Here is a 230686-nt window from a genome sequence, read left to right on the forward strand (position 1 = left end):
TGCTGGGCCGGTTGACCGGCCTGCCGACCCGGGTGGTGGTCGGGTTCACCGCCCGGGGTGACGGGCCGGTTCGGGCCGCCGACGCGTACGCCTGGCCGGAGGTGCTCTTCGCCGGGGTGGGGTGGGTGCCGTTCGACCCCCGGCCCCGCCCGGACACCACGCCCCGGCCGGTGGAGGACGACTTCCGGCCGGCCCCGCCGAGCCCGCCGCCGTCGGAGGTGCCCGAGCCGACCGGGACCCCACCGGCCACCCCACCGGCGGCGGCCACGCCGGGCCGGAGCAGCGGGGAGCGCGGCGGGCCGACGCCGCTGCTGGTGGGGTTCGGCGCCGGTGGGTTGCTGCTGGCGGGGCTGGTCCTCGCCGGGCTGGTCGGGTGCCGCCGGGCGCAGACCCGCGCCCGGTTGGGCCGGGGCGACCCGGGGACCCGGGTGGGCGGCGCGTGGCGGCACACCACCGACGCGCTGCGACTGTCGGGACGGCCGGTCGGCGGGGACCTCTCCGCCACCGAGGTCGCCGACCGGGCCCGCCGCGCCCTCGCCGAGGACACCGGCCGGGCCAGCGGTTCCCGCCCCGCCGGGGATGCCGGCACCGGTGACCCCGGTGCGGACCCGGTGGGGTTGGCGGAACTGGCCGGGCTGCTCAACCAGGCGGCCTTCGCGCCGGGCACGCTGACCGACGCCCAGGCCGACCGGGCCCGGGACGTGGCCGTGGGCTACGCGGCGGCGCTGCGGGCGGCCCGGCCCCGCTGGCGGCGGCTGCTCTGGTCGGCACACCCCGGCCCCCTGCGCTGGCCCCGCTGACCGGTTCCCTGCCCCCGGAAACCGGGGCACGGTGAGGCCCGCCGGACCGGACGGTGGCGGGACGGGACCACCTCGACCGTGGGCCGGACCCTGGCGACGCGGAACCGGACCCCGGCGGCCCGGACCGGATCGTGGTGGGCCGGGCCGGCTACGCCGGTGGTGGGCCGGTGGCGCGTAGCCGGCGGACCAGCTTGCGCAGGCCGGCCTGCCAGCCGTCCGGGTCCTCGGCGCGGCGCACCGCGTACCCGGCGACCTCGGGGTGGGGCAGGATGAGGAAACGTTCCTCGGCGAGCCCGGCGACCGCCGCGTCGGCGACCTGGTCGGGGGTGAGCACCGGGCCGGAGGCGGCGATCACCCGGGCGGCCAGGTGGCCGGTGGCCAGCCCGTCGGCGAGCATCGGGGTGTCCACCCCCTGCGGGCACAACGCGCTGACCCGGATGCCCTGGTCCCGGTAGGTGACCGCCAGCCACTCGGCCAGCCCGACCGCCGCGTGCTTGGTGGCGGTGTACGGGGCGTCGCCGACGGCGGTCAGCACCCCGGCCGCCGAGCAGGTGTGCATCAGGTGGCCGCCGCCCCGGGCCAGCATGCCGGGCAGCACGGCGCGGGCGGCGTACACGTGGGCGAGCACGTTGACCCGCCAGGCGCGGTCCCAGTCGGCGTCGGGGGCCTCGATACCGACGCCGGTGGCCACGCCCGCGTTGGCGCAGAACAGGTCGATCCGGCCGTACCGTCGCTCGGTGTCGGCGACCAGGTCGCGGACCTGGCCCTCGTCGGCGGCGTCGACGGCGACCCCCCGGGCGACCGGGCCGACCGCCTCGGCCACCGTGGCGGTCGCGCGGGCGTCGAGATCGGCCAGGACGACGGCGGCGGCGCCCTCGGCGGCGAAGCGGCGGGCCAGCGCCGCGCCGATGCCCCCCGCTCCCCCGGTGATCACCACGACCCGGTCGGTCAGGTTCATCTCAGCCCCGTTCCGCCGGCCGCCCGGCGTCCACCGCCGACGGCGGGCCGAGCCGGCTGATCAGCTCGCCCAGGGCGACGGCCCCGCCGGCGGTCACCTCCGGGGTGGGCAGCAGGGCCAGCACCGGCACGTCCACCCCGGCGTCGGCGTAGCGGCGGACCTGGTCGCGGCAGTGCTCGGGCGAGCCGTGCAGGATCAGCGCGTCGACCACCTCGTCGGGCACGGCCGCGGCGGCGGCCCGCCGGTCACCGGCGGCCCAGGCCGCCCAGACCGGGCCGAGCACCGCCTCCCGCCCCAGCCAGCGGTGGAACTCGGCGTACGCGGGGACGGTGAGGTAGCTGGTGATCAGCCGCCGGCCGAGGGTACGGGCGTAGCCGGCGTCCTCGGTGGGGCAGACGAAGATCCGGGCGACCACCTCGAAGCCGGGGCCGCGCCCGGTCAGCTCGGCGAGGGCCTGCGCGACGTCGTCGGCGGCCAGCCAGTTGAGGATCACCCCGTCGGCCTCGGCGGCGGCCAGCCGCAGCATCCCCGGGCGCAGGGCGGCCAGCAGCAGCGGCGGTGGGCTGGCCGGCGGGCGTTCCAGGGTGAACCGGCGCACCCGGAACGTGTCGAACGCCCCGTCGACCGTCTCGCCCCGCAGCGCCGGCCTGAGGAACCGCAGCAGGTCACGGGTGCGCCGGAACGGCTCGGTGTACGGAATCCCGTTCCAGTCCCCCACCACCACCGGGGACGACGCGCCGATGCCGAGGGCGAACCGGCCCGGGGCGGCCTCGGCCAGCGCCGCCGCGCTCATCGCCAGCAGGCCCGGCCCCCGGGTGAAGGCGGGGGTGATCGCGGTGCCGAGCCGCAGTCCGGGTTGCCAGGCGGCGGCCAGCGCCAGCGGGGTGAACGCGTCGGTGCCGTTGACCTCCGACGACCACAGGTCGGTGAAACCGGCCTCCGCCAGGGCCGCGTAGCCGGCGGCGTGCTCGGCGAGCGGGACACCGGTCAGCGGCACGGTGAAGCCCCATCGGTTCGTCATCCGGTCGATCGTGCCCGCTCGCCCCGGCCGGAACAAGGCCGGAACCGGGGTGGATTCGGCGATGCCCGCCGCCGCAGCCGCCCGGGATGCTACGAACCCCTGGTGGGCCGGGCCGACGGCGACTGCCGACGATCATGACGGGTGGCGACGGGGCCGCCCCGCTGCGGCGTACCGGATCGGCCCAGCGGGCCACGTTCCTGGAACTCTTCTTCGACCTGGTGTACGTCTTCGCGCTCACCCGGATCTCGTTCCGCGCCTTCGAGGACCTGGCCCTGGAGCCCGGCGGCACCACCGGCTGGTCCCCGGTCACCGGGGGCGTCAAGACGCTGCTGCTGTTGCTCGCGCTCTGGGCGGTCTGGCAGGGCACCGCGTGGACGACCAGCCGGTACGACCCGCACCACGGCTGGCTCCAGTTCGTGGTGATCACCGCCCTGATCGGCAGCATGGTGATGGGGGTGGCGATCCCCCGCGCGTTCACCTCCACCGGCCTGGCGTTCGCGGTGGCGTACGTGCTGACGCAGGTGTCCCGGCCGGGTCTGCTGCTGCTGGCCCTCGGCAGCCACGAGTACCGGCGGCTCAAGCTGCGCATGCTCCTCACCTTCGCCGCGACCGGGGTGCTGTGGCTGACCGGGGCGTTCCTGTCGCCCACCCCCCGGGGTCTGCTCTGGGCGCTGGCGCTGGTCCTGGAGTACCTGGCCGCCCGGTTCGGGTGGCCCGTGCCGGGGCTGGGCCGGTCGAGGGCGAGCCGCTGGGACGTCGCCGGGGAACACCTGGCCGAGCGGTACCAGCAGTTCTTCCTGGTCGCGTTGGGCGAGACGATCCTGGTGGGCGGGCTGGCGTACAGCACGGGTCCGTTCGACCCGGCCCGGACCGGTGCGTTCGCGGTAGCGCTGGTGACCTCGGTGCTGCTGTGGCGGATCTACGTGCAGCGGGCCGGGCAGGTGCTCGCCGAGGCGGTGGTGCGGTCCCGGCACCCGTCGGACACCGGCCGCTCGGCGGCGGACACCCACCTGGCGATGGTGGTGGGGCTGGTCGGTACGGCGATCGGGTACGAGCTGACCATCGAGCATCCGCTCACCTCCCCGGAGGCGGCGTGGGTGGTGCTGGTGGTGGGCGGTCCGGTGCTCTTCCTGCTCGCCCGCGCCCGCTTCGAGTACGAGGTCTTCGGCCGGGTGTCGCCGTCGCGGTGGCTCGCGGCGGCGCTGCTGGTCGTGCTCTTCCCGCTGCTGCTGCACGTGGTGCCGCTGGTCTCCGCCACGGTGGCCGCGTTGGTGCTCGGCGGGGTCGCGGCGGCCGACGCCCGCCGGGCCCGGGGCCGCCCCCGGAACCCCCCGCCCCACCCCTGTAACCACCCACCCCACCCCGCCTCCACCCGCCCGCCGGGGGTGGGCCTGGCCCCGGTGATCAAGAGGTTCGCGTCACCTTGGTGATCAGAATTGACGTAAACCTCTTGATCACCGGGGCACAGCAGCGCGGGGCACAGCAGCGCGGGGTGGGCCAGCGCGGGGGGTGGGTCAGGTGGGGGTGGTGAGGGACAGGTGGGGCCAGGGTTGCGCCGTGATGATCCGCCGCTCGGCGGGAGTGAGCGGGGCCCGGCCGGTGGTCTTGCGGACCAGGGTGAGGAGGTCCCAGCCGAGCCCGTCCGGGACCGGTAGTCCCCCGGTGAACAGGCCGGCGATCACCCGCGCGGCGGCGGGGGTGAGCCACGGCTCGCGGTGCAGCGCCACCGCCAGGTCCAGCCCGTGCACGCCGACCTCCACCACGCGGGTCAGCAGGAACTCGTGCACCGCCATCGGGTCGCCGTGGCGGGTCCGGACGACCCGGTCGGCGGGGTGCGCACGCACCGCCGCGTCGGTCGCCCGCCAGGCGGCGGTGAAGGCCGCCGCGGTCGCCGCCGCCTCCGTGGACCCGGTCGGGGCGGCGGGACCGCGGGCCGCCCGCCGGGCGCTGGCGATCCGGTCGGCGTCGACGGACGGGGTGAACTTCGCCGGGCCGAAGTAGCCGGCGGCGTCCACCTCGGCGCGCGGCGGCGCGGGCGCGGCGAGCATGTCGACCAGGCGTCCGGCACCCGTGCGGACGTGGGCGACGAGGTCCCGGACCGCCCAGGGCGGGCACGGGGTGGGCCGGTCCAGGTCCGCGTCGGTCAGCGTGGACAGGACCACCGCCAGCCGGGCGCACTCGGCACGGAACGCCGTACCCACCGGCGTCGGGGCGGGTGCCGGCGGGTCGGCACGCCTGCCGCCGTCACCGGGGTACGCCGCGTCCATGGTCCCAGCCTCGCATCTGGTTTCGCCTGCGGTGTGGCCGGGTAGCCGCGGCGGGCCGAGGAGAGGGGGCGGTCGCCAGATGGCCGGGTTGATGTTGCGCAGCACCGCGTTCACCGATCACGACCTGCTGCCGGGGCGGTTCGCCCGCGACGGGGGCAACGTGTCGCCGCCGTTGCAGTGGTCCGACGTGCCACCGGCGGCCACCGAACTGCTCCTGCTGGTGGAGGACCCGGACGCCGGGCGCAGTCCGTTCCTGCACTGGCTGGTCACCGGCATCTCCCCCATCTCGGACGGGGTGGCCGAGGGTGCCCTGCCGCCGGGCGGCCGGGCGTGGCCCAACGGTTTCGGCGGCACCGGCTGGGGTGGGCCGCACCCGCCGCAGGGTGAGGAGGCGCACCGGTACTTCTTCCGGCTGTACGCGTTGGAACGTCCCCTGGACCTGGCGGACGCGCCGCAGGCGGCCGACGTGCACGCGGCCCTCGCCGGCCGGGAACTGGCCAGCGGCACCATGGTCGGGACGTACCGGCGCTAGCGTCCGGTCAGCCCTTCCAGCGGGGCACCAGGCGGTGCACGGAGAGCAGCACCAGGGCCGCCACCACCCCCATGGTGCCGGCGATCCCGGCGGCGCTGCCGGCGTACCCGATGAACAGGGTGCGGCGGGTCAGTTCGTCCACCGGCACCTGCTGCTGGTCGAGCAGGCCGGACAGGGCCAGTCCGCAGCCGAGGACGGCGAGCAGACCACCGATGCCGAGCACGCTGGCGGCCACCTTGTGGGCGTCGTCGGGGGCGACCTGTGCCTGCTCGTGCTGGAACACCAGCAGCAGCAGGCCGGCCAGCGCCGCCCAGACCCCGACGACCAGGAAGGCGGCGACCGCGTCGCTGGGCCGGTGCCAGCCGGCGGAGAGGGTGGCCACCCCGGCGACGGCGGCGTACGCGGTGCCGAGGAACGCCCCGAGGACGCGTACCTTGGCCGGCAGCACCAGGATCAGCGCCAGCGCCACCGAGGCGGCGATGGTGGTGTGTCCACTGGGCAGGCTGTTGCCGACCGCGTCGCGTTGCGGGTCGATGCCCAGCGCGGGCCGGTCGATGACGTACTTGAGCACCTGGGTGGTGACGTTCGCCCCGGCGATCAGCAGGGTGGCCGAGATGGCGAGCGCCTTGCGGCCCCGGATCAGGGCGATGAAGAAGATCACCACGGTGGCGGCGAGCAGGGAGACCACCGACATGGCGTTGAGGATCCGGTTGACCAGACCGTCGATGCGGTCCTGGCCGATCCGGTTGCCGGTCAACGCGACCGTGTCGAGCCACTGCCCGGTCCCGGTGTGCACGGCGAACCGCCACACCAGCAGAAAGGCCGCCGTCTGGGCCAATGCCAGCACGACCAACCAGACCGCGGTCCAACCCCTTGCCGTCGCACGCACCCGCACACCGTAGCGGCACGCGCGGCACGTCGCGCGTGGGCCCACCGGGGCGGTCCGGATACCTTGACACGGGACCACGGGAGGTGACGGTGACCGGTACACCACAACACGGACGACCGACCCGGCAGCCGCCGGCCGGGGACCCGCCGACACCGCACGGGCCGGGCCCGCAGCCACCGGCCGGGCAGCCGACAGACGCCGTGCCACCGGCCGGGAGCCCGGCCGACACGCAGCCGGCGGGACGGGGTCCGGCGGTAGGACGGGGTCCGGCGGGGCCGCCGGATCAGGTGGAGTCGTTGGCCGGCCTGCTCGGCGGGCGCGGTGGCGCGATCGACGCGACCCTGCCGCCGGTGGCGTTCACCGCCGGCTGGCTGGCGACCGGACGGTCGGTCGTCGGCGGGGTGGCGGTGGCGGTGCTGGCCGGCACGGCGGTGGCGCTGTGGCGGTGGCGGCGCGGGGACCGCCCCCGGGCGGTGCTGATCGGGCTGCTGGCCGTGTGCCTGGCCGCCGTGGTGGCGCTGCGCACCGGCCGGGCGGCCGATTTCTTCGCGGTGCAGGTCTTCTCGAACCTCGCCAGCGCGCTGGTCTGGGTGGTGAGCATCGTGGTACGCCGGCCGCTGCTCGGCGTGGTCGTCGGGGCGGCGCTGCGGCAGCGGGGACGGTGGCGGCGCGACCCGGCGCTGCTGCGGGCGTACGGGCGGGGCAGTTGGGTGTGGGCGGCCACCTATGTGCTGCGGGTGGCGGTGTTCCTGCCGCTGTGGCTGGGCGGGCAGGTGGTCGCGTTGACCGTGGCCCGGGTGGCGTTGACCTGGCCGCTGGTGGCAGCGGCGCTGACGGTGAGCTGGGTGGTGATCCGCCGGTCGCTGCCGGCCGGCCATCCGGGGCTGCGGCACCCGGTGGAATCCGGGTGAGCCGGGCCTGCCCGGTGCCGACGTGTGGCGCGGGGTGCCGGGGGCACAGACGTTAACGGAGAGGCCGCCACGGGGGGAGCGGCCTCTCCGATCAACACGGTACTCCGTCATAGGGCGTCGCGTTATCCCGCGCGCGCTCTTTTTTCGCCGCTTTCCCGCCGGGGCGGGAAAGCGGGATGGTGGGGTGGGCCGGCCGCTCCGCTGCGTCGGCCGGACGGTCGACCCACCCCCGGCCTGACCGTGGGAATCAGGCCGCCCGCCGACCGGGCTGTCCGCTCCCCCGGGCCCGGTCGGCCTCCGGGTGGGCGGCGCCGCGCCACCCACCCGGCAGGGTCAACTCACCCGTTCGGGAAGAGCATCCCGTAGTCCGCGTACGCCATGGCGATGTCGGACTGGGCCCAGAACCGGTGGTAGTTGAAGGTCGGCTCGGGGCCGCCCTTGAGGTACGCGTCGACCTTCGGCCAGTCCGGGTCGTTCTTGTAGAACGACCGGATGTCCAGGAAGCTCTTGCCGGCGGCGATGGTGTCACCGTTGGGCATCTTCCCGGTCCAGCCCGGCGGCACGTAGAGGCCCTGGCCGTCGGCGGCGTTGTAGACGTCGTCGAACCGCTTGTAGTCGCCGCGGGTCTCGGTCGTCGACACACCCTTGCTGTCGCTGGCCGCCGAGAGCGCGTCCAGCAGGCCCTTGCCGGTGGTCTTCGCCTGGGTGTTGCCGGACTTGGCCGCGTAGGCGATCAGGGTCCGGGCGAGGGAGCCGGTGACACCGACGTCCTGACCCTTCGAGCTGACCTCCACGTGCAGGCCGGTGTTGGCCGCCGGGCTGCTCGGGTTCCAGTTGGCGGGCTGGCCCGTCCACTTCAGCTCGGACGGGACCGACCAGTTGGTGCCCAGCGTGGTGTTGGCGATCGCCCACGGCACCCACTTGTCGAGCAGGGCCTTGGCCTTGGTGTTGCCGGTCTCCAGGTACAGCTCGGCGATGCGCTGCATCGACCAGACCTGCATGCCGAACCACTGGTTCGACGGCGGGTCGTTGTAGACCGGGTCGACGTCGTAGAACATGCCGTAGAAGGTGGCGGTGCCCGACGGCGGCTGGGCGTAGCTACCGTCCCAGCTGTTGGTGGCGCCGCCGGCGATGCCGCCCTCGGCCGACTGGAGCCAGGTGTAGAACTCCAGCTGCCGGTCGAGGCTCTTCTGCCAGTCCGCGACGGCGGTCGGGGACTTCGGCTTGAGTTCGCTGATGTTGGTCATCGCCCAGGCCGCGAACGGGTTCTGGTAGCCGAAGTGGCTGTGGCTGGAACCGATCCGCCACGACCAGCCCGCGCTGGCGTCGTACGCGCCGCCCCAGGCGTAGTACCAGGACAGCAGGTAGTGCGCCGAGTCCTTGCCGGTGCCGGCGGGGCAGGTGCTCGCCCCGACGCAGTTGCCGATCTTCTTGAAGTACTTGTCGTACATCGCGTACCGCAGGTAGTCGCCCATCTTGGCGGCCTTGGCCACGGTGGCGGCGACGTCGGCCTGCTTGCCCTGCGCCTTGGCCCAGGTCAGCGCCCAGTACGCGGCCTGCACGGCGCGGGCGTCGGCGTCCGGGGCGTTGGTGTACTTCCACTGCTTGGCGGGGGCGCCCGAGTCCTTGACGAACAGGTCGAGGTAGCCGTACTGACCGCCGTGCTTGAAGGTGTCGCAGGACGGCTGCGGGATGGTCTCCCACACCGACTCCTGCGTGCCGCGCTGGAAGGTGTTGATGTACGCCGGCTTGGTGGTGCCGTCACCGCAGCGACCGAAGCCGTAGGTGTTGTCGACGTCCATCAGCCAGTGCATGCCGTAGATGTCACCGGTGCCGTAGGTGGACTGCAGCTCCGAGCGCAGCGGGTCCTGGCCGACGGAGACGCTCGGGTTCAGCGCCGACGGGTACTGGCTGGGCAGGTTGTACTCGGCGGCGTACTGCGGGGTGCCGGCGACGCCCGCGGTGGGCTGGTCGGCGTGCGACGGGATGATGTACTTCTCCATCACCGTCCAGGCGTTGTTGAACGGCGACCAGTTCTGGGTCACCCGGCCGTAGTAGGCCTCCAGCCACAGCCAGTAGCTGAACGCCTCGGAGGTGGTCTCGTGGCCGTGGTCGGGCGCCTCGACGATCAGCGTCTCGATCGAGTGGTACGGCACGCCCTCGGGGCTGAAGTAGCCCGAGTTCTTGATCTTGCCGTACTGCTCCAGGAACTTCGCCACGTAGGCGTTGTCCCCGCCGGGGGTGTCGTTGTCGATCTCGGTGGCGGTGACCACCACCGAGGAGACTCCGGTGCCGGCCGCGGTGATGGTGGCGGTGCCACCGGCGGTGTCGGTGTCCTCCGCCGCGGCGACCGTGACGGTGACCCCGGTGTTCCAGTTGCTCGGGGTCAGCGTGACGCTGGTCGGCGAGACCGTGATGTCGCTGTCACCGGTGCGGGTGAGGGTGACCGGCACGTTGCCCGACGGCGCGGCGCTGAGCTTGAGGTTGAAGGTGGTGCTGCCACCCTCGTTGACACTCACCGAGGAGGGCGTGGCGACCAGCGCCGGGCCGGTGGCCGCGTTGACGGTGAACGACTTCTCCGACACGCCGATGCCGTTGGCGTTGTCGTACGCCTTCGCCTGGACCGTGTAGCTGCCGGCCGGCAGCGAGGTCAGCGTGTACGCGTACGGCGCGGAGGTGTCGGTGTTGACCAGCAGGCCGTTGCGGTAGAACTCGACCTTGCTGATCGTCCCGTCCGGGTCGCTGGCGGTGGCGGTCAGCGGCACGTCGGCCGGCGCGGTGAACGGGCCGGAGGGCACGCCGAGGGTGACCGTCGGCGGCTGGTTGGCCGGGGTGCCGTTGCACGGGGTGCCGTTGAGGGTGAACGACGTCGGCTTCGGGTTGCTGCCCGAGTAGGAGCCGTTGAAGCCGATGGTGGTGGAGCCCCCGGTCCCGATGTTGCCGTTGTAGGACTCGTTGGTCGCGGTGACCTCGCTGCCGCTCTGGCTCCACTTCGCCGACCAGCCCTGGGTGACCCGCTGGCTGCTGTTCGGGAAGGTCCACTTGAGCGACCAACTGCTGAGCGCGTCGCCCAGGTTCTTGATGGTGACGTTCGCGGTGAAGCCGCTGCCCCAGTCGTTGGTGGCGTAGACCACGTCGCAGGCCGGCGCGGCCTGGGCCGCGCTGGCCGGCAGGCCCACCCCGCCGATGGCGAGTGCGGTGGCGGCGAGCATCGCCGTGCGGCGACGTCTTGCCATGAGTCTCATGTGCGCGGTGTCTCCTCGGACCGGGCCGGGGCTGCGGGCCCCGGCGGAGGCACCTCCACGCGCTGTCACAGGGGTGCGCGGGGGGACGGAGGTGCCGGAATGGTGGTCGGTCCGGCCGGTGGGCCGGGGCAGGGACGGGGTACGGCCGCTGCGGCCGTCGTGCCGTTCCTTCGGGTGCCGTCCGGGAGACCCGGATGCCCTCGGCGACCCATCACTCGCGCGTGTCTGGCTCCGCTGCGTTGATTCGACAGTGTGCCATGGAAGCGCTCCCACAACAACTACCTCTGTCGAAACGCAGGTCGATGTTTCGATCTCGTTTAGGGGCTTTCACAAAGCCGTGACGGGCGTTACAGTCGCAGCATCGCCGATGGGAGCGCTTCCATCGACGGAGATGCAACAAGTGAAGGTCACAACCGTGGTCGCCCGACCACGGGGTTCAGCCCGAACGGCTGACGACGGGCCAGCCCGGACACCGTCGCCAGCCACACCCCACCATCACGGAGGGAGGTGGAACCAGAGCCACTCGCGTGGCCCGGCTCCCGCGCGACACGCACGGCCGGACGCCAATTCGAGCGTGCGTGTGTGCAACACAGGTGGGGACGGGGGTTGCCCTCCCCCGTCCCCACACTAAACCCCCGTACTCGACGGGAAAAGAGGCCGACGGGTCAGGCGTGCGCGCCGCCCGGCCGGCCTCGATCGCTATCTGCCCCTCGGCAGATCGGCCGACCGTCCCTGACGACGCCCGTCACACTCGCCATTCCCCATCCCGGCCGCCCACGCGCGGCCCTCTAGGCTGGCGGTCCGCCCCCGAGGCGGCCGGGCCGTCGCACGCCCGCGCTGGGAGCGCTCCCGGCCGTCGGGGTGGCCCGCACCCTGAGGAGAAACATCCATGTCGATACTCACCCGGCGACGCCTGCTGCGCCGCGCCGCGCTCTCCGCCACCGCCACCGCCGGCGCCGGGCTCTCCGCCGCCGCCACTGGCGCCGGACTGACCGCGGCCACCGGCGTCCTCGCCGCCGGCTGCGACGCGCCGAAGGGTGGCGATCCGACCGCCGACCCCGCCGCGGAGCGGGTGCGTTTCCCGCACGACTTCGGCTGGGGCGCCGCCACCTCGGCGTACCAGATCGAGGGCGCCGCCAAGGAGGACGGCCGGGGCGAATCGGTCTGGGACACCTTCAGCCACACCCCCGGCCGCACCCGCAACGGCGACACCGGGGACGTGGCCGCCGACCACTACCACCGCTGGGCCGACGACCTGGACCTGATGCGCGACCTCGGGCTGCGCAGCTACCGGTTCTCCATCTCCTGGCCCCGCATCCAGGCCGACGGCACCGGCAAGCCCAACCAGCGCGGGCTCGACTTCTACAAGCGGATCATCGGCGGCCTGCACGAACGCGGCATCGCCCCGATGGTCACCCTGTTCCACTGGGACCTGCCGCAGGCGTTGCAGGACGACGGCGGCTGGGAGAACCGGGACACCGCCCACCGGTTCGCCGACTACGCCGACGTGGTCTTCCGGGGCATCGGCGACCAGGTGCCGGTGTGGTTGACCGTCAACGAGCCGAAGACCGTGGTGCAGAACGGCTACCTCTGGGGCCACCACGCCCCCGGCCGGCAGGACGCCGACGCCGCCTACCTGGTCGCCCACCACCTCCAGCTCGCCCACGGCCTCGCCGTGCGCGCGCTGCGGGCCACCGGCCACGACACCCGGATCGGCCCGGCGCTGAACCTGCACCCGTGCTACCCGGCCGACGACAGCCCGGCCGCGGCCGCCGCCGCCAAGCTGCACGACGGGTACGAGAACCGGCTGTACCTGGACTCGATCCTCACCGGCGCCTACCCGGCCGACGTGCTGGCCGACCTCGGCCCGGACAGCCGGATGGCCAAGGGCATCCGCGACGGCGACCTGGCGACCATCGCCAGCCCGGTGGACCTGCTCGCGGTGCAGTACTACACCCCGCTCTACCTGACCGGCAACGGCAACACCGTCACCCGCTGGCCCACCAGCGAGGCGGACTGGCAGCAGATCTACCCGCAGGGCATGTACGACATCCTGACCCGGGTCACCCGCGACTACGGGCCGATCCCGATCACCGTCACCGAAAACGGCCTGCCCTGTCCGGACACCCTCGGCCCGGACGGCACCGTCGACGACGCCGGCCGGATCGCCTTCCTGCGCGACCATCTCACCGCCGCCCACCGGGCCATCGCCGACGGGGTGCCGCTGGAGAGCTACCACGTCTGGTCGCTGCTCGACAACTTCGAGTGGGCCGAAGGCTACGACCAGCGCTGGGGACTGGTCTACGTGGACTACCCGACCCAGCGGCGGATTCCGAAGCGCAGCGCCCACTGGTACCGCCAGGTCATCCGGGACAACGGCCTGTAGGCCGTCGACGGAGCCGGAACGCCACCGGCACGGCCGGACCGCGTGGGGGCGGTCCGGCCCGGCAGCCGAACGACGGCCGGGCAGCCGACCGGAGGCCCGTCAGCGGGGCAGCGCCTGCTGGAGTTCCGCGCGCAACGCCGGGGTCAGCATCTCGCCGGCCTGCTTGGCCAGCCGGGCCATCTCGTAGCCCACCACGCCGATGTCCGCGTCCGCGCCGGCCAGGGTGGCCAGGATCGAACCGTCCCGGATCTGCATCACCAGGAAGTAGCCCCGGCCCATCTCGACCACGGTCTGCTTGACGACGTCCCCGTCGAACATCTGGGCCGCGCCCGCGGTGATGCTCATCAGCCCCGAGGTCACGGCGGCCAGCTTGTCCGCGTGGTCGCGGGGCAACTGCGCCGAGATCGCCACCAGCAGACCGTCCGAGGAGACCACCACCGCGTGCGCCACCCCGGGCACCCGCTCGGCGAACGCGTTGACCAACCAGTTCAGGTCACGCGCCTCCTGGCTCAGTGTCATCACTGTCGTCCTCCTTCGCTGCGCGCACCCGGCGGCAAGATTAACTCGGTGGTCTCCTCGGCCTCGGCACGGCGCACGCCGCTGTAGAGCCGGGACAGCATCCCGCCCACCGCCTCCGGGTCCGGGTCCTCACGGACCCGGGCCGACGGCGGCCGGGCCGGCTCGGTCACCGAGGTCAGCTGGGCCATCGGCACCCGCACCGGCAACCCCCGGTCGTTGGTGCCACCGGTGACCGGGACCAGCGGCGGCGCCGGGGTGTTCCCACCCAGGGTGGCCGGCGACGACGGGGCGGGGCCCTGCCGGGACCACCAGCCGCCGTCGGCCGGCGGGGCCGGTGGCCGCACCTGCGCGGCGCGGGCCGGGAGCTGGTTGGGCGGCGACGAAACCGGGCGACGGCCGGCCACCGGCAGCTCCGCCGGACCTGCCGCGCCGGGCCCGGGCCACGCCGCCGGCCGCGAGGGCGGCCCGACCGGAGCGGCCGGCGGCCCCACGGGACGGGGCATCAGGCCGGCGGGGGCCACGGGGGCCAGCGCCCGCGACCCGGATGACCCGGTCGGCGGTGACCCGTCCAGCTCCGGCGCGGGGGCGAGCAGGGTCGCCGGCAGGGTCAGCCGGGCCACCAGCCCCTGCCCCTGCGCGGTCAGCCGCACGCCGACGCCGTGCCGGGCGGCCAGGTGGCTGACCACGAAGTGACCCATCCGCTCGACCGCCGCCACGTCGGCCACCGGCGGCTCCGCCAACACCGCGTTGGCCTGCGCCAACGCGGTCGGGCTCATGCCGAGGCCGGCATCGGCGATCTCCACCACCGCACCACCGCCCTCGGCCCGCGCGGTCACCCGGACCAGGGTGTCCGGCCGGGAGAAGGCGGTCGCGTTCTCCAGCAGCTCCGCCACCAGGTGCACCAGTTCCCCGACGGCGTGCCCCACCACGTACAGGTCGGCCACCGACTCGTGGCGGACCCGCTGGTACTGCTCGATCTCGGCGCTGGCCGCGAGCAGCACCGCACCCAACCGCACCGGCCGGTTCCACCGGCGGGTCGACTCGGTGCCGGCGAGCACCAGCAGGCTCTCGTCGTTACGGCGCATCCGGGCGGCCAGGTGGTCCAGCTTGAACAGGTTCTCCAACTGGTCCGGGTCGGCCTCCTCCCGTTCCAGGTCGTCCAGCAGCTCCAGTTGCCGCTCCACCAGCACCTGGCTGCGCCGGGCCAGGTTGACGAACATCGCGTTGACCGTACGGCGGGTCTCCGCCTGCTCCACCGCGACGCTTACCGCGCTGCGGTGCACCGCCACGAACGCCTCGGCCAGCTCGCCGATCTCGTCCAGCGAGCGGACCACGGCCGGCGGCACGTCGATCGCCGGCACCCCGCCGTCGACGGTCCGCAGCCGCTTCAGGGCGTGCGGCAGCTCCACCTGGGCGATCCGCAACGCCTGGTCGCGCAGCCGCTGCATCGAATTCGCGATCGACCGGCCGACGAGGACGGCCAGCAGCACCGCCAGGGCCAGCACCACCACGATGCCGCCCAGCACCAGCAGGGTGGTGCGCAACTGGTCGCCGCTGACCTGTTCGGCCCGGACCACCGCGTCGTCGAGCACCCGGTCCTCCAGCTGCCGCAGCAGCTCCTGCCGCTGCTCGCTGGCCGTCCACCACTGGTTGGCGGGCAGCACCGCGGGCAGGGCGGTGCCGCCGGTGCTGATGCTCTTCTCCTCCAGCCGGGTGGCGTCCACGAACGCCCCGGTCCGCGAGGTCCGGTCGTACGCCTGGATCTGGGCGGTCGTCGCGGCCACCCGGAACGCGCCCAGCGCGGCGAGCTGCTGCGCCCGCAGGTCGGTGAGGTTGACCTGGTCCTCCAGGCCGTACCGGCCGGCGCGGGCGGCGGCGTACAACTGGCCCCTGATCCGCGAGGACAACTCCTTGACCCGGGCCAGCTGCACGTAGCGCAGCACCGCGTCGGTCAACTCCGGACGGTCCGGCCCCGGGCTCGGCTCGGCGAGCAGGCCGAGCAGCGCCTCCACCGCCCGGTGGTAGTTGCCCAGGATGGTGTCGCTGCTCAGCACCGCCGGCGGCACCGCCGAGCGGATGTAGACCACCTGGTCGTACGCCTCCACCGCCTCGGCGTAGGCGACCTGCCAGGCGGCGTCGGAGTCGGCCAGCGGCCCGGCCGCCTCGCGCAACGCCCCGAAGGCCGTGTCGGTGGCGGCGTGCAGCGGCCGGAGCGCGACCAGCGCCGCGTCCCGGTCGGCGGCGCTGCCCGCCCGGCGCAGCGCGGCCAGCTCACCGGCCGTCCGGTCGCGTTCCTGCTGGAGCCGGTCCACCGCCGTGGTGATCTGCTGCCCGATGCCGACCTGCCGGGCGAAGTCGTTGAGCGCGGTGGTCCGCCCCACCAGCCCCGCGGTCTGCACCCCGGCCAGCACCAGGAACGCCACCGACGGGATGACCAGGACGGTGGCGAGTTTCGTGCGCATCCGCCAGTCCCGCAGCCGCAACGGCGAACGTCGCCGGTGCGGCACGACCCGTTCGTCGAACCGGTTCCGACCCGGCGACTCCGCGCTCGGTGTCGGGTCGGGACCTGCGTCCACGTCTCGCCTCCTCGGCTCCCGTCCCCACGACGGGGGGCCGGGTCCATCCAACCAGGCCAGACAGCGGTGTCAACGGGTCGACGGCGCATCCGGGCGGGCAGAGCCGCCTGCTGGAAGCGCCGAGGTCGGCGAGGGGTCCTCCTCCGTACGGCCGGTGCCGGCGAGCCGGTCCGCGTCGGGCACCCGGCCCAGCGCGACCAGCGCGGCCCCGGTCGCCCCGATCTCCCGCTCGGCGCGGTGCCGGACCGGACGCGGCGCGAGCACGGCGGCGAACGCCGTACGCCACCATGCGGAGGCGGTCACCGCTCCCCCGCCGAGCACCACCTCGACGGGTGCGTCGACACCGGACTCCAGCACGGCGAGGTCGTCGGCGACCATCCGGCACAGCCCGGTCATCAGCCCGGCGAGGATGTCCACCCCGGTGCTGGAGAAGCTGAGCCCGCGCAGCTCCCCCGAGCCGGCCGGGGCCAGACCGGGGGGCCGGTCCCCGCCGAGGCGGGGGTTGGCCGGGAGCACGCCGTCCGGTGCGATCCGGGCCAGCGCGGCGTCGAGGTCGGGCCCCTGCGGCAGCCGCAGTTCCCGGTCGGCCCAGGCGAACAGGTTCCCGCCGCTGGAGTAGGCCGCCCCGGTCACCACGTGCTCGTGGTCCACCCGGTAGCGCCACAACGAGGCCGGCAGGGGTGGCAGCGGCGTCCCGGCCGGAACCCGCTGGACCAGGCGTACCGCGGCCGAGGTGCCGACGGTGACCGCCGCCCGGCGGGGGTCGACGCAGCCCGAGCCGACGTTGGAGGCGGCCCCGTCGCCGACCGGGGCGGCCCAGCGCGCCCCGGCCAGCTGCGGCCACCGCCGGGCGTGCTCGGCGCTCAGCCGGCCCTGCCAGTCCATCGGGGCCAGCTCCGGCAGCTCACCCGGCCGGGCCCCGGCCACCGCGACGGCCTCGTCGTCCCAGGCCAGCCGGCTCAGGTCGAGCAGGCCGGTGCCGGAGGCCATGGACACCGACATGGGCGCGTCGTCGAGCAGCTGACCGAGGACGTACTCGACCAGGCCGGCGAAGCGGGTCACCCCGGCCGTGGAGTCCCGCAGCCAGGGCAGCCGCACCGACCAGTAGCAGCGGTGCCACCACGCCCCGGTACGCGCGTGGAAGTCCTCCGGGTCGGCCGGGCCGGAGGCCCCCGGCGGCGGCGTGGCCCGGGTGTCCAACCAGGTCAGCACCGGGCCGAGCGGGTCACCGGACCGGTCCAGGGGCAGCACCGAGTGCCACTGCGCGCAGACCGCGACCAGGCCGACGTCGCGCAGGTGACCGGCGGCGGCCAACTCGTCGAGGCACTCGGTGAGGCCGGCGAGGTAGCCGGCGGCGTCCAGGGTGCCGGTGCCGTCCCCGGCGACGGTCAGGTGCACCCGGCGGCGGGCCAACGCTCCCGGCAGCGGATCGGCGTCGGCGTCGAGCACCAGGCCGCGGACCGAGGAGGTGCCCAGGTCGAGAGCGAGAATGTTCATCGCGGGTCACGGTACCCGGCGGTACGGGTGGGAACGCCCTTCCCCGGCGCGGGCGTACCGCCTAGGGTGTCGGTATGCCCGCGCACCTGACCTGCTGGTGGCCCGCCGACCCGGCGGCCGTCCCCCGCGCGTAGCTATCCACGCGGCCGCCCGACGAGGCGGCCGACGGTCCTCCCCCGGCACCCGGGGCCGCCCGACGACGAGGCGACCCGACCCGGAGGAGAAACCCGATGAACCACCTCTACGACCTGCTCGCCGCCGTCGCCGACGGCGTGGACCCGGGCCCGTTCGCCCTGCTGCGCCGCGACGGCGTCGACCACGTGGACCTGTTCACCGGCCCGGTCGACGTCGCCGCCCGGCTGGCCGACCTGCCGCTGCCCGAGGGCGGCCCGGGGCCCCGCACGCTGGCGCTGGTGCCGTACCGGCAGATAGCCGAACGGGGCTTCGCCTGCGTCGACGACGGCGTCCCGCTGGAGTACCTGACCGTCACCGGGCACGCCACGCTGCCCCTGGCCGACCTGCTCGCCGCCCTGCCGGCCGGGCCGGTGGTCTGCGCCGACGCCGCCTTCGACGTCGACGACGACGAGTACGCGCGGGTCGTCGACCGGGTGCTGGCCGAGGAGATCGGTCGGGGTGCGGGGGCGAACTTCGTCATCCACCGCACCCTGCACGCCACGGTGCAGGGCGTCCCGTTGGGCGCCGCGCTGGCGGCGCTGGGCCGGCTGCTGCGCGACGAGCGGGGCGCGTACTGGACGTTCCTGGTGCACACCGGCACCCGGACGCTTGTCGGCGCGAGCCCGGAACGGCACGTCAGCGTCGACGACGGGCTGGTCATGATGAACCCGATCAGCGGCACCTTCCGGCACACCGGGGCCACCGCCGGGCGGGACGCGCTGCTGCGGTTCCTGCACGACCCGAAGGAGGTCGAGGAGCTGTACATGGTCCTCGACGAGGAGCTGAAGATGATGGCCGGCGTCGCCGAGCACGGCGGGCAGGTCGTCGGGCCGTACCTCAAGGAGATGGCGCACCTGGCGCACACCGAGTACCTGCTGGCCGGCCGGGGCACCCGCGACGTCCGGGAGGTGCTGCGGGAGACCATGTTCGCCCCGACGGTGACCGGCAGCCCGATGCAGAACGCCTGCCGGGTGATCGCCCGGCACGAACGTACCGGCCGGCGCTACTACTCGGGGGTGCTGGCGCTGCTGGGCCGCGACGCCGAGGGCCGGCAGACGTTGGACGCGCCCATCCTGATCCGGACCGCCGAGATCTCCCCCACCGGGCGGCTGCGGGTGCCCGTCGGGGCGACCCTGGTCCGGCACTCCACCGCCGCCGGTGAGGTCGCCGAGACGCACGCCAAGGCCGCCGGGGTGCTCGCCGCGCTGGGGCTGGGCCCGCAGGCGTCGACCGACGGGCCGTACCCGCCGGTGCGGTGGGCCGACGACCCGGAGGTACGGGCGGTGCTCGCCGCCCGCAACACCCCGCTGGCCCGGTTCTGGCTCGACCAGCGGGGCCCCGGCGCGTCGGTGCTGCCCGGGGCGGCCGGCCGGCGGGCGCTGGTGGTCGACGGGGAGGACACCTTCACCGGGATGCTCGCCCACCAGTTGCGTGCCCTGGGCCTGACGGTGGACGTGCGGCCCTGGCACGCCCCCGGCCCCGACGCCGGGTACGACCTGGTGGTGGTCGGCCCCGGGCCGGGCGATCCGGGCGCGGTCGACGATCCGAAGATGGCCGCCCTACGCGGGCTGCTGACCGGGCGGCTCGACGCCGGGCTGCCCACCCTGGCGGTGTGCCTGGGGCATCAGCTGCTCAGCGGGCTGCTGGGGTTGACGCTGCACCGCCGCGCCGCGCCCTACCAGGGTCTGCAACGGGAGGTGTCGCTGTTCGGGGTGCCGCGCCGGGTGGGTTTCTACTCGACGTTCACCGCGCGGGCGGGCACCGACCGGGTCGGGTCGCCGTACGGGCCGGTGGACCTGGCCCGGGACCCGGCCGACGGGTCGGTGCACGCGCTGCGCGGGGCGACCTTCGCCGGGGTGCAGTTCCACCCGGAGTCGGTGCTCAGCCGCGACGGCCTGGCGGTGCTGGCCGAGCTGCTGGGGCAGTTGCTGGCCCGGCCGGCGCTGACGGCGGGTGGCGGACCGGTGGGCGGGTAGCGGCGGGCCACCGGTGGGCCGGGCGGGACTCTCGGCCCGTCCGGCCACCGGTGGCCTCCGCCCGGCCCGCCCGGCGGCTCAGCCGGCGAGGCCGCGCTTGACGGCGGCGCCGATCCGTACGGCCCGCTTGGCGGTCAGCGCGGTGGCCGCGAGCGCCACGTGGTCCGGGGCGACCTCCCCGTTGTTGCTGGTGTGCGAGGCGCCGTACGGGTTGCCGGCGACGAACTGGCTCGGGTCGGTGTAGCCGGGGGTCACCACCACGCCACCCCAGTGGTAGAAGATCGTGAACAGCGACAGCAGGGTCGACTCCTGGCCGCCGTGCGAGGTGGCGGTGGAGGTGAAGCCGCTGTAGACCTTGTCGGCCAGCGCGCCGTTGGCCCACAGCGGGCCGGTGGTGTCGATGAACTGCTTGAGCTGGGCGGCGATCATGCCGTACCGGGTGGGGGAACCGAAGATGACCACGTCGGCCCAGGCCAGGTCGTCGATCTCGGCCTCCATCACGTCCTGGGTCTCCAGGCGGTGCGCCTGCCAGCCCGCGTTGGAGCGGATCGCCTCGTCGGGCGCCAACTCCCGTACCTTGCGCAGGCGCACCTCGGCCCCCGCCTCGCCGGCGGCCTCGACCGCCGCCTGCGCCATCTGGTAGGTGATCCCGGTCGCGCTGTAGTAGATGACCGCTACCTTGACCTGGCCGTCCATCGTCTGTGTCCTCCTCGGTTCGGGTCAGCTCCGGCGACTACCCGGTGCTTGCCGGGTCAAACGTCCGCCCGTGGCATGATCCGGACATGCAGCTACGCGCGGCGACCCCCGGTGACTGGCCGGCGATCTGGCCGTTCCTGCGGGAGATCGTGGCGGCCGGCGAGACGTACACCTGGCCGCGCGACGTGGGTGAGGACGACGCCCGCCGACGCTGGATGGTCGCCCCGCCCGGCCGCACGGTGGTCGCGGTGGACGACGACGCGTCGGTGCTGGGGACGGCGAAGCTGGTCGCCAACCAGGAGGGTCCGGGCGACCACGTGGCGAACGCGAGTTTCATGGTCGCGTCGGCGGCGTCGGGCCGGGGTGTCGGCCGGGCGCTCGGGGCGTACGTGCTGGAGCTGGCCCGGCGGGACGGCTACCGGGCGATGCAGTTCAACGCGGTGGTGGCCAGCAACACCCGGGCGGTGGCGCTGTGGCGGTCGCTGGGGTTCACGGTGGTGGGCCGGGTGCCCGAGGCTTTCCGCCATCCCGGTCTCGGCCCGGTCGACCTGCTGGTGATGCACCGCCGGCTCGACTGACCTGCGGCGGTGCGGGGCGGCGGGTCCCCGGCCGGCCGCCCCGCACCGGCGACCCCGGCGCGGCTCAAGATTTGCGCAAGTTCCAGCCGGGAACGCTCCCACGGGTGGGCCGGGAGGCGATCCTGATGGGCACGGATGCCGGGGGTAGAGGCCACCACCGGTGACCCGGGGGGACCTGCACGGGGGATCGCGCTCCGCCGGTTCGGCAACCGGCGTAGCGCGATCAGGGGTGTCCGCCCGGTGTCGGTACCTGCTCCTATGCTGACCGGCGTGGTGGAGCTGACCGGCGACGAGGCGTTGACGTTGCGGATGACCGCGCTGGCCCTGCGGGAGCATCCGGCCGGCCGCCCGTCGGGTGTCGCGGGCGTGGTGGAGTGGTTCGGGGCGATGCAGGCCCAGGACGCGGCGAGCGGCCTGTGGTCGTTGGGGTTGCGGCTGCCCGGCCACACCGAGGCCGACGTGCGGGCCGCCCTGGAACGCCGCGAGGCGCTGCGCACCTGGCCGATGCGCGGCACCGTGCACCTGGTGCCCGGCCGCGACGCCCGCTGGATGCTCGACCTCACCGGCGTACGGGCGCTGGCCGGCGCGCCGGCCCGGCGGGCCGTGCTCGGGCTGACCGAGGCCGAGGCCGACCGGGCCGCCGACGTGCTCGGCGCGGCGCTGGCCGGCGGCGGCCGGCTGACCCGCGCGCAGTGCCTGGACACCCTCGCCGCCGCCGGGGTCGACGTCTCCGGTCAACGCGGCTACCACCTGCTCTGGTATGCCAGCCAGCGGGGCGTCACCTGCATCGCCCCGCACGTGGGCACCGAGCAGACCTTCGCGCTGCTCGACGAGTGGGTCCCCGACCCGCACCGGCCCGAGCGGGACGAGGCGCTGGGCATCCTGGCCGGGCGGTACTTCCGCAGCCACGGGCCGACGACCCGGCGCGACTTCACCGGGTGGACGGGGCTGACCGCCGCCGACACGAAACGGGCCGTCGCGGTCGCCACCGACGCCGGGACGCTGACCACCGTCCGGGTCGACGGGGTGGAGTCGCACCTCGACCCGGCGCTGCTGGACGCGCCCCGGCTGCCGGTGGACGACGTGCACGTGCTGCCCGGCTTCGACGAGTACCTGCTCGGCTTCAAGGACCGCGCCCTGATGGTCGAGCCGGCGCACCTGAAGGCGGTGATCCCCGGCGGCAACGGCGTCTTCCAGTCGACGGTGGTGCGCGGCGGCCGGGTGGTGGGCACCTGGAAGCGCCGCCTCGCCCGGACCAGGGTAACCGTGACGGTGCAGCCGCTGGTCCCGCTGGACGCGTCGACCCGGCAGCGGGTCGACGCGGCGCTGGAGGGTTACGCCCGCTTCCTCGGCCTGCCGCTGCACCTCACCTGGTAGGTCCCGCCAACTCCGTCAGGCCACCGACGCTCCCGGCCCACCGACGCTCCCGGCCCGCCGGCTCTGCCGGCCCGCCGCGTCGCTGGTCCCCGGGTCCCGACCTCCGATCGGCCTGCCGCAGGACAGCGGCGCCCGCGTCCGGCTGCACGCGACCCCGGCACGGGTGACGCCAGGCCACACCCGGTCACCCTGCGCTACCAGCGATTCTTGTCACCGAGAGCGACCGTCGGTCATCCGCCACCACCCGGGCCAGCACCTCAGCGGAACGAGCAAATTGCCCTTGAGCTGCACTTTCGTCGCAACACCCCGCCGACCGCCACCAACCCCTCACGGAGACTTTGCTCTGCTGCCCCCGACGCGACAGCCACGACGAGTAGCTGTCGCGTCGACGGCAGCAGAGCAAAGCGTCCGGAGGTGATGTGGTGCGCCCAGGCATAACGTCACTGTCCGTGTCGATGGGCACGGGTGGGTGAGCGGGCAGACGGGCGGGCGACGAGACAGGAGGGTGGGCCGGGTCCGGCGACGGGCGGGAGGCCGGACACCTGAGGGGCACCGAGGCAGCGGGCGGCGCGGGGCGGCAGAGCAGCAGGGCGGCGCGGAGCAGCGGGCCACCTGGGCGGCGGAGCAGTAGGGCAGCAGAGCAGGGTCCGCGGACCGGTGGGCGCACGCCGCCGGGGGCCGGGTGGGCGTGCGGCCACCGATCCGGGGTGATGGGGGCGGGCTGTCAGTCGCCGAGCGCGCCGGCCGACCGGCCCTCGTGCAGCGTCAGGTTCCGGCCGGTCGACGGGTCGAACAGGTGGATCTTCTCCAGGTTGAACCAGACCCGCCGGTCCTCGCCCTCCTGCACCGGCGACTCGGCCGACAACCGGGTCACCAGGTTGCCCCCGCCGCCGCTGAAGTCGGCCCCGGCGTCGGCGGCCAGCTCCTCCAGCTCGGCGGCGCTGGCCCGCTGCCCCTCGACGGTGAAGTAGACGTACTTGTCGGAGCCCATCGACTCGACGATCTCGGCGGGGGCGGTGAACTCCATGCCCCGGGCCCGCGCCTCGTCGTCGATCAGCTCGGCGTCCTCGAAGTGCTCGGGGCGGATGCCCAGGATCAGCTCCCGGGGCGCGTCGGCCCCCTCCAGTTCACGGCGGATGCGCTCGCCGATCGGCACGTCACCCAGGGCGGTACGCAGCTTCCCGTCCTCGACGGCGGCGTGCAGGAAGTTCATCGACGGGGAGCCGATGAACCCGGCGACGAACAGGTTGCGGGGGTGGTCGTACAGCTCCTGGGGCGGGCCGACCTGCTGGATCGCGCCGCCCCGCATGATCACCACGCGGTCGCCGAGGGTCATCGCCTCGGTCTGGTCGTGGGTCACGTAGACGGTGGTGGTGCCGAGCTTCTTCTGCAACCGGGACACCACCGTGCGCATCTGCACCCGCAGCTTGGCGTCCAGGTTGGACAGCGGCTCGTCCATCAGGAAAGCCTTGGGCTGCCGGACGATGGCCCGGCCCATCGCCACCCGCTGCCGCTGCCCACCGGAGAGGTTCGCCGGCTTGCGGTCCAGCAGCGGGGTCAGCTCCAGCACCTTCGCCGCCTCGTCCACCTTGGCGGTGATGGTCTCCTTGTCGAGCTTGGCCAGCCGCAGCGGGAACGCCATGTTCTCCCGCACGGTCATGTTCGGGTAGAGCGCGTACGACTGGAACACCATCGCGATGTCCCGGTCCCGGGGGGCCTTGTCGTTGACCCGTTCCCCGCCGATGCGCAGTTCCCCGGAGCTGATGTCCTCCAGCCCGGCGATCATGTTGAGGGTGGTGGACTTCCCGCACCCGGACGGGCCGACCAGGATGACGAACTCGCCGTCGGCGATCTCCAGGTCGACGTCCTGCACCGCCACGGTGCCGTCGGGGAAACTCTTGCTCACCTTGTCCAGCACGATGTCAGCCATTGTTGTCACCTATCCCTTGACGGCGCCGGAGGTCAGACCGGAGACGATGCGGCGCTGGAAGAACAGCACGAACGCGATGATCGGAATGGTGATCACCACGGCGGCGGCGCAGATCGCCCCGGTGGGGTCCTCGAACTGCGACTCGCCGGTGAAGAACGACAGCGCCACCGGCACCGTCCGGGCCCGCTCGGTCGAGGTGAGCGTGATGGCGAACAGGAAGTCGTTCCAGCAGAAGATGAAGACCAGGATCGCCGTGGTGAACAGCCCCGGCGCGGCCAGCGGGGCGATGACCCGGCGGAACGCCTGCCCCTGGGTGGCGCCGTCCATCTTCGCCGCCTTCTCCAGGTCCCACGGGATCTGCTTGAAGAACGCCGACAGCGTGTAGATCGCCAGCGGCAGGGCGAAGGTGATGTACGGCAGGATCAGCCCCGGCCAGGTGTCGAAGAGGCCGAGCTGCCGTTCGATCTCGAACAGCGGCGACACCAGCGACACCTGCGGGAACATCGCGATCAGCAGGGACACCCCGACCAGCAGGCGCTTGCCGGGGAAGTCCAGCCGGCTGATCGCGTACGCGGCCATCGCGCCGAGCACCACCGCGATCAGCGTGGCGATCAGGGCGATGCCGATCGAGTTGACCAGGGCCCGGACGAACTGGTCGGTGTCGAAGATGGTCTTGTAGTTGTCGAGCGTCCACTCCCTCGGCCAGAACTTGCCGTCGGTGAGGGTGGCCGGAGTCTTGAACGACAGTGAGGCGATCCAGAGCACCGGGACCAGGGCGAACACGACGACGATGACGTCGATCAGGCCCCAGCGCAGCTTCGCCCGGGTGGTGGTGTCGGCCATGTCAGCGCCTCTCCCCGTCGTCGCTGCCCGGGGCAGCGGTGCCGAACAGCTTCACGAAGACGAACGCGATGATCGCCACCGTGATGAAGATCAGCACGGACATCGTGGAGCCGATGCCGAGGTTGAGCCCCCGGATCAGGTTGTTGTAGGCGAGCATCGACACCGACGAGGTCTCGTTGCCGCCGTTGGTGAGCACGAAGATGTTGTCGAAGACCCGGAACGCGTCCAGGGTGCGGAACAGCAGCGCGACGAGGATGGCCGGCTTCATCACCGGCAGCATCACCTTGGTGAACCGCTGCCAGGCCGTCGCCCCGTCGGTGGAGGCCGCCTTGAGCAGGTCCTCCGGCACCAGCGCCAGCCCGGCCATCAGCAGCAGGGCCATGAACGGGGTGGTCTTCCAGATCTCGGCCAGCATGATGATCGCCAGCGAGCTGGCCCGTTCGGTCAGCGGGGCGCTGCCGTCGAACAGGTTGGCCAGGTAGCCGGTGCCGGGCGTCCAGGCGTACCGCCAGGAGAACGCGGCGACGACCGTGACGATGCCGTAGGGGATGAGCGCGGCGGTCCGCACGATGCCCCGGCCGACCAGGGTGCGGTGCATGACCAGGGCCAGCCCCATGCCGAGCACCAGTTCCACCGCGACGGTGACCACCGTGATCAGCATGGTCACCCCGAACGCGGTCCACCAGAACTCGTTGGTGAGCACGGTGACGTAGTTCTCCAGCCCGATGAACTCGCGCTGGTCGGGGAAGCGCAGGTCGAAGCGCTGCAACGACAACCAGACCGAATAGATGATCGGGTACGCGGTGACCAGCACCATGACCAGCGCGGCCGGGGCGCAGAGCAGCCAGCCCAGCTTCCGTTCGGCCTTCTTGTTCTCGCTCAGCGGGGCGCGCCGGCTCACGGCAGGACCCCCTTGGACTGGAGCGCGTCGGAGATCGCCTCGCGCAGTTCCTTGGCGGTCTGCTCCGGCCGGATCGCCGACGGCGGCGACAGGATCGCCGACATGACCGTGGAGATGCTCTGGTACGCGGGGGTCAGCGGGCGGACCGCCGGCTCCTTCAGCTCCTCCAGGATGGTCTCCTTCATCGGGTACGCCTCGTCCATCTCCGGGTCGTCGTAGACCGCCTCGATGGTCGGGGGCACCCCGTCGTTGATCGCGGAGAACTTCTGGTTCCTGGCGTCCCGGAGGCACTTCGCCGCCTCGAACGACTCGGTGGGGTGCTTGGAGTAGGCGCTGACCGCCATGTTGACCCCGCCGATGGTGACCTTGCTGGGGGTGTTCGCGTCGATGCCGGGCACCCGGGCCCACTTGACCTTCTTGGCCAACTCCGGGTCGGCCTCCTGCAACGCCGGGTAGACGAAGGGCCAGTTGACCTGGAACGCGCCGTTGCCGGACTGGAAGTCCAGCCGGACCGGGTCCTCGGTGGAGTTGCTGAACGACGGCGACGTCACGCCCGACGTGGCGAACCGCTGGAGCTGGTCGAGGGCCTTGACCGTGCCGGAGTCCATCACGGCCTTCTTGCCGTCGTCGCTGAGGATCTTGCCGCCGGCGCTCTCGGCCAGGGTGTTGTAGAGCACTACCAGGCCCTCGTACTGCGCGCCCATGGTGAGCACCTGGTACGGCTTGCCCTGCCCCTTGAGGTCCTTGGCGGCGGTGATCATGTCGTCCCAGGTGGCCGGGGCCTGCGGGACGAGGTCACTGCGGTACCAGAGCAGCTGAACGTTGGTGTTCTTCGGGGCCCCGTAGAGCTTGTCCTCGTACCGGGCGGTGTCCAGCGGGCCGGCGAGGGTGCCCTGTTCGACCTCGGCCTTGTCCTGGCCGGTCCACTCGCGGATCCACTTGGCGCTGGCGAACTCCTGGGTCCAGGTGACGTCGAGGCCGAGCACGTCCATCCCGGTGTCCTCGGCGGCCAGCCGGCGGACGAGCTGCACGCGCTGGTCGTCGGCCTGCCGGGGCAGCACCCGGTAGGCGATCTTGTAGCGCCCCTCGGCGCGGGTGTTGCAGTCGTCGACCACCTTCTGCAGGTTCTGCTCGGGCGGGTAGTACAGGTTGATCGTGGGCGTACCACCGCCACCGTCGTCGGTGCCGCACGCGGCCAGTGGCGCGACCAGCGCCAGCGCGGCGGCGGCCGCCCCGGCCCGGAGCGCCGGCCGACGCCGGTGTCGGGCCGTTCCGGGGTCCGTCATCGCCCCTCCCCCTCTCTTCGGCGAAAACCGGGGAGGTCAACCCGTGCCCCGGTGCACGGCAATCCGTTACCGGGCCGGTGAAGTGCGGAAACGCGCCGCCCCGGGGTGTTGCGTGCGCCTACACTGCCCGACCTGCGAAGTCGTGAAACCTGTCGGTAACCGGAGTCGGGGCGGGTGGGGCCGGGCCCACCGCGCAGGCGTCACCGGCGTCCGGGTCGTGCCCGTGCGGGCGGTTTCAGCGCCGGGCCCCGGCCCAGGACAGGAAACGTTCGGTCATCCGGGCCGGCGGGTGCTCCGGGTGCAGTTGGGCGAGCTGGTTGGTCGCCTCGTGCATCAGGGTGCCGAGGTAGACCAGCAGCCCGGTGCGGTCCCTGCGGTACTCGGTGAGCAGGGCGAGCTCGGCCGGCTGGCAGGGTCACTCCCGGCCACAGTTGCGGCACCGCCACAGCGGGCGCATCGCGACGTGCGGGACCGGCGGCCGGGCGCCCACGAAGGATCATGAAGGCCGTCGACGGCCACCACGACACCGGCGGGCGCTTCCTGCGGATGCTGGACCGGTTGGGTCGGCTCGACGCCGAGCCCACCTGGCTGCGGGAGTGGATCGCGTTCGAGTCGCCGACAACCTGCCCGGCCGGGTGCTGGTGCGCGACACCAAGGACCGCGAGGGCGGCACCCTCCACTTCGACCGTAAGGCCTGGACCGCGTTCGTCGGCTACGCCAAGCGGCACTGACCCGGCCGGCCGACCGGGCTAGATCGACTCAGTTGGGGCGGTACAGCGGTATCGAGGTGCGACGGACACCGCAGCATCGGCCCCAAGAAGTCGATCAACCGCGCCGCCCCCGTCCCGGCGGGCATCGCGCGTCCCGACCGGCATCGCGCGTCCCGTCGGCTGTCCACGACTGTCCGGATGGCGGGCGCGGTGGGCTGTCCCCGGGCGTGCCGCGTGCACTAGCGTTGACGCACTCACTCCACCAAGCCAGCGCGTCGCCGTCGTAGTCGATACGCCTCCGGCCGACATCAGCCTGCCCGTTCGGTGGGTTCTCCCGCGAACTCCCACTGCGCGCCTACCGGTCCGGGCAGGATCGTCCTCAACGAGGAGGTGCCCCGTGGTGCAGGACACCCGCGCTCTCGCCCTGACGTTCGAGGTGAGCGGCCTGCCACCGGTGAAAACCGAGGCGCTGTCCATCTTCGCCGCCGGCCATCGGCAGGCGACGAGGGTACGCGCCCTACTCGAAGCGGCCTGCGCCGCGGCCCAGCAGACCGGCTGGACGCCGCTGGCCGGGCCGGTCGAGGTCGACCTGATCCTGCGGTGCCCACCCGGGCACCGCACCTCCGACGCCAGCACCCTGCTGGGCGGGGTGTGCGCGGTGCTCCAGGACAAGAAACGGGTGGCGAACATCGGGTTGGCCCACCTCGGGGTCCTGGTCGACGTCGCGCTCTACGCCGACGACCGGCAGATCCGCCGGTTGTCGTACCGGGAGGAACCGGCGGAGAACCTCTCGTACCAGGTCCGGGTGGCCGCCGCGCCAGCCGTGGTTTGACCGACGCCCGCGGTGGGGTACCGCGGACGCCGACGAAGGGAGCACCGATGTCGGAGCCACATGTCACGCTCGACCCGCGCGGGCTCGACCCGGTGCAGCAGAAGCTGCGCGGCCCGCTGGAGGATCAGCTGACCTCGGCCCTGCAGGCCGCCACCGACCGGGTCCGCGCCAGCTACGCGGGCGAACCGGTCGAGCAGGTCTGCCAACGGCTGCTCGACGAGACCCGTTCCGGGCTGCACCCGGACATCGCCGCCGGCTTCCGCCCCGACATGGACGAGTTCTGCCGGGTCGCGGTGGCGATCGTCCGCAACGAGATCTCCTGAACCCGGGCGGCGGGCGGGGTCGGCGTCCCGGCCGGGCCCGCCGCCACCGGGACGTCGACGCCGGGGTCCACCGACCGGCGGCCCGGCGACGAACCGACCGATGCCGAGGCCCGGTCGGTCAGTAGCGGCCGAGGTTGGCCGCCGGGCAGATCACGATGCGCGGGGCGTGCCGTGGGTCCAGCCAGCGCAGCACCGACACCAGGTCGGCGTGGGACAGGCTGACGCAGCCGGCGGTCGGACCGCCGGCTGCGGTGCTGAACTCGTGCAGGAAGATGCCGCTGCCGGCGCCGGGCACCGGCTTGGCCACGTGCGGCGGCATGTTGTAGGTGATCACCGCGAAATGGGTGTACGCCGGAACCTCCCGCCACAGCGCCTCGCTGTAACCGCCCGGGTTCGTGGTGCTGTGCTGGAACGTGTTGTAGGCCGGCGAGTCGGGGTTCTCGTTCCACCAGTCGTTCGTGACCACCCGGTGGTACGGGAAACGTACGCCCGGGTCGGCGGCGATGCCGTACATGGTGGGGCCGAACGCGTACACGCCGGTCGGGGTGGTCGCCACCCCCTCGGTGTGGTGGTCGCTGAAGCCCTTCGCGCCCACCCGGGCGGCGAGCGGGGCGGAGACCGGCACCCAGTGGCCGCCCGCCCGGTGGAACGTCTCCAGGGTGGCGTAGGTGGTCGGGTAACCGGAGCCGGTGACGATGACGACCTGCCGGGTCGCGGCGGGCAGGGTGGTCAACCGGGAGGCCCGGTTCGGTGGCGGGACCGGCCGTCCCCGGCCCGCCGCCGGGTCCGTGTCGCGCCCGTCCGTCCCGGATGAGGTCCGCATTCCGCCCATGATCGCACCGTCGGCGGTCCGGCGACGCCCCGCCGCCCCGGGGCCGGTGCTCCGCCCGGCGGGGCGCGTGGCACGGATGGTTGGGTCAGGGTCGGGTCCGCAACTCCCCGACCCTGACCGCCAGCCGTCCGGCCCGGCAGCGGTTCGCGCCGGTGCGGACGCGACGGGCGGGTCAGGCCGCTACCGTCGGGCCCGGCACACGGACCAGGCCCGCCGGCACTCAGCTCCCCGGTGCCCCGGTGCCGGACTTCGGCGCGTTCCCGACCACCCCGATCGGTCGTGAACGCCGGCCCAGGTTAGGCAGCCGCCGGGTGGCCGGGCAAGCAGGTCACCGGGGCCGCGCAGGTGATTCCCGCCGGGGCGCAATTGCGGCATCCCGACGTGACGCGGGCCGCCGGACGGACGCTGTTGGCTCTCAGAAGTGGGCGAGCAGATCGGGGAAGGCGGCCAGCCGCATCACCCCGGTGTCGGCCGGGTCGAGGTCGTCGTCCTCCAGCACCCAGGTGTTCTCGTTGGGGATGAACACCGCCCGCATCCCCGCCGCCCGCGCCGGCAGGATGTCCGACTTCGGGGAGTTGCCGATCATCCAGGCCTGGGCCGGGGCGAAGCCGTGCTCCCGGGCCAGCCAGCGGTAGGTGCCGGTGTCCTTCTCGGGCACGATGTGCGCCGCGCCGAAGTGGTGCAGCAGGCCGCAGGCGTCCAGCTTGCGCTGCTGCTCCTCCCGGTCCCCCTTGGTCAGCAGCAGCAGGTCGTAGCGGGTGGCCAGGGCGTCGAGGGTGTCGGCGACCCCGGGCATCAGCTCGACCTGGTGGTTGACCAGCGCGGTGGCCAGCCGGTCGATGTCCGCGCGTTCCCCGTCGGTGGCCGGGCGTTCCCGCAGCCGCTCCAGGCACTCGCCGAGGCTGCGCAGGAACACCTTGCTGCCGTAGCCGTGGGCCACCGCGTTGGCCCGCTCGATGTCGTCGAGCACGGTACGGATCTGGGCCCGGTCGAGGGTGGGGTGGTCGAGCCAGTCCAGGAAGTCGTCGATCACCCGCTCGAACAGGACGTTGTTCTCCCACAGCGTGTCGTCGGCGTCGAAGATCAACGTCGTCGCGCGCCCACCGGCGACCGTCCCGGCCCCGTCCGACGTCGCCCCGGTCACATCCGCACCCATCCCGGCCCCTCCCCGATCCGTCGGCCGCCCGGCCGGGCGGCCGACGGACACGCTAGCGGCCCGGCCCGCCCGGCACATCCGGGTTGTCCCGGCGCAGGGTCAGGATCAGGTCGGCCACCAGCGCCGTCCACCCGGTCTGGTGCCAGGCCCCGAGGCCCGCGCCGTTGTCGCCGTGGAAGTACTCGGGGAACGCGATCAGGTCCCGCCAGTCGGGATGGGTCTGGAAGAGCTGACACGCGCCGTAGATCGGCCGGCGGCCCCAGCCGTCCCGGGTGAACAGGGAGATCAACCGGGCGGACAGGTCGTCGGCGATCTCGTCGAGGGTGCACTTGCGCCCCGACCGGGTCGGGTACTCCACCTGGAGATCGTCGCCGAAGAACGCGGCGTAGTCGCGCAGCGCGCTGATCAGCAGGAAGTTCGTCGGCATCCAGATCGGGCCACGCCAGTTGGAGTTGCCGCCGAACAACCCGCTGGTCGACTCGGCCGGCTCGTAGCCGACGCAGAACTCCTGCCCGCCCAGGTCGACCGCGAACGGCTTGTCCAGGTGGGCCCGGCTCAGCGTGCGCAGGCCGTAGTCGGAGAGGAACTCGTCGGGGTCGAGCATCCGGGCCAGCAGCCGGACCACCTGCTCCGGGCCGACCATGGACAGCAGCCGCTGCTGGCGGCCGTCCGGGCCGAGCCGGCGGGCCCCGATCACGTCGGCGTACTCGGGGCGCTGGCTGAGGAACCAGCGCAGCCGGGCCCCCAGCTCGGGCAGGCGTTGCAGGGTCCGCGCGGACAGCCGGGTGGTGGCCGCCAACGGCAGCAGCCCCACCACCGAACGCACCTTCAACGGCACCTGACTGCCGTCGGCGAGGCGCAGCACGTCGTAGAAGAACGCGTCCTCGGCGTCCCACAGGCCCTGCGAGTAGCCGGCGGCGGCGATGTACGCGAAGTGCTCGAAGAACTTCGTCGCCGTGTCCACGTACGCCCGGTCGTGCTCGGCCAGCACGATCGCCATGTCCAGCAGGTTGAGGGCGTACATCGCCATCCAGCCGGTGCCGTCGGACTGCTCCAGCACCCCGGCCACCGGCAGCGCGGCCGAACGGTCGAACGGGCCGACGTTGTCCAGCCCGAGGAAACCGCCCTCGAACAGGTTGTTGCCGCCGGTGTCCTTGCGGTTGACCCACCAGGTGAAGTTGAGCAGCAGCTTGTGCATCACCCGGGCGAGGAACTCGTGGTCGCGCGCGCCGTCGATCTCGAACACCTTCAGCGCCGCCCAGGCGTGCACCGGCGGGTTCACGTCACCGAACGCCCACTCGTACGCCGGGATCTGGCCGTTGGGGTGCAGGTACCACTCGCGGAGCAGGAGCAGCACCTGCTCCTTGGCGAAGCCCGGGTCGACCCGGGCGATGGTGACGCAGTGGAAGGCCAGGTCCCAGGCGGCGTACCAGGGATATTCCCACGGGTCCGGCATGGAGATCACGTCGAAGCTGGTCATGTGCCACCAGGCGCTGTTGCGGCCGTGCCGGCGGCCGGCCGGCGGCGTCGACCCCGGATCGCCCTCCAGCCAGCGCTTGACGTCGAAGTGGTAGAACTGCTTGCCCCACATCAGCCCGGCGATCGCCTGCCGGGCGACCAGGGCCTCGTCGGCGCTGGCCGCCGCCGGGACCACCCCGGCGAAGAAGCGGTTCGCCTCGGCCCGCCGGGCCCACACCACGGCGTCGAAGCCGGCCCCCAGCTCCGCCGGGGGCGGCGCGGCGGCCCCGGGCGGCGGCGCGGTGCGGGTCAACCGCAGCCGGATCTGCCGCTGCCCGCCGGCCGGCACCTCCAGCACGTAGTGCAGGGCGCCCTTGGTCCCCTCCCGGTCCGGGTTGACGGTGGCCGCGCCGGCCACCACGTGGTCGTTGATCCCGTCCTTCGGGTACGGCGACCGGCCGGCCAGCCCCCACAGCCGCTCGGCGTTGGTGTCGTTGTCGCACAGCAGCGGGGTCGGCTCGCCGTCCCCCTCCAGCAGGAGCTGCCCCAGCACCCAGTGCTCGCCGACGAGCCGGGCGCCCTCGCCGGCCAGCCGGGGCACCCGGTCCGCGCCGGGCGGGCCCCAGGCCCAGGTGTTGCGGAACCACAGCGTCGGCAGCACGTGCAGGGTGGCCGCCTCGTCGGCCCGGTTCGCGACCGTGATCAGGATGCACAGGTCGGTCGGGGACGCCTTGGCGTAGTCGACGGTGACCGCCCAGTACCGGTCGTCGTCGAAGATGCCGGTGTCGACCAGCTCGTACTCGGTCTCGTCCCGGCCGCGCAGGGCGTTGACGGCGACCAGCTCGTCGTACGGGAAGGCGGCCTGCGGATAGTGGTAGCGCCAGCGCATCCACGAGTGGGTGGGGGTGCTGTCGAGGTACCACCAGTATTCCTTGGCGTCCTCGCCGTGGTTGCCGCCGTCGCCGCCGAGGCCGAACATCCGCTCCTTGAGGATCGGGTCCACCCCGTTCCACAGCGCCAGCGCGAAGCAGAACGTCTGCCGGTCGTCGCAGACGCCCGCCATGCCGTCCTCGTTCCACCGGTAGGCTCTGGACCGCGCGTGGTCGTGGGGGAAGTAGTCCCACGCCGTGCCGTGCTCGCTGTAGTCCTCCCGTACCGTCCCCCACGCCCGCTCGGACAGATAGGGACCCCATGCGCGCCAGTCCTGCTCCCCGGCGTCGGCCTGGGCGAGCCGGAGCCGTTCGGCGTCGGGGGACGGGGCGTCGGAGGGCGATCTGTCGGTGAACACCTGCACATTTTCGACGCCGCCGGGGTACTTGACCACAGCGGCCATTGTCGTCGTGGCGTGTTACACCTCGCCGCCACAGGAGGAAAGAAGTTGATCGAGTTCGGTTTCGGGCCGGGGGTCTGCGGTGAACTGGCCGACGGGGCGACCCGGGAATGGCTGGTCACCGACGGTCTCGGCGGGTACGCCATGGGCACGGTGAGCGGGCTGCGGACCCGCCGCTACCACGGTCTGCTGGTGGTCGCCGGGGAGACCCCGGCCGCCCGCCGGGTGGGTCTGGTCAGCCTCGACCCGGCGGTGGTCCTGCCGTCCGGGGCCCGGGTCCGGCTCGGCGCGCACGAGTGGAACTCCGGGGTGGTCGACCCGCGCGGCTTCGAGTACCTGGAACGGTTCGACCTGGTCGACGGGCTGCCCCGGTGGCGGTGGCGGATCGGCGACGTGGTGATCGAGCGGGAGCTGGCCATGACGTACGGCCGGTCCGCCGTGGCGGTGGTGCACCGGCTGGTGGCCGGCGGCCCGGTCCGGCTGGACCTGTCGGCCGCCTGCACCTGGCGCGACGCGCACGGCGAGCGGCGGGCCGACGGGCCGACGCCCCGGGTGGAGCCGGCCGACGGCGGTGCGGTGGTCGAGGGCGCGTTCCGCCTCGCCGGCCCGGACTGGACGCCCGAGGGGCAGTGGTGGCTGGGCGTGCACCACCGCGAGGAGGCCGCCCGGGGGCTGCACCCCGACGAGGATCTGTGGTGCGCCGGGCGGTTCTCCGGCGCGCTGGAGCAGCCCGGGGACACCGTGTCGGTGCTGGCCTGGGCCGGTGACCTGGCCGAGGAGCCGCCCCCGGCGACGCAGGTGGTGGCGGCGGCCCGGCAGCGGCACCGGGCGGTGGTGGCGGCGGCGAAGCCGGCCGACGCGGTGGACGCGACCCTGGCGCTGGCCGCCGACGCGTTCGTGGTGCGCACCCCCGCCGGGCCCGACGTGGTGGCCGGGTACCCCTGGTTCGGCGCCTGGTCGCGGGACACGATGACCTCGTACGAGGGGTTGTTCCTGTGCACCGGGCGGGCCGACGAGGGGCGGGAGCTGCTGCGGGCGTACGCGGCGACCCTGTCGGAGGGGATGCTGGCGAACACCGCCGACACCGGTCGGGTGGAGTACAACACGGTCGACGCGACGCTGTGGTTCCTGCACGCGGTCGGCCGGCACGTCACCGTCACCGGCGACACCGACCTGGGCGACGAGCTGCTGCCGGCGCTGCACGGGGTGGTGCGGGCGCACCTGGCCGGCACCCGGTACGGCATCGCCGTCGACCCGGCCGACGGGCTGATCACCCAGGGTGGCACCCCGGGCACGGCGCTGACCTGGATGGACGCGCGGGTGTACGGGGTGCCGGTGACCCCCCGGGTCGGCAAGCCGGTCGAGGTGAACGCGTTGTGGATCAACGGGTTGGCCGGGTTGGCGGAGCTGACCGAGCTGGCCGGGCAGGACCCGGACGAGCTGTGGCGGCTGCACGACCGGGCCCGGGAGGCGTTCGGCAAGCGGTTCCCCACCCCGGCGGGCTGGCTGCACGACGTGGTGGACGCGCCCGCCCCGGCGTACCCGCTGGGTGGGGCGGCGCACCACGACGACGACCTGCTGCGCCCCAACCAGCTGCTCGCCTGGTCGCTGCCGTACGCGCCGTTGGAGCCGGACCCGGTGGCGCTGCGTCGGGTGGCGGCCGGGCTGTTCACCCCGTTGGGGCCGCGCAGTCTCGCCCCCGACGCGCCGGAGTTCGCGCCCCGGCACCGGGGCGGGCCGGCCGAGCGGGACGGCGCGTACCACCAGGGGACGGTCTGGCCGTGGCTGGTCGGGCCGTTCGTCGAGGCGTACCGGAAGGCCGGGCTGCCCACCGACGACCTGCTGGTCGGTCTGGTCGGACATCTGGCGGAATTCGGTCTGGGGTCGGTGAGTGAGACGGCGGACGCCACCGCCCCGCACGCCGCCACCGGATGCCCGTTCCAGGCGTGGTCGGTGGCCGAGCTGCTCCGCGTCCGACGGGCCCGATAGGCACGCGTTACACACCGGCAACGGTGGCGTCTCCGCTGGTTATCCAGCACTCGGCAGGATTGGCCCCGACCCCGGGCCAGCGCAGGACACCCTCATGGTGTCCCACCGGCGCGCGCCCAGGACACCACCCGAAGGGGGCCGCATGTCACCAGACGCCGACGTGATCGACATCCACCCCGCCCGGCACCAGCGGGTGCTCATGCTGTCCTGGGAGTACCCGCCGGTGCTGGTCGGCGGCCTCGGCCGGCACGTGCACGCCCTGGCCACCGCCCTGGCCGCCGCCGGGCACGAGGTCACCGTGGTCACCCGGCACGCCGACGGGGCGCCGCTGGAGGAGTACGCCGACGGCGTACGCGTCCTGCGCGCCCCCGAGGACCCGGTGACCTTCCCGCTGGCCACCGGCTCCCTGCTGGCCTGGACGATGGCGTTCAACCACACCCTGACCCGGACCGCCCTGCGGGCCGCCGACACCGCCGGCTACGACGTCATCCACGCCCACGACTGGCTGGTCGGGCACACCGCCGTCACCCTGGCCGAACACCTCGACCTGCCGCTGGTCACCACCATCCACGCCACCGAGGCCGGCCGGCACCAGGGCTGGCTGCCCGGGGAACTCAACCGCACCATCCACGGCGTCGAACACTGGCTCAGCAACGCCTCGGCCCGGGTGATCGCCTGCTCCGGCTACATGCGTGCCCAGGTCAGCCAGCTGTTCGACGTACCCGCCGGGCGGGTCGACGTGGTGCCCAACGGGGTCGACGACCGGGCCTTCCGGGCCCGACCCCGGGCGGTCGCCTCGGCCCGCGCCCGGTTCGCCGGGGACGGCCCGCTGGTCGGCTACGCCGGTCGGCTGGTCTACGAGAAGGGCGTCCAGCACCTCGTCGACGCCGTACCCCACCTGCGCGACCGGCACCCGGGGCTGCGGGTGGTGATCGCCGGGGACGGCCCGTACAAAGACGAACTGGTCGACCAGGTACGCCGGCTGCACGTCGGCGACAGCGTCCGGTTCACCGGCTTCCTCGACGCCGGCCAACTCCCGGCGCTGCTCGCCGCCACCGACGCGACAGTCGTACCGAGCCTCTACGAACCGTTCGGCATGATCGCCCTGGAGGCGGCGGCGGCCGGCGCACCGCTGGCCGTGGCGAGCACCGGCGGGCTCGCCGAGATCGTCGAACCCGGGGTCACCGGGGTGACCTTCCCGCACAGCGACCCGGGCGCGCTGGCCGGCGCGGTCGACCGGCTCATCGGCGACGAGGTCTTCGCCCGCCGGGTGGCCCGGCGGGCCCGCACCATGGTCGGCGAGCGGTACGGCTGGGCGGCCATCGCCGCGCGCACCGCGGGCAGCTACGCCACCGCCCGCCGCGACCACGGCGGTTTCCAGGCCCGACGGGCGGCGGGCCTGCTGGCCGGCGGCCGGCAACGGATCACCATCCCCGAGGGCAACCTGCTGGCATGGGACGGCGCGGCCTGCTGACCGGATCGAGACCTGACAACCGATAGGTCCGCCCCGATCCATTGGCTACGGTGTACCTCGGCCGATGGTGAGGAGAACGGTGCAGCAGGTAGTGATCGCCGGCCGGTACCGCCTGTTGAACTTGGTGGGCCGGGGTGGCATGGGCCGGGTCTGGCTGGCCCGCGACGAGGTGTTGCACCGCGAGGTGGCGGTCAAGGAGGTGGTGCCCCCCGCCTGGCTGGCCGACGACGAACGCGACGAGGTGCGGCTGCGGACGCTGCGCGAGGCCCGCACCGCGGCCCGACTCAACCACCCCAACGTGGTCCGGGTCTACGACGTGGTGCAGGTCGAGGAACGACCGTGGATCGTGATGGAGTACGTCCTGTCCCGGTCGTTGCAGACGGTGCTGGACACCACCGGCCCGGTCGAGCCGCTCCGCGCCGCCGAGATCGGGCTGGCGCTGCTGTCCGCGTTGCGCGCCGCGCACTCCGCCGGGGTGCTGCACCGCGACGTGAAACCGCAGAACGTCCTGGTCGCCGACGACGGCCGGGTGATGCTCACCGACTTCGGGCTGGCCACCTTCGACGGCGGTGACGGGCTGATGACCCGCCCCGGGATGGTGCTCGGCTCCCCGCAGTTCGTCGCCCCCGAACGCGCCGCCGACGGGGTGTCCAGCGTGGAGGCCGACCTGTGGTCGCTCGGCGCCACCCTGCACGCCGCCGTCGAGGGCCGCTCCCCGTACGCCCGCAGCACCGCGATGGCCACCCTGGCCGCCCTGGCCACCTCCCCACCGGACCCGGCCCCGCACGCCGGGCCGCTGCGCCCCGTGCTCGACGGGCTGCTGGTACGCGACCCCCGGCACCGCATCCGCCACGACGAGGCCGCCCGTCGCCTGGAGGAGGTGACCCGGACGACACCCCGGCCCGAGCCGCCCACGGTGGTGCTGCCCGTCCCCCGCCCGATGGGCGTGGCCCGGCCGACCCCGCCACCGGCCACGGACGACCCGCCGGCAGCACCGCGTACCCGCGCGGACCTCGACGCCGAGCGGGACTGGGGACCACCCGGCCGGCGGGTCCCCGCCGACGCGACCGAGCGGCCCGTCTCCCCCACCCCTGCCGGTTCCCCCGGCCTCGAACCGGCCGGCCACCAGCCGGCGGGGGGCGCTTCCCCGACCGTCGGGCCCGGCGGCCCCGGCCGGGAGCCGGCCGAGGTGACCCCGGGCGGGCCCGGCCGCACCGTCGCCGGGTCGGGTGACCCGGGAGGCTACCCGCCGGGGCCGGGCGGCACCGACGGACGCGGCGGCACGGCGGCCGGCGACCCGACCGGTTACGGTCCGGGACCGGCCGGAGCACCGCCGACCGGCCCCGGACCGGGCGCGGTCACGCCGGGTGGACGCGGGCCGGGACGGTCCGGCGCGGGCGCGGGGTCACGGCGGGCGACCGGCACGGGCGGGCCGGCCGGAATGCTCGCCCGGCTGCCCGGGAGCGCCCGGGGCTGGATCCTGGCCGGGGTGACCCTCGCGGTGGGGGCGACGGCCGGCATCGGCACCACCGTCGCCATCAACGACGACGAGCACCGGGCCGCCCCACGGAACACCGACGTGCCGGCCAGCAGCACCCCCTCGACCCGCCCGTACGGCCCGCCGGCCGGTGGTCCGGGCCGGCCGGGCCCGCCACCCGGGGCACCGGACGTCACCCCGCCCCCGCTGCCGTGCCTGCGTCCCGACCCGGTCGGCACCGAGGTCACCGGGCGACCGGCGACCGTGGACGACGGCTTCCGGCCCCCGACCGGCTGGACCTGGTACGACGGCGTCGGCTACCGGATCGCCGTCCCGATCGGCTGGCTGCGCACCCAGGAGGGGCAGATAGCCTGCTTCCGCGACCCGGGCAGCCGGCGGACGCTGAGCGTGGAACCGCTGACCGGTGGCGGCGGCGGGGCGCTGGAACGGCTCCAGGCCGAGGAACGCACCCAGCTCGGCTTCGGCGCCCTGCCCGGGTACGACAAGATCAAGCTGGCGGCGTCCGACGGCGACGGCGCCCAGTGGGAGTGCCGCTGGGACACCCCGTTCGGCGGCCGGGAGCACGGGGTCCGGCTGATCCCCGGCCGGGACCTGTCCGGATACATGCTGAGCTGGTCGTCGGCCGACGAGGACTGGGACGACGCCACCGACGAGTTGGCGGTGGTCCGGGAGAGCTTCCGGGGCCGGTCGACGGAGCTGACCTCGCCCACCTGACCCGCCCCGGTCCGCCGCTCCCGTCGGCCCCCCTCGGGCCGGCCCGCCCGCGCTGCGCCCACCCGATCCGCCGCCGGGAAACACCTCGGCCACCGTGGATATCCTGGTAGCGGGGGCAGCGAGGGGGAAACGTCGTGCACGAGCAGCGCGTCGCCGGGCGGTACCGGCTGCTCGGTCTGGTCGGCACCGGCGGGATGGGCCGGGTCTGGTTGGCCCGCGACGAGATGCTGCACCGGGACGTCGCGGTCAAGGAGGTCGTCCCGCCGCACTGGCTCGCCGCGCACGAACGCGAGGAACTACGGCTGCGCACGTTGCGCGAGGCCCGCACCGCCGCCCGGCTGAACCACCCCAACGTGGTCCGGATCTACGACGTGGTGCACGACGGGGACAATCCCTGGATCGTGATGGAGTACGTCCCGTCCCGCTCGCTGCAACAACTGCTCGCCGCGGAGGGGCCGCTGGACCCGCACCGGGTCGCCCGGATCGGGTTGGCGGTGCTGGCCGCCCTACGCGCCGCCCACGCCGCCGGGGTGCTGCACCGCGACGTCAAACCACACAACGTCCTGGTCGCCGACGACGGGCGGGTGGTGCTCACCGACTTCGGACTGGCCACCTTCGACGGCGGTGACGGGGCGATGACCGGGCCGGGGATGGTGCTCGGCTCTCCGCAGTTCGTCGCCCCCGAACGCGCCCGCGACGGGGTCTCCAACCCGCGTACCGACCTGTGGTCGCTGGGGGCCACCCTCTACGCGGCGGTGGAGGGGCGGTCGCCGTACGCCCGGGGCAGCGCGATGGCGACGCTGAGCGCACTGGCCACCGAGCCGCCCGACCCGGCGCGTCGGGCCGGGGCGCTGCGCCCGGTGCTGGAGGGCCTGCTGCGCCGCGAACCGGAACGACGGCTCACCGCCGCCGAGACGCAGACCCGGCTGAGCGCGGCGCTCACGGCGACGCCCACCACGCCGCAGGCGTCCGCCCCGGCCGCGCCAGCCACCACGGTGGTGCCGGCCGGCGGGGACACCCCGCCGCTGCCGGTCGGTGGGCCGCGCCGGCGGCGGCAGCGGATCGCCCTGGTCGCGGTGGCCGTCGTGGGCACGCTGCTGGCCGGGGCCGGAGCGTCGGTCGCGCTGCGGGACGACACCGGCCCGTCGTCCGCACCGGGCGTCGGCGCCGGCACCGGGACGGCCCGGCCGGCGGCCTTCCCGTGCGCCGCGCCCGCGCCGGCCGACGCCACCCCGGTCCGGTCCGCGCCGCCGCCGCCGGGTGAGCGCTTCGGCCTGGTCGCGGGCTGGACCTGGTACGCCGACCCGGACGGCTTCCGGATCGCCGCGCCGGCCGGTTGGCTGCGTTACACCGACGGCCCGGTGACCTGCCTGCGTGAGCCCGGCGGCCCCCGGGTGCTCAGCATCACCCCCGGTGTCGCCCCGGCCGACCCGGTCGCCCACTGGCGGGCCGAGGAACGCCGGCTCACCGACGACGGTCGGCTCACCGGCTACCGGCGGGTGGACATCTCCGCGCTGGACATGTTCCGTGGCGGGGCGCTGTGGGAGTGCGAGTGGACCGGCCCGACCGGGGCCCGGCTGCACACCGCCCGACTGCTGGTCCGGGTCGCCCCGCGACGGGCCTACACCGTCTCATGGTTGACAGACCAGTTCGACTGGCAGGTCAACGCGACATACTTCCTGATGATCCGGCAGAGTTTCCGCCCTGCCGCCACCTGACACCCTCCCCTGTGGACCGAACGGGTTGTTGCCCTGTCGGCGGCGGTTCTGACACAGTGGCGTAGCGTTGTCGATCAAGAAAACGGGGAGGGGCGAGGCGACATGATGGGACCGTCCCACGCGCTGTCGGGCGCGGCGGTGTGGCTGACCGGGTCGTGGGCGCTGGACCAGTTCGCCGACTACCACCAGTCACCGCTGGCCCTGGCCGTCGGCACCGCCGTCTGCGCCGGTGGGGCGCTCTTTCCTGACCTCGACCTCTCCGGCAAGGTCACCCGCAACCAGGGCGGCGCGACGGTGGCCCGCACCTTCGGGGTCTTCTCGCTGTTCGTCGCCGAGGTGATGGAGAAGATCTCGCTCGGCGTCTACTACGCCACCAAGCTCAGCCGCGACCCGCGTCGCAACAACGGTCACCGCACCCTGACCCACACCATCCCGTTCACCGTGCTGGTCGGCTGGGGCACCACCGCGCTGTGCACCGCGTACGGCAAGTGGGCGGTGGTGAGCATCCTGTTCTTCATGATCGGGCTGGCGCTGCGCGGCCTGTTCGACGAGTGGGCCGAGCGGGCCGGCTGGGTGATCGTCACCCTCGTCTCGGCCGCCGCCGCCTGGTTCACCTTCGCCAACCTCCCCGGTGACCGTGGCTATCCGATGATCGGGCTGGCCGTCGGGGTGGGCTGTTTCGTGCACATCCTCGGCGACATGATCACCAAGGCCGGGGTCCCGATCCTCTGGCCGATCCCGATCAAGCGCCGGATGTGGACGATGATCGGGCTGCCGAACAGCATCGCGCTGCGTACCGGCAGCAAGGCCGAGGTGGTGGTGCTGCGGACCGCGCTGACGGTGCTCTCCGTACTCGCGGCCGTCGGCCTGGTCGCCCCCTCGGTGCTGCAACGGTTCAACATCGAGGTCTGACCGGTCGGCGTCCACCCCGGGCGGTGGGCGCGAAACACCGGGACCAGCCGAACGTGGGACGGCCCGGGAGCGCTCCGCACGCCTACGATGCGTAGCATGTCCGCCGGCCCCGGGACCCGCCCCCTCGCCGGGTCCGGTCGCGGACGGCTCCTCGCCGGCCTGCTGACGCTGCTGTCGTTGGCCCTCTTCGCGGGCGTGCTCTGGGACGCCGGGTACGCCCGGCTCTATCCGGCGGCACGCTTCCTGCACCGGCCGCTGCCCCTGCTCGGGCTCGCCACCCTGGCCGCGCTGACGCTGGTGGCCGCCGGCTGGCTGGCCGCCCGGCAACCGCCCGCCACGACGGCGCTTCGGTCGGGCGCGCTCGGCTGCGCGGTGCTGCTCGGCGTGGGCACCGGCGCGTGGGGCATGTACCGCACCGGATTCGCCTCGACCGTCGAGCGGGACTCCACACTGGCCGTCTCCCCCGACGGCCGGTACGCGGTGGTCCGGCTGGACACCCGCGACTGGAAGGATCTGCCGCACACCGAACTGCGGGTACGCACCCGGGCCGGGCTGCTCAGCCACGACGCCGACCGGGAACTGGTCACCTGCCGCTACGAGCGCCCCCGGGGGCGGATCGACGCCGAGTTCGTCGGCGAGCGGACGGTCCGGGTGTCGCTGGTCGACCGGCCGGCGGTCACCGTCGCGTTCGACGGGCGGCTGCGCCCCCGGCACTCCGTCGACATCTGCCGCCCGCCCGACGGCTGACCACGCTCAGACGCCGACCCGCTGGGGCGGCACGGTGAGGCCGTAGAGCGCCATCAGTTCCGGGGTGTCCACCCGGTTGCCGTCGGCCACCGAGTCGCAGGCGATGTCGACGATCTGGTCCTTGTGCGCCAGCAGGTACGGTCGGGCGCCGATGTCGGCGCTGGCCAGGGTCGCGATGCCGGCCCAGTGCCGACGGCCGAACAGCATCGGGTACCCGCGCAGCCCGTCGTAGGTGGCGCAGGCCAGCACGTCCGGGTACGGCAACGCCGCCACCCGGCGGACCGCCTCCGGGGTGAGACCGGGCATGTCGACAGGCACCACCACCACCGCCTCGACCCGTTCGTCGGCCAACGCGGCCAGGCCGGCCCGGATGGACGAGCCCACCCCGGCCCCCGATGCCCGGTTGACCACCACCGTGGCGGGACTCAGGTCGGCCGCCGCCCGCACCTCGTCGGCCGCCGACCCGAGCACCACCACCAGTTGCTCACAGCCGGCCGCGATCATCGTGTCGATCATGCAGCTGACCAGCAGCCGGTCCCCCTGGCGCAGCAACGCCTCGGGGCCGCCGAGCCGACGCCCCCCACCCGCCGCGATGATCATTCCTGCGATACGCACACCGGGTGCAACGAGCCCCCGGGGGATGAGTGTCGGCACGAAACGGATATTTCACGCGTATACCCTGAACCAGCCCGCCCTCCCCACCCGCCGCGTCCCTGGTTTGCCCCCGGTTCGCCCCGGTGATCAAGAGGTTCGCGTCACCGCGAGCGGGCGAATCTGACGCAAACCTCTTGATCACCGGGGGCGGGCGCCGCGACGGGGCCGGTGGGGTGGGGTGGGGAGGTGGGTGGGTGGGTGGGGTCAGGCTTGGGCGTAGGTGGTCACGGTGGAGAGGTCGAGGGGGAAGCGCACGGGGGTGGGGCCGAACAGCAGCGCCGAGGCGCGCTGCCCGGCGCGGCGGATCGCCTCGGCCACCGGGTCGGCCAGCTCGGCCGGGCAGTGCACGATCACCTCGTCGTGCTGGAAGAAGACCAGCTCCCCACCGACCCCGGCCAGCTCTCCCCGCAGCGAGGCGAGCAGCGTCGAGGCCCACTCGGCGGCGGTGGCCTGGATGACGAAGTTGCGGGTGAACCGGCCCCGGGAGCGGGCCGCCCGCGCCCGGGGCGAGCGCGGGTCCGCCCCGGCGTCCGGGTCCACCGGGGCGTCGTCACCGTCGCCGGAGCCGACCGTCCCCGGCGGGCAGGTGCGGCCCAGCCAGGACCGGACCAGGCCCCCCGCCTCCCCGGTACGCGCCGCCGCCTCCAGGTAGCCGAAGGCGGTCGGATAGCTGCGCTTGAGCACCGCCAGCGCCGGCAACGCCCCGCCCCCGGTCTGCCCGTACATCGCGCCGAGCAGGGCGAGCTTGGCGCGGGCCCGGTCACCGCCGAAGGAGTCCTGGGCCAGCGCCGCGTAGAGGTCACCGGCCGCCCCGGCGGTGGCCAGCCGGGCGTCACCGGAGACCGCGGCGAGCACCCGGGGCTCCAGCTGACCGGCGTCGGCCACCACCAGCCGCCAGCCCGGATCGGCCACCACCGCCCGCCGGATCACCTTGGGGATCTGCAACGCGCCACCGCCCCGGGTGGCCCACCGGCCGGAGACCACCCCGGCGGGGACGTACTCCGGGCGGAACCGGCCGTTCCGGACCCACGCGTCCCGCCAGGCCCAGCCGTGCGCCGTCCAGATCCGGTACAGCTCCTTGTATTCGAGCACCAGCGGGACGGCCGGATGGTCGACACCGCGCAACACCCAGGCCCGGGTGTTGGGCAACTCCACCCCGACCCGGGCGAAGGCGCGCAGCAGCTCCGCCGGGGAGTCGGCGTGCACCTGCCGGACGCCGAGCGCCTCGGCGATCCGGGCGGCCAGCTCGGCCAGCCGCCGGGGCGGCCCACCCACCGGGGACGCCTCGCCCAGCAGCTCGGCGAGGATCCCGTCGTGCACGTCGGCACGCCAGGGCAGCCCGACGGCGGCCATCTCCACCGCGATCAGCGCGCCGGCCGACTCGGCGGCCACCAGCAGCCGGAACCGGCCGGGATGGGCGGTGGCGGCGACCCGGGCGAGCTGGTCGGCGTACACCCGGGTCAGGGCGTCGATGCCGGGGGCCGGCGGGCCGGCGACGGCGTCGAAGAGCGCGGCCTGCCCGTGGCCGGGCGGCGCGGGCGGCCGGGGCGGCGGGTCGGGTGGGACGGCGGCCCCGGTGAGCCGGGCGTACGCGGCGGCCAGCGAGCGGGGCTCACCCCACCGGCCCGCGTGCCCCAGCAACAGCCCCTCGGTCAGCTCGATGTCGTGGCAGCGCTCGACCCGCACCCCGGCGCGCAGCAGGACCGGGTAGAGCGTCGCACCGGACGCCCACACCCAGCGGGGGCGTTCGGCCGCCTCGCGGGCGGCCACGGCGGCGGGCAGGTCGTCGACCGGCTCGACGGGCCCGGCCGGGTTACCGGCGGCGTCCAGCGGCCGGAGGGCACCCCCGCCCCGCTCCCCCGCCGCCACCGCCAGCACCGCCACGGCCCGATTCTGCCCCGCCCCTGTGACACACCCGGCCCGGATCACCCGTCGGGGCACCCCGGGTCACCGGCGGGGTGGCGGGGTGAGGGGACCCCGCCACGCCGCCCGGTCACTTGACCGCGCCGGAGGTCAGGCCGGACTGGATCTGCCGCTGGAAGATCGCGTACACGATGATCATCGGAAGGATGGCGATGGTCAGGGCGGCGAACAGGCCGGACCAGTCGGCCTCGTAGCCGGCGTTGACCGAGATGTCGGCGATGCCCTGGGTGAGCACCCACTTGTCCTTGGCGTTGGAGAGCAGCACCAGGGGCAACTGGTACTGCGCCCACTGCCCGATGATGTTGAAGATCGCCACGCTGATCAGGCCCGGCTTCGCCATCGGCAACATCACCTGGAAGAACAGCCGGGTGTGCGAGCAGCCGTCGATCATGCCGGCCTCGGCCACCGAGTTCGGCAGCGTCCGGAAGAACGCGGCCAGGAAGAAGATGGTGAACGGCAGCGAGTAGGCGATGTAGACCAGGATCACGCCGGTGTGGGTGTCCAGCAGGCCCAGGTTGCGGACCACGAAGAACAGCGGCACCAGCGCCAGGAAGACCGGGAAGGCCAGCCCGGAGACGAACAGGTAGTAGATCGCCCGGTTGCCCCGGAACTTGTACCGGGCCAGCACGTACGCGGCCATCGAACCGAACAGCATGGTGCCGAAGGTGCTGCACGACACCACGAAGACGCTGTTGAGGAAGTAGCGGCCGACGTGCGCCTTGGTCCAGGCCCGGCCGAAGTTCTCCCAGCGCAGCTCCGCCGGCAGCGTCCACGGGCTGCTGAAGATCTCGCCGGTGTTCTTGAACGCGGCCAGGAACGTCCAGAGGATCGGCACGATGACGATCACCGCCCAGACGGCGAGTGCCACCTGACCGAGCCCGCTGAACAGTCGTACCTCGTGGTGCGCGCCCCGGCCCCGGCGGGCGCGGGGGCGGGCCGGCCGGGCGGGGTGTCCGCCGCGGCCGGCGGCAGCGTCGTCTGTGCGGCCATCTCAGTACTCCACGCTTTCCCGCTTGGTCAACCGCAGCGTCAGCGCCGCGAACGTGAGGGTGAGGAAGAACAGCGCCACACCCATCGCCGAGGCGTAGCCGTACTTCGAGTAGACGAAGGCGTTGCGGTAGATCTCCACCGCCAGCACCGTCGTCGCGCCGTCCGGGCCGCCGCTGTCCACCGAGAGCACCGCGACGATGGCGAACGCGTCGAACGCGGCGATGCCGAGATAGACCCAGGCCACCTGGAGGGTGTCCCAGAGCAGCGGCAGGGTGACCCGGAAGAACAGCATCACCTTGCTCGCCCCGTCCATCTCGGCCGCCTCGTAGATCTCGCCCGGGATGGAGGCCATCCCGGCCGAGAAGAGCACCACGTAGAAGCCGACGGCCTGCCAGACCAGCACCGCGATGATCGACCACAGGGCCAGGTTCGGCCGGATCAGGAACAGCACCGGGTCCAGCCCGAGCTTCATCAGCACGCCGTTGATCAGGCCGGACTCGTTGGGCCGGTACACCATCTGGAACAGCACCGCGATGATGGCCACCGCCAGGACCTGGGGGAAGAAGAACACCACCCGGTAGAACTTCGACCCCCGGACCCCCTGCCGCTGGCCGCCCACGCTGCGCCCGCCCACGTTGAGCAGGAAGGCGAAGAACAACGCGATGGCGATCGTGATCAGCGGCAGGGCAAGCAGCAGTACGCCGTGGTGCTGGACCGCCTGCCAGAAGCGCCCGTCGTCGAGCAGCCGCCGGTAGTTGTCGAAGCCCACCCACTGCGGGGCGGACAGCCCCCGCCAGTTGGTCATCGAGATCTGGAACGCCTGCGCGTACGGTGCGATGACGAAGACCACGTACAGCGTGACCGGGGCGAACAGGAACCCGATCACGAACGGATACTTGCCGTGCCGCATGATCCCGCTTCTCCGATCGGTCAGCGCGTGAACTTGGCGACGGAGCTGTCCTTCTTGATGGCGTCGGCCCGCTTCTGGATCCGCTCCACGAAGGCGTCGGCCTTGATCCGGCCGAACATCAGCTCGTTGGTGGCGGTGCGCGCCTCGGTGTCCAGCTCCTTGTACCAGCCGTCGAAGTACAGGTTGAACACGTCCTTGCCGGCGGCGGCGAGGGCGGCCTGGGAGCTGGCCACCCCCGGCGGGAAGGCGAAGCCCGCGCTGCCGGCGGTGACCACGGTCGGGGCCTTGACCACCTCGGTGAAGCCCTTCGCCCCGGCCACCGAGAGCATCTGGCGCATGTACTCCAGACCACCGCGCGGGTTCTTGCTCTTGGCCGAGACGAAGTAGCCCTCACCGGCGGTGGCCCGCACGGCGGTGGCCGGCAGCTTGTCCGAGCCGGTGAGGCTCGGCACCGGCATGAGCTGGTACTCGAAGCCGGCCGGGGTGTCCTTCTTCTGCTCGCCCTCCAGCCAGTCGCCGCTGGGGTAGAAGGCCAGCTTGTACTGGTTCTGCCGGAGCTGCACGTCGGTGTGCTTGAGCCCCTCGAAGCTCTTGTCGACGTACTTGGCGCCGATCTCCTCCCACGCCTGCGCCGCCTGCTTCACGGCGTCCTGCTGCCAGGCACCGTCCTCCAGGTTGTCGATGTTCTTGAGCACGTCGGTGCCGCCGATCTTCGCGGCGTGGGTCAGGATCACGTTCCACTGGTAGTAGGCCGCGTTCGCCCCGGCGTAGCCGTACGGGGTGATGCCCTTGGACTTGATGCCGTCGAGCAGGGCGGTGAACTCCGACCAGGTCTTCGCCGGGGCCCAGCCGTTCTCCTTGAACAGCTTGCCCGAGTACCAGATGCCGAAGACGGTGGAGACGTAGTACAGCACGTACGGCTTGCCGTTGAACGAGCCCGCCTCGACCGTGCCGGGGACGACGGTGTCGCGGACCTTCTTGCTCGGGTCGTCGACCGACGGGGCGTCCCACAGCTCGGTGAGGTCCATCAGCTGCCCGTCGGCCACCAGCGACCCGAAGTCGATCAGCTTCTCGCCGGAGTTGTTCACGAACTCCGGCGGGTTACCCGAGGCGAACCGGGGCTGGAGGATGGTGGAGACCGCCTGGGTGGACTGGTGCTTGATCTCCGCCTTGGGGAACGCCTTCTTGTACAGCGGCTCGTGCACGTCGGTGGCGTACTTCTCGCCGTAGCCGCCGTTGAAGATGACCACCTCCAGCGGGGCGTCCTCGGCGACACCCAGCGGGTTGGCGGCGCTCTTGGTGCCCTCCTCGGCCTTGGTGGGGGTCTCGTCGGAGCCGCTGGTGGCGCAGGCGCCCAGCAGGCTGACCACCGGCGTGGCGAGCAGGCCCGCCGCGGCGGTGCGGCCCAGCAGGGTGCGCCGGCTCAGCGCGGCGGGGGTCTCGGGGGTATTCGACATCGTCGTCTCTCCTTGGGTGTCCGGGTCAGGCGGTCCGCCGGAGACGCCCGGCGTACCGCGACTCGAGGGCGAGGTTGTGCGCGTCCCCACCGGGGACGTTGGCGGAGAGGTAGATAGGGGGTACCTCTCCGGCCTGGTGGAACCGTCGGACGACCTCCGCGGTCACCAGTTGCGCCAGCAGCGCGGAGGTGACCGAGGAGACCGCACAGACCGCGCCGCCGCCCTCCAGCGGCAGCAGTGCGTCGCCGTACGGTGCGCCGTTGTCCAGCACGACGTCGGCGAGTTCGGCGAGTCGACGCCCGGACGGGTGGCGGGGTGCGACCCGTGCGGTGTGCGCGACCGAGGTGACCGCGATGAGCGGATGGCCGTGCCCGGTGACCAGCGTCGCCAGCTCGACCACCGAGCCGTTGATGCCGGACTGGGAGGCGATCAGGAAGACGTCGGCCGGCTGCGGCCGGGCCAGCGGGTAGAGCTGGTGGGCCACGGCCGGGTCGCGTTCCAGCTTGGGGTCGGTGAGCACGTCGCGTGGGGCGTCGCCGTGCAGCACCAGGTCGTGCAGGCCGATCCGGTTGGTGGGGACCAGGCCGCCGGCGCGGGCCACCAGTTCGGCGGCGAACGCCTCGGAGTGGCCGGCCCCGAACGCCTGGAGCACACCGCCGGCCCGCAGGCTGGCCGCGATCAGGTCGGCGGCCCGGCCGATCGCCTCGGCCTGGGTGTCGAGCAGCCGGTCGAGGACGGGCCGGACGGCCCGCACGTACCCCTGGGCACTGATCATGAGGTGGTCCCCTTCGCGGCCTTGTGCCCCTGCACGGCCTGGGCGGTACGCCGGAAGGCCGCGTGGGCGCGGTCGTGGGTGCGCTGCGCCACGGCGATGTAGAGCAGGTCGAGCACGACGAGTTGGGGGTGCCGGGCGGACAACGCGTCCGGCCGGAAGGTGGTGGCCTGGCTGGCGGTGAGCAGGACGATGTCGGCCAGTTCGGCGAGCGGGGAGCGCGGGAACCCGGTCAGCGCCACGGTGGTGGCCCCCCGGCTGCCCGCCTCGGCGAGCATCTCGATGGTCTCCCGGGTCTGCCCGGTGTGCGAGATGCCCAGCGCCACGTCGCCGGGGCCGAGCAGCGCGGCGCTGGCCAGCCCCTCGTGCACGTCGCTCCAGGCCCACGCGGCGACCCCGATGCGGTGCAGGCTGAACTGCATCTCCTCGCCGACCAGTGCGCTGCCGCTGGCCCCGAAGATGTTGACCCGGGCGGCGCCGGCGATGGCGACGGCGGCCCGTTCGACCTCGGCGAGGTCGAGCAGGGTGGCGGTGTCGTGCATGGCCCGGGTGTCGGCGGCCATGATCTGGTCGAGCACCCGTTCCAGCGGGTCGCCGGGCTGGATCTCCCGCCCGATGTCGACGGTCCAGCCGGCCGAGCGGGCCCGGCCGGTCTCGGAGGCGATGCCCAGGCGCAGGTCGGCGTAGCCGTCGAAGCCCATCGCCCGGCAGAACCGGGTGATGGTCGCCGGTGAGGTGCCGCTGCGCTCGGCCAGCTCGACGATAGTGGCGCGGGCCGCCGCCTCCGGGTCGGCGAGCACCTGCTCGGCGACCCGGCGCAGCGCTCCCGTCAACTCTCCCGCGCCGGCCCGGACCCTGGCCAGCACCCCGTCCGCGCCGCGCCGGTCGACGGGCTCGGCATCGACCACCGCGGTCGCCGCGGTGGTGTCCGTCTCGAGCTCGGCCATCGACACGCCTTTCGGAAAAGAGTGTTAACTGTTAGTGGTAAAAGTTCTTACTGAAGGCCCCTTCCTGTCAAGACCATGGGCGAAGTTTTCAAACTGTTACCTGGCGCACGGCCCGCCGCCGGCCCCCGGTCTTGCCCTGCGGCACCGCACCGACCAGCATGGACACCCCCACACCAGTGCACCCCGGGGAGGCCCGCGCGGATGTCCGGCACCATCGTGGTCGGCCTCGACGTCGGGGGTACGTCCACCCGGGCCACCGCCCTGACCCTCACCGGCGAACGCCTCGGCACCGGCCGGGCCGGCGGCGGCAACCCCACCAGCCACGGCGCGGAGCAGGCCGCCGCGGAACTGCTGACGGCGCTGCGCGGCGCGCTGCACGGCGTCGACCCGACCCGGGTCCGCGCCGGAGCGATCGGGCTGGCCGGGGCCGGCCGGTTGCGCGCCGACCCGGCCGGCCGGGCCGCCTTCGACCGGGCCTGGTCCGAGGCCGGCCTGCGCTGCCCGTACACGGTGCACAGCGACGCCCTCGTCGGGTACGCCTCCGGCACCGCCGCAGCCGACGGCACGATCCTGATCGCCGGGACCGGGGCGATCGCCGCCCAGGTGTGCCGGTGGCGACTGGACCGGGTCGCCGACGGGCACGGCTGGCTGCTCGGCGACGCCGGCTCCGGGTTCTGGCTGGGCCGGGAGGCGGTCCGGCGTCTGCTCGCCGACCTGGACGCGGCCCGGACGCCGGGGCCACTGGGCCGCCGGGTGCTCGCCACCCTGCTGGGGGACGATCAGGTCGCCGACCGGCCCCGGGAGACCGTGGACGCGGTGGTGCAGGCGGTCACCCGCCGGCCGGCGGTGGAGCTGGCCCGGCTCGCCCCGCTGGTGGTCGCCGCCGCCGCCGAGACCGAACCGGTCGCCGTCACGCTGATCGAGCGGGCCGCCGGGCTGCTGGCCGACAGCGTCGCGCGGATCCGACCGGCCGGCGCGGTGGACCCGGTGGTCCTCGGCGGCGGTCTGCTCACCGGTGGCACCCCACTGGCCGTCGCCGTCACCGCGGAACTGGCCCGGCGGTGGCCGGTCGCGCCCCTGCGTCCGGCCGGCGACGGTGCCTCCGCGGCGGCCTGGCTCGCCGCCCGCGACCTGCCGGGGATCACCGATCCAGCGGCTCTTCACCCGCTGTTCGTGCCGGACCCGCCCGTCGACGGGAGGGGTGTCGATCTCGACTCTTCCCAGGGTCGCTCGTGACCGAATTCCGTCGATGCCGCCGACCGGTTGGGTCTTTCGCCGGGACGCCTCCGGCCGCGGTTGGCGCGATGGCGAACATCGATGGATAGGGCGATTGCCACCCCCGCCCCGGAGTCGCGACGGATCGTGTGCTACGGTAAACATGTTGCAGTTTTGATTTCCGTAGACGTTTCCGGGCGCCTGATGGGTTATCTAAAATCCATCCGGGCGCTTTTCGTTTTTCGTGTCGTTTCGATGCGGGTTATCAACTCGGCGGCTAAGGGTCCGCGCAGTGCGGTCTCTCCACAGCCTGCAGAGGAGCAGACATGACTACAGGTACCGTGAAGTGGTTCAACGCCGACAAGGGCTTCGGCTTCATCAGCCCCGACGACGGCGGTGCCGACGTGTTCGCCCACTTCTCCGCGATCTCGGCGAGCGGCTTCCGCAGCCTCGACGAGAACCAGAAGGTGGAGTTCGACATCACCCAGGGCCAGAAGGGCCCGCAGGCGGAGAACATCCGCCCGCTCTGATCCACACTCCACGCACGGCGGCCCGACTGGTTCAGCGGGCCGCCGTTCGGCGTTTCCATCGCTCACCACGGCGACCGCGGCTGAGCGACCAGGGCCGCCCGGCCAGGCGTGAGCCGACGCAGACCCCTCCCGCTACGCGCCACGTTCCACAGCGCCGCCGCCCTGATGGTCGGGGCACGTACGACCCTGGTCCCGATGGAGCACAGCCCGACGCCCCGGCTCCTGATGACCGCAGCCGGGGGCCGAGGTGCGCAGCGTTCACCCTGAAAGGCTGATGACTTTGACGACGACCTACTCGGGTCCGGCGAGGCTGATCCTGTCCGGCGGCGCACGCATATCCGGCATGGCTTCCCTCAGCACCAACCAACGCGGTGGACTCAACGGCTGGGGTGGCACCTTCCGGCCGGACGAGATCACGACGGACCTTCGCAACGCCGTCGAGGGACTGCAGTTGGAACTGCCCTACGATCGCGTCGGAACGGTCGCCGTCACCGGCTTACGCAAACTACTCGCCACGCAGGTGTTGATGTCGCTGGCAGGCCGCGGACCCGCACCATTCTGACCGTACGTCCGCACGGCCCCGCTACCAGACACGGTCACCCGTGCCTGCTGGCTGTGCCGTGGCTGCTCAGGTCTGGGTGGGGAAGCCGAGGTTCACCCCGCCGTGGCGCGGGTCGGGCCAGCGGCTGGTGACCACCTTGCCCCGGGTGAAGAACCGCACCCCGTCCTCGCCGTGGGCATGCAGGTCACCGAAGAGGGACGCCTTCCACCCGCCGAACGAGTAGTACGCCATCGGCACCGGGATCGGCACGTTGATGCCCACCATGCCCACCTCCACCTCGTGCTGGAAGCGCCGGGCCGCGCCACCATCGTTGGTGAAGACCGCCGTGCCGTTGCCGTACGGGTTGGCGTTGACCAGCGCCACCGCCGCGTCGTACGAGTCGACCCGGACGACACCGAGCACCGGGCCGAAGATCTCGTCGGTGTAGATCGACATGTCCGGGGTGACCCGGTCGAACAACGTCGGACCCAGCCAGAACCCGTTCGGGTCCCCGTCCGGCGTGACGTCCCGGCCGTCGACCACCGGCACCGCCCCGGCGGCCACCCCGGCCGCCACGTACCCGCGTACCCGGGCCGCGTGCGCGGCGGTCACCAGCGGACCCATGTCGCAGCCGCGCCGCCCGTCGCCGGTGCGCAGCCCGGCCATCCGCGCGGCGATCCGCGCCACCAGGGCGTCGGCGACCGGCTCCACCGCGACCAGCGCGGAGATCGCCATGCACCGCTCGCCCGCCGAGCCGAACCCGGCGTTGACCGCCGCGTCGGCGGCCAGGTCCAGATCGGCGTCCGGAAGCACCACCAGGTGGTTCTTCGCGCCGCCGAGGGCCTGCACCCGCTTGCCGGTGAGCGTCGCGCGCCGGTGCACGTGCCGGGCGACCGGGGTGGAACCGACGAACGACACCGCCCGCACGCCGGGGTGGTCCAGCAACGCGTCGACCGCCTCGGCGTCGCCGTTGACCACGTTGAGCACCCCGGCCGGCAGGCCCGCCTCGACGAACCACTCGGCCAGCAGCAGCGCCGCGCCCGGGTCCTTCTCGCTCGGCTTGAGCACCACCGCGTTGCCGCAGGCCACCGCCACCGGCACGAACCACAGCGGCACCATCACCGGGAAGTTGAACGGCGAGATCACCGCCACCACCCCCAGCGGCTGCCGCAGGCTGTACGAGTCGACCCCGGTGGAGACGTTCTCACTGAACCGCCCGCGCAGCGCCGAGGCGACGCCGCAGGCGTACTCGATCACCTCAAGGCCGCGTTGCACCTCGCCGGCGGCGTCGGCGAGCACCTTGCCGTGCTCGGCGGTGATCACCTCGGCGAGCCGGTCCCGGCGGGCGTGGACCAGCTCACGGAACGCGAACAGCACCGCCGTGCGCCGGGCCAGCGAGGCGTCCCGCCAGCTCCGGGCGGCCCGCTCGGCCGCCTCGACCGCCACCGCGACGTCCGCCGCGCCGGCCAGCGCCACCCGGCCGGTACGCCGGCCCGTCGCCGGGTCGAACACGTCCCCGTGCCGGCCGGACGTCCCGTCGATCCGCTTACCGTCGACGAAGTGCCCGATCCGGGTACCGTCCACTGTGGGCGCGGCCGGCGCGCCGGGTGACGTCTGCCGGGTCGCCCCGGTCACCGCGCCGCCTCCGCCGCCACCGTCGAACGGATCGCCTCGACCAGGATGGCCAGCCCCTCGCGGGCCTCGGCCTCGGTGAGGGTCAACGGTGGACCCATCCGCACCACGTTGCCGTACAGGCCGCCCTTGCCGACCAGCAGGCCGCCCGCCCGGCACGCCTCGACGACCCGGCCGGTCAGCGCCGGATCGGGTTCCGTGCCACCCGGCTGGACGAACTCCACGGCGAGCATCAGCCCCCGGCCCCGGATCTCGGCCACCCCGTCGAGGTCGGCGACCGCGGCGCGCAGCCCGTCGACGAGGATCGCGCCCACCCGGGCCGCGTTGGCCTGGAGGTCGTGGTCACGCAGGTAGTCCAGGACGGCGTTGCCGGCGGCGGTGGCGAGCGGATTCCCGCCGAAGGTGGAGAAACTGACCGCCGGCACCGACTCCATGATCTCGGCCCGGCCGACCACCCCGGCCAGGGCGAAGCCGTTGCCGATGCCCTTGGCGAAGGTGAGCAGGTCCGGGGTGACCCCGTGCGCCTGGTACCCCCAGAAGTGCGCGCCGGTGCGCCCCCACCCGGTCTGCACCTCGTCGGAGATGAGCAGGATGCCGTGCTCGTCGAGTACCTTGCGCCAGCCGGCGAACAACCCGTCGGGCGGGGCGACGAAACCGCCGACCCCCTGGACCGGCTCGGCGATCAGACACGCCACGTCACCGCTGGTCTGGGTGGCGAGCACCTCGCGCAGGTCCTCCACGGCGGCGTCGATCCGGTCGTCGGCGGGCAGCCGGGCGAGCAGCCCGCGCAGCCGCTCCCCCGAGTGCAGCCAGGCCACCTGGAGCGGGCTGTGCGCGCTGGCCGTCCAGCCCCGGTTGCCGGTGACGCCCATCGCCGCGTACGACCGGCCGTGGTACGAGTTGCGTACGGCGAGGATCTGGTGCGAGCGGCGGTAGCTGGTCGCGGCCAGCAGCGCCGCCTCGTTCGCCTCGGTGCCGGAGTTGGTGAAGAAGACCCGGGCGTCCGGGATGCCTGCCACCTGGACGATCTTCTCGGCCAGCTCCACCTGCTGCCGGATCAGGTAGAGGGTGGAGGTGTGCACCAGGCCGGTGTCCAGTTGCCGCTGCACCGCCTCGCGGATCTCCGGAATGTCGTAACCGATCATGTTGGTCAGCACGCCACCGAAGAAGTCCAGGTAGCTGCGGCCCTGGGCGTCGGTCACCCGACGTCCGGACCCGGCGACCAGCTCGATCGGTTCGGCGTAGTAGAGCGGCATCCAGGACGGGAGCACGGCCCGGTGTCGGGCCAGCAGGTCGTCGGCGGTCATCGGCACACCCTTCCGCGGCGGCGTTTCGCGTGCCCCGCACGCTGCCACCCCGGCCCGCCGCCGACAACTGCCACTGTGTCGCCCGAGCGCCGCCCCCGCCTGACACCGCGTCACCCCGCCCCGGGGGGCTCAGCCGGCGGTGGCCCGGATCGCCTCGGCGAAGACCTCGGACCGGTGCTCGAAGTTGCGGAACCGGCCGTAGCTGGGGGCCGCCGGGGACAACAGCACCACCCCGTCGGGCGGGGTCACCGCCCGGGACAGCCGGACCGCGTCCGCCAGGTCGTCCACCACCTCGGTACGCACCGTCGGCAGCCCGGCCAGCGCCGCCACGATCCGGGGACCGCTGTCCGGAATCCCGATCACGGTCAGCTCCCGCTCGGCCAGGTGGGTGGCCAACGGCGTGTAGTCCAACCCCCGGTCGGTGCCGCCGACGATCACCGTCAAGGGCCGCCCGTCGTACGCGTCGATCGCGTGCATCGCCGCGTACGGGCTGGTGGCGAGGGTGTCGTCGACGAAGGTGAGGCCGGACGGGTCGACGATCTCGGTGAGCCGGTGGGCCAGCCCGTGGAACCCGGCGACCGCCACCGCCAGGGTGTCCTTGTGGGCGACGACGTCCACGCCGACCGCGTCGAGCACGGCGAGCGCCACGCAGAGGTTGCCCGCGTTGTGCCGGCCGACCAGCGGCAGCACCCCCCGGGCGAACAGCGGCTGGTCGCCGAGGTGGAACCAGTCGGTGCCGTCCGGGCCGGTGGCGACGTGCGCGCTGTCGGGCAGGCCGGCCCGCACCGCCGCCCGGTCGCCCAACTCCAGGGCGAGGCGGGGGTCGCTGCCGTTGACCACCACCGTGCGCGGGCCGTACGCGAGGAGGTTGAGCTTGTCGCGGTAGTACTCGGCCTCGCCACCGTGCGCGTCGAGGTGTTCCGGGAACAGCGCGGTGACCACCGCCACCCGGGGCGAGTCGGCCAGGTCACTGCACTGGTAGCTGGACAGCTCCAGCACGTACAGCTCGGCCTCGGGCAGGTCGAGGGTGGGCACGCCGATGTTGCCGCCGAGCACGTTGGGCTGGTCCACCGCCGCGAGCAGGTGGCTGATCAGGCTGGACGTGGTCGACTTGCCCTTGCTGCCGGTGACTCCGATCGTCCGTTCGGCGTGGTCGGCCATCCACAGGGCGGTGCCCTGGGTGACGGTGACGCCCCGCGCCCGCAGCTCGACCAGCCACGGGTGGGTGTTGGGCACCCCCGGTGACCGGACGACGATCTCGGCGGCGGCCAGCCGGGCGAACCCCTCCTCCCCGGTGACCAGCGGCGCGGCCTCGGCGAGCGGACCCTCCCAGGCCACGGTGAGGAAGTTCGCGCTGTCGTCGACGGCGACCAGGTCGGCCGGGCCGTGCGCGGCGATGGCGGTCACGGCGGCGCGGCCCTCCCGGCCGGCCCCCCAGACGGCGACGGTACGGCCGCGCAGATCGGACAGGCGCACGAACTCTCCCTCAGGTGTCGACGGTCGGGCCGGGTCCGCTCCCGGCACAGCGGACCCGGCCGGACGAACCAGGGCCTAGTATGGCGTGTGCCCAACGAGCAGCTCCGGCGGATGGACGCCTTCACCTTCCCGTCGTACTCGTTCGACCCCGCCACCGGCGCGGCGTCGTTCGACTATCTCCTGACCGGCCCCGACGGCGAGCAGCGGTTCACCGAGGTGATCACGCTGCCGGTGCCGGCCACGCCACCGTCGGAGGAGACGCTGGCCACCCTGGGCCGGGTCCTGGAGCTGCTGCACGTGGTGGCCGGGGTCAGCTACTACAAGGCCGCCGCCCCGCCGCGCCTGGTGCTGCCGACGCCGCTGGGCGGGGCCGCCACCGCGCTGGTCACCGCCGTCTACACCAAGGGCCTCGCCGAGTACGCCTACCGCAACCAGCTCCCGCACGTGCTGGAGCTGCGTCCCGAGGTGCCGGCCGGCGAGGTCCCGCCACCCCGGGTGTACGACGACTCCGACCGGCGACCGCTGTCGGCCGTCGGCGGCGGCAAGGACTCCATCGTCAGCCTGGAGGCGCTGCGCCGGGGCGGCTTCGACCCGGTGCCGTTCTCGGTCAACCCCAACCACGTGATCGTCGCGGTGAACGAGGCGTCCGGGCTGCCGGCGCTGGCCGCCCGGCGACGGCTCGACCCGGTGCTGTTCGACCTGAACGCCGCCGGGGCACGCAACGGCCACATCCCGGTCACCGCGATCAACTCGCTGATCGCGGTCGCCACCGCCGTGCTGCACGGGCTGGGGCCGGTGGTGATGTCCAACGAGCGGTCCGCGTCCGACCCGAACCTGATCTGGAACGGTCACGAGATCAACCACCAGTGGTCCAAGGGGGTCGAGGCCGAGGGGCTGCTGCGGGCGGCGCTGGCCGGGCACGCGGGGCTCACCGAGCCGTACTTCTCGTTGCTGCGCCCGCTGTCGGAGCTGCACATCGCCCGGCTGTTCGCCACCATCGACCGCTACGACGCGGTGGTGACCAGCTGCAACGCCGCGTTCAAGCTGCGTGACGCCAGCGCCCGCTGGTGCCGCGACTGCCCGAAGTGCCGCTTCGTGTTCCTCGCCATGGCCCCGTTCATGACCCGGGAGCGGGTGGTCGGCATCTTCGGCGGCGACCTGCTGGCCGACGAGGCGCAGGTCCCCGGCTACCGGGAACTGCTCGGCGTGGACGGGCACAAGCCGTTCGAGTGCGTCGGCGAGGTGGAGGAGTCGGTGGTGGCGTTGAGCCTGCTGGCCGCCCAGGACCAGTGGCGGGACACCCCGGTGGTCCGCGCCCTGGTCGACGCGGTCCCCGCCGCCGCCTGGTCGACGGCGGCCACCTCCGACGTCTTCACCCCGGCCGGCCCCCACCACGTCCCCGCCGCCTACGCCAAAACCCTGGACGCCCTGGCCTGAGCCCCCCACTCCCCCACTCCCACCCGCCCGCCTCACCCACCTCACCCGGCCTCCATCGCCCCGGTGATCAAGAGGTTCGCGTCACCGGGGCGGCGGATCCTGACGCCAACCTCTTGATCACGGTGAACGTGCCGGCCGCTCGGGCCGTGATCAAGAGGTTCGCGTCACCTGGACGACGGATTCTGACGTATTCCTCTTGATCACCGGGGACAGGCGGGGACAGGCCGGACGGGAGGGCGGGCAGACGCGGGGCGCGGCGGAGGGGAGGCGGGTCAGGGGGTGCGGATGGCGTCGAGGGCCAGGATGGCGACGTGCAGGGACAGGCAGGCTTCGACCGAGTCGAGGTCGACGCCGAGGATGCGGCCGATCCGGGCCAGCCGTTCGTAGAAGGCCGGTCGGGACAGGTGCGCGGCGACCGCACCGGCCGACTTGTTGCGGCCCTGCTCCAGGTAGGCGCGCAGGGTGCCGAGCAGTTGCTCCCGGGGATGCTGGGCGTCGTGGGCCAGCAGCGCGCCGAGTTCCCGTTCGACGAACGTCTGCAACCGGGGCTCGTCGCGCAGCAGGTGCAGCAGGCCGGCCAGCCCGACGTGCGGCAGCCGGAAGACCGGCAGGTCACGGCTGTCCCGGCGGGCGGCCTCGGCGACCTGGCGGGCCTCGACCAGCGAGCGGCGTACCTCCCGCAGGCTCGCCACCCCGGACCCGGCGGCGACGAGCACGCGCGCCGGCTGGTCGGCGTGGCGGCGGCGCAGCGCGGCGGCGAACGCGGCCAGCGCGCGGTCCTCGGCGGCGGCCTCCGGCAGGGCGAGCAGGACCCCCACCGCCTGGTCGTCGACGGGGCTGGTCAGCCCGGTCAGCTTCGCCTCCCGTAGCGCCTGGCCGACCGCCTCGGCGAGGTCACGCAGCCGGGCCGGGCCGGCCTCGGCGGCGTCGGCCGGGCCGCTCTCGCCCGGTCCGGCGTGCTCGGCCGCGGTGTCACGGCGGAGCCGGACCATGACGCCGATCAGGTGCCGACGTTCCAGGGGCACCCCCAGCGCCCGCGCCCGCAACGCGATCTCGTCCACCGGGCGGGAGTGGTCGAGCAGGGCGGTGAGCAGCGTGTGGTGCAGTTGCCGTTCCAGCCCCTCGGCGTCGCGGCGGATCAGCCGGCCCAGCGCCAGGGTGGAGGCGGCCCGTTCCACCAGGATGGTCAGCCGGGTGGGCGGCGTGCCGACGGGCCGGCCGTCGCCGAGGCCCGCCCGCGCCGGCCAGCGCAGCAGCAGCCGACCCCAGTCCTGTCCGCGCGCGCCGACGGTCGTGACCAGCCAGCCGCTGTCGCTGTCGTACGCGGTGCGCCCGGCGGGACGCAGCCGTCGGGAGTGCTGCTCCCAGCCGTCCAGCAGCAGTTCGGCGTTCTCCCCCGCCGGGTCGTAGGCGAGCACCTGCCGCGACAGGTTCTCCAGCACCACCGGGCAGCCGGCCAGCGCGGCGGCCTGCCGGACCACCTCGGCGGCCCCGGCGCCCTCGACGGACAGGTCGGTGAAGCGTTGATGGATCTCCTCGGCGGCCCGCAGCTCGTGCAGTTGGGCGTCGACGATCAGGGCGTGCACCGCCTCGGTGATCCGCACGAACGGGGTGGCCCGGCGCAGCTCGACCAGGGGCAGCCCGCGCCGGGCGGCGGCCACGGCCATCACCCGGGGCACCTCGGTCGGGTAGCGGCGGCCCAGTTCGACCACGAGCCCGGAGACACCCACCGCGACCAGGTCGCCGATGAAGGCGCGTAGTCCGGCGTCGTCGGCGGGCAGCCCGATGCCGGTGGTGAGCACGAGTTCGCCCCCGCCGAGCAGGGTGGCGATGTCGGGCACCTCCGCCACGTGCACCCAGCGCACCGGGCGGTCCAGGCCGGCCTCCCCGGCGACCAGCCGGGGCGCGCCGCGACGGACCGGGTCCAGCGCGAGCACCTCACGGACGGTAGGGAACACGGGCGACACGCTACCCTCGGTGACCCCGGGTCCCGCCATCCACCGTCCGTCGCCGCTCCCGACGACGACGAGGGCGGCCCCACCGGCCGGGGCGGTGACCCGTCCCGGCCGGTGACGCGACGGTCAGTCGACGCCGAACTCCATCGCGGCCCGGTCGAGGGCCTCGTCGTCGGCGGTGGCGACGCCCCGGGAGGCGATGGCCTCCGCGCCGCCCTGCGGCATCGCCCCGATCAGTCCGGTCGAGGCGGCCTGTGCCGCGCCGACCGCCCGCTGCGGGGCCGCGCCGCCGACCAGGCCGAGGGTGGCGTACTGCTCCAGCTTGGCCCGCGAGTCGGCGATGTCGAGGTTACGCATGGTGAGCTGGCCGATCCGGTCGGACGGGCCGAAGGCCGAGTCCTCGGTACGCTCCATCGACAGCTTGTCCGGGTGGTAGCTGAACGCGGGGCCGGTGGTGTCGAGGATCGAGTAGTCCTCGCCCCGGCGCAGCCGCAGGGTCACCTCGCCGCTGACCGCGGTGCCGACCCAGCGCTGCAACGACTCGCGCAGCATCAGCGCCTGCGGGTCGAGCCAGCGGCCCTCGTACATCAGCCGGCCGAGGCGACGGCCCTCGTGGTGGTAGTTCGCCAGGGTGTCCTCGTTGTGGATGGCGTTGACCAGCCGCTCGTACGCGGCGTGCAGCAGCGCCATGCCGGGTGCCTCGTAGATGCCCCGGCTCTTGGCCTCGATGATCCGGTTCTCGATCTGGTCGGACATGCCCAGGCCGTGCCGGCCGCCGATGGCGTTGGCCTCCAGCACCAGGTCGACGGGGCTGCCGAACTCCTTGCCGTTGATCGTCACGGGGCGGCCCTGGTCGAAGCCGATGGTGACGTCCTCGGTGGGGATCTCCACGGACGGGTCCCAGAACCGGACCCCCATGATCGGGCTGACCGTCTCGATGCCGGTGTCGAGGTGCTCCAGGGTCTTGGCCTCGTGGGTGGCGCCCCAGATGTTGGCGTCGGTGGAGTACGCCTTCTCGGTGCTGTCCCGGTAGGGCAGGCCGCGTTCCAGCAGCCACTCCGACATCTCCTTGCGGCCACCGAGTTCGGTGACGAAGTCGGTGTCCAGCCACGGCTTGTAGATCCGCAGTTGCGGGTTGGCCAGCAGGCCGTAGCGGTAGAACCGCTCGATGTCGTTGCCCTTGAAGGTCGAGCCGTCGCCCCAGATCTGCACGTCGTCGGAGATCATCGCCCGGACGAGCAGGGTCCCGGTCACCGCCCGGCCCAGCGGGGTGGTGTTGAAGTAGGCCCGGCCGCCGGAGCGGATGTGGAAGGCGCCGCAGGTCAGCGCGGCGAGGCCCTCCTCGACCAGGGCGGCACGGCAGTCGACCAGGCGGGCGACCTCGGCGCCGTAGCTGAGCGCACGGCCGGGCACCGAGTCGATGTCGGGCTCGTCGTACTGGCCGATGTCGGCGGTGTAGGCGCACGGGACGGCGCCCTTGTCGCGCATCCACGCGACCGCGACCGAGGTGTCGAGGCCGCCGGAGAAGGCGATGCCGACACGTTCGCCGATGGGCAGGGAGGTGAGAACCTTGGACACAGGGAAGATTATGCACCTGCCCGCATTCTCATGCAAATAGCCGGTGGTCGTGGTGGCTACCCGTCGGCCGGGTCGCCGCGCCCCAGTTCCCAGAACGCCACCGCCGCCGCGGCGGCCACGTTCAACGAGTCCACGCCGCGCCGCATCGGGATCACCACCCGCACGTCGCTGGCCGCCTGCGCCGCCCCGGTCAGGCCGGGGCCCTCCGCCCCCAGCAGCAACGCCGCCCGCGCCCGCTGCGCCGGGGTCAACCGCTGCACCGGTACGGCGTCCGCCGCCGGCGTCATCGCGAGCACCGTGAAACCCGCCGCGCGTACCTCGTCCAGGCCGACCGGCCAGCGTTCCAGCTTCGCGTACGGCACCGCGAACACCTCGCCCATGCTGACCCGCACGCTGCGCCGGTACAGCGGATCGGCGCAGGACGGCGAGAGCAGCACCGCGTCGATACCGAGCGCGGCGGCCCCCCGGAAGATCGCCCCGAGGTTGGTGTGGTTGTTGATGTCCTCCAGGACCACCACCCGGCGGGCGGCGGCCAGCACCTCGGCGGCCGTGGGCAGGGGCTTGCGGTGGAACGAGGCGAGCACGCCCCGGTGGACGTGGAAGCCGGTCGCCTTCTCCAGCACGTCGGGGGTGGCCGCGTAGACCGGGGCGTCCCCGGTGTCCAGGTCGGCGAGCTGGTCGACCCGCTTCGCGTCGACCAGGTACGACCGGGCCGGATAGCCGGCCCGCAACGCCCGGCGCAGCACCAGCTCCCCCTCCGCGATGAACAGCCCGTGCGGGGGTTCCCAGCGGGTACGCAGCTCGACGTCGGTCAACGCCCGGTAGTCGGCGATCCGGGCGTCGTCGGGGTCGGTGATCTCGTGAACGGGCACCGCCCGATTCTGCCCGTCCCCCGGCCGGCACCTGCGGGGCGGTCCGGCGGCACCGCCCGCCGGGCCACGGTCGGGTTTTCCCGGGCCGGCCGGGTTTCCCGGGTCGTGGCGCGGGAAGGGGGCGGGAAGGGGACGCGACCGGAGGGACCACCACGATGAGCGCAGCGGGCACCACCGACGGCCGGTTGCCGAGGAACGCCACGGTCGCCGACCACATCGTGGACCGCCTCGCCGAGTGGGGGGTGCACCGCTACTTCGGCTACCCGGGCGACGGCATCAACGCGATGACCTCCGCCCTGCAACGGGCCGGCGACCGGGTGGAGTTCGTCCAGGTGCGCCACGAGGAGACCGCCGGCTTCGCCGCCAGCGCCCACGTCAAGTACGGCGGCGGCCCGCTCGGCTGTGCCCTGGCGACCAGCGGCCCCGGCGCGATCCACCTGCTCAACGGCCTCTACGACGCCAAGCTCGACCACCAGCCGGTGGTGGCCCTGGTCGGCAACACCGCGCTCACCGCCGAGGGGGGCGGCTACTACCAGGAGGTCGACCTGCTCGCCCTCTACAAGGACGTGGCCGGGGACTTCCTGGCCCAGCTCGACGACCCGTCCCAGGTGCGGCACCTGGTGGACCGGGCCTGCCGCACCGCGCTGTCCCGCCGGACGGTGACCGCGCTGGTGCTCCCGCTGGACGTGCAGGACGAGCCGGCGGTGCCGGACCCGCCGCACGCGCACGGCTACTACCACACCAGCGCGGCCCCCAGCAGCACGCCGACGGTGCCGCCGGAGGCGGACCTGCGCCGCGCCGCCGAGGTGCTGCGCGGCGGCGAGAAGGTGGCGATGCTGGTCGGGCAGGGCGCGCTCGGCGCCGAACGGGAGGTACGCCTGATCGCCGACCGGCTGGGCGCCGGGGTGGCCGCCGCGCTGCTCGGCTTCACCGCCGTGGACCACCGCGAGCCCTGGGTGACCGGGGCCATCGGCCTGCTCGGCACCCGGCCGAGCTGGCAGCTCATGCAGGAGTGCGACCGGCTGCTGATCGTCGGCAGCAACATGCCGTACTCGGAGTTCTATCCGCCGCAGGGGCAGGCCCGCGCGGTGCAGATCGACCTGGACGGCACCCGGATGGGGCTGCGGTACCCGACGGAGGTCAACCTGACCGGCGACGCCGGGCCGACCCTGCGGGCGCTGCTGCGGGAGCTGGGCGACGGCCCCGCCCCGACCGCCTGGCGGGCGACCATCGCCGACGCCACCTCGGGGTGGCGGCAGGCCCAGGCGGAGCTGGCCGGGCAGCCCGCGCACCCGGTGAACCCGCAACTGCTGTTCCACACCCTCAACGACGCGCTGCCCGACGACGCGATGATCGCGGTGGACTGCGGCACCGCCACCGCCTGGTACGCCCGCCACCTCCAGCTCCGCCCCGGCATGCTGGCCAGCCTCTCCGGCACCCTGCTGTCGATGGGCGGGGCGATGCCGTACGCCCTGGCCGCGAAGTTCGCCCACCCGGACCGCCCGGTGGTGGCGTTGATCGGCGACGGGGCGATGCAGATGAACGGGGTCAACGAGTTGATCACCGTGGCGAAGAACTGGCGGCACTGGGCCGACCCGCGTTTCGTGGTGCTGGTGCTCAACAACCGGGATCTGGCGTTCGTCAGCTGGGAGCAGCGCTCCACCGAGGGCACCCCGCGCTATCCGGCCAGCCAGGACCTGCCGGACGTGGCGTACCACCGGTGGGCCGAGGTGCTGGGCCTCGACGGTGAGCTGGTCGACTCCCCCGACCAGGTCGCCGGCCTGTGGCGGCGGGCGCTGACCGCCGACCGTCCGGTGGTGGTGAACGCGATGGTCGACCCGGCGGAACTGATGCTGCCCCCGCACTTCACCCTCGACCAGGCCCGCAAGACGGCGGCGGCACTGCTGCGCGGCGACACCGACCGGGCCGGCATCGTCCGCCGGGGCATCCCGGCCACCCTGGCCACCTACCGCCCCCGCCGCCGGAGCCGCTGACCCCCACCACCCGCCCCGCCCCGGCCCGGTTGCTGCTCGCGATGTCGCCGGAACAGCGGCATCAAGCGGGCCGGACACCACTGTTACGGCGACACTGAGTCGATCATGGAGCGCCCGGTCGGACCAGGGCTAGGCGACGGGCCGGGCCGGGCGACAGGCGGTCGGTTGCCCCGGAGCATTAGCGTGCCCGGGGTGCGACGGTCGACGATGGTGGCGCTGGTGGGGGTGGACGGGTCCGGCAAGTCGACCCAGGCCAGGGCCCTGGCCCGGCGGCTGACCTCGGCGGGCGTGCCGGCGGTCTACCTGGAGAACGCCGGCGGCCGGCCGCTGTGGAACCGGCTGGCGCAGGCCGTGGGCCACCGCGACGGCGTGCACCTGTTCGGCCGGCGCTGCTATCCGCTGCTGGAGGCGACGGTGCGCTGGCTGGCGCTGGCCCGCGCGGTGGCGGTCACCCGGCTGACCGGGCGGGTCGGGGTGATGGACCGCTGGACCTGGTGCCAGTACGTGATCATGCGGGCCCGGGGTGACCGGGGCGTCCGCCTGGTGCGCGCCGCGTACGCCGTCTTTCCGAAGCCCGACCTGGTCTGCTTCCTGGCGGTCACCCCGGAGCTGGCCCGACGGCGGGTGCTGGCCCGGGGCATCGACACCGAGGAGTTGGCGCACCTGACCGCGCTGGACGCCGGCTACCGGGCGCTGCCCGGGTTCGCCGACTTCACCGTGCTCGACGGCGACGCCGACCCGGTGACGGTGGCCGCCGCCCTGGACCGGGCGGTCGCGGCCGTCACCGCCCGGCGGTAGGCCCGCCGGCCCGACTCGCCATGTCAGCGGAACGGCGGTATCAAGCGAAGCGGACACCGCCGTTCCGGCGACATTGTGTCGACCATGGAGCCTTCGGTCGAGCCGGGGCCGGGCGGCAGCGGGTCAGCCCCGGCGGTTCTGGAGCCAGCGGAGCAGGTCCGAGGGGAAGTTCTGGTCCTCCTGCTCCGGGGCGCGGGGGGACGGGCGGGGCGTCGGGCGTTGCGGGTCGCCGGCGAGTTCCCGGCTGGGGGCGGTGAAGTCACGGACCGGCTGGCCGTCCACGGCGGTACGGATGGTCCGGGCGACCGCGGTGATCACCTCACCCTGCACGGCCGCGCCGACCGCGTCGCCCGGGTCGTCGGGGTTGGCGGCGATGCCGGCGACCGCGACCTGCGGGGTGAACCCGACGAAGGTCTCGGTGGCGTTCTTCTCCGAGCTGCCGGTCTTGCCGGCCACCGGGCGGCCGACGATCCGGTCCACCCCACCGGCGGTGCTGCCGTTGCACTGCCCGTACGCCGACTGCTGGCCGACCGGGCAGCGGGCCGCGTCGGTGGCCGCCCGCGCCACGTCCGCCGACAGCACCTGCCTGCAGGCCGGCTGGCCGACCGGCACGGTCGAGCCGTCCGGGCCGGTCACCGACACCACCGGCGTCGGCGCGCAGTACGTCCCCTCGGCGGCCACCGTCGCGTAGGCGTTGGCCAGGTCGAGCGGGGTGGTGGCGGACACCCCGAGGGTGAACGCCCCCCAGTTGTCGGCGTCGTGCGCGGCGAGGTCGGCGTCGGTCCGGGCCCGGAAGGTGATCCCGAGGCGCTGCGCCATCTCCACCACCTTGGCCGGGCCGACCTGCTCCTCCAGCCAGACGAAGTAGGTGTTCACCGAACGGCCGAAGCCGTCCCACATCATCCGGTAGCCGTCCATCCGCGCCGGGTTGGCGTTCGCCGGGCACCACCTGCCGCCGCAGGAGGCCTCACCCTCGGCGGGGAAGCGGGTGGTCAGCCGGCTCGGCGAGTCGAACCCGGTGGACAGGGTCCGACCGTTCTCCAACGCGGCCAGCATGGTGAACAGCTTGAACGTCGAACCGGCCTGGTAGCCGGTGATGCTGCCGCCGCCGGAAACCAGCGGGTTGACGGTCTGCCCGTCGCCCACCCCGTACTCGCGGTTGACGGCCAGGGCGAGCACCCGGCCGGTGCCGGGCTCGACGGCGGCGATCGGCAGCGCGCGGGCGTCGTCGGCGGGGTAGACCTTGCGGGCCTCGGCGGCGGCGGTGGCCTGGACGTCCGGGTCGAGGGAGGTGACCACCGTGTAGCCGCCCCGGCGCAGCGCCTGCTCCCGCTCCTGCGCGGTCGCCCCGAAGGCGGGCTGCTCCAGCCACCAGCGGCGCAGGTAGTCGCAGAAGAAGCCGGCGTCGGCGGTGACCGTGGCGGTGCAGCCGTTGGGCTGGGCGGTGGGGTGCAGGGTCAACTGCTCGGCGCGCGCCTGGTCGGCCTCGGCGGCGGTGATCGCGCCGGTGGCGACCATCGAGTCGAGCACGTATCCGCGTCGCTCCAGGGCCGCCTCCCGGTCCCCGTCGATCGGGCTGTACGCGTCGGGCGACTGGACCAGGCCGGCGAGCAGCGCCGACTCGGCGAGCGTCAGGTCGGCCGGCGACTTGCCGAAGTAGCGCTGGCTGGCGGCGGCGACCCCGTACGCCCCGGAGCCGAAGTAGGCGATGTTGAGGTAGCGGTTGAGGATCTCGTCCTTGCTGAGCGTCTTCTCCAGTTCGGTGGCGTACCGGATCTCCTGGAGCTTGCGCCCGACGGTCTGCTCGGTGGCCGCCTGCCGTTCCTCGGCGGTCCGGCTGGGGTCGCTCTTGAGCACGTTGCGCACGTACTGCATGGTGAGCGTGGAGCCGCCCTGGGCGGTGCCGCCGCCGGTGACGTTGGCGACCAGGGCCCTCGCCATGCCGCGCAGGTCGGCCCCGCCATGGGAGTAGAAGCGGCGGTCCTCGGCGGCGACGATCGCCTGCCGCAGCGTCGGGGCGATCTCGGCCAGCGGCACGTCGGTGCGGTTGACGTCGTAGAACGTGGTCAGCAGCGTCCTGCCGTCGTTGGCGTAGAGGTAGGAGCGCTGCGGGGTGGCCGGGGTGCGCAGTGCCGCCGGCAGGTCGTCGAACGCCCCGAGCACCGCCTTGGTGGCGATGCCGGCGAGCAGGTTGCCCGGCAGCGCGGCGACCGCGAGGACCAGCCCGGCCAGCAGGCCGGCGAGCAGCACGGTGAGCAGCCGCGTCAGCGGCGTCCGGGGTGAGGACATGGGCGCAAGCATTGCCACCGCACCGGCCAGCGGCCCACTCCGCCACCGGATTGTCAGGTAACTCACCGTGACCTGCCAGCGACTTCCCCGTCCCGCTGCCCTGCCGTCCCCGTCCGTCCGGTCCATCCCGTCTCTCCCCCCGGCTCGGTGATCAAGAGGTTTGGGCGCGTCCCGTCCGGATTCCTGACCCGAACCTCTTGATCACCGGGGCGGGCCGGGCGGGGCGCGGCGCGGCCGGGCGGGGCGCGGGCGGGGTCAGGGGGTGGTGACGCTGGCGGTGGCGGCGTCGCGGGCGATGGTGGCCGGGACGAGGCGGCCGGAGCGGTAGCCGATGCCGATGCCGGCGACCAGCACGAAGATCGCCCCGAAGGTCTGCACCGGGCCGACCAGCGCGCCGCCGAGGCCGAGCAGGGGAGCGGCGATCATCAGCATCACCCCGTCGCCGATCGCGAACGCCCCGGACCGGGCCACCGCCCAGCCGGTGAGCAGCCAGCCGGCGGTGTAACCGGTGGCGCCGAGCAGCACCAGCATCCGGGCGGTGGTGCCGAAGACGGGGGTCTGCGCGGCCAGGCCGGCGAAGGGCAGCATCAGCACCGTACCGCCGATGCTCGTCAGCAGGCCGGCCACCGCGCTCCGCCGGCTGCGGGTGGCCGCGAGCAGGCCGGTGAGCGCGAGCAGGGCGAGCAGGCCCAGCCAGATCGCCGCCACCCAGCCGAGCAGGTAGAGCGGCTGGCCGTCGGCCGGGTAGGGGTCGTTGCCGACCCCGCCGTCGCTGGACATCGCCACCGTGCCGTAGAGCACCGCGTAGGCGGGCAGCAGCCATACTGCGGCGCGGGCCAGCCGGCGTAGCGACCAGGCCCAACTGGCGTCGGTGGCCGGCGCGGCCGGCCCGGGGTCGCCGACGAAGGGCAGCACCCCGAAGCCGCCGCCGGTGCGCCGGGTGCCCAGCGGCCCGGCCGGGTCGTGTGCGCCGGGAACGGGGGTACGGGAGAACAGCCGCTGCGCCGGATCCTTCATGCCTCACCTCGTCCGCTCCGCCGGGCGACGCCGGCTGCCTGCACGGGCGGGCCGCGGGGCCCTCACCCGTCTACGGCGACGGGTGGCACGGAACGCGTCGACGCCCCGGGCCTGACCACCACCCGTCCCTCAGGACCGATCGTGGCAGGCGCCGGGGCGCCGGATGAGCGTTTCTCACATTTGCCGCCCGGCTCCGGGCGGCGGCGGGGTCAGGCCCGTTCGCGCTGGTCGGCCGGGTCCTGGACCAGGCTGGCCGGGGAGACCGGCTCGGGCGCCGGCAGCCCCTTCGGCACGTTGCCGCCGGTGGCCTGCGCCTCGGCGACGCGGACCTCGTCGTGGATCTGCTGGGCGGCGCTGGCCGCCGCCTGGGCCGCCTCGGCGGCCTCCCGCTCGACCTCGCTGGCGGTGCGCTTCGCCTCGGGGGCCGGCTCGTCGCCGACCATCCGGCTCAGCCCGCCCAGCGCGCCACCCATGCCCTCCAGGGCCTTGGTCAGCTCGGCCGGGACGATCCAGACCTTGTTGGCCGTGCCGTTGGCGATCTGCGGCAGCGCCTGGAGGTACTGGTAGGCCAGCACCTTCTGGCTCGGGTTCGCGGTGTGGATCGCGTCGAAGACCGTCCGGATCGCCTTCGCCTGGCCCTCGGCCTGGAGGATGCGGGCCTGCCGGTCACCGTCGGCGCGCAGCACCGCCGCCTGCTTCTCACCCTCGGCGGTGAGGATCTGCGACTGCTTGTGCCCCTCGGCGTTGAGGATGGCGGCCCGACGGTCCCGCTCGGCGCGCATCTGCTTCTCCATCGAGTCGCGGATGCTCGGCGGCGGCTCGATCGCCTTGATCTCCACCCGGGTGACCTTGATGCCCCACCGGCCGGTGGTCTCGTCGAGCACGCCGGAGAGGTGCCGGTTGATCTCCTCGCGGCTGGTCAGCGCCCGCTCCAGGTCGAGCGAGCCGATCACGTTACGCAACGTGGTGACGGTGAGCTGCTCGATCGCCTGGATGAAGTTGGCGATCTCGTAGGTCGCCCGGACCGAGTCGACCACCTTGTAGTAGAGGACGGTGTCGATCGACACCACCAGGTTGTCGGAGGTGATCACCGGCTGCGGCGGGAAACTGACCACCTGCTCCCGCATGTCGACCTTGGTACGCACCGCGTCGACGAACGGGACCAGCAGGTTCAGGCCCGGGTTCAGGGTGCTCTTGTACTTGCCGAGCCGCTCCACCACGTCCTGACGCTGCTGCGGCACGATCCGCACCGCCTTGGCCAGCGTCACCACTATGATCAACGCTACGGCCACCAACAGGACCGCTACAAATTCCATACCGTCACCTTTTCGCTTCCGGCAACTCGCCGGGGGAGGAAATATCGTCCTGCCACACCAGGGCGGTCGCGCCCTGGACCTTTATCACCTGCACCCGGGCACCGGGCGCGAAGGTCTGCGTCGCGTCGTACGGGCGTGCCGTCCACAACTCGCCGTCGATCTTCACCATGCCCTGCTCGGCATCGACCTGCTCGATCACCAGGGCGGTGGCACCCTCCAGCGCCTGCACCCCGAACGGCTGCTCGCCGCTGTCCACCGACGGCCGCATGTGCCGGCGGATGGTCGGCCGGGCGAGCGCCACCGTCAGCGCCGACACCACGGCGAAGACCACCGCCTGCACGGCGACGGGCGCACCCAGCGCGGCGGCCCCGGCGGCGGCGAACGCGCCGACCGCGAACATGATCAGAAACAGCGTCGTCGTGAAGATCTCGGCGACGGCCAACAGCACACCCAGCACGATCCACACCACGGCGTCCACCCCTCGATCGTGACACGTCCACGCGAATCCACCCACTTCTGATGATCAGTAAGCTCGGTTCAGGCCCGAACCGACCCCCGCGAAGGAGCCGATGGTGACCCTGCTCGCCGAGACCGCCCGCCGGATCGACGCCCTCGCGGCGCAGGCGCAGGCCACCGGCCGCACCCCCTCGGTGGCGCTGGGGATCGTCCGGGACGGCACCCTGGTCCACCTGGCCACCGCCGGTGACCACCCACGCCCCGACGCCGACCTGCAGTACCGGCTCGGCTCGATCACCAAGACCATGACCGCCACGCTGGTCATGCGGGAACGCGACGCCGGGCGGCTCGCCCTGGACGACCCGCTGGAGCGGCACCTGCCCGGCACCCCGGTCGGCGCGCTCACCCTGCGCCAACTCCTCGGCCACGCCAGCGGCCTGCACCGCGAGCCCGACGGCCCGTGGTGGGAACGGACCGAGGGCACCGACCTGGCCACCCTGGTCGCCGGCCTCACCCCGGACAAGCTCGGCCACCCGGCGCTACGCGGCTACCACTACTCCAATCTGGCGTACGGGCTGCTCGGCGGGGTGCTGGAGCGGATCACCGGGACCCCCTGGGCGCGACTGCTCACCGAACGCGTCCTCGACCCGCTGGGCCTGCGCCGCACCACCTACCACGCCACCGAGCCGTACGCCCGGGGCTACGTGGTGCACCCGTGGCACGACACGCTGCGGGAGGAGCCGCGTACCGACACCGGGGCGATGGCTCCCGCCGGGCAGCTCTGGTCGACGGTGACCGACCTCGCCCGCTGGGCGGCGTTCCTGGCCGACCCCACCGACGAGGTGCTGGCCGCCGACACCCTCACCGAGATGTGCACCCCGGTGATGCTCAACGACCTGGACTCCTGGCGCGGCGGGCACGGCCTGGGGCTGGAGCTGTACCGCGACGGCGACCGGGTGTACGTGGGCCACGGCGGCTCGATGCCCGGCTACGTGGCCGCCCTCACCGTGCACCGGCCCAGCCGGACCGCCGTGGTCGGCTTCGCCAACTCGTACGGCTTCCGCACCGGGCACATCGGTGGGCTGGCCCGGCAGCTGCTCACCCTGGTCCTGGACGCCGAGCCGACCCCGGTCGCGCCCTGGCGGCCGGCGTCCGCGCCACCGGCGGCGGAACTGGCCGAGCTGACCGGCCGCTGGTGGTGGATGGGCATCGAGTACGAGGTCCGGGCCGACCCGGCCGGCGAGTTGTGGGCCGGCCGGCCCGGCAACCCGACGCTGCGGTTCACCCCGCAGGGCCCGGACCGCTGGCGGGGTCGCTCGGGCGAGCAGGACGGCGAGATCCTCGCCGTGCTGCGCGACCCGGCCGGGCGGGCGGTGGGGCTGGACATCGGCACCTTCGTCTTCACCCGCACCCCCGACCAGGAACCCTGACCGGGCCGGGCGGGCCGGCGGTGGGTGTCAGTCGGGTTCGGTGACGAAGTCGATCAGGCGTTCCATCGCGTTGATCAGCGGGGTCTCGACGTCGGCGAAGCTGTCCACCCGGGACAGGATGCGCCGCCACAGGTCGGCCGGCTCGGCCACCCCGAGGGCCGCGCAGACGCCCTCCTTCCACGGCCGGCCCGGCGGCACCACCGGCCAGGCCCGGATGCCCACCGCGGCCGGCTTGACCGCCTGCCACACGTCCACGTACGGGTGGCCGGTGACCAGCACGTACGGGGAGTCCACCCGGGCCACGATCCGGCTCTCCTTGGAGCCGGGCACCAGGTGGTCGACGAGCACCCCGAGCCGGCGTCCGGGGCCGGGGGCGAACCCGCGCACCTCGGCGTCGAGGGCGTCGATGCCGTCCAGCGGCTCCACCACCACGCCCTCGATCCGCAGGTCGTCGCCCCAGATCCGCTCCACCAGGGCGGCGTCGTGCACGCCCTCGACCCAGATCCGGCTGGCCTTGGCCACCCGCGCCCGCACGTCGGCCACGGCGATCGACCCGGAGGCGGTCCGGCGACGGGCGGCGGGCACCGGGGCGCGGGCCGGCCGGCGCAGGGTCACCGGTTCCCCGTCGAGCAGGAACGCGGCGGGCAGCAGCGGGAAGACCCGCCGCCGGCCGTGCCGGTCCTCCAGCACCACCGCAGACGCCTCGAACCCGACCACGGCGCCGCAGAACCCCGAGTCGGCGTCCTCCACCACGAGATCCGGTTCGGCGTCGACCTCGGGGGTGACCCTGCGCCGCCGCCAGTCGCCCGCCAGCACGTCCTCGCCGTATCGCCCCGCCATGCCGATCACGCTAACCCCCGTCGCGCCCCGGCACCTCCCGACGCGCCCGCCCCGACCCGCCGGCCGCACGGGCCGGGCCGGCGGGTGCCCGGGCAGCCGGGTACGTGACCCCGCCACAGCGGGCCGTGACCACCTGCCCGCAGGGCCCGCCACCTGCGGTGGTGGGCGGACCGGACAGCCGACGATCCGGCAGTCGAGACAGGGGCGGCGGGGAGCACGTACCCTTTTCGGCATGTCCTCCCCCGCAACGGGCGCGGCCACCCTGGCCGCGCGCCGGTCGAGCCGTTTCGTGGCCTGGGTACGCGCCTGGCGGGCCGGCCTGGTGCCCTTCGACGAGGTCGCCGAGTCGGTCGCCGGCGACGAGGAGCACCTGGTCGCCGACGCGCCGGGCACCTGGCGGGACGTGCCGCTGCGCGAGGCCCTGCCGGCGCTGGCCAAGCTCTCCCCCGACGAGATCCGGTTGGTGCTGCCCGCGCCGGGCGACCCGCGCGGGCTGCCCGGTCCGGGCGACTTCGCCGGTGCGGCGCTGCTCGCCGGGGAGGCCGTGGTGGCCGGGGCGCTCGGGCTGATCCCCGAGGTGCGCACCCACACCTCCGGCTCCGGGATGACCTGGGAGACGGTGCTGTGGCGGGTCTACCCGCTGCCGGCCGACGCGGCCCAGGCGTCGCTGACCGCGCCGGGGGCCGCCGAGGCGGAGGCGGAACTCGCCACCGCGCTGGCCGAGTCCACCGCCGCGCTGACCCGGCTCGACGTGGCCCAGTGGCGGCCCGAGCTGGCCGGGGCGCTGGCCGCGCTGCGTCGCCCCGACGGCGCGACCGACCTGCCGCCCGGGTTCGACCCGCGTTCCCGGCGGCTGTTCGCCCGCGCCGCCGTGCTCGACCGGGTGCTCGCGCTGGCCGGCGAGAGCGCGCCCGGCGGGGCGATCAACAACCATGAGGCGCAGCAGCGCGACGCGGCGCTGCGCCCGCTCACCACCGCCTGCCGGCAGGCGCTGGTCGCCGCCTGCAACGCCCCGCTGCGCCCCTGACCGCACCCGGTCGGGCCGCCGGACCGGTACGGGTCAGATCTCGTCGATCAGGTCGAGCACCGACTCGACGATGCGTGACGGCCGGTACGGGTAGCGTTCCGTCTCGGCCCGGGTGCTGATCCCGGTGAGCACCAGGATCGTCTCCAGCCCCGCCTCCAGGCCGCACAGGATGTCGGTGTCCATCCGGTCACCGATCATCGCGGTGCTCTCCGAGTGGGCGTTGATGGTGTTCAGCGCCGAGCGCATCATCATCGGGTTCGGTTTGCCGACGAAGTACGGCTCCACCCCGGTCGCCTTCGAGATCATCGCGGCGACCGACCCGGCGGCGGGCAGCGCACCCTCCACCGACGGGCCGGTGACGTCCGGGTTGGTGCAGATGAACCGCGCCCCGTCGTTGATCAGCCGGACCGCCTTGGTGATCGCCTCGAAGCTGTAGGTGCGGGTCTCGCCCAGCACCACGTAGTCCGGGGCGAAGTCGGTCAGCACGTAACCGACGGCGTGCAGCGCGGTGGTCAGCCCCGCCTCCCCGATCACGTACGCGGTGCCGCCCGGCCGCTGGTCGGCGAGGAACTGGGCGGTGGCCAGCGCCGCCGTCCAGATCGCCTCCTCGGGCACCTCGAAACCCATCCGGGTCAGCCGGGCCTGGAGGTCACGCGGGGTGTAGATGGAGTTGTTGGTGAGCACCAGGAAGGGCTTGCCGGAGGCCCGGAGCCGGTTGACGAACTCCGGCGCGCCGGGCACCGGCTGGCCCTCGTGCACCAGCACGCCGTCCATGTCGGTGAGCCAGCTCTGCACCGGCTTGCGGTCAAGCATCTGTCGTCCCAAGGGGGTGTCGGGGAGGGCGGGTCGTCGGCATCAGGGGCGGCGGGCGGCCGGCACGCAGCACGGGGTGGGGCAGGTGTCCCACATCGGCAGCTCACCGAGGCGGCGGCGCGACCCCGGCCCGTCGGGCGTGGTGCGTTCGGCCACCAGTTCGCGCACCATCGCCACGAACCTCGGGTCGGTGCCGGGGGTGCCTGCCCGGACGAAGTCCAGGCCGAGCTGCTTGGCCGTCTCGGACGCCTCGGTGTCGAGGTCCCAGACCACCTCCAGGTGGTCCGAGACGAACCCGATCGGGCTGACCACCACCCCGGTCACCCCCTGCCCGGCGAGGGCGGTCAGGTGGTCGTTGACGTCCGGCTCCAGCCACGGCACCCGGGGCGGGCCGGAACGGCTCTGCCAGACCAGGTCGTACGGCAGGTCGGGCGCGGCGGCGGCGTGCACCAGGCGGGCGGTCTCCGCCAGCTGCGCGGTGTACCGGCCGCCGTGCGGGCCGGCGGTGGCCGCCGCCGAGGTGGGGATGGAGTGCGCGGTGAAGACCAGCCGGGTGGTGTCCCGCCGGGCCGGGTCGAGCTGGGCCAGCGCCGAGCGCACCGCGTCGGCGTGCGGCTCGACGAAGCCCGGGTGGTCCCAGAACTGGCGCAGCTTGTCGATCACCGGGGCGTCCGGGCCGACGGCGGCCCGCGCGGCGGCGATGTCCTCCTGGTACTGCCGGCAGGACGAGTAGCCGCCGTACGCGCTGGTGACGAACGCCAGCGCGCGGGTGATCCCGTCGTCGCGCAGCTGCGCCACGGTGTCGGCGAGCATCGGGTGCCAGTTCCGGTTGCCCCAGTAGACGGGCAGGTCGACCCCGTGGGCGGCGAGGTCCGCCCGGATCGCGGCGAGCAGCTCACGGCACTGCTGGTTGATCGGGGAGACCCCGCCGAAGTGCAGGTAGTGCTCGGCGACCTCGGCCAGCCGCTCGGGCGGCACCCCCCGCCCCCGGGTCACGTTCTCCAGGAAGGGCAGCACGTCCTCGGGCCGCTCCGGGCCACCGAAGGAGACCAGCACCAATGCGTCGTACGACATGGGGTCATTCTCCCCCGGGGTCGGCGACGGCCCGACGACGGCCCCTGGTCCCGCAGGTTACGGAAGGGGCCCCGGGCGGGGCCCCTTCCGCGCGGCTCAGGCGCCCAGCGCGTGGTAGCCGCCGTCGACGTGGACGATCTCGCCGGTGGTGGCCGGGAACCAGTCCGACATCAGGGCCAGGCAGGCCCGGGCGGCCGGCTCCTGGTCGGTGAGGCTCCAGCCGAGCGGGGCCCGCTCGGCCCACGCCTGCTCGAACTGCTCGAAGCCGGGGATGGACTTCGCGGCCATCGTGCGCAGCGGCCCGGCGGCGACCAGGTTGCTGCGGATGCCCTGCTTGCCCAGGTGCAGGGCGAGGTAGCGGGAGGCGGACTCCAGCCCGGCCTTGGCCACCCCCATCCAGTCGTAGACCGGCCACGCCTTGGTGGCGTCGAAGGTGAGCCCGACCACCGAGCCGCCCGGCGACATCAGCGGCAGCGCCGCCATGGCCAGCGACTTGTAGGAGTACGTGGAGACCTGCAACGCGGTCGCCACGTCCTCCCAGGGGGCGTCGAGGAAGCCGCCGCCGAGGCAGCTCTGCGGGGCGAAGCCGATCGAGTGGACCACCCCGTCGAGGCCGTCGACGTGCTCGCGTACCTGGTCGGCGAGGCCGGCGAGCTGCTCCGGGCTGGTCACGTCCAGCTCGATGATCGGCGCCGGCTGGGGCAGCCGCCGGGCGATCCGCTCGACCAGCGAGAGCCGGCCGTAGCCGGTGAGCACGACCTGGGCGCCGTTGTCCTGGGCGAGCTTCGCCACCGAGAAGGCGATCGAGGCGTCGGTGATGACGCCGGTGACGAGCAGCCGCTTACCGGCGAGCAGTCCTGACATGTGTTGGCTTCCTCCGTACGTTCTCAGTGACCCATGCCGAGGCCGCCGTCGACCGGGATGACGGCGCCGGAGATGTAGCCGGCGGCGTCCGAGGCGAGCCAGGTGACCACCCCGGCGACCTCGTCCGGCGCGGCGAACCGCCCGGCCGGGATGACCTTGCGGTACTCGGTGCGGCGCTCCTCGGGCAGCGCGGCGGTCATCTCGGTGTCGATGAAGCCCGGGGCGACGACGTTCGCGGTGATGTTGCGGCTGCCCAGCTCCCGGGTGATCGACCGGGCCACCCCGACCAGGCCGGCCTTGCTGGCCGCGTAGTTGACCTGGCCGGCGCCGCCGTAGAGCCCGATCACCGACGAGATGAAGATCATCCGCCCCCACTTGGCGCGGAGCATCTTGGACGAGGCCCGCTTGGCGCAACGGAAGGCACCGGTGAGGTTGGTGTCGAGCACCCCGGTGAACTGCTCCTCGGACATCCGCATCAGCAGCGTGTCGTCGGTGATGCCGGCGTTGGCGACCAGCACCTCGACCGGGCCCAGCTCGGCCTCGACGGTGGTGAAGGCGGCGTCGACGGAAGCGGAGTCGGTGACGTCGCACTTGACGCCGAAGAGTCCCTCCGGCGCGTCGCCGCTGCGGTGCGTGACCGCGACCCGGTCGCCCTGCTTGGCGAACGCCTGCGCGATGGCCAGTCCGATCCCCCGGTTGCCGCCGGTCACCAGCACGGTACGGGCCACGGGTCCCCCTTCGGTTCCGCTGATCATTCCGGTCGGAGCCTAGGCGTTACCGACAGGTAACCGCTAACGGTGCGCCACCGTCCCCCGGCGCGGCGGCCGGGACGGCTCACCGGAGGGTCGGCGCGACCACCCTCCGGGAGCGGGTCGCCACCGTCCGGGGCGGGGACGGCCGAATACGTGGTGCGGGTGTCCCCGTTGTACGATGATCGGCGTCCGCGAGCCGAATGCGACTCGCGTTTCTGGCCCCGCCGACCGCAGGAGGTGATCGCTGTGCGAGATAGCGATCCTCCCAGTCGTGGCCGGGCCGTCCGTCAGCCCCGCTGAGCCACGACTCAGTCGGTAGAGCTGACCCAGCTCCCGCTCCCCCCGTCACCGCCCGCTTCCGGCCCCGGCCGGCGGACCGGTCGGTGGTGCCGTCCCGCGCCGGGACGCCCCGGTGGAGCAGCCCGGTCACGACTTCGTGTGCGCGCCCTGACCAACCCCTGCGGTCCCGCCCGCCCCGCGGACCGTCCAGTCGCCACCCGGAGCCGTTCATGAGCCGCTACGTCGCCCCGCTGGGCTTCACCCTCGCCGCCGTCTGGGTGGCCGTCGTGTTCGTCCTGGCCGGCGGCGGTCACTGACCCGCCACCGGCCACCACGCCGACCCGCGCACCGGCGTCCACCGCCGGGACACCCCGGACCCGGATCGCCGCATCCGGGACGTCCGGGATGCCTGGCACCGCACCCCGGGACGTCCGCGCCGGCCTCACAGCATCCGGGACGTCCAGAGCAGGCTCAGCCCGCCCGCGCAGAGCGCCAGCAGCAGCGCCACCCCCGCGTACCACTGGGTGATCTCGCGGGGCTCGGTGCGGAACCCGATCGACGAGCCCATGTCCTGGTAGACCTGCTTCAGCTCGGCCACCGAGGCCGCCTCGTAGAAGTAGCCCTCGGTGGTCTCGGCGAGCTGGGCCAGCGCCAGCCGGTCCACCGGCACCCGCTGCAACTGACCACCGATGTCGACCTGCCCCGAGTCGGTGCCGAACGCGATGGTCGAGACCGGCACGTTCGCCGCCTGCGACGCCGCCGCAGCCTCCTCCACCGACCGGCCCGAGGTGCGGAACCCGTCGGAGAGCAGCACGATCCGGGCCGGCGGGATCCCGGCCGCGCCGTCGGCCGGGACCGACCGGATCGCCTCCAGGCAGGTGAAGACCGCCTCGCCGGTGGCGGTCGCCTCGGCCAGGGTCAGCCCGTCGATCGCCGCCGTCACCGCGGCCCGGTCCTTGGTGGGCGCCACCAGCACGTTCGCCGCCTTGGCGAACGAGACCAGCCCCAGGTTGTAGCTGGCCGGCAGCTCACCGACGAACTGCTTCGCCGCCTCCTGGGCCGCCTCCAACCGGTTCGGCGACACGTCGTCGGCCTGCATCGACAGCGACACGTCGATGGCGAGCATCACGGTGGCCCGCTCCAGCGGCTCCTGGGTGTCGATCGCCGGCCGGGCCATCCCGGTGGCCAGCGCCACCATCGCCAGCAGCAGCGTGGTCGCCGCCGCGTGCCGCCGCCAGCCCAACCCCTTCGGCGCGAGGGTACGCAGCAGGTCCACGTTGGTGAACCGCATCGCGTACGCCCGGCGGTGGCGCTGCCGCCAGACGTAGGCGGCGGCCAGGGCCAGCACCGGCACCAGGGCCAGCAGCCACCACGGTTGCATGAAACGGATCATCGCGTCGTCCCCCGGGTGCGGGCGTGCCGCTGGGCGGCCACGAATCGCACCATGTCCAGCAGCCAGTCTCGGTCGGTACGCAACATCAGGTGCCCGGCGCCGGCGGCGCGCAGCTCGGTGGCGATCGCGCCGCGCTGGGCGGCGGCCGCCTCGGCGTAGCGGCGGCGCAGCCGTGGGTCGGCGGTCTGCACCTCGTGCAGCTCCCCGGTCTCCGGGTCGACCACCGGCAGCACCCCCACGTCGGGCAGTTCCAGCTCGCGCGGGTCGACCACCTCGATGGCCAGCACGTCGTGCCGGACCCGCAGCTTACGCAGCGGCCGGCCCCACTGCTCGGGCGGCGCGAGGAAGTCCGAGATCACCACGGCCAGGCCCCGTCGGCGCGGCGGCCGGTTGAGCAGGTCCACAAGCGCGCCCAGGTCGCCACGGCCGGGTCGTAGCGGGGTGTGCGCCACCGCGCGCAACAGCGCCTGCGCCTCCCGCCGGCCGGACCGCGCCGGCACCCGGGTCAGCACCCCCGGCCCGGCGGGCGGTGCCGGCGGCGCGGACCGCCACCGGCGGGCGGGTGCGGCCGGCGGCGGGGCCCCGGTGCCGATCACCGCGCCGATCCGGTTGCCGCCGCGTACCGTCAGGTGGGTCAGCGCGGCGGTCGCGGCGACCACCACGTCCCGCTTGAGCCACCGGCCGGTGCCGAAGTCCAGGCTCGCCGACAGGTCCACCGCCAGCCAGGTCTCCAACTCCCGGTCGGCCACCGTACGCCGCACGTGCGGGGTGGTGGTGCGGGCCGTGACCGGCCAGTCCATCCGGCGTACGTCGTCGCCGGGACGGTACTCGCGCGACTCCCCCGCCTCGCTGCCCGGACCGGGCAGCAGACCCGCGTAGTCGCCCTGGAGCAGCCCGTCGAGTTTGCGGGTCACCAGCAGTTGCAGCCGGGACAGCACCGCCTCGGTCCGCTCCCCACCGGCGTCGGCCGGGCGTACCGGTGCGGTCACGGGTGCTGCCCGGGCCAGCCGGCGGCCGGCGGGCCGCTGACCGGCGGTGGGGACGCCTGCTGCCGGGGCGCGACCGAGGGCGGCGGGATGGTCGACATCACCCGGTGCACCACGTGGTCGGCGGGTACGTCGTCGGCGAGCGCGTCGTAGCTGAGCACCAACCGGTGGCGCAGGATGTCCGGCGCGATGTCCTGGACGTCCTGGGGCAGCGCGTAGTCCCGGCCGCGCAGCAGGGCCAGCGCCCGGGTGGCCCGGACCAGGCCGAGCGAGGCGCGCGGGCTGGCCCCGTACTGGATCAGCCGGGCCACGTCGGGCATCCCGTGCTCGGCGGGGCTGCGGGTGGCCAGCACCAGCCGTACGGCGTAGTCGACCAGGGCGTTGTGCACGAAGACCTGGTCGGCCTTGCGTTGCAGGGCGAGCAGGTCGTCGGTGGTGAACACCTGCGCCGGCTCGGGCGCGGCGACCCCCATCCGGTAGACGATCTCCCGCTCCTCGGCGTCGGTGGGGTACCCGACGACGATCTTCATCAGGAACCGGTCCCGCTGCGCCTCCGGCAGCGGATACACCCCCTCCTGCTCGATCGGGTTCTGGGTCGCCATCACCAGGAACGGGTCGGGCACCCGGTGGCTCTGGCCGCCGATCGAGACCTGCCGCTCGCTCATCACCTCCAGCAGCGCCGACTGCACCTTGGCCGGGGCCCGGTTGATCTCGTCGGCGAGCAGGAAGTTCACGAAGACCGGGCCCAGCTCGACGTCGAACTTCTCACTCGACTGCCGGTAGATCCGGGTGCCCATGATGTCGGCCGGCACCAGGTCCGGGGTGAACTGCACCCGGGCGAACTGCCCGCCCACCACCCGGGCCATCGTCTCCACCGCGAGGGTCTTCGCCACCCCGGGCACCCCCTCCAGCAGGCAGTGCCCCCGGGCCAGGAGCGCCACGAACATCCGCTCCACCATCCGGTCCTGGCCGACGATCACCCGTTTGATCTCGAACAGGGCCCGTTCCAGCAGCGTGGCGTCCTGGGCGGGGGTGGTCACCGTCGCGGGTGTCTCGGGGGCCGTCCCGTTCGGGGTCGGGGCGTCGGGCGTGGTCGGCTGGGCCACCGGTCCTCCACAGCATGATCGGTCGTCGTGGCGTGGTGCGGTAACAAGACTCGCATGCCCGGCTGAGAGCCGAGGTGGGGAGAACCCGATTTCGGGTACGCCGTCCGGATCGCCGAATCGCTGAACGAGGCTGGACACGAAGGGGTCTGCCACGTGTACGATTCACCCCGTCGCCGGGCGGCTCCCCCCGTGGCCGCCCGGCGCTCATATCTTCTCCGGTCCCGGCGCGCGCCTACACTCCCCTGGTGACCGATCCCACCCCCGCAGGCGGGGCACCCGTCTGTTCGTCCCGGGGCTGCCGCGCGCCCGCCGTGTGGGCGCTGCGCTGGAACAATCCCCGGTTGCACACCCCCGAGCGGCGCAAGACCTGGCTCGCCTGCCCGGCCCACCGGGGCAGCCTCGGCGACTTCCTCGACGCCCGCGGCTTCCTCCGTGAGGTCACCGCGCTCCCCGGATCGCATACCCTCGAAGCGTGAACGCTGCCGAGCCACCCCAGTCCCCGGTGAGCGCCCTGGAACCCTGGCCGGACACGGTCCACTGGCAGCCCATCTCGACCGACCTGATCTGGGTCGAACTGCTCCGCCTGGCGATGGGCCTGGCGGTGCTGCTGGTCGGGCTGGCGCTGGGCTGGGCGTTCACCGGGCACTGGCTGTTCGGTGCCGGCTGCGCCGTGGTGCTGCTCGGCGGCGGCTGGCGGGTGGTGACGATCGTCCGCGCCGTCCACGCCTGGGGGTACGCCGAACGCGCCGACGACCTGCTGGTCCGGCACGGGCTGCTGGTCCGCCGGTTGTCCATCGTGCCGTACTCGCGGATGCAGTTCGTCGACGTCAGCGCGGGTCCGCTGGAACGCGCCTTCGACCTCGCCACCGTGCAGCTGCACACCGCCGCGGCGGCCACCGACGCCCGGGTGCCCGGCCTGCGGCCGGCCGAGGCGGCCCGGTTGCGCGACCGGCTCACCGCCCTCGGCGAGGACCGGGCGGAGGGGCTGTGACCGACGGTCCCCCCGGCCCCGGCGCACCCCACCCGACGCACCCGGACGCCCCGGCGCACCTCCCGGCGGCCCCGGACGTTCCGGCGGCCCCGAATGTCCCCGCTCCGGATGTCCCGGCGGGTCCGGCCGCCCCGACGGGTCCCGCTGTTCCGCGTGCGCCGCATCCGCCGGTGGCCACGGACGTCCCGGCGGCCACCGACGCTCCGCCGGCAGGGGCGGGCGGGCCGGCCGGTGCCGAGCCACGGCAGCGGCTGCACCCGCTGAGCCCGGTGTTGCAGGGGGCGAAGTCTCTGGTCGTGGTGATCGCCGGGCTCTCCTGGTCGACGCTGTCCCGGGTCGGCTTCGGCTGGTTCGCGGTGCTGGTGGCGGTGCTCGCCCTCGGCGCGACCGTGCTGGCGGTGGTGAGCTGGTACAACACCGGCTACCACATCGTCGGGCGGGAACTACGGGTGCACGAGGGGCTGCTGTGGCGGCGGACCCGGGCGATCCCGCTGGAACGGTTGCAGGCCGTGGAGGTGGTCCGCCCCCTGCTGGCCCAGCTCACCGGCCTGGCCGAGCTGCGCCTGGAGGTGGTCGGCGGCGGCAAGACCGAGGCGCCGCTGGCGTACCTCTCGGTCGCCGACGCGGCCCGGCTGCGGCAACGGCTGCTCGCCGTGGCCGCCGGCCTGCCCGACGGCGCGGCCACCGGCCCCGCCGCGCAGCCGACGGGCCTCGCGCCGCCGGGCGGGGACGCCGCCGCGCCGGCCGACCGGGAGCCGACCGGCCGGCCGCTGCACGCGGTGCCGAACACCGACCTGCTGGTCAGCCAACTGCTCACCCCGCAGGCGTTCCTGCTGCCGATCGGGGTGGCCTTCGTGGTGGCGCAGTTCCTCTCCGAGGGCTCCTGGTCGTTCATCGCGGTGGCCAGCACCCTGACCGCGATGGCCGGCGTGCTGCTGCAACCGGTCCGCCGGGTCCTCGACGACTGGAACTTCCGGCTGGCCCGCGAGGCCGACCGGCTACGCATCCACAACGGCCTGCTGGAGACCCGGGTGCAGACCGTGCCGCTGGAGCGGGTGCAGACCGTCGGGGTGACCTGGCCGCTGCTCTGGCGGATGAAGGGGTGGTTGCGGCTGCGGCTGGAGGTCGCCGGCTACTCCGGCGGCGAGGCCGACGACCGCAACCGGCCCGACCGGCTGCTTCCCGTCGGTGACCTCGCCGTCGGGGCGGCGATCGTCGACGAGGTGCTGCCCGGGGTGGCGCTGACCGCGCTGCCGCTGACCCCGCCGCCGGGCCGGGCCCGCTGGTTGCGCCCGCTCAGCGCCCGGGTGCTCGGCGCGGGGCTGCACGAGCGGGTCTTCGCCGTCCGCTCCGGCCTGCTCACCCGGCAGTTGACGCTGGTGCCGTACGCCCGGATGCAGAGCGTCCGGGTGGTGCAGGGGCCGGCGCAGCGCCGGCTGCGGCTGGCCACCGTGCACGTCGACACGGCCGGCGGGTCGGGGGCCGCCGCGCACGACCGTGACCTGGCGCAGGCGTGGGCGCTCGCTGCGGAACTGACCGCGCGGGCGCACGCCGCCCGCCGCGCCCGCTGATCAGCGTCCGGCGCTGCCCCCCGGGGTGGCGGTGACCGGGGTGGGGGCGGACCCGCCGGGCGACGGATCGTCGGCGGGGGCACCGCGCCGGGCGCGGTGGGCCCGCCACGCCCGCTCGGCCAGCCCGACGACCAGGAACGTCATCCCCACGTACGCCCAGCCGACCAGGACGTCGATGACGTAGTGCTCGCCGCTGTAGACCAGCGTGAAGGTCATCGCCAGCGGATAGGCAAGCAGCAGCGGCCACCACCGGCGACGGGCCGAACGCAGGAAGAACAGCACCACGAACAGCGCCCAGGCGGTGTGCAGCGACGGCATCGCGGCGACCGGGTTGGAGGCGATCTGCCCGGCGTTGAGCAGGTTGCCCGCGCCGTGCATGCCGAACTCCTTCCACCCCCGGGTGGAGATCCGGGCGACCTCGCTCAGCAGGCCGTTCTGCGCCGCCCACCACGGCGGCGCGGCCGGGTAGGCGAAGTAGGTGACCAGGCCCGCGGCGCACAGGAAACCCCAGCGCCGCATGTACGCCCCCCAGCGCTCGCGGCTGCGCAGCCAGAGCACGGCGGCGGCGGCCAGCGTCACCACGAAGTGGGAGAAGTAGACCCAGCTCACCAGCACGTCCCACCAGCGCACGTCGGGCTGGTAGAGGTGCTGCTGGAGCCAGACCGTCGGCACCTCGCCCCCGGTCGCCCAGCCGAACATCACCCGGTCGGCGACGATCAGCTCGTAGGCGTGCGGGGTGCGGCCGTTGTCGGCGAATCCCCGGGACAGGTTGTAGACGGCGAGCAGCAGCACCACCGGGATCCAGTCCCGGGCGAACCGCAGGTGACTGCGCCACGGCCGGCCCCAGTTCCAGGCGACGGTACCCGCCCAGATCCACAGGAAGGCGTACGCCGGGTCGGTCGGCAGGCCGATGGCCAGCCAGGTCACGACGAAGGCGACGGCCCAGACGGACATCGCTGTCACCCGCCGTCGCCCGCCGACGGACGGGTCGGGGGTGTCGGTCGGGACGGGGGGCGGGGGCTCAGTCACAACGGCCATCGCGGTCAAGGTTAACGGTGGGCGACGCATCGACCACCGCCGACCACCGGTGCGCCGACGGGCGGGTGTCCCGGCCGGCCCGTCGTCCGGCCGGCCCCGGTGACCCCCCACTAGGCTGAGCGCATGCAGGAACAACCGGACGACCCGTTCCCGCCGGGGCTGACCGCCCGGGTCGAGCTGACCGTCACCGACGCCGACACCGCGGCGGCCGTCGGCTCCGGTGACGTGCCGGTGCTGGCCACCCCCCGGGTGCTCGCCCTCGCCGAGGCCGCCACGGTGGCCGCGACGGCCCCCGCGATGCCCGCCGGGAGCACCACGGTCGGGGTCCGGGTCGAGCTGGCGCACCTGGCCGCCACCCCCGTCGGGCGGACCGTGGTGGCCGACGCCCGGCTGGTCGGGGCCGACGGCCGGCGGCTGCTGTTCGAGGTGACGGTGACCGACGGCGGCACCACCGTGGCCTCGGGCCGGGTGGAACGGGCCCTGGTCGACCGGCGGCGTTTCGTCGAACGGGCGGTGCGGGCGTCGTGACGTTCCGGTTCACGGCGGTCGCCGACAGGGTCCACGTGCTGCGCGAGCCGCTGCTCGACGTCAACGTCACGCTGGTGGTCGGTGACGGCGCGGCGCTGCTGGTGGACACCCTGTCCACCGCCGGGCAGGCCGCCGCGCTGGCGGACGCCGCGCGGGCGGTCACCCCGTACCCGTGGACGCTGGTCAACACCCACCACCACTTCGACCACTGTTTCGGCAACGCGACGCTCGCCGCCGACCCGCCCCGCCCGGTGTACGCCCACGAGGTGGCCGCCGCCGCCCTGCGCGACCGGCCCGACGGGCTGCGCCGGGCGGCGTACGAGGAGATGCGGGCGGCCCAGCCGGCGCTCGCCGCCGAACTGGCCGAAACGACCCTGCTGGCCCCGACCCACACCGTGCACACCGAGACGGTGCTGGATGTCGGGGGCCGGCGGGTGGTGCTGCGGCACCCGGGGCACGGGCACACCGACGCGGATCTGGTGGTGCACGTGCCGGACGCCGACGTGCTGGTCGCCGGGGATCTGGTGGAGCAGTCCGGGCCGCCGGCGTTCGAGGAGTCGTACCCGTTGCAGTGGCCGGACGCGGTGGCCGACCTGCTGCGGATGGCCACGCCCGGCACGGTGGTCGTGCCGGGTCACGGCACGCCGGTGGACGTGGAGTTCGTCCGGGCCCAGCACGCCCGGCTGGTGGAGCTGGCCTGGCTGATCCGGGCCGCGCACACGGGCGGGGCCCCGCCGGAGCGGGTGGCCGCCGACTCCCCGTTCGGCGCGCGTCCCGGTCTCGTCGCCGCCCGCCGGGGCTACCGGGAACTCGACGGCACGCCCTGACGCCCGCGGGCGGCCCGGACGGGCTTGCACCCGGGTCGCGCACGACCGGTCGACCCGGGCGGCCCCGGCGACCGGGGCGCTCAGTCGGCGAAGCGGCGGCGTACCGCGTCCCGGGTGGGCATGGCGACCGCGCCGCCGGGCGACTCGCAGACCAGGCCGGCGACCCGCAGCGCGAACGCGACCCGTTGGTGCCAGTCGGCCGGTGTGCCCGGCTCGCCGTCGGCCAGCAGTTCGGCGACGAGCGCGGCCATCACCGAGTCGCCCGCGCCGGTGGCGTCCACCGCGTGCACCGTCGGGGCGGGCACCCGGACCGGATCGGGGCCGGCGGCGACCAGCGCGCCGTCCGCGCCGAGGGTCACCACCACCGTGCCCGCGCCCAGCTCCCGCAGGTACGCCGCGACCCCCTCGACCGGCTCGTCGGGCCAGAGCAGGGCGGCGTCGGCCCCGCTGAGCTTCACCAGGTGCGCCCCGGCGGCGAACTCCACCACCACCTGGCGCAGGCCGGCCAGCTCCGCCGGGCCGGCCAGCAGCCGGGGCCGGACGTTGGGGTCGAAGACCCGCAGGCCGGGCGCGAGCGACCAGGCCCGCCGGGCGGCGGCGAGCGTCGGTGGGCTCAGCAGCACGATCGAGCCGCAGTAGAGCACGTCCGCGCCCTCGACCAGCGTCACGTCCAGGTCATCGGCGGCGAGCAGGCCGTACGACGGCGGTTCGCCGTAGAACCGGAAGTCCGGCTCCGCCCCGGTGTGGGTGGTGACCGCCAGGGTGGTGGGGGCGGGCACGGTGACCGCACCGGTCAGCCCGACCCCGGCGTCGGCCAGGAAGGCGCGGATGCGGTCGGCGAGCACGTCGTCGCCGAGGGAGCCGACGAACTCGGCGCTGCCGCCGAGCCGGGCCACCCCGACGGCGACGTTGAGCGGGCCGCCGCCGATCGCCTGCCGGAACACCGGCCCGCCCCCGCACTCGGCGTCCAGCAGGTCGATAAGCGCCTCGCCGAGCACCACCGCGTATCCCATGTCGCCTCCCGGCGCCTCGTCGTCCGACTACCAGGCTGGCACAACGGCCCACGCCGATCGGGGCCGGCCGGGCACCCCGGCCACATCCATCGAGCAGCGGCTATTGCAGGGTTCGTCCGGACGTGATGGTATTGAGGTGCCGGGCCGGCGCGGAGGGCTGCCGCACCCGTCCGGTGATCAGCTGGGGCTCGACGCGAGAGGCACCGGTCCGTGGGCACGGACCGTCGACGGCACGCGCCTGTCGGCCCCGCGGGGCCACCGGCCCGAGCCGCGATCGACGCATCCCCCACCCTCGTGCGGGGCGGGCGCGCTCGCGCCACCCCGCAGATCAGGAGAAGCTCGTGCTCCGTTCCCGTACGGCCGCGTTGTTCACCGCGGCCGCCACCCTCGCCTTCGGGGCCGTGGCCCTGACGGTGCAGGCCGAACCGGCCGCCGCGCACGGCACGCCGATCGTCCCCGGCAGCCGGACGTACCTGTGCTGGCAGGACGGTCTGACCACCACCGGCGAGATCAGGCCGAACAACCCGGCCTGCTCCGCCGCGGTCGCCCAGAGCGGCACCAACTCCCTCTACAACTGGTTCAGCGTGCTCCGCTCGGACGCCGGTGGCCGCACCGTCGGGTTCATCCCCGACGGCAAGCTGTGCAGCGGCGGCAACACCGGTTTCGCCGGGTACGACCTGGCCCGTACCGACTGGCCGCTGACCCACCTGACGTCCGGCGCGCGGCTGGACTTCAAGTACAGCAACTGGGCCCACCACCCGGGCACCTTCTACTTCTACGTGACGAAGGACAGCTGGAGCCCGACCCGGCCGCTGGCCTGGAGCGACCTGGAGGAGCCGTTCCTCACGGTGACCAACCCGCCCCAGCGGGGCGCGTCGGGCACCAACGACGGGCACTACTACTTCAGCGGGAACCTGCCGTCGGGCAAGTCCGGCCGGCACATCATCTACTCCCGCTGGGTACGCTCGGACAGCCAGGAGAACTTCTTCGGCTGCTCGGACGTCACCTTCGACGGTGGCAACGGTCAGGTGACCGGGGTCGGCAGCGGCAACAACCCGACCACGCCTCCGCCGACCACCACGCCCCCGCCGACCACCCCGCCGCCGACCACCACCCCGCCGCCGCCGACCACGACGCCGCCGCCGCCGACCACGACCCCGCCGCCGGGCAACAGCGACTGCATGGCGGTCTACAAGGTGGTCAGCGCCTGGTCCGGTGGGTTCCAGGGTGAGGTCACCATCATGAACCACAGCACCCGCACCTACGGGGGCTGGGCGGCGAGCTGGACCTGGCCCAACGGGCAGGTGATCTCGCAGGTCTGGAACGGCTCGCTGAGCACCAGCGGGTCGACGGTGACCGTCACCAACGCCGCGTACAACGGCTCGATCGCGCCGGAGAAGACGACCACGTTCGGCTTCACGGCCAGCAGCACCGGCACCAACGGGCTGCCGACGGTCTCCTGCTCCGGCCGGTGACCCGACGCTGAACGCGCACACACCGGAGGCCCCCACCCGATCGGGTGGGGGCCTCCGGCCCGTCCGGGGCCCGGTGTCCGCCGCGACGTGCCGACGGGTACCGGGCCGGGGGGGTCAGCGGACCATGCTGCCGACCACCGGCTTGGTGAGCAGCGCCGACTGGTTGCGCTGGATGCCCGGGTCGAGGGTCTTGGCCACGAAGATGGCGTGCCAGATGCAGAAGATCAGCACCGTCCACACCTTGCGGGAGTTGTCCGCCTCCTCGCGCTTGTGCTCCTCCAGCAGCCGCATCGCGTACGACAGGTCGATCAGGTCGCCGGCGCCGGAGGTGGACAGCACGTGCCGGGCCCACTCGTACATCTCGCCGCGCAGCCAGACCCGGGTGGGGGTGGGGAAGCCCAGCTTCCTGCGGTTGACGATGGCCGGCGGCACGACGCCCTGCAACGCCTGGCGCATGGCGTACTTGGTGGCGTCGGAGCGGGGCGGCAGCTTCAGGTCGACCGGGATGGTGGACGCCACGTCGAACACCATCCGGTCCAGGAACGGCACCCGGACCTCCAGCGAGTGCGACATCGAGATCCGGTCCGCCTTGACCAGGATGTCGCCGCGCAGCCAGGTGTAGAGGTCGACGTACTGCATCTTGGTGACGTCGTCGAGTTCGGTGCACTCGGCGTAGATCGGGGCGGTGACGTCGGTGTAGCGCACCGACGGGTCGTAGCGGCGCAGCAGGTGCCGCTTCTCCTCCTCGGTGAACATCCGGGCGTTGCCGTAGTAGCGCTGCTCGATCGGGGTGGTGCCGCGCTCCAGGAAGCTCTTGCCCTTGACCCCCTGCGGGATCGCCTTGGAGACCGCCCGCAGGCCCTTCTGCACCCCGCCGGGCAGGCCGTTGACGGTGCCGAGGGAGAGCGGCTCGCGGTAGATGGTGTAGCCGCCGAAGAACTCGTCGGCCCCCTCGCCGGAGAGCACCACCGTGACGTGCTCGGCGGCCTTCTTGGCCACGAAGTAGAGCGGGACCAGCGCCGGGTCGGCCACCGGGTCGTCCAGGTGCCAGACGATCTTCGGCAGCGCCTCGATCATGTCCTGCGGCCCGATCTTGGTGGCGATGGTGGTCACGTCGAGGTGCCGGGCCGAGTCCTGCGCCACGTCGATCTCGGAGTAGCCGGGCACGTCGTAGCCGACGGTGAAGGTGAGGATGTTGGGGTTGAACTCGCGGGCCAGGGCCACCACGGCGGTGGAGTCGATGCCGCTGGACAGGAACGAGCCGACCGGCACGTCGGAGCGCATGTGCATCCGGACGCTCTCCCGCAGCGTCTCCCGGATCTCGTGGTAGAGCCGCTGCTCGTCGGCGACCGGGGCGGGCCGGAACACCGGCCGGTACCAGCGCCGCACGTCCAGCCGGCCCCCCGGCGACCAGGTCAGGTACTCCCCGGAGCCGATCCGGCTGATGCCCTGGTGCAGGGTGCCGGGCTCGGGGACGTACTGGAGGGTCAGGTAGTGGCTGAGGTTGGCGGTGTCGATGCCGGCGTCGCCCTGGTAGTAGGAGTGCGCGAAGGGCAGCAGCGCCTTCTTCTCGGAGGCGAGGTAGAGCCCGTCGGCGGTCTCCAGGTAGTGCAGCGGCTTGATGCCGAAGTAGTCCCGCGCGCCGAACGCCCGGCGCTCCTGCCGGTCCCAGATGACGAAGGCGAACATGCCGCGCAGCCGGGTGAGCACCTGCTCGCCCCAGTAGTGGTAGCCGGCGACGATCACCTCGCCGTCCCCGGCGGTGGCGAACTGGGCGCCGAAGGTGCGGATCAGCTCCTCGCGCAGCTCGATGTAGTTGTAGATCTCGCCGTTGAAGGTCAGCAGGTAGCGACCGTTGGCGTAGGGCAGCGGCTCGTGGCTGGACGCCACGTCGATGATGGCCAGCCGCTTGTGGGCGAACACCCCGTCCGCGTAGTGGCCGGTGGCGTCACCGACCACCTCGACCCCTGTCTCGTCCGGTCCGCGGTGGTGCAGGCATTCCAACGCCCCCGCGATGTTGTCGCGGTGGGCGGCGGCGTTGCCGTTCGCGCTGAAGAAGGCCAGGAGTCCGCACATGGCCGACATCTTTCCACGCGGCGCAATCCGCCCGCGCGGCACCGCAGGCTCTGTCCCCCTCCCCACGGCACGATCCGCCGCGCCCGGCCGGGCCCGGACCGCGTCGGGCCAACGGGACGGTCCCGGGCCGGGCGGGGCGTCGGGTGCGGGACCGCAGGCACCCCGCCGGGGCGGAGCCGGAGTACCGTCTGGACGAGCGACGAGGCGAAGGGAGCCGACATGGCCGAGGAACGGACGGACGGCAAGCCGGCGGACGGCACCGAATCGCACGATCCGGACTTTCCGGAGGCGTTCCTGTCCTTCATGCGGCAGGGCTGGCGGGACACCAGCCTGCCGGTCGGTCCCCGGCCGGAGGTCCCGCACCACGCCAAGCGGCGGGCCGACCTGTCCGCGGCCTTTCCGGGCGAGACGCTGGTCATCCCCACCGGCACCGAGAAGGTACGCGCCAACGACACCGACCACCCGTTCCGGCCGGGCAGCGATTTCGCCTACCTGACCGGCGACCACGAACCGGACAGCGTCCTGGTCCTGCGGCCCAACGGCTCGGGGCACGACGCGACGCTGTACATGCGTCCCCGGTCCTCGCGGGAGACCGACGAGTTCTTCCGCAGCCGGCACGGCGAGCTGTGGGTGGGCCGCCGGCACACCCTGGCCGAGAAGTCCACCGAGCTGGGCCTGGCCACCGAGGACCTGTCCGCGCTGGACGGGGCGCTGGCCCGGATGGCGCCGGGGCGGACCCGGGTGCTGCGCGGCTTCGACAAGCGGGTCGACGCGGCGGTGCGGCCGTGGGACGGCCCCCGCGAGGAGGGGCAGCCGGGCCGCGACCGGGAGCTGGCGATCGCGATCGCCGAGCTGAAGCTGGTCAAGGACGAGTGGGAGGTGGCCCAGCTCCAGGAGGCGGTCGACGCCACCGTACGCGGCTTCGAGGACGTGGCCCGGGCGCTGCCGGCCGACCGGGGCGTCTCCGAGCGGCTGTTGGAGGGGATCTTCGCGCTGCGGGCCCGGCACGACGGCAACGACGTGGGCTACGGCTCGATCGTCGGCGCGGGCGAGCACGCGACGATCCTGCACTGGGTGCACAACCATGGCGCGACCCGCCCGGGTGAGCTGCTGCTGATGGACATGGGCGTGGAGAACCGCAACCTCTACACCGCCGACGTGACCCGGGTGCTGCCGGTCGACGGCCGGTTCACCCCGCTGCAACGCCAGGTCTACGACGCGGTGTACGCCGCGCAGCAGGCCGGTATCGACGCGATCCGCCCGGGTGTCGGCTTCCGTGACGTGCACCTGACCTCGATGCGGGTGCTCGCCGAGGCGTTGAAGGATCTCGGCCTGCTCCCGGTGAGCGTCGACGAGGCGATGGACCCGGCCTCCACGGTCTACCGGCGGTGGACCCTGCACGGCACCAGCCACATGCTCGGCATCGACGTGCACGACTGCGCGAACGCCCGCAAGGAGAAGTACCGCGACGGCCGGCTCGGTGAGGGGTACGTGCTCACCGTCGAGCCGGGCCTGTACTTCCAGCCGGAGGACGAGCTGGTCCCCGAGGAACTGCGCGGCATCGGTGTCCGGATCGAGGACGACATCCTGGTCACCGCGACCGGCTCGGTGAACCTGTCGGCGGGTCTGCCCCGCCGCTCGGACGAGGTGGAGACCTGGCTGGCCGAGCAGCGTGAGGCGGGTCCCCGCCTGCCGGGCTGACCCCCGCACCCACCGCGACGGCCCCGCCGTCGGACGCGTCCCGCCCCCGGCGGACGCCTCCGGCGGCGGGGCCGTCGTCGTTCCTGCCACTGCACCGGCGCTCCCGCACGGATCACACCACGGAGGGCCTGCTCGTCCCCAGGGTCACCGACCGCCGGAACGTGTAAATAAGGCGGGCTTTCTTCGGGTTTGACCTCATAGCGAGGAACCTTCTCATACCGTGGGTTTCGGGAGCTACAACCGATTTGTAGCAGGGGACGTCCGCTCAGGCGCGGCGACCCTGTCTGGTACGAGGAGAGGGCAGAGAGCTCCGATGTCCAACTACCTAACGAACAACGAAGCCTCCGCGCGGGCGACGGGGAGCAGGAGCCGTCGCAAGCTCTGGCTCGCCAGTGGCGTCGCCGGGTTGACAGGTGTGGTCAGTCTCGCCGCGGTGGGTGTCGCCGGCAGCGCCGGGGCGGTCGGGGTGAGCGGACTGAAGTGGAACACCACTCAGCAGGTCACCAAGGACGGCGATCAGGGCCGCGGCGACGAGGGTCGTGGCGACGAGGGTCCGGACCGTGGCGGCAAGGACGACCGCGACGGTAAGGACCGCGAGCGGGGGAAGGAGGTGCCCTGCGACACCGACCGGCTCATCCAGGCCATCGTCTTCGCCAACAGCCGCGACGGCGGTGTGCTGGACCTGGCCAAGGGCTGCACCTACAACCTGACCCGCAACCAGGACGGCAACGGCCTGCCGGTGATCACCCAGGACATCACCCTGCGGGGTGAGCACACCACTATCACCCGGGACGCCACCGCCGACTACTTCCGGATCCTCAACGTGGGTCCCGGCGGTCACCTGAGCCTCAAGGGCCTGACCATCAAGGGTGGGCAGACCATCGAGGCGTTGCAGCCGGTCGCCCCGGCAGCGGTGTGGGGGGCCTACTCGGACTCCCAGGCGATCGCCGCCCAGGTCACGGCCGGCACCCCGCTGGCCCAGGCGCTCGCCGCCCGCAAGGCGAACCCGAAGGCCGGCCTGAAGGCCGCGCCGAAGGCCGCCCGCAAGGCCGCGGTGCAGGCCGCGCCGAAGGCGAAGGCCAAGCCGGGGACGGTCACCACGCTGGTCGAGGAGCCGGGCGTCAACGACGGCGCCGGAATCCTGGTGCAGCCGGGTGGCACCGCCAACCTGTTCGACACCTCGGTCGTGCTGAACCAGTCCGGCGGCAACGGCGGCGGGCTGGCCAACTTCGGCACCACGTCGCTGCGGCACACCGAGGTCGCCCACAACACCGCCTTCTTCTTCGGCGGGGGCATCTTCAACGCCGGCCTGCTCCAGGTCGACGAGTCCACGATCACCGACAACACCGCCATCGTCGGTGGTGGCGGTGTCTCCAACGGCGCCGCGGAGATCTTCACCGAGGACGTCGACGGCGGCACCGTCCTGATCGAGAAGTCCAAGATCACCGACAACGAGACGCTCGGCTTCGGCGGTGGCGTGCTCGACATCGGCGGCAACACCACCGTGCGCTACACCGAACTGCTGTCGAACACCGCGGTGCTCGCCGGTGGCGGTCTCGCGGTGGCGGACGCCCAGGTCAACGTGGACCACTCGACGGTGGCCAAGAACAGCACCGCGGGCGTCGGCGGCGGCGTGGCCGTCGCGTTCGACAGCGCGGTCACCATCGAGAAGAGCCACCTCAAGGAGAACACCGCCGGCTTCTTCGGCGGCGGGCTGTTCAACGCGGACAGCGTCACCACGGTGCGCGAGTCCGAGGTCGTCGCCAACCGGGCCCTCGGTCCGATCGGCGTCGGCGGCGGCATCTTCAACATCTTCGGCGAGGTCAACCTCAGCCGGACGAAGGTCGCCAACAACTTCGCCACCCTCGCCCCCGGCGGTGTGTTCACCTTCGAGGGCGTGGTGAACGTGGACGACAAGTCCGCGATCGTCGCGAACCGTCCGACCAACTGCCTGGCCATCCCGGGCGACACCATCCCGAACTGCTTCGGCTGAGCACCCTCGGGTGACGTGCGGCCGGTGACGGCGGCACACCGGGCAGGACACGCACCGGCCCCCCTCCGCGACACGCGGAGGGGGGCCGGTCGTCGCCCGCGTCAGCGCCGCACGAAGACCGCCACGCTGCGCGCCGGCACGGTGAAGGTGCCCGCCGCCCGGTCGAACGAGGCGGTCCGCAGCACCGGGTCGGCCGAGCCGGCCAGCACCGGGTGCAGGGTGGTGTCGGTGCCCCGCAGCCCGGCCACCGTCTGCTTCGCCGTCGACGGGGTGGCGTTGAAGACCACGGTCACCGACGTCCACCGGCCACCGAGCCCCCGGGCGTCGAGGGTCATGGTGAGCACCCCCGGGGTCTCCTTCGCCCCGGACAGCGGGAACGCGACCCGCTGCTGCACCTGCTCGGCGGTGGTCAGCCCGAACACCGGCGAGGACCGCCGGATCTCCAGCAGCTCCGCGTAGCGGGCGTCGGCCAGGTCGATCGCGGCGCACCCCGGCACCAGGGCCGGATCGGCGAGCAGCGGTTTGGCGTACGGCCACTTGTCCTGGTTGTCGGCGGCCGGTGGCAGCCCGGCACCGAACCCGTTGCCCCGGGCGCAGTCCCAGCGGATCTGGTTGAACCAGTCACCGGAGTTGTAGGAGTTGCGGTCCAGCGACTTCGACCGCAGCCGCTCGGAGCCGGCCGCCACGAACCCGGTGCCCTGCCCGAGGGCGGTGGTCGCCAGGGCCAGCACCTGCATCCGGGCCCGGTCCGTCGCCGAGGTGCCGGTCGGCAGCTTGTACGCCAGCGCGTCGTACAGGATCTCGTTGTCGTGCGCGTCGACGTAGGTGACCGCCTCGCCCGGGGCGGCGGTGTAGCCGGCCGGGGAGCCGTTGTAGTCCACCTGCGCCCCGGTGACCTCCCGGCCGGCGGAGTCGGTGAACCGGTAGCCGCGCAGGTTTCCGGTCAACCCCACCTTGATCAGGTCCTGCTGGTGCAGCAGCCGGGTCTTCTGCTCGGCGGCGGTGCCGTTGGCGTCGTCACCGTTGGGATCGGTGTAGAGGCCGGAGGCGAAGCCCTGCACGCGCGGGTTGGCGTCGAACGGGCCGCCGCCGCGGACCGCGTCGCGGAGCCGGTCGTTGAAGGTGCCGATCCCGGTGCCGGCCATGTTGGCCTGGGTGGCCTGCACGAACCGGGCGTCGTCGGCGACCTCGCCGAAGTTCCAGCCCTCGCCGTAGAGCAGGATCTTCTTTCCGTCGACGCCGTCCCGGGCGAGGGTCAGCCGGTCGAGCGCGGCCCGGACGGCCAGGATGTTCGCCTTCGGGTGGTGGCCCATCAGGTCGAACCGGAAGCCGTCCACCTTGTACTGCCTGGCCCAGGTGACCAGCGAGTCGACCACCAGCTTGCCCATCATGGCGTGCTCGGGGGCGGTGTTGGCGCAGCAGGTCGAGTTGGCGACGGTGCCGTCGTCGAGCAGCCGGTGGTAGTAGCCGGGCACCACCTGGTCCAGCACCGACTTCGCGTCGGTGCCGGCGGCGGAGGTGTGGTTGTAGACCACGTCCAGCACCACCCGCAGGCCGGCGCCGTTGATCCCGGCGACCATCCGGCGGAACTCGGCGGTCCGCCGCGCCCCGTCCGGGTCGACGGCGTAGCCGCCCTCGGGGACGGTGTAGTGCAGCGGGTCGTACCCCCAGTTGTAGCCGTCGGTGTCGGCGACCGCCGCGACGCACGCCTGTTGCCGGTCGGAGTCCGGGGGCAGCGCCGCCAGGTCGCAGTCGGGCTGCCGCTGGTCGGCCCGCTTCTCGGGGATGGTGGCGAAGTCGAACACCGGCAGCAGGTGCAGGTAGTTGACCCCGGCGTCGCCGAGCGCCCTCAGGTGCCGCATCCCGGCCGTGTCCGGGTCGGTGAAGGCCAGGTAGGTGCCCCGCCGGGCGGCCGGCACGGTGTCGTCGGCGATGGAGAAGTCGCGCACCGACAGTTCGGAGATCTGCGCCTTCGACGCGGGCGGCGCGGCCGGCTTGCGCAGCCCCGACCAGCCGGCCGGGGCGAGCGCCGGATCGGTCAGGTCGACGATCTGGCTGTGCGTGGAGTCCGCCGCGAGCGCCACCGAGTAGGGGTCGGTGACCGACGCGGTGACGATCTTCTGGGCGGCCGGCTGCCATGCCTGCACCCGGTAGCGGTAGTACCGGCCGGTCCAGTCGCGGCTGCCGCGTACCGACCAGACGCCGGTGCGGTCGTCGCGGCGCATCGCCACCGTGCGCGGCGACGCCGCCGGGGTGTCGGACAGTTCGAGGGTGACCGTGCGGGCGGTGGGTGCCCAGACCGCGAGGGTGGGCACCCGGCCGGCGAAGCTGACCCCGAGCGTCGCGTCGGTGGCGGCCCGGTAGACGTCGTCGAGCACGCCGGGGATCTGCACCCCGGTCGCGCGCAGCAGCGCGCCCCGGGCGTCCCGTTCGGTCACCACGAGCTGTCCGCGCAACGCCGCCGGCACCTTCGCCAGGTCGGCCCGGTCGAGCCGGAACGCCTGGTGGGCCCACAGGTGCGGGAAGGCCGCCCGCTGGGCCTCGGTGAGCCCGTTGCGCTGCGCCCGCAACGGCAGCGAGGTGTACGTCCCGGACAGCTCGCCGTCGACCACGCCCAGCCCACCCGCCGGGGCGGCCACCAGGGCGTACGACCTGCCGTCGGTCGGGCCGACGGCCCAGGTGAGGGTGGACCGGTCGATCCACTGCGCCTGCTGTTTCGTGATGTCGAGATCCTTCGCCGTCCCGGTGGCGGTGGCGGGGAGCAGCCGGCCGGGCACCCCGCCCAGCAGCCAGACCTCGTGGCCGACCCCGGTGAGGTCGAGCCGCTGGTCGTCGGGCTGATCCTTGGTGTCGCCCCGGTGGATGATGTAACTGAGCCCGGTCGCGCCGGCCGCCAGCGGCACCCGGAACAGCGCGCCGAAGGCATCGATCCGCTCGGGCAGCAGCGGGCTCGACCAGTCGGTCGGGGTGGCCGCCCCGTCCCACAGGTGCAGGCCCCAGCCGGCGTAGTCGTTGTCGGCCTTGCGCCAGTGGATGATCGCGGTGTTCGGGTCGACGGGCGGGTCGGGTTCGCCGGTGGCGGCCTGCCGGGTGGGATAGAGCGCCGGGTCGCCCTGCTTGACCCACACCTCGCCGGTGGTGGTCACGTCGATGGTGCGGTCGTTGGCGACGTCCTTGGTGCCCGCCTTGTCGACCACGAGGAACCCGACGGACTTGGCCCCGGGCTTGAGCTTCACCCAGGCGAACCGGCCGTACGAGTCCTCCCCGGCGAACGGCTGCCCGGCGGGCCACTGCGTGACGTACGCCGGGTCGAGGTCACCCCAGGCGTAGAGCCCCCAGTCGGCGTAGTCCCCGGCGGGACGCTGGTAGTGCACCACCACCCAGTCCCGGGACGCGCCCTGCGCCGGGGTACCGACCACCCCGGTCGACCGGGTGGCGGCGGTGCGGCCCTTCCCGTCGCGGACGACCGCCTTGTACTCCACCCGGGTGCCCCCGGCGAGCCCGGTCAGGTCGTGGTGCACGGTGTACGGCGCGGTGTGCGCGCTGCCCAGCAGGGTCCACCTGCCACCCGCGACCCGGGCGGCGACGGTGACGGTGGCCAGCGGGTCGCCTGTCACCTGCGCGGTGACGGCGGCCCGGGTGGCGACCGGGTCGGTGCCCGGCTCGGTGAGGGTGACGGCCGGCCTGGCGGTGGGCTGCGGCACGGGCCGGCCGGCCCGGAGCACCACGGCCGCCCCGGCGGGCACGGTCAGGCTCAGCTTTGCGTCGGTGCCGGCGGTCGGGGTGGCCGTGCCGCCGTAGATGCCGGTGAAGGTGGTGCCGGGCGACCAGGTGTCCACGGTGACAGTCTGCGGGGTGCCGGCGTTGTTCACCGCGACGAGGTACTCGGTGCGGTCGGCCGGGGAGATCCGGGAGAAGGCGAAGACGCCGGGCCCGTCGGCGGCGTACCGGGTGACCTGCACGCCGTCGCGCAGGCCGGGGTGGGCGGCCCGCAGCCGGCCCAGCTCGGCGATGGTGCGGTAGAGCGGGTGGGTGGTGTCGTACCGGTCGCTGGCGTGGGTGCGGGTGGTGCCGATCAGGTCGTCGTCGAGGTACTCCGCCGTGCGGGTGGCGAACATGTCCTGCCGGGCGTCCTTGTCCCCGCCGGGGCCGGTGAAGCCCTGCTCGTCGCCGGAGTAGACGACCGGCTGCCCCCGGGTGAGGAACATCAGCTGGTGGGCGAGCCGGTCCCGCTGGAGTTGCCGGGCGTCGTCCCCACCGGCGGCGGCGATGAACGAGCCGATCCGGCCCATGTCGTGGTTGCCGAGGAAGGTGGTCAGCCGGCTGGCGTCGGTGTCCCGCGCGGCGTACAGCGAATCCTTGGCGTAGACGTCGGCGAGCGCCTTCGCCGAACCGTCGGCGGTGACGTAGCCGCGCGCCGCCTCCTGGAAGGAGAAGTCGAGGGTGGCCGGCAGCCCGCCGCGCCGCACGTAGGTGGACGTGACCTCCTGGTCGGCGCTGTAGACCTCGCCGAACATGAAGAAGTCCTTCTTCCCCGCCTTGTCGGCGGCGCGCTTGATGCCCTGGCTGAACTGCGGCCAGAAGTCGAGGTTGACGTGCTTGACGGTGTCCAGCCGGAACCCGTCGACGTCGGTGCTGGCGATCCAGTCGCCGTACGCCTTGGTCAGGCCCCGGACCACCTCGGGCCGCTCGGTCCACAGGTCGTCGAGGCCGTAGAAGTCGCCGTACTCGCTGTTCTCGCCGGAGAAGGTGGAGTCGCCCCGGTTGTGGTACATCGTCGGGTCGTTGAGCCAGGCCGGCACCTTGACCCGGGCGTCGGCCGGGGTGGCGAAGGTCGGCGTGTACGCCCCGGAGTCCCGGTTCACCGTCGGGAAGTCCCGGGCGCCGTCGGCGTAGTTGCGGTCCTCGAACTCCCGCCCCTGCGCGTCGGTGTACGGCGCGGTCTTCTTGTCGACGTAGGCGTACCTGTCCTCGGCGTATCTGATGACGTCGGCGGTGTGGTTGACGATGACGTCGAGGTAGACCCTGATGCCCCGCTGGTGGGCCAGCTTCACCAGCCGCTTCATCTCCTCGTTGCTGCCGAAGTGCGGGTCGACCTGGGTGAAGTCGGTGATCCAGTAACCGTGGTAGCCGGCGGAGACGTCCGCGCCGCTGCCCTGCACGGGACGGTTCTTGAACACCGGCGCCAGCCAGATGGCGGTGGTGCCGAGGCCCTGGATGTAGTCGAGCTTGTCGATGACGCCCTTGAGGTCGCCGCCGTGGTAGAAGCCCTTGTCGGTGGGGTCGAGGCCGGTGCGCAGCCGGTCCCCGGTCAGGCCGCCGGTGTCGTTGCGGCGGTCGCCGTTGGCGAACCGGTCCGGGAGGACGAAGTAGAACTGTTCGGCGCGCCCCTTACCGGTGCCGGCGTCGAGCAGCGCCCCGGTGGCGGGTTCGGCGTCCCACTGGGCGGCGCCGGCCGCGGCGAGGGCGTCGATGGTGGACGGCCGGTCGGTGGCGTCGGCGCCGAGTTGACGGACGGCGACCGGGACGCCGACGAGAGCGAGGGTGAGGGTGGAGACCAGGGCGAGCAGCGCCTTGCGCGGCAGCGGGGGTTTCATCGACGGCCTTCCTATGGTCGCTGATTCGCCCGCACGCTAGCCCTTGCCGAAACATTCTGCAATACCTTGCAAACGAAGCTGCAATACGGCAGCAACCTTGCAGAACGCAGCACCGACAGGTGGTCCGGACGGCGGCCGAGGACCCGACCGGTGGGTCAGAGACCGGAGCAGGGCACCCCGTCGACCGTGCACCGCGACGGCCGGATGCTGCCGCCGGTGTTCTCGAAGTGGAACCGCAACGGCACCGACGTGCCGGGCCCGACGTTCACCCCGCTGGTGTACGTGAACACCCCGCCGGACATCCGGGGAGTGCCCTGCGGGGCGCCCTCGACCCACGAGGTGACCAGCCGGCTGCCCGGCGGCGGCACCAACCGGACCGTCCACGGCCGGGACACCCGGTCGCGGTTGTAGAGCAGCACCTCACCGATGAACGCCTCGTTGTTCCAACTGTCCCGCACGCTGAACCGGCCGGTCACCGGCGACGACGGCGGCGCGGCCGGCGGCGGTGGCGCGGGCGTGGTCGCCGGGGGCTGCCCACCGTCCGGGTCGCCGGGCGGCGGCACGACCCCGCCGGCCGGCGGCACGGGCACGTCGTCCCCGGCCGACGGCTCGCCCGGCACGACCACCACGGGCACCTCGACCGGGGGCGGATCGGTGCGGCGGGGCGTCAGCCCGGGGACCACCGGTTCGGGAAGGTTCGCCGCCACCCGGGCCGGGTTGGTCGCCCCCGAGCCGGGCAGCGAGTACGTCGGCAGCGGATCGGCCGGCCGGGCCTCGAACGCCGGCCCCCGGCTGCGGTACGACGCCAACGCGACGATCAGGAGCACCACCATCACCAGCACGCCGGTGGCGACCACGACCCATGGCGACGACGCCAGCGCACCCGCTCCGTGTGCCCGCGGTTGCGCGCGACGCATGCCGGACATGACCCTCCCTGGTCGGCCCCGTCCGAGAAGAGTAACGATTCAGGCGATTGTCGGAAAGTACCCAACGTCCGGACTTTGTCCTAACCGGACAGTTCGTTCGTCCCGTCAGCCGCGCACCCGCAGCGCGTCCACCTGGAAGTAGACCCCGCCGCGTTTGACCGCCCAGATGGTGTACCGCCCGGCCGGCAGCCCCTGCACGCTGAACACGGTCTGCTGCGGCTGGTAACGGTGCGCCCGCGCGCTCACCCGCTGCTGCTTCACCGGTCGCCCACCGGAGTCGACGACCCACACGTCGGCGTCACCGTACTCGGGGTCGCGCGAGGTGATGTAGTCCAGGCCGGTGCCGGTGAAGGTGAAGCTGAACGAGTCCCCGTCGTGGACGGTGTAGTGCACGTCGTCGCGGTGGTCGCCGTACGGCCGGTTCCGCGAGACCGCCCACCGCCCCCGGTAGGTGATGCCCGGGGCGTCGTCGTTGAGCAGCGTGGCCGGTGTCGGCGAGAGGGCCAGGGCCGACGGCGACACCGACGCCGACGCCGACGGGCTGGCCGACCGGGACGCGGCGGGCGTCCGACCGGTCGCCGGTGGGGTCGCGCCGGTCCCGCCGCCGGTGGCCCGCCGGGTGCGGGTGGGCGACGCCGATGCCGACGCCGATGCCGACCCGGTCGCCACCGGTGCCCCGGGCACCATCACGGCCTCGCTGCGTGACCCGGCACCGTGCTCGGCGTAACGATCGTGACCCACCACCGCCACCAGGGCCTTGACCAGCAGCAGGAGCAGCACGATCACCCCGATCGAGGCGAGCAGCCAGGGCATCGCGGCGACCGCCTGGGGCAGTCGGGACGTCCACCGCGTCCCACGCGTGCCCGGCATGGCCCTCCTCGGTCGACCCTGTACGCAGAGATTAGCGACCGTCCGGTAGGGATGATCACCGGGGGCGTGGCCGGGGGCGACCCGGCGGTCAGCCGGTCCGGACGACGGTGCAGATCGCCGGGCCGTCCTCGGTGCCGCGCAGCAGGTAGCGGTAGCGTTCCCCGGGCACCGCCCGGCCCTGGCTGTCCAGGAACTCCCAGCGCACCGCCACCATGGTCAGCAGCGCGGACACCGGTTCCACCTCCTCGATCAGCGCGTGCGCCGCGACCAGCTCCCGTTCCTGGTAGTCGGGGGCGGCACCCACGAAGGAGAGCGCCACCGCCGCCATCGTGCTGAACGAGAAGCTGTAGGTGTCGGCGACCACCAGCCCCGGCAGGGCGTAGCAGCCGGCGATGGTGGGCACGTCACCGGTGGTGAGCGCCACCCCGTACCGGTCGAAGAAGTCGCTCAACGTGTCGAGGTCGGTGGAAGCTCTCACGGCGACACCAATTGCCGTCCCCGGCCGCCGGCAAACCTCACCGGGGCGGGATACGCACCTCGATCTCCGCGCCGAGCCGCGCGTCGCCGGCCAGGTCCAGGTCGTCGCCGCTCCAGAACCGGCCCGGGTCGTACCAGTTGGGCCGCCGGCCGGGCGGCAGCAGCCCCATCGCCTCGTAGGTCACCGCCACCACCTCGGCGCAGTACGCGGTCTCCAGCGCGCTGTCACCCGCCGGCAGGTCGGCCCGCTCGCCTTCCCGGTCCCGCCGGCCCGGTAGCGGCAGGCGCAGCTGCGGCACCCGCCCCCGGGCCCACCGCCAGGCCAACTGGGCGGTGGACGGGAACGGGGTGCCGTCGAGCCGGGCCACCGTCCGCAGCACCGCCTGCTCCATCGTCGGATCCGCCGACGGTTCGAGCTGACGCAGCCAGGCCCGCTGGCCGTACCGGTTGGCCCAGACGCAGACCGCGTCGCGCAGGTCGTGCAGCTGCACCCCCCGCTGGTGGGTGCCGGTCCACATGTCCCGCAGCGACCGGCCCAGCTCGGCGTGCCACATCAGCGGGGGCATGTCGTCCAGCACCACCGCCATGCCGACGTGGTTGACGGGACTGTTGGTGGTGAACTGGATGGCCCGGTCCGGCACGCTGCGCCCCCGGAACACCCAGACGTCACCGGTGCGGGTCAGGTCGACGGCCTCGTCCAGGCTGATGCTCATGGGCGTCTACCCTAGGCCGATGCGGCAACGGATGCAGTGGTGGAAGGTCCTCGGGCTGGCGGGTCTCGCGGGGGTCGCCGCGACCGGGGTGGTCGTCGCCCGGGCCGAACGGCGGCGTCGCGCGTACACCCCGGAGGAGATCCGGGACCGGCTGCGGGAGCGGCACGCCCAGGCCGCGAAGCCCGCCGACGACCCGGCCTGACCGACCCCGGGCCGTCCGCCGCCGGTCGGCCGCGGCGGTGTCCACGGTGGTCCCGACGGGCGGTCCGACGGGCCGTGGACGGCTAGGCTCCCGGCATGGACGATCAGGTCGAGCGGAAACCCTTCGTGTTGGCGCCGCCCGCCGCACCGGTGGAGCGGCACGGCCAGGTCGACCTGCACCTGCCGACCGGTGACGGCCCGCACCCCGTCGTGGTGATCGTGCACGGTGCCCCACTTCCGCCGGGCGCGCCGGACCCCCGGGACTGGCTGCTCTACCGGGGCTACGGGGCGCTCCTCGCCGAGCAGGGCCTGGTCGCCGCCGTCGTCAGCTACCGGGTGACCGACCTGGCCGGGCTGCCCGCCACCGCCGACGAGATCGCGGGTCTGGTCGAGGCCGTCCGGGCCGACCCCCGGGTGGACGCGCAGCGGGTGGTGCTCTGGTTCTTCTCCGGCGGGTGCCTGTTCTCGGCCGACTGGCTGCGCGCCGCGCCGGCCTGGGTGCGCGGGATCGCGTTGACCTATCCGCTGCTCGTCCCGCTGCCCGGCTGGGAGGTGCCGCCCCGGTTCCTGCCGGTCGACGCCCTCGGCACGGGCTCGACGACACCGGTGGTGCTGACCCGGGCCGGCCGGGACAAACTCCCCGGGCTGCTGGCCGGCATCGCCACGTTCCTGGACACCGCCGCCCGCACCGGTCGACCGGTGCGCCTGGTGGAGGTGCCGGACGGTCAGCACGCCTTCGACATCCTGGACCACACCGCGCAGTCCCGCGACGCCGTCCGGGCGGCCCGGGACGCGGTGGTCGACCTGATCCGCGCCGACTGAGCCTGGGTCGGCCGCCTCCCGCGCCGGGTCCGGTGCCGGGCCGGATGTCCGGTTCGGCGCGGGGTTTCCGCACCGGACAGGTCCGTTCGTGCCCGATCGTCCCGTGGCCGGGGCCACCCCCACGGCGGAATCGCCACCGGGGCCGGGGCGTTGTACCTGGCATACCACCGCCACTCCCCCGCCCCCGGGGGACGGCCCCGGAACCCCGACCGTGGAATGCGGTCGCCACCGGGTCGGTTACACCTCCCCGGACGCCCGAGCAGGTCCCCCCGATCGCCGGGCGATCCCCCTGAACTTCCGGCGACGCCCCACCCCCCTGTGGGCGTCCGCCACACCCCCGATGCAGAGGAGCACGCGACCATGCGTACCGATCTGATCCGCAAGACCGCCCTGACCGCTGCCGGCCTCGCCTTCACCACCGGCGCCATCGCCGGCCCGCTGACCGCCGCCTACGCCGCCGAGGCCCGTACCGGCGCACCCGCCGCCGTGCAGGCCGAGCGCCGGCCCGCCGGCGAGCGTGAGCTGAAGGTGGACTACCAGGCGCAGCCGAACTTCTACTACTGCGGCCCCGCGGCGACCCGCAACGCCCTGTCCGTCCAGGGCAAGAAGATCGACGTCGACGCCATGGCCAAGGAGATGCGCACCACCGAGGCCGGCACCGACAGCATCAACGACATCACCCCCGTCCTGAACAAGGAGACCGGCCGCAAGGCGTACGAGAGCACCGAGATCCGCAGCGCCAAGGCCGACGACAAGCAGACCGACGAACTGCGCGCCGACATCGTGCGTACCGTCGACGACGGCCGGGCCGTGGTGGCCAACATCGCCGGCACCGCCGTGGACACCGACGGCAACGCCCACTCCTTCGAGGGTGGCCACTACATCAGCGTCATCGGCTACCGCGACGGTGGGAAGACCGTGACCATCGCCGACTCGGCCAACCCGGACACCGCGTCCTACCGGATGAGCGTGGACAACCTCGCCGACTGGATCGCCACCCGCGGCTACTCGTCCTGACCCGGACACCGATCGGGCCGCCCCCACCCCGGGGGCGGCCCGTTCGTCGTCGGTACCCGTGCGTGGGTCAGCGGTCGGTGCCGGCCGCCACCGGTTCGGCCCCGTCGGTGGTGGTCGTCGACTCCAGCCGGCGGGCGCGGCGGCGCAGCCACCAGGTGCTGGCCACCCCGCCGAGCACGGCCAGGACCAGGCCGGCCCAGGAGATGTCCTTGAGCCAGTGCTCGGCCGCCCGGCCCAGGGTGTAGAGCAGGTAGGTCGTGCCGAAGGCCCAGACCAGGCCGCCGGCCGCGTTGGCCACCAGGAACCGCCGGTACGGCACGTGCAGCGCGCCGGCCAGCGGCCCGGCCAGGATGCGCAGCAGGGCGACGAACCGGCCGAAGAACACCGCCCAGACGCCGTGCCGGGCGAAGCTCTGCTCGGCGCGGGCGAGCTGTGCGGGCCCCAGATGTTTCGGGAAGCGCCGCCCCAGCCGGGCCAGCAGCGGACGACCACCCCGGCGACCGACCGCGTAGCCGACGGAGTCGCCGACGATCGCGCCGAACGCCGCCGCGGTGGCGACCCAGTGCGGCTCGACCACCCCGGTGGCGGCCAGCAGGGCGGAGCTGACCAGCACGATCTCGCCCGGCAACGGGACACCCATGCTCTCGACGCCGATCACCCCGGCGACGATCAGGTAGACCACCCCCGGGGGAAGCGCTACGAGCCAGTGCTGAACGTCGACCACTGCGGCACCCCTTCCGACCCGACCTCGAACCCTACCCGCGCCGAACGGGCCGGGCGGGCCCCCCGGGAAGGCGGTACGGTGCGGTCAGCGGGGTGCGAGCAGGCCCCGGTCGGTCATGAAGGCGTGCAACGTCGCGGCGTCCCCGGGGGACATCAGCCAGCGGGGGATCACCGTCGCCGGCATCCGGCCGACGTACACGATCCAGAAGTCGCCGGCCTCCCGCACCTGCGCCACCCCGTCCCAGGCGATGCCGCCGGACTCCGAGCCGCTGCGCATCATGATGTTGTCGTCGGTGATGTCGTAGCCGCCCTCGACCGCGTAGTCGTCGGAGCGGCGTCGGGCCCGCCAGCGCACCCACGGCGCGTAGAGCGTCGACAGCAGCCCGCCCACGAGCAGCACCAGCCACAGTGACGAGAACCGACCGCCCCGGGAGACGAGCAGGCCGGCCGCTCCGGCCGTCGCCAGCGCCACGCCGATGAGGGTGAACCGGCGCAGCCGGACGCTGCTGAGCGCGGCGGCCACCCGGCCCGGGTAGGCGGGGTCGGCGGGGACGTCGAAACGGATGTGCACGCGGAAACGATAGTGCGGCGCGCGGCCGGGCGATCAGTCGAGGCAGAACTCGTTGCCCTCGACGTCCTGCATCACCAGGCACGACTCGTCGTGGCCGGCGGCGGGCAGCAGGCGTACCCGGGTCGCACCGAGGGCGACCAGCCGGGCGCACTCCGCCTCCAGCGCGGCCACCCGCTGCTCGCCGACCAGCCCGGTGCCGACCCGTACGTCGAGGTGCAGCCGGTTCTTGACCACCTTGCCCTCGGGCACGCGCTGGAAGAACAGTCGCGGGCCCGCGCCGGACGGGTCGACGCAGGCGAACGCGGAGCCCTGACGCTCGGGCGGCAGGGACCTGTCGAACTCGCCCCAGTCGGCGAACCCCGGCGGGGGTGGGGGCACGACGTAACCGAGCACCTCGCACCAGAAGCGGGCGACCCGCTCGGGCTCCGCGCAGTCGACGGTGACCTGGACCTGCTTGACCGACGCCATCGGCACACCGTAGCGGCCGGGTCCGACACGACGGCGCTCAGCGATCGGGGCCCGCCGGCGGTGCCGTCCGGTCGGGCAGCGGGGCGACGAACTCCAGCCGGTTGCCGTGCGGGTCGGCGGTGTGGAAGCGGCGCATCCCGGGCAGCTCGTCGTCGTCACCCCAGGTGACCGGATGCCCGGCGCGGGCCAACCGGTCGGCGAGCGCGTCGAGGTCGGGGCGCAGCAGGGCGGGGTGCGCCTTGCGGGCGGGCCGGAAGTCGATCTCGACGCCGAGGTGCAGTTCGGCGTCGTACCCGGTGAACCAGCAGCCGCCACGGGCGGCGAGGGCCGGGGGTTTGGGTTTCTCGGTCAGGCCGAGGATGCCCACGTAGAAGGCCCGGGAGGACGCCTCGGTACCGGGCGGGCAGGCGAGCAGCACATGATGGATCATGGTGGCACCTCCTCGTCCCGAACCCTGGCACGAGGTTGCGTCGATAGCAAGACGGACGTACGGTTTTGTTGGAAGACGACGAATCGGCAGTAAGTGTTACCTAACCTGGGCGACGTTCCGCCCGGTGCGACAGACTGCTCAGGACTACTCACGGTCGCTGGTGTGAAGGAGTACGACGTGGCGAGCCTCGACACCTTCGGTGCGAAGACCCAGCTACGCGTCGGAGACGCGAGCTACGAGATTTTCAGGATCAACCAGGTGCCGGGGCACGACAGACTGCCCTACAGCTTGAAGATCCTGCTGGAGAACCTGCTGCGGACCGAGGACGGCGCGAACATCACCGCCGACCACATCTCCCAGCTCGGCTCCTGGGACCCCACCGCCGACCCGAGCGTGGAGATCCAGTTCACCCCGGCGCGGGTGCTGATGCAGGACTTCACCGGCGTACCCTGCGTGGTCGACCTGGCCACCATGCGCGAGGCGGTCCGCGACCTCGGCGGCGACGCCACCAAGGTCAACCCCCTCGCACCGGCCGAGCTGGTCATCGACCACTCGGTCATCGCCGACCTGTTCGGCCGCGAGGACGCCTTCGCCCGCAACGTCGAACTGGAGTACGAGCGCAACAGGGAGCGCTACCAGTTCCTGCGCTGGGGCCAGACCGCGTTCAACGAGTTCAAGGTCGTCCCGCCCGGCACCGGCATCGTGCACCAGGTCAACATCGAGTACCTGGCCCGGACGATCATGGAGCGCAACGGCCAGGCGTACCCGGACACCGTCGTCGGCACCGACTCGCACACCACCATGGTCAACGGCCTGGGCGTGCTGGGCTGGGGCGTCGGCGGCATCGAGGCCGAGGCCGCGATGCTCGGCCAGCCGGTCAGCATGCTCATCCCCCGGGTCGTCGGCTTCAAGCTCGCAGGCGAGATGCCGGCCGGCACCACCGCCACCGACCTGGTGCTCACCATCACCGAGATGCTGCGCAAGCACGGCGTCGTCGGCAAGTTCGTCGAGTTCTACGGCCCCGGCGTCAGCGCCGTGCCGCTGGCCAACCGGGCCACCATCGGCAACATGTCCCCCGAGTACGGCTCCACCGTCGCGATCTTCCCGATCGACGCCGAGACCGTCCGCTACCTGGAGCTGACCGGCCGCGACGCGGCCCAGGTGGCGCTGGTCGAGGCGTACGCCAAGGAGCAGGGGCTCTGGCACGACCCGGAGCGTGAGCCGGACTACTCCGAGCGCCTGGAGCTGGACCTGGGCACCATCGAGCCGTCCCTGGCCGGGCCGAAGCGCCCGCAGGACCGGGTGCCGCTCGGGGCCGCCAAGACGCTGTTCCGCTCGGCGCTGACCGACTACGTCGCCGACGACTCCGCCGTTGAGCCCGACCTCAAGCCCGGGGTCGCCCGCGAACAGCTGCCCCGGGGCGCGAACGGCCCGGCCGACGAGGCCAGCGCCGAGTCGTTCCCGGCCAGCGACCCGCCGGCCAACGACTTCAGCGACCCCGCCGACGAGCCGCGCGACCTGGAGACCGCCGCCGTCGGCGCCGGTGGCCGGGCCAGCAACCCGGTCCGGGTCACCGGCAGCGACGGCGTGGAGTACGAGCTGGACCACGGCGCGGTGGTGATCGCCGCGATCACCTCCTGCACCAACACCTCCAACCCGCAGGTGATGATCGGGGCCGCCCTGCTGGCCCGCAACGCCGTCGACAAGGGCCTGTCCCGCAAGCCGTGGGTCAAGACCACCCTGGCGCCCGGCTCCAAGGTCGTCATGGACTACTACGAGCGGGCCGGCCTGACGCCGTACCTCGACAAGCTCGGTTTCAACCTGGTCGGCTACGGCTGCACCACCTGCATCGGCAACTCGGGTCCGCTGCCCGAGGAGGTGTCCGCCGCCGTCAACGAGCACGACCTGTCGGTGGTGTCGGTGCTGTCCGGCAACCGGAACTTCGAGGGCCGGATCAACCCGGACGTCAAGATGAACTACCTGGCCTCCCCGCCGCTGGTGGTGGCGTACGCGCTCGCCGGCACGATGGACATCGACCTGGCCAACGAACCGCTCGGCGAGGACACCGGGGGCAACCCGGTGTACCTGCGCGACATCTGGCCCAACACCGCCGAGATCCAGGACGTCATCGCCCAGGCGATCGGCGCGACCGGCTTCAGCGCCGCGTACGCCGACGTGTTCGCCGGTGACGAGCGCTGGCAGTCGCTGCCCACCCCGACCGGCGACACCTTCGCCTGGGCCGACGACTCCACCTACGTGCGCAAGCCCCCGTACTTCGAGGGGATGCAGCAGGAGCCGACCCCCGTCGTCGACATCACCGACGCCCGGGTGCTGGCCAAGCTGGGCGACTCGGTCACCACCGACCACATCTCCCCGGCCGGCGCGATCAAGGCCGACTCCCCCGCCGGCCGGTACCTCGCCGAGCACGGCGTGCCGCGCCACGAGTTCAACTCGTACGGCTCCCGCCGGGGCAACCACGAGGTGATGATCCGGGGCACCTTCGCCAACATCCGGCTGCGTAACCAGCTACGGCTCCCCGGCGCCGGTTCCGATGCGGGAGCTGCGCTCCCTGAAGGCGGCTTCACCGTCAACCACCTCACCGGCGAGCAGACCACCATCTACGACGCCTCCACCGCCTACCAGGCCGCCGGCGTGCCGCTGGTCATCCTGGCCGGCAAGGAGTACGGCTCCGGCTCGTCGCGGGACTGGGCGGCCAAGGGCACCATGCTGCTCGGCGTCCGGGCGGTCATCGCCGAGTCCTACGAGCGCATCCACCGGTCCAACCTGATCGGGATGGGTGTGCTGCCGTTGCAGTTCCCGGTGGACACCACCGCCGAGTCGCTCGGCCTCACCGGCACGGAGACCTTCTCCATCACCGGGGTGACCGCGCTCAACGACGGCGACACCCCGCGTACGGTGCGGGTCAGCACCGACACCGGCGTCGAGTTCGACGCGGTGGTCCGGATCGACACCCCCGGCGAGGCGGACTACTACCGCCACGGCGGCATCCTCCAGTACGTGCTGCGCCGCATGATCGCCAGCTGACGTCCGGCACGGACGACACGGGCCCCCTCCGCTCGCGGAGGGGGCCCGTCGCGTCGGCGCGCGGTGCGGTCGCGGTCAGCCGCCGGTCGCCCGGCGGCGGGTCTCGCGGGTCTTCATCGCGTGCTCCAGCAGGGTGATCAGCACGCTGCGGCCGGACTCCCGCTGCCGGGCGTCGCAGAGCAGCAACGGCACCTCCGGGTCCAGGTCCAGCGCCGCGCGGATCTCGTCGAGGCCGAACCGGCGGGCGCCCTCGAAGCAGTTCACCGCCACCACGAACGGGGTGCCCCGACCCTCGAAGTAGTCGATGGACGGGAAGCAGTCGGCCAACCGCCGGGTGTCGGCCAGCACCACCGCGCCGAGCGCCCCCACCGCCAGCTCGTCCCACAGGAACCAGAACCGGTCCTGCCCCGGGGTGCCGAAGACGTAGAGCACCAGGTCGTTGCTGATGGTGATCCGGCCGAAGTCCATCGCCACCGTGGTGGTGCTCTTGCGTTCCACACCGGACAGGTCGTCGACGCCGATGCCGGTCTCGGTCAGCACCTCCTCGGTCCGCAGCGGACGGCTCTCGCTGACCGCCCCGACCAGGGTCGTCTTGCCGGCCCCGAAACCGCCCGCCACCAGAACCTTGAGCGCGGTGGGCAGCACCCGCGCCCCCGCCGGACGTTCAGAGTGCCCGTAGTCCATTGATCACCGCCTCGTAGATGCTCTCGTCGTTGACACCGGCCGGCTCCCGGGGTTCCTGTACCCGGACCAGGTCCCGCGCCACCAGGTCACCGAGGAGCACCCGTACGGTGCCCACCGGCAGGTCCAGTCGGGCGGCGATCTCGGCCACCGACTGCATGCGTTGGGTCAGCGCCACGATCGCCACGTGTTCCGGGCCCAGCCCGGCCTCCTCGACCGCGTTCGTCCGGGTCGCCGTGACCAGCGAGATCAGGTCGAACGAGCCGGTCACCGGGCGGGCCCTACCCCGGGTGACCGCGTACGGGCGGACCACCGGGCCCGCGTGGTCGTCGACCCACTGTTCGTCCGTGGGGTCGCCGTCACCGGCCATCGCGGTCAGTTCCCACCGGACGGCTGATCGACGCCCCGGGCCGGGGACGCCACGTACTTGCCCACCCGGGCGACAAGCATCGCCATCTCGTACGCGATCAGGCCGACGTCGGCGTCCGTGCCGGCCAGCACCGCCAGGCACGCGTTCGGCCCGGCCGCCGTGACGAACAGGAACGAGGACTCCATCTCGATGATGGTCTGCTGGACCTGCCCGCCGCCGAACCGTTTCCCGGCGCCCCGGGCCAGGCTCTGGATGCCGGCGGCCATCGCGGCGAGGTGTTCGCCGTCGTCCCGCCCCATCCCCTCGGACGCGGCCATCAGCAGGCCGTCCGTGGAGAGCGCGACGGCGTGCTCGGCCTGCTTGACCCGGCCGACCAGATCGTCAAGCAACCACGTCAGGTCGGCACCGGATGCCGTCGTCTGCCCCACTCGTCGTCCTCTTCCCCGGCGCGTGCGCCGTGCTCGTTGCCGTCCCGTCGGCGGTGTCGCATCCGTCGCGACGCCGTCAGTCCGCCGGGTTGTCCGCGTCGTCCGGCCGCTCGCCGGCGCGGGTGCCCTCCAGCAGCCGGGCCGCGTCGCTGCGACCGCGTCGGGTGCCCGACTGGTAGGCGCTCATCAGTTGGCGTACCTGCTCGGGGGCGCGCCGCGGAGGGCCTACGGCCCCGGTCTCCCCGGCGTTCGGGGAAGCCCGCAGCTCGGGTGCCAGGTTCGCCTGGCGCACCCGCACCGGCAGGCCCGCGTCGGTCACCGGCCCTTCCACAGTAGGCGACGGCGGGTCGACGCCGTCGTCCGCCGTCCGCCCGTCCCCGGTCGGCCGGTCGGCCGGGTCGGGCCCGCCCGACCGGTCCGTGACCGGCCCGGCGTCGACCGGCCCGGCAGCCGTCGGGGCCGGTCCGGGGCCGGCCGGGGCGGCCGTCCACCGGTCGCCGGGCCGGGCCGGGCCGGTGGCCGCCGGGTCCGGGGTGGACGGTCGGACACCGGTGATCGGCAGGCCGGTCGGGACGGTCGGCCCGTGCAGCGCGTCACTGACCGGGGGCGGCGCGGAGGCCGGGCCCGGCTGGCGCGGAGGCCGCTTGCGGGAGCGGGCGGGCAGGCCGGCCGGGGTTACCGCGCCCGACGGCGGGACGGCCCACGGGGCCGTCGACGACGGGGTCGTGCCGGCCGGCGGCGGGGTGGCGGCGGCCGGCGGCGAGGTGGCCGGGATCGGAGCATCACCGGCAGGCGGTGCGGCGGAGGTGGGCGGGCCGGCGGCGAGGACCGGCTGGGCGCCGGACGGGCTCGGGTCACCGGGCACGACCAGCTCCGACGGGATCAGCACCACGGCGGTCGTACCCCCGTAGGCGGACTCCTTGAGCTGCACCTTCACCCCGTGCCGCTCGGTCAGCCGGCTCACCACGTACAGGCCGAGGCGGGCGGCGTCGGCCAGGTTCAACTCGGAACGGTCGCCGATCCGGCGGTTCGCCGCGGCCAACTCCTCCCCGGTCAGCCCCAGGCCACGGTCCTCGATCTCGATGGCGTACCCGGCGGTCACCAGTTGACCCCGCACCTCCACCGTGGTGGTCGGCGGCGAGAAGGACAGTCCGTTCTCGATCAGCTCGGCGAGCAGGTGGATCACGTCACCGACCGCCCGGCCGGCGAGCGCGACCGGCCCGAGCGGCAGCACGTCCACCCGGGTGTAGTCCTCGACCTCGGCGACCGCGCCGCGCACCACGTCCACCATGGGCACGTTGCGCCGCCAGGCCCGGCCCGGGGTGGCCCCGGAGAGCACGATCAGGTTCTCCGCGTTGCGCCGCATCCGGGTGGCCAGATGGTCCACCCGGAACAGGTCCTCCAGCTCCTCGGCGTCGTGTTCGCGCCGTTCCATCGCGTCGAGCAGGGTGAGCTGGCGGTGCACCAGCGCCTGGGTCCGCCGGGCCAGGCTGAGGAACACCCCGCGGACGTTGCGACGCAGCTCGGCCTGCTCCACCGCCGTCCGGACGGCGGTTTCCTGCACGGCGTTGAACGCCCGCCCGAGCTGGCCGATCTCGTCGTCGCCGAAGTCCAGGGGTGGGGCCTCGCGGGCCACGTCGACGTCCTCGCCACGACCGAGCCGGTCCACCACACCGGGCAGCCGCTCGTGGGCCAGCAGCAGCGCGGCGTCCCGCAGCCGGGCCAACTGGCGGACCAGGTGCCGGGCGGTGCTGATCGACACCACGATGGAGGCGACCACGGCGATCAGGCCGAGACCGGCGGCGAGCACCAGCCGGACGATGACGCCCACCGCGACCGGGGTGGCCCGGTCGATCAGCGCGTCGCCGATGGTCACCCCGAAGTCCACCTGGGCCTGCATCGCCGGCCCGACTGTCGACTGCCACTCCTGCGCGGTCAACGGCAGGGTGGCCCCCGACCGGGACTGCTGGATCACCCGGTCCTCCAGGACCCGGAACCGGGCCACCGCGTCGGAGCCGGCGAGCTGGTCGTAGCGGACCCGGTCGGCCGGGGACAGCTCGCCGGCCGCCTCCGCGGTCTGGTAGCGCTGGGCGCCGACCAGTTGGGCGAAGCGGGCGTACTCGTCGCCGGTCATCCGGCCCGCCGCGAGCACCCCGGTGATCAGGGCGTCCTGCTGGGAGATCAGTTCCCGCACCTGGTAGAGGTCGACCAGGGTCTCACTCTCGGCGGCGATCCGCGGGTCGTCGAGCTGGCCGAGCGAGCCGTACATCCGCAGCACCGCGGCGAGGATGGCGGTGTACGCGGCCGACGCCTCGGCCCGGTTCACCCCGGCGTCGCGCACCGACTCCCGGACGCCGGTGAGACCACTGAGCCCGGTCAGCACCTCGTCCACCCGGCGGCGGGTGTCCGCCCCGGTGGCCAGTTCGGCCTGCCAGCTGCCCACCGACGTGCCGAAGTCGTCCGACACCAGGTCGGTGCGCTGCCACTGGGCGGTCAGCGCGTCGAGTTGCGACTGGCCGCGTTCGCCCAGGTAGGCGTTGGCGAGCCGACGTTCGTCCTGCAAGGCGGTGAGCAGCGACTGGCCCGGGTCGGCCACCCGGCTGTTGAGCGTCTGGACGAACAGCAGGGTGAAGCCGTCCTGGACGGTCACCCAGGCCGCGAAGGACCAGAGCGCGACGAGCGAGGTGAGCAGGGCGACGATTTTGGTACGCAGACGCGTGCTGCCGGAACCCATCACACCGCCCCCGGGCCGGACCGTGGCCGCCGGACGCCCGACGCGTCACGACACACCTGAACCCGGCGCACGCTAGCAGTCGGCACCACCATCACTCAAGCCATGCTGATCATGGAGGCGGGGTCGGTGCCGCAGGTCGGAGGCGATGGTGACCACCATGGATGGTACCGGCCCGACGGTGTCGACGGGCACGACGGCGGGCCGGACGGGACCGTCGCCGGCCGGCCGACCCCGATCGCGGGCGCGGCCGAGCCCGCTGTGCCAGGCTCAGGGGCATGGACGACAAGAGCATCCTGCACCGGATCTCGGAACTGGTCGACGAGGAGCACCGGCTCCGGTCGGCGGCCCAGACCCACGAATCCGGCACCGACGACGAGGCCAAGGAACAACTGCGCGCGCTGGAGGAGTCCCTGGACCAGTGCTGGGACCTGCTGCGTCGCCGCCGGGCGGCCCGGGAGGCGCACGGCGACCCGGAGGCACAGGGCGCCCGACCGGTGTCGGAGGTCGAGCGTTACCTCCAGTGAACGCCCGACGCCCCGGACGGCCGCCGGCCGTCCGGGGCGTCGCCGCGTCAGCGCACCCCCGCCTCCCGCAGCAGCAGGCCGGTGAGGGCGGCCGGGTCGGTGTCGGCGGCGGGCAGCCCCCGGGCGGTGAACCAGGTGGCCACCACCCGCACATCGCGGGCCAGGAACTCCGGCCCCTGCGGGTTGGCGACCACGTCGACCACCTGCGGAAGGTCGATCATGACGAGCCGTCCCGCGTGCACCAGCAGGTTGTACGGCGACAGGTCGCCGTGGGCGTAGCCGGCCCGGGCCAGCACCACCAGGGCGTCCACCAGTTGTTCCCAGAGGGAGCGCAGCTCCGCCGGGTCGGGGCGGAGCTGGGCCAGCCGGGGCGCGGCGGTCCCCTCGTCGGGGTCGCCGACGAACTCCAGCATCAGCTCGGTGCCGAGCAGTTGCACCGGGTACGGCACGGCGATCCGCCCGGACTCCGCCCCGATCTCCCAGAGCCGGGACAGCGCGGTGAACTCGGCCGCCGCCCACTGACCGGCGATCATCTGCCGGCCGAACGCCGTCCGGCCGGCCATCGCCCGGTTCTCCCGGGACCGGCGCACCCGGCGTCCCTCCAGGTAGCCGGCGTCGCGGTGGAAGAGCCGGTGCTGGGCGTCGCGGTACCGCTTGACCGCCAGCAGGCAGGACCGGTCGGTGTCGGGCACCGCCCGACGGACGAGGTGGACGTCCGCCTCCTTGCCGGTCTTGAGCACGCCGAGGTCGGTGTCCCGGGCGGCCAGCTCGGTGACCAGCCACCGCGGGTGCGGTTCGGGCCCGTGCACGGCCTGGTCCCAGGAGGACCAGTCGTCCTCCGGTTCGGGCTCGGGTTCGTCCTCGGGTGCGGTACGGGCCGGCTGCCGGCCGTACGTCAGGAAGGGTGTCTCGTCGTCGTCGAAGCGGCTCCTGCCGCGGCCACGGCGCTGCGGCGCCGGGAGGTCGTGTTCGCGCACGGTGCTGGTGATCCCTTGGTCGAGGCTGATGGAGGCAGGTGGTACGACCCTGCGAAGACGGCCATGACCGACCTCCCTTCCTCGACCGGGCCCCGCCCGGCTGCGCGTGCGCGCCGGCCCATGCTGGCCGACGCCCCGACCGGGGCACAACCGATTTACCCGCCGGCGAGCACCACCGAGACCGCCGCGATCAACGAGTCGACGGTGCGGGTCGGGGCGAACCGGTCGTCGGTCCAGCTCCGGCCCCGGTGCAGCCACACGCTGGGCAGGCCGACCGCGGCGGCCCCGCCGATGTCGGCCTCCGGGCTGTCCCCCACCACCCACGCCCCGCGCAGCGGCAGCCGGGCCCGCTGGGCGGCCAGCGCGAAGATCCGGGGGTTGGGTTTGCTCACGCCGGCCTCCTCGGAGATCACCCAGTCGGCGATGTAGCGGTCCAGGCCGGTCTGCCGGATCTTGGCGTCCTCCAGCCGGACCGAGCCGTTGGTGACCACCACCGGCAGCCACCCGGCGTCGTCGGCGATCCGCAGCGCGCAGGCGACCAGCGGGTCCAGCCGGGTGTAGCCGACCACCCCGTCGTGCAGCTCCTCGACCAGGTCGATGGAGGGGATGCGCAGCGCGTACCGGTCCCGGATGGCGTCGGCGATGTCCCACCGGTCGGTCAGGCCGTCGGCGTCGATGGACAGCAGCCAGTCGATGTCGGTGGCCGGCGCGCCGATCTCGGCCAGGAAACCCTCGGCCCAGGCGCGGAACGGCCCGGCCCGGTCGAGCAGGGTGTTGTCCAGGTCGAGCAGGAGCAACGGCACTGAGGCACCTTACGGGAGAGGGGACCGCCGCCGACAGGGTCGAGCCGCCCGTCGTCGACCGTCGGGCAGCCGGGGTCGGGCGGGGGCGGTGCACGGGTGGGGGGAGGTGACCGGGGCTGTCGCCACCGGCCGATCCTAACCGGACGCGCGTCCGGCAGGCCGAGGTGACGGCCAATAGCAAGCCGTACGTACGGTTTGCCTTGCGCAGGGTCACCTGCGACGATCAACCCGTGCCCAGAGTAAGTCAGGACCAGCTCGACGCGCGCCGCCAGGAGATCCTCGGCGCGGCCCGGGCCTGTTTCGCCCGGCACGGCTACGAGGGAGCCACCGTACGCCGGCTGGAGGAGGCGACCGGGCTGTCCCGGGGGGCCATCTTCCACCACTTCCGCGACAAGGACTCGCTCTTCCTCGCCGTCGCCGAGGACGACGCCGCCGTGATGGTCTCCACGGTGGCCCGCAACGGCCTCGTCCAGGTGATGCGGGACCTGCTCGCCCGCGCGGTCTCCCCGGACACCACCGGCTGGCTGGGCAGCCAACTGGAGGTGTCCCGCCGGCTGCGCACCGACCCGGCCTTCGCCCGCCGGTGGGCGCAACGGTCGGCCGCCATCGCCGAGGCGACCCGGGACCGGCTCGTCCGGCAACGCGAGGCCGGGGTGCTCCGCGAGGACATCGACATCGACGTGCTGGCCCAGTTCCTGGAGCTGGCGTACGACGGGCTGGTGCTGCACCTGGCGATGGGCCGGCCCGCCGGCGATCTCGGGCCGGTGCTGGACCTGGTCGAGGAGGCCGTCCGCCGCCGCTGACCCCACCCGGGGCGGGGCAGGTCTCGGCTCGGTAACTCGCCCACCGCCGCCGTGCCGGCGTGGCGGGGCTGTCCCACAATGGGGCCGCGATCCCCCTCGCGCGACAGGAGCAGCCCATGAACACCCTTGCCGCACCGGGCGACACCTGGGGCATCCCCGGCCCGCTCTTCCTGAAGCTGTACCTGCTGGTCGCCGTCGTCGCCGTGGTCGGCGTGCTGGTGCACCGACGGCGCACGGCCGCCGGCCCGGACGCGGTCGGCGCCGACCAGCTCGGCCCGCAGCAGGTGGCCTACCTCAACGGTGGCGACCAGCTCGCCGTCTGGGCGGCGCTGGGTGGCCTGCGCGGCGCCGGTGCGATCGACGTCCAACCGGACCGCCGGTTGATCGCCACCGGGTCGACGCCCAGCGGGGTCACCCCGCTCGACCACGCGATCCGGCACGCCGCCCGCCAGCCGGTAGCCGCCCGGGAGCTGCGCCGCGACGCCGGGGTGGGCCGCGCCCTGGAGCAGCTGCGGCAGGGGTTGGAGCAGCGCGGCCTGCTGATCGACGCCGACGGGGTACGGGCCCTGCGGCGCGGACGGAACCTGCTGCTGGTGCTGCTGGCCCTCGGCGTGGTGCGACTGGTCGCCGGCCTGGTCAACGGCCGGCCGGTCGGCTGGCTGCTGCTCGCCCTGGCCGGGCTCGGGGTGGCGTTCGCCCTGGTGGCCCGTACGCCCCGACGGACCAGGACGGCGAACGTGATGATGCGTCGCCTGCGCAGCAGCAACCACCACCTCGCCCCCGACTCCGCCCCGGCCTACGCGACCTACGGTCCGGCCGGCGCGGCGATGGGGGTGGCCCTGTTCGGCACCGTCTCCCTCTACGCCCTCGACCCCGGCTTCGCCGCGCAGGCGGAGATCCAGCGGCAGGCGTTGAACGCCAGCAGCGGCAGCGGCTACAGCGGTTCCTCGGGTGTCACGTGCGGCGGCAGCACCTCGTCGGGCGACAGCGGCTCGTCGTGCGGTGGCGGCAGCTCCTGCGGCGGCGGAGGAGGATGCGGCGGCGGAGGGTGCGGCGGATGACCCGGCCGCAGGGGGTGGGCATCGGCTGGCGGCCGGAGATCGCCGGTTTCGTCGCCGCGCTGCCCGGCCTGCGCTTCGTCGAGGTGGTGGCGGAGTCGCTCGCCCCCGGCGGCCCCCTCCCGCCGGGGCTGGCCGCGCTGCGGGAGCGCGGTGTCACCGTCGTACCGCACGGGGTGCGGCTCTCCCTCGGCGGCGCGGAGCCGGTCGACCCGGCCCGGGTGACGCACCTGGCCCGGGTGGCCGAACTGGTCGACGCGCCCCTGGTCAGCGAGCACGTCGCGTTCGTCCGGGCCGGCGGGCTGGAGGCCGGGCACCTGCTGCCGCTGCCGCGCACCCGGGAGGCGGTGGCGGCGGTGGTGGCGAACGTCCGGCGGGCCCGGGCGGAGCTGCCGGTGCCGCTGGCGTTGGAGCCGATCGCCGCGCTGTTCGACTGGCCCGACGACGAGCTGGACGAGGCGGACTTCCTCACCGAGATCCTCGACGCCACCGACGCGGAACTGCTGCTCGACGTGGCCAACGTCTACGCCAACGCCCGCAACCGGGGCCAGGACCCGCAGGCCCTGCTGGACCGGCTGCCGCTGGACCGGATCGCCTACGTGCACGTGGCCGGCGGGGCCGAGCACGGCGGGCTTTACCACGACACGCACACCGATCCGGTGCCCACCGAGGTGCTGGAGCTGGTCGGCGCGCTGTGCGCCGGCCGCCGGCCGCCCGCGCTGCTGCTGGAACGCGACGGCCACTACCCGCCCGCCGACGTGCTGCGGGCCGAACTGGACGCCCTCGCCAGCGCCGCCGGCCACCCGGCCGTCACGTGAGCGCCACGCACGCCGCCGAGCCGGCCCCGCCCCCCGGCCCCACCCCGCCGGCGGGGCTGGCCGCCCGACAGGCCGCGCTGGTCGCCGCCCTGGTCGCGGGGGCTCCACTGCCGGCCGGCTTCGCCACCGACCGGGTCGACGCCGCCCGGCGGGCGCTGCTGCGCAAGCGGGCCGGGGAGGTCGCCCGCCACTGGCCGCTGCTCGCCGCCAGCCTCGGCGACGCCTGGCCGGCCACCTTCGCCGACTGGGCGGCCGGCCGGCCCACCGCCGGGTCGCTGCGCGACGGCTGGGACCTCGCCCGCGCGCTGCGCGACCGGGGCGCCCTCCCCCCGCTCGGCGCGGAGGAGCTGGCCGCCCGCGAGGCCGTCCACCGCTACGACGGGCGGAACCCGCCCCGCCGCCGCCGGTCGCCGGCCCTGGCCCGCAGCGGCGACGCCGTCGCCCTCCAGCTCGCCGGCCGGGTACGCCTGCTCCGCCCCACCCGCCGCTGACCACCGGCCCGCCGCGCCGACCACCGCCGGGTACGGCAGGATCGGTGGCATGGATCTCGGACTCACCGATCGGGTGTACGTGTTGACCGGCGCGTCCCGGGGGCTCGGCTTCGCGACGGCACGGTGCCTGGTCGCCGACGGGGCGCGGGTGGTCCTGTCGGCCCGGACGCCGGAGCGGGTCGCCGGGGCCGTCGAGCTGCTGGGTGGCCCCGACCACGCCATCGGCCTCGTCGCCGACCTGGCCGACCCGGGCCTGCCCGAGCGGCTGGTGATCGCCGCCCGGGAACACTTCGGCCGGCTCGACGGGGCGCTCGTCTCGGTGGGTGGGCCGCCCGCCGGCACCGCCACCCAGGTCAGCGACGCGCAGTGGCGGGAGTCCTTCGAGACGGTCTTCCTGGGCACCGTGCGGACGGCCCGGACGGTGGCCGCCGCGCTCACCGACGGCGGCGCGATCGGGTTGGTACTGTCCACCTCGGCCCGTACCCCGATCACCGGCCTCGGCATCTCCAACGGCCTGCGGCCCGGCCTCGCCGGGGTGGCCAAGGACCTGGCCGACGAGCACGGCCCGCGTGGCGTCCGGGTGCTGGGCCTGCTGCCCGGACGCTTCCTGACCGACCGCAACCGGGAACTGCTCGGCGACGACGAGACGGCCCGCGCCGCCGCGGAGGCGGGCATCCCGCTGCGCCGCATCGGCGATCCCGACGAGTTCGGGCGGGTCGCCGCGTTCCTGCTCTCCCCCGCCGCCGGCTACGTCACCGGGGTCAGCGTGCCGGTCGACGGCGGCGCGCTGCGCAGCCTGTGACCCCGCAGCGGGCGACGGGTCCCGCCGCCACCCCCGGACCGCCCCGCCCCACCCCCGGAGCGGTACGCCGGCCGGACCGGGCGGAGCTGGCCGCGGCGGCGGACCGCACCATCCCCGACGTGATCGGCCCCGGGCTGACGGTGCTCTTCGTCGGGATCAACCCGGGCCTCTGGTCGGCGGCCACCGGATGGCACTTCGCCCGGCCCGGCAACCGGTTCTGGCCGGCCCTGCACCGGGGTGGCTTCACCCCGCGCCAACTGCACCCGAGCGAGCAGGACACGCTGCCCGGGTACGGCCTGGGCATCACCAACATGGTGGCGCGGGCCAGCGCCCGGGCGGACGAGCTGACCCCGGCGGAGCTGGTGGCGGGCGCGCGGACGCTCACCGACAAGGTGACCCGGTACCGGCCGGCCTGGGTGGCCGTGGTCGGGGTGACCGCGTACCGGATCGGGTTCGCCCGGCCCCGGGCCGGCTTCGGCCCGCAGCCGGAACCGCTGGCCGGCGCGCGGCTGTGGGTGCTGCCCAACCCGAGCGGCCTGAACGCCCACTTCACCCCGCAGACCCTCGGGGCCGCCTTCGGCGAGCTGCGCGCGGCGGTGACCGGCCACCCGCCGTCCCCCGCCGGCTGACCGCCGCCGCGCCGGGCCACGACCACCGTCCGGGCACTCACGGTACGTCGCGTCACGCGTTCACGATGTGTCGTGTAAATGCCGACATCGAGGCAGGAAATTGCGAACGACGGATCGCGTTCCCATTGACCGGGATTTATTTCGAGCGTGCTTTCGAGTTCACGCTCGTCTAACATTGGGTACGCAATCGGCTACCTGCCGTCATTGCATTTCCCATCACGTCGGGAGCAGTTATGCCACAAGTCCGTTCTTCCCGCTTCGTCCGCCTGCTGGCCGCGGGCGCCGCCGGGGCCGCCACGGTGGCCGTGTTGCCCGCGGTCAGCGCCCAGGCGGGCACCTCGCCATTCACCGTCTCGGTCAAGGGTGGCTACAACAACACCCAGTCCCTCGGCACCGCCACCGGAACCGTCTCCGGGACGACGGGCAGCAACCAGGCGAGCTACTCGGTGACGCTGTGCGGGCAGAGCACCTACCCGAGTTCCCAGGTGACCATCAAGGGCGGCACCGCCAGCGCGAACCACACCGTCTACTACCAGAACTGCGAGACCTTCACCGGCGACCTCGTCTCCGCCTACGGATTTACCAGCATCGAGGTCACCGTGTCCGGTTCCACCTTCTACCCGGGCAACCAGTACACGACGTACACGAAGTCCCGCACGGTGTACTTCTGAGTCGCACCGCACCGAATGACGGAAAAGGCACCGGATTGACGACCGCCGACTGCCCCAGCCGGTGGGTCGGGTCCCGGTGCCCGGCGTGGGGATCGCCGTCGCAACCTCGGACCAGGTCGGGGTCCGCTCCCCCTGGCCTGGTCTCGTATCGCCGGCGACAGCACGCCGTGCGTATTCACCGCCCGGCGTCCCGCACGGACGCCGGGCGCACCTGGACGGGCGTCAGTTGGCCACGGCCGGGGGCCGCGCCTCCTGGGCGACGTAGGTGCCCATCGGCACGGTGGTGACGATCGGCTCGGACGGCTCGACGGCGTCCGGGTACGGGGTGGGCGAGTCGGCGACCGCGAACTGGGTGCGGTACAGCTCGGCGTAGAGCCCACCCACCGCGACCAGCTCGTCGTGCCGGCCCCGCTCGACGATCCGGCCGTCGTCGAGGACGAGAATCTGGTCGGCGTCGCGGACCGTGGAGAGCCGGTGCGCGATCACCAGCGCCGTCCGCCCGGTCAGCGCCACGGCCAGTGCCCGCTGCACCGCCGCCTCGCTCTCCGAGTCGAGGTGGGCGGTGGCCTCGTCGAGGATCACGATCGACGGGGCCTTGAGCAGCAGCCGGGCGATGGCGATGCGTTGTTTCTCCCCACCGGAGAAGCGGTAGCCGCGCTCCCCGACGGTCGTCTCCAACCCGTCGGGCAGGGCGCGTACCAGATCGGCCACCTGGGCACCGGCCAGCGCCGCCCAGATCTCGTCGTCGGTGGCGTCCGGCTTGGCGTACCGCAGGTTCTCGGCGATCGTCTCGTGGAACAGGTGGGAGTCCTGCGTGACCACGCCGATCTCGTCGCGCAGCGAGGCGAGGGTGGCGTCCCGGACGTCGACCCCGCCGACCCGCACCTCGCCGTCGGTGACGTCGTAGATCCGGGAGATCAGCATGGACAGGGTCGACTTGCCGGCCCCGGACGGCCCGACCAGCGCCACCATCTGCCCCGGCTCGACCCGGAACGACACCCCCTTGAGCACCGGCTCACCGACCGTCCGGTCGAGGGTGGCGACCTCCTCCAGCGAGGCCAGCGAGACGTCGGCGGCGGCCGGGTAGCGGAACCGGACGTCGCGGAACTCGACCCGCCCGGCACCCCGGGGCACCGGCACCGCGTCGGGCCTCTCCTCGATGCCGGGGCGCAGGTCGAGCACCTCGAAGACCCGGTCGAACGAGACCAGCGCGCTCATCACGTCGACCCGGACGTTGGACAGCGCGGTCAGCGGACCGTAGAGGCGGGTGAGCAGCAGGGCGAGGGTGACCACGGTGCCGGCGCTGACCGCACCGGTGACCGCCAGCCACCCGCCGAGCCCGTAGGTGAGCGCCTGGGCCAGCGAGGCGACCAGCAGCATCGCCACGAAGAACGTACGTGAGTACATCGCCGACTGGATGCCGATGTCGCGGACCCGCTCGGCCCGCGCGGCGAACCGACCGGCCTCCACGTCGGGCGAGCCGAACAGCTTGACCAGCAGCGCGCCGGCCACCCCGAACCGCTCGGTCATCGTGGCGTTCATCTTGGCGTCGAGGTTGTACGACTCCCGGGTGATCTCGGCCAGCCGCCGGCCCACCCGCCGGGCGGGGACCACGAAGATCGGCAGCAGGATCAGCGAGAGCGTGGTGATCTGCCAGGAGAGGGTGAACATCACCCCGGCGGTGAGCACCAGCTGGATGACGTTGCTGACCACCCCGGACAGGGTGGAGGTGAACGCCCGCTGGGCGCCCATCACGTCGTTGTTGAGCCGGCTGACCAGGGCCCCGGTCTGGGTGCGGGTGAAGAACTGCAACGGCATCCGCTGCACGTGGTCGTAGACCTGGGTGCGCAGGTCGAGGATGATGCCCTCGCCGATGCGGGCCGAGTACCAGCGTTGGACGAGGGAGAAGACCGCGTCGGCGACGGCCAGCCCGCCGATGACCAGGGCGAACCGCACGACCGTGGCACCGGCCTCCGGCCCGCCGCCGCTGATCGCGTTGATCACGTGGCCGGCGAGCACCGGGGTGGCCACCCCGATCACGGCGGCGATCACCACGGTCACCAGGAAGATGACGATGTCGCGCCGGTAGGGGTCGGCGAACGCCATGATCCGCTTGGCGGTGCCGCGCTTGAGCCGGTGGGTGGAGACCTCGTCGCCGTGGCGGATCGACCGGAGCATGCTCCAGCCGGCCATGTTGCCGCCCGTCATCGGGTTGGACATCGGTCACCTCCGTGTCGTGGCGGCACGCACCGTCGGGGTCGATTCTCCCGACGCCTACGACAACCTCGGTGGTAACCCGGCTCTTCCCGGGCAGTCCTTACCAGCCGCCGGCCGGCTACTCGCCCCGGCCCGCCAGGTCACGCAGCCGGCGGGTCTGCGCCTCCCGCTCGGCCCGTTGCTGCTCGGTGTGGGAGCGGCCAGCGGCACCGGCGAGCAGCGCCTTGATCTCCACCACCGCGTCCCGGTCGCCGGCGAGCAGGCCGGCGGTGAGGTCACGGACCGCCGCGTCCAGCTCGGCGTTCGGCACCACCAGGTTGGCCAGGCCGATCCGGTCGGCCTCGGCGGCATCCATCCGCCGGCCGGTGGCGCACAACTCCAGGGCGCGGGCGTAGCCGACCAGCTCAACCAGCCGCTTGGTGCCGGCCAGGTCGGGGACCAGACCGAGGGTGACCTCGGCCATCGACAGCTTGGCGTCCTCGGCGAGGACCCGCAGGTCGCAGGCGAGCGCGAGCTGGAAGCCCGCGCCGATGGCATGACCCTGCACGGCCGCCACCGAGATCACGTCGGGGCGGTGCAGCCAGGTGAAGCCCTGCTGGTAACCGGCGATCCGGTCGGCGCACTCCTGCTCGGGCAGGGTGGACAGCTCGGCGAAGGAACCCGGGCCCTGGGCACCGGCCACCGACAGGTCGAGGCCGGCGGAGAACGACCGCCCCTCACCGCGTACCACCACGACGCGCACGTCGCCGGGCAGGTCCCGGGAGAAGTCGCTCATCGCGCGCCACATCGCCGGAGTCTGGGCGTTGAGCACGTCGGGCCGGCACAACGTGACCGTCGCGACCGGCCCGTCGCAGTGCAGTAGCACCCCGGTCGTCTCGGCGGTCACCGGACCGCCCGGGGCGTGCTGACGGACGACGCTGGTGGGCGGGTCACGCCTTCTTGCGACGCCGGGCGCCGCCGCGCTGTCGCAGCTGCACACCGGACTCGGTGAGCACGCGGTGGATGAACCCGTAGGATCGCCCGGTCGAGGCGGCGAGCGCGCGGATGCTCTCCCCGCCGGTGTACCGCTTTACCAGGTCCTTGGCGAGCGTCTGACGCTCGGCTCCGACGATCCGGCGACCCTTCTCAGTGCTGGTGGCTGTGCCAGTGGCTGCCATGCTGATTCCTCACGTCCCAGACTGTGCGGTTCGATACGGTCCCACCTATTAGACCGTCTCGAACGATCATGCGCCAGATATCAACTCTTCGCCAACCGACACGCTATGCAGTGTCGTCAACCCGATAGAGTGACCCTCCGCCCGGTCACCGGTTGCTACCGCGCCGTGGCGGTGCTGGTGGGCGGCCCGTAGCCTGCCGGTCGTGACCGACCTGCTGGGCGACGTGAGCGCGGCGACGGCCGTCTTCGCCGCCACCAACCTCGACGACATCGTGGTGCTGACCGTACTCTTCGTGGCCGCCCGCGGCACGGGACGACCCCGCCCGTGGCAGATCGTCACCGGTCAGTACCTGGGCATCGCCACCCTCGTCGCGGCGGCCCTGGTGGCCGCCGCCGGCCTGCTGGTGGTGCCCGACCCGTGGACCGGCCTGCTCGGGCTGCTGCCGGTCGCGCTCGGGGTCCGGGCGCTGCTGGCCCGCACCGACGACGACACCCCGCCGGCCGTGGTCGGCGGCCTGCTGGGGGTCGCCGGGGTGACGGTCGCCAACGGCGCGGACAACATCGCCGTCTACGTCCCGGTGTTCCGCTCCCTCGACCCGGCCACCGGGCTGGTCTACCTGCTGGTCTTCGCGTTCCTGGTCGCCGTCTGGTGCGGTGCCGCCGCGCTGCTCGGCGGGCACCCCCGGGTGGTCCGCCTGGTCGGCCGGGCCGGGCACTGGCTGGTCCCGGTCGTCTTCGTCGCCATCGGCCTGGTGATCCTGGTCGGCTCGGGCGTCCTCGGCCGGCTGGCCGACCTCGCCCGCTGACCACCGGACGCCCCTCGTCCACCGACCGCCGGCCCGGCGACGTCGCCCGCCGACCACCGGCCGGGCGGCCGACCACGGGCCGCTGGCCACGGGCTGCCGGGGCGACAGCGGTGACCGTGGCGGTTCACGGGCCGCCGGCCGTCGCGGGCGGGGTCGGGGTCGGGGTCGGATCAGGCCAGTTCGACCAGTTCGAGGAGGTCGTCGCTCCAGGCGTCCTCGTCGCCGTCGGGGAGCAGGATCGCCCGGTCCGGCTTGAGCGCGAGCACCGCGCCCGGGTCGTGGGTGACCAGGACGATCGCGCCCGGGTAGCGGGCGATGGCGTCGAGCACCTGCTCCCGGCTGACCGGGTCCAGGTTGTTCGTCGGCTCGTCGAGCAGCAGCACGTTCGCACCGGAGCAGACCAGGGTCGACAGGGCGAGTCGGGTCTTCTCGCCACCGGAGAGCACCCCGGCGGGCTTGTTCACGTCCTCTCCGGAGAACAGGAAGGCACCGAGGATCTTGCGGAGGTCGGTGTCGGACTGCTCGATCGCCGCCGCCCGCATGTTCTCCAGCACCGTCCGCTCCACGTCCAGCGTCTCGTGCTCCTGGGCGTAGTAGCCCAACCGCAGGCCGTGCCCGGCGTGCACCTCGCCGGTGTCCGGTGGGAGCAGCCCGCCGAGCATCCGCAGCAGGGTGGTCTTGCCGGCACCGTTGAGCCCGAGGATGGCCACCCGGGATCCGCGATCCACCGCGACGTTCACATCGGTGAAGATCTCCAGCGAGCCGTACGACTTGGAGAGGCCGGTCGCGGTCAGCGGGGTCTTTCCGCACGGGGCGGGGTTGGGGAAGCGGACCTTCGCCACCTTGTCGGAGACCCGTACCTCCTCCAGGCCGGAGATCAGCTTCTCGGCCCGGCGGGCCATGTTCTGCGCGGCGACGGTCTTGGTGGCCTTGGCCCGCATCTTGTCGGCCTGCGCCATCAGGGCGCCGGCCTTCTTCTCGGCGTTGGCCCGCTCCCGGCGGCGGCGACGCTCGTCGGTCTCGCGTGCCGCCAGGTACGCCTTCCAGCCCAGGTTGTAGACGTCGACCACGGAGCGGGTGGCGTCGAGGAACCAGACCTTGTTGACCACCGACTCCAGCAGCGAGCCGTCGTGGGAGATCACGATCAGCCCGCCCTTGTGGTTGGCGAGGAAACTGCGCAGCCAGGTGATCGAGTCGGCGTCGAGGTGGTTGGTGGGCTCGTCGAGCAGCAGGATGCCGCCGCCGTTCTCCCCCGCGTCGCGGAACAGGATGCGGGCCAGTTCGATGCGGCGACGCTGGCCGCCGGAGAGAGTGCCGATGGTCTGGGCGAGCGCCCGGTCGGGCAGCCCCAGGTTGGCGCAGATCCGGGCGGCCTCGGCCTCGGCGGCGTACCCACCCAGCGAGGCGAACTGGTCCTCCAGCGCGCCGTAGCGGCGGACCAGCTTGTCGTCGGCGCCGTCGGCGAGCTGCTGCTCGATCTCCTTCATCTGGGCCATCAGCACGTCCAGCCCCCGGGCGGAGAGCACCCGGTCCCGGCCGGTGACCTGCAGGTCGCCGGTACGCGGGTCCTGCGGCAGGTAGCCGATGGCGCTGCGCCTGTCGATCTGCCCGGCGTACGGCTGCCCCTCGCCGGCCAGTACCTTGAGGGTCGTGGTCTTGCCGGCGCCGTTACGACCGACCAGTCCGATCCGGTCACCGGGCTGCACCCGCAGGGTGGTGTCGGACAGGAGGATCCGGGAGCCGGCGCGCAGTTCCAGGCCGGTGACACTGATCATTTCCGGTACTCGCTCTCGGGGGTCTGGAAGGGCTGACTCAGGGCACGCGAAAGCGCCGGCGGGTCAGTGGTTCCCGTCGGCGCGGGGCGGTTCAGCCTTCGCAGCGCAGCACCCGACAAGTGTACCGGGCGGCCCGACGCACACCCTCCGGATTACCGTACAAGATCATCGGGTACCGAAAACGCCGTCCGGACCCGGTCCGGTACCGCAACCCTCAGACGTGACGAATCGGTGATCGGGGTCAACATGGAGCTGAACGAGAACGCGCGGATCGACACCGGCCAGGTGGACGACCGGCGAGGGTCCGGTGGGGGTGGCGGGGCGGGCATCCCGATCCCGATCCCGGGCGGCGGTGGGCGCGGCGGCATCGTCGGCCTCATCATCGCCGTGCTGGTGGCCCTGGTGGGCGGCGGTTTCGGGCTGAACGCCATGACCGGCGGCGGGTCCGAGGCGGGCGACAACACGGCCCTGGAGCAGAAGTGCTCCGCCGACGACGCGCTCAAGCAACTGGACTGCCGCAACACCCTCTACGTCAACTCGATCCAGGCGTACTGGCGCACCGCCCTGCCCGAGCGGTTCGGCCAGCAGTACCAGCCGTCCAAGACGGTCTTCTTCAGCCAGGGCGTCAACACCGGCTGCGGCCAGGCCGACTCCGGCGTCGGACCGTTCTACTGCCCCGCCGACGACCTGGTCTACATCGACCTGACCTTCTACCAGACCCTCGCCGACCAGCTCGGTGCCGAGGGTGAGTTCGCCCAGCCGTACGTGCTGGCCCACGAGTACGGCCACCACGTGCAGGACCTGCTCGGCACCGAGGCGCAGATGCGCCGCCAGCAGCAGCGGGACCCGGGCAGCGCCAACGCGCTCTCGGTCAAGCTGGAACTCCAGGCCGACTGCTACGCCGGCGCGTGGGCCAAGAACGCCACCGGCACCGCCGACGAGCAGGGCCAGAAGATCTTCAAGAGCATCACCGAGCAGGACATCGCACAGGCGATCGACACCGCCGAGAAGATCGGCGACGACGCCATCTCCAAGCGGGCCAACCGCCCGGTCAACCCGGAGGAGTTCACCCACGGCTCCTCCGAGCAGCGCAAGCAGTGGTTCACCAAGGGCTACACCACCGGCGACCCGAAGTCCTGCGACACCTTCGGCGGCAGCCTCTGACCGGCACCGGTCGGCAGGTCGCGGCGGTCGGCGGGGCGCACGCCCCCCCGGCCGCCGTCGCCGTTCCCGGCGGCACCGCCGTCCCGGCGGCCGTCGCCGTCCCATGTCGTGCCGGCTGCGGCCAGCGTGCCGGCGGGGTTCAGGCCGGGTCGCGGACCAGGACGTGCACCGCGCGGGCGGCGGCGATCGCGGCGACCAGCACCGCGTGCCGGGGTTCGGGCACGTCGAGCAGCCGCTCGGCCCGCAGCCCGGCGAGCGGGGCCAACCGCCGGTCGGCCAGGACCGTGTCGACGGCCCGCCGGTCACCGCCGCAGACCACCGCCGCCAGCGTCGCCGCCTCCGGCAACAGCAGTCGTACGGCCAGTTCCGCCGCATCGCCCAGGGCCGCCTTGGCCTGATTGTCCCGCCGCCGGGCGAACCGCTGCTGCGACCAGCCCCCGGCGGCGGTGCGACCCTGCACGTACCGGGTGTCCACCTTGGAGACCAGCAGCTCGGTGCCGAGCGCCACGCCGACCGCCACCGCGCCCTTGCGGGCCAGCAGCAGCCCGAGCCGGCGGGGCGCGACGGCGGCGTCGACGAACCCCGGCACGTCGTCCACCTGCCCGGTGCCACCGCCCGGCGGAAGGTGCAGCTCGGCGGTCGCCCCGTCGGCGGCGGTGAGCAGCAGGCCGTACCCCTGCGGGGCGACGATGGGCGGGCCGTGCCGGTCGGTGAAACCCTCCACCCAGCGGGCGACACGGGTCGGATCGACCTCGATCCACCGGCCGCCACCGGCCGCGGGTCGGCTGCTCATCACCCGACCGTACGGCACGGCGGGCGGCTCACCGCACGACGGCAGCCCGGCGGGCGGATGCCGTCGGGGCGGGCGGGGACGACGCGGCCGGCGTGGGGGCGGCTCACCGCACGACCAGCATGGCGACGGCGAGGGCGGCGATGATCGTGCTGGACAGCAGACCGGTCAACAGTCGACCGCGCGGGCCGGCCAGCACCCGGCCGACCAGGGTGCCGCTCCCGGCGATCAGCAACTGCCAGCTCGCCGACGCGACGAAGGCCCCGAGGACGAACAGCGCGGCGGCTGCCGGTGCCGCCCGCGCCACGTCGGCACGGCCGAGGACCAGCGCCGCGAAGTAGACCACCGTGGCCGGGTTGAGCAGGGTCAACGCCAGCACCCCGGCGAACGCGCGCCCCGGCGTGTCCATCCCCCGACCCGACCCCCACCCACCCGACCCCGGACGACCCGGCTCCAGCCCACTCGGTCCCGGTCCGCCTGCCCCAGGCCCCTCCGACCCGGGCCCACCCGGCTCCGGACGAACCGGCACCGGCCCGCCCGACCCCGGACGACCCAGGTCCGGCCCGTTCGACCCCGGGCTGCCCAGGTCCGGCCCGTTCGACGGGGGTCGGGAGCGCCAGGCCCGCCAGCCGCCGTGGACGGCGAGCGCCAGCAGCACCACCGCCGCCACCACCCGCAGCGGCCCGGCGACCGGGGCGACCACGGCGGCCACCGCCGCGCCCCCGAGTACCGCCACGGCGGCGTAGAGCCCGTCGGCGGTGGCGACGCCGAACGCGGCAGCCGCGCCGACCCGCAACGAGGTACGGGCGCTGAGCCCGAGGATGAGCACCGCGATCGCGCCGACAGGGACGGCGACCCCGTAGCCGGCCACCAGACCGGCCAGGAAGGCGGCGGTCACGACGACCGGTGGCGGGCCGAGCCGCGCCCCGGACGGGACTGCTGTCGGCGCGTGGCGGTGCTCGCGCGGACAGGCCCCTGCACCGGGTACGTCTCGATCACCGGCTCATCATCGGCCCCCTGCCCGACGCCCCGCCACCGGATTGTCCGCCGCTACGGGGTGATCGACTCAACGGGGGCGAAACAGCGGTATCAGCCGGGCCCGGACACCCCTGTACCGCCCCCGTTGAGTCGATCACCCCACCCGGACCCGGGCGGGGCCGGACCCGACCCGGGCCGGGGCGGTGGACGACGGCGGGCGCGGCACCCGGTGTGGGTGCCGCGCCCGCGAGGTCGGACCGGAGGTCAGACGTTGAAGCCGAGGGAGCGGAGCTGGTCCCGTCCCTCGTCAGTGATCTTGTCCGGCCCCCACGGCGGCAGCCAGACCCAGTTGATCCGGATGTCGTCGACCAGTCCCCCGCCGGGGCCGGTGGTCAACGCCTGCCGGGCCTGGTCCTCGATCACGTCGGTGAGCGGGCAGGCCGCCGAGGTCAGCGTCATGTCCAGGGTGGCGACGTTCTGGTCGTCCACGTGGACGCCGTACACCAGGCCGAGGTCGACCACGTTGATGCCGAGTTCGGGGTCGACGACGTCCTTCATCGCCTCCTCGATGTCGGCGAGGGCCGCCCGGCCACCGGCCGACGTCGCGGCATCGCCCCCGGCCGGCGCGGCGGCACCGGCCGGCGCAGCAGCATCGGCCGGCACGGCGGTCTCCGCTGACGCGACGGCATCTGCCGGGCCGGCGGTGCCGGCAACACCGTTGGTGGCCGGCGCGGCAGCGGCCGGCGGCGTCACCGCGTCGGCCGTCGTGCTGGCGTCGCCGGTCTCCGGCGTCGCCGCGGTAGCGGTGTTCTCGCTCATGCCTCCACCTCCGTCGGGCTCACGCCCACCCCCGCGCGTGCCGCGGCGTCCTTGAACGCCATCCACGGCAGCAGCGCGCACTTGACCCGGGCCGGGTAGCGGGCGACTCCCGCGAACGCCACCCCGTCACCGAGTAGTTCCTCGTCCGGCGTGACCTGGCCACGGCCGGACATCAACGCCACGAATCCCGCGTGCACGGCGGCGATCTCCTCCGCGCACCGGCCGGAGAGCCGGTCGTACAGCACGCTCGCCGACGCCTGGCTGATCGAACAGCCGGCCCCGTCGTACGAGATGTCCACCACGATGTCGTCGACGGCGGCCACCCGTACGGTGACCTCGTCGCCGCAGGTCGGGTTGACGTGGTGCGCCTCGCCCACCTCGGCGTCGGGGTCGTCGGCGTCACGCAGCCCGCGCCCCTGCGGGCGCTTGTAGTGGTCCAGGATGATCTCCTGGTAGAGCTGGTCCAGCTGCATCAGTCGAAGATCCTCCGCACCTGTTCGAGACCCGCCACCAGGGCGTCGATCTCCTCCGTGGTGGTGTACAGGTAGAACGACGCCCGGGTCATCGCCGGCACCCCGAACCGGGTGCAGACCGGCTTGGCGCAGTGGTGGCCCACCCGCACCTGCACGCCGAGCGAGTCGAGGACCTGACCGACGTCGTGCGGGTGCACGTCGCCGAGCGCGAACGAGATGGTGCCGCCCCGGCCGACCGGCACCGTCGGGCCGAAGATCCGCAGCCCCGGCACGGTCGCGAGGGCGTCCAGCGCGTACGCGGTCAGCTCCTTCTCGTGCCACTGGATCGCCCGCATCCCGACGCCGGTGAGGTAGTCGACCGCCGCGCCGAGCGCGACGGCCTCGGCGATCGGCGGGGTGCCCGCCTCGAACCGGGCCGGCGGCGCGGCGAACGTGGACCGGGCCATCGACACCGTCTCGATCATCGAGCCGCCACCCATGACGGGGGGCATCGCGGCGAGCAGCTCGCCCCGCCCCCACAGCACGCCGATGCCGGTCGGCCCGCACATCTTGTGCCCGGTGAAGACGATGAAGTCGGCGTCGAGGTCGACCACGTCGATCGGCTGGTGCGGCACCGACTGCGAGCAGTCGAGCAGCAGCAGCGCACCCACCTGGCGGACCCGCTCGGTGATCCGGGCGGTGGCGTTGACCGTGCCGAGGATGTTGGAGGTGTGCACCAGCGCGACGATCTTCGTCCGCTCGGTGACCAGCTCGGTCAGCCCCGACTCGTCCAGCCGGCCGGTGTCGGTGACCGGGAACCAGCGCAGCGTCGCGCCCGTCCGCTCGGCCAGCAACTGCCACGGGACGATGTTCGAGTGGTGCTCCATCTCGGAGATCACGATCTCGTCGCCCGGCCCGAGCCGGAACCGCTCGTCGGCGTCGGCGCGCAGCGAGGCGTTGGAGAAGGCGTACGCCACGATGTTGATCGCCTCGGTGGAGTTCTTGGTGAACACCACCTCGTCGACGCTGGGCGCGTTGACGAACGCGGCGATCTTCGCCCGCGCCCCCTCGTACGCCTCGGTCGCCTCGGTGCCCAGGGTGTGCACCGAGCGCGACACGTTGGCGTTGTGCATCGCGTAGTGCCCGGCGAGCACGTCGAGCATCTGCCGGGGCTTGTGCGAGGTGTTGGCGCTGTCGAGGTAGACCAGCCGGTGCCCGTTGACCTCCCGGTCGAGGATCGGGAAGTCGGCCCGCACCCGCGCCACGTCGAAGCGGGGCACGTCGTCGTACTGCGGCATGCCCGCCGGGATCGCGATGGAGGTCATCGGACGCTCAGGCCCGCGCCGCGCCGGCTCCGGCGACGTACCGCTCGTAGCCCTCTTCCTCAAGCTTGTCGGCCAGCTCCGGGCCGCCCTGCTCGACGATCCGGCCGGCCACGAAGACGTGCACGAAGTCGGGCTTGATGTAGCGCAGGATGCGGGTGTAGTGGGTGATCAGCAGCAGGCCGGTGTCGCCGGTGTCGCGGACCCGGTTGACCCCCTCGCTGACCACCCGCAGCGCGTCCACGTCGAGGCCGGAGTCGGTCTCGTCGAGAATGGCGATCTTGGGCTTGAGCAGCTCCAGCTGCACGATCTCGTGCCGCTTCTTCTCGCCGCCGGAGAAGCCCTCGTTGACGTTGCGCTGGGCGAACGCCGGGTCCATCTGAAGCTTCTCCATCGCGCCGCGCAGCTCGCCACCCCAGGTACGCAGCTTCGGGGCCGCGCCGTCGATGGCGGTCTTGGCGGTCCGCAGGAAGTTCGCCACCGAGACGCCGGGCACCTCGACCGGGTACTGCATGGCCAGGAAGAGGCCGGCGCGGGCCCGCTCGTCGACGGTCATCTCCAGCACGTCGGCCCCGTCGAGGGTCACCGAGCCGCCGGTGATCTCGTACTTGGGGTGGCCGGCGACCGAGTACGCCAGGGTCGACTTGCCGGAGCCGTTCGGGCCCATGATCGCGTGGGTCTCCCCCGACCGGACGGTCAGGTCGACACCGGACAGGATCGGCTTGAGCTCACCCTCGGGCAGCTTGACCGACACCTTCAGGTCGCGGATCTCCAGGGTGCTCATTATCGGGTCACTCCATTGCTCGGCGTCGGGCGGCCGTCGGCGCCCACGGGAAGGTAGATGTCGCCGTCGCGGACCTCGACGGCGTAGACGGGAACGGGTTCGGTGGCGGGCAGCCCGGTGGGCTCGCCCGTGCGCAGGTCGAACCGGGAACCGTGCAGCCAGCACTCCAGCGTGCAGCCCTCGACCTCACCCTCGGAGAGGGCGACCGAGGCGTGCGAGCACTCGTCGTGCACGGCGTAGAACCCGCCGTCGGTGCCGTGCACGACGGCGATCGGGGTGCCGTCCACGTCGGCGCTGATCACGCTGCCCTGCGGCACGTCCCCGGTCGCGCAGATCCGGATCATGTCAGGCCCCGGCCTTCGTGAGCCGGGCCTCGATCGCGTCGCCGAGCCGCTCGCGCAGCGGCTCGACCGGGATCTTGTTGATCACCTCGGCGAAGAAGCCCCGGACCACCAGGCGACGCGCCTCGTCCGCCGGGATGCCCCGGGCCATCAGGTAGAACAGCTGCTCGTCGTCGAACCGGCCGGTCGCGCTGGCGTGGCCGGCACCGGCGATCTCGCCGGTCTCGATCTCCAGATTGGGTACGGAGTCCGCCCGCGCGCCGTCGGAGAGCAGCAGGTTCCGGTTGATCTCGTACGTGTCGGTGCCGGTCGCCTCGGCCCGGATCAGCACGTCACCCACCCAGACGGTGTGCGCCTCGTCGCCCTGCAACGCGCCCCGGTAGCCGACGTAGCTGCGGCAGTCCGGCACGTTGTGGTCGACGAGCTGCCGGTGCTCCAGGTGCTGGCCGCCGTCGGCGAAGTAGACGCCGTACAGCTCGGCCTCGCCGCCCCGGCCGGTGTACTCGACCGTGGTGGACTGGCGGACCAGGTCACCGCCGAGGCTCACCTGGACGTGCGACACCTTGGCGTCCCGGCCGAGGCGGATCTTCAGGTGCTGGGCCTGCACCGCGTCGGCGGCCCAGTCGGCCACCGTGACCAGGGTCAGCTTCGCCCCGTCGGCCACCGCCACCTCGACGTTGTCGGCCAGCGTCGCCGCACCGACGTGCTCCAGCACCAGCACCACCTCGGCGAACCGGCCCACGTCGACGAATGTGTGCCCGAAGGCCAGCCCGGTGGCGTCGTCCCCGACCACCCGCAGGCTCACCGGCACGTCGACCACGGCCTCGGCCGCGACCTCGACCAGCAACGCCTCACCGGCGCCGCCGTAGGCCAGCGCGCTGACCCGGTCGACCGGGGTGAGCACGCTGCCCACCCGGGGGTCGTCCCGGCCGATCCGCCCGACGGTGACGCCGGCCGGCAGGTCGGCGTACTCGTGGCGGACCGTACCGGTGGCGGCCTGCGCCCCACCGGTCAGCCCACGGAGCCGCTTGAGCGGGGTGAAGCGCCACTCCTCCTCCAGGCCGGTCAGGGCCGGGAAGTCGGCGACGTCGTACGAGCGGAGCGCCTGCGACTTGGTGCTGGGCGGCGCGGAAGCCTGGGTAGTCATCTCTTCCTTGGTCTGTCTGTCCGGGACGACGGTGTCGTGGGCGGCGGGGCGGCGTCAGCCGACCGCGCCCTCCATCTGGAGTTCGATCAGGCGGTTGAGCTCCAGGGCGTACTCCATCGGGAGTTCCTTGGCGATCGGCTCGATGAAGCCGCGCACGATCATCGCCATCGCCTCGTCCTCGCTCAGCCCCCGGCTCATCAGGTAGAAGAGCTGGTCGTCGCTGATCTTGGAGACGGTGGCCTCGTGCCCCATCGACACGTCGTCCTCGCGGATGTCGACGTACGGGTAGGTGTCCGAGCGGGAGACGGTGTCGACCAGCAGCGCGTCGCACTTGACCGTGCTGCGGCTGTGGTGCGAACCCTCCAGCACCTGCACCAGCCCCCGGTACGAGGTACGGCCGCCGCCCCGGGCGATCGACTTCGACACGATGGTGCTGCTGGTGTGCGGCGCGGCGTGCACCATCTTGGCCCCGGCGTCCTGGTGCTGGCCCTCACCGGCCATCGCCACCGAGAGCACCTCGCCCTTGGCGTGCTCGCCGGTCATGTAGACCGCCGGGTACTTCATGGTCACCTTGGAGCCGATGTTGCCGTCGACCCACTCCATGGTGGCGCCCTCGTGGCAGACGGCCCGCTTGGTGACCAGGTTGTAGACGTTGTTCGACCAGTTCTGGATGGTCGTGTAGCGGCAGCGCGCGTTCTTCTTGACGACGATCTCGACGACCGCGCTGTGCAGCGAGTCGGAGGAGTAGAGCGGCGCGGTGCAACCCTCGACGTAGTGCACGTACGCGCCCTCGTCGACGATGATCAGCGTCCGCTCGAACTGGCCCATGTTCTCGGTGTTGATCCGGAAGTACGCCTGGAGCGGGATCTCCACGTGCACGCCCTTCGGCACGTAGATGAACGAGCCACCGGACCACACGGAGGTGTTCAGCGCGGCGAACTTGTTGTCGCCGACCGGGATCACCGTGCCGAAGTACTCCTTGAAGACGTCCTCGTGCTCCTTGAGGGCGGTGTCGGTGTCCAGGAAGAGGACACCCTGCTCCTCCAGGTCCTCGCGGATCTTGTGGTAGACCACCTCGGACTCGTACTGCGCCGCGACCCCGGCGACCAGCCGCTGCTTCTCCGCCTCGGGGATACCCAGCCGGTCGTAGGTGTTCTTGATGTCCTCCGGCAGGTCCTCCCAGCTGGTGGCCTGCTTCTCGGTGGAACGCACGAAGTACTTGATGTTGTCGAAGTCGATCCCGGTGAGGTCGGCCCCCCAGGACGGCATCGGCTTGCGGCCGAACAGCCGCAGACCCTTGAGCCGCAGGTCGAGCATCCAGGCCGGCTCGTTCTTCTTGGCCGAGATGTCCCGCACCACCGCCTCGTTGAGACCGCGCTGGGCCGTGGCCCCGGCGACGTCGGAGTCGGCCCAGCCGTACTCGTAGCGACCGAGGGCGGCGAGCTGCTCTTCCTGGGTCAGGGGCTGGACGATCTGCTCGGTCATCTATCTGTCCTCACAGTGGTGACGGTGTTACCGGACTGGGCGCGCGGCTGGGCCGGAATGTGCGTGGTGCACACCCCGTCGCCGTGCGCGATGGTGGCCAGACGCTGCACGTGGGTGCCGACCAGACGGGAGATGACCGCCGTCTCGGCCTCGCACAGCTGGGGGAACTCGGCGGCCACGTGCGCCACCGGGCAGTGGTGCTGGCAGAGCTGCCCGCCCGAGGCGATCGTCGACGCGTTGGCAGCGTAGCCCTCGGCGGTGAGCGCACCGGCGAGTGCCTCGGACCGGGCCAGCGGATCGTCGCCGGCGTCCTCCATGGCGGCCCGGCAGCGGGCCTCCAGCGCGGCGACCTGGTCGGCGGCGAACGCCTCGACCGCGTCCGGGCCGCCGTTGCGGGCGATCCAGCGCAGCGCGGCGGTGGCCATGTTGTCGTAGTGGTGGGTGCCGCAGCGCCCCCGGGCCGCGTCGGTGAGCAGGAAGACCTTCGCCGGTCGGCCCCGCCCCCGGCTGCCCCGCACGGTCTGCTCCCGGGCGACCACGTCGCCGTCGGCGAGCATCGCGTCGAGGTGCCGGCGGATCGCGGCCGGGCTGAGACCGAGCGCCGAGCCGAGCTGGCCGGCGGTGGCCGCCCCCTGCTCCAGCAGGAGCCGGGTCACCCGGTCACGGGTGGACAGGTCGGTGGGGGCGTCCGGCGTCGGGGCCGGCGTGGCCCGCCGCGCGGCCTCCGTCCCGCGCCGCACGGCACGGCGGGACCGCGCACCGACGCCGACGGCCGGGGCGGCCGTCGACGGGTGCCCGGAGAGCGCCGCCGCTTTTTTCACAACGCCAACGTTACGTAATTCGCCGGGGGCCCGCAAACCCGACCCCGGTGATCCGGCCCACCGGGCCGGCGGAGTCACCCGATCGGGATCAACTACGGTGCGTAGGATTCGCTCCGTGAAGCGATCCGTCCGGTTCCCGGTCTCGACCACCCTGCTGCGCCGCCTCGCGTACGCCTCGATCGTGGCCAACGTGGCCATCGTGGTGACCGGCGGGGCGGTCCGGCTCACCGCGTCGGGGCTCGGCTGCCCGACCTGGCCCCGGTGCACCGACGCGTCCTACACCACCACCGCCGAGATGGGCGTGCACGGGGTGATCGAGTTCGGCAACCGGCTGCTCACCTTCGCCGTCGGGGCGATCGCGCTGGCCACCCTGCTGGCCGTGCTGGCCCACCGGCCCCGGCGCGCCGGGCTGCGCCCGCTGGCGGTGGCGGTGTTCCTCGGCATCCCCGCGCAGGCCGTGATCGGCGGGATCACCGTGCTGACCAACCTCAACCCGTGGGTGGTCGGGCTGCACTTCCTCGCCTCGATGGCGGTCATCGCCGCCGCGTACGCCCTCTGGCGACGGATCGTCGACCCGGACGGGCCGGTGGTGCCGGTGGTGCCCGGGCCGCTGCGTACCCTCGCCCGGCTCACCACCGCCGTCAGCGTCGCCGTGCTGGTGGTCGGGACCTGGGTGACCGGCAGCGGCCCGCACGCGGGCGACCACGGGGCCGCCCGCAACGGGCTGGACCCGGAGACGATCTCCCAGGTGCACGCCGACGGGGTGTTCCTGCTGATCGGCCTCTCCGTCGCGCTGGTCCTGGCGTTGCGGGCGGTCGGCGCGACCGGCCCGGCCCGCGCCGCCCTGGTGCTGGTCGCGGTGGAGCTGGGGCAGGGCCTGATCGGTTTCGTGCAGTACTTCACCCACCTGCCGGCCGTGCTGGTCGCCGCGCACATGCTCGGCTCCTGCCTGGTGCTGCTGGCCACCCTGGCGATGCTCTGGTCGACCCGGCAGCGCCGGCCGGTCGCCGGCGACCCGGCGTCGCCACCGGCCGAGCAGCAGCGGGTGCCGGCCACCGTCTGAGCGTTTCCCCGGGCGGGCCGGCCGGGACCAGGTCGATCGCGCCGGGACGCGGCGACGCCACCGCCGGGCGTGGCCCGGGCGGTCAGCGGCGGGCGAGGTGGACCAGCACCGCGTCGGCGAGCCGCTCGGCGGCACCGTCGGCGTGACCGAGGAACAGCGACGGCTCGGTCAGTTCCAACTCGATCAGCACGGGTGCGCCGTCCGGGCCGGGGATCAGGTCCACCCGGGCGTAGAGCAGCCGCTGCGGGCCGCCGGGGACCTCGGCCAGCACCCGCTCGGCGACGGCCAACTGCTCACCGGTGGCGGTGCGCGCGTCGATCCGCTCCGGCCGGTACAGGCCCTCGACGCCCAGGTCCGGGCCGTCGAGCATGGCGCCCTTGCGGATGGCGTGGCTGAACGTCAGGCCGTCCGGGCCGGCCACGAAGAGCAGCGCGGTCTCCCCGGCGGTGTCCACCGCGTCCAGGTACGGCTGGACCATGGCGGTCCGGCCGGCGGCCGTCAGCCGGCGTACGTGCGCCACGGCCAGGTCCCGGTGGGTCGGGTCGGCGGGGTCGTACCGGCCGGTGTCGAGGCTGCCGGCGCTGACCGTCGGCTTCACCACGTACCGGCCGGGGGTCGGGGGCGGGACCCAGTCGTCGCCCGGCGCGACCCAGGAGGTCGGCACGGTGGGCACCCCGGCGGCGGCGAGTTCACCGAGGTAGCGCTTGTCGGTGTTCCACCGCACCACGTCGGCGGGGTTGACCAGGGTCGGCACCGACGCGGCCCAGGCGACGAACTCGTCGCGGCGCGGGGCGTAGTCCCAGGGTGAGCGGAGCACCACCAGGTCGTAGCCGGCCCAGTCGACCCGGGGGTCGTCCCAGACGGCCGCCTCGCCGGTGACGCCCCGGGCCGCCAGCGGGGCGAGCACGAGCCGGTCGTCGGCGTAGAGGTCGGCGAAACGGGAGCAGGTGACGAGAGCGACCCGGGGTTCCCCCCGGGTCGACTGGTGGTGGGTCGGGTTGTCGGTCAACGGGCCATGGTGCGCCGGGCCATCGACCGCCACAGGTCGTTGCTCGGCCGCATCTGGTCCATCAGCTCACGCTCCCAGGCGTTCTCGACGGCGACTCCCGCCTGGGCGCACGCCTCCCGGGCGGTCACGGTGTCCTCGGCGAACTGGTCGCCCCACGCGCCGTCGGTGCCGACCAGGACGATCCGGGCACCACGCTTGCCGACGTACTCGATGACCGCCTTCGCGCCGCCGTGGGCGGCGGCGAAGGACCTGATGCCCGTGACCAGCCCGGTGGGGGCCGCTCCGGCGGTCTGCTCGGCCGTCAGCGTCGTATCGGAACCTTCTGCCATGACGCGAAGCCTAAGCAGACTTCCACCCCTACGCGCGAGAATCATGAACTATTTGTGATACCAATTACCCGAGGGTTTATCGGAAAGCGCGGGCGTATTGCCCGGCCATGCCGGATAAGTACGGGCATAACGGCCGGGTTGGATCGCCCCGATGTGTCCAGCTTGTGGCACTCACCGAACCCCGAAGAAAATCCCATCATGCGGGCGGAGACCCGAACCGTCCCCGGCGTGTCGCGGCCGTCCGGGCACCGCCACCGGACCCGACGCGGCCCGCCCGCACCGCCCACGGGGAAACGGCGCGGCGGGCACGGCGGAGATCAGAGCAGGGCGTCGAGGGCCACCGCGACGAACACGATGGTCAGGTAGGTCGTCGACCAGTGGAACAGCCGCATCGGCTTGACCGGCTCACCCCGGGTCACCCGCCGGCAGAGCTTGTGCGCCTCGACCAGGAAGACGGCACCCACCACGGCGGTCGGCACCCCGTACACCGCGCTCATGCCCAACGGCCACAGCGCCAGCGAGGTCGCCACCGTCAGCCAGGCGAAGATCAGGATCTCGGCGTTGACCCGCCGGGGCGAGGCCACCACCGGCAGCATCGGGATGCCGGCGCGGGCATAGTCGTCCTTGTATTTCATCGCCAGCGGGTAGAAGTGCGGCATCTGCCAGAAGAAGACCACCGCGAACAGCACCCAGGCCGCCGGGGCCAGCGACCCGGTCACCGCCGCCCAGCCGATCAGCACCGGGGCCGCCCCGCACGCGCCGCCCCAGAAGGTGTTCGCCGTCGTGGTGCGCTTGAGCCAGAGCGTGTAGACCAGGTCGTAGTAGACGATCGCGGCCAGCGTCAGCGCGGTGGCCAGCAGGTTGGTGAACGTCGCCATCAACGCGACCGACACCGCCGCCAGCACCAGCCCGAAGACCAGGGCGCTACGCGGCGAGACGGTGTGCGCCGGCAGCGGACGTCGCTTGGTGCGCCGCATCAACTGGTCGATGTCCCGGTCGATGTAGCAGTTCAGCACGCTCGCCGCACCGGCGGCCAGGGAGCCGCCGACCAGCACCACGGCCATCAGCCACAGCGACGGCAGACCGCCCTCGGCGAGCATCATCGCCGGCACCGTGGTCACCAGCAGCAGCTCCACGATGCGCGGCTTGGTGAGCGTCACGTACGCCGACACCACCGCCCGGACGTCCCGCCGACGGGCCGTCGGCCGCCCGCCCACCGTGCGCACCGGCGGCTGCCCGGCAGAGTTGCTGACGGGGCGCTCGGTGATCATGCTCACGGATTGCCACCTTCCGGCGTCGGCAGGGGAAGTCGGTTCGGCGGGACCCCGTCGGGGTCCACACACCGGACCACACACTACGCGTCGTCGTTTTCGCTGCCCGGGCGACCCGACAACGGTGCGGGCCGTCACACCTGACGGGTGACCGAACGATCCGGCCGGCCCGTACGTAACTGCCTGCTGAGATCCCCGGGCGGACGTTTAGACCCGCTCGATAGGGTCACCAGTGAGGGTTCCGCCCATCTGCCGAGGAGCACAACCATAGTGGCTGCCAACCGACCCGCACTCAACTGGACCGACCTCGACCGCCGGGCCGTCGACACCGTCCGCGTTCTGGCCATGGATGCCGTGGAGAAATCCGGCAACGGCCACCCCGGCACCGCGATGAGCCTCGCGCCCGCGGCGTACCTGCTGTTCAACCGGGTGATGCGGCACAATCCGGCCGACCCGAACTGGCCCGGCCGGGACCGGTTCGTCCTGTCCGCCGGGCACTCCAGCCTCACGCTCTACATCCAGCTCTTCCTCTCCGGCTACCCACTGAGCCTGGACGACCTGAAGTCGCTGCGGCAGTGGGGCTCGCTCACCCCGGGCCACCCGGAGCACGGCCACACCCCCGGGGTCGAGACCACCACCGGCCCGCTCGGCCAGGGCCTGGGCAACGCGGTGGGCATGGCGATGGCGGCCCGCCGCGAGCGGGGCCTGTTCGACCCGGAGAGCGAGCCGGGCACCTCGGTCTTCGACCACCAGATCTGGTGCATCGCCTCCGACGGCGACATCGAGGAGGGCATCAGCCACGAGGCGAGCGCGCTGGCCGGGCACCAGCAGCTGGGCAACCTCACGCTGATCTACGACGACAACGAGATCTCCATCGAGGACGACACCCGCATCGCCAAGAGCGAGGACGTGGCGGCCCGCTACGCGGCGTACGGCTGGCACGTGCAGACCGTCGACTGGCGGGCCGGCGACGCCGACCAGGGCGACTACCACGAGGACGTGGAGGCGCTCTACCAGGCGCTGCTGGCGGCGAAGGCGGAGACCGCCCGTCCCTCGTTCATCGCGCTGCGCACCATCATCGGCTGGCCCGCGCCCAACAAGAAGAACACCGGCAAGATCCACGGCTCGGCGCTCGGCGGCGACGAGGTGAAGGCCACCAAGGAGATCCTCGGCTTCGACCCGCAGCAGAGCTTCCAGGTCGACGAGGAGGTGCTCGCGCACGCCCGGGGGGTGCTGACCCGGGGCACCGAGGCCGAGCAGGCGTGGACCGGCGAGTTCGACAGCTGGGCGCAGGCCAACCCGGAGCGCAAGGCGCTCTACGACCGGATCGCCGGCCGGGTCCTGCCGCAGGGCTGGACGGACGCGCTGCCGACCTTCCCCGCCGACGCCAAGGGCGTGGCCACCCGGGCCGCCTCCGGCAAGGTGCTGGAGGCGCTCGCCCCGGTGCTGCCGGAGCTGTGGGGCGGCTCGGCCGACCTGGCCGAGAGCAACAACACCACCATGAAGGGCGAGCCGTCGTTCATCCCGGCCGCCCACGCCACCAAGGACTTCCCCGGCCACGAGTACGGCCGCACGCTGCACTTCGGCATCCGCGAGCACGCGATGGGCGCGATCCTCAACGGCATCGCCCTGCACGGCGGCACCCGCCCGTACGGCGGCACCTTCCTGGTGTTCAGCGACTACATGCGCCCCTCGGTGCGGCTCGCCGCCCTGATGAAGCTGCCGGTGACGTACGTCTGGACGCACGACTCGATCGGTCTCGGCGAGGACGGCCCGACCCACCAGCCGGTGGAGCACCTGACCGCGCTGCGCGCCATCCCCGGCCTCGACGTGGTCCGCCCGGCCGACGCCAACGAGACCGCCTGGGCGTGGCGGCAGGCGCTGGAGCACACCGACCGGCCGACCGCGCTGGCGCTGAGCCGGCAGCCGCTGCCGACCCTGGACCGGGAGCGGTACGCGGGCGCCGAGGGCACCGCCAAGGGCGGCTACGTGCTGGCCGAGGCGTCCACCGGCAAGCCGCAGGTGATCATCGTGGGCACCGGCTCCGAGGTGCAGCTCTGCCTCACCGCCCGGGAGCGGCTGGAGGCCGACGGCACCCCCACCCGGGTGGTGTCGATGCCCTGCCAGGAGTGGTTCTACGAGCAGGACGAGGCGTACCGGGAGTCGGTGCTGCCGCGCGGGGTGCAGGCCCGGGTGAGCGTCGAGGCCGGGATCGGGATGTCCTGGCGGGGCGTCGTCGGCGACCTGGGCGAGAGCGTCAGCCTGGAGCACTACGGGGCCAGCGCCCCGCACACCGTGCTGTTCGAGCAGTTCGGCTTCACCCCCGACCGGATCGTCGCCGCCGCGCACGCGGCGCTGACCCGGGTGGGCGACATCACCGGTTTCACGACCGGCAACTGAGGGAGTGTGGACGACATGACGGACAGACTGGGTGACCTCACCGCCGCCGGAGTGGCGGTCTGGCTCGACGACCTTTCCCGGGTACGACTGAGCTCCGGCGGGCTGGACCGGCTCCGCCGCGAGCAGCACGTGGCCGGGGTGACCACCAACCCGACCATCTTCGCCAAGGCGCTCAGCGACGCCGACGAGTACAACTGGCAGCTGAAGGACCTCGCCACCCGGGGCATCGAGGTCGAAGAGGCCGTCCGGATGCTCACCACCTACGACGTGCGCTGGGCGTGCGACGTGATGCGCCCGTCGTACGACGGCAGCGCCGGGGTCGACGGGCGGGTCTCCATCGAGGTCGACCCGCGGGTCGCCCACGACGCCGACCGGACGGTCGCCGAGGCCAAGGCGCTGTGGTGGCTGGTGGACCGGCCGAACCTGTTCATCAAGATCCCGGCCACCGAGGAGGGGCTGGCGGCGATCACCGCGACCCTGGCCGAGGGGATCAGCGTCAACGTCACGCTGATCTTCGGGCTGGACCGCTACTCGGCGGTGATGGAGGCGTTCCTCGCCGGCCTGGAGCAGGCGAAGGCCAACGGCCACGACCTGTCCACCATCGGCTCGGTGGCCTCGTTCTTCGTCTCCCGGGTCGACTCCGAGATCGACAAGCGACTGGACAAGATCGGCTCCGACGAGGCCAAGGCGCTGCGCGGCAAGGCCGCCGTGGCCAACGCCCAGCTCGCCTACGAGCGCTACACCGAGGTCTTCTCCTCCGACCGGTGGCAGGCCCTGGCCGACGCCGGCGCCCACCCGCAGCGCCCGCTGTGGGCGTCGACCTCGACCAAGAACCCGGACTACCGCGACGTGATCTACGTCGAGGAGCTGATCGCGCCGGGCACCGTCAACACCATGCCGGAGTCGGTCGTGACGGCGTACGCCGAGCACGGGGAGACCCGGGGCGACACCATCACCGGCGCGTACGACGCGGCCCGGCAGGTCTTCGCCGACCTGGCCGCCGTCGGCATCGACATGGACGACGTGATCGCCACCCTGGAGCGGGAGGGCGTGGAGAAGTTCGAGGCGAGCTGGAGCGAGCTGCTCGACGGCGTCCGCAAGTCGCTGGCCGCCGCGGCGCAGGGCACCGGCGCCCCGAACAAGGCCGCCAAGGGCAACGCCGACGCGGCCCAGCGGGCCGGCGGGAACGCGTGACCAACGGCGTCGGACGCGTCGCGGGGCCGGTCCCCGCGACGCCCCACGCCGCCGGCACCCCGACGGGGTGGCGATGTGAGTGACCTGTTGACCGGCCCGGCCGATGCCGCCGCCGGTCTCGCGGTGCACGGGGCGGACGCGGTCGTATCGACCGCGCCCGCTGCCGTACGGGCCGTCCCGCGCACGCGGGGCGGCCCGGTGGCACCTGCCGGCCGACCCGGGCCGGTGCCACCGCCGCACCTGACCGACAGGCCGGCCGGGCCGGCCCGGCTGCTGGATGCGATCGGACGATGGCGGGCGTGACGATGGACGACATGGACCACACGGAGCGAGGAGGCGGCGTGAATCCGCTGCGCGACGCGCAGGACCGACGACTCCCCCGGATCCCGGAGCCGTGCGCCCTGGTGATCTTCGGGGTGACCGGTGACCTGGCGCGCAAGAAGCTGCTGCCGGCGGTTTACGACCTGGCCAACCGGGGGCTGCTGCCCCCCGGTTTCGTGGTGCTGGGCTTCGCCCGGCGCGACTGGGGCGACGGCGACTTCGAGGCGCTGGCCCACGAGTCGGCCAAGCAGCACGCCCGGACACCGTGGCGCGAGGAGGTGTGGGGCCGGCTGGCCGGCAACATCAAGTTCGTCGGTGGCTCGTTCGACGACGACGCCGCCTTCGACAAGCTCGCCGCGACGCTGAACCAGCTGCGCGACAGCCACGGCATCCACGGCAACGCCGCGTTCTACTTCTCCATCCCCCCGACTGCCTTCCCGGTGGTGCTCAAGCAACTGGCCCGCACCGGGATGGCCGACAACGAGAAGTGCGGCGGCTGGCGGCGGGTGGTGGTGGAGAAGCCGTTCGGCAACGACCTGCCCTCGGCGAAGGAACTCAACGATCTGGTCGACGACGTGTTCACCCGGCAGGACGTCTTCCGGATCGACCACTACCTCGGCAAGGAGACGGTCCAGAACATCCTCGCCCTGCGGTTCGCCAACAACCTCTTCGAGCCGCTGTGGAACTCCAAGTACGTCGACTCGGTGCAGATCACCATGGCCGAGGACGTCGGCATCGGCACCCGGGCCGGCTTCTACGACTCGGTCGGCACCGCCCGGGACGTGCTCCAGAACCACCTGCTCCAGCTGCTCGCCCTGGTCGCCATGGAGGAGCCCACCAGCTTCGACGCCGACGAGATCCGGGCCGAGAAGCTGAAGGTGCTCAAGGCGATCACCCTGCCGAAGGACGTGGCCCGGGGCACCGTACGCGGCCAGTACCTGCCCGGCTGGGTGGGCGGCCAGCGGGCCGTCGGCTACCTCGACGAGGAGGGCGTCCCCGCCGACTCGAACACCGAGACGTACGTCGCCGTGGAGCTGGGCATCCAGAACCGGCGCTGGGCCGGGGTGCCGTTCTACATCCGGGCGGGCAAGCGGCTGCCCCGACGGGTCACCGAGGTGGCCATCATGTTCAAGAAGGCGCCGCACCTGCCGTTCAACGCCGCCGACATGGAGTCCCTCGGCCCCAACCAGCTCGTCATCCGGGTGCAGCCGGACGAGGGCGTGGTGCTCAAGTTCGGCTCCAAGGTGCCGGGCACCACGATGGAGGTCCGCGACATCGCGATGGACTTCCAGTACGGCGAGGCGTTCACCGAGTCCAGCCCCGAGGCGTACGAGCGGCTGGTGCTCGACGTACTGATCGGCGACCGGACGCTCTTCCCGGACGCCGCCGAGGTGGAGCAGAGCTGGGCGGTGGTGGACCCGCTGGAGCACGCCTGGGAGGGCACCAAGCCGGAGCCGTACCGGTCCGGCGAGTGGGGTCCCCGGGCCGCCGACGAGATGCTGGCCCGCGAGGGCCGCGCCTGGCGGCGGGCGTGAACGGGCAGGTAGGTAGCAGGCACAGCGGGCGGACCGGGAGGCACCAGTGATCGGGCTGTGGGACACCACCGGCAACGAGGTGGTCAAGGCGCTCGCCGCCGAACGGCGCAGCGCGGGCGGGGTGGCCAGCGGGATGGCGCTCACCCTGATCGTCGTGGTCGACGAGAAGCGGGTCCGGGACGCGGAGGCGGCGGCCACCATCGCCGCCGCCGCCCACCCGTGCCGGCTGCTCGTCGTCGTGCGCGCCGACGTGGAGCGGGAACGCAACCGGTTGGACGCGGAGATCGTCGTCGGCGGCCGGCTGGGCCCGTGCGAGGCGGTGGTGACCCGGATGTACGGCCGGCTCGCCCTGCACGCCGAGTCGGTGGTGATGCCGCTGCTGGTGCCGGACGTGCCGGTGGTCACCTGGTGGCACGGCGAACCACCGGCGGAGATCGCCACCGACTTCCTCGGGGTGGTCGCCGACCGGCGGATCACCGACTGCGCGCAGGCCGTCGACCCGATCGAGGCGCTGCGGGAACGGGCCCGGGACTACGCCCCCGGCGACACCGACCTGGCGTGGACCCGGATCACCCCGTGGCGCACCCTGGTCGCCGGGGCGTTCGACACCACCGAGGCACGGGTCACCGAGGCGACCGTGGTGGCCCCGCGGACCGACCCGACGGCGGCGCTGATGCGGGGCTGGCTGGCCGCCCGGCTCGGCATCGACCCGCAGTGGCAGCACACCGACGACCACCCGAGGATGCGTCAGGTGCAGCTGCGCTGCGCCAACGGCGACGAGCTGACGCTGACCCGGGACGACAGCCTGGCGACCTTCCGGCGTACCGGCCAGGACGACCGGGTGCTGCCGCTGGTGCGGCGGCCACTCGGCGACGAGCTGGCCGAGGAGCTGCGCCGGCTCGACACCGACCAGGTGTACGCCGAGGCGTTGGGCGCGGCGGCCGGCCTGTCCGGCCTGGAGCAGCGCCCGGCGCAGCGGGTGCACGTCTGGAAGGACCCGGCCACCGCGCGGCGGGCGGAGGCGGGCGTCAGCGCGCACGCCGGCACCAGCACGGCATCCTGACCCGTACGCGGTGGGCGGTCCTGCGGGGCCGCCCACCGGCGTACGGTGCCGGCCCGCCACGGCGGGCGGCGCGGCACGACGAGATCCCCGGTGACACCGGCACCCGGCGGACCGACCGGTTTCCGCCACGACGAGCAGGACCGCGTCGCGCGGTCAGGAAAGGCCAACATGAGTGAGGCGAGTGTCGCCGTGCACGCCGACGCCGACCTGCTGGCGCAGGCGGTGGCGGCCCGGCTGGTGGTGAAGCTGCTCGACGCGCAGGCGGAGCGGGGCGCGGCGTCGATCGTGCTGACCGGGGGGCGGATCGCCGCCGCGGTCTACCGGGCGGTGGGCGCACTGCCCGCCCACGACGCCGTCGACTGGTCCCGGGTGGACGTCTGGTGGGGCGACGAGCGTTTCCTGCCGGCGGGCGACCCGGAGCGCAACGAGACGCAGGCCCGCGCCGCGCTGCTGGACGCGATGCCGCTGGACCCGGCCCGGGTGCACCCGATGCCGGCCACCGACGGCCCGACCGGCGACGACCCGGAGGCCGGGGCCGCCGCGTACGCCGAGGAGCTGGCCCGGGCCGCCCGGCCCGGCCATGCCGCGCTGCCCCACTTCGACGTGCTGATGCTGGGCGTCGGCGAGGACGGGCACGTGGCGTCGGTCTTCCCCGAGCACCCGGTGCACCACGACACCCGGCCGGTCAGCGCGGTGCGGGGCAGCCCGAAGCCGCCGCCGGTGCGGACCACCCTCACCCTGCCGGCGATCAACACCGCCGAGGAGGTCTGGCTGGTCGCCAGCGGGGCCGACAAGGCGCGGGCGGTGGGGATGGCGCTGGCCGGGGCCGGCCCGAAGCAGCTCCCGGCGGCCGGGGTGCAGGGCGTCTCGCGGACCCTGTGGCTGCTCGACCGGGCGGCGGCGGCCGACGTGCCGGCCCGGCTGCGCAGCCTGCGCTGAGCGCGGGGCGGTCCGGCCGCCCACCGGTCGGCTCACGCCGCCGGGGCGGTCACTCCCGGCCGCGACGGCGGCGCAGCGCGGCCAGCGCCTCGGCCAGCAGCGCCTCCCCCTCCTCCGGGGTACGCCGTTCCTTCACGTACGCCAGGTGGGTCTTGTAGGGCTCGGGACGGGTACGTCCGGGCGGGTTCTGCGCGTCCTGGCCGGCGGGCAGGCCGCAGCGCGGACAGTCCCAGACGGCCGGCTCCTCGGCGTCCAACGCCAACCGGATCTCGGTGACATGGTCGTTGCGGCACCAGTAGGTGACCGCGCGGCGGGGGGCCGGCTCGTACCGTTCGGTGGGGCGTTCCGGCCCCGATCCGATCCGTGAACCGCGGATGACGTTGCCACTGGGCACACTCGCTCCTGTCGTCGGAGGGGACCACCGCCTGAGGCGGGCGGTGGACGACGTGGCGGAGAAAACAACTGCGCGCGGTCCGTGACGGACCGCGCGCAGATTGTACGACCTGATCGTGTCGCTCAGGACCCGCTGTTGAGCTGGAGCCGGAGCCAGAGGCCGAGCCCGACGATGCAGGCGAACCAGACGATGCTCACCAGGACGGTGTAGCGGTCCAGGTTCTTCTCGGCCACCGACGAGCCGGCCAGGCTGGAGCTGACCCCGCCGCCGAACATGCTCGACAGCCCGCCGCCCTTACCCCGGTGCAGCAGAATGAGCATGGTGAGCAGAACGCTCGTGATGACCAGCAACACGATCAACGTGTATGCGAACCAGATCGGCATGGCTGGGGTCAGTCCTCTCGTTACGATCCTCGCCCGGACAGATCGGGCACGGCGGCACCGACCGGTGGACGGGCGGAGTCAAGAATAGCGAGCGATCAGGCGACCGTGTGCTCCGGGAAGCGGCAGATCTTCGCGAACTCCTCGGCGTCGAGGCTGGCCCCGCCCACCAGCGCCCCGTCCACGTCCGGCTGGGACATGATCGACGCGACGTTGGACGACTTCACCGAGCCGCCGTAGAGGATCCGGACCTGGTCGGCGGTGCCCTGGTCGTAGGTCTCGACCAGCCGCTTGCGGACCTCCCCGCAGACCTCCTGGGCGTCCTCCGGGGTGGCCGTCTTGCCGGTGCCGATCGCCCAGACCGGCTCGTAGGCGACCACGACCTTGGTGACCTGCTCGGCGGTGAGCCCCTTCAGGGCGCCGTCGAGCTGGTCGCAGCAGTGCGGGACGTGCCGCAGCTGCTCGCGGATCTCCAGGCCCTCACCGATGCACAGGATCGGGGTGAGCCCGTTGGCCAGCGCGGCGGCCACCTTCGCGTTGACGATCGCGTCGTCCTCGTAGTGGTACTGCCGCCGCTCCGAGTGCCCGACCGCCACGTAGGTGCAGCCCAGCTTGGCCAGCATCGCCCCGGAGATGTCCCCGGTGTACGCGCCGGACTGGTACGGCGACAGGTCCTGCCCGCCGTAGCCGATCAGCAGCTTGTCGCCGTCCACCGCCGTCTGCACGGTGCGCAGGTCGGTGAAGGGCGGCAGGACCACCGTCTCGACGGCGGTGAGCTGCTGCTCGGTGAGGCTCGCGGCCAGCTTCTGCACCAGCAGGTTGGCCTCGAGGTGGTTGAGGTTCATCTTCCAGTTGCCGGCCATCAGCGGCCGGCGGGTGACGCTCGCCATCAGTTCTCCAGGGCCGCGATGCCGGGGAGGGTCTTGCCCTCCAGGTATTCCAGGGAAGCGCCGCCACCCGTCGAGATGTGACCGAACGACGACTCGTCCAGGCCGAGCGCCCGGACCGCCGCCGCCGAGTCACCGCCACCGACCACGGTGAACGCGTCGGTCTTGGTGATCGCCTCGGCGACCCCGCGGGTGCCGTTGGCGAAGGCCGGCATCTCGAACACGCCCATCGGGCCGTTCCAGAAGACCGTCTTCGCCTGGGACAGCGCGGCGGTGAAGCCGGCCACCGTCTCCGGGCCGATGTCCAGGCCGAGCCGGTGGCTGGGGATGCCGTCGGCGGGCACCGTGTCGTGCGCGGCGTCCGGGGCGAAGGCGTCGGCCGCCACCACGTCGACCGGGAGCAGGATCTTGCCGTCGGCACGGGCCAGGAGGTTGCCGCAGGTCTCGACCATCTCCTCCTCCAGCAGCGAGGTGCCCACCTCGTGGCCCTGGGCCTTGAGGAAGGTGAAGCACATCCCGCCACCGATGAGCAGCCGGTCGACCTTCGGCAGCAGCGCCTCGATGACCGCCAGCTTGTCGGAGACCTTGGAACCGCCGAGCACCACCACGTACGGGCGCTCCGGCTCACCGGTCAGCCGGGACAGCACCTCCACCTCGCGCAGCACCAGCCGGCCGGCGACGTGCGGCAGCCGGGCCGGCACGTCGTGGACACTGGCGTGCTTGCGGTGCACCGCGCCGAACGCGTCGTCCACGTACGCCTCGCCGAACGCGGCGAGCTGGTCGGCGAAGGCCCCCCGCTCGGTGTCGTCCTTGCTGGTCTCCCCCTTGTTGAAGCGGAGGTTCTCCAGCAGGGCCACCTGGCCGTCGGCCAGCGCGTCCACGGTGGCGCGGGCGGACTCGCCGACGGTGTCGGTGGCGAAGTGCACCGGCGCGTCGAGCAGCTCACCGAGCCGCCCGGCGACCGGGCGGAGGCTGTACTGCGGGTCCGGGGCGCCCTTCGGACGACCCAGGTGCGAGCAGACCACGACCTTCGCCCCGGCCTGCACCAGCGCGCCCAGGGTGGGCAGGACGGCCCGGATCCGGCCGTCGTCGGTGATCTCCCCGGTCTGCTTGTCGAGCGGGACGTTCAGGTCGGCGCGCACCAGCACGCGCCGACCTGACACCCCCTCGGCGAGCAGGTCGTCGAGGTTGCGGATGCTCACAGAGCTAACTCTCCGTTCGTGACTGCGGGGCTCGCAAGCTCACTCCTCGCACTCACAGCGAGGAACCCACCAGCTTGACCAGGTCGACGAGCCGGTTGGAGTAGCCCCACTCGTTGTCGTACCAGCCGACGACCTTGACCTGGTTGCCGATGACCTTGGTCAGCGGCGCGTCGAAGATGCACGACGCCGGGTCGGTGACGATGTCGGACGAGACGATCGGGTCCTCGTTGTAGACCAGGATGCCCTTGAGCGGGCCGTCCGCGGCGGCCTTGATCGCGGCGTTGACCTCGTCCACGGTGGTCTCCCGGCCGACCTCGACGGTCAGGTCGGTGGCCGAGCCGGTCGGGATCGGCACCCGCAGCGCGTAACCGTCCAGCTTGCCCTTGAGCACCGGCAGCACCAGCCCGATCGCCTTGGCGGCACCGGTCGAGGTGGGGACGATGTTCAGCGCGGCGGCGCGGGCCCGACGCAGGTCCTTGTGCGGCGCGTCCTGGAGGTTCTGGTCCTGGGTGTACGCGTGGATCGTGGTCATCAGGCCCTTCTCGATGCCGAAGGTGTCCTGGAGGACCTTCGCCATCGGGGCCAGGCAGTTCGTGGTGCACGACGCGTTCGAGATGATGGTGTGCTTGGCCGGGTCGTACTGGTCGTGGTTGACGCCCATGACGACCGTGACGTCCTCGTTCTTCGCCGGGGCGGAGATGATGACCTTCTTGGCCCCGCCGTCGACGTGCGCCTTGGCCTTGGTGGCGTCGGTGAAGAAACCGGTGGACTCGATGACGACGTCCACGCCGGCGTCGCCCCACGGCAGCTTCGCCGGGTCCTTCTCGGCGTACGCCTTGATGGTCTTGCCACCGACGGTGATCTCGTCGGCGGTGGCCTTGACCTCGTGCGGCAGGCGACCGAGGATGCTGTCGTACTTGAGCAGGTGGGCGAGCGTCGCGTTGTCGGTCAGGTCGTTCACGGCGACGACCTCGATGTCGGCGCCGGACGCCAGCACGGCCCGGAAGAAGTTACGGCCGATGCGGCCGAAGCCGTTGATGCCAACCCGGATGGTCACAGGTCCCATCTCCTCGCGTTCTGGTCCGCCGACGTCAGAACCGGGCCGGCGGAGGTGTGTGCGCCGGCCGGTGAGCCGGCCGTTGACGATTCGTCTCGGCCACCCCGCCACGGTCTGGGAGGACCTGACCGCCCGAGGCGGCGTGCACGGCGAGGAGTGCCTGTGCCGGCCCCCTTGCCGTACCCATCGACCCTATCCGAGCGTGCCCCGCCGCGATGCGGCGGGTGGTGACCCCGTCGGGTCGACGGCACGGCACGCCCCACCCACCCGACCCGGGGCACGTCACGCCCGCCGGCCCGTGCCTCGCACGCGCCCGCGGGATGGCGGCCCACCGTCCTATCAGACCACGAGCATGTCCGGCGTGACGGCCGCTTCGGTATCCGGGATGCCCAGGTCACGGGCCCGTTTGTCGGCCAGCGCCAGCAGCCGGCGGATCCGCCCGGCGATCGCGTCCTTGGTCAACGGCGGGTCGGCCAGCGCGCCCAGTTCCTCCAGCGACGCCTGCCGGTGCTCCAGCCGGAGCTGACCGGCCGAGGTGAGGTGGTTCGGGGCGTCGTCGGCGAGGATCTCCAACGCCCGGGTGACCCGGGCGGCGGCGGCCACCGCGGCCCGCGCCGAGCGGCGCAGGTTGGCGTCGTCGAAGTTCGCCAGCCGGTTGGCGGTGGCCCGCACCTCGCGGCGGACCCGGCGCTCCTCCCAGGCCAGCACGCTGGAGTGGGCGCCGATCCGGGTGAGCAGCGCGGCGATCGCGTCGCCGTCCTTGACCACCACCCGGTCCACCCCGCGCACCTCGCGGTTCTTGGCGGTGATGCCGATCCGGCGGGCCGCGCCGACCAGGGCCAACGCCGATTCCGGACCCGGGCAGGTGATCTCCAGCGCGCTGGAGCGGCCCGGCTCGGTCAGCGAGCCGTGCGCCATGAACGCGCCCCGCCAGGCCGACACCGCGCAGCAGACGTTCGCCGCCACCACGTGCGGCGGCAGGCCGCGTACCGGCCGGCCCCGGACGTCCAGCAGGCCGGTCTGCCGCGCGAGGGCCTCGCCGTCCTTGACCACCCGGACGATGAAGTGGCTGCCCTTGCGCAACCCACCGGAGGCGAGCACGTGGATCTCGCTGGGATAGCCGTAGACCTCGGCGATCTCCCGACGCAGCCGGCGGGCCACCGCCCCGGTGTCCAGCTCGGCCTCCACCACCACCCGACCGGAGACGATGTGCAGCCCACCGGCGAACCGCAGCAGCGCGGCCATCTCCGCCCGCCGGCAGCACGGCTTGGGCACGTCGACCCGGCTCAGCTCGTCCTTGACCGCAGCCGTCATCGCCATTGTGCGCCCCCTCACGGACCGGTACCGGCGTGTCGCCGGTGATTACGTACGTGCTTAACGATCGGAGCCCAGGACAGGCACCAGTGCCGCGGCCAGGGCGGCCGGATCGTGACGGGGTGTGCCGTCGTCGACGGCGACCGGGGCGAGGACCAACCGGGCACCCAGCGATTCTGCCGCACGCCCGACCGGTTCGGGATCACCCACCGCCTTGGAGTCGGCCACCACGTAATCCACGGTGAGCTGCGGAAGGTACCAGCGCAGGGCGGCCAGGTGGTCGGCCACCGAGAGCCCCAGGGTCTCCTGTTCGGCGGCCAGGTTGAGGGTGACCAGCCGCCGGGCCGGGCTGGTCACGATCGCCTCGGCCAGCCCCGGCACCAGCAGGTGCGGCAGGACGCTGGTGTACCAACTCCCCGGCCCGAAGATCAACCAGTCCGCCCCGCCGACCGCGGCCACCGCCTCCGCGCAGGCCACCGGGGCGTCCGGGGTGATCCGCAGCGCCTCCACCGTGCCGGTGGTCACCGCCACCTGGTGCTGGCCGCGCACGGTGCTCACCTCGTCGGGGCGGGTCGGGTCCGTCCCGCGGACCCGGGCCTCGATGTCCACCGGCTGGGCGGACATCGGCAGCACCCGGCCGACCGCGCCGAGCATCGCCCCGGCGTGCGCGAGCGCGGCGACCGGGTCGCCGAGCTGCTCCATCAGGCCGCAGAGCACCAGGTTGCCCACCGCGTGACCGGCCAGCCCGTCGCGGGGGTCGCCGGCGAACCGGTGCTGGAACAGCCCGGCGCTGCGCCGGGTGGCCGGATGGTCCCCGGCCAGCGCCACCAGGGCCTGCCGCAGGTCCCCCGGGGGCAGGCCGCCGCGTTCGGCGCGCAGCCGGCCGCTGGAGCCGCCGTCGTCGCCGACGGTGACCACGGCGGTGATGTCCAGTTCGAGTTCCCCGGCGCAGTGCCGCAGCGCCCGAAGCGAGGCGGACAGGCCGTGTCCCCCGCCGAAGGCGACCACCGACGTCGCCGTCATTCCCGCCCCAGGTCCCGGTGCTGCGCGTTGGCGGCCAGCCCCGACTGGCGCAGCCGCTCGGCCAACTCCTCGGCGATCGCCACGCTGCGGTGCTTGCCGCCGGTGCAGCCGACGGCGACCGTCAGGTACCGCTTGCCCTCCCGTTCGAACCCGGCGGTCGTGGCGTTGACCAGGTCGGCGTACGAGGCCACGAAGGCGTCCGCACCCTCCTGGCCGAGCACGTACGCGCTGACCGCCGCCTCCCGACCGGTGTGTTCCCGCAGCTCGGGCACCCAGTACGGATTCGGCAGGAACCGGGCGTCGAGCACGAAATCGGCGTCCGGCGGCAGCCCGTACTTGAAGCCGAAGGAGAGCACGGTGAGCCGCAGCCGGCGGGCGTCCTCCCCGCCGAACAGCTCCTCGACCCGGCGGCGGAGCTGGTTGACGTTGAGGTGGCTGGTGTCGATGATCACATCGGCCTGGTCCCGGGCCTCCTCCAGCAGGGCCCGCTCGACGGCGATCCCGTCGGCCAGCCGCCCCTCACCCTGCAACGGGTGCGAGCGACGGACGCTCTCGAACCGCCGGATCAGCACCTCGTCGTCGGCGTCGACGAAGACCACCCGGGGCGAGAAGCCGCGTTCCTTGAGCTCCCGGATCGCCCCGGCCAGGTCGGTGGAGAAGGCCCTCGACCGGACGTCCAGCACCATCGCGGTACGCCGGGCCGCCCCGCCGGCCTTCATCGCCAGCTCGGCCATGTCCAGCATCAGCGCCTGCGGCAGGTTGTCCACCACGTAGTAGCCGACGTTCTCCAGGGCGCGGGCGACGGTGCTGCGGCCACCGCCGGACAGACCGGTGACGACCACCAGCGTGGTGTCCGACTCCGCCGTGCCGCCCTCGACGTACCCGCCGGTTGTCCGCGCCTCGACCATCCCACCACTCCCGCTTCGTGGCGGCGGGCCCCCCGGGGCCCCTTACCGCACAGGGTCAGTCGACGACTCTATCCCGGCGGGCGGCGTCGATCCCGGCACGCCCGGCGGCGGGTCGCCCGGTGGGTCCGGCCCGGCATCCGACCAGCATCCGGAGCACTACCTGGCGCACAACGGTATGCCTGTCCGTCATAAACATGACGGACAGGCATACCGCCGAACGGCAGACGCATGTCGCCACCTCCATGCCCCGGCGGCGACGGACCGGTCGCCTAGCTGCCGTCGTGTTCGGCGGTGGCGCGGGAGGTGGAATGGCCGGCCTGCGCCCGCAGCGTGCTCTCCCACACCGGGTCCGTGGCCGCCCACTCGGCGACCAGCGCCGCCAGCCGGCGCGCGGGCAGAGCACGCGCGAGCACGGTCAGCTCCGCGACCCGGGGGTCGACCGCCAAGGTCGACTGCGGGGTGGCCGTCGAGGACCACGCGAAGCCGTCAGCCAGGGCGGCGGCGGTCAGGGCCACCGCGTGCGCGCACAGGTCGGTGTCGGCGGCGCAGTCGCACTCGGCGGTGAAGCCGTCCGCCGTGACCCCCACCCAGACCTCGTACGGCGGCTGTCCCGTCGCGCGGATCACCCCGGCCACCCCGCCGCCGACCGGGTCGATCTCCGCCGGCTGGCCGGCGACCGTCAGTTCGTCCGCCGCTGCGCAGACGTCGGCCCCGGCCGCGTCCCGGAGCGCGTCGATGTCGATGCGTACCGCCATCGGGCCATCCAACCGCAGCGGATCGACGCCGGTGACGTCAGGGCGGTGCCTGCCGCCGTCCGGGGAAGGACGGGGAAGGCTCGGCGACGGGGGGGCGTCGTGGACGGCGGTGTCGGGGCGGGTCCGTAGACTCCCCGGATGGCCTCCCCCACCGAGCTGCGTGCCTCCGACGCCCTCGACGTGCTCCGCCGGGTCTTCGGCTACGACGCCTTCCGGGGCTTCCAGCAGGAGGTCATCGACCACGTGGTGGCCGGTGGGGACGCCCTGGTGCTGATGCCCACCGGTGGCGGCAAGTCGCTGTGCTACCAGGTCCCGGCCCTGGTCCGCGACGGCGTCGCGGTGGTCGTCTCCCCGCTGATCGCCCTCATGCAGGACCAGGTCGACGCGCTGACGGCGGTCGGCGTCCGCGCGGGGTTCCTCAACTCCACCCAGGACTACGCCGCCCGGCGCGCGGTCGAGCAGGCATTCGTCGCCGGGGACTTGGACCTGCTCTACCTCGCCCCGGAGGCGCTGGGCACCCGGGGCGTGCAGCAACTGCTCGACCGGGGGCGGATCGGCCTGTTCGCCATCGACGAGGCGCACTGCGTGTCCCAGTGGGGGCACGACTTCCGCCCCGACTACCTGGCCCTGTCGATGCTGCACGAACGGTGGCCGACGGTGCCCCGGATCGCGCTGACCGCGACCGCCACCAGCGCCACCCGGGCCGAGATCGCCACCCGGCTCCAGCTCACCGGGGCGAAGCACTTCGTGGCGAGCTTCGACCGGCCCAACATCCAGTACCGGATCGTGCCCAAGAAGGAGCCGCGCAAGCAGCTGCTGGCCCTGCTACGCGACGAGCACCCGGGCGACGCCGGCATCGTCTACTGCCTGTCCCGCGCCTCGGTGGACAAGACCGCCGAGTTCCTGGTCGCCAACGGGATCGCCGCGCTGCCCTACCACGCCGGCCTGGACGCGGGCACCCGCGCCGCCAACCAGCAGCGGTTCCTGCGCGAGGACGGCCTGGTCATGGTCGCCACGATCGCCTTCGGGATGGGCATCGACAAGCCCGACGTCCGGTTCGTGGCCCATCTCGACCTGCCCAAGTCGGTGGAGGGCTACTACCAGGAGACCGGCCGCGCCGGCCGGGACGGGCTGCCGTCGACCGCCTGGCTCGCCTACGGCCTGCAGGACGTGGTGCAGCAGCGCAAGATGATCGAGACGTCCGACGGCGACCTCGCCCACCGGCGTAACCTCGCCACCCACCTGGATGCCATGCTGGCGCTCTGCGAGACGGTCCGCTGCCGCCGGGTGCAACTGCTCGAATACTTCGGTCAGCCCGGCACCGCCGACTGCGGCAACTGCGACACCTGCCTGACCCCGCCGGAGACCTGGGACGGCACGGTGGCCGCGCAGAAGCTGCTGTCCACCGTCTACCGGCTGGACCGGGAACGCAACCAGCGCTTCGGCGCCGGGCACTGCGTCGACATCCTGCTCGGCAAGCAAAACGACAAGATCAGCCAGTACGGCCACGACGCGCTGAGCACCTTCGGCATCGGCACCGAGCTGCGCGAGGCGGAGTGGCGCGGGGTGGTCCGGCAGTTGCTCGCCGAGGGGCTGTTGGCGGTCGAGGGCGACTACGGCACGCTGGCGCTCACCGAGGCCAGCGCGGAGGTGCTGGGTCGCCGCCGCACAGTGACCATGCGCCGGGAGCCGGAGAAGGTGGCCTCGGCCCGGTCGGCGAAACCGCGCGGCGCGGCCACCGTGGTCGCCGAGCTGTCCCCGGCGGCCTCGTCGCTGTTCGAGCGGCTGCGGGCCTGGCGGGGGGCCACCGCCAAGGAACAGGGCGTGCCGGCGTACGTGATCTTCCACGACGCGACGCTGCGGCAGATCGCCACCGACGCCCCCACCTCGCTGGCCGAGTTGTCGGGGATCAGCGGTGTCGGCGAGAACAAGCTCGCCAAGTACGGCGAGTCCATCCTCGCCGTCCTCGCCGACCAGCCCTGACTCCCTCCTTGGTCCACTCCCGTGGGCCGATGTTGCGGTATCCCCACCTGTCGGACACCGCAACTTCACCCCCCGACCGACTCCGACCAGACCCGACCGGCCCGCTCACGGCCCGGCCGCCGTTGACCCACTCCTGTGGGCCGATAGTGCGGTATCTCCGCGCCCGGACACCGCAACTTCGCCCCCGTTGAGTCGATCACGCCCAGCCGTCGGGCCAGGACAGGGCCGGACAGGGGCCAGGCCGGACAGGGGCCGGCGTGGGAGGGGTCAGTCGGTCGGGGTGGGGGCGGTGTCGCCGTCGAGGGCGGCGAGGATCGCCTCGGCGGTGCGCCGGCCCACCCCGGGCACCTCGACGATCTCCTCCACGGTGGCGGCGGAGAGCCGTTTGAGCGAGCCGAAGTGCCGCAGCAGCGCCTTGCGGCGGACCTCGCCCAGCCCAGGGACGGTGTCCAGGGCCGATTCGGTCATCCGCTTGGAACGCCGCTGCCGGTGGAAGGTGATGGCGAACCGGTGCGCCTCGTCCCGGACGCGTTGCAGCAGGTAGAGCCCCTCGGAGGTGCGCGGCAGGATGACCGGGTAGTCGTCGTCGGGGAGCCAGACCTCCTCCAGCCGCTTGGCCAGCCCGCACAGCGCCACGTCGTCGATGCCCAGCTCGGCCAGGGCCTGGGCCGCCGCCGCCACCTGCGGGGCACCGCCGTCGACCACCACCAGCTGCGGCGGGTAGGCGAACTTGCGCGGCCGGCCGGTGGTCGGGTCGATGCCGGGGCGGTCGGGGTCGGACGCGGTCTCCTCGCCCAGTTCGCCGGTCTCGGCGCGGGCGTCGAGGTAGCGGGCGAAGCGCCGACGCAGCACCTCGGACATCGCCGACAGGTCGTCGGTGGCGCCCCGGACGATGAACCGGCGGTACTCGCTCTTGCGGGGCAGCCCGTCCTCGAAGACGACCATGCTGGCCACCACGTCGGTGCCCTGGATCTGGGAGACGTCGAAGCACTCGATGCGCAGCGGCGAGGTACGCATACCGAGCGCCTCGCTGATCTCGTCGAGCGCCTTGCTGCGGGTGGTCAGGTCGCCGGCCCGCTTGAGCTTGTGCCGGGCCAGCGCGTCCTTCGCGTTGCGGCCCACCGTCTCCAGCAGGGTCTTCTTGTCGCCGCGCTGGGGCACCCGCAGCGACACCCGGCTGCCCCGGCGGGTGCTGAGCCAGTCGGCGAGCGCCTCGGCGTCGGCGGGCAGCTCGGGGACGAGCAGTTCCCGGGGCACGTCGGCCTCGCCCTGCTCGCCGCCGTAGACCTGGGTGCAGAAGTGGTGCACCAGGTCGCCGGTGGTCAGCTCCTCGGTCTTCTCCACCACCCAGCCGCGCTGGCCGCGTACCCGGCCGTCGCGGACGTGGAAGACCTGCACGGCGGCTTCGAGGGGGTCGTCGGCGAAGGCGACCACGTCGGCGTCGGTGCCGTCGCCGAGCACCACGGTCTGCTTCTCCATGGCCCGGCGCAGCGCGGCCACGTCGTCGCGCAGCCGGGCCGCCCGCTCGAACTCCAACTGCTCGCTGGCCTCGGTCATCTCGCGTTCGAGGCGGCGCACCATGGTGTCGGTGCGGCCGGCCATGAACTCGCAGAAGTTGTCGACGATGGCCCGGTGCGCCTCGGCGGAGACGGTGCCGACGCAGGGCGCGGAGCACTTGCCAATGTAGCCGAGCAGGCACGGCCGGCCCACCTGCCCGGCCCGCTTGAACACCCCGGCGGAGCAGGTGCGGGCCGGGAAGACCCGCAGCAGCAGGTCGAGCGTCTCGCGGATCGCCCAGGCGTGCGAGTACGGCCCGAAGTACCGCACGCCCTTGCGCTTCGCGCCCCGCATGACCTGCAGCCGCGGGTATTCCTCGTCGAGGGTGACCGCCAGGTACGGGTACGACTTGTCGTCGCGGTACCGGACGTTGAACCGGGGGTCGTACTGCTTGATCCAGGTGTATTCGAGCTGGAGCGCCTCGACCTCGGTGCCGACGGTGACCCAGTCGACCGACTCGGCCGTGGTGACCATCTGCCGGGTGCGGTCGTGCAGCCCCCACGGGTCGGCGAAGTAGGAGTTGAGCCTGCTGCGCAGGCTCTTCGCCTTGCCGACGTAGATCACCCGGCCGGTGCCGTCGCGGAACCGGTACACCCCGGGGGACTCGGGGATCGTGCCGGTCGCGGGGCGGTAGGTCGAGGGATCAGCCACGGCACCGAGACTATCCGTTGCCCCCGACACTCCAGATCACGCCGAGCTGGTCGACCTCGCTGCCGCTGCGGCCGAAGAATCCGGCCAGCCGACCGCCCGGAGGCGCGGTGAAGGTGACCGCCGCCGAGGTGGGCGTACCGGCGGTGAGGGTGCGGCCCTGGTCGGTGTCGAGCCGGGCCGAGAAGATCCGGGTCCGGCCGTCCTTCTGCCCCTGGGTCAGGGTGACCCGGGTGATCCGCTCGCCGGGGGCCAGGGTGAGGCCGGTCTCGGTCCCGCCGGTGCCGCCGTGGCGCAGCTGGCCGCCGTCGGCGAGGTCGACGCCGACGGCGTCGAGCCGGGAGCCGCCGCGCAGGGTGACCCGGGTCACCGCCGGGCCGATCCGGTCGGCGTCGGTGAACGGCGTGCCGTGCGGGCCGCCCCAGGTGTCGCTGGCCCGCAGGTCGGGGGCGAGGGTCCAGTCGAACCAGGCGGCGTGCGGGTAGTGGTCGGACAGCGGGCCGCCGGCCGGGGTGAGGAACCGGGCGTGCTCGTTGTGGTAGCGGTTCAGGGCGAGCCGGACCAGCTTGTTGCCCCGGTAGAGGATCTTGTCGACCACCTCGCAGGCGTCGGTCACGTTGGCCTCGTCGCAGACCAGCGCCGGGTCACCGGCGGCCGGCGGCTGGCCGGCCCGTTCCTGTTGCACCCAGACGTCGGTGAGGCCGTTGGCCGCCACCAGGTCGCGGATGTTGTCACCGGTACGGGTGTAGCGGACGTTCAGGTCACCCATCAGCACCACCGCGTTGCCGGCCGAGTTGGCGGCGACGTACGCGGAGAGCTGGTTGAGGTTGGACCGCCGGGCGGCCAGGTCGGCGTCGGTGCTGCCGGCGTTCGGGTGGGCGTTGTAGAAGTCGACGTAGACGCCCTCGGCCAACCGGATGCGGCTGGCGGTGAAGCCCTTCGGGGTGAGGCAGTCGGTGCCGTTGCAGGAGTTCCACTTCACCCGGGCGAAGTCGCTGTACGGGTAGTTGGACAGCGTGTTGAGGCCGCTGCCGAACGGCACGCCCCCGCTGGTCGGGGTCCGGTACGGGTGCCGGTCGGTGGCGTACAGGTCGGCGTGGTAGTTGAAGTCCTCCTGGACGTGCACGATGTCGTACCCGCCGAGCCGTTCGCCGATCGGCCGGGTGTTCGTCGCCGGGTCGCCGCTGGACAGGATGTCGGGCAGGCCGGCGACGTTGTAGGTGAGCACGGAGAACGCCCCGGACGTGGGGGCGGCGGCGGTCCCGGCGGGGGCAGGGGCGGGGGCGGGGGCGGCCGACGCGGCGGCCGGCCCGGCCGGGGTGAGCGCGACCGCGAGCAGCGTCGCGGACGCGAGCAGACGGACGACCTTCATCGAGCGGTCCAATCTGGAGCGGAAGGACCGGCGGACGCGCGCCGGTCGATGGACGTCTTCCGATATCGACGAACGGAGATTACCATCCGGTAACCGAATGTTATTCACGTAAAGATCCCATCCTCATCGGAGGATCGCCATGCCCCGTCCCCCCACCGTCCGCCGCCTGCTCGCCGGCCTGACCGCCGGCATCAGCGTCGCCGCCCTGCTCACCGCGACGCCCGCCGCACCCGCCGAAGCCGCCGCCCCGCGTGCCGCGTTCGCCCCCGAGGACTACTGCCTCGGCGAGTGCGGCGACATCCTGCCGCCCGGCCAGAACGGCAACGCCACCCTCGTCGAGGTGCTGGGCAACCAGACCCTCGGCACCCTGCCCCGGCACTCCGCCGACCAGCTCGGCCGGTACGCCGACCTGGTCTACGGCTATGCCGGGCTACGCGAGGAACAGATCGGCTCGTTCTTCAACGACGCCTCCTTCGGCGTCCCGCAGGGGCAGGTCGAACGCGACTACTCCCCCCGCTCCGACGTGCGCATCCTGCGGGACAAGGCCACCGGAGTCCCGCACGTCACCGGCACCACCCGGGGCGGCACCATGTACGGCGCGGGCTACGCCGGGGCCGAGGACCGGCTGTTCACCATGGACCTGCTGCGGCACGTCGGCCGGGGCACCCTCACCTCGTTCGCCGGCGGCGCACCCGGCAACCGGGCCCTGGAGCAGAGCGTCTGGCGCAACTCGCCGTACACCGAGGCGGACCTCCAGGCGCAGATCGAGGCGCTGCGCGCCAAGGGGCCGCGCGGCCAGCAACTCTACGCCGACGTGCAGGAGTACATCGCCGGCATCAACGCCTACATCGGCGTGTGCATGGGCGCCCGCAACTGCCCCGGCGAGTACGTGCTCACCGGCCACCTGGACGCGGTCACCAACGCCGGTGGCCCGGAGCCGTTCCAGCTCACCGACCTGATCGCCATCGCCGGCGTGGTGGGCGGGCTGTTCGGCGGCGGGGGCGGCACCGAGATGCAGTCCGCGCTGGTGCGCATCGCCGCCCGCGCCAAGTACGGGGCCACCGAGGGCGACAAGGTGTGGACGGCGTTCCGCAACCAGAACGACCCGGAGACCGTGCTGACCCTGCACGACGGGCAGAGCTTCCCGTACGGCGACGCCTCCCCGGACGCGGCGAGCGTGGCACTGCCCGACGCCGGCTCGGCCCGGGTCGAGCCGATCTTCACCGACCCGACCGGCTCCGCCGGCAGCACCGCCGCCCCGGCCCGTGCCACCGGCGCGGGCGCGTCCGGTGAGCTGGCCGCCGCGCTGTCCGGGCTGACCATCAGCCCGGCGCACCGGGGCATGTCCAACGCGGCGGTGGTCTCGGCCGCGAACTCGGCCACCGGGCACCCGGTCGCGGTCTTCGGCCCGCAGACCGGCTACTTCTCCCCGCAGCTGCTGATGGTGCAGGAGTTGCAGGGTCCGGGGATCAGCGCCCGGGGCGCGGCGTTCGCCGGTCTCAACCTCTACGTGCTGCTCGGCCGGGGCCAGGACTACGCCTGGAGCGCCACCTCGTCGATCCACGACATCACCGACACCTACGCGGTGCCGCTGTGCACCACCGACGGCAGCGCCCCCACCCTCGCCGCCGACCACTACCTCTACCGGGGACAGTGCGTGGCGATGGAGCAGCTCGCGCACGTCAACAAGTGGAGTCCGACCCTCGCCGACGGCACCGCCAAGGGGTCGTACAAGCTGGTGGCCTGGCGGACGAAGCTCGGCCTGGTCTCCTGGCGGGGCACCGTCGGCGGCAAACCGCACGCGTTCACCCAGCTGCGCTCCACCTACCGGCACGAGGCCGACTCGGCGATCGGCTTCCAGATGTTCAACGACCCGACCCAGATGGGCTCGGCGGACGCCTTCGTCGCCTCGGCCAACAACGTCGAGTACGCGTTCAACTGGTTCTACGTCAACTCCACCGAGTCGGCGTACTTCAACTCCGGGCTGAACCCGGTGCGGGCCGCCGGGTCCAACCCGAACCTGCCGATGAAGGCCGAGCCGGCCTACGAGTGGCAGGGCTTCGACCCGGCGACGAACACCGCCAGCTACGCCCCGCTGGCCGCCCACCCCCGGTCGGTCAACCAGGACTACTACGTCAGCTGGAACAACAAGCAGGCCAAGGACTTCGGCGGCGCGGACGGCAACTACAGCTTCGGCGCGGTGCACCGGGCCGACCTGCTGGACCGCCCGCTCAAGGCGGGCCTGGCGGCCGGCCGGAAGTTCGACCGGGGCTCGCTGACCGCGCTGGTCGAGCAGGCCGGCCTGACCGACCTGCGCGGGGCCGAGGTGCTCGACGAGCTGATCCGGGTGCTGGAGAGCCAGCCCGTCACCGACGCCACGCTGGCCACCGAGATCAGCCGGCTCAGGGCGTGGCGGCAGGACGGCGCGCTGCGGGTGGAGACGGCGAAGGGGTCGAAGGTCTACCGGCACGCCGACGCGATCCGCACCTTCGACGCCTGGTGGCCGCTGCTGGTCCGGGGGATGTTCCGCGACCAGCTCGGCCCGGACCTCTACCAGTCGCTGATCAACGCGATCCAGCTCAACGAGTCCCCCTCCGGGCACCAGCAGGGCGACGTGTCCAACCTGCCGACCTCGGCCAACGAGGCCCAGGCGCACAAGGGCTCGTCCTTCCAGTACGGCTGGTGGGGCTACGTCGACAAGGATCTGCGCGCGGTGCTCGGCGACCCGGTGCGCGGCGGGCTGGGCCGGGGCTACTGCGGCGCGGGGAACCTGGCCGGCTGCCGGCAGGTGCTGCTGGACACGTTGCGTACGGCGGCGGCCACCCCGGCGGCCCAGGTGTACCCCGGGGACGCGAGCTGCGCCGCCGGTGACCAGTGGTGCGCGGACGCGATCATCCAGTCGCCGCTGGGCGGGATCAAGCACGCCACCATCGCCTGGCAGAACCGGCCCACCTTCCAGCAGGTGGTGTCGTTCCCGTCCCGGCGGGGTGACGATCTGACCAACCTGGCCGCCGGCCGGCCGGTCAGCGCGTCCGGCAGCGAGCTGTTCTTCGGGGCGGCCAAGGCCGTGGACTCCGACCTCGGCACCCGCTGGGCGAGCAGTTGGGCCGACGACCAGTGGCTGACCGTCGACCTCGGGTCGGCCCGCCAGGTAGGCCGGGTGACGGTGGCCTGGGAGTCGGCGTACGCCCGGTCGTACCGGATCGAGGTGTCGAACGACGGGTCGACCTGGCGGACGGTGTGGTCGACCACGGCGGGCGACGGCGGCACCGACGTGGCGGCCTTCCCCACCACGACCGCCCGGTACGTGCGGATGCACGGGGTGACCCGGGCCACCACGTACGGCTACTCGATCTGGGAGATGGCGGTCTACCCGCAGTGAACCCGACCGGTCGGCCCGGAGGTCGTCCTCCGGGCCGGCCGGTGCCGGTCAGGCCAGCGAGATCTGGTCGCCGTCGACCTTGAGTTCCTTGGCGGCGAGCGGCTGGGTAGCCGGCCCCTGCTTCACCGCGCCGTCGGTGATGGCGAACTTGCTGTTGTGGCAGGTGCAGTTGATCGTCCCGCCGTCGACGTTCGACACCGGGCAGCCCTGGTGGGTGCAGATCGGGTCGAACCCCTTGAACTGCCCCGCCGTCGGCTGGGTGATCACCACACCCTGGGCGGCGTAGACCTGGCCGCCGCCGACCGGGATGTCACCCGTCTTGGCGATCGCGGCGGCACCCGACCCGCCGGTGGTCGCGGCCGGTCCGCCGGTGGCCGGGGTGGCCGGCTCGTCACCGGAGTCGTCGCCGCAGGCGGTCAGGAGGACCGCCGCCCCCACCGCGCCGGCCCCGGCCAGCAGTGCACGTCGGGTCTGCGTACCGGGCCCGGTCGGCACCTGGTCGTCTGTCATCTCCGGCCTTTCTCTCGACTGCTGCCGCCGGTCGTCGACCTGCGCGGCTCACTGGAGCACACGCACCACTGTGCCCGACGGTTCACCCCGGCCGCCCGGGAACACCCTGCTGAGCCGGCCGACGCGCCACCGACCGGGCCCATGGCACGCCACCGACCGGGCCCGCAGCACGCCGCCGCCGGCACCCGGGCCGACCGGCGACGCCCGGCGCGGGCAGGCGTGGGCGGGCCGGTCGTCGACCCGCCGGGTCAGCGGGCCCCGGCCGGCACCTTGCGGGTACGCGCCTTCGGCGTCGCGCCGTTGGCCCGGGCCGCCCGGGTCACCGCCGCCTTCGCGCCCCGGGCCTGCCCGTCGAGCTTGAGCACCGAACGCAGGAACTGCCCGGTGTGGCTCTCGGCGACCTCGGCGACCTCTTCCGGGGTGCCGGTGGCGAGCACGGTGCCGCCCCGGTGGCCGCCCTCGGGGCCCATGTCGATCAGCCAGTCGGCCGTCTTGATCACGTCGAGGTTGTGCTCGATGGTGATCACCGTGTTGCCCTTGTCGACCAGGCCCTCCAGCACCATCAGCAGCTTGCGGATGTCCTCGAAGTGCAGGCCGGTGGTGGGCTCGTCGAGCACGTAGACCGTGCGGCCGGTGGAGCGCTTCTGCAACTCGGAGGCCAGCTTGACCCGCTGCGCCTCACCGCCGGACAGGGTCGGCGCGGGCTGGCCCAGCCGGACGTAGCCCAGACCCACGTCGTTGAGCGTGCGCAGGTGCCGGTGGATGGCCGGGATGGCGGAGAAGAACTCGGCCGCCTCCTCGATCGGCATCTCCAGCACGTCGGAGACGGTCTTGCCCTTGTAGTGCACCTCCAGGGTCTCCCGGTTGTAGCGGGCACCCTTGCAGACCTCGCACGGGACGTAGACGTCCGGCAGGAAGTTCATCTCGATCTTGATGGTGCCGTCACCGGAACACGCCTCGCAGCGGCCACCCTTGACGTTGAACGAGAACCGGCCGGGGCCGTACCCCCGGACCTTGGCCTCGGTGGTCTCGGCGAACAGCTTGCGGACGTGGTCCCAGACCCCGGTGTAGGTGGCCGGGTTGGAGCGCGGGGTACGGCCGATCGGCGACTGGTCGACGCCGACCACCTTGTCGACGTGTTCCAGCCCGGAGACCCGGGTGTGCCGGCCGGGCACCAGCCGCGCGCCGTTGATCTGGTTGGCCAGCACCGCGTACAGGATGTCGTTGACCAGCGTCGACTTGCCCGAGCCGGAGACCCCGGTGACCGCGATGAGCTGGCCCAGCGGGAACGGCACGGTCAGGTTGCGCAGGTTGTGCTCGCGTGCCCCGTGCACCACCAGCTCGCGTTCCGGCGTCTGCGGCCGGCGCTGCTGCGGCGTCGGGATCTCCCGCCGGCCCGACAGGTACGCCCCGGTCACCGACTCGGGATTGTCCAGCAGCGCCGGCACCGAGCCGCTGTGCACGATCCGGCCGCCGTGCTCGCCCGCGCCGGGGCCGATGTCGACGATCCAGTCGGCCACCCGGATGGTGTCCTCGTCGTGCTCGACGACGATCAGCGTGTTGCCCAGGCCGCGCAGCCGCAGCAGGGTCTCGATCAGCCGGTGGTTGTCCCGCTGGTGCAGGCCGATCGACGGCTCGTCGAGCACGTAGAGCACGCCGACCAGGCCGGAGCCGATCTGGGTGGCCAGCCGGATGCGCTGTGCCTCGCCGCCGGACAGGGTGCCGGCCGGCCGGTCCAGGGAGAGGTAGTCCAGGCCGACGTCGAGCAGGAACCGCAGCCGGGCGTTGATCTCCTTGAGCACCCGCTCGGCGATCATCTTCTGCCGGTCGGTCAGCGCGATGCCGGCGAGCAGCTCGGCCGCCTCGCCCACCGACAGGTTGCACACCTCGGCGATGCTCTTGCCGGCGATGGTGACCGCCAGCACCTCGGGCTTGAGCCGGGTGCCGCCGCAGGCCGCGCAGGGCACGTCACGCATGTAGCCCTCGTACTTGTCGCGCGACCACTCGCTCTCGGTGTCGGTGTGCCGGCGCTCGATCCACTGCACCACGCCCTCGAAGCCGGTGTAGTAGGAGCGCTCGCGGCCGTACTTGTTGCGGTAGCGCACGTGCACCTGGTCGTCGGAGCCGTGCAGGATCGTCTTCTGGGCCCGTGCCGGCAGCGCCCGCCACGGGGTGTCGACGTCGAAGTGCTGGCTCTCGCCGAGCGCCTCCAGCAGGCGCAGGAAGTATTCCAGGTTGTGCCCGGTGGCCCAGGGTTGCAGCGCGCCCTCGCGCAGGGTGCGCTCCGGGTCGGGGACGACCAGCTCCGGGTCGACCTCCTTCTTGGTGCCCAGGCCGGTGCACTCCGGGCAGGCCCCGTAGGGCGCGTTGAACGAGAACACCCGGGGTTCCAGGTCCTCGATCGCCAACGGGTGGTCGTTGGGGCAGGCCAGGTGCTCGGAGTAGCGGCGCTCCCGGGCCGGGTCGCTCTCGGGCAGGTCGACGAAGTCGAGCAGCACCAGACCGTCGGAGAGACCGAGCGCGGCCTCGACCGAGTCGGTCAGCCGCTGCTTGGCGCTCGGCTTGACGCTGAGCCGGTCGATCACCACCTCGATGGTGTGCTTCTCCTGCTTCTTGAGCTTCGGCGGCTCGGTCAGCGGGTGCACCACCCCGTCGACCCGGGCGCGGGCGTAGCCCTTGGCCTGGAGTTCGGCGAAGAGGTCGACGTACTCGCCCTTGCGGCCCCGGACCACCGGGGCGAGCACCATGAACTTGGTGCCCTCGGCCATCGCGAGGACCCGGTCGACGATCTGCTGCGGGCTCTGCCGGGAGATCCGCTCGCCGCAGACCGGGCAGTGCGGCTCGCCGATGCGGGCGAAGAGCAGCCGCAGGTAGTCGTAGACCTCGGTGATGGTGCCGACGGTGGAACGCGGGTTGCGCGAGGTGGACTTCTGGTCGATGGAGACGGCGGGGCTCAGGCCCTCGATGAAGTCGACGTCGGGCTTGTCCATCTGACCGAGGAACTGCCGCGCGTACGACGACAGCGACTCGACGTAGCGGCGCTGCCCCTCGGCGAAGATGGTGTCGAAGGCCAGGCTCGACTTGCCGGAGCCGGAGAGCCCGGTGAAGACGATGAGGGCGTCCCGGGGCAGGTCGAGACTGACGTCACGCAGGTTGTGCTCGCGCGCGCCACGGATGATCAGACGGTCGGCCACGGTGCGGGTGCTCCCGGAAGAAGAATATGAGGCGGATCTGTCCGCTCCGAGTGGGATCTGAGCGGTTTTACGGGGCGCAGAAGGAACGCCTGCGCAACTCTAGCCCCGGGGTACGACAACTTCCCGCACGCCAACATTCCCCCAGCTCACACCGGTCGGCCGACCCGGCGTGCGCGCCCCGCGCCCCGGCCCGGCCGGTCGTGACCGGCCGGACCGGGGCGGTCAGAAACCGCCCGGCAGGGGCGGCGTCGTCGGCCGGGCCGGCCGCCGACGGCCACCCCGCCAGCCGCCCCGCCGCTCGGCCGCCAGCCGGCTCTGCCGGCGACCGCTCTCGTACGCCAGCTCCCGCTGGAGCCGACGCCAGCTCTCGAAGCGCCGGCCCGGCAACTCCCCGGTCTCCACCGCCTCCCGCACCGCGCAGGCCGGCTCGGCGGTGTGCCCGCAGTCGGCGTACCGGCAGCCGGTGGCCAGCTCGGCGATGTCGGTGAACGCCCGGTCCAGCCCGACGTGCCCGTCGAGCAGGCCGACCGCCCGGACCCCGGGGGTGTCCAGCACCGCACCACCGCCGGGCACCGGGACCAGCGCCCGCCAGGTGGTGGTGTGCCGACCCTTGCCGTCGACCCGCCGGATCGCCTGGGTCGGCATGACCTCCGCCCCGACCAGGGCGTTGACCAGGCTCGACTTGCCCGCCCCGGACGGGCCGAGCAGGGCCAGCGTGCGCCCCGCCGCGACCAGCGGGCGCAGCGGCGTCAGGCCGGTGCCCCGCTCGGCGCTGACCGGCAGCACCGGCACCCCGGGGGCGAGGGCGGCGAGCTGCCGGGCCACCGCCTGCGGGTCGGCGGCCAGGTCGGCCTTGGTGAGCACCACCAGCGGGGTGGCCCCCGACTCGTGGGCCAACGCGAGCAGCCGTTCGATCCGGGCGGCGTCCGGTTCCGGGTGCACCGGCTCGATCACCGCGGCGGTGTCGAGGTTGGCGGCGAGCACCTGGCCGCTGGCGTCCTTGCCGGCGGTACGGCGGATCAGCGCGGTACGCCGGGGCAGCACCGCGTCGACGGTCACCGGGCCGTCCGGCCAGCGGGCCAGCAGCACCCAGTCGCCGGCGCACGGCAGGGCGGTCAGGTCACGGGCGGCGGCGGCCAGCACCGCCGGGCCCAGGCTGGCCCGGACCGGTCCGTCCGCGCCGAGCACGGTGCACACCCCCCGGTCGACCCGGGCCACCCGGCCGGGCCGACGGTCCGGACGCCGCCGCGCGTACGCCGCCCGTTCGGCGTCGAGGCCGAGGGCGGTCAGATCGATGGTCATGTCATCCTCACCGGGGTCGGAACTGGTCGTGGCGCAACACGCGTACTGCGACCGGCATGATCACCACCCCCGTCCGTCGTCCCGGTACCGTGTCAGGCCGACGGTAGGCCGCCGACCGACGCGCCGAAAGCGAATTCCCCGGCGGCGCAACGCTCCCCGGACCGTTAGGGTCGTGGCGTGACGACGGACCCACTGCTGTTGACCGGCGAGGTGGCCGATTCGGCCGCCCGCCTGCTGGACACCGCAGCCGGGCTGGACGCGACGGCCGTCGCCGCCCCCAGCCTGCTGCCCGGTTGGTCCCGGGGCCACGTGCTGACCCACCTGGCCCGCAACGCCGACGGGTTCGTCAACCTGCTCACCTCCGCCCGCACCGGCCGGGACATCCCGATGTATGCCAGCGCCGCCGCCCGCGACGCCGACATCGCCGCCGGCGCCGGCCGCCCGCCCGCCGAGCTGCTGGCCGACCTGCGCCGCAGCACCGACGGGTTCGCCGAGGCGGTGGCCGCGATGCCGGCGTCGGCGTGGAGCGCCACCGTGCAGACCCGACGCGGCCCGTGGCCGGTGGCCCTGGTGCTCTGGGGACGGTGGCGCGAGCTGGAGGTGCACCACGTCGACCTAGCCACCGGCTACCGGCCGGCGGACTGGTCGGCCGCGTTCGCCCCGCACCTGCTGCACGAGGTGGCCGGTGGGCTGACCGGGCGGCCCGACGCGCCCGCGCTGGTGCTGCGGCCCACCGACGGCAACCGGCCGGAGCTGGTGCTGGGTGACGCGCAGGACGCCCCGCAGGTCGCCGGCAGCTGCGCCGCGCTGGCCGCCTGGTTGATCGGCCGCAGCAGCGGCGACGGGCTGACCGTCACCCCGGACGGTGCCCTGCCGACCCCACCGGAATGGATATAGACCGCGCATGAGCTACACCGGAGACGTCACCCCCGGCGGCCCACCCGCCGTCCGGGAGCTGGACCGGCTCACCGTCACCAAGGTGTCGGTCGGCCCGATGGACAACAACGCCTACCTGCTGCGCTGCCGCGACACCGGCGCGCAGGTGCTGGTCGACGCCGCGAACGAGGCGCCCCGGCTGCTCGACCTGATCGGCGACGCCGGGCTGACCTCGGTGGTCACCACCCACCGGCACATGGACCACTGGGTAGCCCTGGAGGAGGTCGTGGCCACGACCGGCGCGTCCGCCCTGGTGCACGCCGACGACGCCGAGGGGCTGCCGATCGCGGCGCAGACCCTGGCCGACGGCGACACCGTCGCGGTCGGCGGGCAGACCCTGGAGGTGATCCACGTCAAGGGGCACACCCCGGGGTCGATCGCGCTGCTCTACCGCGACCCGGCCGGCATCCCCCACCTCTTTACCGGCGACTCACTCTTTCCCGGTGGCGTCGGCAACACCGACCGGGACCCGGAGCGGTTCGGCCAGCTCATCGACGACGTCGAGCGCAAGCTGTTCGACCGGCTGCCCGACGAGACCTGGTTCTATCCGGGGCACGGGGCGGACAGCACCCTCGGCGCGGAACGGGCGTCGCTGCCGCAGTGGCGGGCGCGCGGCTGGTGAGCCGGTGACGGGCCGACGGTGACCGCCGGCGTCGGTCAGCCCGGCTGGCCGACGCCGGTCACCGCACGCAGCCGCCGCCGGGTGCCCAGCAGCACCAGGCCGGCCAGCACCAGCCCGACCGCCATGGTGACCAGCAGCGGGTTGCCGGGCAGCAGCCCGGCCAGGGCCCGCGACGCCGTGCCCAGGGCCAGGTAGAGGCCGGCCCACGCCGCCGCGCCGAGCGCGGCGCAGACGACGAACCGGCGGTACGACATCCGCAGGCTCCCCGCCGCCAGCGGCAGCAGCGTGTTGAACACCGGCAGGAAGGGCGCGACGAGCACCATCCGCCCGCCGCCGGAGCGCAGCAGTTGCTCGGCGGCCGACCAGCGGCCCTCGCCGATCCAGTCGCCGACCCGGCTGTGCCGCAGCCGCTCGCCGAAGATCCGCCCGGCGAGGAAGCTCAGCGACCAGCCGGTGAGGCAGCCGGCGACCACGGCCACGACGGTGGCCACGCCGGCGACCGGCCGGCCCACCCCCACCGCCGCGAGGATCGCCACGTCGCCGGGGACGAGCACCCCGAGCAGCGGTACGGCGTCGGCGAGCATCACCAGCCCGAGCGCCGCCATCAGCAGTGCGGTCGGCAGGTCTCCGAGCTGGGCCAATTCGTCGGGCACGAGATGACGCTACGGCCCTCGGGCGTCCCGGCGCATCGGGTCGCGACCCTGATCACTCCCCGAGTTTTCCGGCGGGCGGCGCGACGGCGCGGCGCGGGGCGTTCCGGCGGGGGTGGTTCAGCGGGGGCGGAGCACCTGGACCCGGCGGACCGGGGAGTCGACGGAGGGTTCGGTGGTCGGCACCGGGTAGCTGGCCACCACCTCCAGCACGTCCGGCGGCAGGTGTCCCCGGTCGGGGTCGCCGACCAGCACCTGCGCCCCGCCGTCGGCGGCCCGCCGCAGGTACGGCAGCACCCGTACGGCGAGGTCCCGGTCGTAGAGGACGTCCCCGGCGACGAGCAGGTCGGCCTGGGTGCCGTCGTCGTCGAGCAGGTCCTGGTGGCTGGCCTGCACGTGGACCCGGTTGGCCCGCGCGTTGACGGTCACCGCCGCCACCGCGTAGGGGTCGACGTCGTTGGCGACGACCTGGCTGGCACCGGCCAGCGCGGCGGCGATGGCGACGAGTCCGGAACCGGCGGCCAGGTCGAGCACCCGGCGGCCGGCGGCGAGGTCGGGGTGGTCGAGCAGGTGGCGGGCGAGGGCCTGGCCGCCGGCCCAGGCCGACGCCCAGAACGGCGGGGGCAGGGTGTGCCCGGCGTTGGCCTCCATCCGGGCCCACCAGACGATCGCGTCCTCGGCGAGGTGCAGCCGCACCTCGGGCACGAAGGGGGTGGGCACCAGCCGCAGCCGGTCCAGCCCGTCGCCTGGCGCGTCGATCTCGCGTTCCAGCTCGGTCAACGCGTCGACGCGCGGTCGGTTCACCGGTCGAGTGTGCCGCAGCGGGCCTCCCACCGGGGCGGCATTCCGGCGACCTGCGAGTTTCCGTCCGCATCCTGCGGCTTTTCAGCCGGCAAAAACCGCCTCGGCCGGCTACTGTCGGGGCAGTACAGGGCGATCATCCGCCGCAGCGGCGGGATCACCCGTTGTAAACAGGGAGAGATGCATGGCAACCGGCACGGTCAAGTGGTTCAACTCGGAAAAGGGCTTCGGCTTCATCGAGCAGGACGGCGGGGGCCCCGACGTCTTCGTTCACTACTCGGCGATCGCCACCAGCGGCTACCGGGAACTGCAGGAGGCCCAGAAGGTCGAGTTCGATGTGACCCAGGGGCAGAAGGGTCCGCAGGCGGAGAACGTCCGCCCGCTGTAAGTCTCCGTGCCGGTGGCGGCGGCCCGGGGCCGCCGCCACCGAGCGCTGCCGGCAGCCGTCGACTCCGCTGCCGGGTGAACTGAAACCCGGTCGGGTGTTCCCGGTCCGGGCTGCACCCCGTCGACCGGTCGGCCGCGCTGCGGTGGGTTCCGCGTCGCCGGTGAGCGCGCGTCCGTCCCGGTCAGGGCCGCTTGGCGTGGCGCAGGAACGACCGCCAGGCGGCCGGCGCGAAGGTGAGCACCGGGCCGGACCGGTCCTTGCTGTCGCGGACGCCGACGACGCCGGGCAGGTTGGCGGCGACCTCCACGCAGTCGCCGCCGTTGCCGCTGCTACGGGTGCTCTTGTGCCAGATCGCGCCGGTCAGGTCCATGAGTCTGCCGCCTCCGAGATCAGCTTGATGGTGGCCCCGTGAGGCAGTGCCTCCGCGCGCACCGACTCCCAGGTCCGTCGCAGGGAGTGTACGTCCGCCGTCCGTTCGATGATCGATCCGTGTAGCTGGTTGTCGAGGTAGGCGACGTCGTCGCCCTCCGGCGGCGTCGCGATCACGAAGGCACCGTTGAGCCCGGGGTAGGCGCCGGTGTCCCTCGGCACCAGGTGCAGGTGCACCCTCGGCCGGTCGCCGATCTCCCGCAGGTGCAGCAACTGCTCCCGCATCACCTTGGGCCCGCCGACCGGGCGTTCCAGCACGGTGTGGTCGAGCACCGCCACGAACAGCGGCGGGGACGCCCGGTGCAGGATCTCCTGCCGGGCCAGTCGCGCCGCGACCTGCTGCTCCACCTCGTCACCGAGGAAGTGGCTCGCCCGCTCGAAGAGTTCCCGGGCGTAGCCCTCGGTCTGGAGCAGGCCGGGCAGGACCGTCTGCTGGAACGAGCACAGCGCGGTCGCCTGCTGCTCGATGGTGACCCACTCGCGGAACCAGGGCATCAGGCTCTCGCGCACCTGCGCGTCCCTGATCCGGGCCAGCAGGCCGTCGCTTGCCAGCACGGTGTCGCAGCGCTCGGCGAACTCCCTGCGCGGCGGCCGGCGGCACTGCTCGACGGCGGCGACCAGCGAGGCCGAGTAGTTGACCAGCTCGCCCAGCCCCTCCTGGGACAGGCCCGCCCGCGTCCGCAGCCGACGCAACTCCCCGGCGAACAGCTCCAGCATGGGCGCAGGCTCCATCTGCACAACTCCTGTACGTGAAGGACGACGGTGCTGCACGCCCGCCGCGGTGCAGCGCGAACGCCTTCCGACGGTAACGGCAACCTCACCAGACTGTCACCTGTGGCGGACCTGCCCGACGCCGGAGGGGCTCGGGCCGACTCCGCCGGGCCGCCCCCTGCCCCGGGGGCGGCCCCTCCAGTCCCGAGGAGGTGGCCCGTGCCCGTAAGGAGCAGGTGGCACAGCACCCGCCGGCCGACCGGGGGTCGCCGGTGACCGGCGTGGACGACGACACCCCACGGCGTCGCGCGATCCCGATGACGGCCCGTCGGCTGGTCCCGCACGTCGCCATGCGTCCCCTGTGGCGCTGCCGCAACTGCGGCGCGGAGTGGCCCTGCCAGCCGGCCCGGCTGGGACTGCTGGTCGAGTACCGGGACGACCGGACCGCCCTGCTCGTCTATCTCGCCGCCCTGATGACCGAGGCCGATCACCAGCTCGGCCAGCTCCACCCCGGGCGACGCCCGGAGCTGACCGACCGCTTCCTCACCTGGGCCAGGGCCCGGGGATGACCGACCTGGGCCGGGGGCCGGGGGTGACCGCCGGCAGCCGTGGGCACCCCTTCCGCAGGAGGCGGGGCGGAAGGGGTGCCCACGGGGTCCGGGTCAGGCCACCAGACGTTTGGCCAGCTCGTCGGCGACCTGCTTGGCGATGGTGGGCGGGATGGCGGCGGCGATCTTCTCCGGGGTGAGCCCGGCCAGGACACCGGCGACGATCGCCTGCTCGTCGGTGAAGTCCTTGTTGGCCAGGGCGGTCAGCGCGGTCTGCAACGAGGTCAGTTGCGCACCGAGCGACTTCAGGGTCGGGTGCGTGACGACGAAGTCGGGGTTGGTGTGGTCCTCCCCCATCGCCATCCGGGTGTAGATCTGACCCACCGGGTTGCGGCCGTCGAGGACGGTCAGGTTCTTGTGGACGGTCTCCAGCCAGGCGTGCTCTTCGGGTGTCATGTCGGTGTCCTCCAGTAGTCCGATGCCGGTCAGGTAGCGCCGGAACAGCGGGGTCTGGTCCCGTCCGGCCTTGGTCGAGTCGCGGAAGAAGCTGAAGTGGGTGTGCCACAGGTGCGAGTCGTCGCCGGAACTGCGCCTGCCGAGCCGGTCCCAGCGCCGGACCACCTTGCCGTCCGGGGAGTAGATGATCTCTCTGATGTCACGGCTGTCCGCCGTGTTCGCCCGGCACTGGGCGACGCACCAGGTGGAGAACGTCTGGAGGTTGTGCGTGGCACCCCCGGAGCGGACGCTGAACGTGCCCACGTCCAGCCCGGAGGCGTAGAGGGTGAGGCCGCCTGCGTCCCGGGGCGACTCCACCACGGAGTAGTCGTTGGCCACCACCCGGTCGGAGCCACAGTGGTAGCCGCCCCGGTGGGCCGGATCGCCGACGATCCCCACCGCGGCGGGATCAAGGCCCTTGATGGTGTCGAGCAGGAGCCGGCGGACCGCCAGCAGATTGGCCGGAGCCGTCGTCACGAGGCCCTCCTCTCCGCGGCCGGCCCAACGGTGCCGGCTGCGTCGGCATCAGGCCAGGGTCGGGAACCGTCGTGACTCCACGTAGGCGCGGCCTGCGGGAGAACGGGCCCGACCACTGGTGCACGTCATCGAGCGTTGCGACAGACGATAGCCATAGTTGCGAGAAAAACCCCAGCTCAAACGGGTTGTCTTCAGATAGATCCAAGCTGGGAGCCAGCTGGGACCACCGGCAGCACGAGTCGCGACGGATGCGATGGATCATGCAGGATCTGCCGGAGTCCAGCGCGGAGCGTGACCGCCGCGCCGAGCGGCTCGCCGGTGCCGGGGTTGCGCGCGTAGCGGGGATGGGCACCCCCGGAGACCTGCACCCGCAGCCGGTGCCCGGCGGCGAAGCGGTGCGCCACCGGCCACAGCGGCACCGGCACCCGGGTCACCCCGTCCGGGTCGGCCGGGAACCGACCGGGGGCGATACGGACCAGGCCGTCGCAGACGTTCCAGGACCGGCCGCGCCGGTCCACGTCGCACAACCGCACGAAGACGTCCAGGTACGACAGTTCGCTGCGGACGTGGATCTCGGCGTGCACCGGCCCGACCACCTCGACCGGCTCGGTCAGCACCGCGCTGGTGTAGACCAGCACGTCGGGCCGGGCCTCGACGGGACGGTTGTCGACCGGTCCGGCCCGCTGGGCCACCAGCAGCGGGCCGCCCAGCGACGGGGTGGGGTCGGCCGGGTCGTACCGGATGGTGTCCGGGGCCGACGCGGCCGGCGGCTGCGGGGCGAGCCGGCCCCCGGCGTGCAGGTGCCAGGGGGTGCCGGTGGCCGGCGGCGGCCAGTCGGCGAGGTCCCGCCAGCCGCCGCCGTCCCCGCCGACGTGCACCCGTACCGGGGCGCGCGGCGACGGCGGCCGGCCGCGCAGGTGGGCGTCGAGCCAGTCCAGCCCCTCCCGCAGCGACTCGGCCAGCAGGCCGGGGCTGCCGTGCGTCCACGGGCCGACGGTGAGCCGGGTGGGCACGCCCGCCGCCCGCAGCGCGGCGTGGTCGGCGAGCTGGGCGGGGAGGAAGATGTCCTGCCAGCCGCTGACCATCGTCACCGGGGCGCGCACCTCGGCGATCCGCGCGCCGAAGACCCGGGTCCGCCAGTAGTCGGCGTCCGGCGTGTGGTGGCGCAGCCACTCCTGGAAGAACGGCACGGTCACCCCGGTCGCCACCCGGTCGGCCTCGGCCAGCGGCAGGTGGGCCAGGGCGGCGGCCAGCCGGGGCTGCCCACGCTTGAGTTCCCACTGCCGGGCCAGCCACGGCACGGTCTGCGCCTGGAGCAGCTCGGCCCACGTGAGCACCGTGTCCAGGGCGAAGGACTCCCCCGCGTACGTCGAGTCGCGGGTGGCCGAGGCGGTGACCACGGCGACCATCGCGGCCAGGTCCTCCCCCGCGTCGGCGGCCAGCGCCCACTGGACGAAACCCTGGTAGCTGGCCCCGAACATGCCGAACCGGCCGCCGTACCAGGGTTGCCGGCGCAGCCAGTCGACGGTGTCCAGCCCGTCGTCGCGCTCGTGCACCAGCGGGTCGAACAGCCCGTCGGAGCCGTCGGTGCCCCGGCAGGACTGGAGCACCAGGTGGAAGCCGCGACCGGCGACGAGCCGGCCGAGCAGCCGCATCGGCCCGCCCCGCCCGTACGGCGTGCGGATCAGCACGGTCGGCGCGCCGGGCAGCCGGGGGGCGTAGTGGTCGGTGCGCAGCCGCGCCCCGTCGCGGGCCCGGACCGCGATGCCCCGGGTGACGTCGACCCGGTGGGTGGCGGCGGCCGGCAGGCGCAGCACGGCGGCGGCGAGGCGGGCGAGCGACCGGTCCGGCACGGCGCTCAGTCCGCCGGGCGGCGGGACGGTTCGGCGCGGGCGGCCCGCATGGCGTCGCGGTGCTCCCGCATCGAGGCGACCATGGCCGCCAGGAACCGGTGCACGACGGCCAGCTCGTCGTCGGTGAACCGGGCCATCACGTCGTCGGTACGCCGGCCGAGCGGGCCGAAGAAGCTCATCGCCAGGGCGGCCCCCTGGTCGGCGTAGTGCAGGAACACCTTGCGCCGGTCGGCGGTGTCCCGGTCCCGGCGGATGTGCCCGGCGCGTTCCAGCCGGTCGACCAGCGCGGTCACCGACCCGGAGGAGAGGTTGAGCTGTTCGCCGAGCCGGCCGGGGGTGATCGGGTCGCCGAGCAGTTCGGCGTCCATGACGGCGATCAGGGCGTGCAGGTCGGTCGGGTTGAGCCCGTGCAGGCCGGCGAACGCGTGCCCGATGTGCTGCGCGTCGACCGAGTACCGCCGCAGGTCGTTGGTGATGTCGGCCACCATCCGCCCGCGCGGGTCGTCCCGCCGCCGATACATCCCGTGCGTTGCCACGCCCGCCGTTGCCCCCTGTCGCTGTGCCCGGTTGCAGCATAGAACAGCTGCCGATAATCTCGGCTATCAAGATACTCGAAGGACGGGTTATCTTCCTGTCCGCGTTCCCACCGACAGACCACGAGGGCCTCCGATGTCTCTGTTCACCCGCGTCGCCCGCAGCCGGCTCGCCGCCTGGCTCACCGTGGCCGCCGCGATCGTCGTCGGCGCGGTCGTCTTCGGGCTCCCCAAGCCCGACAACCCCGCCCCCGTCTCGGCCACCGGCCTGTCCGTGCAGTGGCAGTCGACCCAGGTGGAACGCCTCCAGGACCAACTACCCGACAGCGACGTCCAACCGGCGATCGTCGTGGTCAGCCGGGACGACGGCAGCCCGCTGACCGACGCCGACCGGGCCGCCGTCACCGACCGCTCCGGCGCGCTGGGCCGGCTCGCCGTCGGCGGCCAGGTCAGCCCACCCCAGGTCTCCCCCGACGGCACCGTCGCGCTGCTCGCCGTCCCGCTGGACACCGCCGGCGGCCAGCAGGCCGTCGCCGACGAGGTGGCGAAGGTCCGCGACAGCCTCACCGGCCTGCCCGACGGGCTCACCGCCGCGGTCACCGGCGCACCCGCGTTCACCGCCGACCTGACCAAGGTCTTCGAGGGCGCCGACATCACCCTGCTCGCCGTCACCGCCGGTGTGGTCGCCCTGCTGCTGCTGATCACCTACCGCAGCCCGTTCCTGTGGATCGTGCCGCTGATCGTCGTCGCCGCCACCGAACAGCTCACCCTGCGGGCCGTCGACACCATCGTTCCGGCCGTCGGCATCAACCTCCAGGAGGGCGCGGTCACCGGCATCGCCAGCGTGCTGGTCTTCGGCGCCGCCACCGACTACGCCCTGCTGCTCATCGCCCGCTACCGGGAGGAGTTGCGCCGCGACGAGGACCGGTTCGCCGCCATGCGCGCCGCCGTCCGCCGGACCGCCGAACCGATCCTCGCCAGCGGCGGCACCGTCGTGCTCGGCGTGCTCACCCTGCTGCTGTCCGAGCAGGAGACCAACCGGGCGCTCGCCGTGGCCTGCGCCACCGGCGTCGTGTTCGCCATGCTCTCCGCGCTGTTCGTGCTGCCCGCCGTGCTGGTCATCTTCGGCCGGGGACTGTTCTGGCCGTTCGTGCCCAGGGTCGGCGGCCCCGCCCGGGAGGGCAAGCTGTGGGGCCGGCTCGGCGTCGCCGTGGTCCGCCGCCCGCTGCCGGTCGCCGTGCTGTCCACCCTGCTGCTCGCCGGCCTCGCCCTCGGCGGGCTCACCCTGCGCACCGGGCTGTCCGAGACCGAACAGTTCCGGGTCAAGCCCGAGGCGGTCGCCGGAGCCGAGACGCTGGCCCGCGCCTTCCCCGCCGGCACCACCCAACCGGTGGCGGTGCTCACCAACCCGGCCGCCGCCGCCGAGGTCACCCGGACCGCCGCCGCCGTCCCCGGGGTCGCCTCCGCCCGGCCCGGCGTGGCCGGCACCGCCGTCGCCCAGGTCGACGTGGTGCTGACCGACGAACCGGGCAGCCCGGCCTCCGACCGCACCATCGGGGCGCTGCGCGACGCGGTGGCCGCCGTACCCGGCTCCGCGCCGCCGACCGTCGCGGGTGCCGACCCCGCCGACGGGGCGCTCGTCGGCGGCACCGTCGCGGCCACCTACGACTCCGACGAGGCCAACACCCGGGACCTGCGGCTGATCCTGCCGATCATCCTGGTGCTCGTCTTCGCCGTGCTGGTGCTGCTGCTGCGCGGCCTGCTCGCCCCGCTGCTGCTGGTGCTCACCGTCATCGCGTCCTTCTTCGCCAGCCTCGGCGCGGCGTGGCTGCTCTTCGACCACGTGCTGGACTTCCCCGCGCTGGACAGCGGGGTGCTCCTGCTGGCCTTCGTGTTCCTCGTCGCGCTCGGCGTCGACTACAACATCTTCCTGGTCACCCGGGCCCGGGAGGACGCCCGCCGGGCCGGCACCCGCGACGGCATGCTCTCCGCCCTGCGGGTGACCGGTGGGGTGATCACCAGCGCCGGCATCCTGCTCGCCGCGGTCTTCGCCGTCCTCGGCGTGCTGCCCCTGATCCTGCTGACCCAGATCGGGATCATCGTGTGCATCGGCGTGCTGCTCGACACACTGCTGGTGCGTACCGTGCTGGTGCCGGCGCTGGCGTTCCTGCTCGGCGACCGGTTCTGGTGGCCGGGACGGATCGACCGGGAGGCCGACGACGACGCCGGGGCGGCCACGCCCGCGCCGGCCGTCGCCGCCCGGGACTGACCCGCCCCTCCGACCCGGTCGGGGGTCCCCACCTGCACCAGTGGGGGCCCCCGGCCGTCGGCGTACCCCCGGTGGACGTGTCGCCCGTCACGGCCGCTCCGGTCACCGGGAGCAGTGCCCGGACGGACCCGCACGGGCCCGCGTACGCTAGGAGACCGACCAGCAGGGTCGACACCCCCGGCACCGACAGACCGAAGATCACTGCGGCCTCGGCCGCGGTGACCGTCGCGACGACCAGGTGCCCGGCCGGCCCCGGGCCGACCGGCCCGCCGGTAGGGATCCGCAGACCCGCTGCTGGCACGGCCGGAACAGCAGTTCCGGCACAGATCCGGGCGGTGACGGGACGACCCCGACACCTGCCCCGGCAACCGCAGACAGGAGTATGGAGGGTATGCAGCTTCGCACCGACCTCCGCAATGTCGCCATCATCGCCCACGTCGACCACGGCAAGACGACCCTGGTCGACGCCATGTTGCGGCAGGCCGGCGCCTACGGGGCCCGTGGTGAGAACACCGAGCGCGTCATGGACTCGATGGATCTCGAACGGGAAAAGGGCATCACCATCCTGGCCAAGAACACCGGCGTGCGCTACCTCCCGGCGGACGGCTCCGACCCGGTCACCATCAACATCATCGACACCCCCGGCCACGCCGACTTCGGCGGCGAGGTCGAGCGGGGCCTGACCATGGTCGACGGGGTGGTGCTGCTGGTCGACGCCAGCGAGGGCCCGCTGCCGCAGACCCGGTTCGTGCTCCGCAAGGCGCTCAAGGCGCGGATGCCGATCATCCTGGTGATCAACAAGGTGGACCGGCCCGACGCCCGGATCAAGGAGGTCGTGGACGACACCTACGAACTCTTCCTCGACCTGGACGCCGACGAGGAGCAGATCGACTTCCCGATCGTCTACGCCTGCGCCCGCGACGGCATCGCCTCGCTGACCCAGCCCGCCGACGGCTCGGTGCCCGACGACAGCACCAGCCTGGAGCCGCTGTTCCGAACCCTGCTCGACACCATCCCGCCGCCCTCCTACGACGAGGACGCCCCGCTCCAGGCGCACGTCACCAACCTGGACGCCTCGCCGTTCCTCGGCCGGTTGGCGCTGTGCCGGGTGCGTCAGGGCACCATCAGCAAGGGCCAGACGGTGGCCTGGTGCCGCACCGACGGCAGCACCCAGCGGGTCCGCATCTCCGAGCTGCTGATGACCGAGGGCCTGGAGCGCAAGCCGGCCGACTCGGCCGGGCCCGGCGACATCATCGCCGTCGCCGGCATCCCCGAGATCATGATCGGGGAAACCCTGGCCGACGCGGAGAACCCGATCCCGCTGCCGCTGATCACCGTGGACGAGCCGGCCATCTCGATGACCATCGGCACCAACACCTCGCCGCTGGTCGGCCGGGTCAAGGGCGCCAAGGTCACCGCCCGGATGGTCAAGGACCGGCTCGACAAGGAGCTGATCGGCAACGTGTCGCTGCGGGTCCTGCCCACCGAGCGGCCGGACGCCTGGGAGGTGCAGGGCCGGGGCGAGCTGGCCCTGGCCATCCTGGTCGAGCAGATGCGCCGCGAGTCCTACGAGCTGACCGTCGGCAAGCCGCAGGTCGTCACCAAGGAGATCGACGGCAAGACCTGCGAGCCGGTCGAGCGGCTGACCATCGACGCCCCCGAGGAGTACCTGGGCGCGATCACCCAGCTCCTGGCCACCCGCAAGGGTCGGATGGAGCAGCTGGTCAACCACGGCACCGGCTGGATCCGGATGGAGTGGCTGGTGCCGGCGCGCGGCCTGATCGGCTTCCGTACCGAGTTCCTCACCGACACCCGGGGCACCGGCATCCTGCACCACGTCTTCGAGTCCTACGAGCCGTGGTTCGGTGAGCTGCGTACCCGCAACAACGGGTCGCTGGTGGCCGACCGCTCCGGCGTGGTCACCCCGTTCGCGATGATCAACCTTCAGGAGCGCGGCCAGCTCTTCGTCGAGCCCACCACCGAGGTGTACGAGGGCATGATCGTCGGGGAGAACTCCCGCTCCGACGACATGGACGTCAACATCACCAAGGAGAAGAAGCTCACCAACATGCGGGCCTCGACCTCCGACGAGACCGAGAAGCTGATCCCCCCGCGCAAGCTCTCCCTGGAGCAGGCGCTGGAGTTCTGCCGCGAGGACGAGTGCGTCGAGGTAACCCCGGTCGCCGTACGCATCCGCAAGGTGGTGCTGGACCAGACCCAGCGCGGCCGGATGGCCGCCCGCCGCAAGCACGCCGGCTGACCCACCCGGGTCGCATCCGTTGCCCCACCCCGCCTCACCCGGAGCCCCGGTCCGCCTCACCCGGACCGGGGCTCCGCCCGTCCCCACCCCGGGGCGCAACCGGCCCCGCCCCGGCTGTCCCCCGGGAGCCGCCGACCCACCCGGCTGCACCCTCCCGAGGGCCGCCGGGCCGTTCCGATGGACCGAATTCGGCTAGCGTCACGGGCATGACCTGGGATGACCTCGACGCCCGGCTGGACCGGGTGCCCGGCACCGTCTCGGCGTACCTGGGCCGACCCGACGCCCCACCCACCTGGACCCGCACCCCCGACGCCACCCACTACGCGGCCAGCACCATGAAGGTGGCGGTGCTGCTGGCCCTGCACCGGGCCGCCGGAGCCGACGCCCTCGACCTGGACGCCCCGGTGCCGGTGGTCAACGACTTCACCTCGGCCCGGCCGGACGCGCCCCGGTTCACCTGCGCCCGCCCCTACGACAACGACGACGCGGTCTGGCAACGGCTCGGCGGGCGGGCCACCCCGCGCTGGCTGGCCGACCGGATGATCACCCGGTCCAGCAACCTCGCCACCAACCTGATCATCGAACTCCTCGGCCTGCCCGCCGTCGCCGAGGCGTGGCGGCTCGCCGGGGCCCGGCACAGCGTCACCGGCCGGGGCATCGAGGACGCCGCAGCCCGGGAGGCCGGCATCACCAACCTGGTCACCCCCGCCGACCTGGCGGCCCTGCTCGGCGGGCTGGCCGTCGGCGCGCACCGGCCCGGCCCGCTGGCCTCCCCGGCGGCCTGCGCCGCCATGGTCGACGTGCTGCTGGACCAGCGCCACCGCGACGATCTCGCCGCCGGGCTGCCCGCCGGCACCCGGATCGCCCACAAGAACGGCTGGGTACGCGGCGTACGGCACAGCGCCGGCGTGGTCCTGCCCGACGACGCTCCCGCCTACGTGATCGCCGTCTGCACCACCACCGACCCCACCGCCACCCCCGACGACTCCGACGCCTGCCGGCTGCTGGCGGAGGTCTCCGCGACGGCCTGGGCCGCCCGGCACGACCTCACCGGCTGACCGGCGCGGCGGTCAGTCCAGCAGGTGGGTCCGCAGGGCGGCCCGGATCTGCGGGGTCACCCCCAACCCGTCGGCCAGGTACGCGTCGAACGACCCGTGCCGCCGGCGCACCTCGTCGAGGCCGGCGTCCAGGTACTCGGGGCGCACCTCCAGCACCGCCCGGGCCGTCTCCGGGTCCAGCTCCGGCCGCCGCCGCAGCATCGCCGCCGACGCCTCCGCGCGCAGCTCCACCGTCAACGCGTTGTGCCGCAGGTAGTCGGCCCGGACCGTCTCCTCGTCGACGCCGAGCGCGGTGAGCAGCACCACCGCCAGCCACCCGGTACGGTCCTTGCCCGCCGAGCAGTGGAACAGCAACGGCAGGTTGCCCGGATCGGCCGCCAGCCGCACCGCGCGGGCGAACCCCTCCCGGGCCGCCGCACCGCCGACGAACCACCGGTAGAGCTCCGCCATCGCCGCCGCCGCACCCCGCCGGGCCGCCTCGTCGTGGCCGGTGAGGTCGTGACCGAGCAGCAGCGCCGACAGGTAGCCGAACCCGGGGTGCGCCGGGTCGAGCACCGGCAACCGGACCAGGCACGGGTCACCGACCAGCCGGTTCGGTGGGGCGAACGCCGTCTCGGTGTCGTCCCGCAGGTCCACCACGCAGGCCGGGGCGAGCCGGCCCAGCACCGTCAGGTCGGTCTCGGTCAACCGGCCCAGCGCCGGGGTGCGGATCAGCCGGCCGGGGCGTACCCGCCGGCCGTCACGGGTGGGCAGTCCGCCCAGGTCACGGGCGTTCGGCGCACCCACCAGCGTCCAGCTTGCCACGGTCATCGGCGCGCTCCTTCGGTGACGACGTGCGTATAGGGTGCCGCACATGACGATCGCCGTGGTACGCACCCACCGGCTGTCCGCGCCGTTGCACACCCCGTTCGTCACCGCGCTGCGCCGCACCACCACGGTGGAGACCCTGGTGGCGGAGGTGACCGACGCCGACGGGCGGTCCGGCTTCGGCGAGGCCCCGCAGGTGTGGCAGGTCACCGGGGCGTCGGTGGCCGGCGCGGAGTCCTGTGTCCGCGACGTGCTCGCCCCGGCGGTGGTCGGCCGGGACGCCGACGACGTGCTGGCCCGCTGCGCCGAGGTCGCGGCGGCGGTGGCCGGCAACGAGGCGGCCCGCGCCGCGCTGGACGTGGCGCTGCACGACCTGGCGGCACGGCGGCTCGGCGTACCCCTGGTGCGGTTGCTCGGTGGGACGGCGCTGCGGGTGCCGACGGACGTCACGCTGGCCGCCGGGGCCGGCGCGGACCTGGCGGTGGCCGCCCGGCAGCGACGCGACGAGGGCTTCGACGTGCTGAAGCTCAAGGTCGGCACCGACCCGGCGGGTGACCTGGAACGGGTCCGTGCGGTCCGGGCGGCCGTCGGCCCGCAGGTGCGCCTGCGGTTGGACGCCAACCAGGGGTGGACGCCCCGGGAGGCGGTCCGGGTGATCCGGGGCGTCGAGGACGCCGGGCTCGACGTGGAGCTGGTCGAGCAACCGGTGGCCCGGTGGGACCTGGACGGCATGGCCTGGGTCGCCGACCGGGTGGACGTGCCGATCCTCGCCGACGAGGCGGTGTTCGGGGTGCGGGACCTGGTCGCGGTGATCCGGCGGCGGGCGGCCGACCTGGTCAACGTCAAGCTCGCCAAGTGCGGCGGCCTACGCCCGGCGCGGACCCTGCTGGAGTTGGCCCGGGAACACGGGCTGGGCACCCTCGTCGGGTCCATGATGGAGACTCAGGTCGGGGTCGGCGCGGCGGCCAGCCTGGCCGCCGCCTACCGGACCAGCGCCGTGTCCGACCTGGACGCCGCCTGGTGGCTGGCCCGGTCACCGGTGCGCGGCGGGCTGCGGTACGAGGGTGCCACGGTGGTGCTGCCGGACGCGCCGGGGCTCGGCATCACCGCGGTGACCGAAACCGCGGTGACCGAAACAAAGATTCAACGCCGAGGTTGATGATCGCAGTTTTCTTTCCTATGGTCCGGATGGGGCACCGACACGTGAGCCGGAGGTCGACGTGGAGTTGGAGCCGGGCCGGGAGGCCCTCGTCCGGGTGGCCGTCGCCACCCTCTGGACCGACCCCGGCGCGACCCGCCCGGTCGACCGGCCGGCCCTGGCGGTGCCCTCGGACACCGACGGCTGGATCACCGGGATGGACGCCAGCCAGCGGGTCGGTGACTGCGTGCTCAGTCAGCTGCTGCTCGGCGAACGGGTGCTGGTGACCGCCCTGCACCCCGACGGCTGGGCCCGGGTGGTCGCGGTGCAGCAGGCCGCACCCCGGCGCGACCCACGCGGCTACCCCGGCTGGCTGCCCACCGCCCAGCTCACCCCGGCCACCCCCGACGGCGGCCCGGCCGGCCCGCTCGTCGTCGACGCCGTCAGCACCGGCCTGCGGGTCGCCCCCGCCGGCCCGGTGGCCCTGCCCGGGGTCGTCCTCGGCACCCGGCTGCACCCGGCCGGCCCCGCCGTCGACGGGTGGCGGCCGGTACGGGTACCCGGACGGCCCGATCCACTGTGGGTCCCCGAGGCGGACGTCACCGACCCGCCGGCCACCCCGCCGACCGCCGACGACGTGCTCGCCGTCGCCACCCGGCTGCGCGACGTCGCGTACGTCTGGGGTGGGCTCTCCGGCCACGGGATCGACTGTTCCGGCCTGGTCCACCTGGTGTGGCGACGGTTCGGCGTGACACTGCCCCGCGACGCCGACGACCAGGCGGCGGCCACCACGCCCGTACCGGCCGGCGAGGAACGCCCCGGCGACCTGTACTTCTTCGCCCGACCCGGGCGGGACATCCACCATGTCGGCCTGGTGACCGCCGGCCGGGGGCCACGGATGCTGCACGCCTGCTACCGGCAGCGGCGGGTGCTGACCGAGCCGCTGCCGCCCGACCGGGTCGCCACCCTGGTCGGCGCGCACCGGGTCTGACCGGCAATGGGCGTCACCGGCAGTGCGGTGACGCCCATCGGTGACGCTACGGTCAGCGACGCGCCTCGATCAGCTCGCGCCGCCGGTCCCGGGACGACTTGACCAGGCTGGCCACCGTCGCCACGGCGAGACACCCGAGGATGACCGTCAACGACAGCCAGATCGGGATGTGCGGAGCCCAGGCGATCGGCTCACCACCGTTGAGGAACGGCAGGTTGTTGTCGGCCAGTGCCTCCAGCACCAGCTTGACGCCGATGAAGCCGAGCACCACCGCGAGGCCGTAGCTGAGGTAGACCAGCCGGTCGAGCAGCCCGCCCACCAGGAAGTAGAGCTGCCGCAGCCCCATCAGCGCGAAGACGTTCGCGGTGAAGACCAGGTACGGCTCCTTGGTGATCCCGAAGATCGCCGGGATCGAGTCCAGCGCGAAGATCAGGTCGGTGGTCCCGATCGCGATCATCACCACCAGCATCGGGGTGAACAGCCGCCGGCCGGCCTCGTACGTGGTGAGCTTCGCGCCGTCGTAGTCCCGCGACAACGGAAGCGCCTTGCGGCTCCACCGGATCAGGACGTTCTCCTTGAACTCGTCCTCCTCCGGCTCACCCTGGCGGGCCAGGTTGACGGCCGTGTAGATCAGGAACGCGCCGAAGATGTAGAACACCCAGGAGAACTGGGAGATCAGCGCCGCACCGGCGGCGATGAAACCACCCCGCATGACCAGGGCCAGCACGATGCCGATGAGCAGCACCTTCTGCTGGTACTTCCGGGGCACCCGGAACCGGGCCATGATGATCACGAAGACGAAGAGGTTGTCCACCGAGAGGCTGTACTCGGTGAGCCACCCCGTGTAGAACTGGCCGGCCACGTCGCCACCGGCGGTGACCCACAGCCCCGCCCCGAACAGCAGCGCCAGGCCGACGTAGAAGCTCACCCAGAGGCTCGACTCACGGACGCTGGGCTCGTGCGGCCGACGCCCGATGATGAAGAGATCGGCGAGGAGCACCGCCGTCAGTGCGACGAGGGTTCCCGCCCACACCATTCCGGACACGTTCAATCCATTCCTCCGGCAGACACGCGGCGTCGGGCACACCGTACGCCGCGTGACGGCGAGGTGGGCGACGACGCACACACTGGTGACTGTCGGAGGTCTCTTCCGCCAGCGACCCGCAGGCGGGGCGCTGACCGGCGGAGCCGGGTCGAGCTGTCGGGGGACGCTCGACCGTGCTGACGACTCCGTCGCGGGGGAATACTCCCCTCCTCGGCCGCCATTGTTCACCATCGAGGGCTACGGGCGCATCTCCTGCGGCGTGCATTGCCGGCAGCATCACGTTCCGACCCTCCCGGACCTGGCCGTCCCGGGTGGGTCCGGCCACCCCGCCCAATGCGTCCTAGGAGGCTAGGTGTAGTGGCATACGCGAGATTGATGGTGTTCTGCGGGGATGGAGGAGGGAGTCGCCCCGGCGCACCACGGGCGGGCCGCCTCATGGCAGGCTGTCGGCATGGTGCTTGAGGTCGCGCTCATCGACGTACTGCCCGGACACGAGGACGATTTCGCCGCCGCCTACGCGCAGGCGCACGCCATCATCGTCGCCGCCGAGGGATGCCGCTCGGTCCGGATGACCCGGGGCATCGAGTCCCCCTCCCGGTTCGTGCTGCTGGTCGAGTGGGACTCGGTGCAGGCCCACGAGGACAACTTCCGGGCCACCGAGGCGTTCGGCAAGTGGCGGGCACTGATCGGCCCGCACTTCGCCGGTCCGCCCCGGGTCGAGCACTTCGTCGACGTACCGGCCTGAGCCGGGGCGGGACCGCGACCCGGCCCGCGGCACGGAGAATTCCGAAAGAATCCAATCCGGTCGATCCGATTCTGTCGTACCCCCGGGCTACCGTGCGGCGCACGCGCGGCAACCGGTCCCGACACGTTCGGGGGTGCCGGGTCCGGTTGGTCGCGCGGCGAACCACCCTGGCCGGCAGCCGCCGGCCCACACCCCGGATGGCGAGCGGCAGGCCCGACCCCGTACGACGGCCCCCGTCGGCGCGCCGACGTACGGGGTTAATCCGTGGCGTCCGCAATGGCCGTCCGGTTGACTGCCCGGATGACCGCACGGGTGTTCCTGGTGACCGGGGTGAGCCGACGGATCGGCATCGGCGCGGCGGTCGCCCGCACCCTCGCCGCCGACGGGCACCGGCTGCTGCTGACCGGGCTACCCGGCTACGACGAGGCGCAGCCCTACGGCGGCGACCCGCAGGGCGTACCGGCACTGCTGGCCGAGCTGGGCGGGGCCGCCGCCCACACCGCCGCCGACCTGCTCGACCCGGCCGCCCCGGCCGCGCTGGTCGCCGAGGCGGTACACCGGCACGGCCGGCTCGACGGGGTGGTGGCGACGCACGCCTACTCCACCCGCACCAGCCTGGGCGGATTGGACGCCGCCGAGATCGACCGGCACCTGCTGGTGAACGTCCGGGCCACCCTGCTCCTGGCCGACGCGTTCGCCACCGCCTTCACCGCCGGGTCGGGCGGCCGGTTGGTGCTCTTCTCCAGCGGGCAGCGCCTCGGCCCGATGCCCGACGAGTTGGCCTACGCGGCCAGCAAGGCGGGGGTGGAGAATCTCGCCGCGCAGCTCGCCCCGGTGCTGATGCCCCGGGGGATCACCGTCAACTGTCTCAACCCCGGGCCGACCGACACCGGCTACGCCCCACCCGAGGCGCACGCCGCCGTGGCGGCGCTCTTCCCGTCCGGCCGCTGGGGCACCCCGCAGGAGGCCGCCCGGCTGGTGCGGTTCCTCTGCTCACGGGAGGCGGACTGGATCACCGGCCAGGTCATCGACTCCGAGGGCGGCTTCAACCGCTACCGGTGAGCCCGGAGCGGCCACCCGACCGACGCCCTCCGGGGTCCGGGACGCCGTCCCGGCGCTCTCCCGTCCGTCCCACCCGGCCGCGTCGTCCGTGGCCGGATCGGCCGTCCCGGCGGCGAGGACGGCGACCCGGCGGCGGAGCAGCTCCGCCGTCTCCGCCGCACCGAGCGCGGCGGCGGACAACCAGCCGGTCATCCGGTCGTAGCGCCCGACGTCGGCGTCGGAGGCCAGCCGCACGTCGGTGGTCAACGCCTCCAGCATCACCGTGCGCGGGTCGGCCGGGTCGGGGAACGAATAACACGAGAAGGCGGTCAACGGGTACGCCCCGCCGCGCGGGGCCGCCGTCCCCGGCACCACCCGGACCGTGACGTGCGGCAGCTCGGCCAGGGCCAGCAGGTGCTCCAACTGCTCGTGCCAGACGTCGGCGGGCAGCCCGGCGGGATCGCAGACCCGCTCGTCGAGCAGGGCCGTGTAGCGCGGCGGGTCGGGACGGCGCAACACCCCCTGCCGGGTGAGCCGGGCCCGCAGGTCGGCCTCGACGTCGACGTCCGGGTGCAGCAGCCGGCCGGCCGTGATCCGCAGCCGGGCGTAACCGGGCGCCTGGAGCAGGCCGGGCAGCACCGTCGGCTGGTACTCCACGATGGTCGCCGCCCCCGCCTCCAACTCGGCGTAGGTGCGCTGCCGCTCGCTCATCTCGCCGAGCGCCTTCCACCAGCCGCGACCGGTCGCCGCGTCGCGGGCGATGACGATCAGCGCCTCGCGCTGCGGCGACGGGACCTCGTAGATGTCGAGCAGGTCGAGCACGTCGGCCAGGTCCGGCCGGCTCTGCCCCAGCTCGATGCGGGACAGCTTGGAGGTGGAGGCCCAGCCCAGCCGGGCGCAGACCTGTTCCAGGGTCAGCGCCTCCCGCCTGCGCAACTGGCGCAGCTCGGCGCCGAGCCTCGCGCGTCGAATGACAGGACTCGATGACAATGGCATCCCGGCCTCCCCACGAGGGAGGGTACGCAGGATCATCACCCAGGGCAACAGTTTGCTTGCACACCGCAACGCCTATCTGAGTCGTCCTCGGATGACGCCGCCGTCGGACGGCCCCGAACGGCAGCCCCCCGTCTCTGCGGCTGCCGTTCGGGGCACCCCGGTCAGGGCCGGTAGGTGCCGAACGACCAGACGTTGCCGGCGGGGTCCCGGGCCGCGTAGTCCCGGGAACCGTAGTCGGTGTCGAACGGGCCCCGGATGATCTCCGCCCCGGCGGCCCGCGCCCGGTCGTGGTGGGCGTCCAGGTCGTCGACCGCCACGTAGACCGCGTAGTCGTCCTCGGCCGGCCGGTCCGGTCGCCCCCGGCCGGTGCCGAGCATGACGATGCCGTCGCCGAGCGCCAGTTCGGCGTGCGCCACCGTCCCGTCCGGGCCGTCGTGCACCGCGAGGACCCGGAACCCGAACGCGGTGCAGAGCCAGTCGATCGCCGCCCGGGCGTCGGGGTACCGGAAGGTCGGGTAGATGTTCGTCATGCGTCGAGTGTGCCGGCCGGCGCTCGGCCCGGATTGGACGAATGGGAACCCGGCGGGCCCAGCGTCGCCGGGGTCGTCCCGGTGAACTCCCGGAACTCCCGGATCAGGTGCGACTGGTCGTAGTACCCCCAGCGCACCGCCAGCTCGGCCCAGCCATCCACCGGCCCGGGGCGGTCCGGCGGGGCGGGCCCGGCGGGGACCGCGCCCTGCCGGCCCAGCGCCGCGTACGCCCGCTGGAAACGCAACAGCCGGGCCGTCGTCTTCGGACCCAGCCCCAGCTCCCGGCGGAACCGCGCGGCCAGATGCCGGCGGCTCCACCCCAGCTCGTCGGCCAACGCGCCGATGCCGATCCGGCCGGCCGAGCCGGTGAGCAGGTCCCAGGCCCGGCCGAGGTGCGGATCGACCGGATCGGCGTCCGCCAGCCGGGCGTCGAGCGCCGCGTCGAGCAGGGCGAACCGGTGGGGCCAGTCCGGTGCCCCGGCCAGCCGGGCCCGCAACCGGTCGAGCCACGGGTCGGGCAGCCCGTCGACCGCTACCGCCCGGTTGGCCAACTCCCCCAACGGCACCCCGAGGACCCGACGGGCGGCCGGCGGGGTGAGCAGCAACTCCACCCCGGCACCGGCACCGGCCGTCGAGGTCATGCAGTAGCCGTCGTACGGCCCGGCCACGAACGAGTCCACCCGGTACGCGCTGTGCGCCGCCGAGCGCGGGTTCAGCACGTCGAGCGGGGCGCCCCAGCCGAGGATGAGGACCACGAACGCGCCGGCCGCCTCGTGCCGGACCAGTGGCGGCGCGGCCCGCCCCGACGCCACGTCCACCGGGGTGCCCTCCCGGTAGCCCAGGTACCCGCCCACGACGGGACGCAGCCGTGCCGCCGGTACGCCGACCCGGACCTCGTCCAGCACCGGCCCGCCCGTCACTTCACCCCGGCGGCGTCCATCCCCCGCAGCTCCTTCTTGAGGTCGGCGACCTCGTCGCGGATCCGCGCGGCCAGCTCGAACTGCAACTCCCGGGCGGCGGCGAGCATCTGGTCGTTGAGCTCCTGGATGAGCTGTGCCAGGTCGGCGCGGGCCATCCCCTCCCGGGAGGGCGCGCCGGCGGTGGCCCGACCGCGACTGCGGGTCTCCTTGACCGGGGCCTTACCCCGGGACAGCTGCCGGGCGGCCCCGCCGACCCGGGCGTTCTCGGTGTCCTCCGCCTCCCGGTAGATGTCGTCGAGAATGTCGTGGATCTTCTTACGCAGCGGCTCGGGGCTGATCCCGTGCGCCTCGTTGTGCGCGATCTGCTTGGCCCGGCGACGGTTGGTCTCGTCGATCGCCGACGCCATCGAGGGGGTGATCTTGTCGGCGTACATGTGGACCTGGCCGGAGACGTTACGGGCGGCCCGGCCGATGGTCTGGATCAGCGACCGGCCGCTGCGCAGGAAGCCCTCCTTGTCGGCGTCGAGGATCGCCACCAGGGAGACCTCGGGCAGGTCGAGGCCCTCCCGCAGCAGGTTGATGCCGACCAGCACGTCGTAGTCGCCCTTGCGCAGCTCGCGCAGCAGCTCCACCCGGCGCAGGGTGTCGACCTCGGAGTGCAGGTAACGCACCCGGATGCCGTTCTCCAGCAGGTAGTCGGACAGATCCTCGGCCATCTTCTTGGTCAGCGTGGTGACCAGCACCCGCTCGTCGCGCTCGGTGCGCAGCTTGATCTCGTGCATCAGGTCGTCGATCTGCCCCTTGGTCGGCTTGATCACGACCTCCGGGTCGATCAGGCCGGTGGGGCGGATGACCTGCTCGACGAACTCGCCCTGGGCCTGCTCCAGCTCCCACGGGCCGGGGGTGGCGGAGAGGAAGACCATCTGGCCGACCCGCTCCAGGAACTCGTCGAAGCGCAGCGGCCGGTTGTCGGCGGCGCTGGGCAGCCGGAAGCCGTGGTCGATGAGCATCCGCTTGCGCGAGGCGTCGCCCTCGAACATGCCGCCGATCTGCGGGATGGTGACGTGCGACTCGTCGACCACGGTGAGGAAGTCGTCGGGGAAGTAGTCGAGCAGGCAGTGCGGCGGGCTGCCGGGCAACCGGCCGTCGATGTGCATCGAGTAGTTCTCGATGCCGGAGCAGAAGCCGACCTGACGCATCATCTCCAGGTCGTAGGTGGTGCGCATCCGCAGCCGTTGCGCCTCCAGCAGCTTGCCCTGCCGTTCCAGCTCGGCCAGCCGCTCCGCCAGCTCGGCCTCGATGTCCCGGGTGGCCCGTTCCATCCGCTCGGGACCGGCCGCGTAGTGGGTGGCCGGGAAGATCAACAGGTTGTCGACCTCCTTGACCACGTCCCCGGTGAGCGGGTTGAGGTAGTAGAGCTTCTCCACCTCGTCACCGAACAGCTCGATCCGGACGGCCAGCTCCTCGTACGCCGGGATGATCTCCAGGGTGTCGCCCCGGACCCGGAACGTGCCCCGCTGGAAGGCCATGTCGTTGCGGGTGTACTGGATGTCGACCAGGCGGCGCAGCAACTGGTCGCGGTCGAGTTCCTGCCCGACGACGACCCGGACGGCCCGGTCGAGGTACTCCTCCGGGGTGCCCAGGCCGTAGATGGCCGAGACGGTCGCCACCACGATCGTGTCCCGCCGGGTGAGCAGCGACATGGTCGCCTTGTGCCGCAGCCGCTCGACCTCCTCGTTGATCGAGGAGTCCTTCTCGATGTAGGTGTCGGTCTGCGGAATGTACGCCTCGGGCTGGTAGTAGTCGTAGTAGGAGACGAAATACTCCACCGAGTTGTGCGGGAGCAGCTCGCTGAACTCCTTGGCGAGCTGGGCGGCGAGCGTCTTGTTGGGGGCGAGCACCAGGGTCGGCCGTTGCAGCCGCTCGACCAGCCACGCCGTGGTGGCGCTCTTGCCGGTGCCGGTGGCGCCGAGCAGCACGGTGTTACGATCGCCGCGCCGCACCCGACGCTCAAGATCATCGATGGCGGCCGGTTGGTCGCCGGCCGGCTGGAACTCGCTGACGACCTGGAAGCGACCGTCGAGCCGGGGAATGTCGAGCGCCATGGTCCCCACGGTACGCCGGGGGTCCGACACCGCGCCGCGATCGCCGGACAGCCCGGTGATCACCTTCGATATTGCCATTGTGGCCCACATCGCAGAGGGCTAGCCTGGACACCGTAGGCCGCTCGCGGCGGCCGACCGCGGCGGTGGCCGGGCCCTCGACAGGCTCCCACCGCCCGGCACCTGGGGTCGCAGCACCCGGACATCACCGGCGTGCGCACCCCTCGTGGTCGCGCCCCTGGCGCAGACCGGCCGCCGCGAGCGCCCCTGCACGTCTCTCCCACCGCCACGGGCCACCCACCGATACCCCCGGGCCGCCCGCCTGCCCCGGGCGGCGTCACTCCGCCCCGGCCGGCCCGTTCAACCACACATGAACACCTCGCCCGACCAGCCACCACGCCCACCGGGAGCCGGTCCGGGCCGCCGCCGCGCCGGCCGCCACCACCGCGACGCCACCGAGGAGGGCACGTCGGGACGGCGGCGGACCAGCCTGGTCGCCCTGTTCGTGGTCGCCGTCACCGCCGCAGCCGCCCTCGTGGCCGGCCTGCTCGGCGGCACACCCGCCCCGACCGCGGCGGCGCGTGCGCTCACCGACGACGAGGCCGAGCGGCTCGCCGCCGTCCGGGTCGGCACCTACCGGGACGTGCGGGCCGGGGTACGGGTCGCCGTCGGCACCGGGGCCGGCCGCACCGACCTGGTCGGCTGGGTCGACTGGTCCCGCCCGCTGGCCTACCTCGACGTCGGCGGCCCGGGGCCGGGCAGGACCGGGGTCTGGTGCAGGCCACCCCGTCGGCGGTGGTGCAGCGCCCCGACCCCGCCGCGATCGTGACCCCGGCCCGGCCACCGCTGGTGCCGCCCGGTGACCGCTGGCGGCTGCGGAACCCGCCACCCGGGCGGGGCCTGGCCGGGGCGCTCACCGTGCTCTTCGCGCTCGCCGCCGACCGGGCCGCACCCGCCGCTCCGCTACGTGCCGGTGGCGGCCGGTGGCTCGGCCGGGAGACCCTCGGCGGCGACCCGGTCGACGTCCTCCAGGCGGCGCTGTGGCCGCCCACCGGACCCGCCGCCACCACACCGGACGCCACCACACCCGCTACCACCGCGCCGGGCGGCCGTCCGGCCGACGACGCCGACCCCCGCTGGTGGGTCGACCGCGACGCGCGGCTGCGACGCTGGGCGGGTCGGCTCGCCGACGGCACCCCGATCACGGTGGACCTGGACCGGGTCGACCGGCCCACCCCGTGGCCCGTCGACGCGCTCGGCGGCCGGCCCGGGCTGCCCCGCGCCCCCACCGACGAGGAGACCGCCCGGCTGGGCCGGCTCGCCGCCCGGCTGCGCGCCGGGACCGGGAGCGCCGCCGTCACCGTGACCGCACCCCTCGGCAGCGCCGCCAACCTGCGGGGCGGTGGCTGGCTGAGCTGGACGGCAGGCGTCGCCTACCTCTCCGTCGCCGAACTGGACACCCTCGGCCGCCGGACGCTACGGCGTCGGGACCGGGCCGGCTTCGCCCGTGCGGACGTCCCGGTCGGACCGGACACCGCGGCCTCCGGCCCGTCGGCGGTGCCGCCGCTGCCGCTGCCGACCGGGGCCGGGTGGCGGCTCGCGGGCCAGCCGGCCGACGAGTTGGACACGCTGGTCGACGCGGCGGTGCGGGCCGCAGCGCCGACCCGGGACGCCACCACGACGGTCCACGTCCGCAGCGACCGGCGGGCCGACCGCCCGGTGGACGTGTTCGAGGTACGCCGCCAGGGCCAGCGGCTGCGGTACTGGCTGGACCGTTCGGGCTTCCTGCACCGGTTGGAGCTGCGCACCACCGGCGGGCTGTGGGCGCAACTGGAGCTGACCCCCGGCCCACTGCCGGCGGGGATCGTCCCCGCCCACCAGAAGCCGTCCCCGCCCACGAAGCGCGGTTGACCCGGCAGGACGGTCAGGGCCGCCAGCCGGTCTGCGCCGCCCACGCCTGCGCCCGCAGGTACTCCTCGGCGAACCACGGGTCGTCGGCGGTGCCGGGTCCGGCGTCGTTTGGCGCCGAAGCCGCCAGCTCCCGCTTCACCAGCAGGTACGCCGCCCGCTGATCGGGGTCGGCGCGCAGGTGGTCACGCATCAGCAGGGCGTGCCGCCAGCCGGGCGAGCCCGCCACCCGCAGGTGGACGGCGACCGGCCGGCCCGGATCGGCGCTGCCGTGCAGCCGCTGCTCCCAGCCCTCGTCACCGCCTTCATCCGCCCCGGCGTCACGACCCGCCCAGCGGGGACGGGTCCCCCGCACGCCGGGCACCCTCGGGAAGCCGGCGTCGGCGAGCCGGCGCGCCACCGGACCGTCCGCCTCGGCCAACGACGGCACGGTCACCTGCACGTCGATGACGTCCCGCCCGGCCAGCCCGGGGACGGCGGTCGAGCCGACGTGGTCGATCCGCAGGTCGTCGGGGGCCAGCGCGTGCCGGATCCGGGCGGCGAGCCGGGCGTACTGCTGCGGCCAGGTCGGGTCCGGCGTGGTCGGCACCGCCGGGGAGCCCGGGACCACCCGCTGTTCCCGCACGTTGCGCTCGTAGGGCACCAGGCGTGCCGACCAGAGGGCGTCCACGGCGGCGTGCAGCTCGTCGAGGCCGCCGTCGTTGTGGAGCATCACGTCGGCCGCCGCGCGGCGACGGGCGTCGTCGGCCTGCGCGGCGATCCGCCGCCCGGCCTCCGCGCGGCTCATCCCCCGGCTCCGCGCCAACCGCTCCACCCGGATGGCCACGGCCGTCTGCACCACCACCACCAGGTGGTACGTGGGCGCGAGCCCCACCTCCACCAGCAGTGGTACGTCGTTGACCACCACCGCGTCGGCGGGCGCCGCGGCGAACAGCTCGGCGGACCGGGCCCGTACCCGGGGATGGGTGATCTCCTCCAACCGGCGACGGGCGGTCGCGTCGGCGAAGACCAGCGCGCCCAGCGCCGCCCGGTCCAGTGCCCCGTCGGCGGTCAGCACCCGCTCGGAGAAGGCGGCGACGACCGCGGCCAGCCCCTCGGTGCCCGGTGCCACCACCTCCCGGGCGATCCGGTCGGAGTCGACGATCACCGCGCCCCGCTCGGCCAGCCGGGTCGCCACGGCGCTCTTGCCGGACCCGATGCCACCGGTCAACCCCACCCTCAGCACCGACCCAGTCAACCGGATCGGCCTGCACCACACCACACCGCCCCGGCACCACCACGCCGAACCGGACCGCCGCACCCGGGTCCGCCACACCTGGAGTCGCCTCGCGACGTCCGCGAGGTAGCGGTATCCGACGCCGACGAGACCGCAACATCGCCGATCCTGAGTCGATCATCTCCGTCGCGGGGTGGGGTGAACGGGGGCAGGGCGGGAGCGGAGGCAGCCGGAGACGGCACAGAGCCCCGCCCCCGGTCCGCGTGGCGGATCGGGGGCGGGGCTCCTGTGTCAGCGGCTACCCGGACCCGGGTGCGACGTCAGACGTCGTACCGGGTCGCAGTGGTCACCGGCTCACTTGCCGCCGGCGAGCTTCTCCCGCAGCGCGGCGAGCGCCTCGTCGGTGGCCAGGGTGCCGGCCGGCTCCTCGGCCTGCCGGCTCGGGGCCGACGAGCTGGTCGAGGTGGTGGTGCCACCGGTGGCGACCGGCGGGGCCGGGTTGGCAGCGGCCTCGGCGTCGGCGGCCCGGGAGGTCTGCACCTGCTTGGTGTGGGCCTCCCAGCGCTGACGCGCCTCGGCGTACTGGTTCTCCCAGGTCTCGCGCTGCTTGTCGTACCCCTCGAGCCACTCGCCCGTCTCCGGGTCGAAGCCCTCCGGGTAGATGTAGTTGCCCTCGTTGTCGTACGTCGCGGCCATGCCGTAGAGGGTCGGGTCGAAGTGCTCCTCGCCCTCGACGAAGCCCTCGTTGGCCTGCTTGAGCGACAGCGAGATCCGGCGACGCTCCAGGTCGATGTCGATGACCTTGACCATGACCTCGGAGCCGACCTGGACGACCTGCTCCGGGATCTCCACGTGGCGCTCGGCCAGCTCGGAGATGTGGACCAGGCCCTCGATGCCGTCGTCGACCCGGACGAACGCGCCGAACGGCACCAGCTTGGTGACCTTACCCGGCACGATCTGCTGGATCGCGTGGGTACGGGCGAACTGCCGCCACGGGTCCTCCTGGGTCGCCTTCAGCGACAGCGAGACCCGCTCGCGGTCCAGGTCGACGTCCAGAACCTCGACCTCGACCTCCTGGCCCACCTCGACGACCTCGGACGGGTGGTCGATGTGCTTCCAGGACAGCTCGGAGACGTGCACCAGGCCGTCCACGCCGCCCAGGTCGACGAACGCGCCGAAGTTGACGATCGAGGAGACGACGCCCTTGCGGACCTGCCCCTTCTGGAGCTTGTTGAGGAACTCGGTGCGCACCTCGGACTGCGTCTGCTCCAGCCAGGCCCGGCGGGACAAAACCACGTTGTTGCGGTTCTTGTCCAGCTCGATGATCTTGGCTTCGAGCTCGCGGCCGACGTACGGCTGCAGGTCACGCACCCGCCGCATCTCGACCAGCGACGCGGGCAGGAAGCCGCGCAGGCCGATGTCGAGGATGAGACCACCCTTGACGACCTCGATGACCGAGCCGCGGACGACACCGTCCTCGTCCTTGATCTTCTCGATCGTGCCCCAGGCCCGCTCGTACTGCGCCCGCTTCTTGGAGAGGATCAGCCGCCCCTCCTTGTCCTCCTTCTGGAGGACCAGGGCCTCGATGTGGTCACCGACCGAGACGACCTCGGCGGGGTCCACGTCGTGCTTGATCGACAACTCCCGCGAGGGGATGACACCCTCGGTCTTGTAGCCGATGTCGAGCAGGACCTCGTCCCGATCGACCTTGACGACGGTGCCTTCGACAATGTCGCCGTCGTTGAAGTACTTGATGGTCTCGTCGATCGCGGCGAGGAAAGCCTCCTCGGAACCGAGATCGTCGTGGGTGACCCGGGTGGCGCTCGAGGGGGCCTCGATGCTGCTCGTCATGTGGGCGGTTGCTCCGGTCGGATGGGTTGTCACAGCAGGCGTGGTGTCGCAGTGACCCGTTCGCGCCAGCGGATCCGCCACCGACCCCACCTGACGATCGCCAAGAGAGGATCATCGGTGCTCCGGTGACCGCGCACCTGCTCCCTGCCGAGGTACACGATCCACGAGCGCATCGTCTAGCCTACCCGCTGCATTACCACAGCGTGCAAGCCCTCCCGGGTCCTCACGACCTCGTCTGCTGCGAAAGCGGAGATTTCGGTGGGAAAACACCTCCGCTGTCTCATCCGTCACATCCACCCCACAGGACCGACAGCGTACGACCGTCCGCCGCGCCGCGCACGCCGGGGTCCGGCGGACGACGCCACGGCAGGGCCTAGCGTGAACGGGTGGACGACGACGAGCGGGTGATCCGGCGCCGGGTGGGCGACACCGAGGCACGGCGGGCCAACCGCGGCTGGTGGGACGCCGATGCCGACGACTACCAGGCCGAGCACGGTGCCTTCCTGGGCGAGGTGGACTTCCGCTGGTGCCCGGAGGGGCTGCGCGAGTCCGAGGCGCGGCTGCTCGGTGAGCTGGCCGGGCGACGGGTGCTGGAGGTCGGCTGCGGCGCGGCGTCCTGCGCCCGCTGGCTGGCCACCCAGGGGGCCGAGCCGGTCGCCTTCGACCTCTCCGCCGGCATGCTGCGGCACGCCACCCGCGCCGCCGGCACCAGCGGGGTACGCGTACCGCTGGTACAGGCCGACGCGCTGGCCCTGCCGTTCGCCGGGGCGTCGTTCGACATCGCCTGCACGGCGTTCGGGGCGATCCCGTTCGTCGCCGACTCGGCCGCCCTGATGGCCGAGGTGCACCGGGTGCTGCGCCCCGGCGGGCGCTGGGTCTTCTCGGTGACCCACCCGATGCGCTGGGTCTTCCTGGACGACCCCGGCGAGGGCGGGCTGACCGCCGTGCACTCGTACTTCGACCGCTCGCCCTACGTCGAGCAGGACGAGCGGGGGATGGCCAGCTACGTGGAACAGCACCGCACCCTCGGCGACCGGATCCGCGAACTGGTCGGCGCCGGCTTCCGCCTGGTCGACCTGGTGGAGCCGGAGTGGCCGGCCGGCCACCGGGAGACCTGGGGGCAGTGGAGCCCGCTGCGGGGGCGGCTCTTCCCCGGCACCGCCATCTTCGTCACCGAGAAGCCGGCCACCACCTGACCGGCCCGGCACCGGACCGACCGGGCGCGTTGTTTCGGGCCATGGCCGCCGGGTACCCGGCGGCCATGGCCGAGCAGCGGTTTCGACAGGGTGACCACGTCTCCTGGGCCAGCCACAGCGGTCGCGCCCACGGGGTGGTGCAGGAGGAGCTGACCGAACGCACGCACGTCCGGGGCCGCGCCGTGAACGCCGCGCCGGACGACCCGCAGTACCGCATCCGCAACGACGACTCGGGACGCGACGTCGCCCACCGGCCGGAGGCGTTGCGCCATGAGCCGAGCTGACGACCCGCAGCAGACCTACCGGGAGTTCACCGAGGCGGTGAACATGAAACCCGGGGAGCTGTCGTCCTGGTTGCAGACGCCCGAGTCCAAACAGGTCGGCTGGCACAAGGGTGGCCGGGCCGGCGGCGGTGAGTCGGTGGGGCACTCGTCGGGCCGACGCATCGTCGACCTGCTGCGCCGTAAGCGGGCCGAGTTGTCCGCCGCCGACTACCAGCACATGCGCAAGGTGATCGGCTACGTGCACCGGCACCTGGCGCAGCGACCGGCCGGCGACGTCCGGGACACCAAGTGGCGCTGGTCACTGATGAACTGGGGCCACGACCCGCTGCGCTGACCCGCCGGGTGGGGTCAGGCCGTCGCGGCGAAGTCGACGTCCTTCGTCCCGACCGTGCCCGCCGTGCGCCCCGGGGCCTTCTGGTGCGTCCAGTAGAGGTTGGTGTGCGCGACGACCTGCCCGGGCGGCGGCGCGCCCCACTGCGTGCGGTCCTGCGTGGTGTGGGCGTCGCCGACCAGCGTGGTGTCGTAGCCCCGCACGAACGCGCCGTGCAGGGTCGACCGGACGCACGCGTCGGTCTGCGCACCGACCACCACGAGCCGCCCGACGCGCAGCCCGGCCAGCACCGACTCCAGCCCGGTGTCCTCGAACGAGTCGCCGTAGAGCTTCTCGACGAGCGGCTCGGCGTCGGCCGGGACCAGCTCGGGGACGATCCGCCAGTCGTCCCCGCCCCGGACGAGCCGGGCGTCGGAGTGCTGCACCCAGACGACCGGCACCCCCTCCTGGCGGGCCCGCCCCACCAGGGCGGCCACGTTGGCGACCACGTCGTCACGCCGGTACGCCCCGGCGACGACCCCGTTCTGCACGTCGACGACGAGCAGGGCGGTGTGCGGCCGGTCGGTGAGTGTGCTCATGTCTCCCCTGGTCTGGCTGGTGCGGCGGTATGCGGAGGCTAGTGGTCGGCGCTGTTCCAGTCCCGCCCCGCGCCGACGGAGACCTCCAGCGGCACCGACAGCGGGTACGCCGCCCCCATCTCCTGCCGGACCAGCGTCTCCAACGCCTCCCGCTCGTCGGGGGCGACCTCGAAGACCAGTTCGTCGTGCACCTGGAGCAGCATCCGGGACCGCAGCCCGGCGTCGCGCAGCGCGGTGTCGACGCGCAGCATGGCGACCTTGATGATGTCGGCCGCCGAGCCCTGGATGGGGGCGTTGAGCGCCATCCGCTCGGCCATGTCCCGGCGCTGCCGGTTGTCGCTGACCAGGTCGGGCAGGTAGCGGCGGCGACCCAGGACGGTGGAGGTGTAGCCGTCCTGGCGGGCGCGGGCCACCACCTCGTGCAGGTAGTCGCGCACCCCGCCGAAGCCGGCGAAGTAGTTCTCCATCAGCCCCCGGGCCTCCTCGGCGGTGATGCCGAGCTGTTGGGACAGGCCGAAGGCGCTCAACCCGTACGCCAGGCCGTAGTTCATCGCCTTGATCTTGCGGCGCTGGTCGGGGGTGACCTCGCCGACCGGGACGGTGAAGACCGACGACGCGGTGGCGGCGTGGAAGTCGTGGCCGGAGTTGAACGCCTCGATCAGCGCCTCGTCCAGCGACAGGTGCGCCATGATCCGCATCTCGATCTGGCTGTAGTCGGCGGTGAGCAGGGTCTGGTAGCCGTCGCCCACCACGAAGGCCCGGCGGATGCGCCGGCCCTCCTCGGTGCGGATCGGGATGTTCTGCAGGTTGGGGTCGGTGGAGGAGAGCCGACCGGTGGCCGCCACGGTCTGCTTGAACGTGGTGTGGATGCGCCCGTCGTCGGCGACCGACTTGAGCAGGCCGTCGACGGTGGTCTTGAGCTTCGCCACGTCCCGGTGGCGCAGCAGGTGCTCCAGCACCGGATGCGGGTTCTGGGCGTAGAGCCACTGGAGCGCGTCGGCGTCGGTGGTGTACCCGGTCTTGATCTTCTTGGTCTTGGGCAGCCCCAACTCCCCGAAGAGCAGCTCCTGGAGCTGCTTGGGCGAGCCCAGGTTGAACTCCCGCCCCACCGAGGCGTACGCGCCCTGGGCGGCGGCCTTCACCTCGCCCGCGAAGTGCGCCTCCAACTCCTGGAGGTAGTCCAGGTCGGCGCCGATGCCGACGCGCTGCATCCCGGCGAGCACCTCGGACAGGGGCAGCTCCACCTCGGCCATCAGCCGGGCGGACTGCTCGCCGTCGCGGGACAGCTCGGCGTCGATCGCGTCGGCCAGGTCGAGGGTGGCGCGGGCCTGGAGCATCAGGTTCTGCTCGGCCTCGCCGTCGTCGCCGAGGCCGTCGAAGGCGAGCTGGCCGGTTTCCGGCGCGTCGACCCGCAGCTCGCGGTGCAGGTAACGCAGCGCCAGGTCGGTCAGGTCGTAGGAGCGCTGGTCGGGGCGGGCCAGGTAGGCGGCCAGCTCGGTGTCCCGGGCGACGCCGGCCAGGGACCAGCCCCGGCCGGCGAACGCCAACCGGGCGTGCTTGCTGTCGTGCAGCACCTTCGGCTGCGCCGGGTCGGCCAACCAGGCGGCCAGGGCCCGCTCGTCTGCCTCGGCCAGAGTGGTCGGGTCGAGCCACGCCGCCGGGCCGGAGGCCAGCGCGAGGGCCAGCGCATCGAGCTGCGGCTCGTAGCGCTCGCGGGGGTTCGTCGGCTTGGCCGGGGTCTTCACCGCCACGCCGACCTGGGTGCCGGTGGGGACGTGCGCGGCCAGCCAGTCGACCAGCGCGCCGGGCGCGGTGAGCCGCTCGCCGGCCAGGTCGAAGCCGGCCTCGGCCTCCGGCTCCACCGCCTCCAGGTATTGATACAGCCGGTCGCGCAGGATGCGGAACTGGAGGGTGTCGAAGACCTGGTGCACGGCCTCGCGGTCCCAGCCCTGCCAGCGGGCGTCCTCGGGGCGGATCGGCAGCTCCAGGTCGGAGACCAGGCAGTTGATCTCGTAGTTGCGGATCACGTCGGCGAGCCGCTCGCGCAGGCTGTCGCCGGCCTTGCCCTTGATCTCGTCGGCGTGGGCGATCACGCCCTCGACCCCGCCGTAGGTGTTGATCCACTTGGCGGCCGTCTTCGGGCCGACGCCGGGGATGCCGGGCAGGTTGTCGCTGGTCTCGCCGACCAGGGCGGCCAGGTCGCGGTAGCGCTGCGGGCCGACGCCGTACTTGGCCTCGATCGCGGCCGGGTCCATCCGGGCCAGGTCGGAGACGCCCTTGCGCGGGTAGAGCACGGTGACGTCGTCGCCGACGAGCTGGAAGGCGTCCCGGTCGCCGGTGCTGATCAGCACCTGCATGCCCTGGTCGCGGGCCTGGCAGGCGAGGGTGGCGATGACGTCGTCGGCCTCGTAGCCCTCCCGCTCGACGACCGGGACGCGCAGCGCGTCGAGAACCTCCTTGACCAGGCTGACCTGGCCCTTGAAGTCGGCCGGGGTCTCGCTGCGGCCGGCCTTGTACTCCGCGTACTTCTCGGTGCGGAAGGAGCGGCGGGAGACGTCGAAGGCGACCACGATGTGGGTGGGCTGCTCGTCGCGGAGCACGTTGATCAGCATCGAGGTGAAGCCGTAGACCGCGTTGGTCGGCTGCCCGGTCGTGGTGGAGAAGTTCTCCACCGGCAGGGCGAAGAACGCCCGGTATGCCAGGGAATGTCCGTCGACGAGGAGCAGGCGCGGCGTCGTAGCTGTCACGGCAGCGACTCTAGTCCGTACCCCCGACAACCCCCGGCGGCGGCACGGCCGACGCCGGGGGTGGGCCGGAACTCAGAGCACCTTGGCGAGGAACGTCCTGGTCCGCTCGTGCCGCGGGTTGGCGATCACCTCGCGCGGGTCGCCGGACTCGACGACCACGCCGCCGTCCATGAAGACCAGCGTGTCGCCGACCTCCCGGGCGAAACCGATCTCGTGGGTCACCACGATCATGGTCATCCCGTCCCGGGCCAGGTCCTTCATCACGTCGAGGACCTCGCCGACCAGTTCCGGGTCGAGCGCGCTGGTCGGCTCGTCGAAGAGCATCAGCTTCGGTCGCATCGCCAGCGCGCGGGCGATCGCCACCCGCTGCTGCTGCCCGCCGGAGAGCTGACCCGGGTACGCGCCGAGCTTGTCGCCCAGCCCCACCCGCTCCAGCAGCTGCGCGGCCCGTTCCCGGGCCGCCGCCTTCTTCTCCCGGCCCAGCAGCACCGGGGCCTCGGTCACGTTGCCCAGCACCGTCATGTGCGGGAAGAGGTTGAACCGCTGGAACACCATGCCTATCGAACGGCGCTGCGCGGCCACCTCCTTCTCCCGCATCTCGTGCAGCCGGCCACCGCGTTCCCGGTAGCCGATCAGCTCGCCGTCCACCCGGATCGACCCGGCGTTGATCTTCTCCAGGTGGTTGATGCAGCGCAGGAAGGTCGACTTGCCGGAGCCGGACGGCCCCAGCAGGCAGCACACCTCGCCGGCACGGACCTCCAGGTCGATGCCCTTGAGCACCTCCAGCGACCCGAACGACTTGTGCACCTGCTCGGCCCGCACCATCAGCCCGGCACCGTCGGCCGGGGCACCGGCCCGTGACTCGGCGGCCGGCGCGCCCGGCTGGCCGGGAATCAGCTCACTCATGCCGGACCCACCGTCCCCGAATTGCCGCCGCCACCGGTCTCCGCCGCCATCCCGCGCAACCGCAGCCGGGCCCGGCCCGCCGGACCGTAGCCCTTGCCGAAGTGCCGCTCCAGGAAGTACTGCCCGACCAGCAGGATGCTGGTCAGGAAGAGGTACCACAGGCAGGCGGCGACGTACATCGGGAAGATCTGGAAGGTCCGCTTGCCGACCGCGTCGAGCTGGAAGAACAGCTCGACGCTCACCGGCACGTAGAGCAGCAGCGAGGTGTCCTTGAGCATCGCGATGGTCTCGTTGCCGGTCGGCGGGATGATCACCCGCATCGCCTGCGGCAGCACCACCCGGCGCAGCAGCTGACCCCGGCTCATGCCCAACGCCTGGGCCGCCTCGGTCTGCCCCTCGTCGACCGACTGGATGCCGGCCCGGACGATCTCGGCCATGTAGGCCGCCTCGGACAGCGCCAACCCGAGCAGGCCGGCCATGAACCCGGTGAGGATGTCCCGGGAGGAGAAACCGAACAGCCGCAGGTTGAGGTTGTCGATGCCGAAGAGCTGGCCGAGCTGGGTGTCGAACGGCACCCCGAACTCGATCCGGCTCCACAGGATGCCGATGTTGCCGAAGACCGCCAGCAGCACCAGCCGGGGCACCGCCCGGAAGAACCAGGTGTAGAGCCAGGCGACCCCGCGCAGGATCGGATTGTCCGACAGCCGCATCACCGCCACCACCACGCCCAGCGTGACGCCGATGAGCATCGCGCTCACCGTCATCAGCACCGTGCCGCGCAGCAGCCCCTCGATGATCGGCGGACGGAACATCTTGTCCACCATGAACGACCAGTTGAAGGCGTCGTTGGTGACCAGCAGGTGGACGAACATGGCGACCAGCACGGCCAGCACGGCGACCGCGACCCAGCGCCCCGGGTGCCGTACGGGCACGGCGCGGAGAGGCTCCGGCCGCGCCCGTACGGTGGAAGTGTCGTGGGAGTCCATGACCTGTTACGGGTTGATCGCGGGGTCCGTGATCGCGCCGTCCGCCACCTTCCACTTGTCCAGCACGGCCTTGTACGACCCGTCGGCGATCAGCGCCTTCGTCGCGTCCCGCACCGCCTCGGCGAACGCCGCCTGGTCCTTGCCGACCACGTAGCCGTACGGGGCCGCCTCGTACTGCTTGTCGAGCAGTTCCAGGGCGTCGTTGGACTGGGTCACCGCGTACACCCCGACCGGGTAGTCGGCGAGCATCGCGTCGTCCTTGCCGGAGACGACCGCGGCGGTCGCGGCGTCCTGGCCGGGGAACTGCTCGACGGTGATCGCCGGCTTGCCGGCGTCGGTGCAGGTCTTGGACCGCTTCTGGATGTCCTCGACCTGGACGGTGTCCTTCTGCACGGCGATCTTCTTGCCGCAGGCGTCGTCGATCTTGACGCCGGCCGGGTTGCCCTTCTTGGTCACCCACTGGGTGCCGACCTGGAAGTAGCTGACCATGTTGGCCTGCTGCTTGCGCTCGTCGTTGATGGTGAACGACGAGACACCGACCTCGTACTTGCCGGTGCTCACGCCGGAGATGATGTCGCCGAACGGGGCGGAGACGAACTCCGCCTTGAGGCCGAGCTTGGCCGCCACGGCGGTGAACAGCTCGACGTCGAAGCCGATCACCGTCTTGCCGTCGCTGTCGAGGAACTCCGCCGGGGCGTACGTCGAGTCGGTGCCCACGACGATCTTGCCGTCGGCCTTGATGGCCGCCGGGACCTTGTCGGCCAGCGAGGTGTCGGCCGACGCGCTGACCGAGGGGCCGCCGCCGGGCTGCTCGGTGCTCTCCTCCTCGCCACAGGCGGCGAGGGAGAGCAGCAGGGCGGTCGCGCCGGCGACGCCGAACGCCGCCCGCCGACCAGGGGTGAGGTGGAACATGGCAGTACTCCTTTGCGAGGGGGGCGACGGTCAGGCCACGCCGAGGTAGGCCTCTTTGACCGACGGGTCGTGCAGCAGCTCCGCGCCGGTGCCGCTCTTGACGATGCGACCGGTCTCCAGCACGTACGCCCGGTGCGCCCGGGCGAGCGCCTGCTGCGCGTTCTGCTCCACCAGCAGGATCGTGGTGCCCTGCTCGTTGATCTCGGTGATGATGGTGAAGATCTGCTGGATCAGCATCGGGGCCAGACCCATCGACGGCTCGTCGAGCAGCAGCAGCTTGGGCCGGCTCATCAGCGCCCGGCCGACGGCCAGCATCTGCTGCTCGCCACCGGAGAGGGTGCCGCCGGCCTGCTTGCGCCGCTCGGCCAGCCGGGGGAACAGCTCCAGCACCCGGTTGAGGTCCTGGGCGATACCGGCCCGGTCGCGCCGGGTGTAGGCGCCCATGTCGAGGTTCTCCAGCACGGTCATGCCGGGGAAGATGCCGCGACCCTCCGGGGCCTGGCACAGCCCCCGCCGGACCCGCAGGTCCGCCCGGAGCTTGGAGATGTCCTCGCCCTCGAAGCGGATCGCCCCGGAGGCGATCGGCCGGATGCCGGAGATCGCCCTCATGGTGGTGGACTTGCCGGCGCCGTTCGCGCCGATCAGGGCGACGATCTCGCCCTCGCCCACGGTCAGGCTGATCCCGTGCAGCGCCTGGATGCGCCCGTACAGCAGGCTGACGTCGTCAATCTCAAGCAGCATCGTCCGGTACCCCCAGGTACGCCGCGACCACCTTGGGGTTGTCCCGCACCTCGGCGGGCAGTCCCTCGGCGATCTTCTTCCCGAACTCCAGCACCACGATCCGGTCGGTGACGCCCATGACCAGGCGCATGTCGTGCTCGATCAGCAGCACGGTCACGCCGGTGTCGCGGATCTGCCGGATGAGCTGGAGCAGCTCCTCCTTCTCCGCCGGGTTGAAGCCGGCGGCCGGCTCGTCCAGGCAGAGCAGCACCGGGTCGGTGGCCAGGGCCCGGGCGATCTCCAGCCGGCGCTGCTCACCGTAGGAGAGGTTGCGGGCGAACTCGTGCATCCGGGGCCGGATGCCGACGAACTCCAGCAGCCGTTCGGCCTTCTCCCGGCCCTCGCGCTCCTCGCGCCAGTGCCGGGGCAGCCGGAACAGCGCCGAGACCACGCTGGTCTTGTGGTGCGCGTCGGCACCGACCTGCACGTTCTCCAGCGCGGTCATCTCCGGGAAGAGGCGGATGTTCTGGAACGTCCGCGCCATGCCCATCTTGGTGATCTGGTGCCGCTTCTTGCCGCTGATCTTCTCGCCGCGGAACCGGATCTGCCCCTCGCTGGGCTGGTAGATGCCGGTCATCGCGTTGAAGCAGGTGGTCTTGCCGGCGCCGTTCGGCCCGATCAGGCCGAGGATCTCCCCCTTGTAGAGGGTGAAGTCGACGTCGTTGAGCGCCACCACGCCGCCGAAGCGCAGCGTGACGTGGTCGACCTCCAGCAGCGGTTCCCGCCCGGGGATCGTCTCGACGGCGGGCGCGCCCGCCTGGGCCGGTACGGCCGGGGTCTGTTCGGTGTCACTCACCGACGATCACCTCCTTGCGGCGGTCCTTGAACTCCGCCGCCCGTCGTCGGTTCGGGATGAGGCCCTGCGGCCGGAAGATCATCATCACCACGAGCACCAGGCCGAAGAAGAGGAACCGGTACTCGTACAGCTCCACGCCGAACAGCTCGATGCCACGGAACCGCTCGATCATGTACGCCACCAGGCCGCCGCCGACGATCGCGCCGACGATGTTGCCCGAGCCGCCGAGGATGACCGCGGCCAGGATGATGATCGAGTTGAGCAGCTCGAAGTTCTGCGAGTTGACGAAGTTCTGCTTGCCGGCGAAGAGCGCACCGGCCAGGCCGGCGATCGCCGCGCCCGAGGCGAACGCCCAGAGCTTGAACTTGAACGTCGGCACACCCATCAGCTGGGCGGCGTCCTCGTCCTCCCGGATCGAGATCCAGGCCCGGCCGACCCGGCTGTGGGTCAGGTTCCGTACCCCGATCACCACCAGGATGATCAGCGTGAGCACCAGCCAGTAGTACGGGCGGGCGTCGAGCACCCCGAAGAACGGCTTGCCGTCGGCGTACTTGCCGGGCGGGTGCGGGATCTGGTTGAAGCCCCGCTGGCCCTTGAGGAAGTCGGAGCTGACCGCCGCGATCCGGATCATCTCGGCGAAGCCGAGCGTCACCAGCGCCAGGTAGTCGCCGCGCAGCCGCAGGGTCGGGGTGCCGAGCATGACGCCGGAGACCATGGTGAGGGCGATCGCGATCGGCACCACCAGCAGCCACGGCCAGAGCGTCTTGAGGTTGCTGCTCGGCGAGGTCAACACCGCCACGGTGTACGCGCCGACGGCGAAGAAGCCGAAGTAGCCGAGGTCGAGCAGGCCGGCGAAGCCGACCACGATGTTCAACCCGACCGCCAGCAACACGTAGATCGAGACGGTGAACAGCACCTGGGTGAAGTTGGAGCCGGTGGTCGGGATCGGCCCCAGGTACTGGTAGAACTCCTTGTTGGGCAGCGCGTAGAAGAACGCGATCAGCGCCACCAGCGCCGCCCAGCGCACCCAGCGCGGGGCGTCGTGCCACCGCTGCGCGATGGCCTCGCGGCCCTGCCGCAGCCGTGTCCCGATCCCCTGCTGCTGCTCCGGGGTCGGCGGATTAACCGTCGTCGTCATGCCCGTGCCCTTCCCAGCGATTCGCCCAGCAGACCGGTCGGCCGGAACATCAGCAGCACCACCAGCACGGCGAAGGCGGCGAAGTCCTTCCACTCGCTGCCGAACAGCCCCGAGGCGTAGTTCTCCACCACGCCCAGGAGGAGGCCGCCGACCAGGGCACCCCGCAGGTTGCCGATGCCGCCGAGCACCGCGGCGGTGAACGCCTTGAGGCCGAGCAGGAAGCCGACGCTGTAGGTCAGGCTCTGGATCCGCACGTCGTAGAGCAGGCCGGCGACGCCGGCCATGGTGCCACCGGCGATGAAGACCATCAGGATGATCCGGTCCTTGTTCACGCCCATCAGCGCGGCGGTGTTGGCGTCCTGGGCGACCGCCCGGATGCCCCGGCCGACCCGGCTGCGGTTGATGAACTGGTCCAGCGCGACCATCATCACCAGCGCGGCGCCGAGGGTGAGCAACTGCACCCCGTCGATCGGCACCCCGAAGATGTGGAACAGCGGCTTCTGGCTGATCAGGATCGGTGCGCCCTCGGGCCGCCGACGGGTCCAGATGCCGAACGCCTCCGAGATCGCGATCGACGCGCCGATCGCGGTGATCAGGAAGGCCAGCGGCGGCGCGTTGCGCTTGCGCAGCGGCCGGTACGCCACCCGCTCGATCACGGTCGCCGTGCCGGCCGACGCGATGGCCGCGACGATCATCGCGACGAGCAGGTAGAACAGGATGGAGCCGACCCCGCTGACCTGGGAGTCCTGGTCGAGGCCGAAGCCGTTCCAGGTCCAGATGGCGGCGAACGCGCCGGCGATGAAGACCTCGGAGTGGGCGAAGTTGATGAGTCTGAGTACGCCGTAGACCAGCGTGTAGCCGAGCGCGACCAGGGCGTAGATCGCACCCTGTGTCAGGCCGGTCGTGGTGAGTTCCCCGAAGTTGGAGAACAGTCCGTCGAAGTTCACGGGAGGGCCGCTCCGTCAGGTGTGGAGAAAGAGAAGGTGCGGCCGGGAGCGAGCTCCCGGCCGCACCCGCGATCTGTCGTCAATCGCTCTCGGCGACCGTGGTCAGGACTTCGGGATCTCCTGGTCGGGAACGACCTTGCCGCCCTGCACCTTGAACGCCCAGACCACGACCTGAGCCGGGTCCAGCTCGCCACCCTCGACGAACTTGTACTTGGAGGCGACACCCTCGCCGTCGTAGTTCTTCACGAACTCCAGCAGGTCGGCACGGGTGGTCTTCTTGGCCTTGATGCCGGCGAGCAGGATGTTCGCGGCGTCGTAGGCGGTGTCGCTGTAGGTGCCCGGGTCGGCCCCGTTGAGCGCCTTGAACTCCTCGACGAACGTGCCGCGGGCCTCGGCGGCCGGCGCGCACGGGCAGGTGAGGATGGTGCCCTCGGCGGCGGCGGCACCGGCGGTGGTGATGTACGCCGGGTCGTTGGAGCCGTCGCCGACGATCATCGGAGCGGTGACCCCGGCAGCGGTGAGCTGCTTGCGGATCAGGCCGGCCTCCTGGTAGTAGCCGCCGAAGAAGACGGCCTTGACACCGGCGGCCTTGGCCTTGGTCACCACGCCGGAGAACTCGGTCTGCTTGCCCTCGCCCTGGACCTTGTCCGAGCCGACGACCGCGCTGCCGAGGACCTTCTTGACCTCGTCGGCCAGGCCCGCGCCGTAGGCGGACTGGTCGTCGATGACGTAGACCTTGTCGGCCTTGAGCACGTTCTTGATGTAGGTGCCGGCCGCGGGGCCCTGGCTCAGGTCGTTGCCGACCGCCCGGAAGAAGGTCTTCCAGCCCTGCTGGGCGAGGCTGGGACGGGTGGCGGAGGGGGTGATGGTGACCAGGCCGGCCTCGTTGAACAGCGGGCCGGCGGCCTCGGACTCACCCGAGTAGGCCGGGCCGACGATGCCCAGGAGCTTGGCGTCGTCGATGGCCTTCTGGGCCAGACCGGGCGCCTGGTCCGGGCTGCCCTGCGAGTCCAGCTCGGCCAGCTCGACCTTGCAGTCGGCGTTTTCCTTGTTGTACTTCTCGACGGCGAGCTTGACGCCGTTCTTCTCGTTGATGCCCAGCGCCGCCGAGCTGCCGGTCAGCGCGCCGAAGAACGCGATCTTGCTACCGCAGCCGTCCCCACCGGACGCCTCGTCGTCGCTGCCGCTGGAGCAAGCGGTGCCGCCGGCGACGAGCGCCAGCATGGCGACTCCACCGATCACGCGTGCGAGCTTCTGCCTCAAGGCCGGAACCCTCCTCCGTCGCATGGTCCGAACCACCCGCTGCCTATTGGCCCTTGCGGGGGCGGACGAACCAGACCGTCGTCGCCGGTCTGGGCCGGGACGTTATCCCACCGGGAAGCTGCGACGTAAGCCCCAGCAAGCGGGGTTGATCGAACCGTTACACGCCGTGGCGGATTCGAAACGATCGCTGTAAGAACCGTCGGTTCTGAGAGAGTTTCACTTTCTGTTCGAAGGCGTGGGACACCGCCGGCCACCGCCCCCGCCTATAGCCACTCAAACCCGCCCCCACCAGGCGTGGGAGGCTCTGCCGTCGTCGGCCAGCAGGAGCAGTCGATCATCGCCGCCGGCCACCGCCAGGGCGGTGTCGCCGCCATCGACCACCGTCAGCGGCACCCGGACGGAGCGCCACGACACCCCACCGTCCGTCGACATCCACACCGCGCGACCGGCACCGTCCCCGGTCACCGCCACCAGCGCCCCACCCACCACGGCCAGCCCCACCACCGACAGCACGCCCGGACCGGCCGCCCCGAACCCGCCGACCCGCCGCCACCGCGCCCCGTCGTCGGCCCGCCAGACGGCGAAACCGTCGGAAACCGCCCCCACCGCCACCGGTACGCCGTCGCGCAGCACCACCCGCTCCGCCCGCCCCCGACCGTCCTTCACCGGCAGCTCCGCCCGCCGCCACGAACGCCCGTCGACCGAGGTCCAGGCCATCGGCCGCAGCGCCGCGCCGCCCGCCGGCAGCAGCGACCCGACCACCAGCCAACCCGCCGGCAGGGCCACCGCGTCGGACGCCGCCGTCCGCCCCCGGGCGTCGCCGGCCAGCTCCGGCAGCCCCTCGGCCAGGGTGAACCCGCCCGCGTCCGGCGACGTCCAGACCGCCGCGCCGTCCACCCGGGCGCCCGCGATCAACCAGCCCTCGGCACCGGCCGCCAACCGGGCCACGCTGACCGCGCGGGGGCCGCCGAACAGCTCGAACGCCGCCGGCACCTCCCGCAACGGGCCGTCACCGGCGCGGACCCAGGTCCCGGTACGCGGATTGCCGTGCACCCCACCGTTCTTGGCACCCAGCGCCGCCACCCGACCCCCGGCGCAGGCCGCCGCGTAGAGGACGTGCTGCCGGCCGTAGAACGTGCTGGCCGCGACCGGCACCGGCACCCAGGTGGAACCGTCCGCGCTGGACCAGGCCGCCGGGCGGCTCCCACCGGCGGCGTCGACGACCCCGCCGACCAGGAACCGGACCCCGGCGCAGGAGACCGCGTCACGCAGCACCAGCCGTCCGGCCGGACCGGGCGGCACGGGCAGGGTCGCCTCCTGCCAGGCCGGCTCGACCGACGCCGACCGGCCGCCTCCCGGGTCGACCCGGTCACCTCCGGAACGGTCGCAGGCGGCGACCAGCAGGACGAGCAGAGCGCACACCACGAGCACCCGCCGGGCAGACATGCGTCGATGTTAGGCAGCGGGACCCCGCCGTGGGGGGCCACGTCGGCCGCCCCGACGGACGCCCTGCCCGACCCGTAACCGCCGACCCGCCGGGCGGGGGCCCACCGGCCGGGGTCGAGGACGGACCGGTCAGCCGAGGTGTCGCCGCCGGTCAGAGCCGGAACGATCCGACCGTCGGGGTGGATTCCTCCGCCGGTCCGGAGGGGTACGCGTGCCGACCGGACGGGTCCCGCCGCCGATCGGGGAGGAAAGACGGACCGATCGACGGCCGGTCAGGAGGTGGGCTGCTCGGCGATCTCGCCACCGGCGGTCTCGGCGAGGATACGCTCGGCGACCTCCTTCATGGTCATCCGGTGGTCCATGGCGGTGCGCTGGATCCACTTGAACGCCTGCGGCTCGGTCATCCCGTACGTCGTCATCAGCGCGCCCTTGGCGCGTTCGACCGTCTTGCGGATCTCCAGCCGGTCGGTGAGGCCGGCCACCTCGGACTCCAGGGCGGCGATCTCGGAGTAGCGGGAGAGGGCGATCTCCACCGCCGGCACCAGGTCGCTCTTCTGGAACGGCTTGACCAGGTAGGCCATCGCACCGGCGGCCCGCGCCCGCTCCACCAGGTCACGCTGGCTGAACGCGGTCAGGATGATCACCGGGGCGATCCGGGCACCGGCGATCCGCTCGGCGGCGGCCAGCCCGTCCATGATCGGCATCTTGATGTCGAGGATGACGAGATCGGGCTTCAGCTCCTCGGCCAGCCGGACGGCGGTCTCGCCGTCACCGGCCTCGCCGACGACCTCGTAACCCTCCTCGACCAGCATCTCGGCCAGGTCCAGTCGGATGAGCGCCTCGTCCTCGGCGATCAGCACCCGCCTGCGCTCGGCATCCGTCTGCGTCTCGGCCACCAGCCCTACCCCCACCATCGATCCCACACGGCTACCACCCATGCTCCCGCATGAGCCTAGTCGGGTACAGTGAGCCACGCGCCCCTCGGGGTGACGCCGGGGTGGTGGAACGGCATACACGGAAGTCTCAAACACTTCTGCCCGAAAGGGCTTGCGGGTTCGAATCCCGCTCCCGGCACCGAAACACTCGACTACCGCCCCTACTGCGGGGCATTCGACCCGTCGGAGCGGCCGGCCCCTCATTCCGCCGCGAGCGCGCGGGCCAGGTCGGCCCACAGGTCCTCGGGGTCCTCCAGGCCGACCGAGATCCGCAGCAGCCCGTCGCCCGGTTTCGCCTCCCCGGCCACCGGCCGGTGGGTCAGCGAGGCCGGGTGCTGGATCAGGGTGTCCACCCCGCCCAGCGACACCGCGTGGGTGATCAGCCGGCAGGCCCCGGCGACCCGGGCGGCGGCCGGCGCGCCGCCGCGTACGTCGAAGGCGAGCAGGCTTCCGGTGCCGGCGAGTTGCCGGCCGACCAGCCCGGCCGGGTCGTGCACCGAGGGGTGGTGGACCCGCACGACGGCCGGGTGCCCGGCGAGCCGCAGGGCGAGTTTCTCCGCGCCGGCCTGCTGCGCGCGGACCCGCAGCGGCAGCGTCTGGAGGCCCCGGTGCAGCAGGTACGCGCCGAGCGGGTGCAGCACCGCGCCGGTGACCGCGCGCACCTGGCGCAACCGGGCGGCCCAGTCGTCGTCGCAGGCCACCACGCCGGCGAGCACGTCGCCGTGTCCGCCGATGCTCTTGGTGGCGCTGTGCAGGACGAGCGCGGCGCCGTGCCGGGCCGGCTGCTGGAGCACGGGGGTGGCGACGGTGTTGTCGACCAGCAGCGGGACGTCACCGGCGGCGGTGGCCAGCGCGGCGATGTCGACCAGGTCGAGGGTGGGGTTGGCCGGGGTCTCCACGACGACCAGGCCGGTGTCGGCCCGTACGGCGTCGGTCACCTCGTCGGGGCGGGCCCAGCTGACCTCGGTGCCGAGCAGGCCGGTGGCGAGCACGTGGTCGGTGCCCCCGTAGAGGGGGCGGACGGCGACGACGTGCCGGCGGCCGTCCCGGGTGGCCGCGAGCAGGGACGCGGTGAGCGCCGCCATGCCGCTGGCGAAGGCCACCGCCGCCGGGGTGCCTTCGAGGGTGGCCAGCGCGGTCTCGAAGCGGGCCACGGTGGGATTCCACAGCCGCTGGTAGACGGCGCTGTCGCCGGGCGCGCGGGTGCCGCCGGTGGCGAGCAGTTCGTAGGCCGTGCCGCCGGCCTCGACCGACGGCAGCGGGTTGGTGGTGGACAGGTCGATCGGCGGTACGTGCACCCCGAGGGCCGCGAGGTCCTCCCGGCCGGCGTGCACGGCCCGGGTGTCCACGGACGTGTCGTCGAGGGTCGCCCCGACGCTGGAGTCAGGGTTCATGCCGTAGCCGCCGTCATACCGGCAGCTTCGAACATCAGCACGACGGAGGGCAACACCTTCGAACGATATTCTGGCAGGGCGGCTTTTCCTGTGCTCGGATTCACGGAAGGATGCGGGGATGCCCTCCGCACCGAACGATGTACGGCCCTTCGCCACCCTGGACGACGTCGACCGCGCGATCCTGGCCGAGCTGGCCGCCGACGGCCGGCTGCCGAACAACGCCCTCGCCGAACGGGTGGGGGTGGCCCCGTCGACCTGCCTGACCCGTACCCGGGCGCTGCGGGACTGCGGGGCGATCCGGGGGTTCCACGCCGAGGTGGACCCGGCGGCGGTGGGGCTGCCGTTGCAGGCGCTGGTGTCGGTCCGGCTGACCGCGCACGAGCGGGCCGCGGTGGACGCCTTCCGGGCCCGGTCGGTCCGGCTGCCCGGGGTGGTGTCGGTGTTCCACGTGGCGGGCGCGGAGGACTACGTGCTGCACGTGCGGGCGGCGTCGGGTGACGCGCTGCGCGACTTCGTCCTGGACCAGTTGGCGGTGGATCCGGCGGTGCAGCACACCCAGACCAGCCTGATCTTCGAGCAGGCCCGCGGCCGGGGCTGACGCCCGTCGCAAGTTCCTCGCAAGGACAGCGATGATGCGGTATCCGGAGAGCCCGGACAGCGCGACGTCACTGATGTTGCGGTATCCGCACGGCGGGCCGGGCCCGTAGGAACAAATCCGGCGTGGGGTGGGTTGGGACCAGGCGTGATCGACGTACCGTTGTCTGTTCTTGATCTTGCTCCGGTCGCCGCCGGGGCCACCGCCTCCGAGGCGCTCGGGCACACCACCGAGCTGGCCCGCCGGACCGAGGAACTGGGCTACCGCCGGTTCTGGGTGGCCGAGCACCACAACATGCCGGCGATCGCCAGCTCCGCACCGGCGGTGCTGCTCGCCCACCTGGCGGCGCACACCACCACGATCCGGCTGGGCTCGGGCGGGGTGATGCTGCCCAACCACGCGCCGCTGGTGGTCGCCGAACAGTTCGGCACCCTGGAGGCGCTGCACCCGGGCCGGATCGACCTGGGCATCGGCCGGGCCCCCGGCACCGACCAGCGGACCGCGCTGGCCCTGCGGCGCACCATGGAGGGGCTGTCGGCGGAGGGCTTCCCCCGGGAGCTGGCCGACCTGATGAACTACTTCAGCGGCGACGATCCGGGCGCGATCACCGCCAGCCCGGGGCTGGGCCAGTCCCCCGCCGTCTGGCTGCTCGGCTCCAGCGGGTTCAGCGCCCAGCTCGCCGGGCTGCTGGGGTTGCCGTTCTCGTTCGCGCACCACTTCAGCTCCCAGCACACCCTGCCCGCGCTCCAGCTCTACCGGCAGAGTTTCCGGCCGTCGCGCTGGCTGGCCGAGCCGTACGCGATGGTGGCGGTGAACGTGGTCTGCGCCGACACCGACGAGCGGGCCGAGTGGCTGTCCGGGCCGGCCGGGTTGTCGTTCCTCAAGCTGCGCTCGGGGCGGCCGGAGCCGCTGGCCAGCCCCGACGACGCCGCCCGGTACCCGTACACCGAGCTGGAGCGGGAGTTCGTGCGGCAGCGCCGCGACGGTCAGGCGATGGGTTCGCCGGAGACGGTCCGTCGGCAGCTCACCGAGCTGCTGGCCCGCACCGGCGCGAACGAGCTGATGCTCACCACCATGGTGTACGACGTGGCCGACCGGGTGCGCTCGTTCGAGCTGGTGGCCGGGAAGGTGGTCGGCGGGCTGTCCCGGGGCGTCTGAAACACGCTCTTCATAGCCACGTCACCCCACCGTTGCGGACGACCTCTAACTTTATTACCGGTGGTGGTACGGCACTCCCGGTCGGGACGGGTCGGGGGTGCTGCGGTGTGGTGCACCGGGTCGCCAGCTGAGCGGATTCCGCGGCTGGCGACCCGGTGCCTGCTTGTGTGGGCCCGGTCAGCGCCGGGCCCACACCGTCAGCGCAGGTAGATGTTGGGCGTGGGCGGGGTGGACATGCCGTCACCGATGAAGAAGCCCGGGTGCGGCGGCTGGTTGTAGGCGGTGTTCTGCCAGGCGACCGCCACGCGGTACTGGGCATCGTGCATCAGCGTGTAGATCCGGGTGCTGGTCGGCGTGGGCGTGCTGTAGATCCGCAGCGCCCGGCTGTCGCTGGTGCGCCAGATCACCTCCTCGCGCCAGTCGCCGAGGATGTCGCCGGACAGCGCCGGGGTCGACTTGGTGCCGTTGTTGGAGGCCACGTCGCTGCCGGTGAGCAGCCGGGTCTCACCGCCGGTGCCGTACTTGTCGATCTTGGTGGCGTCGAGCAGCTCACGCACCGGGTCGCCGTCCCACCAGGCGAGGAAGTTCGCCGACGACGGCTTGCGGCCGATGTTCTGCCCCCGGGTGTTGGCCAGCCCGTCGACCGCCGACGACCACGACTCGGCACCGGGGCTGCCGGCCCAGATGTCGGCCGAGACGCCCCGGCCGTTGTCGCCGTTGGCCCCGGTGGACCAGAGGATCTGGCCGGTACGCGCGTCGGCGAACCAGGAGCTGGGCTTGCTGCCGTCCTCGTCGACCTTGAAGATCTCCAGGCCGGAGCGGCTCGGGTCCAGGTCACCGACGTGCAGGGCGTCGCCGTGACCGTTGTTGGTGGAGTAGAGCAGCCGGCCGTTGTCGTCGATGGTGGCCGCGCCGTAGACGATCTCCTGGCGGCCGTCGGCGTCGACGTCGGCGACGGAGAGCTGGTGGTTGCCCTGGCCGGCGGCGGCGGAGTTGCCGGAGGCGTTGGAGTCGAACGTCCACCGCTTGGTCAGCGCGCCGTTGCGGAAGTCCCAGGCGGCGATGACCGCCCGGGTGTAGTAGCCACGCGCCATGATCAGGGACGGTCGCTGCCCGTCCAGGTAGGCCGTGCCGGCGAGGAACCGGTCGACCCGGTTGCCGTACGAGTCGCCCCAGGAGGAGACGGTGCCGCGCGGCGGGTCGTAGTTGACGGTGGAGGCGATCGCGCCGGTCTGACCGTTGAACATGGTCAGGTACTCCGGGCCGGACAGCACGTAGCCGCTGGAGTTGCGGTAGTCCGCCGACGACGAGCCGATCAGCTGGCCGGTGCCCGAGCGGGTGCCGTCGGCGGTCTTCATGGCCACCTCGGCCTTGCCGTCGCCGTCGTAGTCGTACACCTGGAACTGGGTGTAGTGGGCACCCGCCCGGATGTTGCGGCCCAGGTCGATGCGCCACAACCGGCTGCCGGTCAGGGTGTACGCGTCGACGTAGACGTTGCCGGTGTAGCCGGACTGGCTGTTGTCCTTGGCGTTGGACGGGTCCCACTTGAGGACGATCTCGTAGTCGCCGTCGCCGTCGAGGTCACCGACACTGGCGTCGTTGGCCGAGTAGCTGTACGCCTCCCCGGCCGGGGTGGTGCCGCCGGCCGGCGGCTGGATCGGCACGTCCAGGTAGCCGTTGGCGAACTGGAGGGCGGGCGCGGACGCCGCCTGCTCGGCACCGTTCACCACGGCCCGCACGGTGTACGCCGAGCCGGCCGCCGCCCCGCTGTCGAGGTAGTTGGTGGCACCGGTGATCGGCGAGGCGTTGACCCTGGTGGAGCCCCGGTAGAGGTTGAACGACACCCCGGAGGTCTCGGTGCCGAGCAGCCGCCAGGAGACCAGGTTCCCGCTGCCGGAGCGGACGCTGATCAGCCCCCGGTCGAGATCCTCCAGCTGCTTGGCCCCGGCCGGCGGGTTGGTCGGCGGGGGCGTGGTCGGCGGCGGTGTCGTCGGAGGTGGTGTGGTCGGGGGCGCGGTGGTGGGCGGTGCCGTGGTCGGCGGCGCGGTCGTCGGGGGCGCGGTCGTCGGCGCGGTGCCGCCGGTGCAGGTCGTGCCGTTGAGGGCGAAGCTGGCCGGCGTCGGGTTGCTGGCGTTGTTCCACGACGCGTTGAAGCCGAAGTTCGCGGTGCCGTTGGTGCCCAGCGCCGCGTTGTAACCGGCGTCCTTGGCGCTGACCTGCGCCCCGGACTGGGTGACCGTGGCGTTCCACGCCTGGGTGACCTGCTGGCCGGCGGTGTAGGACCAGGTCAACGTCCAGCCGTTGATCGGGTCGCCGAGGTTGGTGACGAGGACGTCGGCGCCGAAGCCGCCGCCCCACTGGCTACTGATCGTGTAGTCGACCCGGCAGCCGGCGGCGGCGGCCGAGGCCGCCACGGCGGTGAGGGCACCGGCGGTGAGGGTGGTGGCCGCGGCGGCGGCGAGCAACGCGGCGCGACGACGGGTGGGGCTCAGGTGCACGGAAACGCCTTTCGCGGAGGTCAGCGCACGGTGGCGACGCCGGCCTGCCCGGACCGGCGGGATGACGCCGCGCTGACGGTGGTGACGGACGCCTTTGCATCGACATCCATAGTTCGACTCCGCGCAGTCGGATCGTAGGACAACGCTTTCCGCCCGCACAAGCCGTACCCGCTCTTGCTCCCGACCCGCCCACCTGATCGACTCGGCGGATGGCTGAGCACATGGACCCCGAGGAGTTCCGCCGCGCCGGGTACGCGGTGGTCGACTGGGTCGCCGACTACTGGCGGACGCTGGACCGACGCCCGGTCACCCCACCGGACCCGCCCGGCACGGTCACCGCCGCCCTGCCGACCGGCCCGCCCGCGCACGGCGAGCCGGTGGCGGCGATGCTGGCCGACCTCGACGCGATCATCGCGCCCCGGGTCACCCACTGGCAGCACCCCGGCTTCTTCGGCTACTTCCCGGCCAACACCAGCGGCCCCAGCGTGCTGGCCGACCTGGTCAGCTCGGGCCTCGGCAGCCAGGGCATGCTCTGGGCCACCAACCCGGCCGGCACCGAACTGGAGACGGTCGTGCTGGACTGGCTGGCCGACCTGATGGACCTGCCCGCGCGCTGGCGTTCCACCGGCACCGGCGGCGGCGTCATCCAGGACTCGGCCTCCTCGGCGACCCTGGTCGCCACCCTGGCCGCGCTGCACCGGGCCAGCGGCGGCCGGTGGCGGGAGGTCGGCGTCGACCGCCGCTACCGGGCGTACACCTCGGTGCACGGGCACTCCTCGATCGAGAAGGCGGCCCGCATCGCCGGCCTCGGCGAGCAGGGCGTCCAGACCATCGACGTGGACCCGAAGACCCAGGCGATGCGCCCGGCGGCGCTGCGCGCGGCGATCGAGGCGGACCTGGCCGTCGGCGAGGTGCCGGCCATCGTGGTGGCGACCATCGGGACCACCTCCACCACCGCCGTCGACCCGCTGCCGGAGATCGGCGCGATCTGCGCGCGGTACGGCGTGTGGCTGCACGTCGACGCCGCGTACGCCGGGGCGGCGGCGGTCTGCCCCGAGTTGCGCTGGACGCACGCCGGGGTGGAGCACGCCGACTCGTACTGCTTCGACCCGCACAAGTGGCTGCTCACCGGCTTCGACTGCGACGCCTTCTGGGTGGCCGACCGGGGCGAGCTGATCGAGGCGCTGACCGTGATGCCGGAGTTCCTGCGCAACGCCGCCAGCGAATCCGGTGCGGTGATCGACTACCGGGACTGGCAGGTCCCGCTGGGCCGCCGGTTCCGGGCGCTGAAACTCTGGTTCGTCCTGCGCTGGTACGGCGTCGAGGGGCTCCGCGCGCACCTGCGCGCAGGGATCGCCCTGGCCGACCGGTTCGCCGACCGGGTCCGCGCCGACGACCGGTTCGCCCTCGCCGCCCCGCACCCGTTCTCCCTGGTCACGTTCCGGCTGCGGGCCGGTGACGAGGCCAGCGCGGCGCTGCTGGCCCGGGTCAACGACAGCGGACAGGTGTACCTGACCCACACCCGGGTCAACGGCCGGTACACCCTGCGGCTGGCCGTCGGCTCGCCGCTGACCGGGCCGGAGCACGTGGACCGGGCCTGGGCGCTGCTGTCGGCGGCGGCGACGGACCTCCTCGCCGGGGCCACCCCGGTGGGTGGGCCTGCCCCGGGCGGCGCGTTCCCCGGGTGACCGTCGCCGCCCCGGCCCGGGGCGGGCGGTGCTGACGACGGTCGCTGCGGCGGGGGGACACCGGGTGGCGTACCCCCGTCGGTGTCAGCGCTCGACGACGGCCAGCCGGTCGTCGGCCCCGGCCGGGTCGGTGCCGGCCGGCGCCGCGACGGCCGGAGCCGTGGTGTCCGCCGACTGTGGCCCGACGGCGGGAGCATCGGCGGTGGTGGCGGCGTCGACGATGGCGCGGGCGCGGCGGGTGCGGCGCAACGCGCGGACGGCGAACGTCAGGGCGACCACCCAGCCCACGGCGAGCAGCACGTAGACCACCGGGCGGACGGTCGAGCCGGCGGCACCGGCGTTGAGCAGGGTGCGGGCGTTGGTCAACACGATCACCCCGCCGATGGTCGCGCCCAGCAGTTGGGCGGGGACGATCCGCACCAGCCAGGCGGCCACCGGCGCGGCGATCAGGCCACCGACCAGCAGCGCCGCCACGGTCGGCAGCAGGAAGCCCTCACTGCCCAGGCCGATCAGGAAGCCGATGCTGGCCGCCCCGGCCACCACGAACTCGGCGGTGTCCACCGAGCCGATCACCTTGCGGGGTTCCATCCGACCGGACACCAGCAGCGCCGGGGTGGCCACCGGGCCCCAGCCCCCGCCGCCGGTGGCGTCGACGAAGCCGGCGACCAGACCCAGCGGGCCGAGGAACCGGCCGCGCAGCCGCCCGGCACCGGAGCGCTGACGCAGCGGGCGGGAGAAGCGCACCAGCAGGTAGGCCCCGAGGGTGAACAGGATGCCGGCCATCCACGGGGCGGCGCTCTCGGTGGAGATGGCGCTGAGGAAGGTGGCCCCGACGAACGCGCCGACCGCGCCGGGCAGGGCGATCCGGGTCACCACCCGCCAGTCGACGTTGCCGAACCGCCAGTGGGCGACACCGGCGGCGAGCGTGGTGCCGATCTCGGCGAGGTGCACCGACGCCGAGGCGGCGGCCGGGGCGACCCCGACGAAGAGCAGCAGGGTCGACGAGGTCAGCCCGTACGCCATGCCGAGCGCGCCGTCGACGAGCTGTGCGGCCAGCCCGACCAGAGCGAGGATCAGAAGCTTGCGCACGAGCCCTCCGAACTTTTCGGCATCTCCTATCGACTTGGTCGAGAATGCGGCACGGACGCTCCCCGGTCAACCCCCAGATCGGTGGGTGGGACGGGGTCGGCGGAGCGGGACACGCCGGTCGGAACCCCGCGCGCCAGGTCGTCCGGGGTGCGGCGGGGCGACGCGGCCCGAGGGGGTGTCAGCTCCAGGCGCGGGGATCGGCGGCCAGCTCGTTGATCCGGCCCGGCAGCACCCCGGCCGCCACGTCGGCGATGGTGACCTGCTCCAGGATCTCCCGCTCGCTGGCCCGCAACGCGATCCAGACCTCCTGCAACGCGCGGGCCGCGCCGTGGTAGCCGAGCTGCTCGGGACGCTGCCCCCGGACGTGGGCCAGCGGCCCGTCGATCACCCGGATCACCTCGGCGAGGGAGATCTCCGCCGCCGGCCGGGCCAGCCAGTAGCCGCCCTCCGGGCCCCGCTGGGCGTGCACGACGCCGCCCCGGCGCAACTGGAGCAGGATGCTCTCCAGGAACTTCGGCGGAATGTCCTGCGACCTGGCGATCTGCTCGGCGGTGACCGGACGGGACCGGCCGGCGTCCGCGCCGTCGGCGACCGACGCGAGTTCGGCCGCCGCACGCAGTGCGTAGTCGACCCGGGCGGAGAGGCGCATGGCCGCAAGGTTAGTCGCCGGCCCCGCCGGCCGGACCGCCACCCTCCACCGAACGGCCAGGGTGGGCTGTCCCGGTGGCGCGGGCATGGCACCATACCCGTGTCGCCGGCAGGGTCGCCGGTGGCGGATACCAGCGCACCGGAGCACAGGCCGATAGGGGCAGCGACAGCGATGCCGGACGTGACGCCGCTGAACCCGCGCGACCCGCGCCAGGCCGGGCCGTACGAGCTGATCGGTCGGCTCGGCGCGGGCGGTCAGGGCGTGGTCTACCTGGGCCGTGACGAACAGGGCCGGTGGGTCGCGGTCAAGGTCATCAACGTGGACCTGCACCAGCATCCCCGGGCGAAGGCCCAGTTCGTCAAGGAGATCGCCGCCGCCCGCCGGGTCGCGCCGTTCTGCACCGCGCAGATCCTCTTCGCCGACGTGGACGGTGACCTGCCCTACGTGGTCAGCGAGTTCATCGAGGGCGTCACCCTGCAACGGCACGTCCGTGAGCAGGGCCCGGTCGTCGGCAACGCGCTGCACCGGCTGGCCGTGGGCACCGCCACCGCGCTCGCCGCGATCCACCAGTCCGACGTGGTGCACTGCGACCTGAAGCCGGACAACGTGATCCTCGCCGCGGACGGCCCCCGGGTGATCGACTTCGGGATCGCCCGGGCGCTGGACGTCACCGAGACGATGACCAGCCGGATCATGGGCACCGCCACCTACATGGCCCCGGAACGGTTCCGCGACGACGAGGTCGGGCCGGCCAGCGACGTGTTCGCCTGGGCGGGGACGATCGCCTTCGCGGCGGGCGGGCAGCCGCCGTTCGGCACCGGCCCGGTCGCCGCGGTGATGCACCGGGTCCTGCACGACCCGCCGGACCTGACCGGGCTCACCGGCCCGCTGGCCACCCTGATCGGGCAGTGCCTCGACAAGGACCACCGGGCCCGGCCGACCGCCCAGGAGGTGCTGCTGCGGCTGCTCGGGCGGGACGCCCACCCGAGCGGCGAGGTGCCGTTGCAGACCGTGCTGCGGGCCGGCACCGACGCCGCGGCCACCCGGCACGTCCCGCGTACCGTGGCCACCACCCCGCCGGTCGTCGCGGCGGCCGACCCGTGGCCGACGACGGCGGCGGCGGTGGACCCCTGGCCGACCGCCGGGGTGGCGGAAGCCTGGCCGGGCACCTCGACCGTCCCCCCGGCCCCGCAGGTGACCGGGGACCCGGTGCCGACGCCGTGGCCCACCACGCCGACCGCCCACCCCGCGCCGCAGACACCGACCGCCCCACCGGCGGCGGCCTGGTCCACCCCGACCCCCACCCCGCCCGCCGCCACGGAGCGGCCGGCCACCCCACCGGCGGCCCGGGACGGTTTCGGCCGGCGGCTGCGTCGACAGTGGGCCGACCCGTGGGGGATGTCCCTCGCGATCTTCCTCGGCGCGGTCGGCTTCGCCACCGGGTACGTCGCCAGCACCGACGTGGGCACCGCCGCCGCCGTCGGTCTGCTCGCCCTCGTCGTGGTCTACGGTGTCCGTCTGCTCGTCGCCGCCGCGCTGACCCCGTCCGGCCCGCCGGACGGCTCGATCGGGCAGTCCGGCGCGCCGCCCGTGCCGGCACCCCGCACCGACGCCTGACCCGCCGAACGAACCCCTGGAGGAGCCGATGCCCGCCGGTCAGCGTCCCGCCCGACCGTGGCTGCCGCACGCGGTGGCCGTCGTCGCGGGGCTAGCGGTGATCGCCGGGGCGTACCTGTACGTCCGGCCGGCCCCCGGCACGGACCGGGCGGACTGCGTACCGCTGGAGGTCAGCTCCTCCACCGAGAAGAGCGAGCTGGTCGCCCAGCTCGCCGACCGGTACAACGCCGCCGACCGGCGCTTCGGCGGGCGGTGCGCGCAGGTGACCGTGCACGGCCTCAACTCGGGCGAGGCGATGGAGGCGCTGGCCGGCGGGTGGGCCCTCACCCAGCCCAAGGTCGCCGAGCCGCAGGTGTGGCTGCCCACCTCGTCGCTGTGGACCGGGCAGCTACGCCTGCTCGACAAGGCGGCCGGCCGACCCGCGCAGACCCCCGGGCAGTACCCGTCGATCGCCAACAGTCCCCTGGTCATCGCCATGCCCAAGGACCGGGGCGAACTGGTGCAGCAGCGCGGGCCGCTCGGTTGGGCCGACGTGCTCGGCCTCTCCGGCGACACCGGCTGGGCGGCGTTCGGGCGGCCCGAGTGGGGCCGGTTCACCTTCGGCAAGGACAATCCGCACCTGTCCACCTCCGGCCTGGCCGCCACCATCGCCACCTACTACGCGGCGGTCAACCGGGCCAGCGACCTGACCAGCGAGGACCTCGCCCAGCCGGCGGTCACCCAGTTCGTCCGGCGGATCGAGGCCAACGTCTCGCACTACAGCGACGACTCGGTGGACCTGCTGCGCGGTCTCGCCGAGGCCGACGCCGCCGCCACCGGGGACGCCCCGGCGACCGACATGAGCGCGATCGTCCTTCAGGAGGAGCTGGTCTACCTCTACAACCAGGGCCAGCTCAGCCCCACCGGCAGCAAGCCCCGGGTCCCGCTGGTGGCGGTGCACCCCAAGGAGGGCACCTTCAACCTCGACCATCCGTACGTGGTGCTGCCGTCGGCCGACCCGGCGCAACGCGAGGCCGCCGAGGACTTCCTCGCGTTCCTGCGGGACGGCCCGCAACAGCGCAGCTTCGCCGCCCTCGGCTTCCGGGACGACGAGCGCCGGCCCGCCGAGACGCTGCTGGCCACGGTGGCCGGGCCGGGCGGCGACCGGCTCACCTACTTCGACCCGCCCACCCCGGAGGTGGTCGGCGCGATCCTCGGCAGCTGGGACACCCTGCGCAAGAAGGCCAACATCCTGCTCGCCGTGGACACCTCCGGCTCGATGCAGGCCGGTGTCGGCGACCGGACCCGGTTCCAGGTGGCCACCGACGCCGCCAGCAAGGCTATCGGGCTGCTCAACGCCGCCGACCAGGTGGCGCTCTGGTCGTTCTCCAGCGAGACCCCGCAACGGCCGAAGCGGCCGTACAGCGAGGAGGTGCGGCTCGCGCCGCTGAACCGGGACGCGTTCAACCGGAAACTCGCCGGGCTGCGCATCGGCGGCAACACCGCGCTGTACGCCACCGTCCGCGCGGCACACCGCACCCTGCTCGACAGGTACGACCCGAACCGGATCAACGCGGTGGTGGTGCTCACCGACGGCAAGAACGAGTACCAGAAGGACAGCGACCTCAACCGGCTGCTGCGGGACATCGCGCTGGACCCGAACAAGCCGGTGAAGGTCTTCTGCGTGGCCTTCGACCAGGACTCCGACCTGGCCGCGCTGGACCGGATCGCCAAGGCGTCGGCCGGCAAGGCGTTCGACGCCAAGAACCCGACCACCATCGACGAGGCGTTGGTCAAGGTGGTCAGCAGCTTCTGACTGAGCCCGGCCGGCCCCGCCGCCACGCTCGGCGGCGGGTGCGTTCAGTCGCCGACGCGGCGCAGCAGTCCCTCCTGGACGGCGCTGGCGATGTGCCGGCCGTCGAGGGTGAACATCCGGCCGGTGGCCAGGCCCCGCGCGCCGGAGGCCGACGGGCTCCAGCAGTCGTAGAGGAACCACTCGTCGGCCCGGAACGACCGGTGGAACCACAGCGCGTGGTCCAGGCTCGCCCCGGCCAGGCCGCCCGGCCCCCAGACCTCGCCGTGCACCGACAGGACCGAATCCAGCAGGGTCAGGTCGGAGGCGTAGGTCAGGGCGCAGGCGTGCAGCAGCGGATCGTCGGGCAGCTTGCCGTCGATGCGCATCCAGACCCGCTGGTACGGGTCGGCGGGGCGGTCGCCGGGGCGTACCCAGCCGGGCTCGCCGACGTAGCGGACGTCGATCGGGCGGGGGATCTGCCCCCAGATGCCGAGCCGCTCCGGGTAGCGGGCCAACCGGTCGGACATCGTCGGGACGTCGTCCGGGCCGGGCACGTCCGGCGGGGTCGGCGCCTGGTGTTCCAGGGCCTGTTCCTGCCGCTGGAAGGACGCCGACATGAAGAAGATCGGCTTGTCGTGCTGCAACGCCACCGAGCGGCGGACCGAGAAGGACCGCCCGTCCCGGACGTTCTCCACCTGGTAGTCGATCGGCTCGGCCGGATCGCCGGGCCGGACGAAGTAGCCGTGCAGCGAGTGCACGAACCGCTCCGGGTCGACCGTGCGCCCGGCGGCGACCAGTGCCTGACCGGCGACCTGCCCCCCGAACACCCGCTGCGGACCGACCGAAGGGCTCACCCCACGGAAGGTCGTCGCGCCGGTGTGGTCGAGGTCGAGGACCTCGAGGAGCTGGTCGACCGCGGCCTGGCCGGTCGCCGCCGGGCGCCCGGTCACTGGCCTGCTTCTGTTCGCGACTGCGGGGCGCGCAAACCCGGCCCACTCCTCGCGCTCACCGGGCTGGCTCTGTTCGCGACTGCGGGGCGCGCAAACCCGGCGCGCTCCTCCCGCTCACTGCAACGCCCGGGCGGAGGCGGCGTCGACCAGGGAGCCGAGCTGGTGCACCCGCAGCGTGTTGGTGGAGCCGGGGGTGCCGGGCGGGCTGCCCGCGACGATCACCACGTAGTCGCCGGGGGTGGCCTGGTTGAGGCCCAGCAACGCCTGGTCGACCTGGCGGAACATGTCGTCGGTGTGCTGCACGAACGGCATCAGGAAGGTCTCCACGCCCCAGCACAGCGCGAGCTGGCTGCGGACCTCGGGGACCGGGGTGAACGCCAGCAGCGGCAGGTCGCAGTGCAGCCGGCTGAGCCGCTTGACGGTGTCACCGGTCTGCGAGAAGGCGACCAGGGCCTTCGCCCCGATGGCGCGGGCGATGGAGGACGCGGCCACGGTCAACGCGCCACCGTGGGTACGGGGGTCGTGCTGGAGCCGGGGCACGCCGATCGAACCGGCCTCGGTGGTGGTGACGATCTTCGCCATGGTGCTGACGGTGAGCACCGGGTACTTGCCGACGCTGGTCTCGCCGGAGAGCATCACCGCGTCCGCGCCGTCGAGCACCGCGTTGGCCACGTCGGAGGCCTCGGCGCGGGTCGGCCGGGAATTCTCGATCATGGAGTCGAGCATCTGGGTGGCCACGATGACCGGCTTGGCGTTCTCCCGGCACAGCTGCACGGCCCGCTTCTGCACCAGCGGCACCTGGTCGAGCGGCAGCTCCACACCGAGGTCACCCCGGGCCACCATGACGCCGTCGAAGGCGAGCACGATCGCCTCCAGGTGGTCGACCGCCTCGGGCTTCTCGACCTTGGCCAGCACCGGGCGGCGGACGCCCTCCTCGTCCATGATCGAGTGGACGAGCTTGATGTCCTCGGCCGAGCGGACGAAGGACAGCGCGATCATGTCGACGCCCAGGCCGAGGGCGAAGCGCAGGTCCTCGGCGTCCTTGTCCGACAGGGCGGGGACGCTGACCGCCACGTTCGGCAGCGAGACGCCCTTGTTGTTGGAGACCGGACC

The 230686-nt window shown here is 73.2% G+C and carries 199 protein-coding genes, 1 tRNA gene and 1 pseudogene (2 of these 201 running past the window's edge); 78 read left to right on the forward strand and 123 right to left on the reverse strand.

Annotated elements, in window-relative coordinates; all coding sequences use genetic code 11:
• Positions 1-800, forward strand: partial view of a transglutaminase domain-containing protein gene (locus tag FJK98_RS22400; protein ID WP_240762269.1) — the 3' end only. It extends 1549 nt beyond the left edge of the window; only the last 800 of its 2349 coding nucleotides appear in the window; its start codon lies off the left edge, out of view; its stop codon occupies positions 798-800.
• A 148-nt stretch (positions 801-948) separates the two neighbouring features.
• On the opposite strand, the gene FJK98_RS22405 is transcribed toward FJK98_RS22400, so the two are convergent.
• Complete coding sequence (locus tag FJK98_RS22405; protein WP_145920759.1) at positions 949-1758, reverse strand: SDR family oxidoreductase; 810 nt, start codon at positions 1756-1758, stop codon at positions 949-951.
• Position 1759: 1 nt separating this feature from the next.
• Positions 1760-2779 carry an LLM class F420-dependent oxidoreductase gene (locus FJK98_RS22410; RefSeq protein ID WP_145920760.1) on the reverse strand — a complete coding sequence of 340 codons (1020 nt, stop codon included), beginning with the start codon at positions 2777-2779 and terminating at the stop codon, positions 1760-1762.
• A gap of 134 nt (positions 2780-2913) precedes the next feature.
• Between FJK98_RS22410 and FJK98_RS22415 the strand changes: the two genes are divergently transcribed.
• A complete protein-coding gene (locus FJK98_RS22415; RefSeq protein WP_145920761.1) occupies positions 2914-4209 on the forward strand; it encodes a low temperature requirement protein A in 1296 nt (431 codons plus the stop codon).
• Between the two features lie 84 nt (positions 4210-4293).
• Here FJK98_RS22415 and FJK98_RS22420 read toward each other — a convergent pair whose 3' ends face one another.
• A complete protein-coding gene (locus tag FJK98_RS22420) occupies positions 4294-5046 on the reverse strand; it encodes a maleylpyruvate isomerase N-terminal domain-containing protein (protein ID WP_145920762.1) in 753 nt (250 codons plus the stop codon).
• A 79-nt stretch (positions 5047-5125) separates the two neighbouring features.
• Between FJK98_RS22420 and FJK98_RS22425 the strand changes: the two genes are divergently transcribed.
• Positions 5126-5578, forward strand: coding sequence for a YbhB/YbcL family Raf kinase inhibitor-like protein (locus tag FJK98_RS22425; RefSeq protein ID WP_145920763.1), 453 nt, complete (start codon positions 5126-5128; stop codon positions 5576-5578).
• Between the two features lie 7 nt (positions 5579-5585).
• Here the strand turns inward: FJK98_RS22425 and FJK98_RS22430 are convergent, their stop codons facing one another.
• The gene (locus FJK98_RS22430) at positions 5586-6473 is read right to left on the reverse strand and encodes a phosphatase PAP2 family protein (protein ID WP_194823651.1); all 888 of its coding nucleotides are present in this window, start codon (positions 6471-6473) and stop codon (positions 5586-5588) included.
• Positions 6474-6754: 281 nt separating this feature from the next.
• Here FJK98_RS22430 and FJK98_RS22435 point away from each other — a divergent pair, with 281 nt between their 5' ends.
• A complete protein-coding gene (locus FJK98_RS22435; RefSeq protein ID WP_240762271.1) occupies positions 6755-7378 on the forward strand; it encodes a DUF3159 domain-containing protein in 624 nt (207 codons plus the stop codon).
• A 338-nt stretch (positions 7379-7716) separates the two neighbouring features.
• Here FJK98_RS22435 and FJK98_RS22440 read toward each other — a convergent pair whose 3' ends face one another.
• Positions 7717-10623 carry a glycoside hydrolase family 48 protein gene (locus FJK98_RS22440; protein ID WP_145920765.1) on the reverse strand — a complete coding sequence of 969 codons (2907 nt, stop codon included), beginning with the start codon at positions 10621-10623 and terminating at the stop codon, positions 7717-7719.
• An 889-nt stretch (positions 10624-11512) separates the two neighbouring features.
• Between FJK98_RS22440 and FJK98_RS22445 the strand changes: the two genes are divergently transcribed.
• The gene (locus FJK98_RS22445; protein ID WP_145920766.1) at positions 11513-13009 is read left to right on the forward strand and encodes a GH1 family beta-glucosidase; all 1497 of its coding nucleotides are present in this window, start codon (positions 11513-11515) and stop codon (positions 13007-13009) included.
• A gap of 99 nt (positions 13010-13108) precedes the next feature.
• On the opposite strand, the gene FJK98_RS22450 is transcribed toward FJK98_RS22445, so the two are convergent.
• The 3 genes from FJK98_RS22450 to FJK98_RS22460 all read right to left on the reverse strand — a co-directional run bounded on the left by FJK98_RS22450 (position 13109) and on the right by FJK98_RS22460 (position 17601).
• Positions 13109-13522 (reverse strand): roadblock/LC7 domain-containing protein, encoded by a 414-nt coding sequence (locus FJK98_RS22450; protein ID WP_204926246.1) that lies wholly within the window; start codon positions 13520-13522, stop codon positions 13109-13111.
• A gap of 5 nt (positions 13523-13527) precedes the next feature.
• Complete coding sequence (locus FJK98_RS22455; RefSeq protein ID WP_240762275.1) at positions 13528-16104, reverse strand: nitrate- and nitrite sensing domain-containing protein; 2577 nt, start codon at positions 16102-16104, stop codon at positions 13528-13530.
• A gap of 69 nt (positions 16105-16173) precedes the next feature.
• Entirely contained in the window at positions 16174-17601 is a 1428-nt protein-coding gene (locus FJK98_RS22460; RefSeq protein ID WP_145920767.1) for an FGGY family carbohydrate kinase, read from the reverse strand.
• A 230-nt stretch (positions 17602-17831) separates the two neighbouring features.
• Between FJK98_RS22460 and FJK98_RS22465 the strand changes: the two genes are divergently transcribed.
• Complete coding sequence (locus FJK98_RS22465; RefSeq protein WP_145920768.1) at positions 17832-19751, forward strand: anthranilate synthase family protein; 1920 nt, start codon at positions 17832-17834, stop codon at positions 19749-19751.
• A 78-nt stretch (positions 19752-19829) separates the two neighbouring features.
• On the opposite strand, the gene wrbA is transcribed toward FJK98_RS22465, so the two are convergent.
• Positions 19830-20447, reverse strand: coding sequence for an NAD(P)H:quinone oxidoreductase (wrbA, locus tag FJK98_RS22470; RefSeq protein ID WP_145920769.1), 618 nt, complete (start codon positions 20445-20447; stop codon positions 19830-19832).
• A gap of 86 nt (positions 20448-20533) precedes the next feature.
• Here wrbA and FJK98_RS22475 point away from each other — a divergent pair, with 86 nt between their 5' ends.
• On the forward strand, positions 20534-21025 hold the full coding sequence (locus FJK98_RS22475) for a GNAT family N-acetyltransferase (protein WP_145920770.1): 492 nt from the start codon (positions 20534-20536) through the stop codon (positions 21023-21025).
• Between the two features lie 258 nt (positions 21026-21283).
• Positions 21284-22402 (forward strand): winged helix DNA-binding domain-containing protein, encoded by a 1119-nt coding sequence (locus FJK98_RS22480; RefSeq protein WP_240762277.1) that lies wholly within the window; start codon positions 21284-21286, stop codon positions 22400-22402.
• Positions 22403-23126: 724 nt separating this feature from the next.
• Here the strand turns inward: FJK98_RS22480 and FJK98_RS22485 are convergent.
• The 4 genes from FJK98_RS22485 to FJK98_RS22500 are packed head-to-tail and all read right to left on the reverse strand — an operon-like array spanning position 23127 to position 27362.
• Positions 23127-24332, reverse strand: a complete 1206-nt coding sequence (locus FJK98_RS22485; RefSeq protein ID WP_145920771.1) for an ABC transporter ATP-binding protein — start codon at positions 24330-24332, stop codon at positions 23127-23129.
• Between the two features lie 9 nt (positions 24333-24341).
• Complete coding sequence (locus FJK98_RS22490; RefSeq protein ID WP_145920772.1) at positions 24342-25175, reverse strand: carbohydrate ABC transporter permease; 834 nt, start codon at positions 25173-25175, stop codon at positions 24342-24344.
• 1 nt (position 25176) lies between these two features.
• A complete protein-coding gene (locus tag FJK98_RS22495; protein WP_088647563.1) occupies positions 25177-26076 on the reverse strand; it encodes a carbohydrate ABC transporter permease in 900 nt (299 codons plus the stop codon).
• A complete protein-coding gene (locus FJK98_RS22500) occupies positions 26073-27362 on the reverse strand; it encodes an ABC transporter substrate-binding protein (RefSeq protein WP_145920773.1) in 1290 nt (429 codons plus the stop codon). Before FJK98_RS22500 ends, FJK98_RS22495 begins: the two co-directional genes overlap by 4 nt.
• Before the next feature lie 584 nt (positions 27363-27946).
• Here FJK98_RS22500 and FJK98_RS22510 point away from each other — a divergent pair.
• From FJK98_RS22510 to FJK98_RS22520, 3 genes are all read left to right on the forward strand, one after another.
• Positions 27947-28093 (forward strand): DUF397 domain-containing protein, encoded by a 147-nt coding sequence (locus FJK98_RS22510; protein WP_145922940.1) that lies wholly within the window; start codon positions 27947-27949, stop codon positions 28091-28093.
• Positions 28094-28472: 379 nt separating this feature from the next.
• Complete coding sequence (locus FJK98_RS22515) at positions 28473-28904, forward strand: hypothetical protein (protein WP_145922941.1); 432 nt, start codon at positions 28473-28475, stop codon at positions 28902-28904.
• A 47-nt stretch (positions 28905-28951) separates the two neighbouring features.
• A complete protein-coding gene (locus FJK98_RS22520; protein WP_088647566.1) occupies positions 28952-29227 on the forward strand; it encodes a hypothetical protein in 276 nt (91 codons plus the stop codon).
• A 118-nt stretch (positions 29228-29345) separates the two neighbouring features.
• Here the strand turns inward: FJK98_RS22520 and FJK98_RS22525 are convergent, their stop codons facing one another.
• The 3 genes from FJK98_RS22525 to FJK98_RS22535 all read right to left on the reverse strand — a co-directional run bounded on the left by FJK98_RS22525 (position 29346) and on the right by FJK98_RS22535 (position 34006).
• Positions 29346-30050: a L,D-transpeptidase gene (locus FJK98_RS22525; protein WP_145920774.1), complete on the reverse strand. Its 705-nt coding sequence runs from the start codon at positions 30048-30050 to the stop codon at positions 29346-29348.
• A gap of 424 nt (positions 30051-30474) precedes the next feature.
• The gene (locus tag FJK98_RS22530) at positions 30475-31215 is read right to left on the reverse strand and encodes an HAD family hydrolase (protein ID WP_145920775.1); all 741 of its coding nucleotides are present in this window, start codon (positions 31213-31215) and stop codon (positions 30475-30477) included.
• Between the two features lie 52 nt (positions 31216-31267).
• Complete coding sequence (locus tag FJK98_RS22535; protein WP_145920776.1) at positions 31268-34006, reverse strand: glucosidase; 2739 nt, start codon at positions 34004-34006, stop codon at positions 31268-31270.
• Between the two features lie 45 nt (positions 34007-34051).
• Between FJK98_RS22535 and FJK98_RS22540 the strand changes: the two genes are divergently transcribed.
• The 6 genes from FJK98_RS22540 to FJK98_RS22565 all read left to right on the forward strand — a co-directional run bounded on the left by FJK98_RS22540 (position 34052) and on the right by FJK98_RS22565 (position 43055).
• On the forward strand, positions 34052-35992 hold the full coding sequence (locus tag FJK98_RS22540; RefSeq protein ID WP_145920777.1) for an amylo-alpha-1,6-glucosidase: 1941 nt from the start codon (positions 34052-34054) through the stop codon (positions 35990-35992).
• Between the two features lie 142 nt (positions 35993-36134).
• Positions 36135-37466: a glycosyltransferase family 4 protein gene (locus FJK98_RS22545; RefSeq protein ID WP_145920778.1), complete on the forward strand. Its 1332-nt coding sequence runs from the start codon at positions 36135-36137 to the stop codon at positions 37464-37466.
• A gap of 79 nt (positions 37467-37545) precedes the next feature.
• Positions 37546-39678: a serine/threonine-protein kinase gene (locus FJK98_RS22550; protein ID WP_145920779.1), complete on the forward strand. Its 2133-nt coding sequence runs from the start codon at positions 37546-37548 to the stop codon at positions 39676-39678.
• 134 nt (positions 39679-39812) lie between these two features.
• Positions 39813-41396: a serine/threonine-protein kinase gene (locus tag FJK98_RS22555; protein ID WP_145920780.1), complete on the forward strand. Its 1584-nt coding sequence runs from the start codon at positions 39813-39815 to the stop codon at positions 41394-41396.
• A gap of 102 nt (positions 41397-41498) precedes the next feature.
• The gene (locus tag FJK98_RS22560; RefSeq protein WP_145920781.1) at positions 41499-42308 is read left to right on the forward strand and encodes a metal-dependent hydrolase; all 810 of its coding nucleotides are present in this window, start codon (positions 41499-41501) and stop codon (positions 42306-42308) included.
• Positions 42309-42404: 96 nt separating this feature from the next.
• Complete coding sequence (locus tag FJK98_RS22565) at positions 42405-43055, forward strand: hypothetical protein (protein ID WP_145920782.1); 651 nt, start codon at positions 42405-42407, stop codon at positions 43053-43055.
• A 6-nt stretch (positions 43056-43061) separates the two neighbouring features.
• On the opposite strand, the gene FJK98_RS22570 is transcribed toward FJK98_RS22565, so the two are convergent.
• The 7 genes from FJK98_RS22570 to FJK98_RS22600 form a co-directional block, all read right to left on the reverse strand.
• Positions 43062-43655, reverse strand: coding sequence for an NTP transferase domain-containing protein (locus FJK98_RS22570; RefSeq protein WP_145922942.1), 594 nt, complete (start codon positions 43653-43655; stop codon positions 43062-43064).
• 258 nt (positions 43656-43913) lie between these two features.
• A complete protein-coding gene (locus FJK98_RS22575; RefSeq protein ID WP_240762279.1) occupies positions 43914-45593 on the reverse strand; it encodes a bifunctional 3'-5' exonuclease/DNA polymerase in 1680 nt (559 codons plus the stop codon).
• A 109-nt stretch (positions 45594-45702) separates the two neighbouring features.
• Positions 45703-46500, reverse strand: coding sequence for a carbohydrate ABC transporter permease (locus FJK98_RS22580; RefSeq protein ID WP_370516917.1), 798 nt, complete (start codon positions 46498-46500; stop codon positions 45703-45705).
• Between the two features lie 123 nt (positions 46501-46623).
• Positions 46624-47532, reverse strand: a complete 909-nt coding sequence (locus FJK98_RS22585) for a carbohydrate ABC transporter permease (protein ID WP_088645682.1) — start codon at positions 47530-47532, stop codon at positions 46624-46626.
• A gap of 20 nt (positions 47533-47552) precedes the next feature.
• Positions 47553-48989 (reverse strand): N-acetylglucosamine/diacetylchitobiose ABC transporter substrate-binding protein, encoded by a 1437-nt coding sequence (gene ngcE / locus FJK98_RS22590; RefSeq protein WP_145920785.1) that lies wholly within the window; start codon positions 48987-48989, stop codon positions 47553-47555.
• A 25-nt stretch (positions 48990-49014) separates the two neighbouring features.
• Entirely contained in the window at positions 49015-49764 is a 750-nt protein-coding gene (locus tag FJK98_RS22595) for a sugar isomerase domain-containing protein (RefSeq protein WP_145920786.1), read from the reverse strand.
• Positions 49761-50708, reverse strand: coding sequence for a MurR/RpiR family transcriptional regulator (locus tag FJK98_RS22600; protein ID WP_145920787.1), 948 nt, complete (start codon positions 50706-50708; stop codon positions 49761-49763). Before FJK98_RS22600 ends, FJK98_RS22595 begins: the two co-directional genes overlap by 4 nt.
• A 201-nt stretch (positions 50709-50909) precedes the next feature.
• Here FJK98_RS22600 and FJK98_RS22605 point away from each other — a divergent pair, with 201 nt between their 5' ends.
• From FJK98_RS22605 to FJK98_RS22615, 3 genes are all read left to right on the forward strand, one after another.
• Complete coding sequence (locus FJK98_RS22605) at positions 50910-51944, forward strand: N-acetylglucosamine kinase (protein WP_145920788.1); 1035 nt, start codon at positions 50910-50912, stop codon at positions 51942-51944.
• 305 nt (positions 51945-52249) lie between these two features.
• Positions 52250-52453 (forward strand): cold-shock protein, encoded by a 204-nt coding sequence (locus FJK98_RS22610; protein WP_013283833.1) that lies wholly within the window; start codon positions 52250-52252, stop codon positions 52451-52453.
• Between the two features lie 247 nt (positions 52454-52700).
• Positions 52701-53015, forward strand: coding sequence for a hypothetical protein (locus FJK98_RS22615; RefSeq protein WP_240762281.1), 315 nt, complete (start codon positions 52701-52703; stop codon positions 53013-53015).
• Positions 53016-53081: 66 nt separating this feature from the next.
• Here the strand turns inward: FJK98_RS22615 and FJK98_RS22620 are convergent, their stop codons facing one another.
• From FJK98_RS22620 to murD, 3 genes are all read right to left on the reverse strand, one after another.
• Complete coding sequence (locus FJK98_RS22620) at positions 53082-54563, reverse strand: CoA-acylating methylmalonate-semialdehyde dehydrogenase (protein WP_370517091.1); 1482 nt, start codon at positions 54561-54563, stop codon at positions 53082-53084.
• Positions 54564-54625: 62 nt separating this feature from the next.
• Complete coding sequence (locus FJK98_RS22625) at positions 54626-55933, reverse strand: aspartate aminotransferase family protein (protein ID WP_145920789.1); 1308 nt, start codon at positions 55931-55933, stop codon at positions 54626-54628.
• 129 nt (positions 55934-56062) lie between these two features.
• Positions 56063-57409, reverse strand: coding sequence for a UDP-N-acetylmuramoyl-L-alanine--D-glutamate ligase (gene murD / locus FJK98_RS22630; RefSeq protein WP_145920790.1), 1347 nt, complete (start codon positions 57407-57409; stop codon positions 56063-56065).
• Positions 57410-57496: 87 nt separating this feature from the next.
• Between murD and FJK98_RS22635 the strand changes: the two genes are divergently transcribed.
• Positions 57497-58846, forward strand: coding sequence for a hypothetical protein (locus tag FJK98_RS22635; protein WP_145920791.1), 1350 nt, complete (start codon positions 57497-57499; stop codon positions 58844-58846).
• Between the two features lie 272 nt (positions 58847-59118).
• Here FJK98_RS22635 and FJK98_RS22640 read toward each other — a convergent pair whose 3' ends face one another.
• From FJK98_RS22640 to FJK98_RS22650, 3 genes are all read right to left on the reverse strand, one after another.
• Positions 59119-60813: a PucR family transcriptional regulator gene (locus tag FJK98_RS22640; RefSeq protein WP_240762283.1), complete on the reverse strand. Its 1695-nt coding sequence runs from the start codon at positions 60811-60813 to the stop codon at positions 59119-59121.
• A 114-nt stretch (positions 60814-60927) separates the two neighbouring features.
• Entirely contained in the window at positions 60928-62379 is a 1452-nt protein-coding gene (gene argG / locus FJK98_RS22645) for an argininosuccinate synthase (protein WP_145920793.1), read from the reverse strand.
• Between the two features lie 56 nt (positions 62380-62435).
• A complete protein-coding gene (locus tag FJK98_RS22650; RefSeq protein ID WP_145920794.1) occupies positions 62436-63251 on the reverse strand; it encodes an RNA methyltransferase in 816 nt (271 codons plus the stop codon).
• A 155-nt stretch (positions 63252-63406) separates the two neighbouring features.
• On the opposite strand from FJK98_RS22650, the gene FJK98_RS22655 reads away from it, so the two are divergent.
• Both FJK98_RS22655 and FJK98_RS22660 read left to right on the forward strand, forming a co-directional pair.
• Positions 63407-65245, forward strand: a complete 1839-nt coding sequence (locus FJK98_RS22655) for a thiamine pyrophosphate-requiring protein (RefSeq protein WP_145920795.1) — start codon at positions 63407-63409, stop codon at positions 65243-65245.
• Between the two features lie 192 nt (positions 65246-65437).
• On the forward strand, positions 65438-66043 hold the full coding sequence (locus FJK98_RS22660; protein ID WP_145920796.1) for a thymidylate kinase: 606 nt from the start codon (positions 65438-65440) through the stop codon (positions 66041-66043).
• A 123-nt stretch (positions 66044-66166) separates the two neighbouring features.
• Here the strand turns inward: FJK98_RS22660 and FJK98_RS22665 are convergent, their stop codons facing one another.
• From FJK98_RS22665 to FJK98_RS22680, 4 genes are all read right to left on the reverse strand, one after another.
• Entirely contained in the window at positions 66167-68398 is a 2232-nt protein-coding gene (locus tag FJK98_RS22665) for a transglycosylase domain-containing protein (RefSeq protein ID WP_145920797.1), read from the reverse strand.
• 189 nt (positions 68399-68587) lie between these two features.
• The gene (locus FJK98_RS22670; RefSeq protein WP_145920798.1) at positions 68588-69349 is read right to left on the reverse strand and encodes a hypothetical protein; all 762 of its coding nucleotides are present in this window, start codon (positions 69347-69349) and stop codon (positions 68588-68590) included.
• Between the two features lie 209 nt (positions 69350-69558).
• Complete coding sequence (locus tag FJK98_RS22675; RefSeq protein WP_145920799.1) at positions 69559-70665, reverse strand: SPFH domain-containing protein; 1107 nt, start codon at positions 70663-70665, stop codon at positions 69559-69561.
• A 4-nt stretch (positions 70666-70669) separates the two neighbouring features.
• A complete protein-coding gene (locus FJK98_RS22680) occupies positions 70670-71143 on the reverse strand; it encodes an NfeD family protein (protein ID WP_145920800.1) in 474 nt (157 codons plus the stop codon).
• Between the two features lie 94 nt (positions 71144-71237).
• Here FJK98_RS22680 and FJK98_RS22685 point away from each other — a divergent pair, with 94 nt between their 5' ends.
• Positions 71238-72551: a serine hydrolase gene (locus tag FJK98_RS22685; RefSeq protein ID WP_145920801.1), complete on the forward strand. Its 1314-nt coding sequence runs from the start codon at positions 71238-71240 to the stop codon at positions 72549-72551.
• Positions 72552-72578: 27 nt separating this feature from the next.
• Here FJK98_RS22685 and FJK98_RS22690 read toward each other — a convergent pair whose 3' ends face one another.
• Positions 72579-73391, reverse strand: coding sequence for a DUF3097 domain-containing protein (locus FJK98_RS22690; protein WP_145920802.1), 813 nt, complete (start codon positions 73389-73391; stop codon positions 72579-72581).
• 232 nt (positions 73392-73623) lie between these two features.
• Between FJK98_RS22690 and FJK98_RS22695 the strand changes: the two genes are divergently transcribed.
• Positions 73624-74418, forward strand: a complete 795-nt coding sequence (locus FJK98_RS22695) for a hypothetical protein (RefSeq protein WP_088645666.1) — start codon at positions 73624-73626, stop codon at positions 74416-74418.
• Positions 74419-74451: 33 nt separating this feature from the next.
• Here FJK98_RS22695 and FJK98_RS22700 read toward each other — a convergent pair whose 3' ends face one another.
• From FJK98_RS22700 to FJK98_RS22735, 7 genes are all read right to left on the reverse strand, one after another.
• Positions 74452-75231 (reverse strand): HAD-IIA family hydrolase, encoded by a 780-nt coding sequence (locus FJK98_RS22700; RefSeq protein WP_145920803.1) that lies wholly within the window; start codon positions 75229-75231, stop codon positions 74452-74454.
• 42 nt (positions 75232-75273) lie between these two features.
• Positions 75274-76305: a ferrochelatase gene (locus FJK98_RS22705; protein ID WP_145920804.1), complete on the reverse strand. Its 1032-nt coding sequence runs from the start codon at positions 76303-76305 to the stop codon at positions 75274-75276.
• A 96-nt stretch (positions 76306-76401) separates the two neighbouring features.
• A complete protein-coding gene (gene fabI, locus FJK98_RS22710) occupies positions 76402-77169 on the reverse strand; it encodes an enoyl-ACP reductase FabI (protein ID WP_145920805.1) in 768 nt (255 codons plus the stop codon).
• Positions 77170-77192: 23 nt separating this feature from the next.
• The gene (fabG, locus tag FJK98_RS22715) at positions 77193-77897 is read right to left on the reverse strand and encodes a beta-ketoacyl-ACP reductase (protein ID WP_145920806.1); all 705 of its coding nucleotides are present in this window, start codon (positions 77895-77897) and stop codon (positions 77193-77195) included.
• A gap of 745 nt (positions 77898-78642) precedes the next feature.
• A complete protein-coding gene (locus tag FJK98_RS22725) occupies positions 78643-79593 on the reverse strand; it encodes a VWA domain-containing protein (protein ID WP_145920808.1) in 951 nt (316 codons plus the stop codon).
• Positions 79590-80600 (reverse strand): DUF58 domain-containing protein, encoded by a 1011-nt coding sequence (locus tag FJK98_RS22730; protein ID WP_145920809.1) that lies wholly within the window; start codon positions 80598-80600, stop codon positions 79590-79592. Before FJK98_RS22730 ends, FJK98_RS22725 begins: the two co-directional genes overlap by 4 nt.
• Positions 80579-81685, reverse strand: a complete 1107-nt coding sequence (locus tag FJK98_RS22735) for a MoxR family ATPase (RefSeq protein ID WP_145920810.1) — start codon at positions 81683-81685, stop codon at positions 80579-80581. Before FJK98_RS22735 ends, FJK98_RS22730 begins: the two co-directional genes overlap by 22 nt.
• A 245-nt stretch (positions 81686-81930) precedes the next feature.
• On the opposite strand from FJK98_RS22735, the gene FJK98_RS22740 reads away from it, so the two are divergent.
• From FJK98_RS22740 to FJK98_RS22750, 3 genes are all read left to right on the forward strand, one after another.
• The gene (locus tag FJK98_RS22740; RefSeq protein WP_145920811.1) at positions 81931-82161 is read left to right on the forward strand and encodes a hypothetical protein; all 231 of its coding nucleotides are present in this window, start codon (positions 81931-81933) and stop codon (positions 82159-82161) included.
• Positions 82158-82676, forward strand: a complete 519-nt coding sequence (locus FJK98_RS22745; RefSeq protein WP_240762285.1) for a PH domain-containing protein — start codon at positions 82158-82160, stop codon at positions 82674-82676. The genes FJK98_RS22740 and FJK98_RS22745 overlap by 4 nt, the downstream gene beginning before the upstream one ends.
• A gap of 170 nt (positions 82677-82846) precedes the next feature.
• Entirely contained in the window at positions 82847-84247 is a 1401-nt protein-coding gene (locus FJK98_RS22750) for a PH domain-containing protein (RefSeq protein WP_145920813.1), read from the forward strand.
• Here the strand turns inward: FJK98_RS22750 and FJK98_RS22755 are convergent, their stop codons facing one another.
• Complete coding sequence (locus FJK98_RS22755; protein WP_145920814.1) at positions 84248-85285, reverse strand: phosphatase PAP2 family protein; 1038 nt, start codon at positions 85283-85285, stop codon at positions 84248-84250.
• 123 nt (positions 85286-85408) lie between these two features.
• Here FJK98_RS22755 and FJK98_RS22760 point away from each other — a divergent pair, with 123 nt between their 5' ends.
• Positions 85409-85813 carry a thioesterase family protein gene (locus FJK98_RS22760; RefSeq protein WP_145920815.1) on the forward strand — a complete coding sequence of 135 codons (405 nt, stop codon included), beginning with the start codon at positions 85409-85411 and terminating at the stop codon, positions 85811-85813.
• Entirely contained in the window at positions 85810-86640 is an 831-nt protein-coding gene (locus FJK98_RS22765; protein ID WP_145920816.1) for an MBL fold metallo-hydrolase, read from the forward strand. The genes FJK98_RS22760 and FJK98_RS22765 overlap by 4 nt, the downstream gene beginning before the upstream one ends.
• An 80-nt stretch (positions 86641-86720) precedes the next feature.
• Here the strand turns inward: FJK98_RS22765 and FJK98_RS22770 are convergent, their stop codons facing one another.
• Positions 86721-87653, reverse strand: coding sequence for a carbohydrate kinase (locus tag FJK98_RS22770; protein ID WP_145920817.1), 933 nt, complete (start codon positions 87651-87653; stop codon positions 86721-86723).
• A 341-nt stretch (positions 87654-87994) separates the two neighbouring features.
• Between FJK98_RS22770 and FJK98_RS22775 the strand changes: the two genes are divergently transcribed.
• Positions 87995-89128: a lytic polysaccharide monooxygenase gene (locus FJK98_RS22775; protein WP_145920818.1), complete on the forward strand. Its 1134-nt coding sequence runs from the start codon at positions 87995-87997 to the stop codon at positions 89126-89128.
• A gap of 114 nt (positions 89129-89242) precedes the next feature.
• Here the strand turns inward: FJK98_RS22775 and asnB are convergent, their stop codons facing one another.
• Positions 89243-91204 (reverse strand): asparagine synthase (glutamine-hydrolyzing), encoded by a 1962-nt coding sequence (asnB, locus tag FJK98_RS22780; RefSeq protein WP_145920819.1) that lies wholly within the window; start codon positions 91202-91204, stop codon positions 89243-89245.
• 219 nt (positions 91205-91423) lie between these two features.
• Between asnB and FJK98_RS22785 the strand changes: the two genes are divergently transcribed.
• Both FJK98_RS22785 and FJK98_RS22790 read left to right on the forward strand, forming a co-directional pair.
• Positions 91424-92905, forward strand: coding sequence for an aminopeptidase P family protein (locus FJK98_RS22785; RefSeq protein WP_145920820.1), 1482 nt, complete (start codon positions 91424-91426; stop codon positions 92903-92905).
• Positions 92906-93218: 313 nt separating this feature from the next.
• Positions 93219-94898: a hypothetical protein gene (locus tag FJK98_RS22790; RefSeq protein ID WP_145920821.1), complete on the forward strand. Its 1680-nt coding sequence runs from the start codon at positions 93219-93221 to the stop codon at positions 94896-94898.
• A 101-nt stretch (positions 94899-94999) separates the two neighbouring features.
• Here the strand turns inward: FJK98_RS22790 and pulA are convergent, their stop codons facing one another.
• The 5 genes from pulA to FJK98_RS22815 form a co-directional block, all read right to left on the reverse strand.
• Complete coding sequence (gene pulA / locus FJK98_RS22795; RefSeq protein ID WP_145920822.1) at positions 95000-100495, reverse strand: pullulanase-type alpha-1,6-glucosidase; 5496 nt, start codon at positions 100493-100495, stop codon at positions 95000-95002.
• Between the two features lie 155 nt (positions 100496-100650).
• Complete coding sequence (locus tag FJK98_RS22800; RefSeq protein WP_145920823.1) at positions 100651-101421, reverse strand: cellulose-binding protein; 771 nt, start codon at positions 101419-101421, stop codon at positions 100651-100653.
• Positions 101422-101526: 105 nt separating this feature from the next.
• Positions 101527-102291, reverse strand: coding sequence for a hypothetical protein (locus FJK98_RS22805; protein WP_145920824.1), 765 nt, complete (start codon positions 102289-102291; stop codon positions 101527-101529).
• An 88-nt stretch (positions 102292-102379) separates the two neighbouring features.
• The gene (locus tag FJK98_RS22810) at positions 102380-102769 is read right to left on the reverse strand and encodes a hypothetical protein (protein WP_145920825.1); all 390 of its coding nucleotides are present in this window, start codon (positions 102767-102769) and stop codon (positions 102380-102382) included.
• Between the two features lie 37 nt (positions 102770-102806).
• Positions 102807-103481, reverse strand: coding sequence for a hypothetical protein (locus tag FJK98_RS22815; protein ID WP_145920826.1), 675 nt, complete (start codon positions 103479-103481; stop codon positions 102807-102809).
• A 19-nt stretch (positions 103482-103500) separates the two neighbouring features.
• Between FJK98_RS22815 and FJK98_RS22820 the strand changes: the two genes are divergently transcribed.
• From FJK98_RS22820 to FJK98_RS22830, 3 genes are all read left to right on the forward strand, one after another.
• On the forward strand, positions 103501-103683 hold the full coding sequence (locus tag FJK98_RS22820; protein ID WP_145920827.1) for a hypothetical protein: 183 nt from the start codon (positions 103501-103503) through the stop codon (positions 103681-103683).
• Between the two features lie 95 nt (positions 103684-103778).
• A complete protein-coding gene (locus tag FJK98_RS22825) occupies positions 103779-104504 on the forward strand; it encodes an alpha/beta hydrolase (RefSeq protein ID WP_145920828.1) in 726 nt (241 codons plus the stop codon).
• A gap of 360 nt (positions 104505-104864) precedes the next feature.
• A complete protein-coding gene (locus FJK98_RS22830; RefSeq protein ID WP_088645640.1) occupies positions 104865-105521 on the forward strand; it encodes a C39 family peptidase in 657 nt (218 codons plus the stop codon).
• Between the two features lie 67 nt (positions 105522-105588).
• On the opposite strand, the gene FJK98_RS22835 is transcribed toward FJK98_RS22830, so the two are convergent.
• The 4 genes from FJK98_RS22835 to FJK98_RS22850 form a co-directional block, all read right to left on the reverse strand.
• Positions 105589-106245 carry a DedA family protein gene (locus FJK98_RS22835; protein ID WP_145920829.1) on the reverse strand — a complete coding sequence of 219 codons (657 nt, stop codon included), beginning with the start codon at positions 106243-106245 and terminating at the stop codon, positions 105589-105591.
• Between the two features lie 84 nt (positions 106246-106329).
• Positions 106330-106815: a YcxB family protein gene (locus FJK98_RS22840; protein ID WP_145920830.1), complete on the reverse strand. Its 486-nt coding sequence runs from the start codon at positions 106813-106815 to the stop codon at positions 106330-106332.
• 33 nt (positions 106816-106848) lie between these two features.
• Positions 106849-107283, reverse strand: coding sequence for a VOC family protein (locus FJK98_RS22845; RefSeq protein WP_145920831.1), 435 nt, complete (start codon positions 107281-107283; stop codon positions 106849-106851).
• A gap of 37 nt (positions 107284-107320) precedes the next feature.
• Positions 107321-107713 carry a VOC family protein gene (locus FJK98_RS22850; RefSeq protein ID WP_145920832.1) on the reverse strand — a complete coding sequence of 131 codons (393 nt, stop codon included), beginning with the start codon at positions 107711-107713 and terminating at the stop codon, positions 107321-107323.
• 162 nt (positions 107714-107875) lie between these two features.
• Between FJK98_RS22850 and FJK98_RS22855 the strand changes: the two genes are divergently transcribed.
• Positions 107876-110758, forward strand: a complete 2883-nt coding sequence (locus FJK98_RS22855; RefSeq protein WP_145920833.1) for an aconitate hydratase — start codon at positions 107876-107878, stop codon at positions 110756-110758.
• 75 nt (positions 110759-110833) lie between these two features.
• Here the strand turns inward: FJK98_RS22855 and FJK98_RS22860 are convergent, their stop codons facing one another.
• The 4 genes from FJK98_RS22860 to FJK98_RS22875 all read right to left on the reverse strand — a co-directional run bounded on the left by FJK98_RS22860 (position 110834) and on the right by FJK98_RS22875 (position 114971).
• Positions 110834-111442 carry an ATP/GTP-binding protein gene (locus tag FJK98_RS22860; RefSeq protein ID WP_145920834.1) on the reverse strand — a complete coding sequence of 203 codons (609 nt, stop codon included), beginning with the start codon at positions 111440-111442 and terminating at the stop codon, positions 110834-110836.
• Positions 111423-111809 carry a DUF742 domain-containing protein gene (locus FJK98_RS22865; RefSeq protein ID WP_145920835.1) on the reverse strand — a complete coding sequence of 129 codons (387 nt, stop codon included), beginning with the start codon at positions 111807-111809 and terminating at the stop codon, positions 111423-111425. The genes FJK98_RS22860 and FJK98_RS22865 overlap by 20 nt, the downstream gene beginning before the upstream one ends.
• Before the next feature lie 5 nt (positions 111810-111814).
• Positions 111815-112237: a roadblock/LC7 domain-containing protein gene (locus FJK98_RS22870; protein WP_145920836.1), complete on the reverse strand. Its 423-nt coding sequence runs from the start codon at positions 112235-112237 to the stop codon at positions 111815-111817.
• Between the two features lie 76 nt (positions 112238-112313).
• Complete coding sequence (locus FJK98_RS22875) at positions 112314-114971, reverse strand: nitrate- and nitrite sensing domain-containing protein (RefSeq protein WP_145920837.1); 2658 nt, start codon at positions 114969-114971, stop codon at positions 112314-112316.
• A gap of 275 nt (positions 114972-115246) precedes the next feature.
• Here FJK98_RS22875 and FJK98_RS22880 point away from each other — a divergent pair, with 275 nt between their 5' ends.
• Positions 115247-115495, forward strand: coding sequence for a DUF2630 family protein (locus FJK98_RS22880; protein WP_145920838.1), 249 nt, complete (start codon positions 115247-115249; stop codon positions 115493-115495).
• Between the two features lie 47 nt (positions 115496-115542).
• Here the strand turns inward: FJK98_RS22880 and FJK98_RS22885 are convergent, their stop codons facing one another.
• Together FJK98_RS22885 and FJK98_RS22890 are read right to left on the reverse strand one after the other, a co-directional pair.
• Positions 115543-116472: a serine protein kinase RIO gene (locus tag FJK98_RS22885; protein WP_145920839.1), complete on the reverse strand. Its 930-nt coding sequence runs from the start codon at positions 116470-116472 to the stop codon at positions 115543-115545.
• Positions 116473-116627: 155 nt separating this feature from the next.
• Complete coding sequence (locus FJK98_RS22890) at positions 116628-117275, reverse strand: HAD family hydrolase (protein WP_145920840.1); 648 nt, start codon at positions 117273-117275, stop codon at positions 116628-116630.
• 230 nt (positions 117276-117505) lie between these two features.
• On the opposite strand from FJK98_RS22890, the gene FJK98_RS22895 reads away from it, so the two are divergent.
• The 7 genes from FJK98_RS22895 to FJK98_RS22925 all read left to right on the forward strand — a co-directional run bounded on the left by FJK98_RS22895 (position 117506) and on the right by FJK98_RS22925 (position 122547).
• Positions 117506-118078, forward strand: a complete 573-nt coding sequence (locus tag FJK98_RS22895) for a TetR/AcrR family transcriptional regulator (protein ID WP_088645028.1) — start codon at positions 117506-117508, stop codon at positions 118076-118078.
• Between the two features lie 116 nt (positions 118079-118194).
• A complete protein-coding gene (locus FJK98_RS22900; protein ID WP_145920841.1) occupies positions 118195-119139 on the forward strand; it encodes a TIGR04222 domain-containing membrane protein in 945 nt (314 codons plus the stop codon).
• On the forward strand, positions 119136-119954 hold the full coding sequence (locus FJK98_RS22905; RefSeq protein ID WP_145920842.1) for a DUF692 domain-containing protein: 819 nt from the start codon (positions 119136-119138) through the stop codon (positions 119952-119954). Before FJK98_RS22900 ends, FJK98_RS22905 begins: the two co-directional genes overlap by 4 nt.
• On the forward strand, positions 119951-120445 hold the full coding sequence (locus tag FJK98_RS22910) for a hypothetical protein (protein WP_240762287.1): 495 nt from the start codon (positions 119951-119953) through the stop codon (positions 120443-120445). The genes FJK98_RS22905 and FJK98_RS22910 overlap by 4 nt, the downstream gene beginning before the upstream one ends.
• 49 nt (positions 120446-120494) lie before the next feature.
• Positions 120495-121247, forward strand: a complete 753-nt coding sequence (locus FJK98_RS22915; RefSeq protein WP_145920843.1) for an SDR family oxidoreductase — start codon at positions 120495-120497, stop codon at positions 121245-121247.
• Positions 121244-121876, forward strand: coding sequence for a G/U mismatch-specific DNA glycosylase (gene mug / locus FJK98_RS22920; protein ID WP_145920844.1), 633 nt, complete (start codon positions 121244-121246; stop codon positions 121874-121876). The genes FJK98_RS22915 and mug overlap by 4 nt, the downstream gene beginning before the upstream one ends.
• A 233-nt stretch (positions 121877-122109) precedes the next feature.
• The gene (locus FJK98_RS22925) at positions 122110-122547 is read left to right on the forward strand and encodes a hypothetical protein (RefSeq protein WP_145920845.1); all 438 of its coding nucleotides are present in this window, start codon (positions 122110-122112) and stop codon (positions 122545-122547) included.
• 222 nt (positions 122548-122769) lie between these two features.
• Here the strand turns inward: FJK98_RS22925 and FJK98_RS22930 are convergent, their stop codons facing one another.
• The 3 genes from FJK98_RS22930 to FJK98_RS22940 all read right to left on the reverse strand — a co-directional run bounded on the left by FJK98_RS22930 (position 122770) and on the right by FJK98_RS22940 (position 125921).
• The gene (locus FJK98_RS22930) at positions 122770-124755 is read right to left on the reverse strand and encodes an ABC transporter ATP-binding protein (RefSeq protein WP_205789552.1); all 1986 of its coding nucleotides are present in this window, start codon (positions 124753-124755) and stop codon (positions 122770-122772) included.
• 127 nt (positions 124756-124882) lie between these two features.
• Positions 124883-125650, reverse strand: a complete 768-nt coding sequence (locus FJK98_RS22935) for an enoyl-CoA hydratase/isomerase family protein (RefSeq protein WP_145920847.1) — start codon at positions 125648-125650, stop codon at positions 124883-124885.
• Positions 125651-125693: 43 nt separating this feature from the next.
• Entirely contained in the window at positions 125694-125921 is a 228-nt protein-coding gene (locus FJK98_RS22940; protein WP_007072022.1) for a helix-turn-helix domain-containing protein, read from the reverse strand.
• A gap of 202 nt (positions 125922-126123) precedes the next feature.
• On the opposite strand from FJK98_RS22940, the gene FJK98_RS22945 reads away from it, so the two are divergent.
• Positions 126124-126726 carry a cadmium resistance transporter gene (locus tag FJK98_RS22945; protein ID WP_240762289.1) on the forward strand — a complete coding sequence of 201 codons (603 nt, stop codon included), beginning with the start codon at positions 126124-126126 and terminating at the stop codon, positions 126724-126726.
• A gap of 170 nt (positions 126727-126896) precedes the next feature.
• On the opposite strand, the gene FJK98_RS22950 is transcribed toward FJK98_RS22945, so the two are convergent.
• Positions 126897-128501: an ABC-F family ATP-binding cassette domain-containing protein gene (locus FJK98_RS22950; RefSeq protein ID WP_145920849.1), complete on the reverse strand. Its 1605-nt coding sequence runs from the start codon at positions 128499-128501 to the stop codon at positions 126897-126899.
• Between the two features lie 246 nt (positions 128502-128747).
• On the opposite strand from FJK98_RS22950, the gene FJK98_RS22955 reads away from it, so the two are divergent.
• Positions 128748-129665: a neutral zinc metallopeptidase gene (locus FJK98_RS22955; protein ID WP_145920850.1), complete on the forward strand. Its 918-nt coding sequence runs from the start codon at positions 128748-128750 to the stop codon at positions 129663-129665.
• Positions 129666-129804: 139 nt separating this feature from the next.
• Here the strand turns inward: FJK98_RS22955 and FJK98_RS22960 are convergent, their stop codons facing one another.
• The 10 genes from FJK98_RS22960 to FJK98_RS23005 all read right to left on the reverse strand — a co-directional run bounded on the left by FJK98_RS22960 (position 129805) and on the right by FJK98_RS23005 (position 138523).
• Complete coding sequence (locus tag FJK98_RS22960) at positions 129805-130458, reverse strand: acVLRF1 family peptidyl-tRNA hydrolase (protein ID WP_145920851.1); 654 nt, start codon at positions 130456-130458, stop codon at positions 129805-129807.
• Between the two features lie 103 nt (positions 130459-130561).
• Positions 130562-131353 carry a LysE family transporter gene (locus FJK98_RS22965; RefSeq protein ID WP_145920852.1) on the reverse strand — a complete coding sequence of 264 codons (792 nt, stop codon included), beginning with the start codon at positions 131351-131353 and terminating at the stop codon, positions 130562-130564.
• A 344-nt stretch (positions 131354-131697) separates the two neighbouring features.
• Positions 131698-132096, reverse strand: a complete 399-nt coding sequence (locus FJK98_RS22970) for a metal-sulfur cluster assembly factor (protein ID WP_145922946.1) — start codon at positions 132094-132096, stop codon at positions 131698-131700.
• Between the two features lie 152 nt (positions 132097-132248).
• Positions 132249-132725, reverse strand: coding sequence for a Fe-S cluster assembly sulfur transfer protein SufU (gene sufU, locus FJK98_RS22975; RefSeq protein WP_145920853.1), 477 nt, complete (start codon positions 132723-132725; stop codon positions 132249-132251).
• Positions 132725-134029: a cysteine desulfurase gene (locus FJK98_RS22980; protein WP_145920854.1), complete on the reverse strand. Its 1305-nt coding sequence runs from the start codon at positions 134027-134029 to the stop codon at positions 132725-132727. Before FJK98_RS22980 ends, sufU begins: the two co-directional genes overlap by 1 nt.
• A gap of 7 nt (positions 134030-134036) precedes the next feature.
• On the reverse strand, positions 134037-134810 hold the full coding sequence (gene sufC / locus FJK98_RS22985; protein WP_145920855.1) for a Fe-S cluster assembly ATPase SufC: 774 nt from the start codon (positions 134808-134810) through the stop codon (positions 134037-134039).
• Positions 134810-135154 carry a non-heme iron oxygenase ferredoxin subunit gene (locus FJK98_RS22990; RefSeq protein WP_145920856.1) on the reverse strand — a complete coding sequence of 115 codons (345 nt, stop codon included), beginning with the start codon at positions 135152-135154 and terminating at the stop codon, positions 134810-134812. Before FJK98_RS22990 ends, sufC begins: the two co-directional genes overlap by 1 nt.
• 1 nt (position 135155) lies before the next feature.
• Positions 135156-136298, reverse strand: coding sequence for a Fe-S cluster assembly protein SufD (sufD, locus tag FJK98_RS22995; protein WP_145920857.1), 1143 nt, complete (start codon positions 136296-136298; stop codon positions 135156-135158).
• 54 nt (positions 136299-136352) lie between these two features.
• Entirely contained in the window at positions 136353-137783 is a 1431-nt protein-coding gene (gene sufB / locus FJK98_RS23000; RefSeq protein WP_145920858.1) for a Fe-S cluster assembly protein SufB, read from the reverse strand.
• A complete protein-coding gene (locus FJK98_RS23005) occupies positions 137780-138523 on the reverse strand; it encodes a metalloregulator ArsR/SmtB family transcription factor (protein ID WP_145922947.1) in 744 nt (247 codons plus the stop codon). Before FJK98_RS23005 ends, sufB begins: the two co-directional genes overlap by 4 nt.
• A 178-nt stretch (positions 138524-138701) precedes the next feature.
• Between FJK98_RS23005 and FJK98_RS23010 the strand changes: the two genes are divergently transcribed.
• Positions 138702-139667 carry a heme A synthase gene (locus FJK98_RS23010; protein WP_194822974.1) on the forward strand — a complete coding sequence of 322 codons (966 nt, stop codon included), beginning with the start codon at positions 138702-138704 and terminating at the stop codon, positions 139665-139667.
• A gap of 82 nt (positions 139668-139749) precedes the next feature.
• Here the strand turns inward: FJK98_RS23010 and FJK98_RS23015 are convergent, their stop codons facing one another.
• The 3 genes from FJK98_RS23015 to FJK98_RS23025 all read right to left on the reverse strand — a co-directional run bounded on the left by FJK98_RS23015 (position 139750) and on the right by FJK98_RS23025 (position 142282).
• Positions 139750-140676 (reverse strand): RimK family alpha-L-glutamate ligase, encoded by a 927-nt coding sequence (locus tag FJK98_RS23015; RefSeq protein WP_145920860.1) that lies wholly within the window; start codon positions 140674-140676, stop codon positions 139750-139752.
• Complete coding sequence (locus FJK98_RS23020) at positions 140673-141005, reverse strand: hypothetical protein (RefSeq protein WP_145920861.1); 333 nt, start codon at positions 141003-141005, stop codon at positions 140673-140675. Before FJK98_RS23020 ends, FJK98_RS23015 begins: the two co-directional genes overlap by 4 nt.
• A 317-nt stretch (positions 141006-141322) precedes the next feature.
• A complete protein-coding gene (locus FJK98_RS23025; protein ID WP_145920862.1) occupies positions 141323-142282 on the reverse strand; it encodes a heme o synthase in 960 nt (319 codons plus the stop codon).
• A 264-nt stretch (positions 142283-142546) separates the two neighbouring features.
• Between FJK98_RS23025 and tkt the strand changes: the two genes are divergently transcribed.
• The 6 genes from tkt to pgl all read left to right on the forward strand — a co-directional run bounded on the left by tkt (position 142547) and on the right by pgl (position 149728).
• Entirely contained in the window at positions 142547-144676 is a 2130-nt protein-coding gene (gene tkt / locus FJK98_RS23030) for a transketolase (RefSeq protein WP_145920863.1), read from the forward strand.
• A gap of 15 nt (positions 144677-144691) precedes the next feature.
• Entirely contained in the window at positions 144692-145870 is a 1179-nt protein-coding gene (gene tal / locus FJK98_RS23035; protein WP_145920864.1) for a transaldolase, read from the forward strand.
• Positions 145871-145945: 75 nt separating this feature from the next.
• Entirely contained in the window at positions 145946-146173 is a 228-nt protein-coding gene (locus FJK98_RS23040; RefSeq protein WP_145920865.1) for a hypothetical protein, read from the forward strand.
• Between the two features lie 11 nt (positions 146174-146184).
• Positions 146185-147726 carry a glucose-6-phosphate dehydrogenase gene (zwf, locus tag FJK98_RS23045; RefSeq protein ID WP_145920866.1) on the forward strand — a complete coding sequence of 514 codons (1542 nt, stop codon included), beginning with the start codon at positions 146185-146187 and terminating at the stop codon, positions 147724-147726.
• 46 nt (positions 147727-147772) lie between these two features.
• Positions 147773-148789, forward strand: a complete 1017-nt coding sequence (locus FJK98_RS23050; RefSeq protein ID WP_145920867.1) for a glucose-6-phosphate dehydrogenase assembly protein OpcA — start codon at positions 147773-147775, stop codon at positions 148787-148789.
• 168 nt (positions 148790-148957) lie between these two features.
• A complete protein-coding gene (gene pgl, locus FJK98_RS23055) occupies positions 148958-149728 on the forward strand; it encodes a 6-phosphogluconolactonase (RefSeq protein ID WP_088645094.1) in 771 nt (256 codons plus the stop codon).
• 49 nt (positions 149729-149777) lie between these two features.
• Here pgl and FJK98_RS23060 read toward each other — a convergent pair whose 3' ends face one another.
• From FJK98_RS23060 to FJK98_RS23100, 9 genes are all read right to left on the reverse strand, one after another.
• Complete coding sequence (locus FJK98_RS23060; RefSeq protein ID WP_088645051.1) at positions 149778-150122, reverse strand: RNA polymerase-binding protein RbpA; 345 nt, start codon at positions 150120-150122, stop codon at positions 149778-149780.
• A gap of 122 nt (positions 150123-150244) precedes the next feature.
• On the reverse strand, positions 150245-150505 hold the full coding sequence (gene secG / locus FJK98_RS23065; protein WP_088645052.1) for a preprotein translocase subunit SecG: 261 nt from the start codon (positions 150503-150505) through the stop codon (positions 150245-150247).
• A 95-nt stretch (positions 150506-150600) separates the two neighbouring features.
• A complete protein-coding gene (gene tpiA / locus FJK98_RS23070) occupies positions 150601-151392 on the reverse strand; it encodes a triose-phosphate isomerase (RefSeq protein ID WP_088645053.1) in 792 nt (263 codons plus the stop codon).
• A complete protein-coding gene (gene pgk / locus FJK98_RS23075) occupies positions 151392-152591 on the reverse strand; it encodes a phosphoglycerate kinase (RefSeq protein ID WP_145920868.1) in 1200 nt (399 codons plus the stop codon). The genes tpiA and pgk overlap by 1 nt, the downstream gene beginning before the upstream one ends.
• 52 nt (positions 152592-152643) lie before the next feature.
• Positions 152644-153648: a type I glyceraldehyde-3-phosphate dehydrogenase gene (gap, locus tag FJK98_RS23080; RefSeq protein WP_145920869.1), complete on the reverse strand. Its 1005-nt coding sequence runs from the start codon at positions 153646-153648 to the stop codon at positions 152644-152646.
• Positions 153649-153987: 339 nt separating this feature from the next.
• A complete protein-coding gene (whiA, locus tag FJK98_RS23085; RefSeq protein WP_067304387.1) occupies positions 153988-154968 on the reverse strand; it encodes a DNA-binding protein WhiA in 981 nt (326 codons plus the stop codon).
• Positions 154969-155022: 54 nt separating this feature from the next.
• Positions 155023-155985, reverse strand: a complete 963-nt coding sequence (gene yvcK / locus FJK98_RS23090) for a uridine diphosphate-N-acetylglucosamine-binding protein YvcK (protein WP_145920870.1) — start codon at positions 155983-155985, stop codon at positions 155023-155025.
• Entirely contained in the window at positions 155982-156893 is a 912-nt protein-coding gene (gene rapZ / locus FJK98_RS23095) for an RNase adapter RapZ (RefSeq protein WP_145920871.1), read from the reverse strand. The genes yvcK and rapZ overlap by 4 nt, the downstream gene beginning before the upstream one ends.
• 269 nt (positions 156894-157162) lie before the next feature.
• Positions 157163-157648: a hypothetical protein gene (locus FJK98_RS23100; protein WP_145920872.1), complete on the reverse strand. Its 486-nt coding sequence runs from the start codon at positions 157646-157648 to the stop codon at positions 157163-157165.
• Between the two features lie 138 nt (positions 157649-157786).
• Here FJK98_RS23100 and recQ point away from each other — a divergent pair, with 138 nt between their 5' ends.
• Positions 157787-159631, forward strand: a complete 1845-nt coding sequence (recQ, locus tag FJK98_RS23105) for a DNA helicase RecQ (protein WP_145920873.1) — start codon at positions 157787-157789, stop codon at positions 159629-159631.
• 267 nt (positions 159632-159898) lie between these two features.
• Here recQ and uvrC read toward each other — a convergent pair whose 3' ends face one another.
• Together uvrC and FJK98_RS23115 are read right to left on the reverse strand one after the other, a co-directional pair.
• Positions 159899-161839: an excinuclease ABC subunit UvrC gene (gene uvrC / locus FJK98_RS23110; RefSeq protein ID WP_145920874.1), complete on the reverse strand. Its 1941-nt coding sequence runs from the start codon at positions 161837-161839 to the stop codon at positions 159899-159901.
• Positions 161840-161849: 10 nt separating this feature from the next.
• On the reverse strand, positions 161850-163208 hold the full coding sequence (locus FJK98_RS23115; protein WP_145920875.1) for an endonuclease/exonuclease/phosphatase family protein: 1359 nt from the start codon (positions 163206-163208) through the stop codon (positions 161850-161852).
• Positions 163209-163347: 139 nt separating this feature from the next.
• On the opposite strand from FJK98_RS23115, the gene FJK98_RS23120 reads away from it, so the two are divergent.
• Positions 163348-166590, forward strand: a complete 3243-nt coding sequence (locus tag FJK98_RS23120; RefSeq protein WP_145920876.1) for a penicillin acylase family protein — start codon at positions 163348-163350, stop codon at positions 166588-166590.
• 48 nt (positions 166591-166638) lie between these two features.
• Here the strand turns inward: FJK98_RS23120 and FJK98_RS23125 are convergent, their stop codons facing one another.
• The 3 genes from FJK98_RS23125 to rsgA all read right to left on the reverse strand — a co-directional run bounded on the left by FJK98_RS23125 (position 166639) and on the right by rsgA (position 171596).
• Complete coding sequence (locus tag FJK98_RS23125; RefSeq protein WP_145920877.1) at positions 166639-167100, reverse strand: Rieske (2Fe-2S) protein; 462 nt, start codon at positions 167098-167100, stop codon at positions 166639-166641.
• Positions 167101-167348: 248 nt separating this feature from the next.
• Positions 167349-170294: an excinuclease ABC subunit UvrA gene (gene uvrA, locus FJK98_RS23130; protein ID WP_145920878.1), complete on the reverse strand. Its 2946-nt coding sequence runs from the start codon at positions 170292-170294 to the stop codon at positions 167349-167351.
• 222 nt (positions 170295-170516) lie between these two features.
• Positions 170517-171596 carry a ribosome small subunit-dependent GTPase A gene (gene rsgA, locus FJK98_RS23135; RefSeq protein ID WP_145920879.1) on the reverse strand — a complete coding sequence of 360 codons (1080 nt, stop codon included), beginning with the start codon at positions 171594-171596 and terminating at the stop codon, positions 170517-170519.
• A 177-nt stretch (positions 171597-171773) separates the two neighbouring features.
• Here rsgA and FJK98_RS23140 point away from each other — a divergent pair, with 177 nt between their 5' ends.
• On the forward strand, positions 171774-172493 hold the full coding sequence (locus FJK98_RS23140; protein ID WP_145920880.1) for a maleylpyruvate isomerase family mycothiol-dependent enzyme: 720 nt from the start codon (positions 171774-171776) through the stop codon (positions 172491-172493).
• Between the two features lie 7 nt (positions 172494-172500).
• Complete coding sequence (locus FJK98_RS23145; RefSeq protein ID WP_145920881.1) at positions 172501-173154, forward strand: MBL fold metallo-hydrolase; 654 nt, start codon at positions 172501-172503, stop codon at positions 173152-173154.
• A 35-nt stretch (positions 173155-173189) separates the two neighbouring features.
• On the opposite strand, the gene FJK98_RS23150 is transcribed toward FJK98_RS23145, so the two are convergent.
• On the reverse strand, positions 173190-173807 hold the full coding sequence (locus FJK98_RS23150) for a DedA family protein (protein WP_145920882.1): 618 nt from the start codon (positions 173805-173807) through the stop codon (positions 173190-173192).
• Positions 173808-173924: 117 nt separating this feature from the next.
• Positions 173925-174608: a methyltransferase gene (locus FJK98_RS23155; protein ID WP_145920883.1), complete on the reverse strand. Its 684-nt coding sequence runs from the start codon at positions 174606-174608 to the stop codon at positions 173925-173927.
• A gap of 181 nt (positions 174609-174789) precedes the next feature.
• Between FJK98_RS23155 and FJK98_RS23160 the strand changes: the two genes are divergently transcribed.
• Positions 174790-174993: a cold-shock protein gene (locus FJK98_RS23160; protein ID WP_067314937.1), complete on the forward strand. Its 204-nt coding sequence runs from the start codon at positions 174790-174792 to the stop codon at positions 174991-174993.
• 181 nt (positions 174994-175174) lie between these two features.
• On the opposite strand, the gene FJK98_RS23165 is transcribed toward FJK98_RS23160, so the two are convergent.
• Both FJK98_RS23165 and FJK98_RS23170 read right to left on the reverse strand, forming a co-directional pair.
• Positions 175175-175363, reverse strand: a complete 189-nt coding sequence (locus tag FJK98_RS23165) for a DUF397 domain-containing protein (RefSeq protein ID WP_145920884.1) — start codon at positions 175361-175363, stop codon at positions 175175-175177.
• Positions 175354-176154 carry a helix-turn-helix transcriptional regulator gene (locus tag FJK98_RS23170; RefSeq protein WP_145920885.1) on the reverse strand — a complete coding sequence of 267 codons (801 nt, stop codon included), beginning with the start codon at positions 176152-176154 and terminating at the stop codon, positions 175354-175356. The genes FJK98_RS23165 and FJK98_RS23170 overlap by 10 nt, the downstream gene beginning before the upstream one ends.
• Positions 176155-176369: 215 nt before the next feature.
• Between FJK98_RS23170 and FJK98_RS23175 the strand changes: the two genes are divergently transcribed.
• Positions 176370-176702 (forward strand): flavin reductase, encoded by a 333-nt coding sequence (locus FJK98_RS23175; RefSeq protein WP_240762292.1) that lies wholly within the window; start codon positions 176370-176372, stop codon positions 176700-176702.
• Between the two features lie 93 nt (positions 176703-176795).
• Here the strand turns inward: FJK98_RS23175 and FJK98_RS23180 are convergent, their stop codons facing one another.
• The 3 genes from FJK98_RS23180 to FJK98_RS23190 form a co-directional block, all read right to left on the reverse strand.
• Complete coding sequence (locus tag FJK98_RS23180) at positions 176796-177653, reverse strand: hypothetical protein (RefSeq protein WP_145920886.1); 858 nt, start codon at positions 177651-177653, stop codon at positions 176796-176798.
• Between the two features lie 191 nt (positions 177654-177844).
• On the reverse strand, positions 177845-179506 hold the full coding sequence (locus tag FJK98_RS23185; protein ID WP_145920887.1) for a CocE/NonD family hydrolase: 1662 nt from the start codon (positions 179504-179506) through the stop codon (positions 177845-177847).
• Between the two features lie 5 nt (positions 179507-179511).
• Positions 179512-180027: a MarR family winged helix-turn-helix transcriptional regulator gene (locus FJK98_RS23190; protein WP_145920888.1), complete on the reverse strand. Its 516-nt coding sequence runs from the start codon at positions 180025-180027 to the stop codon at positions 179512-179514.
• A gap of 148 nt (positions 180028-180175) precedes the next feature.
• On the opposite strand from FJK98_RS23190, the gene FJK98_RS23195 reads away from it, so the two are divergent.
• From FJK98_RS23195 to FJK98_RS23205, 3 genes are all read left to right on the forward strand, one after another.
• Positions 180176-182308, forward strand: a complete 2133-nt coding sequence (locus FJK98_RS23195) for an efflux RND transporter permease subunit (protein WP_145920889.1) — start codon at positions 180176-180178, stop codon at positions 182306-182308.
• Between the two features lie 391 nt (positions 182309-182699).
• Positions 182700-184568 carry a translational GTPase TypA gene (gene typA, locus FJK98_RS23200; protein WP_145920890.1) on the forward strand — a complete coding sequence of 623 codons (1869 nt, stop codon included), beginning with the start codon at positions 182700-182702 and terminating at the stop codon, positions 184566-184568.
• 206 nt (positions 184569-184774) lie between these two features.
• Complete coding sequence (locus tag FJK98_RS23205; protein ID WP_145920891.1) at positions 184775-185626, forward strand: serine hydrolase; 852 nt, start codon at positions 184775-184777, stop codon at positions 185624-185626.
• Between the two features lie 12 nt (positions 185627-185638).
• Here FJK98_RS23205 and FJK98_RS23210 read toward each other — a convergent pair whose 3' ends face one another.
• Positions 185639-186436 carry a tyrosine-protein phosphatase gene (locus FJK98_RS23210; RefSeq protein ID WP_145920892.1) on the reverse strand — a complete coding sequence of 266 codons (798 nt, stop codon included), beginning with the start codon at positions 186434-186436 and terminating at the stop codon, positions 185639-185641.
• Positions 186437-186479: 43 nt separating this feature from the next.
• Here FJK98_RS23210 and FJK98_RS23215 point away from each other — a divergent pair, with 43 nt between their 5' ends.
• Together FJK98_RS23215 and FJK98_RS23220 are read left to right on the forward strand one after the other, a co-directional pair.
• A complete protein-coding gene (locus tag FJK98_RS23215) occupies positions 186480-187592 on the forward strand; it encodes a mandelate racemase/muconate lactonizing enzyme family protein (RefSeq protein WP_145920893.1) in 1113 nt (370 codons plus the stop codon).
• 61 nt (positions 187593-187653) lie between these two features.
• On the forward strand, positions 187654-188562 hold the full coding sequence (locus FJK98_RS23220; RefSeq protein WP_145920894.1) for a C40 family peptidase: 909 nt from the start codon (positions 187654-187656) through the stop codon (positions 188560-188562).
• 52 nt (positions 188563-188614) lie between these two features.
• Here the strand turns inward: FJK98_RS23220 and FJK98_RS23225 are convergent, their stop codons facing one another.
• Entirely contained in the window at positions 188615-189613 is a 999-nt protein-coding gene (locus FJK98_RS23225) for a TerC family protein (RefSeq protein WP_145920895.1), read from the reverse strand.
• A gap of 445 nt (positions 189614-190058) precedes the next feature.
• On the opposite strand from FJK98_RS23225, the gene FJK98_RS23230 reads away from it, so the two are divergent.
• Complete coding sequence (locus FJK98_RS23230) at positions 190059-190352, forward strand: antibiotic biosynthesis monooxygenase (protein WP_088645080.1); 294 nt, start codon at positions 190059-190061, stop codon at positions 190350-190352.
• A gap of 300 nt (positions 190353-190652) precedes the next feature.
• A complete protein-coding gene (locus FJK98_RS23235) occupies positions 190653-191414 on the forward strand; it encodes an SDR family oxidoreductase (RefSeq protein WP_145920896.1) in 762 nt (253 codons plus the stop codon).
• A gap of 120 nt (positions 191415-191534) precedes the next feature.
• Here FJK98_RS23235 and FJK98_RS23240 read toward each other — a convergent pair.
• From FJK98_RS23240 to uvrB, 4 genes and pseudogenes are all read right to left on the reverse strand, one after another.
• Positions 191535-192389 (reverse strand): annotated as a pseudogene (locus FJK98_RS23240) (helix-turn-helix domain-containing protein); the annotation flags it as partial.
• Between the two features lie 161 nt (positions 192390-192550).
• Complete coding sequence (locus FJK98_RS23245; RefSeq protein WP_145920898.1) at positions 192551-192919, reverse strand: VOC family protein; 369 nt, start codon at positions 192917-192919, stop codon at positions 192551-192553.
• Complete coding sequence (locus FJK98_RS23250) at positions 192916-193839, reverse strand: AraC family transcriptional regulator (protein ID WP_240762293.1); 924 nt, start codon at positions 193837-193839, stop codon at positions 192916-192918. The genes FJK98_RS23245 and FJK98_RS23250 overlap by 4 nt, the downstream gene beginning before the upstream one ends.
• Positions 193836-195944, reverse strand: a complete 2109-nt coding sequence (gene uvrB / locus FJK98_RS23255; protein ID WP_145920899.1) for an excinuclease ABC subunit UvrB — start codon at positions 195942-195944, stop codon at positions 193836-193838. Before uvrB ends, FJK98_RS23250 begins: the two co-directional genes overlap by 4 nt.
• A gap of 367 nt (positions 195945-196311) precedes the next feature.
• On the opposite strand from uvrB, the gene FJK98_RS23260 reads away from it, so the two are divergent.
• Both FJK98_RS23260 and FJK98_RS23265 read left to right on the forward strand, forming a co-directional pair.
• Positions 196312-196770, forward strand: coding sequence for a hypothetical protein (locus FJK98_RS23260; protein ID WP_145920900.1), 459 nt, complete (start codon positions 196312-196314; stop codon positions 196768-196770).
• A complete protein-coding gene (locus FJK98_RS23265; protein ID WP_145920901.1) occupies positions 196716-197852 on the forward strand; it encodes a hypothetical protein in 1137 nt (378 codons plus the stop codon). The genes FJK98_RS23260 and FJK98_RS23265 overlap by 55 nt, the downstream gene beginning before the upstream one ends.
• Before the next feature lie 13 nt (positions 197853-197865).
• On the opposite strand, the gene coaE is transcribed toward FJK98_RS23265, so the two are convergent.
• The gene (gene coaE, locus FJK98_RS23270; RefSeq protein ID WP_145920902.1) at positions 197866-199074 is read right to left on the reverse strand and encodes a dephospho-CoA kinase; all 1209 of its coding nucleotides are present in this window, start codon (positions 199072-199074) and stop codon (positions 197866-197868) included.
• Between the two features lie 345 nt (positions 199075-199419).
• The gene (gene rpsA, locus FJK98_RS23275; protein ID WP_088643126.1) at positions 199420-200916 is read right to left on the reverse strand and encodes a 30S ribosomal protein S1; all 1497 of its coding nucleotides are present in this window, start codon (positions 200914-200916) and stop codon (positions 199420-199422) included.
• 386 nt (positions 200917-201302) lie between these two features.
• Between rpsA and FJK98_RS23280 the strand changes: the two genes are divergently transcribed.
• Genes FJK98_RS23280 through FJK98_RS23290 form a run of 3 tightly spaced genes read left to right on the forward strand, consistent with a single transcriptional unit; the run spans position 201303 to position 202730 of the window.
• Positions 201303-202112 (forward strand): class I SAM-dependent methyltransferase, encoded by an 810-nt coding sequence (locus tag FJK98_RS23280; RefSeq protein WP_145920903.1) that lies wholly within the window; start codon positions 201303-201305, stop codon positions 202110-202112.
• Between the two features lie 41 nt (positions 202113-202153).
• Entirely contained in the window at positions 202154-202396 is a 243-nt protein-coding gene (locus FJK98_RS23285; RefSeq protein ID WP_240762294.1) for a DUF2945 domain-containing protein, read from the forward strand.
• Positions 202383-202730, forward strand: a complete 348-nt coding sequence (locus tag FJK98_RS23290) for a DUF3140 domain-containing protein (protein WP_088643123.1) — start codon at positions 202383-202385, stop codon at positions 202728-202730. Before FJK98_RS23285 ends, FJK98_RS23290 begins: the two co-directional genes overlap by 14 nt.
• 14 nt (positions 202731-202744) lie before the next feature.
• On the opposite strand, the gene FJK98_RS23295 is transcribed toward FJK98_RS23290, so the two are convergent.
• From FJK98_RS23295 to FJK98_RS23350, 12 genes are all read right to left on the reverse strand, one after another.
• A complete protein-coding gene (locus tag FJK98_RS23295) occupies positions 202745-203305 on the reverse strand; it encodes an isochorismatase family protein (RefSeq protein WP_145920904.1) in 561 nt (186 codons plus the stop codon).
• Between the two features lie 38 nt (positions 203306-203343).
• Positions 203344-206052 (reverse strand): DNA polymerase I, encoded by a 2709-nt coding sequence (gene polA / locus FJK98_RS23300; protein ID WP_145920905.1) that lies wholly within the window; start codon positions 206050-206052, stop codon positions 203344-203346.
• A 72-nt stretch (positions 206053-206124) separates the two neighbouring features.
• Positions 206125-206877, reverse strand: coding sequence for an amino acid ABC transporter ATP-binding protein (locus FJK98_RS23305; RefSeq protein ID WP_194822273.1), 753 nt, complete (start codon positions 206875-206877; stop codon positions 206125-206127).
• A 77-nt stretch (positions 206878-206954) separates the two neighbouring features.
• Positions 206955-207944 carry an amino acid ABC transporter permease gene (locus tag FJK98_RS23310; RefSeq protein ID WP_145920907.1) on the reverse strand — a complete coding sequence of 330 codons (990 nt, stop codon included), beginning with the start codon at positions 207942-207944 and terminating at the stop codon, positions 206955-206957.
• A 6-nt stretch (positions 207945-207950) separates the two neighbouring features.
• Positions 207951-208856, reverse strand: coding sequence for an ABC transporter substrate-binding protein (locus tag FJK98_RS23315; protein WP_145920908.1), 906 nt, complete (start codon positions 208854-208856; stop codon positions 207951-207953).
• A 30-nt stretch (positions 208857-208886) separates the two neighbouring features.
• Positions 208887-209597 (reverse strand): ABC transporter ATP-binding protein, encoded by a 711-nt coding sequence (locus tag FJK98_RS23320; RefSeq protein ID WP_145920909.1) that lies wholly within the window; start codon positions 209595-209597, stop codon positions 208887-208889.
• Positions 209587-210432, reverse strand: a complete 846-nt coding sequence (locus tag FJK98_RS23325; RefSeq protein ID WP_145920910.1) for an ABC transporter ATP-binding protein — start codon at positions 210430-210432, stop codon at positions 209587-209589. The genes FJK98_RS23320 and FJK98_RS23325 overlap by 11 nt, the downstream gene beginning before the upstream one ends.
• A complete protein-coding gene (locus tag FJK98_RS23330; RefSeq protein ID WP_145920911.1) occupies positions 210425-211570 on the reverse strand; it encodes a branched-chain amino acid ABC transporter permease in 1146 nt (381 codons plus the stop codon). The genes FJK98_RS23325 and FJK98_RS23330 overlap by 8 nt, the downstream gene beginning before the upstream one ends.
• Positions 211567-212517 (reverse strand): branched-chain amino acid ABC transporter permease, encoded by a 951-nt coding sequence (locus FJK98_RS23335; protein ID WP_145920912.1) that lies wholly within the window; start codon positions 212515-212517, stop codon positions 211567-211569. The genes FJK98_RS23330 and FJK98_RS23335 overlap by 4 nt, the downstream gene beginning before the upstream one ends.
• Before the next feature lie 102 nt (positions 212518-212619).
• The gene (locus tag FJK98_RS23340; protein WP_145920913.1) at positions 212620-213780 is read right to left on the reverse strand and encodes a branched-chain amino acid ABC transporter substrate-binding protein; all 1161 of its coding nucleotides are present in this window, start codon (positions 213778-213780) and stop codon (positions 212620-212622) included.
• Positions 213781-214053: 273 nt separating this feature from the next.
• Complete coding sequence (locus tag FJK98_RS23345; RefSeq protein ID WP_145920914.1) at positions 214054-215226, reverse strand: hypothetical protein; 1173 nt, start codon at positions 215224-215226, stop codon at positions 214054-214056.
• 272 nt (positions 215227-215498) lie between these two features.
• Positions 215499-216122: an ANTAR domain-containing response regulator gene (locus tag FJK98_RS23350; protein ID WP_088643111.1), complete on the reverse strand. Its 624-nt coding sequence runs from the start codon at positions 216120-216122 to the stop codon at positions 215499-215501.
• A 95-nt stretch (positions 216123-216217) separates the two neighbouring features.
• On the opposite strand from FJK98_RS23350, the gene FJK98_RS23355 reads away from it, so the two are divergent.
• Positions 216218-216300 (forward strand) — tRNA-Leu (locus tag FJK98_RS23355).
• A gap of 61 nt (positions 216301-216361) precedes the next feature.
• Here FJK98_RS23355 and FJK98_RS23360 read toward each other — a convergent pair.
• Complete coding sequence (locus FJK98_RS23360) at positions 216362-217555, reverse strand: PLP-dependent aspartate aminotransferase family protein (protein WP_145920915.1); 1194 nt, start codon at positions 217553-217555, stop codon at positions 216362-216364.
• A 118-nt stretch (positions 217556-217673) separates the two neighbouring features.
• On the opposite strand from FJK98_RS23360, the gene FJK98_RS23365 reads away from it, so the two are divergent.
• Entirely contained in the window at positions 217674-218153 is a 480-nt protein-coding gene (locus FJK98_RS23365) for an Lrp/AsnC family transcriptional regulator (RefSeq protein WP_145920916.1), read from the forward strand.
• Between the two features lie 144 nt (positions 218154-218297).
• The gene (locus FJK98_RS23370; RefSeq protein WP_194822261.1) at positions 218298-219308 is read left to right on the forward strand and encodes an LLM class flavin-dependent oxidoreductase; all 1011 of its coding nucleotides are present in this window, start codon (positions 218298-218300) and stop codon (positions 219306-219308) included.
• Between the two features lie 197 nt (positions 219309-219505).
• On the opposite strand, the gene FJK98_RS23375 is transcribed toward FJK98_RS23370, so the two are convergent.
• Positions 219506-221806 (reverse strand): cellulose binding domain-containing protein, encoded by a 2301-nt coding sequence (locus FJK98_RS23375; RefSeq protein ID WP_145920918.1) that lies wholly within the window; start codon positions 221804-221806, stop codon positions 219506-219508.
• A gap of 209 nt (positions 221807-222015) precedes the next feature.
• Here FJK98_RS23375 and FJK98_RS23380 point away from each other — a divergent pair, with 209 nt between their 5' ends.
• Positions 222016-223494: a pyridoxal-dependent decarboxylase gene (locus FJK98_RS23380; protein ID WP_240762295.1), complete on the forward strand. Its 1479-nt coding sequence runs from the start codon at positions 222016-222018 to the stop codon at positions 223492-223494.
• A gap of 84 nt (positions 223495-223578) precedes the next feature.
• Here the strand turns inward: FJK98_RS23380 and FJK98_RS23385 are convergent, their stop codons facing one another.
• Together FJK98_RS23385 and FJK98_RS23390 are read right to left on the reverse strand one after the other, a co-directional pair.
• Positions 223579-224583: a sulfite exporter TauE/SafE family protein gene (locus FJK98_RS23385; protein WP_145920919.1), complete on the reverse strand. Its 1005-nt coding sequence runs from the start codon at positions 224581-224583 to the stop codon at positions 223579-223581.
• Positions 224584-224761: 178 nt separating this feature from the next.
• On the reverse strand, positions 224762-225232 hold the full coding sequence (locus FJK98_RS23390) for an Rrf2 family transcriptional regulator (protein WP_145920920.1): 471 nt from the start codon (positions 225230-225232) through the stop codon (positions 224762-224764).
• Positions 225233-225403: 171 nt separating this feature from the next.
• On the opposite strand from FJK98_RS23390, the gene FJK98_RS23395 reads away from it, so the two are divergent.
• On the forward strand, positions 225404-226849 hold the full coding sequence (locus tag FJK98_RS23395) for a serine/threonine-protein kinase (RefSeq protein WP_145920921.1): 1446 nt from the start codon (positions 225404-225406) through the stop codon (positions 226847-226849).
• A gap of 28 nt (positions 226850-226877) precedes the next feature.
• Positions 226878-228644, forward strand: coding sequence for an extracellular solute-binding protein (locus tag FJK98_RS23400; RefSeq protein WP_145920922.1), 1767 nt, complete (start codon positions 226878-226880; stop codon positions 228642-228644).
• A 44-nt stretch (positions 228645-228688) separates the two neighbouring features.
• Here the strand turns inward: FJK98_RS23400 and FJK98_RS23405 are convergent, their stop codons facing one another.
• Together FJK98_RS23405 and pyk are read right to left on the reverse strand one after the other, a co-directional pair.
• Positions 228689-229573, reverse strand: a complete 885-nt coding sequence (locus FJK98_RS23405; protein ID WP_145920923.1) for an acyl-CoA thioesterase II — start codon at positions 229571-229573, stop codon at positions 228689-228691.
• 114 nt (positions 229574-229687) lie between these two features.
• Positions 229688-230686, reverse strand: partial view of a pyruvate kinase gene (gene pyk / locus FJK98_RS23410; protein ID WP_145920924.1) — the 3' portion only. Its footprint extends 450 nt past the window's final position; only the last 999 of its 1449 coding nucleotides appear in the window; its start codon lies off the right edge, out of view — the gene reads right to left on this strand; the stop codon is at positions 229688-229690.

Origin of the sequence: Micromonospora sp. HM134, assembly GCF_007833915.1 — a bacterium.
Classification (GTDB): Bacteria; Actinomycetota; Actinomycetes; order Mycobacteriales; family Micromonosporaceae; genus Micromonospora; species Micromonospora wenchangensis.

Bases quoted from the DNA above. Each gene is read 5' to 3' on its own strand.
- sufC (WP_145920855.1), bottom strand. From the start codon at position 134,810: ATGAGCACCCTGGAGATCCGCGACCTGAAGGTGTCGGTCAAGCTGCCC.
- FJK98_RS23365 (WP_145920916.1), top strand. From the start codon at position 217,674: ATGCCCTCCGCACCGAACGATGTACGGCCCTTCGCCACCCTGGACGAC.
- FJK98_RS22480 (WP_240762277.1), top strand. From the start codon at position 21,284: ATGCTGACCGGCGTGGTGGAGCTGACCGGCGACGAGGCGTTGACGTTG.
- wrbA (WP_145920769.1), bottom strand. From the start codon at position 20,447: ATGGACGGCCAGGTCAAGGTAGCGGTCATCTACTACAGCGCGACCGGG.
- tpiA (WP_088645053.1), bottom strand. From the start codon at position 151,392: ATGGCGAGCGTCACCCGCCGGCCGCTGATGGCCGGCAACTGGAAGATG.
- FJK98_RS23165 (WP_145920884.1), bottom strand. From the start codon at position 175,363: ATGGACCTGACCGGCGCGATCTGGCACAAGAGCACCCGTAGCAGCGGC.
- FJK98_RS22520 (WP_088647566.1), top strand. From the start codon at position 28,952: ATGTCGGAGCCACATGTCACGCTCGACCCGCGCGGGCTCGACCCGGTG.
- yvcK (WP_145920870.1), bottom strand. From the start codon at position 155,985: ATGACGGCGACGTCGGTGGTCGCCTTCGGCGGGGGACACGGCCTGTCC.
- FJK98_RS22755 (WP_145920814.1), bottom strand. From the start codon at position 85,285: ATGGCCGTTGTGACTGAGCCCCCGCCCCCCGTCCCGACCGACACCCCC.
- FJK98_RS22605 (WP_145920788.1), top strand. From the start codon at position 50,910: ATGTCCGGCACCATCGTGGTCGGCCTCGACGTCGGGGGTACGTCCACC.
- pgl (WP_088645094.1), top strand. From the start codon at position 148,958: ATGAGTGAGGCGAGTGTCGCCGTGCACGCCGACGCCGACCTGCTGGCG.
- FJK98_RS22460 (WP_145920767.1), bottom strand. From the start codon at position 17,601: ATGAACATTCTCGCTCTCGACCTGGGCACCTCCTCGGTCCGCGGCCTG.
- FJK98_RS22875 (WP_145920837.1), bottom strand. From the start codon at position 114,971: ATGGGTTCCGGCAGCACGCGTCTGCGTACCAAAATCGTCGCCCTGCTC.
- FJK98_RS23345 (WP_145920914.1), bottom strand. From the start codon at position 215,226: ATGTCTGCCCGGCGGGTGCTCGTGGTGTGCGCTCTGCTCGTCCTGCTG.
- FJK98_RS22820 (WP_145920827.1), top strand. From the start codon at position 103,501: ATGCGGCAACGGATGCAGTGGTGGAAGGTCCTCGGGCTGGCGGGTCTC.
- FJK98_RS23205 (WP_145920891.1), top strand. From the start codon at position 184,775: ATGACCTGGGATGACCTCGACGCCCGGCTGGACCGGGTGCCCGGCACC.
- FJK98_RS22800 (WP_145920823.1), bottom strand. From the start codon at position 101,421: ATGTCCGGCATGCGTCGCGCGCAACCGCGGGCACACGGAGCGGGTGCG.
- FJK98_RS23360 (WP_145920915.1), bottom strand. From the start codon at position 217,555: ATGAACCCTGACTCCAGCGTCGGGGCGACCCTCGACGACACGTCCGTG.
- FJK98_RS22465 (WP_145920768.1), top strand. From the start codon at position 17,832: ATGAACCACCTCTACGACCTGCTCGCCGCCGTCGCCGACGGCGTGGAC.
- typA (WP_145920890.1), top strand. From the start codon at position 182,700: ATGCAGCTTCGCACCGACCTCCGCAATGTCGCCATCATCGCCCACGTC.
- FJK98_RS22420 (WP_145920762.1), bottom strand. From the start codon at position 5,046: ATGGACGCGGCGTACCCCGGTGACGGCGGCAGGCGTGCCGACCCGCCG.
- FJK98_RS23235 (WP_145920896.1), top strand. From the start codon at position 190,653: ATGACCGCACGGGTGTTCCTGGTGACCGGGGTGAGCCGACGGATCGGC.
- sufU (WP_145920853.1), bottom strand. From the start codon at position 132,725: ATGCAGCTGGACCAGCTCTACCAGGAGATCATCCTGGACCACTACAAG.
- FJK98_RS23170 (WP_145920885.1), bottom strand. From the start codon at position 176,154: ATGGAGCCTGCGCCCATGCTGGAGCTGTTCGCCGGGGAGTTGCGTCGG.
- uvrB (WP_145920899.1), bottom strand. From the start codon at position 195,944: ATGGCGCTCGACATTCCCCGGCTCGACGGTCGCTTCCAGGTCGTCAGC.
- FJK98_RS22445 (WP_145920766.1), top strand. From the start codon at position 11,513: ATGTCGATACTCACCCGGCGACGCCTGCTGCGCCGCGCCGCGCTCTCC.
- sufD (WP_145920857.1), bottom strand. From the start codon at position 136,298: ATGACTACCCAGGCTTCCGCGCCGCCCAGCACCAAGTCGCAGGCGCTC.
- ngcE (WP_145920785.1), bottom strand. From the start codon at position 48,989: ATGTCGAATACCCCCGAGACCCCCGCCGCGCTGAGCCGGCGCACCCTG.
- FJK98_RS22760 (WP_145920815.1), top strand. From the start codon at position 85,409: ATGCAGGAACAACCGGACGACCCGTTCCCGCCGGGGCTGACCGCCCGG.
- FJK98_RS22915 (WP_145920843.1), top strand. From the start codon at position 120,495: ATGGATCTCGGACTCACCGATCGGGTGTACGTGTTGACCGGCGCGTCC.
- FJK98_RS22770 (WP_145920817.1), bottom strand. From the start codon at position 87,653: ATGGGATACGCGGTGGTGCTCGGCGAGGCGCTTATCGACCTGCTGGAC.
- sufB (WP_145920858.1), bottom strand. From the start codon at position 137,783: ATGACCGAGCAGATCGTCCAGCCCCTGACCCAGGAAGAGCAGCTCGCC.
- rapZ (WP_145920871.1), bottom strand. From the start codon at position 156,893: ATGGTCGAGGCGCGGACAACCGGCGGGTACGTCGAGGGCGGCACGGCG.
- FJK98_RS23400 (WP_145920922.1), top strand. From the start codon at position 226,878: ATGCCCGCCGGTCAGCGTCCCGCCCGACCGTGGCTGCCGCACGCGGTG.
- FJK98_RS23195 (WP_145920889.1), top strand. From the start codon at position 180,176: ATGTCTCTGTTCACCCGCGTCGCCCGCAGCCGGCTCGCCGCCTGGCTC.
- FJK98_RS22705 (WP_145920804.1), bottom strand. From the start codon at position 76,305: ATGTCGTACGACGCATTGGTGCTGGTCTCCTTCGGTGGCCCGGAGCGG.
- FJK98_RS23230 (WP_088645080.1), top strand. From the start codon at position 190,059: ATGGTGCTTGAGGTCGCGCTCATCGACGTACTGCCCGGACACGAGGAC.
- FJK98_RS22570 (WP_145922942.1), bottom strand. From the start codon at position 43,655: ATGATCATCGCGGCGGGTGGGGGGCGTCGGCTCGGCGGCCCCGAGGCG.
- FJK98_RS22525 (WP_145920774.1), bottom strand. From the start codon at position 30,050: ATGCGGACCTCATCCGGGACGGACGGGCGCGACACGGACCCGGCGGCG.
- secG (WP_088645052.1), bottom strand. From the start codon at position 150,505: ATGCCGATCTGGTTCGCATACACGTTGATCGTGTTGCTGGTCATCACG.
- FJK98_RS22655 (WP_145920795.1), top strand. From the start codon at position 63,407: ATGAGCGCAGCGGGCACCACCGACGGCCGGTTGCCGAGGAACGCCACG.
- FJK98_RS23315 (WP_145920908.1), bottom strand. From the start codon at position 208,856: ATGTTCCACCTCACCCCTGGTCGGCGGGCGGCGTTCGGCGTCGCCGGC.
- FJK98_RS22440 (WP_145920765.1), bottom strand. From the start codon at position 10,623: ATGAGACTCATGGCAAGACGTCGCCGCACGGCGATGCTCGCCGCCACC.
- FJK98_RS22880 (WP_145920838.1), top strand. From the start codon at position 115,247: ATGGACGACAAGAGCATCCTGCACCGGATCTCGGAACTGGTCGACGAG.
- tal (WP_145920864.1), top strand. From the start codon at position 144,692: ATGACGGACAGACTGGGTGACCTCACCGCCGCCGGAGTGGCGGTCTGG.
- FJK98_RS22585 (WP_088645682.1), bottom strand. From the start codon at position 47,532: ATGCGGCACGGCAAGTATCCGTTCGTGATCGGGTTCCTGTTCGCCCCG.
- FJK98_RS23330 (WP_145920911.1), bottom strand. From the start codon at position 211,570: ATGACGACGACGGTTAATCCGCCGACCCCGGAGCAGCAGCAGGGGATC.
- FJK98_RS22900 (WP_145920841.1), top strand. From the start codon at position 118,195: ATGAACACCCTTGCCGCACCGGGCGACACCTGGGGCATCCCCGGCCCG.
- rpsA (WP_088643126.1), bottom strand. From the start codon at position 200,916: ATGACGAGCAGCATCGAGGCCCCCTCGAGCGCCACCCGGGTCACCCAC.
- FJK98_RS23245 (WP_145920898.1), bottom strand. From the start codon at position 192,919: ATGACGAACATCTACCCGACCTTCCGGTACCCCGACGCCCGGGCGGCG.
- FJK98_RS23125 (WP_145920877.1), bottom strand. From the start codon at position 167,100: ATGACAGACGACCAGGTGCCGACCGGGCCCGGTACGCAGACCCGACGT.
- FJK98_RS22845 (WP_145920831.1), bottom strand. From the start codon at position 107,283: ATGGCGTCGGTCAAGCAGGTCCAGGTCACCGTCGACTGCGCGGAGCCC.
- FJK98_RS23380 (WP_240762295.1), top strand. From the start codon at position 222,016: ATGGCTGAGCACATGGACCCCGAGGAGTTCCGCCGCGCCGGGTACGCG.
- FJK98_RS22690 (WP_145920802.1), bottom strand. From the start codon at position 73,391: ATGGCGGGGCGATACGGCGAGGACGTGCTGGCGGGCGACTGGCGGCGG.
- FJK98_RS22625 (WP_145920789.1), bottom strand. From the start codon at position 55,933: ATGACCGCCGACGACCTGCTGGCCCGACACCGGGCCGTGCTCCCGTCC.
- FJK98_RS22990 (WP_145920856.1), bottom strand. From the start codon at position 135,154: ATGATCCGGATCTGCGCGACCGGGGACGTGCCGCAGGGCAGCGTGATC.
- FJK98_RS22610 (WP_013283833.1), top strand. From the start codon at position 52,250: ATGACTACAGGTACCGTGAAGTGGTTCAACGCCGACAAGGGCTTCGGC.
- FJK98_RS22725 (WP_145920808.1), bottom strand. From the start codon at position 79,593: ATGATCCGTTTCATGCAACCGTGGTGGCTGCTGGCCCTGGTGCCGGTG.
- FJK98_RS22830 (WP_088645640.1), top strand. From the start codon at position 104,865: ATGCGTACCGATCTGATCCGCAAGACCGCCCTGACCGCTGCCGGCCTC.
- FJK98_RS22565 (WP_145920782.1), top strand. From the start codon at position 42,405: ATGTCCGCCGGCCCCGGGACCCGCCCCCTCGCCGGGTCCGGTCGCGGA.
- FJK98_RS22425 (WP_145920763.1), top strand. From the start codon at position 5,126: ATGGCCGGGTTGATGTTGCGCAGCACCGCGTTCACCGATCACGACCTG.
- FJK98_RS23295 (WP_145920904.1), bottom strand. From the start codon at position 203,305: ATGAGCACACTCACCGACCGGCCGCACACCGCCCTGCTCGTCGTCGAC.
- FJK98_RS22500 (WP_145920773.1), bottom strand. From the start codon at position 27,362: ATGACGGACCCCGGAACGGCCCGACACCGGCGTCGGCCGGCGCTCCGG.
- FJK98_RS22950 (WP_145920849.1), bottom strand. From the start codon at position 128,501: ATGATCAGTGTCACCGGCCTGGAACTGCGCGCCGGCTCCCGGATCCTC.
- FJK98_RS22850 (WP_145920832.1), bottom strand. From the start codon at position 107,713: ATGATCCATCATGTGCTGCTCGCCTGCCCGCCCGGTACCGAGGCGTCC.
- FJK98_RS23190 (WP_145920888.1), bottom strand. From the start codon at position 180,027: ATGTATCGGCGGCGGGACGACCCGCGCGGGCGGATGGTGGCCGACATC.
- FJK98_RS22940 (WP_007072022.1), bottom strand. From the start codon at position 125,921: ATGGCAGCCACTGGCACAGCCACCAGCACTGAGAAGGGTCGCCGGATC.
- FJK98_RS23100 (WP_145920872.1), bottom strand. From the start codon at position 157,648: ATGGCGGTACGCATCGACATCGACGCGCTCCGGGACGCGGCCGGGGCC.
- FJK98_RS22595 (WP_145920786.1), bottom strand. From the start codon at position 49,764: ATGATCAGTGCCCAGGGGTACGTGCGGGCCGTCCGGCCCGTCCTCGAC.
- FJK98_RS22485 (WP_145920771.1), bottom strand. From the start codon at position 24,332: ATGGCTGACATCGTGCTGGACAAGGTGAGCAAGAGTTTCCCCGACGGC.
- whiA (WP_067304387.1), bottom strand. From the start codon at position 154,968: ATGGCGATGACGGCTGCGGTCAAGGACGAGCTGAGCCGGGTCGACGTG.
- FJK98_RS22860 (WP_145920834.1), bottom strand. From the start codon at position 111,442: ATGGACTACGGGCACTCTGAACGTCCGGCGGGGGCGCGGGTGCTGCCC.
- fabI (WP_145920805.1), bottom strand. From the start codon at position 77,169: ATGTCAGGACTGCTCGCCGGTAAGCGGCTGCTCGTCACCGGCGTCATC.
- FJK98_RS22905 (WP_145920842.1), top strand. From the start codon at position 119,136: ATGACCCGGCCGCAGGGGGTGGGCATCGGCTGGCGGCCGGAGATCGCC.
- FJK98_RS23390 (WP_145920920.1), bottom strand. From the start codon at position 225,232: ATGCGCCTCTCCGCCCGGGTCGACTACGCACTGCGTGCGGCGGCCGAA.
- recQ (WP_145920873.1), top strand. From the start codon at position 157,787: ATGGCCTCCCCCACCGAGCTGCGTGCCTCCGACGCCCTCGACGTGCTC.
- FJK98_RS22405 (WP_145920759.1), bottom strand. From the start codon at position 1,758: ATGAACCTGACCGACCGGGTCGTGGTGATCACCGGGGGAGCGGGGGGC.
- FJK98_RS23395 (WP_145920921.1), top strand. From the start codon at position 225,404: ATGCCGGACGTGACGCCGCTGAACCCGCGCGACCCGCGCCAGGCCGGG.
- FJK98_RS23320 (WP_145920909.1), bottom strand. From the start codon at position 209,597: ATGCTGCTTGAGATTGACGACGTCAGCCTGCTGTACGGGCGCATCCAG.
- FJK98_RS23020 (WP_145920861.1), bottom strand. From the start codon at position 141,005: ATGGCAGAAGGTTCCGATACGACGCTGACGGCCGAGCAGACCGCCGGA.
- FJK98_RS22530 (WP_145920775.1), bottom strand. From the start codon at position 31,215: ATGGGTGCGGATGTGACCGGGGCGACGTCGGACGGGGCCGGGACGGTC.
- FJK98_RS22790 (WP_145920821.1), top strand. From the start codon at position 93,219: ATGTCCAACTACCTAACGAACAACGAAGCCTCCGCGCGGGCGACGGGG.
- FJK98_RS22675 (WP_145920799.1), bottom strand. From the start codon at position 70,665: ATGGAATTTGTAGCGGTCCTGTTGGTGGCCGTAGCGTTGATCATAGTG.
- FJK98_RS22955 (WP_145920850.1), top strand. From the start codon at position 128,748: ATGGAGCTGAACGAGAACGCGCGGATCGACACCGGCCAGGTGGACGAC.
- FJK98_RS22600 (WP_145920787.1), bottom strand. From the start codon at position 50,708: ATGGCCGAGCTCGAGACGGACACCACCGCGGCGACCGCGGTGGTCGAT.
- FJK98_RS22925 (WP_145920845.1), top strand. From the start codon at position 122,110: ATGCCACAAGTCCGTTCTTCCCGCTTCGTCCGCCTGCTGGCCGCGGGC.
- FJK98_RS22535 (WP_145920776.1), bottom strand. From the start codon at position 34,006: ATGGCCGCTGTGGTCAAGTACCCCGGCGGCGTCGAAAATGTGCAGGTG.
- FJK98_RS22815 (WP_145920826.1), bottom strand. From the start codon at position 103,481: ATGAGCATCAGCCTGGACGAGGCCGTCGACCTGACCCGCACCGGTGAC.
- FJK98_RS22490 (WP_145920772.1), bottom strand. From the start codon at position 25,175: ATGGCCGACACCACCACCCGGGCGAAGCTGCGCTGGGGCCTGATCGAC.
- FJK98_RS23305 (WP_194822273.1), bottom strand. From the start codon at position 206,877: ATGGTGCGGGCCGAGCAGGTGCACAAGTCGTTCGGGTCGCTGGAGGTG.
- FJK98_RS22805 (WP_145920824.1), bottom strand. From the start codon at position 102,291: ATGCCGGGCACGCGTGGGACGCGGTGGACGTCCCGACTGCCCCAGGCG.
- FJK98_RS23215 (WP_145920893.1), top strand. From the start codon at position 186,480: ATGACGATCGCCGTGGTACGCACCCACCGGCTGTCCGCGCCGTTGCAC.
- FJK98_RS22475 (WP_145920770.1), top strand. From the start codon at position 20,534: ATGCAGCTACGCGCGGCGACCCCCGGTGACTGGCCGGCGATCTGGCCG.
- FJK98_RS23160 (WP_067314937.1), top strand. From the start codon at position 174,790: ATGGCAACCGGCACGGTCAAGTGGTTCAACTCGGAAAAGGGCTTCGGC.
- zwf (WP_145920866.1), top strand. From the start codon at position 146,185: ATGGACCACACGGAGCGAGGAGGCGGCGTGAATCCGCTGCGCGACGCG.
- FJK98_RS23285 (WP_240762294.1), top strand. From the start codon at position 202,154: ATGGCCGCCGGGTACCCGGCGGCCATGGCCGAGCAGCGGTTTCGACAG.
- FJK98_RS22415 (WP_145920761.1), top strand. From the start codon at position 2,914: ATGACGGGTGGCGACGGGGCCGCCCCGCTGCGGCGTACCGGATCGGCC.
- FJK98_RS22980 (WP_145920854.1), bottom strand. From the start codon at position 134,029: ATGACCTCCATCGCGATCCCGGCGGGCATGCCGCAGTACGACGACGTG.
- asnB (WP_145920819.1), bottom strand. From the start codon at position 91,204: ATGTGCGGACTCCTGGCCTTCTTCAGCGCGAACGGCAACGCCGCCGCC.
- FJK98_RS23210 (WP_145920892.1), bottom strand. From the start codon at position 186,436: ATGACCGTGGCAAGCTGGACGCTGGTGGGTGCGCCGAACGCCCGTGAC.
- FJK98_RS22785 (WP_145920820.1), top strand. From the start codon at position 91,424: ATGGCCGAGGAACGGACGGACGGCAAGCCGGCGGACGGCACCGAATCG.
- FJK98_RS22825 (WP_145920828.1), top strand. From the start codon at position 103,779: ATGGACGATCAGGTCGAGCGGAAACCCTTCGTGTTGGCGCCGCCCGCC.
- FJK98_RS22960 (WP_145920851.1), bottom strand. From the start codon at position 130,458: ATGAGCAGCCGACCCGCGGCCGGTGGCGGCCGGTGGATCGAGGTCGAT.
- FJK98_RS23115 (WP_145920875.1), bottom strand. From the start codon at position 163,208: ATGAAGGTCGTCCGTCTGCTCGCGTCCGCGACGCTGCTCGCGGTCGCG.
- FJK98_RS22545 (WP_145920778.1), top strand. From the start codon at position 36,135: ATGTCACCAGACGCCGACGTGATCGACATCCACCCCGCCCGGCACCAG.
- pulA (WP_145920822.1), bottom strand. From the start codon at position 100,495: ATGAAACCCCCGCTGCCGCGCAAGGCGCTGCTCGCCCTGGTCTCCACC.
- FJK98_RS23120 (WP_145920876.1), top strand. From the start codon at position 163,348: ATGCCCCGTCCCCCCACCGTCCGCCGCCTGCTCGCCGGCCTGACCGCC.
- FJK98_RS23145 (WP_145920881.1), top strand. From the start codon at position 172,501: ATGAGCTACACCGGAGACGTCACCCCCGGCGGCCCACCCGCCGTCCGG.
- FJK98_RS22700 (WP_145920803.1), bottom strand. From the start codon at position 75,231: ATGCTTGACCGCAAGCCGGTGCAGAGCTGGCTCACCGACATGGACGGC.
- FJK98_RS22670 (WP_145920798.1), bottom strand. From the start codon at position 69,349: ATGAAGGATCCGGCGCAGCGGCTGTTCTCCCGTACCCCCGTTCCCGGC.
- rsgA (WP_145920879.1), bottom strand. From the start codon at position 171,596: ATGACCATCGATCTGACCGCCCTCGGCCTCGACGCCGAACGGGCGGCG.
- FJK98_RS22695 (WP_088645666.1), top strand. From the start codon at position 73,624: ATGTCCTCCCCCGCAACGGGCGCGGCCACCCTGGCCGCGCGCCGGTCG.
- FJK98_RS22410 (WP_145920760.1), bottom strand. From the start codon at position 2,779: ATGACGAACCGATGGGGCTTCACCGTGCCGCTGACCGGTGTCCCGCTC.
- FJK98_RS22560 (WP_145920781.1), top strand. From the start codon at position 41,499: ATGATGGGACCGTCCCACGCGCTGTCGGGCGCGGCGGTGTGGCTGACC.
- FJK98_RS22865 (WP_145920835.1), bottom strand. From the start codon at position 111,809: ATGGCCGGTGACGGCGACCCCACGGACGAACAGTGGGTCGACGACCAC.
- FJK98_RS23290 (WP_088643123.1), top strand. From the start codon at position 202,383: ATGAGCCGAGCTGACGACCCGCAGCAGACCTACCGGGAGTTCACCGAG.
- FJK98_RS23310 (WP_145920907.1), bottom strand. From the start codon at position 207,944: ATGGACTCCCACGACACTTCCACCGTACGGGCGCGGCCGGAGCCTCTC.
- FJK98_RS22930 (WP_205789552.1), bottom strand. From the start codon at position 124,755: ATGACGGGCGGCAACATGGCCGGCTGGAGCATGCTCCGGTCGATCCGC.
- FJK98_RS23260 (WP_145920900.1), top strand. From the start codon at position 196,312: ATGAACACCTCGCCCGACCAGCCACCACGCCCACCGGGAGCCGGTCCG.